Source organism: Fodinibacter luteus (genome assembly GCF_039541575.1).
GTDB lineage: Bacteria > Actinomycetota > Actinomycetes > Actinomycetales > Dermatophilaceae > Fodinibacter > Fodinibacter luteus.
Genome location: NZ_BAABGM010000007.1, coordinates 1 through 230,686 on the forward strand (window position 1 = coordinate 1; position 230,686 = coordinate 230,686).

190 protein-coding genes, 3 tRNA genes, 2 pseudogenes and 1 riboswitch (1 of these 196 cut by a window edge) are annotated in these 230,686 nt (G+C 73.4%); of the genes and pseudogenes, 139 read left to right on the forward strand and 56 right to left on the reverse strand.

Annotated features, from left to right (window positions below):
* From ABD899_RS05000 to cimA, 3 genes are all read left to right on the forward strand, one after another.
* Nucleotides 1–1,441 (forward strand): HNH endonuclease signature motif containing protein (locus ABD899_RS05000; protein ID WP_487249865.1); only part of this gene is annotated, 1,441 nt, incomplete at its 5' end.
* Nucleotides 1,442–1,622: 181 nt separating this feature from the next.
* Nucleotides 1,623–1,991, forward strand: coding sequence for a cupin domain-containing protein (locus tag ABD899_RS05005; protein WP_345203036.1), 369 nt, complete (start codon nucleotides 1,623–1,625; stop codon nucleotides 1,989–1,991).
* A gap of 392 nt (nucleotides 1,992–2,383) precedes the next feature.
* A complete protein-coding gene (gene cimA, locus ABD899_RS05010) occupies nucleotides 2,384–3,976 on the forward strand; it encodes a citramalate synthase (RefSeq protein WP_345203038.1) in 1,593 nt (530 codons plus the stop codon).
* 17 nt (nucleotides 3,977–3,993) lie between these two features.
* On the opposite strand, the gene ABD899_RS05015 is transcribed toward cimA, so the two are convergent.
* Nucleotides 3,994–4,953, reverse strand: a complete 960-nt coding sequence (locus ABD899_RS05015; protein ID WP_345203465.1) for a 3-methyladenine DNA glycosylase — start codon at nucleotides 4,951–4,953, stop codon at nucleotides 3,994–3,996.
* Between the two features lie 168 nt (nucleotides 4,954–5,121).
* On the opposite strand from ABD899_RS05015, the gene ABD899_RS05020 reads away from it, so the two are divergent.
* The 5 genes from ABD899_RS05020 (at nucleotide 5,122) to ABD899_RS05040 (ending at nucleotide 9,227) form a co-directional block, all read left to right on the forward strand.
* A complete protein-coding gene (locus tag ABD899_RS05020; RefSeq protein ID WP_345203041.1) occupies nucleotides 5,122–6,054 on the forward strand; it encodes an SGNH/GDSL hydrolase family protein in 933 nt (310 codons plus the stop codon).
* Nucleotides 6,055–6,436: 382 nt separating this feature from the next.
* Entirely contained in the window at nucleotides 6,437–7,207 is a 771-nt protein-coding gene (locus tag ABD899_RS05025) for a fumarylacetoacetate hydrolase family protein (RefSeq protein WP_345203467.1), read from the forward strand.
* A 115-nt stretch (nucleotides 7,208–7,322) separates the two neighbouring features.
* Nucleotides 7,323–8,867 carry a glutamate--tRNA ligase gene (gene gltX, locus ABD899_RS05030; RefSeq protein ID WP_345203044.1) on the forward strand — a complete coding sequence of 515 codons (1,545 nt, stop codon included), beginning with the start codon at nucleotides 7,323–7,325 and terminating at the stop codon, nucleotides 8,865–8,867.
* Between the two features lie 109 nt (nucleotides 8,868–8,976).
* Nucleotides 8,977–9,048, forward strand: a tRNA-Gln gene (locus tag ABD899_RS05035).
* Between the two features lie 106 nt (nucleotides 9,049–9,154).
* Nucleotides 9,155–9,227 (forward strand) — tRNA-Glu (locus ABD899_RS05040).
* Nucleotides 9,228–9,464: 237 nt separating this feature from the next.
* On the opposite strand, the gene ABD899_RS05045 is transcribed toward ABD899_RS05040, so the two are convergent.
* Nucleotides 9,465–9,800: an NAD(P)-dependent oxidoreductase gene (locus ABD899_RS05045; protein WP_345203046.1), complete on the reverse strand. Its 336-nt coding sequence runs from the start codon at nucleotides 9,798–9,800 to the stop codon at nucleotides 9,465–9,467.
* Between the two features lie 181 nt (nucleotides 9,801–9,981).
* On the reverse strand, nucleotides 9,982–10,725 hold the full coding sequence (locus tag ABD899_RS05050; protein WP_345203048.1) for an IclR family transcriptional regulator: 744 nt from the start codon (nucleotides 10,723–10,725) through the stop codon (nucleotides 9,982–9,984).
* 151 nt (nucleotides 10,726–10,876) lie between these two features.
* On the opposite strand from ABD899_RS05050, the gene leuC reads away from it, so the two are divergent.
* The 4 genes and pseudogenes from leuC to ABD899_RS05070 form a co-directional block, all read left to right on the forward strand.
* A complete protein-coding gene (leuC, locus tag ABD899_RS05055) occupies nucleotides 10,877–12,292 on the forward strand; it encodes a 3-isopropylmalate dehydratase large subunit (RefSeq protein ID WP_345203051.1) in 1,416 nt (471 codons plus the stop codon).
* A complete protein-coding gene (gene leuD, locus ABD899_RS05060; RefSeq protein ID WP_345203053.1) occupies nucleotides 12,292–12,882 on the forward strand; it encodes a 3-isopropylmalate dehydratase small subunit in 591 nt (196 codons plus the stop codon). Before leuC ends, leuD begins: the two co-directional genes overlap by 1 nt.
* 268 nt (nucleotides 12,883–13,150) lie before the next feature.
* On the forward strand, nucleotides 13,151–14,095 hold the full coding sequence (locus ABD899_RS05065; protein ID WP_345203055.1) for an HU family DNA-binding protein: 945 nt from the start codon (nucleotides 13,151–13,153) through the stop codon (nucleotides 14,093–14,095).
* A gap of 15 nt (nucleotides 14,096–14,110) precedes the next feature.
* A pseudogene (locus ABD899_RS05070) lies at nucleotides 14,111–14,650 on the forward strand (UDP-N-acetylglucosamine 1-carboxyvinyltransferase); the annotation flags it as partial.
* Nucleotides 14,651–14,656: 6 nt separating this feature from the next.
* On the opposite strand, the gene cofC reads toward ABD899_RS05070, so the two are convergent.
* Nucleotides 14,657–15,505 (reverse strand): 2-phospho-L-lactate guanylyltransferase, encoded by an 849-nt coding sequence (gene cofC / locus ABD899_RS05075; RefSeq protein ID WP_345203058.1) that lies wholly within the window; start codon nucleotides 15,503–15,505, stop codon nucleotides 14,657–14,659.
* Between the two features lie 90 nt (nucleotides 15,506–15,595).
* Here cofC and ABD899_RS05080 point away from each other — a divergent pair, with 90 nt between their 5' ends.
* On the forward strand, nucleotides 15,596–16,354 hold the full coding sequence (locus ABD899_RS05080) for a lysophospholipid acyltransferase family protein (RefSeq protein WP_345203060.1): 759 nt from the start codon (nucleotides 15,596–15,598) through the stop codon (nucleotides 16,352–16,354).
* Nucleotides 16,351–17,349 carry an NAD(P)H-dependent glycerol-3-phosphate dehydrogenase gene (locus ABD899_RS05085; protein ID WP_345203063.1) on the forward strand — a complete coding sequence of 333 codons (999 nt, stop codon included), beginning with the start codon at nucleotides 16,351–16,353 and terminating at the stop codon, nucleotides 17,347–17,349. The genes ABD899_RS05080 and ABD899_RS05085 overlap by 4 nt, the downstream gene beginning before the upstream one ends.
* 125 nt (nucleotides 17,350–17,474) lie before the next feature.
* Here the strand turns inward: ABD899_RS05085 and ABD899_RS05090 are convergent, their stop codons facing one another.
* Nucleotides 17,475–18,572 (reverse strand): trans-sulfuration enzyme family protein, encoded by a 1,098-nt coding sequence (locus ABD899_RS05090; protein ID WP_345203065.1) that lies wholly within the window; start codon nucleotides 18,570–18,572, stop codon nucleotides 17,475–17,477.
* A gap of 75 nt (nucleotides 18,573–18,647) precedes the next feature.
* Here ABD899_RS05090 and ABD899_RS05095 point away from each other — a divergent pair, with 75 nt between their 5' ends.
* A complete protein-coding gene (locus tag ABD899_RS05095) occupies nucleotides 18,648–19,802 on the forward strand; it encodes a D-alanine--D-alanine ligase family protein (RefSeq protein ID WP_345203068.1) in 1,155 nt (384 codons plus the stop codon).
* 142 nt (nucleotides 19,803–19,944) lie between these two features.
* On the opposite strand, the gene ABD899_RS05100 is transcribed toward ABD899_RS05095, so the two are convergent.
* Nucleotides 19,945–20,358: a DUF3515 family protein gene (locus ABD899_RS05100; RefSeq protein ID WP_345203071.1), complete on the reverse strand. Its 414-nt coding sequence runs from the start codon at nucleotides 20,356–20,358 to the stop codon at nucleotides 19,945–19,947.
* A 38-nt stretch (nucleotides 20,359–20,396) separates the two neighbouring features.
* A complete protein-coding gene (locus ABD899_RS05105) occupies nucleotides 20,397–20,630 on the reverse strand; it encodes an Lrp/AsnC family transcriptional regulator (protein WP_345203074.1) in 234 nt (77 codons plus the stop codon).
* A 126-nt stretch (nucleotides 20,631–20,756) separates the two neighbouring features.
* Between ABD899_RS05105 and thiL the strand changes: the two genes are divergently transcribed.
* Nucleotides 20,757–21,929 carry a thiamine-phosphate kinase gene (gene thiL, locus ABD899_RS05110; RefSeq protein ID WP_345203077.1) on the forward strand — a complete coding sequence of 391 codons (1,173 nt, stop codon included), beginning with the start codon at nucleotides 20,757–20,759 and terminating at the stop codon, nucleotides 21,927–21,929.
* A 196-nt stretch (nucleotides 21,930–22,125) separates the two neighbouring features.
* On the opposite strand, the gene rpmB is transcribed toward thiL, so the two are convergent.
* Nucleotides 22,126–22,320 carry a 50S ribosomal protein L28 gene (gene rpmB / locus ABD899_RS05115; RefSeq protein WP_010849146.1) on the reverse strand — a complete coding sequence of 65 codons (195 nt, stop codon included), beginning with the start codon at nucleotides 22,318–22,320 and terminating at the stop codon, nucleotides 22,126–22,128.
* A 142-nt stretch (nucleotides 22,321–22,462) separates the two neighbouring features.
* On the opposite strand from rpmB, the gene ABD899_RS05120 reads away from it, so the two are divergent.
* The 10 genes from ABD899_RS05120 (at nucleotide 22,463) to mutM (ending at nucleotide 32,952) form a co-directional block, all read left to right on the forward strand.
* On the forward strand, nucleotides 22,463–24,244 hold the full coding sequence (locus ABD899_RS05120; protein ID WP_345203082.1) for a DAK2 domain-containing protein: 1,782 nt from the start codon (nucleotides 22,463–22,465) through the stop codon (nucleotides 24,242–24,244).
* Between the two features lie 15 nt (nucleotides 24,245–24,259).
* Nucleotides 24,260–26,443: an ATP-dependent DNA helicase RecG gene (locus ABD899_RS05125; protein ID WP_345203084.1), complete on the forward strand. Its 2,184-nt coding sequence runs from the start codon at nucleotides 24,260–24,262 to the stop codon at nucleotides 26,441–26,443.
* A 1-nt stretch (nucleotide 26,444) separates the two neighbouring features.
* Nucleotides 26,445–27,008, forward strand: a complete 564-nt coding sequence (gene rsmD, locus ABD899_RS05130) for a 16S rRNA (guanine(966)-N(2))-methyltransferase RsmD (protein WP_345203087.1) — start codon at nucleotides 26,445–26,447, stop codon at nucleotides 27,006–27,008.
* A gap of 92 nt (nucleotides 27,009–27,100) precedes the next feature.
* Nucleotides 27,101–27,724 (forward strand): hemerythrin domain-containing protein, encoded by a 624-nt coding sequence (locus ABD899_RS05135; protein ID WP_345203090.1) that lies wholly within the window; start codon nucleotides 27,101–27,103, stop codon nucleotides 27,722–27,724.
* A gap of 104 nt (nucleotides 27,725–27,828) precedes the next feature.
* Nucleotides 27,829–28,335 (forward strand): pantetheine-phosphate adenylyltransferase, encoded by a 507-nt coding sequence (gene coaD, locus ABD899_RS05140; protein ID WP_345203092.1) that lies wholly within the window; start codon nucleotides 27,829–27,831, stop codon nucleotides 28,333–28,335.
* Complete coding sequence (locus ABD899_RS05145) at nucleotides 28,322–30,424, forward strand: acyltransferase family protein (protein WP_345203094.1); 2,103 nt, start codon at nucleotides 28,322–28,324, stop codon at nucleotides 30,422–30,424. Before coaD ends, ABD899_RS05145 begins: the two co-directional genes overlap by 14 nt.
* A gap of 116 nt (nucleotides 30,425–30,540) precedes the next feature.
* Nucleotides 30,541–31,119 (forward strand): YceD family protein, encoded by a 579-nt coding sequence (locus tag ABD899_RS05150; RefSeq protein WP_345203097.1) that lies wholly within the window; start codon nucleotides 30,541–30,543, stop codon nucleotides 31,117–31,119.
* 1 nt (nucleotide 31,120) lies between these two features.
* Nucleotides 31,121–31,315, forward strand: a complete 195-nt coding sequence (gene rpmF / locus ABD899_RS05155) for a 50S ribosomal protein L32 (RefSeq protein ID WP_345203099.1) — start codon at nucleotides 31,121–31,123, stop codon at nucleotides 31,313–31,315.
* A gap of 10 nt (nucleotides 31,316–31,325) precedes the next feature.
* Nucleotides 31,326–32,087 carry a ribonuclease III gene (gene rnc / locus ABD899_RS05160; RefSeq protein ID WP_345203102.1) on the forward strand — a complete coding sequence of 254 codons (762 nt, stop codon included), beginning with the start codon at nucleotides 31,326–31,328 and terminating at the stop codon, nucleotides 32,085–32,087.
* On the forward strand, nucleotides 32,080–32,952 hold the full coding sequence (gene mutM, locus ABD899_RS05165) for a bifunctional DNA-formamidopyrimidine glycosylase/DNA-(apurinic or apyrimidinic site) lyase (RefSeq protein WP_345203104.1): 873 nt from the start codon (nucleotides 32,080–32,082) through the stop codon (nucleotides 32,950–32,952). Before rnc ends, mutM begins: the two co-directional genes overlap by 8 nt.
* A gap of 24 nt (nucleotides 32,953–32,976) precedes the next feature.
* Here the strand turns inward: mutM and ABD899_RS05170 are convergent, their stop codons facing one another.
* The 4 genes from ABD899_RS05170 to ABD899_RS05185 all read right to left on the reverse strand — a co-directional run bounded on the left by ABD899_RS05170 (nucleotide 32,977) and on the right by ABD899_RS05185 (nucleotide 40,005).
* Nucleotides 32,977–33,345: a cupin domain-containing protein gene (locus ABD899_RS05170; RefSeq protein WP_345203107.1), complete on the reverse strand. Its 369-nt coding sequence runs from the start codon at nucleotides 33,343–33,345 to the stop codon at nucleotides 32,977–32,979.
* Nucleotides 33,342–34,763, reverse strand: coding sequence for an FAD-binding oxidoreductase (locus tag ABD899_RS05175; protein WP_345203110.1), 1,422 nt, complete (start codon nucleotides 34,761–34,763; stop codon nucleotides 33,342–33,344). The genes ABD899_RS05170 and ABD899_RS05175 overlap by 4 nt, the downstream gene beginning before the upstream one ends.
* Before the next feature lie 207 nt (nucleotides 34,764–34,970).
* Nucleotides 34,971–37,973 carry a helix-turn-helix transcriptional regulator gene (locus ABD899_RS05180; protein WP_345203112.1) on the reverse strand — a complete coding sequence of 1,001 codons (3,003 nt, stop codon included), beginning with the start codon at nucleotides 37,971–37,973 and terminating at the stop codon, nucleotides 34,971–34,973.
* Nucleotides 37,974–38,007: 34 nt separating this feature from the next.
* The gene (locus tag ABD899_RS05185; protein ID WP_345203115.1) at nucleotides 38,008–40,005 is read right to left on the reverse strand and encodes an acyltransferase family protein; all 1,998 of its coding nucleotides are present in this window, start codon (nucleotides 40,003–40,005) and stop codon (nucleotides 38,008–38,010) included.
* 71 nt (nucleotides 40,006–40,076) lie between these two features.
* Here ABD899_RS05185 and ABD899_RS05190 point away from each other — a divergent pair, with 71 nt between their 5' ends.
* The 3 genes from ABD899_RS05190 to smc all read left to right on the forward strand — a co-directional run bounded on the left by ABD899_RS05190 (nucleotide 40,077) and on the right by smc (nucleotide 44,503).
* Entirely contained in the window at nucleotides 40,077–40,385 is a 309-nt protein-coding gene (locus ABD899_RS05190; RefSeq protein WP_345203118.1) for an acylphosphatase, read from the forward strand.
* A gap of 56 nt (nucleotides 40,386–40,441) precedes the next feature.
* On the forward strand, nucleotides 40,442–40,867 hold the full coding sequence (locus ABD899_RS05195) for a chorismate mutase (RefSeq protein WP_425474938.1): 426 nt from the start codon (nucleotides 40,442–40,444) through the stop codon (nucleotides 40,865–40,867).
* Between the two features lie 63 nt (nucleotides 40,868–40,930).
* Nucleotides 40,931–44,503, forward strand: a complete 3,573-nt coding sequence (gene smc, locus ABD899_RS05200; RefSeq protein WP_345203120.1) for a chromosome segregation protein SMC — start codon at nucleotides 40,931–40,933, stop codon at nucleotides 44,501–44,503.
* 65 nt (nucleotides 44,504–44,568) lie between these two features.
* Here smc and lepB (ABD899_RS05205) read toward each other — a convergent pair whose 3' ends face one another.
* Nucleotides 44,569–45,279: a signal peptidase I gene (lepB, locus tag ABD899_RS05205; RefSeq protein ID WP_345203123.1), complete on the reverse strand. Its 711-nt coding sequence runs from the start codon at nucleotides 45,277–45,279 to the stop codon at nucleotides 44,569–44,571.
* Between the two features lie 72 nt (nucleotides 45,280–45,351).
* On the opposite strand from lepB (ABD899_RS05205), the gene ABD899_RS05210 reads away from it, so the two are divergent.
* The 9 genes from ABD899_RS05210 to ABD899_RS05250 all read left to right on the forward strand — a co-directional run bounded on the left by ABD899_RS05210 (nucleotide 45,352) and on the right by ABD899_RS05250 (nucleotide 57,080).
* Nucleotides 45,352–45,591, forward strand: a complete 240-nt coding sequence (locus tag ABD899_RS05210) for a hypothetical protein (RefSeq protein ID WP_345203125.1) — start codon at nucleotides 45,352–45,354, stop codon at nucleotides 45,589–45,591.
* A 4-nt stretch (nucleotides 45,592–45,595) separates the two neighbouring features.
* Nucleotides 45,596–47,548 carry a M13 family metallopeptidase gene (locus ABD899_RS05215; RefSeq protein WP_345203128.1) on the forward strand — a complete coding sequence of 651 codons (1,953 nt, stop codon included), beginning with the start codon at nucleotides 45,596–45,598 and terminating at the stop codon, nucleotides 47,546–47,548.
* A 108-nt stretch (nucleotides 47,549–47,656) separates the two neighbouring features.
* Nucleotides 47,657–48,880 carry a signal recognition particle-docking protein FtsY gene (ftsY, locus tag ABD899_RS05220; protein WP_345203131.1) on the forward strand — a complete coding sequence of 408 codons (1,224 nt, stop codon included), beginning with the start codon at nucleotides 47,657–47,659 and terminating at the stop codon, nucleotides 48,878–48,880.
* A gap of 339 nt (nucleotides 48,881–49,219) precedes the next feature.
* The gene (locus ABD899_RS05225) at nucleotides 49,220–50,629 is read left to right on the forward strand and encodes an ammonium transporter (protein ID WP_345203135.1); all 1,410 of its coding nucleotides are present in this window, start codon (nucleotides 49,220–49,222) and stop codon (nucleotides 50,627–50,629) included.
* Nucleotides 50,626–50,964, forward strand: coding sequence for a P-II family nitrogen regulator (locus ABD899_RS05230; protein WP_345203137.1), 339 nt, complete (start codon nucleotides 50,626–50,628; stop codon nucleotides 50,962–50,964). Before ABD899_RS05225 ends, ABD899_RS05230 begins: the two co-directional genes overlap by 4 nt.
* Nucleotides 50,965–50,967: 3 nt before the next feature.
* Entirely contained in the window at nucleotides 50,968–53,361 is a 2,394-nt protein-coding gene (locus tag ABD899_RS05235) for a [protein-PII] uridylyltransferase (RefSeq protein ID WP_345203139.1), read from the forward strand.
* 159 nt (nucleotides 53,362–53,520) lie between these two features.
* Nucleotides 53,521–55,134 carry a signal recognition particle protein gene (ffh, locus tag ABD899_RS05240; protein WP_345203141.1) on the forward strand — a complete coding sequence of 538 codons (1,614 nt, stop codon included), beginning with the start codon at nucleotides 53,521–53,523 and terminating at the stop codon, nucleotides 55,132–55,134.
* The gene (locus ABD899_RS05245; protein ID WP_345203143.1) at nucleotides 55,131–55,964 is read left to right on the forward strand and encodes an alpha/beta fold hydrolase; all 834 of its coding nucleotides are present in this window, start codon (nucleotides 55,131–55,133) and stop codon (nucleotides 55,962–55,964) included. Before ffh ends, ABD899_RS05245 begins: the two co-directional genes overlap by 4 nt.
* Before the next feature lie 21 nt (nucleotides 55,965–55,985).
* The gene (locus ABD899_RS05250; RefSeq protein ID WP_345203146.1) at nucleotides 55,986–57,080 is read left to right on the forward strand and encodes an amidohydrolase family protein; all 1,095 of its coding nucleotides are present in this window, start codon (nucleotides 55,986–55,988) and stop codon (nucleotides 57,078–57,080) included.
* A gap of 67 nt (nucleotides 57,081–57,147) precedes the next feature.
* Here ABD899_RS05250 and ABD899_RS05255 read toward each other — a convergent pair whose 3' ends face one another.
* Nucleotides 57,148–58,140, reverse strand: coding sequence for a sulfite exporter TauE/SafE family protein (locus ABD899_RS05255; RefSeq protein ID WP_345203148.1), 993 nt, complete (start codon nucleotides 58,138–58,140; stop codon nucleotides 57,148–57,150).
* A 305-nt stretch (nucleotides 58,141–58,445) separates the two neighbouring features.
* Here ABD899_RS05255 and rpsP point away from each other — a divergent pair, with 305 nt between their 5' ends.
* From rpsP to trmD, 6 genes are all read left to right on the forward strand, one after another.
* Nucleotides 58,446–58,970, forward strand: a complete 525-nt coding sequence (rpsP, locus tag ABD899_RS05260) for a 30S ribosomal protein S16 (protein ID WP_345203469.1) — start codon at nucleotides 58,446–58,448, stop codon at nucleotides 58,968–58,970.
* A gap of 2 nt (nucleotides 58,971–58,972) precedes the next feature.
* A complete protein-coding gene (locus ABD899_RS05265) occupies nucleotides 58,973–59,215 on the forward strand; it encodes an RNA-binding protein (RefSeq protein WP_345203151.1) in 243 nt (80 codons plus the stop codon).
* A 172-nt stretch (nucleotides 59,216–59,387) separates the two neighbouring features.
* Nucleotides 59,388–60,053 (forward strand): hypothetical protein, encoded by a 666-nt coding sequence (locus ABD899_RS05270; protein WP_345203153.1) that lies wholly within the window; start codon nucleotides 59,388–59,390, stop codon nucleotides 60,051–60,053.
* 68 nt (nucleotides 60,054–60,121) lie between these two features.
* The gene (locus tag ABD899_RS05275; RefSeq protein WP_345203155.1) at nucleotides 60,122–63,241 is read left to right on the forward strand and encodes an nSTAND1 domain-containing NTPase; all 3,120 of its coding nucleotides are present in this window, start codon (nucleotides 60,122–60,124) and stop codon (nucleotides 63,239–63,241) included.
* Between the two features lie 12 nt (nucleotides 63,242–63,253).
* Nucleotides 63,254–63,790, forward strand: a complete 537-nt coding sequence (gene rimM / locus ABD899_RS05280; protein WP_345203157.1) for a ribosome maturation factor RimM — start codon at nucleotides 63,254–63,256, stop codon at nucleotides 63,788–63,790.
* 5 nt (nucleotides 63,791–63,795) lie between these two features.
* The gene (trmD, locus tag ABD899_RS05285; protein ID WP_345203471.1) at nucleotides 63,796–65,019 is read left to right on the forward strand and encodes a tRNA (guanosine(37)-N1)-methyltransferase TrmD; all 1,224 of its coding nucleotides are present in this window, start codon (nucleotides 63,796–63,798) and stop codon (nucleotides 65,017–65,019) included.
* A 91-nt stretch (nucleotides 65,020–65,110) separates the two neighbouring features.
* Here trmD and ABD899_RS05290 read toward each other — a convergent pair whose 3' ends face one another.
* The gene (locus ABD899_RS05290) at nucleotides 65,111–65,869 is read right to left on the reverse strand and encodes an ABC transporter permease (RefSeq protein ID WP_345203160.1); all 759 of its coding nucleotides are present in this window, start codon (nucleotides 65,867–65,869) and stop codon (nucleotides 65,111–65,113) included.
* A 313-nt stretch (nucleotides 65,870–66,182) separates the two neighbouring features.
* Here ABD899_RS05290 and rplS point away from each other — a divergent pair, with 313 nt between their 5' ends.
* From rplS to ABD899_RS05335, 9 genes are all read left to right on the forward strand, one after another.
* The gene (gene rplS / locus ABD899_RS05295) at nucleotides 66,183–66,542 is read left to right on the forward strand and encodes a 50S ribosomal protein L19 (protein WP_345203163.1); all 360 of its coding nucleotides are present in this window, start codon (nucleotides 66,183–66,185) and stop codon (nucleotides 66,540–66,542) included.
* 48 nt (nucleotides 66,543–66,590) lie between these two features.
* Nucleotides 66,591–67,106, forward strand: coding sequence for a S26 family signal peptidase (locus ABD899_RS05300; RefSeq protein WP_345203165.1), 516 nt, complete (start codon nucleotides 66,591–66,593; stop codon nucleotides 67,104–67,106).
* Nucleotides 67,103–67,858, forward strand: coding sequence for a signal peptidase I (gene lepB, locus ABD899_RS05305; RefSeq protein ID WP_345203167.1), 756 nt, complete (start codon nucleotides 67,103–67,105; stop codon nucleotides 67,856–67,858). Before ABD899_RS05300 ends, lepB (ABD899_RS05305) begins: the two co-directional genes overlap by 4 nt.
* Complete coding sequence (gene rnhB / locus ABD899_RS05310) at nucleotides 67,855–68,619, forward strand: ribonuclease HII (protein ID WP_345203170.1); 765 nt, start codon at nucleotides 67,855–67,857, stop codon at nucleotides 68,617–68,619. The genes lepB (ABD899_RS05305) and rnhB overlap by 4 nt, the downstream gene beginning before the upstream one ends.
* Complete coding sequence (locus tag ABD899_RS05315; protein WP_345203173.1) at nucleotides 68,616–68,930, forward strand: DUF2469 domain-containing protein; 315 nt, start codon at nucleotides 68,616–68,618, stop codon at nucleotides 68,928–68,930. Before rnhB ends, ABD899_RS05315 begins: the two co-directional genes overlap by 4 nt.
* Before the next feature lie 111 nt (nucleotides 68,931–69,041).
* Complete coding sequence (locus ABD899_RS05320) at nucleotides 69,042–69,467, forward strand: YraN family protein (RefSeq protein WP_345203175.1); 426 nt, start codon at nucleotides 69,042–69,044, stop codon at nucleotides 69,465–69,467.
* Entirely contained in the window at nucleotides 69,464–71,008 is a 1,545-nt protein-coding gene (locus tag ABD899_RS05325) for a YifB family Mg chelatase-like AAA ATPase (protein WP_345203177.1), read from the forward strand. The genes ABD899_RS05320 and ABD899_RS05325 overlap by 4 nt, the downstream gene beginning before the upstream one ends.
* Nucleotides 71,005–72,207, forward strand: coding sequence for a DNA-processing protein DprA (gene dprA, locus ABD899_RS05330; protein WP_345203180.1), 1,203 nt, complete (start codon nucleotides 71,005–71,007; stop codon nucleotides 72,205–72,207). The genes ABD899_RS05325 and dprA overlap by 4 nt, the downstream gene beginning before the upstream one ends.
* 198 nt (nucleotides 72,208–72,405) lie before the next feature.
* Nucleotides 72,406–73,314: a tyrosine recombinase XerC gene (locus ABD899_RS05335; RefSeq protein ID WP_345203474.1), complete on the forward strand. Its 909-nt coding sequence runs from the start codon at nucleotides 72,406–72,408 to the stop codon at nucleotides 73,312–73,314.
* A gap of 71 nt (nucleotides 73,315–73,385) precedes the next feature.
* On the opposite strand, the gene ABD899_RS05340 is transcribed toward ABD899_RS05335, so the two are convergent.
* Nucleotides 73,386–73,763, reverse strand: a complete 378-nt coding sequence (locus ABD899_RS05340) for a peptidoglycan DD-metalloendopeptidase family protein (RefSeq protein ID WP_345203182.1) — start codon at nucleotides 73,761–73,763, stop codon at nucleotides 73,386–73,388.
* A 541-nt stretch (nucleotides 73,764–74,304) separates the two neighbouring features.
* A complete protein-coding gene (locus ABD899_RS05345; protein WP_345203185.1) occupies nucleotides 74,305–75,468 on the reverse strand; it encodes a pyridoxal phosphate-dependent aminotransferase in 1,164 nt (387 codons plus the stop codon).
* A gap of 273 nt (nucleotides 75,469–75,741) precedes the next feature.
* Between ABD899_RS05345 and rpsB the strand changes: the two genes are divergently transcribed.
* From rpsB to ABD899_RS05385, 8 genes are all read left to right on the forward strand, one after another.
* Nucleotides 75,742–76,806, forward strand: coding sequence for a 30S ribosomal protein S2 (gene rpsB, locus ABD899_RS05350; RefSeq protein WP_345203188.1), 1,065 nt, complete (start codon nucleotides 75,742–75,744; stop codon nucleotides 76,804–76,806).
* A 50-nt stretch (nucleotides 76,807–76,856) separates the two neighbouring features.
* Nucleotides 76,857–77,687 (forward strand): translation elongation factor Ts, encoded by an 831-nt coding sequence (tsf, locus tag ABD899_RS05355; protein ID WP_345203190.1) that lies wholly within the window; start codon nucleotides 76,857–76,859, stop codon nucleotides 77,685–77,687.
* A 112-nt stretch (nucleotides 77,688–77,799) separates the two neighbouring features.
* Complete coding sequence (locus ABD899_RS05360; RefSeq protein ID WP_345203192.1) at nucleotides 77,800–77,988, forward strand: heme biosynthesis protein HemY; 189 nt, start codon at nucleotides 77,800–77,802, stop codon at nucleotides 77,986–77,988.
* Nucleotides 77,989–78,098: 110 nt separating this feature from the next.
* Nucleotides 78,099–78,857, forward strand: a complete 759-nt coding sequence (pyrH, locus tag ABD899_RS05365) for a UMP kinase (RefSeq protein WP_345203194.1) — start codon at nucleotides 78,099–78,101, stop codon at nucleotides 78,855–78,857.
* Nucleotides 78,858–78,937: 80 nt separating this feature from the next.
* Nucleotides 78,938–79,495, forward strand: a complete 558-nt coding sequence (frr, locus tag ABD899_RS05370; RefSeq protein WP_345203196.1) for a ribosome recycling factor — start codon at nucleotides 78,938–78,940, stop codon at nucleotides 79,493–79,495.
* A 13-nt stretch (nucleotides 79,496–79,508) separates the two neighbouring features.
* Nucleotides 79,509–80,426, forward strand: coding sequence for a phosphatidate cytidylyltransferase (locus tag ABD899_RS05375; protein WP_345203199.1), 918 nt, complete (start codon nucleotides 79,509–79,511; stop codon nucleotides 80,424–80,426).
* A gap of 13 nt (nucleotides 80,427–80,439) precedes the next feature.
* On the forward strand, nucleotides 80,440–81,726 hold the full coding sequence (gene rlmN, locus ABD899_RS05380; RefSeq protein WP_345203201.1) for a 23S rRNA (adenine(2503)-C(2))-methyltransferase RlmN: 1,287 nt from the start codon (nucleotides 80,440–80,442) through the stop codon (nucleotides 81,724–81,726).
* Between the two features lie 20 nt (nucleotides 81,727–81,746).
* Nucleotides 81,747–82,946 (forward strand): monooxygenase, encoded by a 1,200-nt coding sequence (locus ABD899_RS05385; protein WP_345203203.1) that lies wholly within the window; start codon nucleotides 81,747–81,749, stop codon nucleotides 82,944–82,946.
* A 109-nt stretch (nucleotides 82,947–83,055) separates the two neighbouring features.
* Here ABD899_RS05385 and ABD899_RS05390 read toward each other — a convergent pair whose 3' ends face one another.
* The 4 genes from ABD899_RS05390 to ABD899_RS05405 form a co-directional block, all read right to left on the reverse strand.
* Nucleotides 83,056–84,165, reverse strand: coding sequence for an LOG family protein (locus ABD899_RS05390; protein ID WP_345203205.1), 1,110 nt, complete (start codon nucleotides 84,163–84,165; stop codon nucleotides 83,056–83,058).
* 74 nt (nucleotides 84,166–84,239) lie between these two features.
* Nucleotides 84,240–85,622: an NAD(P)/FAD-dependent oxidoreductase gene (locus tag ABD899_RS05395; RefSeq protein WP_345203208.1), complete on the reverse strand. Its 1,383-nt coding sequence runs from the start codon at nucleotides 85,620–85,622 to the stop codon at nucleotides 84,240–84,242.
* Between the two features lie 150 nt (nucleotides 85,623–85,772).
* The gene (locus tag ABD899_RS05400) at nucleotides 85,773–87,212 is read right to left on the reverse strand and encodes an aspartate aminotransferase family protein (RefSeq protein WP_345203210.1); all 1,440 of its coding nucleotides are present in this window, start codon (nucleotides 87,210–87,212) and stop codon (nucleotides 85,773–85,775) included.
* Nucleotides 87,209–87,706: an Lrp/AsnC family transcriptional regulator gene (locus ABD899_RS05405; RefSeq protein WP_345203212.1), complete on the reverse strand. Its 498-nt coding sequence runs from the start codon at nucleotides 87,704–87,706 to the stop codon at nucleotides 87,209–87,211. Before ABD899_RS05405 ends, ABD899_RS05400 begins: the two co-directional genes overlap by 4 nt.
* A 188-nt stretch (nucleotides 87,707–87,894) precedes the next feature.
* On the opposite strand from ABD899_RS05405, the gene ABD899_RS05410 reads away from it, so the two are divergent.
* The 8 genes from ABD899_RS05410 (at nucleotide 87,895) to ABD899_RS05445 (ending at nucleotide 97,609) form a co-directional block, all read left to right on the forward strand.
* Nucleotides 87,895–89,340, forward strand: a complete 1,446-nt coding sequence (locus ABD899_RS05410) for a gamma-aminobutyraldehyde dehydrogenase (protein WP_345203214.1) — start codon at nucleotides 87,895–87,897, stop codon at nucleotides 89,338–89,340.
* Nucleotides 89,341–89,436: 96 nt separating this feature from the next.
* Nucleotides 89,437–90,672, forward strand: a complete 1,236-nt coding sequence (locus ABD899_RS05415) for a polyamine ABC transporter substrate-binding protein (protein ID WP_345203216.1) — start codon at nucleotides 89,437–89,439, stop codon at nucleotides 90,670–90,672.
* Nucleotides 90,672–91,790 (forward strand): ABC transporter ATP-binding protein, encoded by a 1,119-nt coding sequence (locus tag ABD899_RS05420; RefSeq protein ID WP_345203219.1) that lies wholly within the window; start codon nucleotides 90,672–90,674, stop codon nucleotides 91,788–91,790. Before ABD899_RS05415 ends, ABD899_RS05420 begins: the two co-directional genes overlap by 1 nt.
* A complete protein-coding gene (locus tag ABD899_RS05425) occupies nucleotides 91,783–92,694 on the forward strand; it encodes an ABC transporter permease (protein WP_345203221.1) in 912 nt (303 codons plus the stop codon). Before ABD899_RS05420 ends, ABD899_RS05425 begins: the two co-directional genes overlap by 8 nt.
* A gap of 1 nt (nucleotide 92,695) precedes the next feature.
* The gene (locus tag ABD899_RS05430; protein ID WP_345203224.1) at nucleotides 92,696–93,490 is read left to right on the forward strand and encodes an ABC transporter permease; all 795 of its coding nucleotides are present in this window, start codon (nucleotides 92,696–92,698) and stop codon (nucleotides 93,488–93,490) included.
* A gap of 85 nt (nucleotides 93,491–93,575) precedes the next feature.
* Nucleotides 93,576–94,859 carry a saccharopine dehydrogenase family protein gene (locus tag ABD899_RS05435; protein ID WP_345203227.1) on the forward strand — a complete coding sequence of 428 codons (1,284 nt, stop codon included), beginning with the start codon at nucleotides 93,576–93,578 and terminating at the stop codon, nucleotides 94,857–94,859.
* Nucleotides 94,860–94,962: 103 nt separating this feature from the next.
* Complete coding sequence (locus ABD899_RS05440; protein ID WP_345203229.1) at nucleotides 94,963–96,423, forward strand: NAD-dependent succinate-semialdehyde dehydrogenase; 1,461 nt, start codon at nucleotides 94,963–94,965, stop codon at nucleotides 96,421–96,423.
* Nucleotides 96,424–96,487: 64 nt separating this feature from the next.
* Nucleotides 96,488–97,609 (forward strand): DnaB-like helicase C-terminal domain-containing protein, encoded by a 1,122-nt coding sequence (locus tag ABD899_RS05445; protein WP_345203231.1) that lies wholly within the window; start codon nucleotides 96,488–96,490, stop codon nucleotides 97,607–97,609.
* Nucleotides 97,610–97,718: 109 nt separating this feature from the next.
* Here the strand turns inward: ABD899_RS05445 and ABD899_RS05450 are convergent, their stop codons facing one another.
* The gene (locus tag ABD899_RS05450; RefSeq protein ID WP_345203233.1) at nucleotides 97,719–98,360 is read right to left on the reverse strand and encodes a hemerythrin domain-containing protein; all 642 of its coding nucleotides are present in this window, start codon (nucleotides 98,358–98,360) and stop codon (nucleotides 97,719–97,721) included.
* Between the two features lie 105 nt (nucleotides 98,361–98,465).
* Between ABD899_RS05450 and ABD899_RS05455 the strand changes: the two genes are divergently transcribed.
* The 5 genes from ABD899_RS05455 to ABD899_RS05475 are packed head-to-tail and all read left to right on the forward strand — an operon-like array spanning nucleotide 98,466 to nucleotide 103,019.
* A complete protein-coding gene (locus ABD899_RS05455) occupies nucleotides 98,466–99,572 on the forward strand; it encodes a helix-turn-helix transcriptional regulator (protein ID WP_345203235.1) in 1,107 nt (368 codons plus the stop codon).
* 19 nt (nucleotides 99,573–99,591) lie between these two features.
* Entirely contained in the window at nucleotides 99,592–100,092 is a 501-nt protein-coding gene (locus ABD899_RS05460) for a guanyl-specific ribonuclease (protein ID WP_345203238.1), read from the forward strand.
* Complete coding sequence (locus tag ABD899_RS05465; protein ID WP_345203240.1) at nucleotides 100,089–100,436, forward strand: barstar family protein; 348 nt, start codon at nucleotides 100,089–100,091, stop codon at nucleotides 100,434–100,436. Before ABD899_RS05460 ends, ABD899_RS05465 begins: the two co-directional genes overlap by 4 nt.
* 10 nt (nucleotides 100,437–100,446) lie before the next feature.
* A complete protein-coding gene (gene dxr / locus ABD899_RS05470; protein WP_345203242.1) occupies nucleotides 100,447–101,658 on the forward strand; it encodes a 1-deoxy-D-xylulose-5-phosphate reductoisomerase in 1,212 nt (403 codons plus the stop codon).
* Nucleotides 101,655–103,019: a M50 family metallopeptidase gene (locus ABD899_RS05475; protein WP_345203245.1), complete on the forward strand. Its 1,365-nt coding sequence runs from the start codon at nucleotides 101,655–101,657 to the stop codon at nucleotides 103,017–103,019. Before dxr ends, ABD899_RS05475 begins: the two co-directional genes overlap by 4 nt.
* Nucleotides 103,020–103,129: 110 nt before the next feature.
* Here the strand turns inward: ABD899_RS05475 and ABD899_RS05480 are convergent, their stop codons facing one another.
* On the reverse strand, nucleotides 103,130–104,068 hold the full coding sequence (locus tag ABD899_RS05480) for a hypothetical protein (RefSeq protein WP_345203247.1): 939 nt from the start codon (nucleotides 104,066–104,068) through the stop codon (nucleotides 103,130–103,132).
* A gap of 46 nt (nucleotides 104,069–104,114) precedes the next feature.
* On the opposite strand from ABD899_RS05480, the gene ispG reads away from it, so the two are divergent.
* From ispG to ABD899_RS05515, 7 genes are all read left to right on the forward strand, one after another.
* Nucleotides 104,115–105,275, forward strand: a complete 1,161-nt coding sequence (gene ispG / locus ABD899_RS05485) for a flavodoxin-dependent (E)-4-hydroxy-3-methylbut-2-enyl-diphosphate synthase (RefSeq protein WP_345203250.1) — start codon at nucleotides 104,115–104,117, stop codon at nucleotides 105,273–105,275.
* 64 nt (nucleotides 105,276–105,339) lie between these two features.
* Nucleotides 105,340–106,185, forward strand: coding sequence for a GNAT family N-acetyltransferase (locus ABD899_RS05490; RefSeq protein WP_345203253.1), 846 nt, complete (start codon nucleotides 105,340–105,342; stop codon nucleotides 106,183–106,185).
* Nucleotides 106,186–106,268: 83 nt separating this feature from the next.
* Nucleotides 106,269–107,171 carry a GNAT family N-acetyltransferase gene (locus ABD899_RS05495; protein WP_345203255.1) on the forward strand — a complete coding sequence of 301 codons (903 nt, stop codon included), beginning with the start codon at nucleotides 106,269–106,271 and terminating at the stop codon, nucleotides 107,169–107,171.
* A gap of 17 nt (nucleotides 107,172–107,188) precedes the next feature.
* Nucleotides 107,189–107,965: a sulfite exporter TauE/SafE family protein gene (locus ABD899_RS05500; protein WP_345203257.1), complete on the forward strand. Its 777-nt coding sequence runs from the start codon at nucleotides 107,189–107,191 to the stop codon at nucleotides 107,963–107,965.
* 99 nt (nucleotides 107,966–108,064) lie between these two features.
* Complete coding sequence (locus tag ABD899_RS05505) at nucleotides 108,065–109,834, forward strand: proline--tRNA ligase (RefSeq protein WP_345203259.1); 1,770 nt, start codon at nucleotides 108,065–108,067, stop codon at nucleotides 109,832–109,834.
* Nucleotides 109,831–110,589 carry an HAD family hydrolase gene (locus ABD899_RS05510; protein WP_345203261.1) on the forward strand — a complete coding sequence of 253 codons (759 nt, stop codon included), beginning with the start codon at nucleotides 109,831–109,833 and terminating at the stop codon, nucleotides 110,587–110,589. The genes ABD899_RS05505 and ABD899_RS05510 overlap by 4 nt, the downstream gene beginning before the upstream one ends.
* A 2-nt stretch (nucleotides 110,590–110,591) precedes the next feature.
* On the forward strand, nucleotides 110,592–111,371 hold the full coding sequence (locus tag ABD899_RS05515) for a TSUP family transporter (RefSeq protein WP_425474939.1): 780 nt from the start codon (nucleotides 110,592–110,594) through the stop codon (nucleotides 111,369–111,371).
* Between the two features lie 153 nt (nucleotides 111,372–111,524).
* Here ABD899_RS05515 and ABD899_RS05520 read toward each other — a convergent pair whose 3' ends face one another.
* Nucleotides 111,525–113,438, reverse strand: coding sequence for an alpha-amylase family protein (locus tag ABD899_RS05520; RefSeq protein ID WP_345203263.1), 1,914 nt, complete (start codon nucleotides 113,436–113,438; stop codon nucleotides 111,525–111,527).
* 348 nt (nucleotides 113,439–113,786) lie between these two features.
* Here ABD899_RS05520 and ABD899_RS05525 point away from each other — a divergent pair, with 348 nt between their 5' ends.
* Genes ABD899_RS05525 through ABD899_RS05535 form a run of 3 tightly spaced genes read left to right on the forward strand, consistent with a single transcriptional unit; the run spans nucleotide 113,787 to nucleotide 116,420 of the window.
* A complete protein-coding gene (locus tag ABD899_RS05525; protein WP_345203266.1) occupies nucleotides 113,787–115,133 on the forward strand; it encodes a ferredoxin reductase family protein in 1,347 nt (448 codons plus the stop codon).
* Between the two features lie 37 nt (nucleotides 115,134–115,170).
* On the forward strand, nucleotides 115,171–115,644 hold the full coding sequence (locus ABD899_RS05530; RefSeq protein ID WP_345203268.1) for an FMN-binding protein: 474 nt from the start codon (nucleotides 115,171–115,173) through the stop codon (nucleotides 115,642–115,644).
* Entirely contained in the window at nucleotides 115,644–116,420 is a 777-nt protein-coding gene (locus ABD899_RS05535) for an FAD:protein FMN transferase (RefSeq protein ID WP_345203271.1), read from the forward strand. The genes ABD899_RS05530 and ABD899_RS05535 overlap by 1 nt, the downstream gene beginning before the upstream one ends.
* 33 nt (nucleotides 116,421–116,453) lie before the next feature.
* Here ABD899_RS05535 and ABD899_RS05540 read toward each other — a convergent pair whose 3' ends face one another.
* A complete protein-coding gene (locus tag ABD899_RS05540; RefSeq protein WP_345203274.1) occupies nucleotides 116,454–118,448 on the reverse strand; it encodes a thioredoxin domain-containing protein in 1,995 nt (664 codons plus the stop codon).
* A gap of 268 nt (nucleotides 118,449–118,716) precedes the next feature.
* On the opposite strand from ABD899_RS05540, the gene ABD899_RS05545 reads away from it, so the two are divergent.
* Nucleotides 118,717–120,744: an HNH endonuclease signature motif containing protein gene (locus tag ABD899_RS05545; protein ID WP_345203277.1), complete on the forward strand. Its 2,028-nt coding sequence runs from the start codon at nucleotides 118,717–118,719 to the stop codon at nucleotides 120,742–120,744.
* A 111-nt stretch (nucleotides 120,745–120,855) separates the two neighbouring features.
* On the opposite strand, the gene ABD899_RS05550 is transcribed toward ABD899_RS05545, so the two are convergent.
* On the reverse strand, nucleotides 120,856–121,920 hold the full coding sequence (locus ABD899_RS05550; protein WP_345203279.1) for an aminoglycoside phosphotransferase family protein: 1,065 nt from the start codon (nucleotides 121,918–121,920) through the stop codon (nucleotides 120,856–120,858).
* A gap of 51 nt (nucleotides 121,921–121,971) precedes the next feature.
* A complete protein-coding gene (locus ABD899_RS05555; protein ID WP_345203281.1) occupies nucleotides 121,972–123,027 on the reverse strand; it encodes a DUF4439 domain-containing protein in 1,056 nt (351 codons plus the stop codon).
* A gap of 100 nt (nucleotides 123,028–123,127) precedes the next feature.
* On the opposite strand from ABD899_RS05555, the gene rimP reads away from it, so the two are divergent.
* The 9 genes from rimP (at nucleotide 123,128) to ABD899_RS05600 (ending at nucleotide 133,951) form a co-directional block, all read left to right on the forward strand.
* Nucleotides 123,128–123,646 (forward strand): ribosome maturation factor RimP, encoded by a 519-nt coding sequence (rimP, locus tag ABD899_RS05560; protein ID WP_345203284.1) that lies wholly within the window; start codon nucleotides 123,128–123,130, stop codon nucleotides 123,644–123,646.
* Between the two features lies 1 nt (nucleotide 123,647).
* Nucleotides 123,648–124,712: a transcription termination factor NusA gene (gene nusA, locus ABD899_RS05565; protein WP_345203286.1), complete on the forward strand. Its 1,065-nt coding sequence runs from the start codon at nucleotides 123,648–123,650 to the stop codon at nucleotides 124,710–124,712.
* A gap of 104 nt (nucleotides 124,713–124,816) precedes the next feature.
* Entirely contained in the window at nucleotides 124,817–125,059 is a 243-nt protein-coding gene (locus ABD899_RS05570; protein ID WP_345203289.1) for a YlxR family protein, read from the forward strand.
* 92 nt (nucleotides 125,060–125,151) lie between these two features.
* Nucleotides 125,152–128,001 (forward strand): translation initiation factor IF-2, encoded by a 2,850-nt coding sequence (gene infB, locus ABD899_RS05575; protein ID WP_345203292.1) that lies wholly within the window; start codon nucleotides 125,152–125,154, stop codon nucleotides 127,999–128,001.
* Between the two features lie 375 nt (nucleotides 128,002–128,376).
* Nucleotides 128,377–128,988 carry a 30S ribosome-binding factor RbfA gene (rbfA, locus tag ABD899_RS05580; RefSeq protein WP_345203294.1) on the forward strand — a complete coding sequence of 204 codons (612 nt, stop codon included), beginning with the start codon at nucleotides 128,377–128,379 and terminating at the stop codon, nucleotides 128,986–128,988.
* Nucleotides 128,972–129,898, forward strand: coding sequence for a tRNA pseudouridine(55) synthase TruB (gene truB, locus ABD899_RS05585; protein ID WP_345203297.1), 927 nt, complete (start codon nucleotides 128,972–128,974; stop codon nucleotides 129,896–129,898). Before rbfA ends, truB begins: the two co-directional genes overlap by 17 nt.
* Before the next feature lie 10 nt (nucleotides 129,899–129,908).
* On the forward strand, nucleotides 129,909–130,871 hold the full coding sequence (locus ABD899_RS05590) for a bifunctional riboflavin kinase/FAD synthetase (RefSeq protein WP_345203299.1): 963 nt from the start codon (nucleotides 129,909–129,911) through the stop codon (nucleotides 130,869–130,871).
* On the forward strand, nucleotides 130,835–131,974 hold the full coding sequence (rodA, locus tag ABD899_RS05595) for a rod shape-determining protein RodA (protein ID WP_345203301.1): 1,140 nt from the start codon (nucleotides 130,835–130,837) through the stop codon (nucleotides 131,972–131,974). The genes ABD899_RS05590 and rodA overlap by 37 nt, the downstream gene beginning before the upstream one ends.
* Nucleotides 131,975–132,079: 105 nt before the next feature.
* Nucleotides 132,080–133,951 (forward strand): AMP-dependent synthetase/ligase, encoded by a 1,872-nt coding sequence (locus ABD899_RS05600; RefSeq protein WP_345203303.1) that lies wholly within the window; start codon nucleotides 132,080–132,082, stop codon nucleotides 133,949–133,951.
* A gap of 427 nt (nucleotides 133,952–134,378) precedes the next feature.
* Here ABD899_RS05600 and ABD899_RS05605 read toward each other — a convergent pair whose 3' ends face one another.
* The 3 genes and pseudogenes from ABD899_RS05605 to ABD899_RS05615 all read right to left on the reverse strand — a co-directional run bounded on the left by ABD899_RS05605 (nucleotide 134,379) and on the right by ABD899_RS05615 (nucleotide 137,887).
* A complete protein-coding gene (locus ABD899_RS05605) occupies nucleotides 134,379–135,383 on the reverse strand; it encodes a hypothetical protein (RefSeq protein WP_345203305.1) in 1,005 nt (334 codons plus the stop codon).
* A gap of 438 nt (nucleotides 135,384–135,821) precedes the next feature.
* Nucleotides 135,822–136,388: pseudogene (locus ABD899_RS05610) on the reverse strand (protein-L-isoaspartate O-methyltransferase family protein); the annotation flags it as partial.
* A gap of 125 nt (nucleotides 136,389–136,513) precedes the next feature.
* The gene (locus ABD899_RS05615; protein WP_345203307.1) at nucleotides 136,514–137,887 is read right to left on the reverse strand and encodes a dihydrolipoyl dehydrogenase family protein; all 1,374 of its coding nucleotides are present in this window, start codon (nucleotides 137,885–137,887) and stop codon (nucleotides 136,514–136,516) included.
* Between the two features lie 86 nt (nucleotides 137,888–137,973).
* Here ABD899_RS05615 and ABD899_RS05620 point away from each other — a divergent pair, with 86 nt between their 5' ends.
* From ABD899_RS05620 to ABD899_RS05640, 5 genes are all read left to right on the forward strand, one after another.
* Nucleotides 137,974–139,944: a TIGR03960 family B12-binding radical SAM protein gene (locus tag ABD899_RS05620; RefSeq protein WP_345203310.1), complete on the forward strand. Its 1,971-nt coding sequence runs from the start codon at nucleotides 137,974–137,976 to the stop codon at nucleotides 139,942–139,944.
* A 62-nt stretch (nucleotides 139,945–140,006) separates the two neighbouring features.
* A complete protein-coding gene (locus ABD899_RS05625) occupies nucleotides 140,007–141,056 on the forward strand; it encodes a potassium channel family protein (RefSeq protein ID WP_345203313.1) in 1,050 nt (349 codons plus the stop codon).
* A 96-nt stretch (nucleotides 141,057–141,152) separates the two neighbouring features.
* Nucleotides 141,153–142,103 (forward strand): acyl-CoA thioesterase, encoded by a 951-nt coding sequence (locus ABD899_RS05630; RefSeq protein ID WP_345203315.1) that lies wholly within the window; start codon nucleotides 141,153–141,155, stop codon nucleotides 142,101–142,103.
* A gap of 191 nt (nucleotides 142,104–142,294) precedes the next feature.
* The gene (locus ABD899_RS05635; protein WP_345203318.1) at nucleotides 142,295–142,624 is read left to right on the forward strand and encodes a PadR family transcriptional regulator; all 330 of its coding nucleotides are present in this window, start codon (nucleotides 142,295–142,297) and stop codon (nucleotides 142,622–142,624) included.
* Between the two features lie 94 nt (nucleotides 142,625–142,718).
* Nucleotides 142,719–143,711 (forward strand): permease prefix domain 1-containing protein, encoded by a 993-nt coding sequence (locus ABD899_RS05640; protein WP_345203320.1) that lies wholly within the window; start codon nucleotides 142,719–142,721, stop codon nucleotides 143,709–143,711.
* Here ABD899_RS05640 and ABD899_RS05645 read toward each other — a convergent pair.
* A complete protein-coding gene (locus ABD899_RS05645) occupies nucleotides 143,702–145,069 on the reverse strand; it encodes a transaminase (protein ID WP_345203323.1) in 1,368 nt (455 codons plus the stop codon). The genes ABD899_RS05640 and ABD899_RS05645 overlap by 10 nt on opposite strands.
* Nucleotides 145,070–145,263: 194 nt before the next feature.
* Between ABD899_RS05645 and ABD899_RS05650 the strand changes: the two genes are divergently transcribed.
* From ABD899_RS05650 to proB, 6 genes are all read left to right on the forward strand, one after another.
* Complete coding sequence (locus ABD899_RS05650; RefSeq protein WP_345203325.1) at nucleotides 145,264–146,019, forward strand: TIGR03936 family radical SAM-associated protein; 756 nt, start codon at nucleotides 145,264–145,266, stop codon at nucleotides 146,017–146,019.
* A gap of 157 nt (nucleotides 146,020–146,176) precedes the next feature.
* Nucleotides 146,177–149,380, forward strand: coding sequence for an Rne/Rng family ribonuclease (locus ABD899_RS05655; protein WP_345203327.1), 3,204 nt, complete (start codon nucleotides 146,177–146,179; stop codon nucleotides 149,378–149,380).
* Between the two features lie 159 nt (nucleotides 149,381–149,539).
* Nucleotides 149,540–149,845 carry a 50S ribosomal protein L21 gene (rplU, locus tag ABD899_RS05660; RefSeq protein ID WP_345203479.1) on the forward strand — a complete coding sequence of 102 codons (306 nt, stop codon included), beginning with the start codon at nucleotides 149,540–149,542 and terminating at the stop codon, nucleotides 149,843–149,845.
* A gap of 34 nt (nucleotides 149,846–149,879) precedes the next feature.
* On the forward strand, nucleotides 149,880–150,149 hold the full coding sequence (rpmA, locus tag ABD899_RS05665; protein ID WP_345203330.1) for a 50S ribosomal protein L27: 270 nt from the start codon (nucleotides 149,880–149,882) through the stop codon (nucleotides 150,147–150,149).
* Between the two features lie 116 nt (nucleotides 150,150–150,265).
* Nucleotides 150,266–151,792 (forward strand): GTPase ObgE, encoded by a 1,527-nt coding sequence (obgE, locus tag ABD899_RS05670; protein WP_345203332.1) that lies wholly within the window; start codon nucleotides 150,266–150,268, stop codon nucleotides 151,790–151,792.
* 64 nt (nucleotides 151,793–151,856) lie between these two features.
* Nucleotides 151,857–153,008, forward strand: coding sequence for a glutamate 5-kinase (gene proB / locus ABD899_RS05675; RefSeq protein ID WP_425474940.1), 1,152 nt, complete (start codon nucleotides 151,857–151,859; stop codon nucleotides 153,006–153,008).
* Nucleotides 153,009–153,073: 65 nt separating this feature from the next.
* Here proB and pdxY read toward each other — a convergent pair whose 3' ends face one another.
* Entirely contained in the window at nucleotides 153,074–153,928 is an 855-nt protein-coding gene (gene pdxY, locus ABD899_RS05680; protein ID WP_345203334.1) for a pyridoxal kinase PdxY, read from the reverse strand.
* Nucleotides 153,929–154,819: 891 nt separating this feature from the next.
* Here pdxY and ABD899_RS05685 point away from each other — a divergent pair.
* A complete protein-coding gene (locus tag ABD899_RS05685) occupies nucleotides 154,820–156,112 on the forward strand; it encodes a glutamate-5-semialdehyde dehydrogenase (protein ID WP_345203337.1) in 1,293 nt (430 codons plus the stop codon).
* Here the strand turns inward: ABD899_RS05685 and ABD899_RS05690 are convergent.
* Nucleotides 156,097–157,089, reverse strand: coding sequence for a glycosyltransferase family 2 protein (locus ABD899_RS05690; protein ID WP_345203340.1), 993 nt, complete (start codon nucleotides 157,087–157,089; stop codon nucleotides 156,097–156,099). The genes ABD899_RS05685 and ABD899_RS05690 overlap by 16 nt on opposite strands.
* A gap of 546 nt (nucleotides 157,090–157,635) precedes the next feature.
* On the opposite strand from ABD899_RS05690, the gene ABD899_RS05695 reads away from it, so the two are divergent.
* The 7 genes from ABD899_RS05695 to ABD899_RS05725 all read left to right on the forward strand — a co-directional run bounded on the left by ABD899_RS05695 (nucleotide 157,636) and on the right by ABD899_RS05725 (nucleotide 161,287).
* Nucleotides 157,636–157,860 carry a hypothetical protein gene (locus ABD899_RS05695; protein WP_345203343.1) on the forward strand — a complete coding sequence of 75 codons (225 nt, stop codon included), beginning with the start codon at nucleotides 157,636–157,638 and terminating at the stop codon, nucleotides 157,858–157,860.
* 11 nt (nucleotides 157,861–157,871) lie between these two features.
* Nucleotides 157,872–158,492, forward strand: a complete 621-nt coding sequence (gene nadD / locus ABD899_RS05700) for a nicotinate-nucleotide adenylyltransferase (protein ID WP_345203344.1) — start codon at nucleotides 157,872–157,874, stop codon at nucleotides 158,490–158,492.
* Nucleotides 158,489–158,869: a ribosome silencing factor gene (gene rsfS / locus ABD899_RS05705; protein ID WP_345203345.1), complete on the forward strand. Its 381-nt coding sequence runs from the start codon at nucleotides 158,489–158,491 to the stop codon at nucleotides 158,867–158,869. Before nadD ends, rsfS begins: the two co-directional genes overlap by 4 nt.
* Nucleotides 158,870–158,887: 18 nt before the next feature.
* Nucleotides 158,888–159,550 (forward strand): histidine phosphatase family protein, encoded by a 663-nt coding sequence (locus tag ABD899_RS05710; RefSeq protein ID WP_345203348.1) that lies wholly within the window; start codon nucleotides 158,888–158,890, stop codon nucleotides 159,548–159,550.
* Nucleotides 159,551–159,618: 68 nt separating this feature from the next.
* Nucleotides 159,619–159,691 (forward strand) — tRNA-Ala (locus ABD899_RS05715).
* 122 nt (nucleotides 159,692–159,813) lie between these two features.
* Complete coding sequence (locus tag ABD899_RS05720) at nucleotides 159,814–160,071, forward strand: DUF6191 domain-containing protein (RefSeq protein ID WP_345203350.1); 258 nt, start codon at nucleotides 159,814–159,816, stop codon at nucleotides 160,069–160,071.
* Nucleotides 160,072–160,150: 79 nt separating this feature from the next.
* Nucleotides 160,151–161,287, forward strand: coding sequence for a hypothetical protein (locus ABD899_RS05725; protein ID WP_345203353.1), 1,137 nt, complete (start codon nucleotides 160,151–160,153; stop codon nucleotides 161,285–161,287).
* A gap of 33 nt (nucleotides 161,288–161,320) precedes the next feature.
* Here the strand turns inward: ABD899_RS05725 and ABD899_RS05730 are convergent, their stop codons facing one another.
* The 3 genes from ABD899_RS05730 to ABD899_RS05740 are packed head-to-tail and all read right to left on the reverse strand — an operon-like array spanning nucleotide 161,321 to nucleotide 163,556.
* Nucleotides 161,321–161,926, reverse strand: a complete 606-nt coding sequence (locus tag ABD899_RS05730) for a DNA-3-methyladenine glycosylase I (protein WP_345203356.1) — start codon at nucleotides 161,924–161,926, stop codon at nucleotides 161,321–161,323.
* On the reverse strand, nucleotides 161,923–163,068 hold the full coding sequence (locus ABD899_RS05735) for a metallophosphoesterase (RefSeq protein ID WP_345203358.1): 1,146 nt from the start codon (nucleotides 163,066–163,068) through the stop codon (nucleotides 161,923–161,925). Before ABD899_RS05735 ends, ABD899_RS05730 begins: the two co-directional genes overlap by 4 nt.
* Nucleotides 163,065–163,556, reverse strand: coding sequence for a glutathione peroxidase (locus ABD899_RS05740; RefSeq protein ID WP_345203361.1), 492 nt, complete (start codon nucleotides 163,554–163,556; stop codon nucleotides 163,065–163,067). The genes ABD899_RS05735 and ABD899_RS05740 overlap by 4 nt, the downstream gene beginning before the upstream one ends.
* 222 nt (nucleotides 163,557–163,778) lie before the next feature.
* Here ABD899_RS05740 and ABD899_RS05745 point away from each other — a divergent pair, with 222 nt between their 5' ends.
* Together ABD899_RS05745 and ABD899_RS05750 are read left to right on the forward strand one after the other, a co-directional pair.
* On the forward strand, nucleotides 163,779–164,687 hold the full coding sequence (locus tag ABD899_RS05745; protein ID WP_345203362.1) for a M23 family metallopeptidase: 909 nt from the start codon (nucleotides 163,779–163,781) through the stop codon (nucleotides 164,685–164,687).
* A 22-nt stretch (nucleotides 164,688–164,709) separates the two neighbouring features.
* Complete coding sequence (locus ABD899_RS05750; protein ID WP_345203364.1) at nucleotides 164,710–166,233, forward strand: flavin-containing monooxygenase; 1,524 nt, start codon at nucleotides 164,710–164,712, stop codon at nucleotides 166,231–166,233.
* A 35-nt stretch (nucleotides 166,234–166,268) separates the two neighbouring features.
* On the opposite strand, the gene ABD899_RS05755 is transcribed toward ABD899_RS05750, so the two are convergent.
* A complete protein-coding gene (locus ABD899_RS05755) occupies nucleotides 166,269–166,877 on the reverse strand; it encodes a MarR family winged helix-turn-helix transcriptional regulator (RefSeq protein WP_345203365.1) in 609 nt (202 codons plus the stop codon).
* A gap of 211 nt (nucleotides 166,878–167,088) precedes the next feature.
* Here ABD899_RS05755 and ABD899_RS05760 point away from each other — a divergent pair, with 211 nt between their 5' ends.
* The 11 genes from ABD899_RS05760 to ABD899_RS05810 all read left to right on the forward strand — a co-directional run bounded on the left by ABD899_RS05760 (nucleotide 167,089) and on the right by ABD899_RS05810 (nucleotide 182,167).
* A complete protein-coding gene (locus tag ABD899_RS05760) occupies nucleotides 167,089–167,739 on the forward strand; it encodes a lysoplasmalogenase family protein (protein ID WP_345203367.1) in 651 nt (216 codons plus the stop codon).
* A 24-nt stretch (nucleotides 167,740–167,763) separates the two neighbouring features.
* Nucleotides 167,764–168,786, forward strand: coding sequence for a hypothetical protein (locus tag ABD899_RS05765; RefSeq protein ID WP_345203369.1), 1,023 nt, complete (start codon nucleotides 167,764–167,766; stop codon nucleotides 168,784–168,786).
* An 11-nt stretch (nucleotides 168,787–168,797) separates the two neighbouring features.
* Nucleotides 168,798–169,946 carry a carbohydrate kinase family protein gene (locus tag ABD899_RS05770; RefSeq protein WP_345203371.1) on the forward strand — a complete coding sequence of 383 codons (1,149 nt, stop codon included), beginning with the start codon at nucleotides 168,798–168,800 and terminating at the stop codon, nucleotides 169,944–169,946.
* A 68-nt stretch (nucleotides 169,947–170,014) separates the two neighbouring features.
* Complete coding sequence (locus ABD899_RS05775; protein WP_345203372.1) at nucleotides 170,015–170,509, forward strand: DUF4396 domain-containing protein; 495 nt, start codon at nucleotides 170,015–170,017, stop codon at nucleotides 170,507–170,509.
* A 219-nt stretch (nucleotides 170,510–170,728) separates the two neighbouring features.
* Complete coding sequence (gene leuS, locus ABD899_RS05780) at nucleotides 170,729–173,638, forward strand: leucine--tRNA ligase (protein WP_345203484.1); 2,910 nt, start codon at nucleotides 170,729–170,731, stop codon at nucleotides 173,636–173,638.
* Nucleotides 173,639–173,828: 190 nt separating this feature from the next.
* Nucleotides 173,829–173,945, forward strand: a riboswitch (SAM riboswitch).
* A 45-nt stretch (nucleotides 173,946–173,990) separates the two neighbouring features.
* Nucleotides 173,991–175,460 (forward strand): aminotransferase class V-fold PLP-dependent enzyme, encoded by a 1,470-nt coding sequence (locus tag ABD899_RS05785; RefSeq protein ID WP_345203375.1) that lies wholly within the window; start codon nucleotides 173,991–173,993, stop codon nucleotides 175,458–175,460.
* A 123-nt stretch (nucleotides 175,461–175,583) separates the two neighbouring features.
* Nucleotides 175,584–176,519 carry an acyl-ACP desaturase gene (locus tag ABD899_RS05790; RefSeq protein WP_345203377.1) on the forward strand — a complete coding sequence of 312 codons (936 nt, stop codon included), beginning with the start codon at nucleotides 175,584–175,586 and terminating at the stop codon, nucleotides 176,517–176,519.
* 169 nt (nucleotides 176,520–176,688) lie between these two features.
* Nucleotides 176,689–177,765, forward strand: coding sequence for a DegV family protein (locus tag ABD899_RS05795; RefSeq protein WP_345203380.1), 1,077 nt, complete (start codon nucleotides 176,689–176,691; stop codon nucleotides 177,763–177,765).
* A 3-nt stretch (nucleotides 177,766–177,768) separates the two neighbouring features.
* A complete protein-coding gene (locus ABD899_RS05800) occupies nucleotides 177,769–178,368 on the forward strand; it encodes a glycerol-3-phosphate acyltransferase (RefSeq protein WP_345203381.1) in 600 nt (199 codons plus the stop codon).
* Nucleotides 178,369–178,505: 137 nt separating this feature from the next.
* On the forward strand, nucleotides 178,506–179,597 hold the full coding sequence (locus ABD899_RS05805) for a helix-hairpin-helix domain-containing protein (protein WP_345203383.1): 1,092 nt from the start codon (nucleotides 178,506–178,508) through the stop codon (nucleotides 179,595–179,597).
* A 140-nt stretch (nucleotides 179,598–179,737) separates the two neighbouring features.
* Entirely contained in the window at nucleotides 179,738–182,167 is a 2,430-nt protein-coding gene (locus ABD899_RS05810) for a ComEC/Rec2 family competence protein (protein ID WP_345203385.1), read from the forward strand.
* Between the two features lie 162 nt (nucleotides 182,168–182,329).
* On the opposite strand, the gene ABD899_RS05815 is transcribed toward ABD899_RS05810, so the two are convergent.
* Nucleotides 182,330–183,283 (reverse strand): LysR family transcriptional regulator, encoded by a 954-nt coding sequence (locus tag ABD899_RS05815; RefSeq protein WP_345203386.1) that lies wholly within the window; start codon nucleotides 183,281–183,283, stop codon nucleotides 182,330–182,332.
* A gap of 147 nt (nucleotides 183,284–183,430) precedes the next feature.
* Complete coding sequence (locus ABD899_RS05820; protein ID WP_345203486.1) at nucleotides 183,431–185,524, reverse strand: hypothetical protein; 2,094 nt, start codon at nucleotides 185,522–185,524, stop codon at nucleotides 183,431–183,433.
* Between the two features lie 289 nt (nucleotides 185,525–185,813).
* Between ABD899_RS05820 and ABD899_RS05825 the strand changes: the two genes are divergently transcribed.
* Genes ABD899_RS05825 through ABD899_RS05835 form a run of 3 tightly spaced genes read left to right on the forward strand, consistent with a single transcriptional unit; the run spans nucleotide 185,814 to nucleotide 187,714 of the window.
* Nucleotides 185,814–186,674: an NAD-dependent protein deacetylase gene (locus tag ABD899_RS05825; protein ID WP_345203387.1), complete on the forward strand. Its 861-nt coding sequence runs from the start codon at nucleotides 185,814–185,816 to the stop codon at nucleotides 186,672–186,674.
* Between the two features lie 20 nt (nucleotides 186,675–186,694).
* A complete protein-coding gene (locus ABD899_RS05830; protein WP_345203390.1) occupies nucleotides 186,695–187,234 on the forward strand; it encodes a GNAT family N-acetyltransferase in 540 nt (179 codons plus the stop codon).
* Between the two features lie 54 nt (nucleotides 187,235–187,288).
* Nucleotides 187,289–187,714 (forward strand): DUF4259 domain-containing protein, encoded by a 426-nt coding sequence (locus tag ABD899_RS05835; protein ID WP_345203392.1) that lies wholly within the window; start codon nucleotides 187,289–187,291, stop codon nucleotides 187,712–187,714.
* A gap of 47 nt (nucleotides 187,715–187,761) precedes the next feature.
* Here the strand turns inward: ABD899_RS05835 and lexA are convergent, their stop codons facing one another.
* Nucleotides 187,762–188,484, reverse strand: coding sequence for a transcriptional repressor LexA (lexA, locus tag ABD899_RS05840; protein ID WP_345203394.1), 723 nt, complete (start codon nucleotides 188,482–188,484; stop codon nucleotides 187,762–187,764).
* 249 nt (nucleotides 188,485–188,733) lie between these two features.
* Between lexA and ABD899_RS05845 the strand changes: the two genes are divergently transcribed.
* The 3 genes from ABD899_RS05845 to ABD899_RS05855 all read left to right on the forward strand — a co-directional run bounded on the left by ABD899_RS05845 (nucleotide 188,734) and on the right by ABD899_RS05855 (nucleotide 190,755).
* Nucleotides 188,734–189,114 (forward strand): LysM peptidoglycan-binding domain-containing protein, encoded by a 381-nt coding sequence (locus ABD899_RS05845; protein WP_345203397.1) that lies wholly within the window; start codon nucleotides 188,734–188,736, stop codon nucleotides 189,112–189,114.
* 337 nt (nucleotides 189,115–189,451) lie between these two features.
* Nucleotides 189,452–190,078, forward strand: a complete 627-nt coding sequence (locus tag ABD899_RS05850; protein ID WP_345203399.1) for a hypothetical protein — start codon at nucleotides 189,452–189,454, stop codon at nucleotides 190,076–190,078.
* Nucleotides 190,078–190,755, forward strand: coding sequence for a class F sortase (locus ABD899_RS05855; protein WP_345203400.1), 678 nt, complete (start codon nucleotides 190,078–190,080; stop codon nucleotides 190,753–190,755). The genes ABD899_RS05850 and ABD899_RS05855 overlap by 1 nt, the downstream gene beginning before the upstream one ends.
* Before the next feature lie 115 nt (nucleotides 190,756–190,870).
* Here the strand turns inward: ABD899_RS05855 and ABD899_RS05860 are convergent, their stop codons facing one another.
* The 3 genes from ABD899_RS05860 to ABD899_RS05870 all read right to left on the reverse strand — a co-directional run bounded on the left by ABD899_RS05860 (nucleotide 190,871) and on the right by ABD899_RS05870 (nucleotide 194,685).
* Nucleotides 190,871–191,800 (reverse strand): copper chaperone, encoded by a 930-nt coding sequence (locus ABD899_RS05860; protein ID WP_345203404.1) that lies wholly within the window; start codon nucleotides 191,798–191,800, stop codon nucleotides 190,871–190,873.
* 14 nt (nucleotides 191,801–191,814) lie between these two features.
* Nucleotides 191,815–193,446, reverse strand: coding sequence for a tyrosinase family protein (locus ABD899_RS05865; RefSeq protein WP_345203406.1), 1,632 nt, complete (start codon nucleotides 193,444–193,446; stop codon nucleotides 191,815–191,817).
* Nucleotides 193,447–193,575: 129 nt separating this feature from the next.
* Nucleotides 193,576–194,685 (reverse strand): winged helix DNA-binding domain-containing protein, encoded by a 1,110-nt coding sequence (locus tag ABD899_RS05870; protein WP_345203409.1) that lies wholly within the window; start codon nucleotides 194,683–194,685, stop codon nucleotides 193,576–193,578.
* Nucleotides 194,686–194,959: 274 nt separating this feature from the next.
* Here ABD899_RS05870 and ABD899_RS05875 point away from each other — a divergent pair, with 274 nt between their 5' ends.
* Nucleotides 194,960–195,646, forward strand: a complete 687-nt coding sequence (locus tag ABD899_RS05875) for a hypothetical protein (RefSeq protein ID WP_345203411.1) — start codon at nucleotides 194,960–194,962, stop codon at nucleotides 195,644–195,646.
* Between the two features lie 109 nt (nucleotides 195,647–195,755).
* Here ABD899_RS05875 and ABD899_RS05880 read toward each other — a convergent pair whose 3' ends face one another.
* From ABD899_RS05880 to ABD899_RS05890, 3 genes are all read right to left on the reverse strand, one after another.
* Complete coding sequence (locus ABD899_RS05880) at nucleotides 195,756–200,807, reverse strand: nSTAND1 domain-containing NTPase (protein WP_345203414.1); 5,052 nt, start codon at nucleotides 200,805–200,807, stop codon at nucleotides 195,756–195,758.
* Between the two features lie 153 nt (nucleotides 200,808–200,960).
* Nucleotides 200,961–201,470 (reverse strand): hypothetical protein, encoded by a 510-nt coding sequence (locus tag ABD899_RS05885; protein ID WP_345203416.1) that lies wholly within the window; start codon nucleotides 201,468–201,470, stop codon nucleotides 200,961–200,963.
* Between the two features lie 209 nt (nucleotides 201,471–201,679).
* Nucleotides 201,680–202,027 (reverse strand): hypothetical protein, encoded by a 348-nt coding sequence (locus ABD899_RS05890; RefSeq protein WP_345203419.1) that lies wholly within the window; start codon nucleotides 202,025–202,027, stop codon nucleotides 201,680–201,682.
* A gap of 307 nt (nucleotides 202,028–202,334) precedes the next feature.
* Here ABD899_RS05890 and ABD899_RS05895 point away from each other — a divergent pair, with 307 nt between their 5' ends.
* Complete coding sequence (locus tag ABD899_RS05895; protein ID WP_345203422.1) at nucleotides 202,335–203,300, forward strand: NAD(P)-dependent alcohol dehydrogenase; 966 nt, start codon at nucleotides 202,335–202,337, stop codon at nucleotides 203,298–203,300.
* Nucleotides 203,301–203,312: 12 nt separating this feature from the next.
* Here the strand turns inward: ABD899_RS05895 and ABD899_RS05900 are convergent, their stop codons facing one another.
* A complete protein-coding gene (locus ABD899_RS05900) occupies nucleotides 203,313–203,903 on the reverse strand; it encodes a GNAT family N-acetyltransferase (protein ID WP_345203425.1) in 591 nt (196 codons plus the stop codon).
* 127 nt (nucleotides 203,904–204,030) lie between these two features.
* Entirely contained in the window at nucleotides 204,031–204,210 is a 180-nt protein-coding gene (locus tag ABD899_RS05905; protein WP_345203428.1) for a hypothetical protein, read from the reverse strand.
* Nucleotides 204,211–204,624: 414 nt separating this feature from the next.
* On the opposite strand from ABD899_RS05905, the gene nrdR reads away from it, so the two are divergent.
* The 4 genes from nrdR to ABD899_RS05925 all read left to right on the forward strand — a co-directional run bounded on the left by nrdR (nucleotide 204,625) and on the right by ABD899_RS05925 (nucleotide 210,760).
* The gene (nrdR, locus tag ABD899_RS05910) at nucleotides 204,625–205,143 is read left to right on the forward strand and encodes a transcriptional regulator NrdR (protein ID WP_345203431.1); all 519 of its coding nucleotides are present in this window, start codon (nucleotides 204,625–204,627) and stop codon (nucleotides 205,141–205,143) included.
* A gap of 123 nt (nucleotides 205,144–205,266) precedes the next feature.
* Nucleotides 205,267–208,239: a vitamin B12-dependent ribonucleotide reductase gene (locus ABD899_RS05915; protein WP_345203435.1), complete on the forward strand. Its 2,973-nt coding sequence runs from the start codon at nucleotides 205,267–205,269 to the stop codon at nucleotides 208,237–208,239.
* Nucleotides 208,240–208,550: 311 nt separating this feature from the next.
* Nucleotides 208,551–210,131 carry a hypothetical protein gene (locus tag ABD899_RS05920; RefSeq protein WP_345203437.1) on the forward strand — a complete coding sequence of 527 codons (1,581 nt, stop codon included), beginning with the start codon at nucleotides 208,551–208,553 and terminating at the stop codon, nucleotides 210,129–210,131.
* The gene (locus ABD899_RS05925) at nucleotides 210,077–210,760 is read left to right on the forward strand and encodes a hypothetical protein (protein WP_345203439.1); all 684 of its coding nucleotides are present in this window, start codon (nucleotides 210,077–210,079) and stop codon (nucleotides 210,758–210,760) included. The genes ABD899_RS05920 and ABD899_RS05925 overlap by 55 nt, the downstream gene beginning before the upstream one ends.
* Before the next feature lie 191 nt (nucleotides 210,761–210,951).
* Here the strand turns inward: ABD899_RS05925 and ABD899_RS05930 are convergent, their stop codons facing one another.
* The 6 genes from ABD899_RS05930 to ABD899_RS05955 form a co-directional block, all read right to left on the reverse strand.
* Nucleotides 210,952–212,127 (reverse strand): McrC family protein, encoded by a 1,176-nt coding sequence (locus ABD899_RS05930; RefSeq protein ID WP_345203441.1) that lies wholly within the window; start codon nucleotides 212,125–212,127, stop codon nucleotides 210,952–210,954.
* A complete protein-coding gene (locus ABD899_RS05935; protein ID WP_345203443.1) occupies nucleotides 212,127–214,325 on the reverse strand; it encodes an AAA family ATPase in 2,199 nt (732 codons plus the stop codon). Before ABD899_RS05935 ends, ABD899_RS05930 begins: the two co-directional genes overlap by 1 nt.
* Nucleotides 214,322–214,753, reverse strand: coding sequence for a restriction system modified-DNA reader domain-containing protein (locus tag ABD899_RS05940; RefSeq protein ID WP_345203445.1), 432 nt, complete (start codon nucleotides 214,751–214,753; stop codon nucleotides 214,322–214,324). The genes ABD899_RS05935 and ABD899_RS05940 overlap by 4 nt, the downstream gene beginning before the upstream one ends.
* 2 nt (nucleotides 214,754–214,755) lie before the next feature.
* Nucleotides 214,756–218,748 carry an Eco57I restriction-modification methylase domain-containing protein gene (locus ABD899_RS05945; RefSeq protein ID WP_345203448.1) on the reverse strand — a complete coding sequence of 1,331 codons (3,993 nt, stop codon included), beginning with the start codon at nucleotides 218,746–218,748 and terminating at the stop codon, nucleotides 214,756–214,758.
* Nucleotides 218,749–218,829: 81 nt separating this feature from the next.
* Nucleotides 218,830–221,664 (reverse strand): helicase-related protein, encoded by a 2,835-nt coding sequence (locus ABD899_RS05950; protein ID WP_345203452.1) that lies wholly within the window; start codon nucleotides 221,662–221,664, stop codon nucleotides 218,830–218,832.
* A gap of 22 nt (nucleotides 221,665–221,686) precedes the next feature.
* The gene (locus ABD899_RS05955) at nucleotides 221,687–226,909 is read right to left on the reverse strand and encodes a DEAD/DEAH box helicase (protein ID WP_345203454.1); all 5,223 of its coding nucleotides are present in this window, start codon (nucleotides 226,907–226,909) and stop codon (nucleotides 221,687–221,689) included.
* A 195-nt stretch (nucleotides 226,910–227,104) separates the two neighbouring features.
* Between ABD899_RS05955 and ABD899_RS05960 the strand changes: the two genes are divergently transcribed.
* Nucleotides 227,105–229,147, forward strand: a complete 2,043-nt coding sequence (locus ABD899_RS05960) for an ImmA/IrrE family metallo-endopeptidase (protein WP_345203457.1) — start codon at nucleotides 227,105–227,107, stop codon at nucleotides 229,145–229,147.
* Between the two features lie 21 nt (nucleotides 229,148–229,168).
* Here the strand turns inward: ABD899_RS05960 and ABD899_RS05965 are convergent, their stop codons facing one another.
* On the reverse strand, nucleotides 229,169–229,684 hold the full coding sequence (locus ABD899_RS05965; protein WP_345203459.1) for a hypothetical protein: 516 nt from the start codon (nucleotides 229,682–229,684) through the stop codon (nucleotides 229,169–229,171).
* A gap of 246 nt (nucleotides 229,685–229,930) precedes the next feature.
* Nucleotides 229,931–230,686, reverse strand: partial view of a hypothetical protein gene (locus tag ABD899_RS05970; RefSeq protein ID WP_345203462.1) — the 3' portion only. The gene runs 243 nt beyond the window's last position; the window shows 756 of its 999 coding nt (coding positions 244–999); its start codon lies off the right edge, out of view — the gene reads right to left on this strand; it ends in the stop codon at nucleotides 229,931–229,933.

The following is a 230,686-nucleotide window of genomic DNA, read 5'->3' on the forward strand; positions in this document are numbered from 1 at the left end:
GGACGCCGCGACCGCGTGGGCGGCGATCGACCGCCTGGCCCACGACTACGTCGCCCAGGGAGCGTGTGCGAACGTCGAGCAGGCCCGCGGCCAGGCCCTGACCGACCTGGTCACCGGCAACGCCACGGTCGAGGTCCAGGTGATGCTGACCGTACCCGCCGACGCCGTCCCCACCGACCCGGTGCCCACCGACCCGGCGCCCACCGACCCGGCGCCCACCGACCCGGCCGACCCTGCGCGGACGCCGGGCGGTACCTGCCGACACGACGGCGGGGTCGGCAAGGCTGACCCGCCTCCTCAGGGCGGTGCTGTCGCGGACGGGGGCGGCGGTCCTGACGGAGGCGTCGCGTCCGAGGCCGGGTCGCAGGTTTCGGCGTCGGCTGGCGAGGACACTCACTGGGCTGAACGCGCCGAGTCGCGCGCGACACGCTCGAACTCGCCTGCTGATTCCGCAGCCGCGGGGCCGCCGGGCGTGCAGAGGGCTCGCGCGACGGATGGTTGCGAAGCGGTGCGTGGGCAGGACCTGGTGCAGGTGCAGGGGTGCCGCCCCTCGGAGCCGTTGCTGGTGCCCCGGGCCTGGCTGCTGGACCACCTGGCACGCGGATCCTCCAGGGCGCAGCCAGGACACCGGCACCGGCGCCGGCGACGCCGCGACGGCACGCCCGACCGGGCCGGGCCCACGTCGACCGCCCCGTGCTCGACCGCCCCGTGCTCGACCGCCCCGGTGCCGGCCCCGGTGATCGAGCCGAGGGTGGTGCCGTGCGACCCGGTGTCCGGGGCCCGGGTCGACCCCGGGCAGGACCTGGCCAGCGGCGCCTACCGGCCCAGCCCGGCGCTGGCGGCGCTGGTGCGCGCCCGCGACGGGCGGTGCCGCTTCCCCGGGTGCGCGGTCGCGGCCCGGTTCTGCGACCTGGACCACGCCCGCGCCTGGCCGGGCGGGCCGACCACCGCCGAGAACCTGATGGTGCTGTGCCGTCGCCATCACCGGGTCAAGCAGACCCCTGGGTGGGTGGTGCGCCTGCACCCCGACGCCACCACCACCTGGACCGACCCCACCGGTATGGTGCGCACCACCCACCCCCTGGACGCCCTGGCCGTGCTGGTCCTGCGCCACGACGACCACGACAGCACCGCAGGGTTCGCCCGGGCCACCGGGAACCCCGGGACCGGCCACAGCCACAGCCACAGCGGCAGCCACAGCGGCAGCGGGCGGGCCGCCGGCCACGTCAACGGCCAGCGGGCCGCCGGCGACGGTGCGGTGCTCGCCGGGGCGTGGAGTGCCCTGCAGACCCACCTCGAGCTGGCCCTGGAGCACCACCCACCACCGCCGCACTCCTTCACCGTGCGCCCGACCCACCCACGTCGCACCAGCACCGTCCTGCGCGCCGCCCTGGCCCGACGCCGCGCACGCACCCGGTTCCCCGACGAACCCCCGTTCTGATCCGAGGCGTCCGTCTGAGCCGACGTGTCCGGCGGTGTCGCAGGGAGGCGCGCGGCATCCGGACGCCGTCGATACGATCGAGCGGGGCGCGGTCACGTGACCGGCTCCGCCCCGCCGCGGCGGGCCCGGCACGTCCGGGGCGCCCCGACCGCGGCACCGCTCGAGAACCTCGGAGAACGCCATGGCACGCCCCACAGAGCTCTCGACCTCGCTGGCCTTCACCGGGCTGCTCGAGAGCCTCCCGGTCACGTCGTCGTCGACGACCTCGCGGGTCGTCGTCAACAACCCGGCGTTGCGCGTCGTCGTCTTCGCCTTCGACGAGGGCGAGCTGCTCACCGAGCACTCCTCGCCCCGGGCCGTCGTCGTCCACCTCCTCGACGGCGCGATCCGCTTCACGGTGGGGGACGACGAGCACACCATGGCACCGGGGGACGTCCTCTACCTCGCCCCTGGGGAGCGCCATGCCCTCGTCGCCGACGCGCCGAGCCGGCTCAGCCTCGTCATGGTCGACGTCGACGAGACCGCCGCGGCGCCCGCCGGCGCCGACTGATCGACCGGGTGGCGACGCCGGCCGGCTCACCGGCCGGCTCGCCGGGTCGCGGGCACGGCGGCCAGCATGTGGACGCACCGTAGGCCGGGACCGCCATGTCGTGCCATGGTGGTCCCGTGATGCTCCTTGTGGCGACAGCCACGATCATTATCGGCTAGCGCGACGAGACCTCCTCGTCGCGCAGACCTCCCACACCCGGGGGGTCTTTTGCTTGTCGGGAGCGTCGCGGGCGGCGTGACCGGCAGCAGGTGTCCGTCGCCCCCACCCCGGGCGTCGTGACCGCAGCGCTGGCGCGAGAATGGACCCGAGCACCACACGTCAACGCCCCGGCCCTTCCACGGGCCGGGGCACACGACGCCGGGCGACCGGCAGACCGATCCGGGTGACCATCGATGACCGACCTCCACGTCTACGACACGACGCTGCGCGACGGCGCCCAGCAGGAGGGGCTCAACCTCTCCGTGGCCGACAAGCTCGCCATCGCGTCCCACCTCGACGAGCTCGGTGTCGGCTACATCGAGGGCGGCTGGCCCGGCGCCAACCCCAAGGACACCGAGTTCTTCGCCCGAGCCGCCACCGACCTGCGCCTGCGCAACGCCACGCTCGCTGCGTTCGGCGCCACCCGCCGGGCCGGTGGCCGTGCCGACACCGACCCGCTCGTGGCGGCGCTCCTCGCGAGCGGCGCCCCGGTCATCACCCTCGTCGCGAAGTCGCACACCGGGCACGTCGAGCGGGCCCTGCGCACCACCCTCGAGGAGAACCTCGAGATGATCCGGGACACCGTGTCCTTCCTGCGCGCCGAGGGGCGCCGGGTCTTCCTCGACGCCGAGCACTTCTTCGACGGCTACACCACGGACCGCGACTACGCCCTCGAGGCCGTGCGCGTCGCGGCCGAGGCGGGCGCCGAGGTCATCGCGCTGTGCGACACCAACGGCGGGATGCTCCCCGACCGGGTCGCCGACGTCGTGCACGACGTCGTCGGGGCGACGGGGGCCCGGATCGGCATCCACTGCCACAACGACACGGGTTGCGCGGTCGCCAACTCGATGGCCGCGGTCGCCGCCGGCGCCACCCACGTCCAGGGCACGGTCAACGGCTACGGCGAGCGCACCGGCAACGCCGACCTGCTCACCGTCGTCGCGAACCTCCAGCTCAAGAAGGGCATCGAGCTGCTCGAACCGCACCGGCTCCAGGAGTCGACCCGCATCGCGCACGCCATCGCCGAGGTCACGAACGTGCCCCCGTACTCGCGCCAGCCCTACGTCGGGTCGAGCGCCTTCGCGCACAAGGCCGGGCTGCACGCGAGCGCCATCAAGGTCGACCCCGACCTCTACCAGCACATGGACCCCAAGCACGTCGGCAACGACATGCGCATGCTCGTCTCCGACATGGCGGGTCGCGCGTCGATCGAGCTGAAGTCCCGCGAGCTCGGCTTCGACCTCGACCCCGGAGACGAGAACGACCGCGCCACCCTGGCCCGCGTGCTGCGCTCGGTCAAGGAGAAGGAGCTGCGCGGCTACACCTTCGACGCCGCCGACGCGAGCTTCGAGCTGCTCCTGCGCCGCGACATCGACGGGGCGCTCCCCGACTTCTTCGACGTCGAGTCCTGGCGGGTCATCACCGACGCCCGCGGTGACGACGACGCCCTCTCCGAGGCGACCGTCAAGGTCCGGGCCGCCGGGGAGCGCGTCGTGCAGACCGGCGAGGGCAACGGGCCGGTCAACGCCCTCGACCACGCGCTGCGGCTCGCGCTGTCGTCGGCCTACCCCGAGATCAGCCACCTCGAGCTCATCGACTACAAGGTGCGCATCCTCGACGCCGCCCACGGCACCGACGCCGTGACCCGCGTGCTCATCGAGACCTCCGACGGCACGACGTCGTGGACGACGATCGGTGTCGCGGCGAACATCCTCGAGGCCAGCTGGGACGCCCTCGTCGAGTCGATGACCTACGGGCTCGTGCGGGCCGGGGTCGCCCCCCGCTGACGACGCCCCCCGCGAAGTCAGGAGCACTCCGCGGGCTCCGGGCCGGGTACGGCCCTGACCGGGCGGAGTGCTCCTGACTCCGCATGGAGGTCGGGGTGGCCGCGCGGGGTGCCGGCCGTCGCGCCGGCTGGTCGGCCGGTCGCCACGGCGTCGAGCACGGCCAGCAGCCGGTGCCGCAGCGCGTTGGACCGCTCGGCGAAGTCGCGCTGCCGCTCCACGTAGGCCGTCTTCCCCTCGGGGGTCTCGACCGGCACCGGGTCGTAGCCGAGCTCGCGCAGGTCGTAGGGCGACGCCTGCATGTCGAGCACCCGGATCTCGCGGGCCAGGTCGAACGCGTCGGCGACGAGGTCGCTCGGCACGAGCGGGGTCAGCTTGAAGGCCCACTTGTAGACGTCCATGCCGGCGTGGAGGCAGCCGGGCTGCTCCATCGCGACCTGGCTGTCGCGGGTGGGGCGCAGCGCGTTGCGCGGCCGGGCCGAGTCGGTGAAGAACCGGTAGGCGTCGAAGTGGGAGCAACGGATGCCGTGCTCCTCCACCACCGCGTCGGTGCCCGCCCTGCCCAGCCGCAGGGCCCATCCGGCGTGCCGCACGTCGCCGGCCGGGAGGCCGTGCACCATCGCCCACTCGTGCAGCCCGAAGCAGCCGAGCCGTGGCTGCCGGGCTGCGGTGGCGGAGACGAGGTCGCGGACGAACGCCACGGCATCCCCCCGCGCGGCGAGGAACGCCTGGACGTCGAGCTCGACGGCGTTCCCGACGACGCGGTAGTGCGTCCAGGCGCCCCGGGGGAGTCCCGCCGCCTCGGCGAGGGCGACACCCGGGCCGGGGTGCCAGCGCCGCAGGCGGGCCGGCGAGTTGCCGTAGTAGCGGAACAGGAAGTCCTCGACCGGGTGGCTGCGCCCGCCCGAGCGGCGCTCGCGGTGCGCGGCGGTGGCGGCGTCGACCCGCTGCTCGTGCGCGGCCTCCCGGGCCCGCCACATGTGGACGGGGAGCACGCGAGTGGTCACGTGTCCACGCTACCGATGTGCGGCGCACCCTCCACCACCTCCGGAGCGCCCCGGCCGGACCTCTGCCGCGGGGGAACCCGCGGGGGGTCGCCGCTCGCTGAGGGAGAGGATGGTGGCCACCCCCGAGACCATGAGGACCCCATGACGCGCTCGACCCTCCCGACCATCGCCGTGGCGGCCGCCCTGGCGCTCGCTCTCTCGGCCTGCGGCGCAGATGCCGAGCCCGCCGTGACGAGCGCCGCGCCGCCGAGCGCCGGGAGCACCCCGCCCTCGCCGAGCCCCACGGCATCGGATGCCGGGGGTCCGGGCGGCCTGTACGTCGCGCTCGGTGACTCGCTCGCCGCCGGGTACCAGCCGGGGGGCGGCGAGCTGCGCGACACGGCCTACCCCGCGCTCGCCGCCGACCGCCTAGCCGGCGACGGCGCCGAGCTGACCCTGGAGAACCTCGGCTGCTCGGGTGAGACGACGACCTCGCTCCTCGAGGGCGGCAAGTGCGAGTTCGACGAGGGGTCGCAGATCGAGCAGGCCGAGGCCGTGCTCGAGGGGGCGGGGGGCGACGTCGCGCTCGTGACGATCGACATCGGCGGCAACGACCTCCTCGCCTGCGTGCGGGGCGGTGCGAGCATCGACGCCGCGTGCGTGGAGAAGGGCGTCGCGACGGTGGGGCGCAACCTGCCGACCATCCTCGACCGCCTCACCGCGGCGGCCGGCGACGGCGTGCCCGTCCTCGTCCTCGGCTACTACAACCCCTGGGTCGCCGCCCAGACCCTCGACCAGCCGGTCGCGGGCGTCGAGGAGGCGTCCGACGCGTACGCCGAGCTGAGCGCGACGATCGAGCGGGCCGCGAAGGAGGCCGGAGCGACCTTCGTCGGCCTCGACGAGGCGTTCGCGACCGACGACACGACCCCCACCGAGATCGGGGGCCGCACCGTCCCCGAGAACGCCGCCCGGGTGTGCACGCTGACCAACCTGTGCACCGCCCGCGACATCCACTTCTCCGACGAGGGGGCGGCGACCGTCGCCCGGGTCCTCGCCGAGGCCGCCGTCGACGCCGGGGTGACCGCGGCTCCCTGAGGCGGCGACCTCGTGGCCTGGCGGAGGCCGCGGTGGCACAGGGAGCACCTCGGCTAACCCACGCCGGCGGCTGCTTCCTCGGGACATGCCCGCGCTGCCGACGACGCAGGAGTCGCTCGAGCTCGTCGCCGAGCGCGCGGTCGCCGAGCAGCTGCAGGTCGTGCGTGGCCTGCTCGAGCTCGCGAGCACCGCCCCGGCAGCCGAGGTGGTGACCCTGCCCGAGCCCTGGGTGTGGACTCGCGATCCCACCCACGTCGTCGCCGCCCTGATGGGCGGCAGGGACCCGGTCGACCTGACGCCCGTGCGGCGGTCCGGGTGCACCGCACGCCGCAGGGCGGGCTCACGACGAGCTCGTGCCGACCCCGCCCGTACGCTGGCCCCCATGCGCATCGCGAGGTTCACGACGGGTGACGACCCGGCCTACGGGCTCGTCGACGGGGCGGGCGAGAAGATCGCCGAGATCACCGGCGACCCCCTCTACCAGCGGATCGAGCTCACCGGCGCCGTCCACGACGTCGACGACGTCCGCCTCCTCGCCCCGGTCATCCCACGGAGCAAGGTCATCGGCATCGGGCGCAACTACGCCGACCACGCGGCCGAGATGGGCGGCGAGGCGCCGGCGACCCCGCTCATGTTCCTCGTGCCCAACACCGCCGTGGTCGGCCCCGGTGACCCCGTCGTCATGCCACCCCAGACCCGAGAGGTGGGCTTCGAGGGCGAGCTCGCCGTGGTCATCGGGCGGCTCTGCAAGGACGTCGGGGCGCAGCACGCGCTCGGCTTCGTCTTCGGCTACACCGTCGCGAACGACGTCACGGCGCGCGACCTGCAGCGCACCGACGGCCAGTGGGCCCGGGCGAAGGGCTTCGACACCTTCTGTCCCCTCGGGCCGTGGATCGAGACCGACCTCGACCCGGCGGCCCAGCGCATCGTCACCCGGGTCGACGGCGAGGTCGTCCAGGACGGGTCGACGGCCGACATGGTCCACGACACGGCGACCCTCGTCGCGTTCGCCTCGGCGGCGTTCACCCTCCTGCCGGGCGACGTCATCCTCACCGGGACCCCGGCCGGGGTGGGCCTCGTCGACGCCGGGCAGCGCGTCGAGGTCGAGGTCGACGGCATCGGCGTGCTCAGCAACCCCTTCGTGCGTCACTAGGCTGGCTCACCATGAGCCAGTCCACGCACGCCGGCCGTCACGCGGGACTGCCCGGTGACCCCCCGGCGACTCCGTCCACGACGGGCGGCACCGACACCCGGGGAGCGAGCAGCCCGTGACAGAGACCTCCGCCCCGGCGCCCGACGGCGCGCTCCCCGGAGCGGTCCGACTGCGGGTGGCCCCCTCGCCGACCGGCGACCCGCACGTCGGCACCGCCTACATGTCCCTGTTCAACCTGGCCTTCGCGCGCCAGCAGGGCGGCCGCTTCATCCTGCGCATCGAGGACACCGACCGGGCCCGGTTCCGCGAGGACTCGGAGCAGCAGGTCTTCGACACCCTGCGCTGGCTCGGGCTCACGTGGGACGAGGGGCCCGACGTCGGCGGCCCCTGCGAGCCCTACCGCCAGAGCGAGCGCCTCGGCACCTACCGGCCGTACGTCGACCGGCTGCTCGCCGAGGGTCGGGCGTACCGGTGCTGGTGCTCCACCGCGCGGCTGGCCGAGATGCGCGAGGAGCAGCAGCGCAGCAAGCAGCCCACCGGCTACGACCGCCTCTGCCTCGGCGCGACGGAGGACGAGCGCCGGCGGCTCCCGGGCTTCAGCGAGACCCCGGTCGTGCGGATGCTCGTACCCGACGACGTCGAGCTCGGGTTCGACGACCTCATCCGAGGTCGGGTCCTCGCGCCCCGGCCCGACGACCAGGTCATCCTCAAGGCCGACGGCTTCCCTACCTACCACCTCGCCGTCGTCGTCGACGACCACGAGATGGGCGTGACCCACGTCGTGCGGGGCGAGGAGTGGATCTCCTCGACACCCAAGCACGTGCTCCTCTACCGGTGGCTCGGGCTCGAGCCCCCGCGCTTCGCGCACATGCCGCTGCTGCGCAACGCCGACAAGTCGAAGATCTCCAAGCGCAAGAACCCCGCCGCCCGCCTCACGTGGTTCCGGGAGCAGGGCTACCTGCCCGAGGCGCTCGTCAACTTCCTCGCGCTGCTCGCCTACCCGCCGGCCGAGGGGGCTGAGGGCGAGGACGTCGAGGTGTTCACCTTCGAGGAGTTCTCCGCGCGCTTCGACTGGTCCGACGTCAACCCCGTGGGGCCGATCTTCGACCTCAAGAAGCTCGACTGGCTCAACGGCGTGCACATCCGCGCCCTCGACCCCGGCGACTTCACCTCGCGCCTGCTGCCGTTCCTCCAGGCCGACGGCGTGCTCCCCGCCGACCCCTCGCTCGGCGAGCTCGCCCGGCTGCGCTCGGTGGCCGAGCTCATCCAGACCAGGATCGGCCACCTCACCGAGGCGAGCGCCCTCGTCGGGCCGTTCTTCGTCGCCGACGACGCGGTCGAGGTCGCGCCCGACGCCCGGGCGCAGCTCACCGACGACGCCGCGGTGGTGCTCGACGCCGCGACCGCGGCCCTCGACGGCCTGCCCGACGAGCACACCGGCATCCTCGGCTCCGACCCCTCATGGACCGCCCCGGCGATCGAGGTGGCGCTGCGCGACGCCGTCGTCACCGGCCTGGGCATCAAGCCGAAGTTCGCGTTCGGGCCGCTTCGGACCGCGGTGTCGGGGGCCCGGGTGTCTCCGCCGCTCTTCGAGTCGATGGAGATCCTGGGCAAGGCGTCGACGCTGGCCAGGCTGCGCGCCCTGCGGGCGTCGTTGTGACGGGGGGCCGGCCGGTCGCCGATTTGGGCGGGGCCGAGGCCGGCCGGTAACATCACTGTTCGGTTCGCCCGATGTCAGGCTGTCTCGGCCTAACTGAAGGCATACCCCATGGGGTATGGTGTAATTGGCAACACTGGTGATTCTGGTTCATCCGTTCTAGGTTCGAGTCCTGGTACCCCAGCTCTCGTCCCCGGCCCGCGCGCCGGGGACGATTCGGAGAAAGCCCCTCCTTTCGGTAAGGTTCTTCTCCGTTGCCCGGCCGCGTGACGCGGTGGGGCACCGGCCACGGCCCCGTTGTGTAGTGGCCTAGCACGCCGCCCTCTCAAGGCGGTAGCGCGGGTTCGAATCCCGTCGGGGCTACCCCAGCGCGAAGGCCCGGTCCATGCGGACCGGGCCTTCGCCGTGCCCGGCCGTCACGCAGCCACGACCCCCCTCCGAACCGGCCGATGTCACAGCCCTCTCGCAGGCCGTTCGCAGCGGGGTGCGCGAGGTGGTCACCTCGGACGACCACACCGCGGGGCTCGGCGGCTCGTCGGCCCAGGGGCGGCCTGGAGCTCGGCGGGGGCCCGAGGCCGGCGACTCCGTCCGACCCGGCGGTCAGGCTCCTTCGCGCAGGGCGGACGCCCAGCCGCACACCCGCGCGTCGATCTCGGGGTCGCCGGTGGCCGCGTGGACGAGCCAGGCGTCGGCGAGGTCGGCGGCCACCGGCCACCGGTTCTCCCACGTGACGAGGCGCTCCGCAAGCAGGTCGAAGACGTCGTCGCACAGTGCCGGGGCGAACACCGCCACCGGGGTCGCGGCCCGGGTCAGCGCGGCGGCGCGGCGCGCCGCGAGGGGGCCTCCCCCGACGACGATGGCGCGCCGGCCCGGCCGGGGGAACCCGAGCAGCCGGGTCCGGTCCCGGGCGATGCGCTGGGCGGTGGTGAGGGACATGGGCGACCTCCTCGCGCGGCTGACCAGTGGTGCACCGCACGATGCCGACCCGGTGTTGCCGTCGCCCACCCCCTGTGTGACATCCGTGTTGCATCTCCCTCGCCCGAGGGCACCGCGCCCACGTCCCGCGCCGCGTGCTCGGCCCGGCCGCGCGGGTGGTGCCATGAGCGCGGATGCTGGGTCAGGCGTTGTTCTGGGCCTCCTGCTGGGCGGCGTGGCGGGCGAGCACCTCGGTGAGCTTGTTCGCACCGGCGATGACCGTGGCCGCGTGCAGCCGGCCCGGCTGTCGCGAGAGCCGCTCGATCGGACCCGAGATCGACACGGCCGCGATGACCCGACCGGACGGGGAGCGGACCGGGGCAGACACCGACGCGACGCCGGGCTCGCGCTCACCGACGCTCTGCGCCCACCCGCGGCGTCGCACGCCCGAGAGTGCGGTGGCGGTGAAGGCCGCCCCCTGCAGGCCCCGGTGGAGGCGGTCGGGCTCCTCCCAGGCGAGGAGGACCTGGGCGGCCGAGCCGGCCCGCATCGACAGCGCCGCACCGACGGGGATCGAGTCGCGCAGCCCGACCGGGCGCTCCGCGGCCGAGACGCACACCCGGTGCTCGCCCTGCCGGCGGAAGAGCTGGGCGCTCTCGTTCGTGTGGTCGCGCAGGGCACCGAGCACCGGTCCCGCGGCCGCGAGGAGGCGGTCCTCGCCGGCCGCGGCGGCCAGCTCGCCGAGCCGCGGGCCGAGGACGAAGCGGCCCTGGAGGTCGCGGGTCACGAGGCGGTGGTGCTCGAGGGCGACCGCGAGCCGGTGGGCGGTCGGTCGGGCCAGGCCGGTCGCGGTCACGAGCTGCGCGAGCGTCGACGGGCCGGCCTCGAGGGCACTGAGGACGATCGCCGCCTTGTCGAGGACGCCGACCCCGCTAGTGTTGTCCATGTCTTGATATTAGCGTCTCAGTGCCTGAGACGCACGTCCAGCTCCAACCGGCCCGTGCGAATCTCGGGAGACAGCGACGACGCCCACCGGGCGTCCGCGTGCGTCGAAGTCGTGTGACCGCCGTCCGGCGGTCCGTCGTGGAGGTGGAGCAATGGCCGCAACGCTGGCCGAGAAGGTGTGGGAGTCCCACGTGGTGCGCCGCGGGGAGGGGGAGCCCGACCTGCTCTACATCGACCTCCACCTGCTCCACGAGGTGACCAGCCCACAGGCCTTCGACGGGCTGCGCCTCACCGGCCGCGGCGTCCGGCGCACCGACCTCACGCTCGCGACCGAGGACCACAACGTCCCGACGACACCGGGGCCGATCACCGACCCGGTGAGCCGCACCCAGGTCGAGACGCTGCGCCGCAACTGCGAGGAGTTCGGCGTCACGATCTACCCGATGGGGGACGCCGAGCAGGGCATCGTCCACGTCGTCGGGCCCCAGCTCGGCCTGACCCAGCCGGGCATGACGATCGTCTGCGGTGACAGCCACACCTCGACGCACGGCGCGTTCGGGGCGCTCGCCTTCGGTATCGGCACCTCAGAGGTCGAGCACGTCCTCGCGACGCAGACCCTGCCGCTCAAGCCGTTCCGCACCATGGCGATCACCGTCGAGGGTGAGCTCGCCGACGGGGTCACGGCCAAGGACATCGTGCTCGCCGTCATCGCCCGGATCGGCACCGGTGGCGGCCAGGGCTACGTGCTCGAGTACCGCGGCAGCGCGATCCGTGCGCTCTCCATGGAGTCCCGGATGACGGTGTGCAACATGTCGATCGAGGCCGGCGCCCGGGCCGGCATGATCGCCCCGGACGAGACGACCTTCGAGTACCTGCGTGGCCGGGACCACGCCCCGACCGGCGTCGACTGGGACGCCGCCGTCGAGGCGTGGAGCCTGCTGCGCAGCGACGACGACGCCGAGTTCGACGAGGAGGTCGTCGTCGACGCCTCGCAGCTCACCCCGTTCGTCACCTGGGGGACCAACCCCGGCCAGGGTGCGCCGCTCGGCACGGCCGTTCCCGACCCCGAGCTCATGCCCGACGAGAACGACAAGGCCGCCGCGCGCCGGGCCCTGGAGTACATGGGGCTCCAGCCCGGCACGCCGTTGCGCGAGGTGCACGTCGACACCGTCTTCCTCGGCTCCTGCACGAACGGGCGGATCGAGGACCTGCGGGCGGCCGCCGACGTCATCAAGGGCCGCCGGGTGGCCGAGGGCGTGCGCATGCTCGTCGTGCCCGGGTCGGCGCGGGTGCGCCTGCAGGCCGAGAGCGAGGGCCTGCACGAGGTCTTCGCCGCTGCGGGTGCCGAGTGGCGCCTGCCCGGGTGCTCGATGTGCCTCGGGATGAACCCCGACCAGCTCGCCCCGGGGGAGCGCAGCGCATCGACGTCGAACCGCAACTTCGAGGGGCGCCAGGGCAAGGGCGGGCGCACCCACCTCGTCAGCCCGCTCGTGGCCGCCGCCACCGCCGTGCGTGGCACGCTGTCGAGCCCTGCCGATCTCGATCCCGTGAGCGAGGGGAGCCACTGATGGACGCCTTCACGACCCACACCGGGATCGGTGTACCGCTGCGGCGGAGCAACGTCGACACCGACCAGATCATCCCGGCCGTCTACCTCAAGCGGGTCACCCGCACCGGGTTCGAGGACGGGTTGTTCGCCGCGTGGCGAGGGGACGAGACCTTCGTGCTCAACGACCCGGGCTACAGCGCCGGCTCGGTGCTCGTCGCCGGCCCCGACTTCGGCACGGGGTCCTCGCGCGAGCACGCCGTGTGGGCGCTCATGGACTACGGCTTCCGGGTCGTCATCTCCTCGCGCTTCGCCGACATCTTCCGCGGCAACAGCGGGAAGCAGGGGCTGCTCACCGCGCAGTGCAGCCAGGACGACGTCGAGCTGCTCTGGAAGCTGCTCGAGAACCACCCGGGAACGTCGGTGACCGTCGACCTGCGCTCCCGGACCGTGACGGCCGGGGACCTCGTCGCACCGTTCGAGGTCGACGACTACACGCGTTGGCGGTTGCTCGAGGGCCTCGACGACATCAGCCTCACCCTGCGCCACGAGAGCGGCATCACGGCGTTCGAGGGCTCGCGCCCCAGCTGGAAGCCGACGGTCACGGCCTGAGAGCAGCTGGGCGCGGCTGTCCCGCAACGGTTTCGGAGGCTGCCGCCGCCGCCGGCACGGCATCCGGTGTGTGACGGGTGGGACGGTTGTGACGTGCGACCACCGTGATGAGCCGGTGATTTGGTTGCGGGACAGCGCAAAACACGCCGCCGTTGTGGTGGACGGCGCGCGCGCCCGGGCATAGCGTCGGACCAGGCCCGGTGACTCGCCGGCCGCGACAACGCCGTCGGGTGTCCCCGGCGCCCTCACGAGTGGGAGTGGATCCACGGTGAACAAGGCAGATCTCGTCAAGGAGCTCGAGAAGCGACTCGGCAGCCGCAAGGCCGCCGTCGAGGCCGTCGAGGCGGTGTTCGACACGATCGTGAGGGAGATCGCCCGGGGTGGGAAGGTCTCGATCACCGGGTTCGGGACCTTCGACCGGGTCGAGCGGGCGGCGCGCACCGGACGCAACCCGCACACCGGCACCTCGGTGCGCATCCCCAAGGCCAAGGCGCCCCGCTTCCGGGCCGGGACGTCGTTCAAGGCGTACGTCAAGAAGCCGAGCAGCCTGCCGAAGTCCGCGCCGGCCACCGGCCGTGCCGCCGCGGGGGCAGCGGCCGCAGCGGCAGCCGCACCCGTCAAGGCCGCGGCCCGCGCGGCCGACGCGGCGGCGGGCACGGCCCGGGGCGCGGCGAAGGCGGTGGCCGCGACGACCGCCGCCACCGCCCGCAAGGCGGCGGAGACGACGAAGGCGGTGGCCGACCTGGCGACCGCGCCGGCGAAGGCGGCCGTCACCAAGGCACCCGCGAAGGCGGCATCCACGAAGGCCGCCGCGGCGAAGGCCCCGGCCAGGGCGGCGACGGCGACGAGGAAGGCGGCGAAGACCGCCGCGAAGGCGGCGCCGGCGACGTCGGCCCCGAAGAAGGCCGGGGCGAAGAAGACCGCGACGACGTCGACGAAGTCCGCGTCGTCGACCGCGAGGAAGGCACCGTCCAAGGCGGCGACGAAGGCGGCCCCGGCGAAGGCGGCGACGAAGAAGGCCACGACGAAGGCGGCGACGACGACCAACGCGGCGACCCGCAAGGCTCCGGCGAAGGCCGCGGCGACGAAGGCGGCGTCCACGACCGCGTCGAGGACGGCATCCGCGAAGAAGGCCGCGAAGAAGGCCCCGGCGACGAAGGCTTCGGCGAAGAAGGCCCCGGCGAAGAAGTCGGCGACGAAGTCCACGCGCTGACCCGGCGCGGCACCCGCGCGCCAGCTGCCGATGATGCCGTTCCTCAACGTCTTCCGGCGGATCGGCGGCGCCTTCGACGTCGACGACCAGGGCATCCGCTTCTGGCACCCCGGCGGGACGCTGCGCGCCATCGCGCTCGAGACCGACGTGCACCCCGGCTTCATGACCGACTGGCAGCAGCCCCTCGTCGTCGCGCTCACCCAGACGCGGGGGCTGTCGATCATCCACGAGACCGTCTACGAGAACCGGCTCGGGTTCACCGACGCGCTCGTGCGGGCCGGGGCGCAGATCCAGACCTACCGCGAGTGCCTCGGCGGGTCACCGTGCCGCTTCGGTCGGGCCAACTTCCAGCACTCGGCGGTCATCTCGGGCCCGACCCCGCTGCGGGCCGGCGAGATCACGGTCCCCGACCTGCGTGGCGGGTTCAGCTACCTCATCGCCGCGCTCGCCGCCGACGGACGGTCCACGGTGCACGGCATCGACCTCATCTACCGGGGGTACGAGCGCTTCTCCGACAAGCTCGACGCGCTCGGGGCGGCCTACAAGATGCCGTGAGCGCGTTCAGCGCACGTCCTCGCCGGGGCCGATGCCGACGACCCAGACCCGGGTGGCCGCCCGCCCCGTGGCGTCGAGCTCGACGCTGACCCGCTGGCCGACGCGCAGGTGGCGCAGCCCGCTCGCCACGGCCGCCCCCGGGGGCACGACGACCTCGACCCCGTCGTCGAGCAGGGCCGACCCCGAGCCGTCGTCCTCGATGCGGTGGATGCTCGCCTGCACACCGTGAACGGTAGCGCCCGCGAGGGCCCGGGCGGTGTGCGCGCCGAGCCCGATCCGCACCGCGGACGCGAGGGATGCCGCGTCGTCGACGTCGACGCGAAGGCCGGGCAGGTCGAGGAGGAGGCGGGTGTGGCCGAGTCGCTCGTGCGCCACGGCACTGCCCGGGCCGAAGGCGGTGCGCACCGGAGGGGTCGTCGGCAGGGTGAGCAGGGCGGTGCCGTCGTCCTCCGCGTCGGGCACGACGCACGCGGTGTGCGCCGCCGCTGCGCCGAGGGCCGCGCGCACCTCACCGGGCCGGAGCGCCGGGTGGTCCCCGAGCACGACGGCGGCCCGGCCGGCCCCGACGCCGCGCGCCGCGGCCACCCCCGCGGCAACGGCCGCGTCGAGCCCGCCCCCGGGGTCGGGGACCGGGAGGTGACCGGCGCGGGTGACCCACCCCGCCACGCCGGGGTCGGCGCTGACGACGAGGACGGGGGCGCCCGGCATCCCGGCCGCGAGGGCCGCCACCGTGTCGCGCGCGAAGGCGTCGGCGAGGGCCGCCCGGGAGGGGCGCGGGAGCCGGAGGCGGCTCTTCGCGAGAGGTCCGCCCTTGACCGGGACGACGACGGCCCACTCCGGCTCGGGTGCGCGCACGCCCCGATCCTGCCAACACGTCGCGCCGCGCTCGACATCGCCCCGTGGGCGGACCACAATGCCTTGACCCGCCCCCACGGAAGGCAGCGCGTGACGACCCCCACGGACCACTCCAGGCCCCTCGCCTACCGCTTCGCCGTCGCCGTGCTCCGCCCGCTCTTCATGCTCTTCACGCGGCGGCGCTGGTCGGGGGCCGAGAACCTGCCCCCCGAGGGCGGCTTCGTCGTCGTGACGAACCACTACTCCCACCTCGACGCCCTCGTGTTCGCGCACTACTTCGTCGACCACGGGTACTCGCCCCGGTTCCTCGGCAAGGTCGAGGTGTTCGACGTGCCCGTCGTCGGGTGGATCGTGCGCCAGGCCGACCAGATCCCCGTGTTCCGCGAGTCCGAGCGGGCCTCCGACGCCCTCCGCTCGGCGGTCGCCGCCGTGCGGGCCGGCAAGACCGTCGCGATCTACCCCGAGGGCTCCATCACCCGCGACCCGGGCCTGTGGCCGATGCGGGGCAAGACCGGGGCGGCGCGCGTCGCGCTCGAGACCGGCTGCCCGGTCGTCCCCGTCGCCTCCTGGGGGGCCCACGAGATCGTCCCGCCGTACGGGGGGCGGCTGCGGCTGCTCCCACGCAAGACGGTGACCCTGCAGGCAGGCCCTCCGGTGCCGCTCGACGACCTGCGGGGCCGGCCGATCAGCGCCGAGGTGCTGCGCACGGCCACCGACCGGATCATGGCGGCCCTGACCCACGAGCTCGAGTCGATCCGGGGCGAGCGGGCCCCGGCGACCCGCTTCGACCCCCGCCGCCACCACGTGACCCCCATCGGCAAGCCCCGCCCCCTCGAGGAGGCCTCATGACGAGCGCAGCGGTCTACGGCACCGGCAGCTGGGGGACCGCCTTCGCGTCCGTCCTCGCGGATGCCGGCACGACCGTCACGATGTGGGGTCGCCGTCCCGAGGTCGTGGCACAGATCAACGCGGGCACCAACGACGACTACCTGCCCGAGCTGCGCCTGCCGAGCACGATCCGGGCGACGACCGACCCGGCCGAGGCAGCCGCCGGGGCCGACATCGTCGTCCTCGCCGTGCCGTCGCAGACCCTGCGCGACAACCTCGGCCGGTGGGGGGCGGCGCTGCCCTCGTCCGCCGCGGTCGTCTCGCTCATGAAGGGCGTCGAGCTCGGCACGACGAAGCGGATGTCCGAGGTCATCGCCGAGGTCGGTGGGGTCGAGGCCGAGCGCATCGTCATCGTGTCCGGCCCCAACCTCGCCCGCGAGATCGCCGTGAAGCAGCCCGCGGCATCGGTCGTCGCGTCGTCGAGCCCCGCGATGGCCGAGCTCGTCGCGGCGGCGTGCGCGGCCCCGTACTTCCGGCCCTACACGGGCACCGACGTCGTCGGCACCGAGATCTGCGGAGCGGTGAAGAACGTCATCGCCCTCGCCGTCGGGATGGCGGAGGGGCTCGGGATGGGTGACAACTCCAAGGCGTCGATCATCACCCGCGGTCTCGCCGAGACGATGCGACTCGGCCTGGCGCTCGGCGGCGAGGCGGCGACCTTCGCCGGGCTCGCCGGGGTGGGCGACCTCATCGCGACGTGCATGTCGCCGCTGTCGCGCAACCACTCCTTCGGGGTCCGCCTCGGCCAGGGGATGGCCGTCTCCGAGGTCATCGCCGTGACCCGGCAGACGGCCGAGGGTGTGAAGTCGTGCACGTCGATCCTCGAGCTCGCCCGCAAGAACGACGTCGACGTGCCGATCATCGAGCAGGTCGACGCGATGATCCAGCACGACCGCACGGCGCAGGAGGTCGTCTCGGCGCTGCTCTCGCGGCCCCGCAAGGCCGAGACCGCCTGACCCCGCGCCGGGGCCCTCCCGCTCCCGTTCCCGGCCCCGCCCTCGGCCTCGGGTGCGGAGATGGCGGCCCGGGCGACCACGTGAGCACCCGAGGCGAGGAGTCCCGCGAGGAAGCCGGTGACCGGTCAGGCTCGGTCGAGGGCCCGGGCGAGGTCGCGCCAGAGGTCGTCGACGTCCTCGATGCCGACCGAGAGCCGCACGAGGTTGTCGGGCACCTGCGGCGGCTCGCTCGGGATCCGCCGGCGCCGCTCGAGCTGGCTCTCGACGCCGCCGAGGCTCGTCGAGTGCACCCACAGGCGGGTCGCGGCGCACACCCGTTCGGCGGCCTCGGCGCCCCCGGCCACCTCGATCGAGACGATGCCGCCCCAGCCGGGGTGGCGCACCCGCGCGACCGCCGGGTGGCTCGCGAGCCGGTCCGCGAGCTCGCCGGCGTTCGCCTGGGCCCGCTCGACGCGCAGGTGGAGGGTGCGCAGGCCGCGCAGCGCGAGCCACACCTCCATCGGCCCCGCGACCCCGCCGTGCAGGGTGCGGTGGGTGGTGAGCCGCTCGTGGACGGCCCGCCCGGCATCCGAGCGGGCGGTGACGACCGCGCCGAGCAGCACGTCGCTGTGCCCGGCGAGGTACTTCGTCACGGAGTGGACGACGACGTCGGCGCCGTGCTCGAGGGGCCGCTGGAGCAGCGGGGTCGCGAACGTGTTGTCGACGACCGAGAGCACCCCGCGATCCCGCGCGGCGCCGAGCAGGGTCGGCAGGTCGGCGACCTCGAGGAGGGGGTTCGTCGGTGACTCGAGCCACAGCAGGTCGGCCCCGTCGAGGGCGGCCACGACGGCGGCGGTGTCGGTGACGTCGACGCGCCGCACCGTCGCGGCACCCTCGGCCTCGCGGGCGGCGAGGGTCGCGACGACGCCGTTGTAGGCCGCGTCGGGAGCGACGACCGTCCCTGCATGGGGGAGCAGCGAGAGGGCGGCGGTCACCGCCGCCATCCCGGAGGCGAGCACGAGCGCGTCGCCGCCCTCGAGGTCGCCGAGGGCCTCCTCGAAGGCGCTCCACGTCGGGTTGCCCGACCGAGCGTACACGACGTCGCCGCCCGCGTGGTACGTCGAGCTGAGCACGAGCGGCGCCCCCACCTGCCCGCCCGCGGCGGCCGCCTCGCGCCCGAGCTGGACGACGCGCGTCGCGGGGGAGAGCCGGTCGGGGTCGGGTCCGGGCGGGGTCGTCGTCACGGCGTCAGGCTATGCCGTCGGCCCACCTTCCGGGGGTCCTCGTCCGGCCCGCGGCAGCCGATAGAGTCGCCGACGATGAGCACCGACGAGACCCGCCCCGCCCCTGCGCCCGAGGCGGACGCGCCCCGCCGCACCCGCGTCGCCCTCGTCTTCGGCGGGCGCTCCTCCGAGCACGCCGTGTCGTGCGCGACGGCCGCGAGCGTGCTCGAGGCGCTCGACCGCGACCGCTACGACGTCGTGCCCGTCGGCATCGCCCGCGACGGCCACTGGGTGCTCGCGCCCGACGACCCAGAGGCACTGCGCCTCGCCACCGGCCACGTGCCGGAGGTCGACACCGCGGCGCCCAGCGTCATCCTGCCGACGAGCGCCACCGACCGCACCCTGTCGGTCCACGAGGCCGGGCAGCCGCCGCGCACCCTCGGCGAGGTCGACGTCGTCTTCCCCCTGCTCCACGGGCCGTTCGGCGAGGACGGCACGATCCAGGGCCTGCTCGACCTCGCCGACGTGCGGTACGTCGGGTCGGGTGTCACGGCATCCGCGGCGATGATGGACAAGCACGTCATGAAGGTGCTGCTCGCGGCGTCGGGGCTGCCGATCGGGCCCTACGTCGTCATCACCGACAAGGAGTGGCGCCGCGACCCGGCCGCCGCGATGGATGCCGTGCACGGGCTCTCGTGGCCGGTGTTCGTCAAGCCGGCGCGGGCGGGCTCGAGCATGGGGATCACGAAGGTGTCGGAGCCGCAGGCCCTCGAGGCCGCGATCGAGGCGGCGCGCGAGCACGACCCCAAGGTCGTCGTCGAGGCGGCGGTGTTCGGGCGCGAGATCGAGTGCGGCGTGCTCGAGGGCCGGGGCACCGACCCGACGCGCACGAGCGTCGTCGGCGAGTGCATCGTCGTGCAGAACCACGAGTTCTACGACTTCGACGCGAAGTACCTCGCGGCGGGCGACGTGCGCCTGGACTGCCCCGCCGACGTGCCCGACGCGGTGGCCGACCGGATCCGCGAGATGGCGGCGCTGGCGTTCGACGTCGCGGGGTGTGAAGGGCTCGCGCGGGTCGACTTCTTCCTCACCGACGACGGCGACGTGCTCGTCAACGAGGTCAACACGATGCCGGGGTTCACCCCGAGCTCGATGTACCCGCGGATGTGGGCCGCGAGCGGGATGTCCTATCCCGAGCTCATCGACGAGCTCATCGGGCTCGCGCTCGAACGGCGCACCGGCCTGCGCTGAGCGGGGCCTGCCGACGCCTCCCGGCCCACTTTTCCGCCCCATGAGGGTAGAGCCACCTTCGCAGGGGAAGACAACCCCGGCGAACCTCGCGCTTGCCTCATGGGGCGGAGAAGTCTCGGAGGGGGGAGCGGGGGCGGGCGGGTCAGCGGCAGCGCAGGCCGTTGCCGGGCAGGGCCGACGCGGCCGGGGCGAAGGCCGGCAGGAGCAGGCCCTCGGGGGCGTACTCCCGGGGCACGAGCACCTCGAGCGCCGGCTCGTGGCCGAACGACGTGAACCGCGTTCCGTCGCTGAGGCGCTCCGGGATCCAGCCCACGCCGTCGACCTCGAGGCACTCGGTGTCGGTGGGCCCGGGGGAGGCCACGCCGCAGCGGGCGACGACGGCGGGGTCCCCCCAGGCGGCGACGGCGGGGCCGCCGGGCGCGGTGTCGCGGCGCGGCATCCCCGAGACCTCGTCCGGCCAGGCCCGTGCCGCCGCCTCGCACGCCGGCGAGGACCCGGCCGCCGGCACGGCCACCTCGACGGCGGACGAGCACGCGGACAGCGCGACGGCGGCCACGCCGAGCGCGGCCGCCGTCGTGCGGGGGCGTCCCCCGGTCAGACGTGCACCACCGTGCAGGTGAGGGTGCGGGTGATGCCCTCGACGTCCTGGATCTTGGCGATGACGAGCTTGCCGAGCTCGTCGACGGTCTGGGCCTCGACCCGGGCGATGACGTCGTAGGGCCCGGTGACGTCCTCGGCGAGGGCGACACCCTCGAGCTGGGCGATCGACTCGGCGACGGACGCGGCGCGGCCGACGTCGGTCTGGATCAGGATGTAGGCCTGTACCACTGAAGTGCCACCTCTTCGTTCGTCGGGGCCGCTCGGCCCCTGCGGTCGGGGCGCGCCCGTCGAGACCGGCGCGCTCCAGACGCTACCGTGCCGGTGGTCCCCACGTCTCGGGAGGGTTGGGTCAGCGTGCGACTGCGCGACGTCAGCGAGGGCGAGCTGCTCGCCCGCGTCTTCCCCGTGTACGCCGGGGCCCGGCCTCCGGCGTGGGGCACCGTGACCGTCGGGCCGGGCGACGACGCCGCGGTCGTCGGCACCCCGGGGGGCTCGGTCGTCGCGACGACCGACTCGATGGTGCGCGGCCTGGACTGGCGCGACGAGTGGTCGAGCGCCCACGACGTCGGGGTCAAGGTGGCCGCCCAGAACCTCGCCGACGTGGCGGCCATGGGGGCGGTGCCGACCGCGCTGCTCGTCTCGCTCGTCGCCGACCCCGACCTCGAGGTGGAGTGGGCCGTCGACCTGGCCCGCGGCATATCCTCGCTCGCCGAGCAGGCCAGTGCGCCCGTCGTCGGCGGCGACCTGTCCGCCGCCCCGCCGGGGGTCGTCGTCGTCTCCGTCACGGCACTCGGCGACCTGCGCGGGCTGGCCCCGGTGCTGCGCTCGGGGGCGCGACCCGGCGACGTCGTCGCCGTGTGCGGGTCGCTCGGCCGGTCCGGCGGCGGGCTCGCGCTCTACGAGCGCGGCGAGCCGGACCCCGACCGGATGCCGTCCATGGATGCCGGGCGCTCGGCTGGGCGCTCCGCCGGCCGCTCGACCGGCCGCCCTGGCGAGCGCGAGGCACCGGGGGAGCGGGCGCTCGCCGTGCGGGCCCTCATGCGCCACCACCGGGCACCGGTGCCCCCGTGGCGAGCCGGGCCGCGGGCCGCGGCCGTCGGGGCGCACGCCGTCGTCGACGTCTCGGACGGGCTGGTGACCGACCTGGGCCGGGTCGCTGCGGCGAGCGGCGTGCGCATCGACCTCGACGGTACGGTGCTGCGCGAGCGCTACGCCGTGGGGCCGCTCACCCTGGCCCTGGGCGAGGGCGAGGCGATGCGCCAGGTGCTGTCCGGCGGGGAGGAGCACTGCCTCGTGGGGGCCTTCGCCGACGCGGCGTCCCTGCCGCCCGCCAGCCCATCCGCCAGCCCGGCCGCCAGCCCACCCGCCAGCCCAGAGCTCGAGGACGGCGAGGAGGGCGAGGACGGCGGCCCGGAGGCGTGGCACGTCGTCGGGCGGGTCCTGCCCTCGTCCGGAGACGGCATCCTCGTCACCGTCGACGGCACGGTGCCCGAGGCGAAGGGCTGGGACCACTTCGCCCGCTCATGACCCGGCGACCCCGACTCCGTGCGACCTGGGTGCAGTTCACCGGGCTCGATCGTGAGAGAACCGCAGGGGAGTCGCACGAGGTCGCGGGCGCTGAGCAGACGGGTCGCGGGCGCCGGGCAGACGGGTCGCGGGCGCCGGGCAGACGAGAGCGGGCGGACCCCCGTGGGGACCGCCCGCTCCTCGGTGCGTCAGGACCTCAGCGCTTGACCTTGCCCGCCTTGAGGCAGGAGGTGCAGACGTTGAGCCGCTTCGGGGTCACACCGGCGTCGCCGACGAGCGCCTTGACGCGCTGGATGTTGGGGTTCCAGCGACGCTTGGTGCGGCGGTGCGAGTGCGAGATGCTGTGCCCGAAACCGGGTCCCTTGCCGCAGACGTCGCAGTTGGCAGCCACGGGTGATCTCCTACGGATGTGGTGAGGGTGGTCTTCGGCGGCCCGCACGGGCAGGCGCGCAACCGGACAAGAGTAGCCGAGCCGCACCCGACCGACCAAAACGCCGCCTGGGGCTGCGGGTGCCGGCCGTTAGGGTGAGGCCGTGCCCGATGTGCTCACCGCCGCCGACGCCCGCCACTGGGCCCTGCTCACCCGGGCGGCGCTCGCGGCCCGGCGCACCGAGATCGACGCCCTCAACGTCTTCCCCGTGCCCGACGGCGACACCGGCACCAACCTCTACCTCACCTTCGACGCGGCCATCGACGAGGTCGTCGCCGTCCACGAGGAGGCCGGCATCCTCGGCGAGGCCTCGCTCGTGCGCGAGTGCCGCACCCTCAAACGGGCCATCCTCCTGTCCGCCCGCGGCAACTCCGGCGTCATCGTCAGCCAGCTCGTCGGCGGGCTGTGCGACGCCGTCATCGACGCCGACGCCGAGGTCGTCGACGCCCTCCTGCTCGCCGACGCCTTCGCGCGCGGTGCCGCCGCGGCCCGCGCCTGCGTCGCGCACCCGCAGGAGGGCACCATCCTCACCGTCGCGGATGCCGGGGCGGCCGCGGCCGTCGAGGCCGCCGAGGGCGGGGCCTCCATCGCCGACGTGTGCGAGGCCGCGGTCGACGCGGCGCACGATGCCCTCGCCCGCACCCCCGACCAGCTCGAGGCCCTCGCGCGGGCCGGGGTCGTCGACGCCGGCGGCGCCGGCTGCGTGCTCATGCTCGAGTCGTTCCACCGCCTCGTCACCGGCCGGTGGAGCGCCACCGACGAGGGCCTGCTGTCGGCCGGCCCCGCCCTGCACCGGCGCGACGAGTGGCGCCTGCCCCCGGTCGCGCCAGCCGAGCCGTCCGCGGGCCCCCCCGTCGCCACCTCGGCCACGGCGACCGGAGCCGAGCGGGGCGTCGCTCCCGGCGGCACCCCGCTCTCCGTCGCCGGACCGCTCCCCGGCCACGACCCGCTCGACCTCGCCGGTGAGGCCGTCTCCGACGGTCCGGCCTACGAGGTGATGTACCTCCTCGGCGACACGAGCGCCGAGGCGGTCGAGCGGCTCACGCGCACGCTCGACGGGCTCGGCGACTCCCTCCTCGTCGTCGGCGGCCCGGACCTGTGGAACGTGCACGTCCACGTCGACGACCCCGGCGCCGCCGTTGAGGCCGGCATCGCCGCGGGGCGCCCCGAGCGGGTCCGGATCACCCACTTCGCGAGCCAGGTGGCGATCCGCGAGCAGCCCGTCCCGCTCGCCGTCGTCGCGTGCTCAGCCGGTCCGGGCATCGCGGCGCTGCTGCGTGAGGCCGGAGCGGTCGTCGTCGACTCCGGCCCGGGTCGCCGCGCCTCGGCCGGGCAGCTGCTCACCGCGGTGCGCTCGACCGGAGCCCACGCCGCCGTCATCCTGCCGGGCGACAAGGACACCCTCATGGCCGCCGAGGTCGCGGCCCAGGCCGCCTCGGGCGAGGGCGTCGACGCCCACGTCGTCCCGGCCCGCACGACCGTACAGGCGCTCGCGGCCCTCGCCGTGCTCGACCCCGCCCGCCCGCTCCACGCCAACGTCGTCGCGATGACCGGCGCCGCGGTCGCCACCCGGCACGGCGCGGTGTCGGTCGCGACGAAGGAAGCGCTGACCTGGGCCGGCGTGTGCCACCCCGGCGACGTGCTCGGCATCGTCGACGGCGACGTCGCGTTCCTCGGCGCCGACGTCGAGACCGCGGCCCGCGACGTGCTCGACCGGCTGCTGTCGGCGGGCGGCGAGCTCGTCACCCTCGTCGTCGGCGCCCAGGCCGCCCCGGGCCTGGCCCAGCGCACGGCCGCGTCGCTCGAGCACGACCGACCCGAGCTCGAGGTCGTCGTCGTCGAGGGCGGGCAGCCCGTCTACCCGCTCCTCATCGGGGTGGAGTGAGTGGGGGTGCCCTGAGTGGCGACCGAGTCGAGCAAGCTCACGCCGATCATCGCGAGCGCGGCGAAGAAGTTCGCGTCGGCCCGCGACATCCACACCGTCGGTGACCTGCTCGCCTTCTGGCCGCGGCGCTACCGCACCCGCGAGAGCGACCTCGGGTCGGCGGAGCCGGGCACGTTCCTCGTCGGGGTCGCCGAGGTCAAGAGCGCGTCGACCCGGCGGATGCGCGAGCGCAAGGGGACGATGCTCAACGTCGTCATCACCGACGGCCGGCACGACATCGACCTCACGTTCTTCAAGGCGTGGGGCCACGAGAAGGTCCTCGTCCCGGGAGCCCGCGGCATCTTCGCCGGCACGGTCAGCACCTACAACCGCCGCCTCCAGCTGACCCACCCCGGCTACACGATGCTCGACGACGTCGACGACGGCGAGCGCCGCGACCTCATCCCGATCTACCGCTCCGTGGGCTCGATGCACACGTGGACCGTCGCCGAGAGCGTGCGCCGGGTGCTCGACGTCCTCGACGACGTGCCCGACCCCGTGCCGGTCGAGGTGCGCACCGCCCGACGGCTCGTCTCGCGCACCGAGGCGCTGCGCGGCATCCACACCCCGGCCACGTGGCACGAGGTCGAGCAGGCCCGACGCCGGTTGCGCTTCGAGGAGGCGTTCGTCCTCCAGGTCACGCTCGCGCAGCGCCGGCTCACGGCATCCGGCCAGGCGACGACGCCGCGCACCGCCCGGCCCGGCGGCATCCTCGAGGCCTTCGACGCGGCACTGCCCTTCGAGCTCACGGCCGGCCAGCGCGAGGTCGGCGCGACGATCGCGGCGGAGATGGGCCGCCCGGTGCCGATGCACCGGCTGCTCCAGGGCGAGGTCGGGTCGGGCAAGACGGTCGTCGCGCTGCGCGCCATGCTCGCCGCCGTGGATGCCGGGGGGCAGGCCGCGCTGCTCGCCCCGACCGAGGTGCTCGCCGCGCAGCACCACCGCACGATCACCGCGATGCTCGGTCCGCTCGCCGAGGGCGGCCTGCTCGGGGGCGCCGAGCGGGGGACCCGGGTCGCCCTGCTCACCGGGAGCCGGTCGACCGCTCAGCGCCGCACCGCGCTGCTCGACGCGGCGAGCGGCGACGCCGGCATCGTCGTCGGCACCCACGCGCTGCTCCAGGAGAACGTCGACTTCCGCGACCTGGCCCTCGTCGTCGTCGACGAGCAGCACCGCTTCGGGGTCGAGCAGCGCGACGCCCTGCGCGGCAAGGGGGTCGTGCCGCCGCACGTCCTCGTCATGACCGCGACCCCCATCCCCCGCACCGTCGCCATGACGGTCTTCGGCGACCTCGAGACCTCGACGCTGCGCGAGCTGCCCGCCGGGCGAGCCCCCATCACGACGCACGTCGTCCCCGAGGACCGGCCCGGGTGGATGGCGCGCACGTGGGCCCGGGTCGCCGAGGAGGTCCGGGCCGGCCGACAGGCCTACGTCGTCTGCCCCCGGATCGGCGACGACGACCCGGCCGACGACGGCACGGGCGAGGGTGCCGACCTGCGCGAGGAGCCACTCGGCGACGACGACGAGGCCCCGCGTGCCCCGGCCCGCCCGCTCAAGAGCGTCCACGCCGTGCACGCCGGGCTGCTCGAGGAGCCGGCTCTCGCCGGGCTGCGGGTCGAGGTGCTCCACGGCCGCCTTCCACCCGAGGACAAGGACGCCGTCATGGCACGCTTCCAGCGCGGCGAGGTCGACGTCCTCGTCTCGACGACCGTCATCGAGGTCGGGGTCGACGTGCCCAACGCGAGCGTCATGGTCGTCATGGACGCCGACCGCTTCGGGGTCTCGCAGCTGCACCAGCTGCGCGGACGGATCGGCCGGGGCGGCCACCCCGGCCTGTGCCTCCTCGTCACGGGGACCGACGCCGAGCCCGCGACGGTGCGGCTCGACGCGGTGGCCGCGACGACCGACGGGTTCGCCCTCGCCCGGCTCGACCTCTCGCAGCGCCGCGAGGGCGACATCCTCGGCGCGGCCCAGCACGGCCGGCGCAGCCAGCTCGAGTTCCTCCACATCCTCGAGGACGAGGAGGTCATCGAGGCGGCCCGCGAGGACGCCTTCGCCCTCGTCGCCGCCGACCCGGACCTGACGGGGCACCCCGTGCTCGCCGCGGCGGTCCGGGCCCGCGTCGACGCCGAGCAGGCCGCCTACCTGGAGCGGGGCTGAGGTGACCCGGATCATCGCCGGCAGCGCGGGCGGCCGCACCCTGCGCACCCCGCCCGGGTCGGGCACCCGCCCGACGAGCGACCGGGTGCGCGAGGCGCTGTTCTCCGCACTCGACGCGCGCGACGTCGTGCGCGGCGCGCGCGTCCTCGACCTCTACGCGGGGTCGGGTGCACTCGGCCTCGAGGCGGCCTCGCGCGGTGCGGCCACCGTCGTGCTCGTCGAGTCCGACCGGCGGGCGGCCGAGCTCGTCGCCCGGAACGCGCGCGAGCTGGGGCTGCCCGGCATCCGGGTGGTTCGCGCCAGCGTGCAGGCGGCGCTCGCCCCCGACCCCGGGCCTTCCGACGCCGCCGACATCGTGCTCGTCGACCCGCCGTACGAGGTCGGCGAGCACGAGCTCGGCGCGGTCCTCGCGCGGCTGGCCGCCGGGTGGCTCGCCGCGGAGGGCCTCGTCGTCGTCGAGCGCTCGTCGCGCAGCCCGGAGCCCGCCTGGCCCGACGGCATCCATCGCGTCGCGAAGGCGAAGAAGTACGGCGAGACCACCCTCTGGCTCGCCACCCGGGGGTGACGGCGAGCGGACGCACGCGCCGGCATCCGACCTGCGGCAGTCCCGCGGACGACGGGCCCCACGACACCCGCCGGCTCGGCCATGATGGGCCCATGACCGACATCGACATCCCCCGGCCCACGAGCGGCGACGTGCTCGAGCTCATCCTCGACGACCACCGGCTCTTCGAGGACCTCCTGCGCGAGTGCCGCCGCACCGACTCCGACCGCGCCGCCGCGCGCCGGGCGCTCGCCGAGGTGCTCGTCGCGCACGCCCTGGCCGAGGAGGAGAAGGTCTACCCCCAGCTGCGGCGCAGCCGGGCCATCGGCGGCCACGAGCAGGAGCACAGCGAGGAGGAGCACGCTGAGATCAACGAGGCGCTGCTCGCGTTCCTCCAGGCCCGCGGCACCGACACGCAGAAGTACGACGACGCGCTCGAGGAGCTCGCGACGGTCGTCAACCACCACGCGAACGAGGAGGAGCAGACGATCCTCAACCCGGCCCGTGAGGAGGTCGCGCTCGCGCGCCGCGAGGAGCTCGGCGTCGAGTGGGCGACCCGGCGCAACGAGCTGCTCGAGCAGGGCTGTGCGTCCGAGGAGCAGGTCGCCACCCTCCTCGACGAGGCCGTCGCCGAGGGCGTGCTCGCGCCCGAGGAGGCCCGTGAGGAGGCCGACGCCGTCAAGGGGGAGGCGAAGAAGCAGGCCGAGGAGATCGAGGAGTCGGCCAAGAAGGCCTGAACCACGGCATCGCACTCGAGTTGGGTGCTCAGGTGGTCGCCGGGGCAGCCACCTGAGCACCCAGGGCGAAGAAGGCGGGGCGTGGCGTCGGTAGCGTGGTGCCCGTGACCCCCCGCCCCAGCCGAGCCGTGTGCCCCGGCTCCTACGACCCCGTCACCGCCGGGCACCTCGACGTCGTCGAGCGCGCCGCGGCCCTGCACGACGAGGTGGTCGTCGCCCTCCTGCACAACCCGGCCAAGGCGGGGACCTTCACGGTCGACGAGCGCCTGGGCTTCGTCGAGCGGGCCGTCGCGGCCCTCGGGCTCTCGGACCGGGTGCGGGTCGAGGCGTTCGCAGGACGCCTGCTCGTCGACGTGTGCCGCGACGTCGGGGCCACCGTCGTCGTCAAGGGGCTGCGCGGGTCGACGGACTTCGAGTACGAGCTGCCGATGGCCTTCATGAACCGCCACCTCACCGGCATCGAGACCGTCTTCGTGCCCGGGGACCCCGCCCTGGGCCACGTCTCGAGCTCGCTCGTCAAGGAGGTCGCCCGCTACGGCGGCGACGTGACCGACCTCGTTCCCGACGACGTGCGCGACGCCCTCGTCGCCCGCCTGCGTGCCGGCGGCTGAGCGGGGCTCCGAGGGCACCGCCACCCGCAGCGGCTTCCGGCCCGACATCGAGGGCCTGCGCGCGGTCGCGATCCTCACCGTCCTCGCGCACCACGCCGGGCTGCCGCTGCACGGCGGCTTCGTCGGCGTCGACGTGTTCTTCGTCATCTCCGGCTTCCTCATCACCGGCCTGCTCGTCGCCGAGCTCGACCGGAGCGGCACGATCTCGTGGTCGCGCTTCGTCGGGCGCCGGGTCCGGCGGCTCCTGCCCGCCGCCGTGCTCGTGCTCGTCGTCACCTCGCTCGTGTCGTTCGTCGTCGTGCCCGGCCTGCGCCGACGCGACATCGGGGTCGACATCGCGGCGTCGGCCGCGTACGTCGTCAACTGGGTCTTCGCCCGGCGCGAGGTCGACTACCTCGCCTCGGACCTGCGCCCCTCGCCCGTCCAGCACTACTGGTCGCTCGCGGTCGAGGAGCAGTTCTACGTCGTCTGGCCCCTGCTGCTCATCGTCCTCTCCCTGCTCGTGCGCCGGCCGAGCCGGCGGGTCGTCGCCCTCGCGCTGGGCACCCTCGTCGCGTCGTCGTTCCTGTGGTCGCTCTGGTTCTCGCACGCCTCCCCGCGCCCGGCGTTCTTCACGACGACGACCCGGGTGTGGGAGCTCGGCATCGGCGCCCTGCTCGCGGTGGCCCTCGCGGGGCGGCCACGGCCGGACCCGGAACCGGGTCGGACGCCGGGGTCGCTGGCCCGGGCGGCGCTCGGGTGGGCCGCTCTCGTGGCCCTCCTGGCGGTGGCGGCGTTCCTCCCCGAGGGCATCGAGTGGCCGAGCGCCTGGGCGCTGCTGCCCACCGTGCCGACCGCCGTGCTCATCTGGGTGGGGTGGCGGGGGGCGCCACTCGGGCCGGTCCGCCTGCTCGGGTCGCGTCCTCTCGTGTGGGTCGGTGCCCTGTCGTACTCCATCTACCTCTGGCACTGGCCCGTCATCGTCCTCGGTGAGTGGACGGTCGACTGGGCGGGCAGCACCCTGCCGGCGTGGGGCACGGTCGCGCTCGCCCTCGCCTCCCTCGTCCCGGCCTGGCTGTCGTGGCGCCTCGTCGAGTCGCCGATCCACCACGGGCCGTGGCTGCGGGAGCGGCCACGGGCCGTGCTCGCCGGCGGGCTCGCGCTGTCGTGCGCCGGGGTGCTCGTCGCCCTGCCGCTCCTGCCGCTGCGCTCGCCGTTCGACACGACCCCGCCGGGTGGCGTGCTGCCGCCGGTCTCCGCGCTCGGGGCCGCCACGGTGCGCCTCGACGAGCCGCCCGCCGGCGTCGACGACCCCGGCTGGGTGACCCCCGACCCCCTCGTCTCCGGCGAGGACCGCCCCGCGGCGGACGTCGACCGGTGCCAGGTCGACGTCGCGACGACGGAGCCGTTGGCCTGCACCTTCGGCGACCCCGACGGCCCGACGACGGTCGCCCTCGTCGGGGACTCGAAGGCGATGCAGTGGCTGCCGGCGCTCGAGGAGGCGGCCTCGTCGCGCGGCTGGCGGGTCGTCACGTGGGGGAAGTCGTCGTGCGCGTTCTCGAACGCCCCGGCCACCGAGGCGGGCCTGGCGTACCCGGAGTGCGACGCGTGGCGGGATGCTGTGCTCGGCCGCCTGCGTGCCGACCCTCCCGACGTCGTCGTCACCTCCGGGGTCGCGACGAGCGCCTGGACGGCGGACGGCCCCCAGCGCCGTCCGCTCGTCGAGGGCTACGCCTCGTTGTGGCGCTCGCTCGCCGACGGGGGGGTGCCGGTCGTCGTCGTCGGCGACAGCCCGCTGTCCCCGGACGACCTCGACATCTGCGCGGCCCGGCACCCGCGCGAGCTCACCCGGTGCGCGTTCGACGCCGGTCCGGCGACCTCGGGCAGCGGCCTGCCGGTGCAACGGGAGGCCGCCGCGGCGTCGGGGCCCGGGGTGCGCCTGCTCGACCTCACGGCGTGGATCTGCCCCGAGGAGCGCTGCCCCGTCGTCATCGGCAACGTCGCCGTGCACCGCGCGGGGGACCACCTCACCGCGACGTACGCCGCGACGCTCGCTCCCCGGGTCGCCGCCGCGGTCGAGCAGGCCCTCGAGCGCGGACCGCAGGGATGACGCGGATGCCGGGCCCCGGCATCCGGTTTGGGTGCACGGCCCCCGACCGGTAACCTTGACCCTCGGTCTGCGTCCGTGTGGCGTGGCCGAACCACCCCCGACGACACCCAAGGCTCATGACTCGACTCGACCCCCGGTCCCCGATGGTGCTCGACACCAAGCTCGTGGGCCGTCGACCCGGGGCGATGAGTGAGCTGGTCCGTGAGGTCGGGGCGCCGAGTGACTTCGGCACGGACGTCATGCGCGTCGAGGAGGGCCAGCCCCTCGCCCTCGACCTGCGCCTGGAGTCCGTCGTCGAGGGCGTGCTCGTCACCGGTTCGGTCCGTGGCACGGCGACCGGCGCCTGCGTGCGGTGCCTGGACCCCGTCAGCCAGGAGGTCGACGGGTCCTTCCAGGAGCTGTTCGTCTACGCCGAGCGCCACGACCACCACCGCGAGGTGGGGGACGAGGACGCCGACGAGGAGCTCCGGATCGAGGACGGTCTCATCGACCTCGAGCCGGTGCTCCGTGACACGGTGGTGCCCGCACTGCCGTTCAAGCCGGTGTGCCGGCCCGACTGCCCCGGGTTGTGCTCCGAGTGCGGCATCCCGCTCGCGGAGGATCCCGGGCACCAGCACGACCTGATCGACCCCCGATGGGCGGCGCTCTCGGTCCTGACCGAGACCTCGCCCACGCCGACAGAGAAGAGGACCTGACGTGGCCGTTCCGAAGCGGAAGATGTCGCGCTCCAACACCCGCTCGCGCCGCGCCAACTGGAAGGCGACGGCCGTCGCCACGACGACCTGCCCCCAGTGCAAGTCGCCGACCCAGCCGCACGTCGCGTGCCCGTCGTGTGGCACCTACAAGGGCCGCCACTACGGCGCCGCCGAGCGCACCGAGCACCAGGGCTGATCGCTTCCCCATGGGGAGGGGGTCGGCTGGTGCGCTCACACCGCTGCGACCCGTCACCGAGCTGCTCGAGCACCTCGTCGAGGTGACCGGTGGCCCGGTCGACGCGGCGGTGCTCCAGCGCGCCCTGACCCACCGCTCCTACGCCTACGAGGCGGGCGGGCTGCCGCACAACGAGCGGCTCGAGTTCCTCGGCGACTCGGTGCTCGGGCTCGTCGTGACGACGTCCCTCTACGACACCCACCCCGACACGAGCGAGGGCCAGCTCGCGAAGCTCCGCGCGGCCGTCGTCAACATGCGCGCGCTCGCCGACGTCGGGCGCACCCTCGGCCTCGGCGACTACGTCTACCTCGGGCGCGGTGAGGAGTCCACCGGGGGCCGCGACAAGGACTCCATCCTCGCCGACACGGTCGAGGCCGTCATCGGCGCCGTCTACAGCTCGGGCGGCATCGAGGCCGCCGGGCGGCTCGTGCACCACCTCGTCGACCCGCTCATCGCCCAGTCGGCCACCCTCGGGGCCGGCCTGGACTGGAAGACGAGCCTGCAGGAGATCACGGCGCGTCACGCGCTGGGCGCCCCCGAGTACTCCGTCACCGAGGACGGCCCCGAGCACGCGAAGTGGTTCGAGGCCGAGGTCCACGTCGGCGGCGACGTGCTCGGCCGCGGGGCGGGCCGCACGAAGAAGGTGGCCGAGCAGGAGGCCGCCGCCCTCGCCTGGGCGACGCTCCGCGACCGCCACGAGGGAGCCGTGCCGCCCGAGGAGGCCGGTGCCTGAGCTGCCGGAGGTCGAGGTCGTGCGCCGCGGCCTCGCCGAGCACGTCCTTGGCCGCACCGTGGCCGACGTCGAGCTCGACGGCCACCGGGTGGCCCGCCGGCACGTCGCAGGGCCGCAGGACCTGCGCGACCGCCTCGCCGGGCGCCGCGTCGCCGACGTCCGGCGGCGCGGCAAGTACCTCTGGCTCGACCTCGGTGACTCGCTCGGGCTCCTCGTCCACCTCGGGATGAGCGGCCAGCTCCTCGTCGAGGACGCCGACGCCCCCCGCGAGAAGCACCTCCACGCGCGGTTCCGCTTCACCGACGACGGCCCCGAGCTGCGCTTCGTCGACCAGCGCACCTTCGGCGGGCTGGCCCTGGCCGACCTCGGCGAGGGCGGCGTGCCGACGACGATCGCCCACATCGCCCCCGACCTGCTCGAGGCGGCCTTCGACCGGCCGGCGGTCGTCCGACGGGTCAAGGCGAGGGACAGTGCCGTCAAGCGGGTGCTGCTCGACCAGACGGTCGCGTCGGGGATCGGCAACATCTACGCCGACGAGGCGCTGTGGCGGGCCGGGGTGCACGGCGAGCGGGTGGCGAGCACCCTGACCGGGCCACGGATCGGCCGGCTGCTCGACCACGCCGCGCAGGTCATGCGCGAGGCGCTCGACGAGGGCGGCACGAGCTTCGACGCGCTCTACGTCAACGTCAACGGGGCCTCCGGCTACTTCGACCGCTCGCTCGCCGCCTACGGGCAGGCGGGGCGGCCGTGCCGGCGGTGCGGCACCCCCATCCGGCGGGAGCAGTTCATGAACCGGTCGTCCTTCTCGTGCCCCCGGTGCCAGCCCCGGCCGCGCCGCCGGCTGACGCCCCGCGAACGTGGGTGAGGACCGTCGTCCAGACGGTGGTCTTCACCCAGGTTCGGGGGGCAGGCCGATCCGGCGGTCGAAGCCCCCGGGGGCGTGGACGTTGAGCAGCCGCACGTCCGTCGTGCCCTCGTTGGCGATCGCGTGCCGCGTCCCGGCCGGGACGAGCACGAAGACGCCCGGGCCGGCCTCGACCCGTCTCCCGTCCTCTCCGAGGGTCACCGAGAGCGTGCCGTCGAGGACGAGGAACGAGTCGTCCTCGTCGTCGTGGACGTGGCCGGGCACCCCCTGCCCCGGCGCGAGGACGACGATCCCGAGGTTGAAGAACGGGGTGTCGTCCGTGCGGGCGAGGAACTCGACGTTCCCGACCCGGTGGCCCCGCCCCGGTTCGGTGACGACGACCGGCCGGGTCATCGCGCACCGCCGCTGACGAGCTCGGCGCCGACCTCGGCGCCGGCCAAGGAGCCGGCCGCGGAACCGAGTGCGCCCCCGAACGTGTCGTGCGGGTCGACGGCGGCCTTGACCCGGCGCAACCGCTCGAGGACGTCGGGAGTCCACGCGCGGCTCAGGGCCTGCTCGCCGCCGTGGCCGCCGAAGTTGACGAGCGTCGTCCCCGGTGACCACGGCTCGAGGGTGCGCAGCACCCCGTGCGTCACGACGGGAGCGACGTCGCGCAGCGGTGGCGGCGCGGGTGCGACGACCGACAGCGAGAACGCCCCCTCGCGCCCGGCGACCGCGTTGGGCACCGCGGCGGGACGCGCGAGGGCGCCGCCCATGAGCCGCAGCTCGACCATGGCGAGCGGGATGTCGACGTCCGGGCCGGCCACGCCGAGGAGGGCGTCGAGGGCCGCCGGTGGGAGGGAGTGCAGGATGCCGCCGCGCATGACGGCGGGCATCGGCTCGGTGGGGTCCATGTGGATGCCGTCGACCGCGGCGTACGACATCGGCCCGACCGTGTCGAGCAGCGCCGGCGCGACGGCGCGCATCGGCGCGAGCAGCGCCTCGCCACGCGCGGGCGGCCCGGCGAGCCCGAACCGCAGGGCCAGGCTCACCACCCCGCGCAGGGGCGGCGGGACCGAGTCGAGGGGTGGGAGCCGGAGCACGGCGACCGACGTCGTGACGTCCTCGGGCATGGCTGGGGCCCACTCCGCCCAGGCGCGCAGCACGCGCTCGACGTCGCCCGGCCCGAACAGCACCGCCCCGCCGAAGAACTCGGGCACGGGGACGAGCCCGAACTCGACCGCGGTCGCGATGCCGAACCGGGCCTGGCCGCCGCGCACCGCCCAGAACAGCTCGGGGTCGGACTCCGCGGTGACGCGGCGCAGCGTGCCGTCGGCGGTGACGAGCTCGACGGCCCGCACGTGGTCGGCGGCGAAGCCGTGGCGCCGGGCGAGGTGGCCCATCCCGCCGCCGAGGGTGTAGCCGACGACACCGACCCCGGACGAGGAGCCGGACAGGGGTGCGAGCCCGTGGGGTACGGCCGCGTCGATGACCGAGCGCCACCGGGCCCCGGCCTCCACCCGCGCTGTGCGGGAGTGCGGGTCGACCGTGACGCCCCGCATCCGGGCGGTCGTGACGAGCACCGCCCCGTCGACGGGGTCGGCCGCGCCGTGGCCGGTCGCCTGGACGGCGACCGGGATGCCGACCTCGCGGGCGTGGCGGACGGCCGCCGCGACGTCACCGGCACCCTCGGCCGCGACGACGAGCGCCGGGCGGTGGGTGACAGCCGTGTTGAACCCGGACACCTCGGCGGCGGTCGCCGGGGCGTCGCCGTCGAGGACCGCTCCGACCACCTCGCGGGCCAGCCGCTCGCGTGAGCCTGTCGTGTGCATCTCGTCTCCTCCTGTCGCCGCCGCGGGGTGCGGACCGGCTCGTCCTTCGACTGTGGGTCTGAGGAGGGCCCCGGCACATGAGGCATTCACCCAGTCCGTGGAGGTGAGGGGCGCAGGATGCCGTGTGCCCGGCATCCGCGGCCGACCTCCGCGCGGGGAGGTGCCCCCGCTCGGGATCCCGTGGTGCCCGGCGTCTGGGCGGTCGGCTCACACGACGTCGAGCAGGCCGCGCCGCTGGGCGACGGTGACGGCCTCGGTGCGGCTCGACACGTTGAGCTTCGCCATGAGGTTGCTCAGGTGGACGCTGGCCGTCTTGGCGCTGATGAACAGCCGGGCGCCGATCTCGCGGTTCGTCAGGCCCTCGGCGACGAGGGCGAGCACCTCCCGCTCGCGCTCGGTGAGCACCGCGTCGAGGGCGGCCCCGGGGGCGGCGAGGCGCTCCCGGCTCACCAGGGCGCCGACCGCCCGCTCGAGCGGGGCGGCCCCGATCCGTGCGGCCGTCGCGGCGGCCTCCCGGGCGTGGGCCCGGGCGCCGTCGCGGTCCCCGGCGTGGACGAGGGCCGCCGCCAGCCGCCAGTGGCAGCGGGCCTGCTCGGGGACGTGACCGTAGCCGAACGCCTCGAGCGCGCGCTCCCACTCCTCGACGGCGGGCCGGTCGAGCGCGCGGGCATGCTCGGCCAGGGCACGGACGTACCAGGCGCGCCCCTCGGGCCCGAGGTCGCCGGGGCGACCGTGGCCGCCGGACGCGATGCGCTCGACCCGCTCGCGCAGGAGCCCGGCCCGCCGTACCGCGTCGTCGGCGCCCGCGACGTCCCGGCGCCTGCGGCACGTCGACGCGAGGTCGGCCAGCGCGGCGAGCGCGAGCGCCGACAGCCACAGCCCGCCGTACGCGCCCTCGCCGGCCACGGCGTCGAGGTGGGTCTGGGCGCGCTCCACGACCTCGACGGCGGCCTCGGGGTCGCCCTCCCAGGTCAGGAGGTCGGCCTCGCACCCACCGGCGACGAGGGCGACCTGCGGGTCGGCGTCCCAGCTGCCCCGCAGCCCGGCCACCCGACGCCTCGCGTCCGGCGACCCACCGGCCACCGCGGCGTAGCACCCGACCGCCGCGAGGCGGGCCGCGGCCACGTCGGGCGGGGGGCCCTCCGGGGCCTCGGTGGCCCGAAGGCTGCCCTCGAGGTCGCCGGAGACGTATCGCACGACCGCGTGGAGCACCCGGATCTCGACGCCGGGCCCGCTCCACCGCAGGCCGCTCTCGGCCACCCGGGCCATCGCCGTGCGCAGCACCGGCAGGGATGCCGTGACGTCGCCGTTGTAGTAGCGCAGCGAGGCGAGCGCGTAGTGGGCGCGCAGCTCCGCGAGGGGTTCCCTCGCGGTCCGGGCCAGGCGCAGCGCGGTGCCGAGGCGCACGGCGGCCGCAGCCCGGTCGCCGGCGATCTCGTCGAGGAAGGCGAGCGTCGTCACGGCGTCGGCCTCCAGGCCCGGAACCGCCGCGGCCCGGGCTGCCTCGAGCGCGGCCTCGGCCCTCGGGCGGGCCTCGGCGGGGCGACGGGCCCCGAGCAGCGAGCGGGCGAGCACGACCTCGGCGAGGGCCGCGAGGGGTGCCTCGACCCCACCCTCCTCGGCGAGGTGCACGGCATCCTCGGCGGGGCCCACCGCCTCGTCGGTGGCGTCGACCTCGACGAGCCGACGGGCCAGCTCGGCCCGCGCCTCGACGCCACCCGGGGCGTCACCCTCCGCGTCGCACAGGGCGACCGCCCGCCGCCCCAGCTCGACGGCCCGCCCCGGCTCGCCGGCGAGTCCCGCGGCTCGGGAGGCCCGCACCGCGAGGCGCCCCTCCGTCAGGCCGGCGCGGGCCTCGTCGCCGGCCGTCGGCCACGCCGAGAGCGCTCGCCCGAGGTGCTCGAGGGCCTCGTGCGGGGCGGGGAGCCGCATCGCGTCCTCGGCCGCCCGCACCGACCACACGAGCACCGTGGCCGGGTCCCCGGCCTCGACGGCGTGGTGGGCCACCGCGGCGGGTACCGGAGCGCCGGCGGCGCCGGACCCCAACGCGGATGCGTACGCCGCGTGGAGCCGGGCGCGTTCGCCCGGGAGGAGGTCGTCGTGGACCGCGGCCCGGAGCAGGTCGTGGGGGAAGGCGTAGCCGGCACCGGCCGGGACGAGCAGGCCCTCGGCCACCGCGAGGCGCAGGGCGTCGTCGAGGGACGCCTCGTCCAGGGCGGCACCGACCCCGGCCGCCCGGCGCAGGACCCGGTCGGGCACCGGCTGGGTGCCCACCGACGCGCAGCGCACGACCGTGCGCACCGGGTCGGGCAGCCGCTCGAGCCGGCCGACGAGCACGTCGGCGAGCCCGCGGGGGACGCCGTCGCCGAGGCCGCCGGTGCGGGCCACGTCGGCGGCGAGGGTGGTCACGAAGTACGGGTTGCCCCCGGTGCGGCGGAAGACCTCGGCGGCGACGCGCCCGGCCGTCCCCACCCGGTCGGGGTCGGGCCGGTCGGGGTCGCCCGAAGCGGCCACCCCGACGAGGTCGAGGTAGCGCGCGACCTCGCCCTCGTCGAAGGGCTCGAGGTCGAGTCGTCGCACGGTCGGCAGACGCCCGAGCTCGCCGACGAGCGCGCGGGCCCGCGGGTGGGCGGCCAGCCCGTCCGTGCGTACCGTCGCCACGACGAGGAGCCGCTGCGTCGTGGACCGGCCGATGAGGAAGGTGAGGAACGCCGCGGACGACGCGTCGACCCACTGGAGGTCCTCGACCGTGACGACGACGGGCCCGGCGAGCCGACCGAGGTCGGCGAGCAGGGTCGTGGCGGCGTCGAGGACCCGCAGCCGGGTCGACCCGTCGTCGCCCGGCGCGTCCACCGGCCCGCGCGCGCCACGGGGGTCGTCGAGTCCGGTCAGCACCGCGGCCCGCCCGAGCGCTGCCGCGACGGCGGGGTCACCCTCGCCGCGGGTCCGGACCGCGCGCAGCAGGTCGGTCACCACGAGGTAGGGCAGGCCGGGATCGCCGACGTCGACGCACTGCGCGCCGAGCACGAGGGCATCGGCCGGCACGACCTGCTCGCGCAGCGCCCGGACGAGCCGCGTCTTCCCGACGCCGGCCTCGCCGGCGAGGAGCACCGCGCACGCCTCGCCGGCCGACGCGGCCGCCACCGCCGCTCGCAGGACCCCCACCTCCGCCTCACGACCCACGAGCGCTGCGGGACCGGAGCCGGACATGCCTGCATGATGCACCACGACGGCCGGGGAGCGGTCAGGGCGCGGGCCGGTCCTCGAGCTCGACCGGCCGGCCCGTGCGGGCCTCCGAGAGCTCCGCGAACGCGGAGCGCACCGTCTTCGCGTACAGGTGCGAGCCCTTCAGGCTCGGGTGGATGCCGTCCGGCTGCAGCTGCCCGCTCGTGCCGGCGAGAGCGGCGTCCCAGTCGGCGAGGCGCACGTTCGGCAGGCCCTCGACCGCCTCGCGCAGTGCGGCGTTGTCGCGCTCCGCCCGGGCGTAGCGTCCGTGGACGGTGACGACGACGACCATCCGGTCGGGCCCGATGGCCGCGAGGGTCTCCTCCAGGGCGGGGACGTCGGTGCCGGCGTTCGTGCCGAACGCGAGCACGACGGCCCGGCGCAGCCCGTCGCCACGGGCCGCGACGAGGGCCGGGGCGTCGGACCACTTCCGGTTGGACTTCGCGTCCATCCGGATCTTCGGGAGGTGGTAGCGCAGGGCGTGGCTCGAGCCGACCATCATCGAGTCGCCGAAGGCGTCGACCTCCGAGCCGGCGGGCATGCTCCAGTCGACCTCCGCCGGCGCCGCGGTGGGCGCCGGGCTGGGCGCCGCCGGTCCGGCCGCCCCCGTGGGTTCGCCGGATGCCGTGGATGCCGTGGATGCCGTGGGTGCCGTGGGCGTCGGACCGGGTGCCGCCTCGTCGGCGAGCCCCGCCTCGGTGGCCGTGATGAGCCGCTCGGTCGAGGTGCGGTCGGGCGCGGTGAGCAGGACCGCGACGACTGCGACGACGAGGAGGAGGACGACCGACCAGACGACGCGGGCGCCTCGCGTCCCGAGGGCGCGCAGCCGCCGCAGCAGCTCCCGGCCGGCACCGGCGAAGCCACGGCGCCGCACCGGCATCTCGACGAAGCGGTAGGACAGGTCGGCGACGGCGAGCGTCACGAGGACGCACCACGCGCGGGTCAGCAGGTAGGAGGCGCCGCCGGGTGCGACGGGGAGGTCCTGGCCGACGACGAGGAGGACCGGCCAGTGCCAGAGGTAGATGCCGTAGCTGCGGGCGCCGAGCCAGCGCACCGCCGGCAGCTCGAGGAGGGCGCGCACCCGGCCGGGCCGCTCGACGACGACGAGCACGAGGGCGGTCGTCGCGAGGGAGGCGAGCAGGATGCCCCCGCGGAAGGTCCACGCCGAGTCCTCGCCGGCGAGGACGAGGAGCGCCGCGAGCGTGGCGAGCGCCCCCGCGCCGACGTGGCGCCGGTGCGCTCCCCACCACGGGGTCCGCGTCCAGGCCCGGTGCGGTGCGGCGTACGCGAAGGCCAGGGCCGCGCCGAGCATGAGCCCCATGACGTGGGTGTCGGTGCCGTAGTACGCCCGGGTCGGGCTCTCGGGGTCGAGGTGCACGGCCATGAGCACCGACGAGCCCGCCGCGAGGAGGAGGGCGGCCCCGGCCCGGGCCTCGGGTCGACGGGCGACGGCGAGCAGGAGGAGCACGGCGGGGGGCCACACGAGGTAGAACTGCTCCTCGACCGCGAGCGACCACAGGTTCATGAGCAGCTGCGGGGACGTCGCCGCGAAGTAGTCGGAGCCCGCGGCGATCTCGAGCCAGTTCGAGGTGAAGGTCAGGGCGCCGGTCACCTGCCGCTCGATGCCGACGAGCAGGTCGCCCTCGGACAGGCGGGCGAGCAGCACGGAGGCCGGGACGCAGACGAGGAGCGCGGGGAGCAGCCGCCGGGCGCGCCGGGTCCAGAACGCGGGCAGGTCGAGGCGGCCGGTCGTGACGCGCTCGCGGACGAGCAGCGTCGTGATGAGGAAGCCGGAGACGACGAAGAAGACGTCGACGCCGAGGAAGCCGCCGGGCAGCCACGACGGGTCGAGGTGGAAGAGCAGCACGGCGACGATGGCGAGCGCGCGCAGGCCGTCGAGGCCGGCGAGGCGCTCCGGGGTGCCGCCCGAGGACGGCAGGGACGGGTCGCGGCCGGCGCGGGGCCGGGGCGGTGGTGCCTGCCGCCCCACCGCGCCCTGAGCCTGCACCGTGCTCATCCCGCCACGGTAGGGGCTGGTGGTGCCGGTGTGACGGAGGCGCGCTCGGCGGCGGGTCCTACGATCGGCCCATGGTGGAGCGGTCCGACGACGCGGGCGTGCGGCGGATGACGGTGTTCGTGCGCGGGCACGTCCAGGGCGTCGGCTTCCGCTGGTGGGCCCGCGCCCGCGCCCTCGAGCTCGGCCTCGTCGGGCACGCCCGCAACACCGCCGACGGCCGGGTCGAGGTCGTCGCCGAGGGCGGTGAGCAGGCGCTCTCGGCGCTGCTCGCGCTGCTCCACGAGAGGCCGTCGACGACGGGTCGCCCGGGGCGGGTCGACGGCGTGTCGTCGCCGCTGTGGGGCGACCCGCGCGGGGACGGGGGCTTCCGCGAGCGCTGAAGCGCGGCCCGCCCGGACGGCATCCGGGGGGTGGACGGCGACCTGACGCGGGTGCCGTGGCTTCCTACGATGACGGCGTGAGCGACATCCCCCCGGACCTCGCGCGGCTGCGGTCGAGCATCGACAACATCGACGCCGCCCTCGTCCACCTGCTCGCGGAGCGCTTCAAGGCGACCCAGCAGGTCGGGGAGCTCAAGGCGGCCGTCGGGCTGCCGCCCGCCGACCCGGCCCGGGAGGAGCGCCAGATCGCCCGGCTGCGGGGCCTGGCCCACGAGGCGGGTCTCGACCCGCAGTTCGCCGAGAAGTTCATCACCTTCGTCATCGCGGAGGTCATCCGCCACCACGAGGCGCTCGCGTCGGTCGAGCCCGGCGCGGCACCGACGGCGGGGGAGCCGGCAGCCACACCGGCACCGTCCGCCCCACCGGTCACATGCACCACCGGGCCCGTCGACGTCCCCGGGGGCACACCCCCGCGCGGGTAGAGTCGGGCGGCATCCGGCCGGGGCCGCCGGCCGGGACCGCCGACGAGAGCTGCTGACACCACCGTGTACCTCAAGACGCTGACCCTCAGGGGGTTCAAGTCCTTCGCCTCGGCGACGACGCTGCGCCTCGAGCCGGGCATCACCTGCGTCGTCGGGCCCAACGGGTCGGGCAAGTCCAACGTCGTCGACGCGCTCGCGTGGGTCATGGGGGAGCAGGGGGCGAAGTCCCTGCGGGGCGGCAAGATGGAGGACGTCATCTTCGCCGGCACGGCCGGGCGCCCGCCGCTCGGCCGCGCCGAGGTCAGCCTGACGATCGACAACACCGACGGCGCGCTGCCCATCGACTACACCGAGGTGACGATCACCCGCACGATGTTCCGCGGCGGGGGCAGCGAGTACGCGATCAACGGCACGTCGTGCCGGCTCCTCGACGTCCAGGAGCTGCTCTCGGACTCGGGCCTGGGCCGTGAGATGCACGTCATCGTCGGGCAGGGGCAGCTCGACACCGTCCTGCGGGCCACCCCCGAGGAGCGCCGCGGGTTCATCGAGGAGGCGGCCGGGGTCCTCAAGCACCGGCGGCGCAAGGAGCGGGCGCTGCGCAAGCTCGAGACGATGGGGGCCAACCTCACCCGCGTCCAGGACCTCACGGGCGAGATCCGCCGCCAGCTCGGCCCGCTCGGCCGCCAGGCCGAGGCCGCCCGGCGCGCCGCCGTCATCCAGGCCGAGGCCCGCGACGCGCGCCTGCGGCTGCTCGCCGACGACCTCGTCCAGCTGACCGCCGTCCTCGAGCAGGAGGTCGCCGACGAGACCGCCCTCATCGAGCGCCGGACCGCCGTCGAGGACGCCCTCGCCGAGGTGCGTACCCGCCTCGCCGACGTCGAGCGCCGCTCCGCCGAGGCCGCACCCGAGCTCGGCCGCGCCCAGGAGCGGTTCGTGCGGCTGCAGAGCCTGCGCGACCGGCTCGAGTCCACGGGGTCGGTCGCCGCCGAGCGGGTGCGCCTGCTCTCCCAGGACGAGGAGCACGAGACCACCTCGGGTCGCGACCCCGACGAGCTGCGCGCCCAGGCCGAGCGGGCCCGGGAGGCCGAACGCGCGCTGCTCGAGGAGGTCGCGGCCACGACCGGCGAGCTCGCCGCCGCCGTCGCCCGCCGGGAGCAGCTCGAGGCCGCGTACGCCGCCGAGCAGGCCCGGCTCGCCCGGCTCGCGCGGGCCGCCGCCGACCGCCGGGAGGGGCTCGCCCGCCTCGCCGGCCAGGTGGCCGCCCGCCGCAGCCGGATCGAGGCGGGGGAGGCCGAGATCGGGCGCCTCGAGGAGACCGTCGCCGCCGCGCGGGCCCGGGCCGCCGAGGCCGAGCAGGAGTACTCCCGCCTCGAGGGCGGGGTCGCCGTCGAGGAGGAGGGCGAGGAGGGCCTCGACGAGGCCTACGAGTCCGCCGCGGCCCTCCTCTCCGAGGTCGAGGCGCGGATCGAGGCGCTCGTGGCCACCGAGCGGGAGGCGGAGCGCGACCGTTCGTCGACCGCCGCCCGCATCGAGGCCCTCGAGCTGAGCCTGCGCCGCAAGGACGGCGCCGCCACCCTGCTCGCCGCGGCCGACGACGAGCACGGGGTCGTCGGCACGGTCGCCTCGCTGCTCCACGTGAGCGGCGGGCACGAGGCAGCCGTCGCCGCGGCCCTCGGCTGGGCCTCGGAGGCCCTGGCCGTCCCCACCGCCGAGCACGCCGCGCGCGCCATCGGGTCGCTGCGCGAGGGCGACGGGGGTCGCGCCGCCCTCCTCGTCGGCGCGACGGCGTCCCCGACCGACCCGGCATCCTGGCCGGTGCTCGATGACGGCGCCGTGTGGGCACGCGACGTCGTGCGCGCACCCGACGACGTGCGCCCGGCGCTCGAGCAGCTGCTCGACCGCGTCGCGCTCGTCGCCACCGCGGCCCACGCCGTCGCCCTCGTCGACCGGCAGGCCGGCATCACGGCCGTCACCCCCGACGGCGACGTCTTCGGACCCGGCTGGGCCCGCGGCGGCAGCAGCGCCGGCGAGAGCCTGCTCGAGCTCCAGGCCGCCCTCGACGACTCCCGGGCGACCCTCGAGACGGCGGCCGCGAGCGTCGAGCGCACCCGCTTCGCGCTCGTCGCGGCGCGCGAGCGGGCCCGCGAGGTCGGCGCCGAGGTCGAGGCCGCGCTCGGCGCCCTCCACGAGTCCGACGCCCGGATGGCCGCGGTCGCCGAACGGCTCGGCGGCCTCGGGGCCGCCGTGCGCACCGCGACCGCCGAGGCCGACCGCACCGAGCGGGCCGTCGCGACCGCCCGCGAGACCCTCGAGGAGGACCGGGTCGAGCTCGGGGCCCTCGAGGCCCGGCTCGCCGAGGCGGAGGCCGCGCCCGCCGAGGAGGCCGAGGAGCCCTCGACCGACGAGCGCGACCGCCTCGAGCTCGAGGCGAGCCGCGCCCGCACCGCCGAGACCGAGCTGCGGCTCGCGCTGCGCACCCGGGAGGAGCGGGCCCGCTCGCTCAAGGGCCGGGCCGACTCGCTCGACGGGGCGGCCCGCAACGAGCTCGCGGCCCGGGAGCGGCTGCGGGAGCGTCGTGAGCGGCGGCGCCGCGAGGCGACGGTCGCCGAGGCGGTGCACGCGGCGGCCTCCTACGCGGTCGGGCGGGTCGCCGGCGCCCTCGCGCGGGCGACGACGCTGCGCGACGCGGCCGAGGCCGAGCGCGGCGAGCGCGACGTGGCGGCCGTGGCGCTGCGCGAGGAGCTGACCCGCGTCCAGGACGAGCTGCGCGACCTCACCGACTCCGCGCACCGCGACGAGGTGGCCCGGGCCCGCCAGGTGGCCCGCATCGAGCAGCTCCAGGCCCGTGCGCTCGAGGAGCTCGGCATCGACCCCGAGGTGCTCGTCGAGGAGTTCGGCCCGCACCGCGAGGTGCCGCACGTCCTCGCCCCCGGGGACGACCCCGCCGCCGCGCCGGAGCCCGGGCCGTACGTGCGCGAGGAGCAGGAGAAGCGCCTGCGCCGGGCCGAGCGCGGGCTGCAGGCACTGGGCCGGGTCAACCCGCTCGCCCTCGAGGAGTTCGCCGCCCTCGAGGAGCGGCACACCTTCCTCACGACCCAGCTCGAGGACCTCAAGCGCTCCAAGCGCGACCTGCTCGACATCGTCAAGGAGGTCGACGAGCGCGTCGAGCAGGTGTTCTCCGAGGCCTTCCGCGACACCGAGGAGCAGTTCGGCAGGGTCTTCGAGCGGCTCTTCCCCGGTGGCGAGGGGCGGCTCGTGCTCACCGACCCCGACGACATGCTGTCGACCGGCATCGAGGTCGAGGCCCGCCCGCCGGGCAAGAAGGTCAAGCGGCTCTCGCTGCTGTCCGGCGGCGAGCGCTCGCTCGTGGCCGTCGCCCTGCTCGTCGCCATCTTCAAGGCCCGCCCGAGCCCGTTCTACATCATGGACGAGGTCGAAGCGGCGCTCGACGACACCAACCTCGGCCGCCTCATCACCCTCTTCGAGGAGCTGCGCGACTCCAGCCAGCTCATCGTCATCACGCACCAGAAGCGCACCATGGAGGTCGCCGACGCGCTCTACGGCGTCTCGATGCGCGGCGACGGCGTGACGACGGTCGTCTCGCAGCGCATCCGCGACGTCGCCGCGACCGCCTGAGCCGCACGGCATCCGCACGGCATCCCCCCGGATGCCGTGCCGCCCCGTGCGCTGCCCGCCCCCCGTCAGCCGGGCAGGGGCCCGACGTCGCCGAGCGGCCAGAACCGCAGGACGACGGGCCCGATGACCCGCTCCCCAGGCACGAGGCGGACGCACTCGGGCCCCTCGGTCGCCCCCCGGCAGCCGATGACCGAGTCGGCCGACTGCGAGCGGTGGTCGCCGAGCACGAGGAGGTTCTCGCTCGGCACGGTGATCTCGGGGAAGCACCGGCTCGAGCGCGGCGTCGTCGTGCAGTCGAGCACGCCGGGGGTGAACGGCAGGTCCTCGAAGACGTACGGCTCGTCGAGCGGCTCGCCGTCGACGGTCACCGCGCCGTCGGCGCTGCAGCACGCGACCCGGTGCCCGGGCAGGCCGACGACCCGCTTGACGGTGTAGGCGGTGCTGCTCGGCCCGATGCCGGTGAGGTCGCCGAACCCGCGCAGGACGCGCACGACGACGTTGTCGGCGGGGGGCAGCTCCGTGGCCTGCCACGTCTCGCCGTGCCCGAAGACGACGACGTCACCCCGGGCGACGTCGTCGTCGAGCCGGTTGACGAGGATCCGGTCCCCGATGTGGAGGGTGTTCTCCATCGACTGCGACGGGACGCCGAAGGGCTTGACGAGGAAGGCCTGGACGAGCGCCACCGCCACGAGCGCGATGAGCACCTCGGAGAACATCGGCAGTCGGCGGCGACGGCGCGGCGGCGCCCCGTCCGACGCGGGCGCGGCGGCAGTCACGGCGCCACCCTAGTCAGGCGCGCCGGGAGTGTCGATTTGGTCGCCCGGTGGTGCCTCTGCGACGGTTGGGACATGATCTCCGTCGTGCTCGGCCTGCTCCTCTGCGTCGGACTCGCCCTCACCGTCATGGCCCTCGTCGCCGTCCCGGCCCGCCGCGAGGGACGCGACGTGCTGAGCGAGCGCGGCGAGGAGGTCATCGGCTCGATCCGCGAGCGCCAGCTGCCCGGCCGGCGCGACGACGCCGCCGCCGGGCGCCGACCGGTGCCCGAGGGCTCGGGCCCGCTCGACGCCGCCGTCGCGACCCACCGCTGAGCCCGTGCGCTCCGGCATCGACCCCGCCGCCGTCGACCCCGCGGTCCGGCCGCAGGACGACCTGTTCGCGCACGTCAACGGCCGCTGGGTCGCGTCTACGCCGATCCCCCCCGACCGCGGCCGCTACGGCACGTTCGACATCCTGCGCGAGACGGCCGAGGCCCACGTTCGCGAGATCATCGAGGAGGTCGCCGCCGGCTCGCCCGAACCGGGCACGGTGGCCGCGAAGGTCGGCGACCTGTACTCCTGCTTCATGGACGAGGAGACCGTCGAGGCCCTCGGCGCCGCACCGCTCGCCGCCGACCTCGAGCGGGTCGCGGCCGTCTCCGGCCCGGCCGACGTCGTCGCGGCGACGGGCACCTTCGGGCGCGCCGGCATCCTCGGCCTCGTCCTGCCGTTCGTCAACACCGACGACCGCGACCCCGACCGGTACGTCGTCTACCTCGAGCAGGCGGGCCTCGGGCTCCCCGACGAGTCGTACTACCGCGAGGAGCAGCACGCCGACAAGCGCACGGCATACGTCGCGCACGTCGAGCGGATGCTGGCCCTCGCCTCCTGGCCGGACCCCGCCGGCGCGGCTGCCCGGGTCATGGCGCTCGAGACGCGGCTGGCTGCCGGGCACTGGGACAAGGTGACCAACCGCGACCCGGTCAAGACGTACACCCTCGTCGACCTCGCCGGGCTCGCCGAGATGGGTCCCGGCGTCGACTGGGAGGCCTACCTCGCCGGGCTCGGCGCGACCCCCGCGGCGTTCGACGCCGTCGTCGTGCGCCAGCCCGACCACGTCCGCTCGGTCGCGGCCGCCCTCGCCGAGGAGCCGGTCGCGACGTGGCGCGACTGGCTCGCGTGGCACGTCGTCCACGCGCACGCGCCCTACCTGTCGGCGGCGTTCGTCGAGGAGAACTTCGACTTCTACGGGCGCACCCTGTCCGGTGTGCCCGAGATGCGCGAGCGGTGGAAGCGCGGGGTGGGGCTCGTCGAGGAGTCCCTCGGCGAGGCCGTGGGCCAGCTCTACGTCGAGCGCCACTTCCCGCCGCACGCCAAGGACGCCATGGTCGAGCTCGTCGGCAACCTCGTCGAGGCGTTCCGCCGCAGCCTGAGCGAGGTGCCCTGGATGGGCGACGACACCCGGCGCGAGGCCCTGACCAAGCTCGGCCAGTTCACGCCGAAGATCGGCTACCCGCAGCAGTGGCGCGACTACACCGCCCTCGAGATCGTCCCCGGCGACCTGCTCGGCAACGTGCGGCGGGCCGTCGCGTTCGAGGTCGACCGCCAGCTGGCCAAGCTCGGCGGGCCGGTCGACCGCGACGAGTGGTTCATGACCCCGCAGACGGTCAACGCCTACTACAACCCCGGCCTCAACGAGATCGTCTTCCCCGCGGCGATCCTCCAGCCGCCGTTCTTCGACGTCGAGGCCGACGCCGCCGTCAACTACGGCGGCATCGGGGCGGTCATCGGGCACGAGATCGGCCACGGCTTCGACGACCAGGGCTCGCAGTTCGACGGCACCGGCACGCTGCGCAACTGGTGGACCGACGAGGACCGGGCGGCGTTCCAGGCGCTCGCCGACGCCCTCGTCACCCAGTTCGACGAGCTCGAGACGCGCGACGCCCCGGGCCACAAGGTCAACGGTGCGCTCACCGTCGGCGAGAACATCGGCGACCTCGGTGGGCTGACCATCGGGCACCTCGCCTACCGCATCTCGCTCGGCGGCGACCCCGCGCCGGTCATCGACGGCCGCACCGGCGACCAGCGGTTCTTCGTCGGCTGGGCCCAGGTCTGGCGCGGGGCCGCCCGTCGGGCCGAGGCGGAGCGGCTGCTCGCCCTCGACCCCCACAGCCCGATGGACCTGCGTGCCAACGCGGTGCGCAACCTCACCGAGTTCCACGAGGCCTTCGACGTCGCCCCGGGTGACGGCATGTGGGTCGACCCGCAGCACCGGGTTCGCATCTTCTGACCGCGTCGCTGCCCGCTGGCGCCTGCCGGGCGCGGCGCCGGACGCCGTTCCCCCCGGATGCCGTCGCGCCGGTTTGGGTGCCGTCGGGTCGGCTGCGAGGATGAGCGGGTGAGCGCCATCGACACCCTGTGGGAGTACCTCGCCGTCGCCGTCGGCATCATCGTCGTCGTCGGGGGCATCGCCCTCGGCCTGATGCGCGGGCGGGGCGGCCGGACCAAGGAGCTGCCGCCGACCCCGCCGAGCAGCGCCCCGGGCGGGCCGGCGGTCGACGTCGACGCCGCACCCGAGGGGGCGATCGGCACGCTCGAGCGGCCCGGGTCGACCGACGTCCTCGAGCCGTCGGTCGTCGAGCCCGAGCTCGAGGCCGTGCCCCCGGCGCCGGCGCCCGTCCCCACGATCGAGCGGCCCGAGGCACCGGCCGGCCGGCTGCGGCGGCTGCGGGCCCGGCTCGCCCGCTCGAACACGGCGCTCGGCAAGGGGCTGCTCGCCCTGCTGTCCGGCGGGCGGCTCGACGAGGCCGCGTGGGAGGAGGTCGAGGACACCCTCCTCGCCGCCGACCTCGGCGTCGCCGCGACGACCGACCTCGTCGATGCCCTGCGCACGAAGGTGGCCGTCGAGGGCACGACCGACGAGGCGACGGTGCGGGGGTGGCTGCGCGAGGAGCTCCTCACCCTCGTCGACCCGACGATGGACCGCTCGGTCGTCTCGTCCCGGGTCGACGGCCGGCCGGCCTGCGTGCTCGTCGTCGGCGTCAACGGCACGGGCAAGACGACGACGGTGGGCAAGCTGGCCCGGGTGCTCGTCGCCGAGGACAAGGACGTCGTCCTCGGGGCGGCCGACACCTTCCGCGCGGCGGCCGCCGACCAGCTCCAGACGTGGGGCGAGCGCGTCGGCGTGCCGACGGTCCGCTCCGACCGCGACGGCGCCGACCCCGCCGCCGTCGCCTTCGACGCCGTGCGGGCGGCCGCGGAGATGGAGGCCGACGTCGTCCTCGTCGACACGGCCGGGCGCCTGCAGAACAAGGTCGGGCTCATGGACGAGCTCGGCAAGGTCAAGCGGGTCATCGAGAAGCAGAGCCCGGTCGACGAGGTGCTCCTCGTCCTCGACGCCACGACCGGACAGAACGGCATGCGCCAGGCGGAGGTCTTCTCGCAGGTCGTCGGCATCACCGGCATCGTGCTCACCAAGCTCGACGGCACCGCGAAGGGCGGCATCGTCGTCGCGGTGCAGCGCGAGCTCGGGGTCCCCGTCAAGCTCGTCGGACTCGGGGAGGGGCCCGACGACCTCGCCCCCTTCGACCCCGAGGCGTTCGTCGACGCGATCCTCGACTGATCTCCCCGCCGGGCGGGCGGCATCCCGGCGAGGCCCGGGTGGGGTGCACCGTCGAACAGGCAGTGCGCGTCGGACGACGGGCGCCCTCCGCTGGGGCGTGCGGGCCGCGGGCCTGCACCCCGCCCACTGCCTGTTCGTGGGGTCGCTCGCACCCCGAGCCGCTCACCCAGCCGCGCGCCCGGCATCCCACGCGGTTCGAGCACCTGCGGAAGGCGCCGGTCTCACGATGCGGGACCAGCGGTCGACCGAAACCCGATGCTTACACCGGCCGCCACGATGCAACACCGCGGAAACACAACGCTGCGGGAGGCGAAACCCCGCACCGTCAGCGTTGTCGCCATGAGCACACCACTGATGCCCCTCGTGGAGGCAGCAGAGACCGTCGACTACGCGGCCACCGCGTTCCTCATCCTCTGCGCCTCCCTCGTCCTCCTCATGACGACCCCCGGCCTGGCGCTGTTCTACGGCGGCATGACCCGGACCAAGTCCGTCCTCAACATGATGATGATGTCGTTCGGCGCCATGGGCGTCGTCGGGATCATCTACGTCCTCTACGGCTACTCGATGTCCTTCGGCAGCCAGGACGTCGCCGGGATCATCGCCAACCCGTTCGAGAAGTTCGGCCTGGCGAACACCGACGCGATCGTCAACCCCTTCGGCTACGAGGGCTACGGGAACGTCCCAGAGCTCGCGTTCGTCGGCTTCCAGCTGACCTTCGCCGTCATCACCGTCGCCCTCATCAGCGGCGCCGTGGCCGACCGGGTGAAGTTCTCGACCTGGCTCGTCTTCTCGGCCCTGTGGGTCACCTTCGCCTACTTCCCGATCGCCCACATGGTCTGGGGCGGTGGTCTGCTGTCCGGCGCCGAGTCCAGCCTGTCCGCTCTCGTCCTCGGCGCGACCGACGGCGCGGCCAACGTCGCCCCGATCGACTTCGCCGGTGGCACCGTCGTCCACATCAACGCCGGCATGGCCGGGCTCGTCCTCGCCCTCGTCGTCGGCACCCGCCTCGGCTTCGGCAAGGTCGCCATGCGCCCGCACAACGTCCCGCTCACGATGATCGGCGCCGGGCTGCTGTGGTTCGGCTGGTTCGGCTTCAACGCCGGCTCCGAGCTCGCCGCCGACGAGACCGCCGCCCTCGTGTGGGTCAACACGACGGTCGCGACCTGCGCCGCGATGATGGGCTGGCTGCTCGTGGAGAAGCTGCGCGACGGCCACGCCACCTCGGTGGGTGCCGCCTCGGGCGTCGTCGCCGGCCTCGTCGCGATCACCCCGGCCTGTGGGGCGCTCAGCCCGCTCGGCTCGATCGTCCTCGGGGTCGTCGCCGGTGGCCTCGCGGCCCTCGCGGTCGGCCTGAAGTTCCGGCTCGGCTACGACGACTCGCTCGACGTCGTCGGCGTCCACCTCGTCGCCGGCCTCTGGGGCACCATCGGTGCCGGCCTGCTCGCCACCTCCACCGGGCTGTTCTACGGTGGCGGGGTCGACCAGCTCATCGTGCAGGTCCTCGTCGCGCTCGCGGCGCTCGTCGTCTCCGGCGTCGTCACGCTCGCCATCGCCCTGGCCCTCAAGGCGACCATGGGCTGGCGCGTCCCCGAGGACGTCGAGGTCGCCGGCATCGACCAGTCCGAGCACGCCGAGTCGGCCTACGACCTCGTCTCCGTGGGTGGTCGGATGGGCCCCGGTGGCACCGGTGGCCCCGCCGGGTCGCGCACGGGCGACACCTCGAAGAACCTCGAAGGAGCCACCTCATGAAGCTCGTCACCGCCATCATCAAGCCCCACCAGCTCGACGAGGTGAAGGAGGCCCTCGAGGCCTTCGGCATCCAGGGCATGACCATCAGCGAGGCCCACGGCTACGGTCGCCAGCGCGGGCACAGCGAGGTCTACCGCGGTGCGGAGTACACCGTCGACTTCGTCCCGAAGAGCCGCGTCGAGGTCCTCGTCGACGACATGGACGCCACCTCCGTCGTCGACGTCATCCTCAAGGCCGCGCAGACCGGCCGGATCGGTGACGGCAAGATCTGGGTCGTCCCCGTCGAGGACGTCGCCCGGGTCCGCACCGGGGAGCGCGGCGTCGAGGCGATCTGAGCGATGTCGACCTCCTCGAGCGAGATCGGCTCCCGGCGGCTCGACCTGGCCGGCACCCGCGACTTCGCCGTCGCGGGTGCCGGCCCGGCACGACGGGACGCCCTCGCCGCCTTCAACCGGGCGTGGCTCGCAGAGGTCTGGGACACCGCGACCGGGGGGACGCGCATCGAGGGGGTCGCCCTCGCGGCCGTCGGCAGCATCGGGCGCGGGGACGCCGGGCCGCTCAGCGACTACGACCTCGTCCTCCTCCACTCCGAGCGCTCGCTCCCGGCGAGGGAGCTCACGGCGCTCGCCGACCGCATCTGGTACCCCATCTGGGATGCCGGGGTGCGCCTCGACCACAGCGTGCGCACCGTGACGCAGTGCCGCCAGGTGGCCGCCGCCGACCTCACCGCGGCGGTGGGGCTGCTCGACCTCGCCCCGCTCGCCGGTGACGAGCAGCTCGTCGCCGCGGCCCGCTCCACGGTCGCCCACGACTGGCGGGGCAACGCGCGCAAGCGCCTCCCGCAGCTCGTCGAGGCGGTGGCCGCCCGCCACCAGCGCCAGGGCGACCTCGCCCAGTCGATCGAGCCCGAGCTCAAGGAGGCCCACGGCGGCCTGCGGGACATGACGGTGCTCCGGGCCCTCGCGGAGGCGTGGCTCGCCGACCGGCCCCACGGCGGGGTGGATGCCGCGCACACCCTCCTCCTCGACGTCCGGGACGCCGTCCACGTCGTCACCGGTCGAGGGCGCGACCGGCTCGGCCGGGAGGACCACGACGCCGTCGCGGCGCTGCTCGGCCACCACGACGCCGACGACCTGCTCACCGCGGTCTCCCACGCCGGCCGGGTCGTCGCCTACGCCCTCGGCGGCACGCTGCGCCGCGCCGGGCAGTCCCAGCGGGCCCGCACCCTGCGGATCGGGCCGCGCCGGCCCCAGATGACCCCACTCGGGCACGGGCTGTTCGCCAGCGACGGCGAGGTCGTCCTCGGGTCCGCCCGCCTCGCGGCGTCGGACGCGGGGATGCCGTTGCGCGCCGGCGTCGTCGCGGCGCGGGCCGGGCTGCCCATCGCCCCGGCGACGCTGGACAACCTCGCCGCCCACGCCCCCGCGCCGAGCGACCCGTGGCCGGTGGGGCTGCGCGACCTCCTCGGCGACCTCCTCTCGGCCGGGCCCGGCCTGGTCACGGTGTGGGAAGGGCTGGACCAGGTCGGGATCATCGACGCGTGGGCGCCGGAGTGGGCCGCGGTGCGCTCGCGCCCCCAGCGCAGCGCCGTGCACCGGCACACCGTGGACCGTCACCTCGTCGAGGCGGTCGTGCGGGCCGCCGGCCTCGTGCGCCGCGTGTCGAGGCCGGACCTGCTGCTCGTCGCGGCCCTGCTGCACGACATCGGGAAGGTCCGCGGCGCGCACGACCACTCGGTGGCCGGGGCCGAGCTGACCCGCCGCATCGCGACCCGCTGGGGGTTCGGCGTCCACGACGTCGAGGTGCTCGTCACCCTCGTGCGCGAGCACCTCACCCTCATCGAGCTCGCGACCCGCCGCGACCACCAGGACCCGGCGACGGTCGACGCCGCCGTCGCCGCTGCCGGTGGCGACCGGGAGGTCTTCGAGATGCTCCTCGCCCTCACCGAGGCCGACGCGTCCGCGGCCGGTCCCGCGGCGTGGACCGACTGGCGGGCCACGCTCCTCGACCAGCTCGCCGTGGCCGTGCGCGACCGTCTCGACGGGCCCCCCCGGGTGGGCGTCCCGATCGGCGGGCAGGAGGCCCCCGGAGACGGTGCGGGCCTGCTCGACGCCACGGTCCTCGCCTCGGTGCGTGCCGGGGAGCCGAACGTTCGGGTCATCGCCACCGGTGGGTCGCACCGGCTCGACATCACCGACCTCGACCGCGTCGGGTTGTTCGCCGACACCGCGGGCCTGCTCGCGGCGGAGAGCCACACCGTGCGCACCGCGATTTTGCGCACGGTCGACGGCGTCGCGGTCAACGAGTGGCACGTCGAGTCGCCGAGCGGTGCCGTCCCCGACCCCGAACGGCTCGAGCGCGGCCTCGCTCGCCTCGCCCGGGGCGACCGGGGCCCCCTGACGACCCTCGACCGGCGCCGGGCCCACCTGCCGCGCCCGTCGGGGCGGTCCGCCCTCGGCAGCCCCGGTCAGGCCCGCGCCCTCGTCGTGCCCGGGGCGAGCAGCGACGCCACGGTGCTCGAGGTCCGCGCCCAGGACCGGCCCGGGCTCCTCCACGAGCTCGGCGCCGCCCTCGCCGACGCCGGGATCTCGGTGCGCTCGGCGCACATCGCGACGTACGCCGGGCAGACGCTCGACACCTTCTACCTCACCGGGGCGGACGGCCTGTCCCTCGCGCCGGCCCGGGTCGCACAGGCGGTGAGCATCATCATCGACACGTGCGACGGCATCTGACCCCGCGCCGCCACGCAGCGTCCGGCACCTCGGGGGCTGGGGGCCCCAACCTGCCGGACGCACCGCAGACCCGCGACGCAGCGTCCGGCACCTCGGGGGCTGGGGGCCCCAACCTGGCGGACGCACCGAGCACGGGTCGCGCACCGTTAGCCTTGTCCGGTGTTCACGAGCCTGTCCGACCGCCTGACCGAGACCTTCAAGAACCTGCGCAGCAAGGGGCGGCTGTCCGAGTCCGACGTCAACAAGACGATCCGCGACATCCGTCTCGCCCTCCTCGACGCCGACGTCGCGCTCCCGGTCGTCAAGGAGTTCACCCACGCCGTGCGCGAGCGGGCGCTCGGGGCCGAGGTCAGCGAGGCGCTCAACCCGGCCCAGCAGGTCGTCAAGATCGTCAACGACGAGCTCGTCGGCATCCTCGGTGGCGAGACCCGGACCCTGCGGTTCGCGAAGCAGCCGCCGACCGTCATCATGCTCGCCGGCCTCCAGGGGTCGGGCAAGACGACCCTCGCCGGCAAGCTCGCGCACTGGCTCAAGGACCAGGGCCACACCCCGGTGCTCGTCGCCGCCGACCTCCAGCGCCCGAACGCCGTCACCCAGCTCGAGGTCGTCGGCGAGCGCGCCGGGGTGCCGGTCTTCGCCCCCGAGCGGGGCAACGTCTTCGGCCACGACGTCGTCACGGCCACGGGGGAGGGCACCCGCAGCCACGGGGACCCGGTGGCCGTGTCCCGGGCCGGCCTCGAGCACGCCCGGCGCGCCCAGCACGACGTCGTCATCGTCGACACCGCGGGCCGGCTCGCGATCGACGCCGACCTCATGCATCAGGCGGCGGACATCCGCGCGGCGATCCAGCCCGACGAGGTCCTCTTCGTCATCGACGCGATGATCGGCCAGGCCGCCGTCGAGACCGCCCACGCGTTCCAGGAGGGTGTCGACGTCACCGGCGTCGTGCTCACCAAGCTCGACGGTGACGCCCGTGGCGGCGCCGCCCTGTCGGTCGCGTCGGTCACCGGGCGCCCGATCATGTTCGCGAGCACCGGCGAGGGCGTGAAGGACTTCGAGGTCTTCCACCCCGACCGGATGGCCTCGCGCATCCTCGACATGGGCGACGTGCTCACCCTCATCGAGCAGGCCGAGAAGGCCTTCGACCGCAGCCAGGCCGCCGAGATGGAGCGCAAGTTCCTCGCGGCCGAGGACTTCACCTTCGACGACTTCCTCCAGCAGATGGCCGCCATCAAGAAGATGGGGTCGCTGAAGTCGATCCTCGGCATGATGCCGGGCATGGGCCAGATGAAGGCGCAGATCGACGCCTTCGACGAGCGCGAGTTCGACCGCGTCGAGGCCATGGTCCGCTCGATGACCCCGTTCGAGCGCAACCACCCCAAGCAGATCAACGGCTCGCGCCGCGCCCGCATCGCCAAGGGCTCGGGCACGAGCACGTCCGAGGTCAACCAGCTCCTCGAGCGTTTCGGGGAGGCGCAGAAGATGATGAAGCAGCTCGCCCGAGGCGGCGGCCTGCCGGGGATGCCGGGGATGCCGGGTGGCGGCTCGGGCCCCGGGAAGCGCGGCCGCCAGCAGGCACCCCAGCGCCGGAAGTCGAAGTCGGGGAACCCGGCCAAGCGCGCAGCGGAGCAGCGAGCCGCAGCCCAGCGCCCGGCATCCTCCGCCGGCGCCTTCGGCACCGGCCCGGGCGCGGGGGCGCCGGGTGGGCTCGACCCGGCCGCGATCGACCCCGCCCAGCTGCCCAAGGGCTTCGAGAAGTTCCTCGGGCAGTGAGGCGCGCGGGCACCGGCACGCTGTGGACGACCGAGGTCGGCAGCGCCGGCCCCCGCGTCGCGTTCCTCCACGGCCTGTTCGGCCAGGGCCGCAACTGGACGCAGATCGCCAAGGCCCTCGCCGGCCCGGACGGCACGCACGCCCGCTGCCTCCTCGTCGACCTGCCCGACCACGGCCGCTCGCCGTGGACCGCCGAGTTCTCCTACGAGGGGTATGCCGGATCCGTCGCTGCCACGCTCGAGGCCGCGGCCCCCGGTGACCCATGGCTGCTCGTCGGCCACTCGCTCGGCGGCAAGGTCGCCATGGTGACGACCCTGACCCGGCCCGACCTCGTGCGCAGCCTCGTCGTCGTCGACATCGCCCCGAAGGACTACGGCGACCTCGACCGCTTCGTCCACTACATCGAGGCGATGCGCGCGCTGCCGCTCGACGAGCTGACCGGCCGCGCCGACGCCGAGGAGCGCTTCGCCCGCGTCGAGCCCGACCCCGGCGTGCGCGGCTTCCTCCTGCAGAACCTGCGCCGCCACGGCACGACGTGGTCGTGGCGGGCCAACCTCGAGCTGCTCGCGCGGGATGCCGCGCGCGGCCGGGAGTCACGGATCGCCGACTTCCCGCTGACCGGCGCCCCGCCGTACGAGGGCCCGGTCGTGTGGCTCGTCGGCGGCGACTCGGGGTACGTGCGCGACGAGGACACCGCCCAGATGCGCGAGCTGTTCCCCCGCGCCCGCCCGGTCGTCGTCAACGGCGTCGGCCACTGGGTGCACTCCGAGGCCCCCGAGGTCGTCAGCGAGACCCTGCGCCGGGTGCTGCGCTCGCTGCCGCCGGCCTGAGCCGCCGATAGGGTCGGGTCCATGGCTCAGGTGCTCCACCTCACCGGTCCCCTGCTCCTCGGACCCGACGACGTCCGTCCCGAGGCATGGGTCGTCGGCGGCCGGGTGACGTACGAGGCGCCCCGCGGCGACCACGACGTGACCACGGTGCCCGGCTGGGTGCTGCCCGGCCTCGTCGACGCCCACAGCCACATCGGTCTCGACGTCGGCGGGGCGACCGACGCGACGACGGCCGAGGCCCAGGCGCTCGCCGACCGCGCCGCCGGTGCCCTCCTCCTGCGCGACGCGGGCTCGCCGGCGGACACCCGCTGGGTCCAGGAGCGCGACGACCTGCCGCGGCTCGTGCGGTGCGGGCGCCACATCGCCCGCACCCGCCGGTACATCCGCAACTACGCCTGGGAGGTCGAGCCCGAGAAGCTCGTCGAGCAGGTGCGCCTCGAGGCCTGGTCCGGTGACGGCTGGGTCAAGCTCGTCGGCGACTGGATCGACCGCGACACCGGTGACCTCAGCCCGTGCTGGCCCGCCGACGTCCTCGTGGACGCCGTCGCGGCCGCCCACGAGGAGGGCGCCCGGGTCACCGCGCACTGCTTCGGCGAGCAGTCGCTGCGCGACCTCGCGGCGGCGGGCACCGACTGCGTCGAGCACGCGACCGGGCTCGAGCCCGACACGGTGGCGTCCTTCGCCGAGCGCGGCATCGCCATCGTCCCGACCCTCGTGAACATCGACACCTTCCCCGAGATCGCGGCCCCGGCCCGCGAGAAGTTCCCCCGCTACCACCGGCACATGCTCGACCTCCACGCCCGGCGCTACGAGACGGTCGCCGCGGCGCGCGACGCCGGCATCCCCGTCTACGTCGGCACGGATGCCGGGGGCTCGCTCCCGCACGGCCTCGTCGCCACCGAGGCCGCGCACCTCGCGCACGCGGGGTTCACGACGACCGAGGTGCTCGACGCGGCGTGCTGGCGGGCCCGCACGTGGCTCGGCTGGCGGGGGCCCGAGGAGGGGGCCGAGGCCGACCTCGTCCTCTACCCCGAGGACCCCCGCGAGGACCTCGCGGTGCTGGCCGCGCCCTCGCTCGTCGTGCTCCGCGGCATCCCGTACTCGCCCGGCAGCTGACCCGGCCCTCGCCGAGGGCGGGAAACGGTCGCTGGGACAGCCACCTCCGTACTCACGGCGGGGTGGGTCAGGCCGGCTCGGCGGCGCCGGTGCGCGCGTCGTCGACCGGCTGCGCGGCCCGCGGCTCGGCCCCGTGCTCGGCCCGCCGCGCCGCCCCCTGCTCGGCCTCGATGACGGCCAGCTCGCGCTCGAGGGCGAGCTCGCCGCGGTGGGCCCGCACCGACCACGCCACGGCCGCGACCCAGACGATCGCGAGCACGGCGTACACGACGTGGCGCGTCGCGTCGGGGGCGTCGACCCAGTCGCTGCGCAGCAGGGTGCGGGAGTTCGTGAGCACGATGACCCCCCCGACCGCCGAGCCGAGCACGCGAGGCGGGAGGTGCCGGACGAGCCAGGCGGCGATCGGTGCGGCGACGAGGCCCCCGGCGAGGAGGGCGAGCACCCACGCGACGTCGAGGCCGGCGGTCCCGAGCGCGAGGAGGAAGCCGACGCTCGCAGCGACCGACACCAGGAACTCGCTCGTGTCGATCGAGCCGATGACCCTGCGTGGCTCCAGGCGGCCGCTCGCGAGGATGGCGGGGGTGCCGACGGGGCCCCAGCCGCCGCCACCGGTGGCGTCGACGAAGCCGGCGACCAGGCCGAGGGGTGCGAGGAAGCGGCGGCGCAACGGCTGGCCGAGCCGGTCGCGGCGCAGCCCCCTCACCGTGAAGCGGGCCAGGACGTAGACGCCGAGGGCGAGCAGGACGAGCGACATCACCGGCGCCGCCACCGCCGTGTCGAGGCTGGAGAGGAACGTCGCCCCGGCGAAGGCACCGACCGCGCCCGGGATGCCGATCCTGGTCACGACCTGCCAGTCGACGTTGCCGAACCTCCAGTGCGAGGCGCCCGACGCCAGCGTCGTCCCGATCTCCGCGAGGTGGACCGTCGCCGAGGCGGCGGCCGGGTTCGTGCCGATCGCGAGGAGCAGCGTCGTCGAGGTGACGCCGTAGGCCATCCCGAGCGAGCCGTCGACAAGCTGGGCACCGAGCCCGACGAGGCCGAGCAGGACGAGCTGGCGCATGACGGCTCCTGGTGCGGTTCTCCGTGGGCGGGCACGCAGGAGTCTTCGGGAAGTTGACGTTATGGGTCAACAAACAGATGGTTATGTCTCGTATGATGGATGCCGGGGAGCCGCGTTCATGGGTCCGGATCGTCGCGTGGTCGGGGCACCCCCGGCGGTCTGGCAGAATGGACGGCTGTACCCGTCCGGTCGGCGCACTTGCGTGCCCGCCGGACCGGACGCCTACACCGAGCACCGGCACCCCGCGCGATTCCGTGCGCGGTCTCGCCGCGCTCACCACGAGAACACAGGGAGTGACCACCACCGTGGCCGTCAAGATCCGCCTCAAGCGCATGGGCAAGATCCGTGCACCGTTCTACCGCGTCGTCGTCATGGACTCGCGCACCAAGCGCGATGGCCGGGCCATCGAGGAGATCGGCAAGTACCACCCGACCGAGGAGCCCTCGCTCATCCAGATCGACAGCGAGCGCGCGCAGTACTGGCTCGGCAACGGTGCCCAGCCGACCGAGGCCGTCGCCGCCCTGCTGAAGATCACCGGCGACTGGCAGAAGTACAAGGGCGAGCCCGGCACCGAGGGCACCCTCAAGGTCAAGGCCCCCAAGCCCTCGAAGAGGGAGCTCTACGAGGCCGCCCTCGCCGCCGCCGGCAAGAGCACCGACGACACCTCTGGCGCGACCACCGCGAAGCGGCGCGCCCCCAAGAAGGCCGATGAGGCTGCCGCCGTCGAGGCACCTGCCGCCGAGGCTCCTGCTGCCGAGGCCCCTGCCGCCGACGCGCCGGTCGCCGCGGAGGCTCCGGCCGCCGAGGCCGCCGACGGCGAGAAGGCCTGACCGTGCTCGAGGAGGCTCTCGAGCACCTCGTGACGGGCATCGTCGACCACAAGGACGACGTCCAGGTACGCCACAAGGAGCTGCGCCGCGGTGAGGTCCTCGAGGTGCGCGTGCACCCCGACGACCTCGGCCGCGTCATCGGCCGCTCCGGGCGCACCGCCAGCGCGCTGCGCACCGTCATGGGTGCGCTCGCCGGCGGGCGCCAGGTGCGCATCGACATCGTAGACACCGACCGGGTCGGCTGACCCGAGTCCGACCGCGAGTACGGCGGGCCGCCCCACGCGGGCGGCCCGCCGTCGTCGTCTCCCGCACCGCCACGCCGCCGTTGGAGCGCGCGTTGAGCGCGCGTTGAGCGCCCTTCGTCATCCTGCTCGCACCAGGCCGGCCCACCGGGGGCCGCACGACCAGGAGGCCGACATGCCCGCACCCACCCGACCGTCAGGAGCACCCCACGCCCGAGCCGTGACCCGCCGCGTCCACGCCCTCGCCGCGGGCGCCGCAGCCCTTGCCCTCGTCGTCGCGATGATGCCCACGTCGAGCGCAGTCGCCTCGCCCCGCCAGGTCGACCCGCTCACCCTGACGCCCGCGCTGAACCCGACGTTCAGCTGGAGCTGTGCCGAGACCGGCTCGGGCATCACCTGCACCGGCGAGCGTCGCTCGACGTACGGGCCCGAGCCCGCGGGGTTCGACTGCGACGGGATGCCCGTGTACGTCACCGGTCGTGGAGACGACCGCATGACCCGGTGGCACACCGCCGACGGGCTCGCCACCCGGACCGTCGCCCAGCGGTCCTTCCCCGAGGACCGGCTGACGCTCTCCGCGGACGGGTCGGGACCGGCCGTCGTCTCGCGGCAGCACTGGACCCAGCACTACGACTACGGGACGCCGGGCGACGTCGGCACCCGGGTCCTCGTGGAGACCGGGCAGATCCTCATGGTCCACGGGCCCGGTGGTGCCGGGAAGGTGTACCAGGTGACCGGTCGCGCGGAGCTGGCACCGGGTGAGGACGTGTCGTTCGCCGGTCGTGACGACTTCCTCGCAGGGGTGGACTTCGTCGCGGAGGTCTGCGGCGCCCTCACGTGACCACACCAGGTGGCGGGGGCGCCGGGCGGGCCGTGCGCACAGCGGCCCGCCCGGCGTACATTCCGAGCGTGCGCCGGATCTTCGCACGCCTCTACGGAGGGGTGAGGGTCGAGGTCGACGGCTCCCCGGTCGACCTCGGTCCGCCGCGCCAGCGTGCGCTCCTCGCCCTCCTGCTCGGCCGCCCCGGACGCGTCGTCGACGTCGACCACATCGTGGTGGCGCTGTGGGGCGACGAGCCACCCCGGACGGCGCCGCACGCCGTGCAGGTCTACGTCTCCGACCTCCGGAGGGTCTTCCTCGAGACGTGCGGGCGACCCCTGGTGGTCACCCGACGGCCCGGCTACCTCCTCGACGTCGGCACCGACGAGGTGGACGCCGCTCTCGTCGAGGAAGCCCTCGAGGAGGCCGCTCGCCTCGACGCGGGCGGCGACCAGGACGCCGCGCTCGCGCGCATCCGGCCCGTGATCCCGCTGGTCGAGGGCGAACCCCTGACCGGCGTGCGGGAGGACGGAGTCCGCGCGGAGCTCGTGCCCGGGCTCACCCGCGTGCGCGTGCGGGTCTGGGGGCTGCTCGCCCGCTGTGCCCTGCGGGCCGGTGACCTCGACGACGCCGGCCGCGCGGCGGAGCGCGTCCTCGAGGCGGACCCCCACGACGAGGACGCGCACGCCGTGCTCATGGAGGCCACCTACCTGAGGGGCCGCACCGCCGAGGCGCTGCGACGCTTCGCGCGCGTGCGCAGGCTCCTCGCCGACGAGCTGGGTGTGGACCCGTCGCCCCGGCTCGTCCGCCTCCATGAACGGATCCTGCTCCACGACCCTTCCCTGGCCGCACCCCTCGGGGAGCTCTCGAGCCGCAACCCCTACAAGGGCCTGCGCCCGTTCACCGAGGCCGACGCGGGTGACTTCTTCGGTCGCGCGGCGCTGGCCGGCCAGGTTGCCGAACGCCTGGAGGGCGGGGCCAGGCTGCTCGTGCTCGTGGGGCCGTCCGGGAGCGGCAAGTCGAGCGTGCTGGCGGCCGGCATCGTGCCGCTGCTGCGCCGTGGCGCCGTCGCCGGGCTGGAGGGTTGCAGGGTCGTGACCCCCCCGCGGACGATGACCACGGAGGCGGACCTCCGGTCGGCGGTCGAGCCCCCGGGTGACGACGCGCACCCGGTCGTGCTCGTCCTCGACCACCTGGAGGACGTCCTCGACTCCGGCGACGGGGAAGCCGTGCTCACCTGGCTCGCCGAGGAGGTGGGAGGGGCCGGGCCGCTCCGGGTCCTCACCGCGCTGCGCGCCGACCGGTACGACCGGCCCCTGGGTCACCCGGCCTTCGCGAGCCTCTTCGGGGATGCGGTGGTCAACCTCGTGCCGATGACGCCCGCCGAGCTCGAACAGGCCGTCCGTGCGCCCGCCGCGAGGGTGGGCAGGGACGTCGAGCCGGCGCTGCTCGCCGAGCTCATCGGTGACACGGTCGCGCAGCCCGCGGTGCTCCCCCTGCTGCAGTTCACCCTCACCGAGGTCTTCGAGCACAGCGCGGGCGCGACGCTGACTCTCGCGGCCTACCGCGCGCTGGGCGGGGTGCGGGCCGCCCTCGCCCGACGAGCGGACGAGCTCCGGCACGAGGTCGGCGCCGACGGGGAGGGGCTGCTGGCCCAGGCGCTCCTGCGGATGACGGACGTCGACGACACCGGTCGGTGCCACCGCCGTGTCGTCCGGGTGGACGAGGTGGCGCTGGTCGCCGGGGAGGAGGTCGTCGTCGGGGGAGTCCTCGGCCGGCTCAACGACCTGCGCCTCGTGACCTACGACCGGGACGCTGCCGGGGGAGGGACGATCGAGCTCTCCCACGATGCGCTCCTCACGGAGTGGCCGTGGCTGCGCGAGCTCGTCGACCGGCACCGCACGACGATCCGGCGCCACCGCGCCTTCGTGGCGGCTCTCGACGCCTGGGAGGCGACCGGGCGCGATCCCGCCTACCTGCTCACCGGCCCCCGCCTCGCCGAGGCCCGCTCCTGGGAGTCCTCCGGCGTGCTCTCGCTGACGCCCCGCGAAGGTGCTTACCTCGATGCCGGGCTCGAGGTGGCGCACCTCGAGGAGCAGCGCAGCAGGGAGCGTGCGCTCCGCGAGGACCGGCTCGAGCGGAGGTCGAGGCATCGGCTCGTGCTGCTGGCCGCCGCAGGGGTCGCCCTCGTGGCCTCTGTCGTCGCCGCCGTGGCGTTCGCCCGCGCCGGCCCGACGCGCGTCGCCCTCGTCCTGAACGACGTCGACGCACGGCGCGACGTCCTCGTGCAGAGGGGCGTCGACGACGCGGCCGGCCTCGCAGACCTGAGAGTCGTCAGAAGTCGGATGGGTGAGCCCGACGACGCCCTGCTCGGCCGGGCCGCCGAAGGGTCCGACCTCGTGGTCACGTCGGCAGTCGCCGCCGACGTCCCCTCCGCTGCCCGTGCTCGTCCGGGCACGTGGTTCGTGGCGGTGGAGGATACCGGGGCCGGCCCGAACGTCACGAACCTCGTCTTCGCCGACCAGCAGTCGGCCTTCCTCGCGGGAGCGGCTGCCGCCTTGACGACGCGGACCGGCCACGTCGGCTTCGTCGGCGGCGTCGACGTCGACGTCCTGCGACGGTTCGAGGCGGGGTTCGTCGCCGGCGTCGCGGCGGCCGACCCGTCGGTGCGGGTCGACGTCGTCTACGGGTCGGTGGCCCCCGACTTCTCCGGGTTCGTGCGTCCCGCGGTCATCGCCTCAGCGGCCGAGCGGATGCTCGCAGACGGGGCGGACGTGTTGTACGTGCCCGCCGGGTCAGCCCAGGTCGGTGGCCTGCAGGCGGTGGCTCGGGCGGCCGCCGGGGGCCGCGAGGTGTGGGCCATCGGGGCCGACGAGGACATGGCGCTCGACGAGGACTGGCAGTTCACCGAGCGCGACGGCACCCGCGTCCTCACGTCGACGGTCAAGCGCTTCGACGTGGCCGTCCGTGACGCCGTCCGCGACTTCGCGCTCGGGCGCCTGAGCGCCGGTGACCGGGTCACAGACCTCGCCACGGGAGGGCTCTCGCTCGCGACGACCGGGGGTCACCTCGCTCCCCACCTGAGCCGCCTCGCCGCTCTCCAGGGCGACGTCGTCGCCGGCCGGGTCGTCGTGCCGTGCGTTCCGGATGGCCTGGACGGTGCGGCGGCCGAGGCAGCGGCCGCGGGGCCGGGGTGCCCGGCACCCTGAGAGGATGGCGCGGTGAGCGCCAGTACCGTCATCGCGAGGATCGGCCGCCCCCACGGGCTGCGTGGTGAGGTCACCGTGCAGCTGCACACCGACGAGCCGGAGCGGCGCCTCGCCCTCGGGGCGGTCCTCGGCACCGAGGCGACGCCGGGCTCGGGCGTCCCGCGCGTCCTCACCGTGCGCTCCACGCGCGTGCACCGCGGCATCTGGCTCGTCGGGTTCGAGGAGGTCCCCGACCGCACGGGCGCCGAGTCGCTGCGCGGCACCCGCCTCGTCGTCGACGCCCTCGACGCGTCGCCCGCCGACGACGACGAGGACGTCTGGACCGAGGACCAGCTGCGTGGCCTCGCGGTCGTCGACCCCGGGGGCGCCCGGCTCGGCGAGGTGGCGGGGCTCGAGCTCGGGGCCGCCCAGGACCGGCTCGTCGTCCTGCTGCCCGACGGTCGCCGGGCCCGGGTGCCGTTCGTCGCGGCCCTCGTCCCCGAGGTCGACGTCGAGGGCGGCCGGGTCGTCGTCGACGCGCCGCCCGGCCTGCTCGACCTCGGGGAGTGACCGGGGTGCGCCTCGACGTCGTCACCATCTTCCCCGACTACCTCGCCCCGCTCGACCTCTCCCTCATCGGGAAGGCGAGGCGCGACGGCATCCTCGACGTCCGCGTCCACGACCTGCGCGACTTCGCCCACGACCGGCACCGCAGCGTCGACGACAGCCCGTTCGGGGGCGGGGCCGGCATGGTGATGACTCCGGGGCCGTGGGCGGCGGCGCTCGACCACGTCGTGGCGTCCGGACCCACAGAGGATGCCGTCGTGCCGCACCTCGTCGTGCCCGGCCCGGGAGGTGTGCCGTTCACCCAGGCGCTGGCCCGGCGGCTGGCCGCCGAGCCGTGGCTCGCGTTCGCGTGCGGGCGCTACGAGGGGATCGACGAGCGCGTCTACGAGCACGCACAGGAGCGGATGCCGGTCACCGTCGTCTCGCTCGGGGACTACGTCCTCAACGGTGGGGAGGTCGCCGTCCTGGCGATGGTCGAGGCGGTCGGTCGGCTGCTGCCGGGAGTCGTCGGCAACGCCGAGTCGCTCGTGGAGGAGTCCCACGAGGGCGGGCTGCTCGAGTACCCCGTGTACACCCGGCCGGCCCGCTGGGAGGACGGCGGGATCCTGCGGGAGGTGCCGCCCGTCCTGCTCTCCGGCGACCACGCGGCCATCGCCGCCTGGCGCCACGAGCAGCGGGTCGCGCGCACGGCCGCCCGGCGACCCGACCTGCTGCCGGCATCCGCGACCACCGGTGCCCTCGAGGATCTGGACGTGCGGGTGGCGGTCCCCGCCGACGCCGCCGAGCTGCTCGTCCTCCAGCGCGCCTGCTGGGTCCGGGAGGGTCTGGCGGCGCGGGGGCGGTGGGTGGTGCCCCCGCTCGCCGAGGAGCACGCCGACGTCGTCGCCGGGCTCGGGGAGTGGACGACGTGGGTCGCGCGGGTGCGCTCGGGCGAGGGCGCCCCGGCGCGGCTCGTCGGGGCCGTGCGGGGACGTCCGAGCCCGGGGGACCCCGCGACGTGGGAGGTCGGGCGGCTCATGGTGGCGCCGGACCTGCAGGGCCGGGGTCTCGGGCGGGCCCTGCTCGAGCTCGCCGAGTCGCACGCGCCGGAGGGCACGACCGGGTACCGGCTGACGACCGGCGTGCTCGAGGACGGCAACCAGCGGTTCTACCGGCGTGCGGGCTACCGGATAGCCCCGGGGGAGCCGACGTACCCGGGCGCCGTCGACCTGGTCAAGCGCCGCCGCCGCTGAACCCCAACTTTCCCGCCCGGTGCGACAACCCTCAGGTTGGCACCGGATCATGAGGGGTGTTCACCTGAGGCTTCCCGTGCGAACCGGCCGCTCAGGGCTGGAGCGAGGTGCGGAGGTCGGCCGGCAGCAGCAGGGCCCGCCCGATGAGGCGTTCGGCCACGACGGCGGTGGTCGTCTGCGCGGCCATGATCCCCATGAGCACGAGCACCTGGGCCGCCGCGGCCTGTGCCGGGGAGCCGCCACCGAGCAGCACCCCGATGAACGCGCCGGGCAGCGTGACGACGCCTGCCGTGCGCACCTGGTCCAGGCCCGGGATGAGCGCCTCGGGCACCCGGCGGTGCACCACCTCGTCGACCGCCTGCGCCCGGGTCAGCCCGAGCGAGAGGGCTGCCTCGTACTGGCCCTTCTCCTCGCGCAGCGCGGCGAACGCCCGCCGGCAGGCCAGCGTGTGGCCGTTCATCGTGTTGCCGGCGAGGATGCCGACGACCGGCACGAGCGCGGCCCCGGTCGGCGGCACGGTGCGGGTGAGCAGGATGATCGTGACGACCGGCACGAGGCCGGCGAGCATCGCGACGGTGGCCCAGGGCCATGCCCCCGGAGCCTCCACCCGCCGCACCGTCGTCACGACGGCGACGACGAACATGAACGCGAGGAGAAGCAGCGACAGTGCGAGCGAGCGGATGACCGCCGCGATGACGAGGGCGGCGATGCTCAGCTGGACGATGGCCCGGGCGGCGGCGAACAGCGTCGAGCCCGGGCGGGGCAGCCGGCCGACGAGGTACATCGTGACGGTGAGGGCCAGGAGCAGCGCCACGGCGAGGGCGACGGGCAGCCCGGGGTCGATCGTCACGCGCACACCGTATGCCGTGACGAAGTCGGGTGCTCAGGTGGTTGCCCTGGCGACCACCTGGGCACCCGACTCGAGGAGAGCGGGACGCGAGGCGCGCGCCGAGCGGGCGTCACGGCATCCGCGATTTCGCCCGGTCCGGCCACCTCTGGCAGACTGGGTCGCTGCGTCCCGTCGACTCGACGGCCCCCGCCACGGGGGGAGTGCCGAAGGACCCGTCCGACCGGCATGCGGCCCGACGGGCGCGCCCACCGAACCAGCAGCACCGATCACCCGCGGATGACCTGTGGCAGCCCGCGAGAAAGCGACATCCGTCATGCAGCGCTTCGACGAGCTCGACCAGGCGTCGATCAAGACCGACATCCCGCCCTTCCGGGCCGGCGACACCGTCAACGTCCACGTCAAGGTCGTCGAGGGCACCCGCTCGCGCATCCAGGTGTTCAAGGGCGTCGTCATCCGCCGCCACGGCGGCGGCGTCGGTGAGACCTTCACCGTCCGCAAGGTGTCCTTCGGCGTCGGGGTGGAGCGCACCTTCCCGCTCCACACCCCGATCATCGACCACATCGAGGTCGTCACCCGTGGTGACGTACGCCGGGCGAAGTTGTACTACCTGCGCGACCTGCGCGGCAAGGCCGCCAAGATCAAGGAGAAGCGCGAGACCCCGGTCCACCGCTGACGACGGATCCGTGCGGGGCTCCCACCCGGGCCGACTAGGCTCCACCGGGTGACCGCACGCCCCGACGCCGACCCGGCACCGGCCACCCGCCCGGCCGTCGCCGGGTCGAGTCGTCCCCGGCCGCCGGTCGTCGTGCTCCTCGCGGCCGCCGTCGTGCTCACGGCCCTCGTCCAGGCGTTCGTCGTCCAGTCCTACTTCGTCCCCACGGCCGCGCTGTCCCCGGCCCTCGAACCAGGAGACCGTGTCCTCGTGTGGAAGGTCGGTCCGGCCGCGAACCCCGGTGACGTCGTCGTCGTCGACACGACGCAGACCGCCGCGGTCGACCGGTCGACCCCGGTCGACGACGGCCTCGCCGGTGCGGTCCTGACCCCGCTCGCCCGCGTCTTCGGTGTCGAGCTCGGACGGCAGGACCGCCTCGCCGTCGTCGCCACCTCGTCGGCCGACGAGGTGGTGCTCACGGCCCCGGTCGCCAGGACCGTGCCGCGCGAGGACGTCGTCGGCACCGCCGTGGTGCGGGTCTGGCCGCTCGACCGGCTGGGCCGCGTGGCGGGGGTCACGCCGTGAGCGCCGCGGAGGCCGACCCCGTGGCCGAGGGACAGCCCGTACCCGGAAGGTCCCGGGGCGCGTTCGGCGTGCTCGGTGCGGCCGTGCGTGAGGTGTTCGTCGTCGTCGCGATGGCCCTCGTCCTCTCGTTCGTCGTCAAGACGTGGCTGCTCCAGGCCTTCTTCATCCCGTCCGGCTCGATGGAGGACACCCTCCTCGTCGGCGACCGCGTCATCGTCTCGAAGCTCACGCCCGGCCCGGTCGACCTCGACCGCGGGGACGTCGTCGTCTTCCGCGACCCGGGCGGGTGGCTCGACGTCGCCCCACCCGTCGAGCGGGCCGGGCTCTCCGGCGCCCTGCACGACGCCCTGACCTTCGTCGGCCTGCTCCCGGCCGAGTCCGAGGACCACCTCATCAAGCGTGTCATCGGGCTGCCGGGCGACCACGTCGTGTGCTGCACGGAGGACCGCCGGCTCATGGTCAACGACGTCGAGCTCGCCGAGCCCTACCTCAAGCCCGGTGACCTCCCGAGCGCCCTCAACTTCGACATCACCGTTCCCGACGGTCACCTGTGGGTCATGGGCGACCACCGCTCCGACTCCGAGGACTCGCGCTTCCACGACCCGTCGGCCGACGGCACCGACGGCTCGGTTCCCGTCGACTCGGTGACGGGGCGCGCCGTGGCCGTCGTGTGGCCGCTCGACCGCGCCGGCTGGCTGTCCGACTTCCCGAAGACCTTCGCGGCGGTGCCGGACGGGGGCGGTTCCTCGTGAGCCCCGCCGGGTCTCGTCGCCCGAGCCTGCGGGTCGAACGGGCGCTGCAGCGGGACGGGCACCGGGTCCTCGCCGGCATGGACGAGGTCGGCCGGGGGGCGCTCGCCGGGCCCGTCACGGTCGGGGTCGTCGTCATCGACGAGACGTGCCGCAGTGCGCCCCAGGGTGTCAAGGACTCCAAGCTGCTCGCCCCCCACGCCCGCGTCGCGATGGTGCCGCGCATCCAGCGCTGGGCCGTCGCCCACGGCGTGGGCCACGCGAGCGCGGCCGAGATCGACGAGATCGGCATCATCGCCGCGCTGCGCCTGGCCGGCTGCCGCGCGCTGGCCGCGACCGGCATCCGACCGGACCTCGTCATCCTCGACGGCAACCACGACTGGCTCACCGCCCCCGAGGACATCGGGCTGCTCGCCTTCGCCCACGACGACCCCGTGGAGACCCCTCCGGTCACGACGATGGTCAAGGCCGACCTCCGGTGCTCGTCGGTGGCCGCCGCGAGCGTGCTCGCGAAGGTGACCCGCGACGCGATGATGGTGCAGTGGGGCGCGGCGGAGCAGTACGCCGCGTACGGCTGGGTCGAGAACAAGGGGTATGCCGCGCCCGAGCACCTCGACGCCCTGCGCCACCTGGGTCCGTGCGAGCTGCACCGGCGGTCGTGGCGGCTGCCGGGCGGGGTGGACGATGATGGCGACCCCGCGGTCGGCTGCGATCAGCCGTACCCGACCGCACCGACCGACCTGACGCGAGTGGGAGAGCGATGAGCTCGGAGGACCTCGAGAAGTACGAGAGCGCAGCGGAGCTCGCCCTGTACCGCGAGTACCGCGACGTCGTCGGTCTGTTCAGCCACGTCGTCGAGACCGAGCGGCGGTTCTACCTGTGCAACAGCGTCGACGTCAAGGTGCGCAGCGACGGCGGTGAGGTGTTCTTCGACGTCACGATGCACGACGCCTGGGTCTGGGACATCTACCGCCCGGCCCGCTTCGCCAAGACCGTGCGGGTCGTGACCTTCAAGGACGTCAACGTCGAGGAGCTCGCCAAGAGCGACCTCGAGCTGCCCAAGGGCGACTTCTGACGTAGGCCACGCACGGGGGGCGTTTGTCCACAGGGATGCCGTGGCGCGCGCCGCGTCCACAGGTCCGGCCACGCGTTCGCCTCCGGCCGTCGGCACGGCTTGGCTGGCGGCATGACGAGCACCGAGGCACCGACGACAGCCGACCCACCGGAGCCTTCGGGCCGGGCGGGACCGCGCGCCGCCTTCGGCCGCTACGGCGAGGACCTCGCCGTGCGCTACCTGCGCGAGCGGGGGATGGAGGTCCTCGAGCGCAACTGGCGCTGCGAGCACGGCGAGGTCGACATCCTCGCGCGGGACGGGGGTTGCCTCGTCATCTGCGAGGTCAAGACCCGGCGCTCCTCGGCGTTCGGGGAGCCCGTCGAGGCGGTGACCGCCGCCAAGGCGGCCCGCCTGCGCCGGCTCGCGGCGGCCTACCTCGGCAGCGCTCGCGCGCGGTCCGCTGTCCGGGTGGACCGGGTGCGCGTCGACGTGCTCGGCATCCTCTGCCGGCCGGGGGAGCCGGCGGTCGTGCGTCACGTCGAGGGGGTCGGGTCGTGACTCTCGGGCTGGGGCTGACCCGGTCCGTCGCCCTGTGCGGGCTCGAGGGGGTGCTCGTCGACGTCGAGGCGCACATCGCCCAGGGGCTGCCGCACTTCGCGATCGGCGGGCTGCCCGACCCGGCCTGCGCCCAGGCGCCCGACCGGGTGCGTCCCGCCGCCGCGACGAGCGGGGTGCCCGTGCCGCCGCACCGGGTCACGGTCAACCTGTCGCCGGCCTCCATCCCGAAGCGGGGAGCATGCTTCGACCTGTCCATCGCGGTCGCGGTGCTGTCGGCGGCCGGGCTCGTGCGGGGTGGCACGGCGAGGGACGTCGTGCACCTCGGTGAGCTGGCCCTCGACGGCCGGGTGCGGGGCGTGCGCGGCATCCTGCCCGCAGTGCTCGCCGCCTCGCGGGCCGGGGTCCGGCACGTCGTCGTCCCCCTGGAGAACGTCGGCGAGGCCCAGCTCGTCGACGACGTCGTCGTGCACGGAGCCGCGACCCTGCGTGACGTCGTCGACTGGTACGCGGCCGCCGCGCACGGCGCCCCGTTGCCGGTCGCGCCGGCGCCGGCCTCCGTCCCCGCGGCCCGGCGGTCCGGGGCCGATCTCGCGGACGTCGTCGGCCAGCCCGAGGCCCGCCTCGCGCTCGAGCTCGCCGCGACCGGCGGGCACCACCTGCTCATGTCGGGCCCGCCGGGGGTCGGGAAGACGATGCTCGCCGAGCGGCTCGTCACGGTGCTGCCGCCGCTGAGCCGGGAGGAGGCCCTGGAGACCCATGCGATCCGCTCGCTGACGGGGCAGATCGGCGAGGTCGTCGACCTCGACCGCACCCCGCCGTTCGTCGCCCCCCACCACAGCTCCTCGCTCGCCGCGATCGCGGGTGGTGGGACGGGCGTCGCCCTTCCCGGCGCGATCTCGCGGGCGCACCGTGGCGTCCTCTTCCTGGACGAGGCACCGGAGTTCAAGGGCTCGGTGCTCCAGACGCTCCGCCAGCCCCTCGAGTCCGGGGAGGTCGTCATCGCCCGGTCGCGGCAGGTCGTGCGCTACCCGGCGCGGTTCCTCCTCGTCCTCGCGGCCAACCCGTGCCCGTGCGGCCGGTCCTACGGCAAGGGCCTGGACTGCACGTGCCGACCGATGGAGATCCGCTCCTACGCCGGGCGGATGTCGGGTCCGCTCCTCGACCGGGTCGACCTCCAGGTGCACGTGCCGCCGGTGCAGCGGGCGGCCTTCGGCGATGCGACGGGGGAGTCCAGCGCGGTCGTGGCCGTGCGGGTCGCCACGGCACGGGAGGCTCAGCGCGAGCGGTGGTCGCCGGCGGGGTGGGCGCTCAACGGCCTCGTGCCCGGGCACGTCCTGCGCAGGCCCCCCTACCGACTGCCCGGGTCGGCGACGGCGATGCTCGACCGCAGCCTCGACCTGGGGCGGGTGACCCTGCGCGGGTACGACCGGGTGCTGCGCGTCGCCTGGTCGGCCGCCGACCTGTGCGGCCGCGAGGTGCCCGGGCCTGAGGAGGTGGCGATGGGCCTGGCCCTGCGCAGTGGTGAGCTGGTGGCGGCGTGACGTCGGGGGCGCCGGGCGGGCTCCCGGCTCCGGGAACACGAGGTGATGCTCCCCGGCGCGGGCGGGCGCCTCGAGGGCGGGAGGGCGACGAGCGGTGGGCCCGGGTCGCGTGGTCCTTCCTCGGCGAGCCCAAGGACCCCGAGCTGGGCCGGCTCATCGGCGAGCTCGGCGCCGTCGAGACGCTCGCCCGGCTGCGGGAGGGTCGGCTGTCCGACCGGATGGGGTGGGGCGCACGCCTGCCCGACCTCGACGTCGACGGGCTCGCGCACGTGGTCGCGTACCGGCGCCTGCACGTCCTCGTGCCGGGCGACCCGGGCTGGCCCGACGGGGTCGACCGGCTCGAGCAGCCCCCCTACTGCCTCTACGTGCGGGGAGAACCCGACCTGGCCGGGCTCGTCGACCGCGGGGTCGCGGTCGTCGGGTCCCGAGCGGCCACCGAGTACGGGCTGCGCGTCGCGGCCGACCTCGCCGAGGGGCTGGCCTCCCGGGGCTTCACGGTCATCAGCGGAGCGGCCTACGGCATCGACTCGGCGGCGCACCGGGCGTCCCTCGCCGTGGGTGGGAGCACGGTCGCGGTGCTCGCGTGCGGGGCCGACCGCGCGTACCCGTCGGTCCACCGCACGATGCTCGACGAGATCGCGCGCACCGCCGCGGTCGTGAGCGAGGTGCCGCCCGGGTGCGCTCCGTACCGGTCGCGCTTCCTCGCCCGCAACCGGGTCATCGCCACCCTCGCCCGGGCGACGGTCGTCGTCGAGGCCAACCTGCGGTCGGGCTCGCTCACGACGGCGAAGGCGGCCCGGGAGCACCACCTGCCGGTCGGGGCGGTGCCCGGTCCCGTGACGAGCATGGCCTCGGCCGGCTGCCACGCCCTCGTCCGGGACACGGATGCCGTCCTCGTCACCGATGCGGCGGAGGTCGCCGAGCTGGCTGCCCGGATCGGCGAGCACCTCCTGCCGGGGCTCGAGGACGCCGGCCGGCTCCGGAGGCCGGCCGACGACCTCGACCCGACCTCGTACGCCGTGTGGTCGGCCGTGCCGGTGCGCGGCGGCGTGACGGCCGAGCGGCTCGCGGCGGCCTCGGGGGTCGAGCCCCGACGGCTCGTCGCGATCCTCGGGGCGCTCGAGGTCCGAGGGCTGGTCCGGCGCGAGGCGGGCCGGTGGCGCAAGGCGGGACAGGCCACCGGCGCACCCGCCGGGTGACGGCGGCGGGCGCCGTGGCCTGAACCGGGTCCAACCCCGTCGTCGGGAACCGGGTCCCGACCCCCGGCGTCGCGAACGAGGTCACTGTCGTCGCGAACGACGTGACGTCCCGTCCCGTCCGCCTCTGCGGTTCCGCCTCGTCGCGCCTGCGCGTGTCCGCCGCGCCTTCGGCCCGTCGAGTGTCACGGTGGTGCGGTGATGGTTCCGAGGCCAGAGGCGTTGGCGTCCTTCGAGCGCCACCTGCGCGCCGAGCGCGGCCGCTCGCCCCACACCGTGCGCGCTTACCTGCGGGACGTCGGCGTCTTCCTCGACGAGGTCGGGGTCCACGACGACGAAGCCCTGCGCGACGTCACCCTGGCGGACCTGCGCGCGTGGCTCGGGGTGCTCTCGCGCCGCGGAGCGGCCCGGGCGACGATCTCGCGGACCTCGGCCTCGCTGCGGACGTTCTTCGGCTGGCTCGAGCGCACGGGGCGGATCCCGGCCGACCCGTCGCTGCGACTGAGCGCCCCGAGCCGGCACCGCACCCTGCCACCCGTGCTCGCCCAGCGCTCGGCAGCGGCCCTCCTCGACGTCGCCGAGGTCGCCGCCGACGACGACGACCCGGTCCACCTGCGCAACCGGGCAGCGCTCGAGCTGCTCTACGCGACCGGCATCCGGGTCGGGGAGCTCGTCGGCCTCGACGTCGACGACGTCGACCTGTCCACCCACGTCCTGCGCGTCGTCGGCAAGGGCAACAAGGAGCGCCGGGTGCCCTTCGGCGCGCCGGCCGGGCGGGCGGTCACGGACTGGCTCGAGCGGGGCCGGCCGCGCCTCGCGGGGCCCGGGAGCGGTGCGGCGCTCCTGCTCGGGCGGCGCGGCCGCCGCGTGGACCCGCGGCAGGTCAGGGAGGTCGTCCACGCGCTGGTGCGCCACGTGCCGGATGCGCCCGACATCGGTCCGCACGGGCTGCGCCACAGTGCTGCGACCCACCTCCTCGAGGGAGGGGCCGACCTGCGCATGGTCCAGGAGCTGCTCGGCCACGCCTCGCTCGCGACGACCCAGATCTACACCCACGTGTCGGTCGAGCGGCTCCAGCGTTCCTACGCCCAGGCGCACCCACGCGCTTGACGGGTTGCAGGGGGAACGGCACGGGCGCGGTGGTGAGCGCCGTCACTCGACCCGCGGGAAGCGTGCGGCGCTCAGCCGAGGGGAAGCAGGGCGAGTCGCCCGCCGACCAGGAGGAGGAGCGGGTCGTGGTAGGCCCCCATCCGCCGGGCTCCGAGGTGCAGGCAGGGTGCAGCACCACAGTGCGACCGCCCGGTCGAGACGTCGAGCGTCCCGAGCACGTCGCCGACGGAGACGACGTCACCGACGTCGACGACGGGCTCCACGGGCTCGTACGTGCTCCGCAAGCCGTCGTGGTGCTGCACGCTCACCGTGCCGCGGCCCGCGACCGGCCCGGCATGGACCACCCGGCCGCCCTCCACCGCGAGCACCGCCGCATCCGCCCTGGCGGCAAGGTCGAGGCCGCGGTGCCCACGGCCGTAGCGCGAGAGGGGAGCCCGGAACTCCTGCACGACCGTGGGGCGGGGGTACAGCGGCCACTGCCAGCGAGGTGAACCGGGTCGGGCTGTGGGAGCATCCGGCGCGGGTGTCCGACGCTGCGTCGTCGAGGCCCCGACTGATGCCGTCGCAGGCTCGCGCCCGCGGGTACCCGCGACAGGCTCGCGTCCAACGGCTCCTGCGACAGGCTCGCGTCCAACGGCTCCCGCGTCAGGCTCGCGTCCAACGGCTCCCGCGACAGGCCCGCGTCCGGTGGTCCCTGCGGCAGCCTCGCGTCCGGCGGCGCCGGTAGCGGGAACGCGGACGACCATGTCCGCGACGGGCTCGAGCTGCCCTGTGGCTGGCGGGGCGCCGGCTGGTGGGCGCCACCCGGGAGCGGCGAGCACAGCCGCGGTGACGCCCGAGAGGGCGAGGACGACGAGCAAGGGTCGAGGCATGCCACCAGCGTCGCCCGGGGGACGGTCACGCCGAAGGGGGGACCGAGGACCTGTGGAGGGCGCGGCCGCCGCGGACCGCCTGTGGACGAGTGCCGCGACGCGCTCGCGCTCGGCGGGGTCACCGGCCGAGCGCCGCCAGTCGCCGGCACGCCTCGTCGAGCACGGCGTCCTCCTTGCAGAAGGCGAACCGCACGAGGGTGCGGGCGGCGTCGACGTCGTCGTGGAAGACCGACACGGGCACCCCGACGACACCCGCCCGGGCCGGGAGCTCGTGGCAGAACGCCACCGCGTCGACGGCACCGAGCGGCGCGGCATCCGCGATGACGAAGTAGGTGCCCTGGGGCACCGACACCGCCATCCCGGCCCGGCGCAGCCCGTCGACGAGCCGGTCCCGCTTCGACTGGAGCGACGAGGCCAACCCCGTGAACACGGCATCCGGCAGCCCGAGCCCGAGTGCGACGGCCGGCTGGAACGGCCCGGACCCGACGTACGTGAGGAACTGCTTGACCGAGCGCACGGCCGCCACGGCGTCCGCCGGGCCCGACACCCAGCCGACCTTCCAGCCGGTCGTCGAGAACGTCTTTCCGGCCGAGGAGATGGTGAGCGTGCGCTCGCGCATCCCCGGCCACGCGGCCACGGCGACGTGCTCGGCGCCGTCGAAGGTCAGGTGCTCGTAGACCTCGTCCGTGACGACCCAGGCGTCGTGCTCCCGGGCCAGCGCGCAGACGAGCTCGAGCTCGTCGCGCGTGAAGACCTTGCCCGTGGGGTTGTGCGGCGTGTTGAGCAGCACCATCCGGGTGCGGGAGGAGAAGGCCGCCCGCAACGACGCCTCGTCGACCGTGAAGTCCGGGAACCGCAGCACCGAGGTCCGCCGCACCCCACCGGCGAGCGCGATCGTCGCGGCGTACGAGTCGTAGTAGGGCTCGAACGTGACGACCTCGTCACCGGGCTGCACGAGGGCGAGCACCGTCGCCGCGATGGCCTCGGTCGCCCCGACCGTCACGAGCACCTCGCTCGCGGGGTCGAGGTCGATGCCGTGGAACCGCCGCTGGTGCGCGGCGACGGCCTCGAGCAGCTCCGGCACGCCGGCGCCGGGTGGGTACTGGTTGCGCCCTCCCCGGATCGCCGAGACGGCGGCCTCGAGCACCTCGGGCGGGCCGTCGGTGTCGGGGAAGCCCTGACCGAGGTTGATGGCACCGTGCTCGGCCGCGAGGGCCGACATCGTCGCGAAGATCGTCGTCCCGAAGGGGGCGAGCGCGGGGTGGCCGGGCGAGCGCGTCATCCCCGCAGGCTAGGGCCACCGGCCGCGATTAGGACGACCCGCCCCGGCTCCGTAGACTGGGCTCACGACCGGTCTCGGCCGGTCGAATTCGCGTGTCCTTCTCTGCGACCCCGAACGGGCGGCGCAGGGCACACCACGGCAGTGGCGGATCGCCCCCTCGAGGGAGCCTTCCGTCCGGGGTGTGGCCGGGCACCAGGCAGGTGGACGACGACCCTCCAGCAGGAGGCGAGCACCACCGACGGAACTGACAACCACAGAGCAAGGAGAACGACGATGGCCGTCGTCACCATGCGCCAGCTCCTCGAGAGCGGCGTCCACTTCGGGCACCAGACCCGTCGCTGGAACCCCAAGATGAAGCGCTTCATCATGACCGAGCGCAACGGCATCTACATCATCGACCTGCAGCAGTCGGTGACCTACATCAACAACGCGTACGAGTTCGTCAAGGAGACCGTCGCGCACGGCGGCACGATCCTGTTCGTCGGCACCAAGCGCCAGGCCCAGGAGCCGATCGCCGAGCAGGCGACCCGCGTCGGGATGCCGTACGTCAACCACCGCTGGCTCGGTGGCATGCTCACGAACTTCCAGACGATCTCCAAGCGGCTCACCCGGCTCAAGGAGCTCGAGGAGCTCAACTTCGACGACGTGGCCGGCTCCGGCTACACGAAGAAGGAGCTGCTCATCTTCAAGCGCGAGAAGGACAAGCTCGAGAAGACCCTGGGCGGGATCCGCTCCATGGGCAAGGTCCCCTCGGCCGTGTGGATCGTCGACACGAAGAAGGAGCACCTCGCGGTCGACGAGGCGCGCAAGCTCGGCCTGCCCGTCATCGCGATCCTCGACACGAACTGCGACCCCGACGAGGTCGACTACAAGATCCCCGGCAACGACGACGCGATCCGTTCGGTCACGCTGCTGACCCGGGTCATCGCGGATGCCGTCGCCGAGGGTCTCATCGCCCGCGCCGGTGGGCGTGCGGCCGAGGACGTCGTCGCCGCAGACGAGCCCCTCGCCGAGTGGGAGCGCGAGCTGCTCGCCGGCGACGCGGCCCCGGTCGCCGCGCAGAACGCGCCCGAGGCTCCCGCCGCCGCCGAGGCTCCCGCCGCGGAGGCTGCCGTCGAGGCCACCGAGGCTCCTGCCGTCGAGGCCACCGAGGCTCCTGCCGTCGAGGCTGCCGAGGCTCCCGCCACCGAGGCTCCTGCCGCCGAGGCTCCTGCCGTCGAGGCTGTCGAGGCTCCCGCCACCGAGGCTCCTGCCGCCGAGGCCGTCGAGGCTCCTGCCGCCGAGGCCGTCGAGGCTCCCGCGGCCGAGGCCACCGAGGCCCCGGCAGAGCAGGCCTGAGCCACCCCCTCCCCCCGTCCGACCGCTACCCGAAAGAGCGATATCACCCCATGGCGAACTACACCGCCGCTGACATCAAGGCGCTGCGCGAGAAGACGGCCGCCGGCATGATGGACGTCAAGAAGGCCCTCGACGAGGCCGACGGCGACATGGCCAAGGCCGAGGAGCTCCTGCGCGTCAAGGGCCTCAAGGGCGTCACCAAGCGCGAGGGGCGCACCGCCTCCAACGGCCTCGTCACCGCCCGGGCCGGCGCCGGCGAGGGCACCCTCGTCGAGGTCCTGTGCGAGACCGACTTCGTCGCGAAGGGCGAGCGCTTCGGCGCCCTCGCCGACCAGGTCCTCACCCAGGCCGTTGCGACGAAGGCGTCCGACGCCGACGCGCTCCTCGGGTCCACCCTCACCGACGGCAAGTCGGTCAAGGAGCTGCTCGACGAGGCCAACGCGACCATCGGCGAGAAGATCGAGGTCAAGCGCGTGGCCCGCCTCGAGGGCGAGCACGTCGTGTCCTACCTGCACAAGACGAGCCCCGACCTGCCCGCGCAGATCGGCGTCCTCGTGTCCACCACCGGTGGCGACGAGCAGACCGCCCGCGACGTCGCGATGCACATCGCGGCGTTCAGCCCGAGCGTGCTCACCCGCGAGGAGGTCGCCGCCGAGACGGTCGAGAACGAGCGTCGCCTCGCCGAGGCCACCGCGAAGGAGGAGGGCAAGCCCGAGGCCGCCCTCCCGAAGATCGTCGAGGGTCGGGTCAACGGCTACTTCAAGGAGAACGTCCTCCTCGAGCAGCCGTTCGCCAAGGAGCCCAAGAAGACCGTCGCGAAGGTCCTCACCGAGGCCGGCGCCGACGCCACGGGCTTCGTGCGCTTCCGCGTCGGGGGCTGACCTCCCCTCCCGCCGGGCACAACCACGGATGCCGTCCGCTCACCCGAGCGGGCGGCATCCGCCCGTCCGGAGACGGGGCGACGGCGCATACTGGCCGCAGGAGGTGGTCACGATGGCGGAGGCCGGACCCGAGCCCACCCGCGAGGCCGAGCGGGCGGCGCTCGAGAAGCGCGTGCACGTCGACCTGCCCCGGGTGCGCCCGGAGGACATGGTGACCACCCAGGAGGTCGACCCCGCTCCCGACCCCCGGGGCGGCCGGGACACCGACACCGAGTTCATGCTGCGCCACGCCGGCTGGTGACGTTCCGGTCCGGCCCGCGACCGGCATCCGAGCCGCCTCGCGGGTTCGGCCCGCGCCCGCGCCTGTGCAAGGATCGGTCGACCGCCGCGCACCACCGCCGAGGAGGCCCTGTGACCACGCATGCCCTGACCGAGGCAGCACGACCCACCACGACCTCGGCGCGCTCGCGCCGGGTCCTGCTCAAGCTCTCCGGCGAGGTCTTCGGCGGCGGCCGGGTCGGCGTCGACCCCGACGTCGTACGCGACATCGCGCGGCAGATCGCGGATGCCGTGCGCGAGGGGATCGAGGTTGCGGTCGTCGTCGGCGGCGGCAACTTCTTCCGCGGCGCCGAGCTGCAGCAGAAGGGGATGGAGCGCTCGCGCGCCGACTACATCGGCATGCTCGGCACCGTCATGAACTGCCTCGCCCTCCAGGACTTCCTCGAGAAGGAGGGCATCGACACCCGCGTGCAGACCGCCATCACGATGGGCCAGGTCGCCGAGCCGTACATCCCCCGCCGCGCGATCCGCCACCTCGAGAAGGGCCGGGTCGTCATCTTCGGCGCGGGCGCCGGCATGCCCTACTTCTCCACCGACACGGTGAGCGCGCAGCGCGCCCTCGAGTGCAAGTGCGACGCGGTGCTCATGAGCAAGAGCGGCGTCGACGGGGTCTACGACGCCGACCCGCGGACCGACCCCGCCGCGCGCAAGCTCGACGAGGTGACCTTCGCCGAGGCGCTGCGCACCGGCCTCAGGGTCGTGGATGCCGCGGCCTTCAGCCTGTGCATGGAGAACCGGCTGCCGATGGTCGTCTTCGGCATGGAGGGCGACGGCAACATCACCCGGGCGCTGCGCGGCGAGCGGATCGGCACGCTCGTCTCCGCCGGGTGACCCCGGCGCCGCCCGACTTTGACACACTGGACCCGACCGCCGCGCCCGCTGCGCGGCAGACCGAAGGAGAGCCGCCGCAGATGATCGACGAGACCCTGTTCGAGGCCGAGGAGAAGATGGAGAAGACCGTCGAGGCCGCCAAGGAGGCCTTCGCCGGCATCCGCACCGGCCGCGCCCACCCCGGCATGTTCCAGAAGGTCCTCGTCGACTACTACGGGGCCCCGACCCCGCTGCAGCAGCTGGCGTCCTTCCAGACGCCCGAGGCTCGCACCATCATCATCAGCCCCTTCGACAAGGGGTCGATGCACGCCATCGAGAAGGCCATCCAGCAGGCCGACCTCGGTGTCAACCCGAGCAACGACGGCACGATCATCCGCTGCGTCATGCCGGTGCTGACCGAGGAGCGGCGCCGCGAGTACGTCAAGATGGCCCACCACCAGGCCGAGGACGCCAAGGTCTCGGTGCGCAACGTGCGCCGCCACGCCAAGACGGCCCTCGAGCGGCTCGTCAAGGACGGCGAGGTCGGCGAGGACGAGGGCGCTCGCGCCGAGAAGGAGCTCGAGGCCGTCACGAAGCGGCACGTCGACCAGATCGACGAGCTGCTCAAGCACAAGGAAGCCGAGCTGCTCGAGGTCTGAGCGCACGACGACGATGACCGACGCAGCCCCCGACACCCCCGAGGCGACCGAGCCGCCACCCGCGGGGCGACCCGGGACGTCCCCCGCCACGGCCACCGCGGCCCAGGGCGCGGCGGCACCCCCGAAGGCCGGCCGCGACCTCAAGGCGGCCGTCGGCGTCGGCCTGCTCCTCGCCGGGCTGATCATCGGAACCCTCGTCCTCGACGCGCGGGCGTTCCTCGTCGTCCTCGTCGCCGCGGTGGCGTTCGGCGCCTGGGAGCTGCGCCGGGCGATCGCGACCAAAGGCGTCACGGTCCCGCTCGTCCCGCTCCTGCTCGGCACGGTCGGGATGCTCGTCTCCGCGTACCTGCGCGGCGCCGAGGCCCTCGTCGTCACCTTCGGGCTGACGATCGTCGGCCTGCTCGTGTGGCGGGTCGCCGACGGCCTGGCCGGCGCGGCCCGAGACCTCAGCGCCTCGGCGCTCGTCACGTTCTACCCGGTCTTCCTCGCCGGGTTCGCCTCGCTCATGCTCGCCGCCCCCGACGGTCGCCAGCGGATGGTCGTCTTCATCCTCGTCACCGTCTTCTCCGACATCGGCGGGTACGCCGTCGGGGTCGTGCTCGGCAGGCACCCCATGGCGCCCTCGCTCAGCCCGAAGAAGTCGTGGGAAGGCTTCGCCGGATCGGTCGCCGCGTGCGCGGTCGTCGGCGCGCTCGCGCTGCCGATCGTGCTCGGCGGCGCGTGGTGGGCAGGCCTCGTCCTCGGGGCGGTCGCCGCGGCCGGGGCGACGCTGGGCGACCTCATCGAGTCGAGCATCAAGCGTGACCTCGGCATCAAGGACATGGGCTCGCTCCTGCCCGGGCACGGGGGACTCATGGACCGGCTCGACTCCCTCGTCCTCGTCGCGCCGATCGCCTACGTCCTGCTCCTGTGGTTCGTCCCGCTCGGCTGAGAGGACGGCGCCGATGACCGACGAACCAAGCCCGGGCCCCCGGCCCGCCCCGGGACAGCTGACCTTCGCGGCGCCGCGCCGGGGGAAGCCGCCCCGTCACCTCGCCGACCTCGGCCTCGCCGAGCGCCGCGAGGCCGTCGCGGCGCTCGGGCACCCGGCGTACCGGGCCACCCAGCTGTCGACGCACTACTTCGGGCGGCTCGTCGAACGGCCCGAGGAGATGACCGACCTGCCGCAGGCGGTGCGCGACGAGCTCGTCGCCGACCTCCTGCCGACGCTGCTCACCCCGGTGCGCAGCCTCACCGCCGACCGGGGGACCACCGTCAAGCAGGTGTGGCGGCTCTTCGACGGCGCGCTCGTCGAGTCCGTCGTCATGCGCTACCCCCGCCGGGTCACCGTCTGCATCTCGAGCCAGGCCGGTTGCGGGATGAACTGCCCCTTCTGCGCCACGGGCCAGGAGGGGCTGACCCGCAACATGTCCGCCGCCGAGATCGTGGAGCAGGTCGTGGCGGCTGCTCGGCTGCTGCGCCGGGGCGAGCTGCCCGTCGTCGGCAGTGGCGGCGGTCCCGACTCCGGACCGGGCGACCCCGCCGGGGGTGGCCGGACCGACGCGGCGGCCGAGCTCGGCGACGAGGCCGACGGCACCGAGGACGCCGGCCCCGAGGACGCCGGCCCCGAGGACGCCGGCCACGAGGGGCCGGCCCGCGTCAGCAACGTCGTCTTCATGGGCATGGGAGAGGCCCTCGCGAACTACGGGGCGGCCATCGGGGCGATCCGCCGCCTCACCGAGCCGGCGCCCTCGGGCCTCGGGATCTCGGCGCGAGGCATCACGATGTCGACCGTCGGACTCGTGCCCGGGATCGACCGCCTCGCGCAGGAGGGGATCCCGGTGACCCTGGCGCTGTCCCTCCACGCACCGGACGACGAGCTGCGCGACGAGCTCGTCCCCATCAACACCCGGTGGAAGGTCGACGAGGCGATCGACGCGGCCCACCGCTACCACGTGGTCACCGGCCGCCGGGTGAGCATCGAGTACGCCCTCATCCGCGACGTCAACGACCAGGCCTGGCGCGCCGACCTGCTCGGCGAGAAGCTCGCGGCTCGCGGCCGGGGGTGGGTGCACGTCAACCCGATCCCCCTCAACCCCACCCCCGGGTCGAGGTGGACGGCTTCGAGGCGGGGGGTCGAGCAGCAGTTCGTCGAGCGGCTGCGGGCACACGGCATCCCGACGACGGTGCGCGACACCCGCGGCTCGGACATCGACGGCGCCTGCGGCCAGCTCGCGGCGGCCACGGCCTGACCGCGTCTACGCTGGTGACCGTGCGACGTCGCCTTCCCGTGCTCGTCGGGGCCGCGGCCCTCCTGCTCGCCGGGTGCGGCAGCGAGGCCGACCTGCCCGCGAACCTTCGCGGTGCCTCGGCGCACCCGACGACCCACGCGGCGCCGAGCGCGTCGGCCTCGGCCTCGGGGTCGGCCTCCGCCGCGGAGCAGGAGGACGTCCCGCTGCGCGCGGGCGAGCGGTTCCAGAGCATCCGGCTCCCGGCGCCGTACACCCCGACGGCGCCGGAGGGCACGGGCACCGACGACTACCGGTGCTTCCTCGTCGACCCGGGCTTCACGAGCGACCAGCTCGTGAGCGGCGTGCACATCGCACCCGACAACGCCGCGCTCGTGCACCACGTCATCGTGTCCAAGGTCGAGCCCGGGGACGTCGAGCGGGCCCGGGAGCTCGACGCCGGGGATCCCGGTGACGGCTGGACCTGCTTCGGCGGGGCCGGGGTCTCCGGGGTGGCCGGTGGCAGCCTCGACGATGCCGACTGGGTCGGGGCCTGGGCGCCGGGGGGCGGTGAACGCGTCATGGCCGACGACATCGGCATCCCGCTCGCCGAGGGCACCCAGCTCGTCGTCCAGATGCACTACAACCTCCTGGCCGGCACCGGCACCGACCGCAGCACCGTGCGGCTGCGGCTCTCCGAGGCCGAGGGCGCGACGAAGCAGGCGCTGCGCACGATGCTGCTGCCCGCGCCGGTCGAGCTGCCGTGCCGCGACAACGGCACCAAGGGCCTGTGCAACCGCGCCCTCGCGGTGGCCGACGTCAAGCGCCGTTTCGCCGAGGACATCGCGACGGCCGACCTCCTCCACCTGCTCTGCGGCCCGATCGAGCCCGGACCGGTCCAGAGCTGCACCCGCCCGATCCGCGAGGAGGGCACGATCCGGGCCGTGGCCGGGCACATGCACCTGCTCGGCCGCGCGATCACCGTCGACGTCAACAAGGGCACCCCGCAGGCGCAGCGGGTACTCGACCTCCCGGTGTGGAACTTCGACGACCAGGGCAGCATCCCCCTCGACGAGCCCCTCGACGTCGGCCCCGGCGACTCGATCACCGTGACGTGCACCCACGACCAGTCGCTGCGCGACCTGCTGCCGGCCTTCGAGGGGACGCAGGACCGCTACGTCGCCTGGGGCGAGGGCACGACCGACGAGATGTGCCTCGGCATCGTGCTCATGACCGAGCGCTGACCGAGCGCTGGCACCCGGCCGGCGGTTCGGCACGCAGACGGTCAGCCAGCACGCGGAGACTGCCGGGTCGGGTCCGAGCTCCTGCGCGCCGCGAGCCGTCGCCCGCCGGTCAGCGCGGCTCCACGTCGAGGACGAGCTCGGCGGCCTCGTCGACCGAGTCGGCCAGGTGCAGCCGCTGCGCCATCGGGCGCCCGGCGGCCAGCGCCGTCAGCGGCGCCCACACCGGCACGTCCTGGGTCCAGTGGCGCCGGCCGACGAGCACGACGACGGGCAGCACGGCATTCGCCGGCGCGTAGTAGAGCCGGGTCGCGACCTGGAAGACCTCCTGCACCGTGCCGGCGGCGCCCTCGAGGACGACGAGCCCGTGGGTGCACCGGGCGAGCAGGCCGTCCTCGCGGATGGCGTTGGAGAAGTACTTGCCGATGCCGTTGCAGAACACGTTCGGCGGCTCGTGGCCGTAGAACCACGTCGGGATGCCGATGCTGCGCACCCGGGTGTCCGCCACCGGCATCGCCACGAGCGCGTCGTGCACGTCGAGGGCCGCCAGCGCCCAGGGTTCGATCGCCGGACGGAACGACGGCACCTCCCGCAACCGGGCGAGCGCCGTCGCGAGCGCGGCCTCGCTCGGGGCCAGGGCGCCGAGGTTCGCGGCCTCCATCGCCCCGGGACCCCCTCCGGTCGCGACGACGAGCCCGGCCGTGGCGAGCCGGTGGCCGAGGTGGGCCGCGGCGGCGAACCGGTCGGTGTCTCGGCCGAGGGCATGCCCGCCCATGACGCCCACGACGGGAGCGTGCCCGATGAACTCGTCGAGCGCATCGCTCATCGAGTCGTCGTGGATGGCCCGCAGGAGGGTGACGAACGCGTCATGGGCCAGCGTGCCGTCCCTCGACCAGTGGTAGGCCCGGGCGTCGGGCGTGGACTCGTACCCGTGCTCGCGCAGCCCCTCGTACAGCTCGTGCGGCTGGTAGAGGCTGGAGCGGTAGGGGTTGACCGGGGCGTGCGGGTCGGTGGGGAAGACGAGGGCGCCGTGGGTCCGCAGGTGGGCGCCGAGGTGCTCGGTCACCCGTCCGCCGAGCACGACCATGCCCTCGACGTCGGTACGGGCGAGGAGCTCCTCCTCGTGTCCGGTGAGGTCGAGGTCCTGCAGGCGCAGGCCGCACATCGGCCGGCTCGACCGCAGGACGGCGTGCAGGTCCGGCAGGCTCTCGATCTCGCGCACGGGGCCGAACCTACCCGCGGTGCGTGCGGGCGTGGTCGCTCCGGCCACCACGCCCGCACTCACGGCGGTGCAGGTCAGTGGGCGGTGAGCAGGTCGAGCAGGCCCGCGAGCCGGGCGGGCCGTCCGGTCGCGAGCTCCTCGCGGTCGGCGAGCCCGGCGAGGCGCAGCCCTGCGTTGACCCCGAGCCAGCGCAGGGGCTCGGGCTCCCACCGCGGCGAGCGGTGCCCGACCCAGGGCAGCGTCGTGAGCGCGGTGTCGCGACCGAGCACGAGGTCGGCGAGGGTACGACCGGCGAGGTTGCTCGCCGCGACCCCGTCGCCGACGTACCCACCGGCCCAGCCGGTGCGGGTCACGGGGTCCCAGCGCACCGACGGGTGCCAGTCGCGGGCGATGCCGAGGGCGCCGCCCCAGGCATGCGTGAACCGGATGCCGTCGAGCTGGGGGAGCAGCTCGCGCAGCGTCGTGCGCAGCGCCGCGAAGACCCGCTCGTCGTGGTCGAACTCCGGGCGCACCGCCGAGCCCCAGTGGTACGGGGCGCCGCGCCCGCCGAAGGCGATCCGTCCGTCGTCGGTGCGCTGGCCGTAGATGACGAGGTGCCCGTGGTCGGCGAACACCTCCCGCCCGGCGAGCCCGATCCGCGACCAGCGCTCGTCGTCGAGCGGTTCGGTCGCGACCATGAGCGAGTAGACCGGCGCGACCCGGCGGGACAGCCCCGGCACCTCGGGGGTCCAGCCCTCGGTCGCGTGCACGACCGCGCCGGCCGAGACCCGGTGCCCGTCCTCGAGGACGACGACTCGGTCGGCGGTGCGAGTCACGCGGCATCCCTCCACGACGCGCCCACCGAGCCGGCGCACCGCGGCGGCGAGCCCGTCGACGAGGTGGCGCGGGTGGACCCGGGCGCAGTGGGGGGTGTACGTCGCGCCCCGGGTGGCGGCCACGTCGACGCGCTCGCGTGCGGCCGCGGTGTCGAGCCACACGGTGCCGTCGTCCCACGCCGCGGAGTGCGCGGCGGCGGCCCTGGCCCGCACCTCCTGCGCGGGCGTGCGGGCGACGACGACCGCCCCGCCCTTGGCGAACCCGCCGCCGAGGCCCTCGGCGGCGTCGACCCGGCCCACCTCGTCGACCGTGTCGCGCAGCGCGGCGAGCTGCGCGAGGGCGGCGGTCCGCCCGTGCCGTCGGGCGATCGTGTCGGCCGACACCGGCCACAGCGCGGACACCCAGCCCCCGTTGCGCCCGCTCGCCCCGAAGCCGACGTGCTCGGCCTCGAGGACGAGCACGTCGAGACCGGGCCGCTCGCGCAGCAGGTAGTAGGCGGTCCACAGACCGGTGTACCCACCACCGACGACCGCGACGTCGACCACCTGCGGCAGGGCGGATGCCGTGGCGCGGCTCGCGCTGGCCGCTGCCGGCGCGTCGTCCCACCACAGCGGCCCGGGGCCCGGGTCGGCGGGGGTCACCGCCACATCAGGTGAGTGGCTCGTCGCCACATCAGGTGCGTGGCTCGTCGCCACGTCAGGTGCGTGGCTCGTCGAGTGAGCACGACATGCCGGGGACAGGCGTCCATCCCGGGCATGTCCTGCTCACTCGACCGGGCCCGGTCGACCGGGTCACAGGTGGTTCTCGGCCTCGGTGAGCACCGAGCGCAGCCGGCGCTCGATCTCCTCGAACTCGGCCGGCCCCATCGTCAGCGGGGGGGCGAGCTGGACGACCGGGTCGCCGCGGTCGTCGGCGCGGCAGTACAGCCCGGCGTCGAACAGGGCCTTGGACAGGAAGCCGCGCAGCAGCCGCTCGGACTCGTCGTCGTCGAACGTCTCGCGGGTCTGCTTGTCCTTGACGAGCTCGATGCCGTAGAAGTACCCGGCGCCGCGCACGTCGCCGACGAGCGGCAGGTCGAGCAGCTTGTCGAGGGTGCTCTTGAAGACCGGGGCGTTCTGCTTCACGCGGTCGTTGAGGCCCTCGCGCTCGAAGATGTCGAGGTTGGCCATCGCGGCGGCGCAGGAGACCGGGTGGCCACCCCACGTGTAGCCGTGGGGGAAGTACGTCGTGCCCTGCCGGAACGGCTCGAAGAGCCGGTCGCTCGCGATCATGAGGCCGAGCGGGGCGTAGCCGCTCGTCACGCCCTTGGCGGTCGTGATGATGTCGGGCTGGTAGCCGAGGTCCTGGCAGGCGAACATCGACCCGATCCGGCCGAAGGCGCAGATCGTCTCGTCGGAGACGAGGAGCACGTCGTACTCGTCGCAGATCTCGCGGACCCGGTCGAAGTACCCGGCCGGTGGCGGGAAGCACCCGCCGGAGTTCTGCACCGGCTCGAGGAAGACCGCCGCGACCGAGTCGGGGCCCTCGAACTCGATGGCCTCGGCGATCCGGTCGGCGGCCCAGCGGCCGAAGGCCTTCTCGTCGTCGCGCAGGTGCTCGGGTGCGCGGTACATGTTCGTGTTCGGCACCTTGTGGCCACCGGGCACGAGCGGCTCGAAGTCGACCTTCGCGGCCGGGATGCCGGTGATCGACAGCGCGCCCTGCGGGGTGCCGTGGTAGGCCACCGAGCGGGAGATGACCTTGTGCTTCGTCGGCTTCCCGGTCAGCTTGAAATACTGCTTGGCCAGCTTCCACGCCGTCTCGACGGCCTCGCCGCCACCCGTGGTGAAGAAGACCCGGTTGAGGTCGCCCGGCGCGTGGTGGGCGAGGCGCTCGGCGAGCTCGATGGCGCGCGGGTGGGCGTAGGACCACAGCGGGAAGAAGGCGAGCTCGGCGGCCTGCTTCGCCATCGCCTCGGCGATCTCGGTGCGGCCGTGCCCGACGTTCGTGACGAACAGGCCCGCGAGGGCGTCGATGTACTCGTTCCCGCGGTCGTCCCAGATCGTCCAGCCCTCGCCCTTGGTGATGATCGGCACGGCGTGCCCGAGCCCGCCGGCCTCGCGCTCCTCGAAGACCGAGTGGCGGGTGAAGTGCATCCACAGGTGGTCGCGGGCGGCGTCGGAGTAGAGCGCGCCGGTGGAGGTGTGGCGGTCGGAGCTGGGCTCCCACACGGTGGACGGGTTGGTGGTCATCGGGTACCCCAGTTGTAGTGCTGCTTGTTGAGTTTCAGGTAGACGAACGTCTCGGTGCTCGTGACCCCGGGCAGCACGCGGATGCGCTGGGTCAGCAGGTCGAGGAGGTGGTCGTCGTCCTCGCACACGACCTCGGCGAGGATGTCGAAGCTGCCGGCCGTCGTGACGACGTAGTCGACCTCCGGCATGGCCGTCAGGGCGTCCCCGACGGTGAGCAGGTCGCCCTCCGCGCGGATGCCGATCATCGCCTGACGACGGAAGCCCACCTGGAGCGGGTCGGTGACGGCGACGATCTGCATGACCTCGGCGTCGAGCAGGCGCTGGACGCGCTGGCGGACCGCGGCCTCGGACAGGCCGACGGCCTTGGCGATCGCGGCGTAGGACTGCCGACCGTCCTCCTGCAGCAGCTCGATGATGTGCTTGGCCACGTCGTCGAGCCGGGTCTCGGAGGCCGGGCGAGCGCTTCGGGCCGGCCGGGTGGTGCGGGTGGTCACGAGCGCCATCGTGCAGGGGAATCGGTCGCCGCGCAAGTCCTCCAGTGACGGAATCCGTATGCGGCGACGGGGCGATGTGTAACTTTTCATGACTTTTGGGGCCGCGACCCTAGTGATTTCGCGGGTGCGGGGTTTAGAGTTCCCACGCACTGCCGTCCAACTTCACCCACTCCTGGGGAGCCACGCACATGAGCGGTCCGCGCCACCTGCGCAACTTCATCGCCGGCGAGTACGTCGACGGGCGTACCGATTCCACCACCGACATCGTCAACCCGGCGACCGGATCGGTCGTCGCGACCGCCCCGGTGAGCGGGCCGGCCGACGTCGACGCCGCCTACGCCGCCGCGGACACGGCCTTCGCCGAGTGGGGGCGCACGACCCCGAGCGAGCGCCAGCAGGCCCTGCTCAAGCTCGCCGACGCCATCGAGTCCCGCGCCGACGAGCTCATCGCGCTCGAGTCCGAGAACACCGGCAAGATCCGGGCCCTCACGGCGAGCGAGGAGATCCCGCCGATGGTCGACCAGCTCCGGTTCTTCGCCGGGGCCGCGCGCGTGCTCGAGGGCAAGGCGGCGGGGGAGTACATGAAGGGCCACACCTCGTGGATCCGCCGCGAGCCGATCGGCGTCGTCGGCCAGGTCACCCCGTGGAACTACCCGCTCCTCATGGCCGTGTGGAAGATCGCCCCGGCCCTCGCCGCGGGCAACACCGTCGTCCTCAAGCCGAGCGACACCACGCCCGAGACGACCCTGCTGCTCGCCGAGATCGCCTCGCAGTTCCTCCCGGCCGGCACCCTCAACGTCATCACCGGTGACCGCGACACCGGCAGGCTCCTCGTCGAGCACCCCACCCCCGGCCTCGTCGCCATCACCGGCTCGGTTCGGGCTGGGTCCCAGGTCGCGGCCAGCGCCGCTCCGAACGTCAAGCGGGTCCACCTCGAGCTCGGCGGCAAGGCACCGGTCGTCGTGTTCGACGACGCCGACATCGAGGCCGCCGTCGAGGGCATCGCCGTCGCGGGCTACTTCAACGCCGGCCAGGACTGCACCGCGGCGACCCGGGTGCTCGCCGCGCCCGGCATCCACGACGACTTCGTCGCGGCCCTGTCCGAGTACGCCACGACCTCGGCCGCCGTGGGCCTGCCCGACGACGAGGACGCGTTGTTCGGCCCGGTGAACAACGCCCGCCAGCTCCAGCACGTCTCGGGGTTCATCGAGCGGCTGCCGTCGCACGCGTCGGTCGCGGCCGGTGGCAACCGCCGCACCGACCTCGGCGACGGGTTCTACCTCGAGCCGACCGTGCTGTCCGGCCTGCGCCAGGACGACGAGGCGATCCAGAACGAGATCTTCGGCCCGGTCATCACCGTGCAGCGCTTCAGCGACGAGGACGAGGCCGTGCGCTGGGCCAACGGCGTCGACTACGGCCTGGCGTCCTCGGTGTGGACGAGGGACTTCGGGCGGGCCATGCGGATGTCGCGGGCCCTGGACTTCGGCTGCGTGTGGATCAACACGCACATCCCGCTCGTCGCCGAGATGCCCCACGGCGGGTACAAGAAGTCGGGCTACGGCAAGGACCTGTCGATGTACGGCTTCGAGGACTACACCCGCATCAAGCACGTCATGGCCAACATCGAGTCGTGACCCGGACCACGCCCGACCCACCCGACCTGCCCGACGCGGCATCCTGACCCCACGACCGCCATCCCCACCCCTGAGCACCACCGCAAGGAGACCCCCATGACCGAGCGCCCCACCCCCGAACCGATGTCCCTCGCGCTGCGGGCCGCCCTCGCCCGCGGCCTCACGACGCGCCGCACGCTCGTCACGGGCGCCCTCGGCCTCGGCGCGACCGCGGCCCTCACCGCCTGCGGGAGCGAGGGCACCGGCGGCTCCGCGTCCGGGTCGGCCACTCGCACCGCCGCCGCCGCGGAGGACATGAGCGACAGCGAGAAGGTCGTCAACTGGTCGAACTGGACCCAGTACATCGACGTCTCCGAGGACGAGTCGACCCGTCCGAGCCTCGACGAGTTCACGAAGCAGACCGGCATCCAGGTGAACTACACCGAGGACTACAACGACAACGACGAGTTCTACGCCAAGGTCCGCCCGCTCCTCGAGGGCGGCGAGGACACCGGCCGCGACACCTGGTGCAGCACCGACTGGATGGTCGCGCGGCTCATCCGCCAGGGCTACGTCCAGCCGCTCGACAAGGCGAACATCCCGAACGCCGAGAACCTCGAGGCCTCGCTCACCGACGTCGAGTTCGACCCGGGTCGCAAGTTCTCGCTGCCGTGGCAGAGCGGCTTCGCCGGCATCGCCTACAACCTCGACGCCACCGGCGGGGCGAAGGTCGAGACGATCACCCAGCTGCTCACCGACCCCGCGCTCAAGGGCAAGGTCACCCTCCTCACCGAGATGCGCGACACCGTCGGCCTCGTCCTGTGCGAGCAGGGCAAGGACCCGGCGAACTTCACCGACGCCGACTTCGACGAGGCGATCGCGATGATCCAGAAGGCCAAGGACGCCGGCCAGCTCAAGGGCTTCACCGGCAACGACTACACCGACGGCCTCACCAAGGGCGACATCGCCGCCTGCATCGCGTGGACCGGTGACGTCGTGCAGCTGCAGTTCGAGAACGACAAGGTGCAGTACGCCCTGCCGCAGGCGGGCTTCACGCTCTGGTCGGACAACTTCGTCATCCCGGCGCTCGCCAAGCACAAGAAGAACGCCGAGACCCTCATCAACTACTACTACGACCCCAAGGTCATGGCCCAGGTGGCGGCCTGGGTCAACTACATCCCGCCGGTCAAGGGCACGAAGGACGTCATCGCCGCCGACGACCCCGAGACCGCCGACAACCCGCTCATCTTCCCCAGCGAGGAGGTCCTCTCGCGGGCCAAGGTGTTCCGGGGCCTGTCGGCCGAGGAGGAGACGAAGTACGCCCGTGCCTTCTCCGACCTGACGGCGAGCTGATGGCCGGGCACGGGACCGGCGACCTCAACCTGGTCGGGCTGTCCAAGTCGTTCGCGGAGTTCACGGCCGTCCACCCGATGGACCTCACCATCCCGCAGGGCTCGTTCTTCGCGCTGCTCGGCCCCTCCGGCTGCGGCAAGACGACGACCCTGCGGATGGTGGCGGGGCTCGAGCAGCCCACGTCCGGGCAGATCCTCATCGGGGACACCGACATCACGAACACCCGGCCGCACCAGCGCAACGTCAACACGGTCTTCCAGTCCTACGCCCTCTTCCCGCACATGAGCGTCGAGGACAACGTCCAGTTCGGCCTGCGCCGGCGCGGTGACAAGGACGCCAAGCGCAAGGCCCAGGAGGCCCTCGAGCTCGTCGAGCTCGGGCACGCCGGCAAGAAGCGGCCCAACCAGCTCTCGGGCGGGATGCAGCAGCGCGTGGCCCTGGCCCGCGCCCTCGTCAACCGCCCGGACGTGCTCCTGCTCGACGAGCCGCTCGGCGCGCTCGACCTCAAGCTGCGCCGGCAGATGCAGATCGAGCTCAAGCGGATCCAGCAGGAGGTCGGCCTGACGTTCATCCACGTCACCCACGACCAGGAGGAGGCCATGACCATGGCCGACTCCATCGCCGTGATGAACGCCGGCCGGATGGAGCAGCTGGGCGACCCCGCGACGCTCTACGAGCACCCGGCATCGACCTTCGTCGCGAACTTCCTCGGCCAGTCCAACCTGCTCACCGCCCGGATCACCGGGTCCGCGGGGGACGGCCTCATGACGGCCGACGTCCACGGCCACGACGTCCTCGTCCAGGCCGACAAGGTGCCCGACGGGCTCGTCGACGTCTGGCTCGGCGTCCGCCCCGAGAAGCTCGCGCTCGGCCCGGGCAGCGGCCGCAACCAGCTGCGTGGCACCGTGACCGACGCCTCGTTCACCGGGGTCGCGACGCAGTACCTCGTTCGGATGCCGTGGGGCATGGACGTCATGGTGGTGCAGCAGAACGACGGCAGCGCGCGCGCCCGGCTCGGCGAGGACGTCACCCTGGCCTGGGACCCCGGGCACGAGTTCGTCCTCGACTCGGCGCAGGCGGAGGACGCCGGCGTGGAGCGGGTGGTCGTCGATGGCTGAGCTGGCGGTCCTGGCGCCGCACGGCCCTCCGGCCCCTCGCCGGCGCGCCAACTGGGTGCCCTACGCCCTGCTGGCACCGGGGCTGCTGTGGCTCGTCGTGTTCTTCGTGGCGCCGATGGTCACGCTCTTCTCGCAGTCCCTCCAGGAGGGGTCGGTCGAGGCCGGCTACACCTTCACGGGAAACATCTCCATCTACGCGGACGCCCTGCAGAAGTACTGGCCACAGCTGCTGCGCTCGGTGCTCTACGCCGGGACGGCGACGGTCATCGCCCTGCTGCTCGCCTACCCCCTCGCCTACTACATCGCGCAGAAGGCGGGCCGCTGGAAGAACCTCATGCTCGTGCTCGTCGTCGCGCCGTTCTTCACGAGCTTCCTCATCCGCACCCTGGCCTGGCGCACGATCCTCTCCGACACCGGCCCCGTCGCCGAGTTCGCCCGGGCCACCGGCATCACCGACGTCCTCCAGGCGCTCACCCTCACCGCGAACGACAGCCTGCTCTCCTCGAAGTTCGCGGTCATCGCCGGGCTGACCTACAACTTCCTGCCGTTCATGATCCTGCCGCTGTACTCCTCGCTCGACCGGCTCGACCCGCGCCTCGTCGAGGCGGCCGGCGACCTCTACGCCACCCCGTGGGAGGGCTTCCGCCGCGTGACGTGGCCCCTGTCCCTGCCCGGCGTCGTCGCGGGCACGCTGCTGACCTTCATCCCCGCCACCGGCGACTTCATCAACTCCCGGCTGCTGGGCAACACCCAGACCGTCATGATCGGCCAGGTCATCGACAGCCAGTTCCTGCGCGTGCTCGACTACCCACTCGCGGCGGCCCTGTCGTTCATCCTGCTCCTCATGATCCTCGTGCTCGTGTCCACCTACGTCCGGCGCGCCGGCACCGAGGAGCTGGTGTGAGGTGACGTGGATCAAGAAGCACCTGCTGCTCTTCGCGGCGGTCGCGGTGCTGGCCTACATGATGATCCCCAACATCGTCGTCGCGGTGTTCTCCTTCAACGACCCGGTCGGCCGGTACAACTACACGTGGACCCAGTTCTCGACGGAGGCGTGGCAGAACCCGTGCGGCGCCCAGGGGCTGTGCGAGTCCCTCGGGCTCTCGCTGCGCATCGGGCTCGTCGCCTCGCTGGCCGCGACCGCGCTGGGCACGATGATCGCGTTCGCCCTCGGGCGCTACCGGTTCCGCGCCCGCTCCGCGACGAACCTCCTGATCTTCATGCCGATGGCGACCCCCGAGGTCGTCATGGGCTCGAGCCTGCTCACGCTCTTCCTCATGATGGGGGTGCCCTCCGGCGGACTGGCGATCACCATCGCCCACATCATGTTCTGCGTGTCGTTCGTCGTCGTCGCCGTCAAGGCCCGGGTCGCGACCCTCGACCCCCGGCTCGAGGAGGCGGCCGCCGACCTCGGCGCGAACCCGACCCAGACGTTCCTGCGGGTCACCCTCCCGCTGGCGGCACCCGGCATCCTCGCCGGTGCGCTGCTGGCGTTCTCGCTGAGCTTCGACGACTACATCATCACCAACTTCAACGCCAGCCCCAGCTCGATCACCTTCCCGATGTACGTCTGGGGTGCCGCGCAGCGCGGCACGCCGGTGCAGGTCAACGTCATCGGCACGCTGATGTTCCTCGCGGCGCTCGTCGTCGTCGTCATCGGGCAGGTGCTGTCCTCCCGCCGCCAGCGCGCCGCGGCCTGACCCGCGGCACGGACCCCGTCGGGGTCCGTGCCAGCTCCCACCCGGCCCCCGGGCATCGCGCCCGGCTCCACGGAAGAGGTTCCTCGTGCACGTCCTCATGGTCGGTGCCGGCGGCGTCGGCGACGCCGCCGCCCGCATCGCCGCCGAACGCCCGTTCTTCGACTCCTGGGTCGTCGCCGACCACGACGTCACCCGCGCCGAGCGCACGGTGGGCGCGGTGACCGCCCGCGACCCGGGGGAGACCCGCTTCCGGTCGGCGCAGGTCGACGCCTCGGATGCCGGCGCCGTCGAGGCGCTCGCGCGCGAGGTGGGTGCGACCCACGTCCTCAACGCGGTCGACCCCCGGTTCGTCATGCCGATCTTCGAGGGCGCCCGGGCGGCCGGGGCGGACTACCTCGACATGGCGATGAGCCTGTCCCGCCGGCACCCGACCGAGCCCTATGCCCGCGTCGGGGTCAAGCTCGGCGACGAGCAGTTCGCGCAGGCGGGGGAGTGGGAGTCCGAGGGCCGGCTGGCCCTCGTCGGCATCGGCGTCGAGCCCGGGCTCTCCGACGTCTTCGCCCGGTACGCCGCCGACCACCTGTTCAGCGAGATCGACGAGCTGGGCACCCGCGACGGGGCCAACCTCGTCATCCGCGACGAGGACGGCCACGAGGTCTTCGCGCCGGGGTTCTCGATGTGGACGATCATCGAGGAGTGCCTCAACCCGCCGGTCGTGTGGGAGCGCGCGCGTGCCGTCGGACCCGACGGGTCCTACGACGTCGACGCGGGCTTCTCCACCCTCCCGCCGTTCAGCGAGCCCGAGGTCTTCGACTTCCCCGGGGGCATCGGCCCCGTCGAGTGCGTCCACGTCGAGCACGAGGAGGTGCTCCTCATGCCGCGCTGGGTCGACGCCGAGCGGGTGACGTTCAAGTACGGGCTCGGCGAGGAGATGATCGGCATCCTGCGCACCCTGCACACCCTCGGCCTGGACCGCACCGACCCGGTCACCGTCAAGGGGGTGCAGGTCAGCCCTCGTGACGTCGTCGCCGCCGTGCTTCCCGACCCCGCGACCATCGGGCCCCGGATGGAGGGTCGCACCTGCGCCGGGCTGTGGGTCACCGGCACGGGCAAGGACGGTCAACCCCGGCGCACCTACCTCTACCACGTGTCGGACAACGCCGACACGATGGGCGACTACGACGCCCAGTGCGTCGTGTGGCAGACGGCGGTCAACCCCGTCGTCGCCCTCGAACTGCTCGCCGCCGGCACGTGGTCCGGCGCCGGCGTGCTCGGCCCCGAGGCCTTCGACGCCGTGCCGTTCCTCGACCTGCTCGCGGCGCCCAAGCCCCAGGGGTACGGCTCGCCCTGGGGCCTCGAGGACCGCTGACCCCCCAGCCCCCACTGGCACCCGGCGCCGCCGTCACCGGCATCCGCTGACGACGCCGCCGCCGCCCGACCTGCCCGACCCCGGACCACGAAGGAAGCACGCCATGGCGACCACCCACACCGCCCTCATCGACTCCGTCCCCACCCGCCTGCTCATCGGCGGCGGCTGGCGCGAGGCGAGCGGTGGGGCGCGCTTCGAGGTGTCCGACCCGAGCAGCGGGGCCACCCTGACCACCTGCGCCGACGCCACGCCGGACGACGGCCTCGCCGCCCTCGCCGCGGCCCACGACGCCCAGGCCGGCTGGGCGGCGACCCCGCCGCGCGAGCGCAGCGAGATCCTGCGCCGCGCCTTCGAGGCACTCATCGCGCGCACCGACGAGTTCGCGACGCTCATGAGCCTGGAGATGGGCAAGACCGTCGCGGAGGCCCGGGGTGAGGTGGCCTACGGCGCCGAGTTCTTCCGCTGGTTCGCCGAGGAGGCCGTGCGCATCCACGGCCGCTACTCGGTCGCCCCCAACGGCGCCTCCCGCCTGCTCACGATGAAGCAGCCGGTCGGCCCCACGCTCATGATCACGCCGTGGAACTTCCCGCTCGCCATGGGCACCCGCAAGATCGGCCCGGCGGTGGCGGCGGGCTGCACCATGGTCGTCAAGCCCGCGCACGAGACGCCGCTGACGATGCTGCTGCTCGCCCAGGTCATGCAGGAGTCCGGTCTGCCCGACGGCGTCCTCAACGTCGTCACGACGACCCACTCCGGCGCCCTGTGCGAGCCGGTCATCCGCGACCCACGGCTGCGCAAGCTCACCTTCACCGGTTCCACCCAGGTCGGCAAGGTGCTCGTCGAGCAGTCGGCCGAGCAGCTGCTGCGCCTGTCGATGGAGCTCGGGGGCAACGCCCCGTTCCTCGTCTTCGAGGACGCCGACGTCGACGCCGCGGTCGAGGGCGCCATGCTCGCCAAGATGCGCAACATCGGCGAGGCCTGCACGGCCGCCAACCGCTTCTTCGTCCACGAGTCGCTCGCGGACGAGTTCGCCGCGAAGTTCGCCGCCCGGATGGGCGCCCTCGTCGTCGGTGAGGGCACCCGGGAGGGCGTCGACGTCGGGCCGCTCATCACCGCCAGGGCCCGCGACGGGGTCGACGAGCTGGTCCGGGATGCCGTGGGCCGTGGCGCCACGGTGCTCACGGGCGGGGCCGCGGTCCCCGGGCCGGGGTTCTTCTACGAGCCGACCGTGCTGGCCCAGGTGCCCGCGGACAGCCGCTGCCTCACCGAGGAGATCTTCGGCCCGGTCGCCCCCGTGTGCACCTTCACCGACGACGCGGACGCCGTCGCGAAGGCCAACGCGACCGAGTACGGTCTCGTCGGCTACGTCTTCACCAACGACCAGAACCGGATGCTCCGCGTGGCCGAGGCCATGGAGTTCGGGATGATCGGCGTCAACACCGGCATCGTGTCCAACCCCGCGGCCCCCTTCGGCGGGGTCAAGCAGTCCGGCTTCGGCCGGGAGGGCGGCTTCGAGGGCATCGACGAGTACCTCGAGACGAAGTACGTCGGCATCGCGCTCTGACGCGCTCGTCACCGTTGTCCCGATGTCGTCCCACGAGAGGGTCGCAGGTGGTGTCATGTCCTCCATGAGCACGAGCAGCGACATCGGCGCAGCCGACCCCGCGACGACGGGCGACCCGATCGACCCGGTCGACGCACCCGAACCCCTCGGGCTCGACGCGAGCGCGCACCACCGCGACCGGCGGCGCTCCGTACAGTCCCTCCTCGACGAGGCCGACGACGCCCTGCGGCGCGGCGCCCGCCCCGGCGCCACGGTCTGGCCGAGCGGCTTCGACCTGCTCGACTCCACCCTCGACGGGGGGCTGCGCTCGGGTGAGCTCGTCCTGCTCGGCGGCAGCGAGGGGTCGGGCAAGACGACGATCGGCCTCCAGATGGTGCGCAACGCGGTGCGCACCGGGCGGCACGCGGTCGTGTTCTCCTTCGAGCACGAGGCCGGGACCCTCATCCAGCGCCTCATCTCCCTCGAGGCGGCGACGATCGCCGTCGAGCTCGGCCAGCACCCCGCCGCGGCCGCCGACGTGCACGCCGTGCGGTCGGTGTTCGAGGCCGAGGACCCCGACCGCCGCGGGCTGGCCGACGCGCTCTCCCGCGTGCCGTACGGCGAGCAGGCCCTCGCGGCCGTCCACGACTACGCCGCGCGCCTGCACATCCACGAGTCCAACCCGACGACGACCCCGACCGAGGTCGCCCGGGTCGTCACGGCGGTCCAGGAGGAGGCCGGCGAGCCCCCCATGGTGCTCGTCGACTACCTCCAGAAGATGCCGCTCGTCGGGCACACCGGCGACGAGGCCTCGCGGGTCACCGTCGTCACCGAGACCCTCAAGGACATGGCCCTCGAGCTCGAGTGCCCGGTCGTCGCGATCTCCGCCGCCGACCGCGAGAGCCTGGGCGCCGGGCACCGGATGCGCACCCGCGACCTGCGCGGCTCCTCGGCGCTCGCCTACGAGGCCGACATCGTGCTCATCCTGTCGAGCAAGGAGAACATCGTCTCGCGCGAGCACCTCGTCTACGACCTCGGCAGCATCCAGCGGTTCCGCCGCTGGGCCGTCGTGACGATCGAGAAGAACCGCCACGGGCAGGGCCACGTCGAGCTCGAGGTCGAGAAGGACTTCGAGCACGGCCGCTTCCACCCCCGGGCCCAGGTCGTCACCGAGCGGCTCATCGAGGAGCGCGTCTTCACGACCTGACCGCGGGACACCTCAGCGGAGTCCCTCCCCGCAGGGTCCCTCCCGGCCGGGTACCCCCCGGCGGGGGCCCTCCCCGCGGGGTCACTCCCCGCGAGGCACTCCCGGCGGGTCACTCCCAGCGCCGGGCCTTCCGGTAGCGCGGGTTCCACCAGTAGCGGTGCACGAGCCGCAGGGGTGGGGGCAGCTCGGCCAGGACGGTGCGCACGTCGTCCGGCGGGGCGCCCTCGAGGATCCACGGGCCGAGCTGCGCGACCTCGCTCAACGACAGCTCCTTGAGGGCCGCCTTGTTGAGCGCGTCCCACTCCTGCCTCGTGATCATCGTGCGGATGAGCGGGAAGGCGTCGCGCTCCTCGTGGGCGAGGTGCGAGCGGAGCAGCTCGACGAGGGCGTCGATCCGGGCGGCGACCTCGTCGACGCCGGCGTCCCGGTCGTCGAAGGCGCGCTCGACCGCCTCGAGCGCCGGGTCGATGCGGGAGTGCTCCTCCTCCATGGCGTCGAGGACCGCCAGCCCGTCGGGGTGGTCGGCGAGCTTGGCCCGGATGACCGGCCAGATGTGGGTGTCCTCGATGGTGTGGTGGTGGTGGAGGGAGGAGCTGAAGCCGTGCCAGCCGAGCAGCAGGGCGTCGTGCGCCTCCTCGTCCTGTGTGCCGTACACCTCGGCTGCTCCTTCGAGCCGGGCGCCGTCGCGTCGGAACGCGTTGTGCAGGATGCGCATGACATCCATGTCCGTGTCGGTGAGGGTCGTGGTCACGGTCGGGCTCCTCTCGTGCGGCGGGTGCGCCGTGCACCTCCTCCTCAGGGTCGGCCTCGCGGCCGGAGGTTCTCAATCCCACTTTCGAGGGGGATACTCGAACCCATGCCCCTGGTCGCAGAGCGGCTGCGGGCCCGGGTCCGCGACGCGGCCCGCTCGGCGCCCGACAGCGAGGCGTTCCGGCACGAGGTGCTGGACGCGATCCACGAGCGCGTCCCGTTCGACGCCGGGTGCCTCGGCGGGACGGACCCCTACGCCCTCGTCCCCACGTCGCTGACGACGCGCGGCTACGACGACCCCCGCGCCTACGCGATGGCCGCCGAGGTCGAGTACGGCGAGGCCGACGAGCCCGGCAGCTTCGAGTCGATGGTGCGCGCCCGGGTGCCGATCCAGACGCTGCGCGAGGCGAGCGGTGACCGCGTGCGGGCGACCCTGCGGTACGCCGAGCTCCTGGCACCGTACGGGCTGGGGGACGAGGTGCGGATGGTCTTCCGCGGCGGCGACGGCCTCGTCTGGGGCGTGGCCACCCTGTCGCGCCGGGGCGCGTCGCAGTTCACCGCCCCGGAGGAGGCCGCGATCGCATCGGTGCTCACCGACGTCGGGCACGGCCTGCGCGCCATGCTCTTCCGTGACGGGGTGGGCCGGGTGGCGGCCGACGCCGAGGGTCCGGCCATCGCCGTCGTCGGTGCGGACAACGAGTTCGAGATGGCCACCCCTGCGGCGCTCGAGCTCTTCGAGCGGCTCGGCTGGGGCGCCACCGGCCGCCCGGTGCCCCACGCCCCGGCGGCCCTCGTCGCCTCACGGCTGCGCGCCTCGGGTCAGGAGACCCTCGTGCTGCGGACCCGGACCCGTGATGGCGAGTGGCTCGTCGTCAGGGCTGGTCGCCACGACGACGAGAACCCACCCCGCCGGGTCGTCATGACGCTCGAGCGAGCCCGGCCCCCGGAGCTCGTGTCCCTCATGGGTGCCGCCTACGGGCTGACCCGTCGCGAGTGCCAGGTGCTGCTGCTCTCGCTGCGCGGTGCGACGCGCGAGGAGATGGCGCGGGCCCTCGTCATCAGCCCGTACACCGTGCAGGACCACCTCAAGAACATCTTCGCCAAGGCCGGCGTCAACAGCCGGCGCCGGCTCGTCGCGCGCCTGGTCGACACCGAGTGCCTGCCCCGGGTCGGCTCGCCCGTCGGCCCGGACGGCTGGTTCGTACCGTCCTGACGCGCGGTTAGGCTGAGCCGTGCCCAGCCGCTCCCAGCGCATCGCCGCCGGGCCTGCCACGGGGGGCTCGCCCGTCCGGGGCTGGGCCGTGGTGGTGCTCGTCGTGGCCACGCTCGTGCTCATGTGGACCCTCGCGCGTCCCGAGGCCGAGCGCTCGACCCCGGCCCCGCCGCTCGCGACGACGGCCGCCGTGCAGCCGACCGTGTCCCCCGGCCCGGACCGCACCCCCGGGTCGGACCTGCCCCGGGTCGCCGAGAGCGCACTGCCGGCCGAGGCCCGCAGCACCCTCGTGCTCATCCGCCAGGGAGGCCCGTTCCCCCACGACGAGGACGACGAGGTCTTCGGCAACCGCGAGGGACTGCTGCCCCCGCAGCCCCGGGGCTACTACCGCGAGTTCACCGTCGAGACCCCGGGGGAGGACGACCGGGGGCCGCGCCGCCTCGTCGAGGGCCGGGGTGGCGACCTCTACTGGACCGTCGACCACTACGCCTCGTTCCGCCAGGTCGAGGTGGGCAGGTGATCCGCCACCTCGGGCCGCGGACCGACGTCGACGGCCTCGTCGCCGACGCCGTCGCCGAGGGGCGCGAGGTGCACGTCGTCACCGCGGCGGACACCAAGGCCGCCACCCTCGAGGCGTTCGCCGACGCGCTCGACTTCCCCGCGTGGTTCGGGGGCAACCTCGACGCCCTCGCCGACTGCCTGCACCACGTCGCCCGGCACGCCGAGGGGGAGTGGGAGCTCGTCGTCGACGGGCTCGCCGCCCTCGGCCGCGAGGACCCGTTCGTGCTCGCCGAGCTGCGCGGGGTGCTCGGTGAGGTGGCGCTGGCCCACCCCCGTTTTCACGTCACGGTCGTCGAGCGCTGACAATGGCCGCGTGACCACCCGCTCCGTCGCCGTCCTCGGCTCCACCGGCTCGATCGGCACCCAGGCCCTCGAGGTCGTCGCCGCCCACCCCGGCCGGTTCACCGTCTCGGCCCTGTCCGCCGGCGGCAACGTCGACCTGCTCGCCCGCCAGGCCGTCGAGCACGCCGTGCCGCTCGTCGCGGTCGCCCGCGGCGAGGTCGAGCAGGTGCGCGAGGCGCTGGCCGCGGCCGCGGCGGATGCCGGCCGGCCGGCATCCGTCGTCGACGTCGTCGTCGGCGCCGACGCCGCCACGGTCGCCGCGGGCTGCGGCGCCGACGTCGTGCTCAACGGCATCACCGGGTCGATCGGGCTGCGACCCACGCTCGCCGCCCTCGACGCCGGGTCGGTGCTCGCGCTCGCGAACAAGGAGTCGCTCATCGTCGGCGGCCCGCTCGTCAAGCGGGCGGCACGCCCCGACCAGATCGTCCCCGTCGACTCGGAGCACAGCGCGATCGCCCAGAGCCTGCGCGGCGGCCGGGCCGACGAGGTGCGCCGCCTCGTCGTCACCGCGAGCGGCGGGCCGTTCCGGGGGCGCAGCCGCTCCGACCTCGCCGGGGTCACCCCGCAGGAGGCGCTCGCCCACCCGAACTTCGCGATGGGCCGGGTCATCACGACGAACTCCGCGACCCTGGTCAACAAGGGCCTCGAGGTCATCGAGGCGCACCTGCTGTTCGACATCCCGTTCGACCGCATCGACGTCGTCGTCCACCCCCAGCAGCAGATCCACTCGATGGTCGAGTTCCACGACGGGTCGACGATCGCCCAGCTCGGACCACCGCGGATGCTCGTGCCGATCGCCCTCGGCCTGTCGTGGCCCGAGCGGCTCGAGGACGTCGACGAGCCGTGCGACTGGACCCGGGCCCAGAGCTGGGAGTTCCACCCCCTCGACGACGACGCGTTCCCGGCCGTGCGCCTCGCCCGGCTCGTCGGTGAGGCCGGGGGTACCTTCCCGGCGGTCTACAACGCGGCCAACGAGGTCTGCGTCGACGCCTTCCACGACGGTGCCATCGCGTTCACGGACATCGTCGACACCGTCGCACGCGTCGTCGAGGCGCACAATGGGAGTGATCACGACGCCTCGAGCGTTGAGGGAGTGCTCGCCGCCGACCGGTGGGCCCGTCACCGCGCCGCCCACCTCATCGGCGTCGCGTCCGACGCCGACACGACCGGGGAGGCCCCTTGACCACCATCGCGTTCCTCCTCGGGGTGCTCTTCATGGCCACGGGGGTGGCGCTCTCGATCGCCCTGCACGAGGTCGGGCACCTCGTGCCGGCCAAGCGGTTCGGGGTGCGCGTGACCCAGTACATGGTCGGGTTCGGTCCGACCCTGTGGTCACGCCGGCGCGGCGAGACGGAGTACGGCGTCAAGGCGATCCCGCTCGGCGGCTACATCCGGATGATCGGCATGTTCCCGCCCCGCCCGGGCGACGCGCCGGGCACGGTGCGCGCGTCGAGCACCGGGCGGTTCAGCCAGCTCGTCGACGAGGCCCGCGCGGCGAGCCTCGAGGAGGTGCGACCCGGCGACGAGAACCGGGTCTTCTACCGCCTCAGCGTGCCGAGGAAGGTCGTCGTCATGCTCGGCGGGCCGACGATGAACCTCCTCATCGGCGTCGTCCTGCTCACCCTGCTCGTCACCGTGCACGGCGTCGCCACCGTGCAGCCGGGCGCGGTCGTCGCGTCCGTCTCCCAGTGCGTCGTGCCCGTCACCGAGGCCGGCGAGGCGACGACGTGCACGGACCAGCCGGCCACGCCCGCCCTCGCGGCCGGCATCCTGCCGGGCGACGAGATCCTCTCGATCGACGGCCAGCCCGTCGACGACACCCGCGACGTCGGTGCCCTCGTGCGCCCCCGGGTCGGTGAGCCGGTCGCCGTCGTCCTCGAGCGCGACGGCGAGGAGGTCACCGTCACGGCGACGCCGATCCGCAACGTCGTGCCCGTCCTCGCCGACGACGGCACGCCCGTCCTCGGCGACGACGGCACCCCCCTGACGACCGAGGCCGGCTTCCTCGGGGTGCGCACGACCGCCCCGGTCGACTACGTCCCGCAGCCCGTCACGGCCGTGCCCGGCATCATCTGGGGCTTCGTCAGCCAGACGGCCGAGGCGCTCGTCCACGTGCCCGCGCGGATGGTCGGCGTCTGGGAGGCCGCCTTCGGGGGCGCCGAGCGAGAGGTCGACAGCCCGATGTCCGTCGTCGGCGTCGGTCGCGTCGCGGGGGAGGCGAGCGGCGGCAAGTACGACGCGTTCGTCGGCGAGTCGGCAGGCTCCAAGCTGTGGTTCCTCGTCGGGCTGCTCGCGGCGCTCAACTTCATGCTCTTCGTCTTCAACCTCATCCCGCTGCTGCCGCTCGACGGCGGGCACGTCGCCGGGGCCCTCTGGGAGGGGCTGAAGCGCCAGGTCGCGCGCCTGCGCGGGCGCCCCGACCCCGGCTACGTCGACGTCGCGAAGGCGCTCCCGATCGCCTACACGGTCTCGATGGTGCTGCTCGGCGCCTCCTTGCTGCTCATCTACGCCGACCTCGTCAAGCCGGTCAACCTCGGCGGCTGACCCCCCCGCCCACCGACCCGGTGCGACCTGTGTGCGGTTCTGCCCGGGGACGGGGCGAGGAACGGTAGGCATGCCGCACGAGGTCGCCAGCGGTGGGGCGGGGCGGGCCCTCAGCCGGCCAGCAGCGCGTCGCGCCGGGCGCGCAGCGCGGTGATCCGCTCGTCGAGGGCGGCGCCGCGCACCGCGAGGCCCTGCATCGCCTCCCGGACGGCCGCCGCGGCCGCCGCCACCCGTCCGGCCCCGTCCTTGATGCTCGAGCGCACGGACAGGTCGCTCACGGCGTTGTCGAACCACACGTCGAGGGTGCGCGCCGTCGGCGAGATGCCGAGGTCCGCCCGCAGCCCGGTCAGCCCGTCGACGTCGTCGAGCTCGCGGGCGAGGTCGACCAGGGCCTCCTGGGCCTGCGCGATGCGCCGCCCCGCCCCGTCGATGCGATCGTGTGTGAGCGCCGAGGAGACGAGCCCGCCCCCGAGCCAGGTGTCGTACGCCGACCACGAGTCGGCCGAGCCGAGCTCGCGCAGCGCCGCGTCGAGGGCCGTCGCCGCCCGGATGCCGGCCTCGCGGGCCTGCTCGAGGTCGCTCGCCTGCGCCCGGGCCTCGGCGAGCTCGTCGAGCACCGCGTCGAGCCCGGCCGGTGCGACCTGACCGGAGGCCTGCAGTGCCCGGGCGTGCTCCTGCAGCGCGGCCTCGCGTCGGGCCGCGGTGTCCCCGAGCCGGGCGAGCCGGCGGTCGACGTCCTCGCGCCGGTCCTCGACGGCCTGCAGGTGCGCCGTCGCCGACTGCACCGCATACCGGGCGGCGACCTCCTCCGCCCGCTCGCGGTCCAGCGCCCCGGTCCGCGTGCCGCGCACGGCCGCCAGCACGGCCGTGAGGGAGAGCCCCTCGAGCGACCGGACGTCGTCCTCCTCGGCGAGGTGCCGGTCGCGCAGCCGCACGAGGTCGGCGCGGGCCGCCGCGGCCTCCTCCCGAAGCCCGGCGAGCCTGGCGCGCAGGTGCTCGGCCTCGTGGTCGTCGGCGATGGCGCGGTCGAGAGTGTCTCGGGTGTCCACGGGCTCGATCATGGCGCGTGCCGCGCGCGGACGTAGGCTTTGGGCCATGTCCGTCTCCCTCGGTATGCCCCCGCTGCCCCCGCCCGTCGTCGCGCCCCGCCGACAGAGCCGCAAGATCAGGGTCGGCAAGGTGGAGGTCGGGGGCGACGCCCCGGTCTCGGTGCAGTCGATGACGACGACGCCGACGACCGACATCAACGCGACGCTCCAGCAGATCGCCGAGCTCACGGCATCCGGCTGCGACATCGTGCGGGTCGCCTGCCCGAGCCAGGACGACGCCGACGCCCTGCCCGCCATCGCGCGCAAGTCGCAGATCCCGGTCATCGCCGACATCCACTTCCAGCCCAAGTACGTCTACGCCGCGATCGACGCCGGCTGTGCCGCGGTGCGCGTCAACCCGGGCAACATCCGCCAGTTCGACGACCAGGTCGGCGAGATCGCCCGGCGCGCGAAGGAGGCCGGCGTCTCGATCCGGATCGGTGTCAACGCCGGCTCGCTCGACAAGCGCCTCCTCGACAAGTACGGCAAGCCGACGGCCGAGGCGCTCGTCGAGTCGGCCGTATGGGAGGCCGGCCTGTTCGAGGAGCACGACTTCCACGACTTCAAGATCTCGGTCAAGCACAACGACCCGGTCGTCATGATCCGCGCCTACCAGCTGCTCGCCGAGCGCGGCGACTGGCCGCTGCACCTCGGGGTCACCGAGGCCGGGCCGGCCTTCCAGGGCACGATCAAGTCGGCGACCGCGTTCGGCGCGCTGCTCTCGCAGGGCATCGGCGACACGATCCGGGTCTCCCTGTCGGCGCCCCCGGTCGAGGAGGTCAAGGTCGGCATCCAGATCCTCCAGTCGCTCAACCTGCGCCCCCGCAAGCTCGAGATCGTCTCGTGCCCGTCGTGCGGGCGCGCGCAGGTCGACGTCTACACGCTCGCCGACCAGGTGACCGCGGGCCTCGAGGGGATGACGGTGCCGCTGCGCGTGGCCGTCATGGGCTGCGTCGTCAACGGGCCGGGCGAGGCCCGCGAGGCCGACCTCGGCGTCGCGTCGGGCAACGGCAAGGGCCAGATCTTCGTCAAGGGTGAGGTCATCAAGACGGTGCCCGAGGCCCAGATCGTCGAGACCCTCATCGAGGAGGCCATGCGCCTCGCCGAGGAGATGGGCGAGCCGGTCGACGAGGAGTCGGCGGGCGCTCCGTCGGTCAGCGTCGGCTGAGGCACCGGTGCCGGCCGAGCGCGACGCGCAGCGCCACCCGACGCGCGCGCCCTAGTCTGGTCCCGTGCTGCGCACGCGCTCCCCGGTCCGTCCCCTGTCGCTCGCCGACCGTGACGAGGCCCTCGCCGTGTGCGCCCAGGACCTGCCCGGGGCCGTCTTCGTCGCCGCGCGCATCCTCGAGGGGGCCCGGTCCGGCTCGCTGTCGAGCGTCCTCGGGCACCGCGTCGACGGCGAGCTGACCGCCCTGTGCTGGGCGAGCGCCAACGTCGTCCCCGTCGCGACGACCGACGAGAGCCGGGGGGCCTTCGCCGAGCGGGTCCGGCGCTGGCGCGGCCGCTGCGCGTCGGTGTTCGGCCGCCGCGAGGAGGTCGGGGGCCTCTGGGCCCACCTCGAGCCGCACTGGGGCCCGCCCCGGGCGGTCCGTGGCCACCAGCCGCTCCTCGTCGCGGACCGGATGCCGTCCGCCCTCGGCGTGCCGCTCGACCCCCGGGTGCGCCCCGCCCGCCCCGACGAGGTCGACCTCGTGCTGCCCGCGGCCGAGCACATGTTCACGGCCGAGATCGGCTACCCGCCGTACCGGGGCAGCGACCGGGGCTACCGCGCGTCGCTCGCCGGGCTCGCGGCGCGTGGCCACACCTACGTCGTCGTCGAGGGCGGCAGGGTCGTCTTCAAGACCGACGTCGGCAGCCTGGCCCTGGGGTGCGCCCAGCTCCAGGGCGTGTGGCTCGCCCCCGAGCTGCGCGGCCGCGGGCTCGCCGTGCCGATGCTCGCGAGCGTCGTCGAGCAGGTCATGGTCGGCCCGGCCCCGCTCGTCACGCTGTACGTCAACGACTTCAACACGGCGGCGCGGGCCACGTACGAGCACATCGGTTTCCGTGAGGTGGGGGACTTCTCGACGGTGCTCCTGTGACCGAGTGGTTGGATGAGGTATGGCCCCCGCTCCGCTGACCCCGAGTCCCACCCCGGCACCCACCACGTCGCGCTGAGCCCGCCGTGTCGACCCTCGACTGGAAGCCTCTCTCCGAGGCCGACCTCGGCGCCCTCGCGCACCTCGCCGAGCGGTGCCTCGAGAAGGACGGCGGCCTGCCGCTCCTGGGCACCGAGCCGATGCTCCGGCAGCTCTTCCTCTCGGGGCAGTCGGTCGGGGGCCGTGACGAGACGGGTGACCTCGTCGCCGCGGCCTCGGTGTTCGTCGACGCCTCGGGCCAACGGGCCGCGACCGGCCTCGTCCACCCGTCGGCCCGGCAGCAGGGCCTGGGCGAAGAGCTCGTCCGCTGGGCGCTCGAGCAGTCAGGCGGCAGCCTCCTGCGCCTCGTCGCCGAGACCACCTCACCCGAGTCCGACGCCCTGGCGCAGCGCCTGGGCCTGCGCCGCACCTTCGCCGAGCACGTCATGCGCCACCCGCTCGTCGAGATCCCGAAGATCCCGCGGCCCGACGGCGTGCACACCCACCCGTGGACCGACGACACCTCCGTGCTGTTCCACACCGCCTACTCACGGTCGTTCGCGACGCGCCCCGGCTTCCCGGGCACACCCCTCGACGAGTGGGTCGCCTCCGTCGAGGAGGAGGCGGGGTTCCGGCCCGACCTGTCGCGTGTGGCGCTCGACGACGAGGGACTCGTCGTGGGCTTCGTCACCATCTCCGACGACTGGATCGACCAGGTCGGGGTGGTCCCGAACTGGCGGGGCCGGCGGCTCGGGGCACACCTCGTCGTGCGCTCGCTGCGGGCCCTGCGCAAGGCGGGGTGCCAGCAGGCGTGGCTCGCGGTCAACGTCGACAACCCGAGCGCGCACGATCTCTACCTGCGGCTCGGGTTCGTCGACCACGGGCAGCGCGCAAGGTTCCAGCAGGTCACCCCGGTGGAGAGCCTGGGCGGCACCGCACACATACCCTAGGGGGTATGCTGTCGGGCATGTCGCCGGTCGTCCTCCTCCTCGCCGTGCTCGTCGGCGTCGCCCTCGGGCTGCTCGGTGGCGGGGGGTCCATCCTCACCGTCCCGCTGCTCGTCTACGTCGCGGGCCTGGAGGCCAAGGAGGCCATCGCGACCTCGCTGCTCGTCGTGGGGGTGACCAGCCTCGCCGCACTCGTGCCGCACGCCCGGGCCGGGCGGGTGCGCTGGCGCACCGGCGCCGTCTTCGGGGTGGCTGCGATGCTCGGTGCCTACGCCGGCGGGCGGGTCGCCGAGTTCATCCCCGGCACGCTCCTGCTCGTCGCCTTCGCGCTCATGATGGTCGCGACCGCCGTCGCGATGATCCGTGGGCGCGGTCGGGCGGCCCCCGCCGGTGAGGACGGCGACGGCCCCGGGCGCGGCGCCCACGACCTGCCGGTCAAGCTCGTCCTGCTCGAGGGGGTCGTCGTCGGCCTCGTGACCGGCCTCGTCGGAGCCGGTGGCGGGTTCCTCGTCGTCCCGGCCCTCGTGCTGCTCGGCGGCCTGCCGATGCCGGTCGCGGTCGGCACCTCCCTGCTCGTCATCGCCATGAAGTCGTTCGCGGGGCTCGCGGGCTACCTGTCGTCGGTGACCATCGACTGGGGCCTGGCCTTCGCCGTGACGGGCATGGCCGTGGTCGGCAGCGTGCTCGGCGCCCTGCTCTCCGGTCGCGTCCCCCAGGACCGGCTGCGTCAGGCGTTCGGGTGGTTCGTCCTCGTCATGGGCGTCGTCGTGCTCGGCCAGAGCGCCCTGTCCGCCTGATCCGGGCAGCCGGCGAGGCCGGAGCGGGAGGGGCGCGACCGGCATCCGCCCGCGTCGTTATCCTTGGCGGGTTGTCCACCCGACCCCAGGAGCCCTCCCGTGGCCATGCGCATGTCGTCCCTGTTCCTGCGAACCCTTCGCGAGAACCCTGCGGACGCCGAGGTCCCGAGCCACCAGCTGCTCGTGCGGGCGGGCTACATCCGCCGGGTCAGCCCCGGCATCTACACGTGGCTGCCGCTCGGCCTGAAGGTGCTGCGCCGGGTCGAGACGATCGTGCGCGAGGAGATGGACGCGATCGGCGCCCAGGAGCTGCTCTTCCCCGCGCTGCTCCCGCGCGAGCCCTACGAGCAGACCGGGCGCTGGGGCGAGTACGGCGAGAACGTCTTCCGGCTCGTCGACCGCAAGGGTGCCGACCACCTGCTCGGGCCCACCCACGAGGAGATGTTCACCCTCGCCGTCAAGGACCTGTACAGCTCGTACAAGGACCTGCCGCTGTCGATCTACCAGATCCAGACGAAGTACCGCGACGAGGCGCGGCCGCGCGCCGGGCTGCTGCGCGGGCGCGAGTTCGTCATGAAGGACTCCTACTCCTTCGACCTCGACGACGCCGGGCTCGACAAGAGCTACGAGCTGCACCGCGACGCGTACGTGCGGATCTTCGACCGGCTCGGGTTCCACTACGTCATCGTCCAGGCCATGGCGGGGGCCATGGGCGGCTCGAAGTCCGAGGAGTTCCTCGCCACCGCCGCCAACGGCGAGGACACCTACGTGCGGTGCACGAGCTGTGGCTTCGCCGCGAACGTCGAGGCGGTGCGGGTGCCGGTGCCGGATGCCGTCGACGCGTCCGCGGTGCCCGCCGCCCACGTCGAGGACACCCCGGACACCCCGACGATCGACACGCTCGTCGACCACCTCAACGACGCCTTCCCCCGCGCGGACGGCCGGCCGTGGACGGCCGCCGACACCCTCAAGAACGTCGTCGTCGTGCTCGTGCACCCCGACGGCACCCGTGAGCCGCTCGCGATCGGCCTGCCCGGCGACCGCGAGGTCGACGAGAAGCGGCTCGGGGCGCAGGTCGAGCCGGCCGTCGTCGACGCGTTCGGCGAGGCGGACTTCGCGGCCCACCCCACGCTCGCCAAGGGCTACATCGGCCCCGGCGTGCTCGGGGCCGAGCGCGCGAGCGGCATCCGCTACCTCCTCGACCCGCGGGTCAGCGAGGGCACGGCGTGGGTGACCGGAGCAGACGAGCCCGGGCACCACGTCCTCGACCTCGTCGCGGGTCGCGACTTCACCGCCGACGGCACGATCGAGGCCGCCGAGGTGCGCGACGGCGACGCCTGCCCCGCGTGCGGCCACGGCCTGGAGTCGGCGCGCGGCATCGAGATGGGGCACATCTTCCAGCTCGGCAGGAAGTACGCCGAGGCGCTCGACCTCACCGTGCTCGACGAGAACGGGAAGCTGCGCACCGTGACGATGGGGTCGTACGGCGTCGGGGTCTCGCGCGCCGTCGCGTGCGTCGCCGAGGGCAACCACGACGACCTCGGCCTCGTCTGGCCGCGGGCGCTCGCCCCGGCCGACGTCCACGTCGTCGCGACCGGCAAGGACGACGCGGTGCTCGCGTACGCCGAGGAGCTCACCCGCGAGCTGGAGGCGCGCGGGGCCGAGGTGCTGCTCGACGACCGCCGACAGGCGAGCCCCGGCGTGAAGTTCAAGGACGCCGAGCTCATCGGCGTGCCGACGATCGTCGTCGTCGGGCGCGGGCTCGCCGAGGGCACGATCGAGCTCAAGGACCGCCGCTCCGGCGAGCGGCGCGACGTCGCCGTCGCCTCGGCGGTCGACGAGGTGCTCGCCGAGGTCGGTCTCACGTGACGCAGCCCGTCGAGGCGGTCGTCTTCGACTGGGGCGGCACGCTGACGCCCTGGCACGAGGTCGACATGCCCGAGCAGTGGCGGGTGTTCGCCCGGGAGGTGCACGGCATCCCCGTCGACTCGCCCGACGTCCCCGACGCGGACCTCGTCGAGGCCCACCGGCTCGCCGACCGCATCCTCGAGGCCGAGTCCGAGGCCTGGCGGCGCGGGCGCGAGGAGCACTCCTCCGCGGCGCTCGCCGACATCCTCGAGGCGGCCGGCATCGACGCCGCCCACGACCGCCACCACCTCGCGCTCGCCGCCTACCGCGGGTTCTGGGAGCCGCACACCCACACCGACCCGCAGGTGCGGCCGCTGTGGCAGGGGCTGCGCGAGCGCGGCATCCGGGTCGGGGTCCTCTCGAACACGATCTGGTCGCGTGACTACCACCGCGCGATCTTCGAGCGTGACGGCGTCCTCGACCTCCTCGACGCCGACATCTACTCGAGCGAGATCGACCACGTCAAGCCGCACCCCGAGGCGTTCCGGGCGATCTGCCGTGCACTCGACGTCGAGCCGCGGCGGGCCGTCTACGTCGGCGACCGGATCTTCGAGGACGTCCACGGACCCCAGCAGGTCGGGATGCGCGCCGTGTGGATCCCGCACTCGGACATCCCCGCCGAGCAGCGCGTCGAGGTGACGGCGGTGCCGGACGGTCGCGCCCACGAGCTGCTCGACGTGCTCGCTATCGTCGACGCCTGGTCGGGCGTGACCTGAGCGTGGAGGACCTGGGGGTCGAGGTCGTCGTGCTGCTCGGCCTCGCGGGGTTCCTCGCGGGCTGGGTCGACGCGGTCGTCGGTGGGGGAGGGCTCATCCAGCTGCCCGCGATCCTGCTCGGCGTGCCCGGGGCCACCCCGGCGCAGGTGCTGGCGACGAACAAGTTCGGGTCGATCTGGGGCACCGCCACCTCGTCGGTGACGTACTACCGAAGGGTCCGGCCCGACCTGCGGACGGCGCTGCCGATGGCGGCGGTGGCCTACGTCGGCGCCGTCGTCGGTGCCCTGATCGGGCTGCACATCCCCAAGGCGGCGTTCAACCCCGTCATCTTCGTCATGCTCGTCGCCGTGGGGGCCTACACGTTGCTCAGGCCCTCACTCGGAGTGGAGACCCAGCTGCGCTGGTCCGGGCACCGCCACACCGCCGTGGCGATGCTGACGGGCTTCGTCATCGGCGTCTACGACGGCGCCCTCGGCCCCGGCACCGGGTCCTTCTTCGTCCTGACCCTCGTCGGGCTCATGGGCTACGCCTTCCTGGAGGCGAGCGCGAAGGCGAAGATCGCGAACCTCGCGACGAACCTCGGGGCCCTCACCGTGTTCGCGCCCGGCGGCCACATCATGTGGCGGGTGGCCGTCGTGATGGCGGCGACCAACGTGGTCGGGGGCTACGTGGGCGCTCGCACGGCGGTGTCACGAGGCAACCGGTTCGTGCGGGTGGTCTTCATCGTCGTGGTGGGCGGCTTCATCGTCCGGATCGGGGGCGACCTGCTCGGCTGGTGGTGACGGACGACCCGATGCCGGCCCCACGGCATCCGCGGCCTCCATCGACCCCGTGCGGCTTACGCACGGTTCCCGCGCCGCTCTTGAGGGCGAAAGCGTGCGCAACTCGCACGAAGTCGGCGCCGTGGCTGACGGTCACCCCTCGGCGGGGCGTCGTCAGGGGGTGGTGAGCCAGAGCACGGCGTAGGGCGGCAGCCACACGTTGCCGTCGCCGCCCCACGGCAGGGCCTCGCCGGTGATCTCGTCGCGCGAGTCGGCGACGCCGAGCTCGTTGACGCGCCAACCCGGCCAGGGCCGCCACTGCGGGGTGACGTTGTGCACGCCGACGAACCGCCCCACGGGGTGCTCGCGCAGGGTGACGAGCACGCCGGGGTCGTCGACCGGCCCGACCTGGGTCTCGACCGACCCGTGGAGGTGCGGCAGCCGGCCCCGGGCCCGGACGAGCCCGACGAGGTCGCCGAAGACGCGCCCGGCGACCGTGCCCCGGTCGTGCCGCTGCTCCGCCCGGGTCCAGTCCAGCCGCGGCCGGTGCGCCCAGCGGTTGTCGTCCTCGTGGCCGGGCTCCTTCGCCCAGTCGGGGTCGTTCGGCTGGCCGAGCTCGTCCCCGCTCCAGATGACCGGGATGCCGCCCCAGCCCAGGACGAGCGCGTGGGCGAGGCGCAGCGCCGATGCGGCCCGGTCGACCTCGGCGGTCGACGTGGCCGACTCGAGCCCGACGAGGGATGCCGCGGTGCCGCTCGTGCGGCGGTCGTCGGTCTCGGGGTTGTACTGGAAGACGAGCCCCCGGGCGGGGGAGCCCCAGAAGTCGCCCGCGTACCAGTGGGCGAGGAAGCTGCGGTGCGCGTGCCCGCCCATGCCGAGCGCCGCGGCATCCTCGTCCATGATCGCCCAGCCGATGTCGTCGTGGCAGCGCAGGTAGGTCAGCCAGGTCGCCGTCGGGGGCTTCGGCGGCAGGGAGCCGAGGGCGTGGGCGGCGAGGCGGACGTCCCGGGAGGCGAGCATCGACCACACCTGGACCATGAGGCTGTTGTGGTAGGCGAGGTCGCTCACCTTGCCGGTGTAGGAGCCGGCCCCGAGGTAGGCGAGCAGCTTCGTCGGGGCGACGATGGCCTCGGCCTTGAACGCGACCGCCGGGCAGGCGATCCGGGTCACCGCGCGCAGCACCTGGGTGAGCGCGTGCACCTCGGGCTCGCCCTGGCAGTCGGTGCCGAGCCGCTTCCACAGGAACGCGATGGCGTCGAGGCGGAGCACGTCGACCCCGCGGTTCGCGAGCTCGAGGATGATCGAGGCGTACTCGTACAGCACCCGGGGGTTGCCCCAGTTGACGTCCCACTGGAACTCGTTGAACGTCGTCCAGACCCAGCCCTGCAGGTCCTCGTCCCACGTGAAGTTGCCGGGCGCGAAGTCCGGGAAGACCTCGGGCAGCGTCTCCTCGTAGGCGTCGGGCAGGGTGCGGTCGGCGAAGACGTGGAAGTACTCGCGGTGCACCGGGTCGCCGGCACGGGCCCGGACCGCCCACTCGTGCTCGCGGGCCACGTGGTTGAGCACCAGGTCGAGCACGAGGCTCATCCCGCTGGCGTGCAGCTGCCCGGCGAGGTGCTCGAGGTCGTCCATCGTCCCGAGGTCGGGTCGCACCGACCGGTAGTCGGCGACGGCGTAGCCACCGTCGTTGTCGCCTTCGCGGGGGCGGAGGAGCGGCATGAGGTGCAGGTAGCGCACGCCGAGCTCGTCGAGGTAGGGCAGGTGCTCCACCACCCCGCGCAGGTCGCCGGCGAAACGCTCGGTGTAGGCCGCGTAGCCGACCATCGAGGGGTCCTGGAGCCAGTCGGGGCGCAGCATCCGCTCGAGGTCGCGCACGTGGAGCCGGTCGGATCGCGCGGCGAAGGCGGAGGCCGCGAGCGCGACGAGCTCGGCGCCGAGGGCCGGGGCCCGCTCGGCGCCGTACGCCACGGTGAGGCCCCCGAGCAGGTCGGGCCACCAGCGCTCGACCCGGGTGCGGAACATGACGGCCCGGTCCTCGCTCAGACCGTCGGGGAGGGGGATCACGGGCGGGGGCACCGGTCGGCTCACGCGGGCATTCTCGCCCATCGGCGCAAGCGTTTGCACAGAGCCGGGCGGATGCCGTCGCGGCGCCGCCCTGCGTCCGGCGGGTCGGGGGCTGGGGCCCCCAAGGTGCCGGACGCAACGGTCCGCCGCGCCACCGGGGTCCACCGGCTCATCGCCACCACCCACCGGGCGCACAGGAGGCACACAGCCTGAGGGTCGAGCGTGGAGCCCATGAGCACGAGCACCGCGGGGCCGCCGGCGCACCCGACGCGCCCCGTGCATCCGACGCGGCCCGTGCACCCGACGCGGCCCGTGCACCCGTCGCGGCCCGTGCGTCCGACGCAGCCCGTGCGTCGGGGCCGGCTCGGGCCCGTGCCGAGCTGGTGGCGCGACGCCACCGCCGCCGCCGGCTGGCTCGTCCTCCTGGCGGTCACCGCCCTGTGGGTCGGGGGCGGCGGCATCCGCGAGCTGGGGTCGCTCGCGGGGGCGCTGACGTCCACCGGCCGGCTCACCGGGCTGCTCGCGTCGGCGCTGCTCCTGCTCCAGGTCTTCCTCATGGCCCGGGTGCCGTGGGTCGAGCAGGCCTGGGGGCAGGACGAGCTGGCGCGCACCCACCGCCTCGTCGGCCTCGCGTCGTCCACCCTCATGCTCGCCCACATCGCGCTCATCACCCTCGGGTACGCCGCCGGGTCGGCACTCGGCATCTGGGGGACGGTCGTCGACCTCGTCGTCGGGTACCCCGGCATGCTCCTCGCCGTCGCCGGGACGGCTGCCCTCGTCATGGTCGTCCTGACATCCGTTCGCCGCGCCCGCCGCCGGCTGCGCTACGAGTCCTGGCACCTCATCCACCTCTACGGCTACCTCGGCGCCGGGCTCGCCCTGCCGCACCAGCTGTGGACGGGCACCGACTTCCTGTCGTCACAGACCGCCACCGCGTTCTGGTGGGGCCTGTACGCCGTGTGCGCCGGGTCGGTACTCGCCTTCCGGGTCGCTCTGCCGCTCTGGCGCTCCCTGCGCGCCCCGCTCCGGGTCGTCGACGTCCGGCCCGAGGGTCCGGGGGTCACGACGGTCACCGTCGGTGGCGCAGGGGTCTCCCGGATGCCGGTCCGCGCCGGCCAGTTCTTCCAGTGGCGCTTCCTCGACGGTCCCGGCTGGACCCGCGCCCATCCCTACTCGATCTCGGCGGCACCCGACGGCGCGACGCTGCGCCTCACGGTCGCCCACGTGGGCGACGGGTCGAGCCGGCTCGCGACCCTGCGTCCCGGGACGCGGGTCCTCGTCGAGGGCCCGTACGGCCGACTCCACGAGGGGGTGCGCTCGCGGCGCAAGGTGCTGCTCATGGGCTCGGGCATCGGCATCGCGCCCCTGCGGGCCCTCCTCGAGGACCTCGACCAGGCACCGGGCGACGTCACGGTCGTGCACCGGGTGCACTCGGCGCAGGACGCCGTGCTCGGCGACGAGCTCACCGCACTCGCCGCGGCCCGCGGTGCCCGCCACCTCGTCGTCGAGGGCCCCCGGGTGCCCGACCGGCCGAGCTGGCTGCCGGAGCAGGCCCGCCGGCTCAGTGACGTCGACGCCCTGCGCGAGCTCGTGCCCGACGTGGCCGCACACGACGTCTTCATCTGCGGGACCGACGGCTGGATGACGGCCGCGCGCACGGCCGCGATCGGCGCCGGGGTGCCGCGCGACCACATCCACCTCGAACGCTTCACCTACTGACCCCGTGGCACCCGGCCGAGTGACGAAGGACCCCGACATGCGCCGCATCACGACCTGGCTGCTCAGCACGATCTGCGCCCTCGTGCTCCTCTTCAGCTACCACACGTCGACGAGCCCGGGCACCGCGGGCAGCGTCGTCGCCGACCCCGGGAGCGGGAGCGGGAGCGGCACGGCATCCGAGCCGGACGCCTCGACCGGCAGCGGGGAGTCGAACGACTCCGGCGCGTCGTCCGGCGCCGCCACGTACACCGGCGACGCCGTGAGCACCCGGTTCGGCGACGTCCAGGTCGTCATCACGGTCGAGGGCGGACGGATCACGGCATCCGAGGTGACCCGGGTGCCGTGGGGCAACCCGAGGGACCAGGAGATCAACTCGCGTGCCGTGCCGATCCTCAACGCCGAGGCCGTCGACGCGCAGAGTGCGGACATCGACATGGTCTCGGGTGCGACGTACACCTCGCAGGGGTACATCGGGTCGCTCCAGTCGGCGATCGACGAGGCCGGCCTGTGATGACCGCCGGGCTCCCCGTGGCTCCCGCGGCGCCGGCGCCCCCACGGCTGGCGCGGCGCGCGTGGGTCGAGCAGATCATGGGGATGCCGGTCAGCGTGCACGTTCGCGCGGTGGACCCGTCACGGCCGGACCTCGAGGCGGGGGTGCGCCGGGTGTTCGGGCACCTGCGCAGGGTCGACGCGGTGCTCAGCACGTGGCGCTCCGACAGCGACCTGCTCCGCCTCCAGCACGGCGAGTCGGAGGAGGCGCACGCCTGGGTCGCCGACGTCACCGAGCTGTGCCTCGAGGCCGAGGACCGCACCGACGGGCTCTTCCGGGCGTGGCGCAGCCGACCGGGCGGCCGGGTGGCGTTCGACCCGACCGGGCTCGTCAAGGGCTGGGCCGTGGCCGGTGCCGCCGCCCACCTCGACATCGTGCCCGAGGTCGCGTACGCCATCGGGGCCGGCGGGGACGTCGTCGTGGGGGCCGGTGCCGGGGTCTCGGCCGCGCCGCCCTCGTGGCGGGTCGGGATCGAGGACCCACGCCGGGCGGGCGCCGTTGCCCGGGTCGTCACCGTGCGCCGCGGGGCGGTGGCGACGTCCGGTGCCGCAGCGCGCGGCGGACACGTCGTCGACCCGAGGACCGGGGTGGGCATCACCCGCGCCGGGTCGGCCACGGTCGTCGGCCCGGACCTGCTGTGGGCCGACGTCTGGGCGACCGCCGCGTGGGTGGACCCCGAACGGGCCCGGCGGCTCATGGCCCGCAGGAACGCGGGGTACGAGCTGCTGCTCGGGTGACGAGGGTGCCGCCGAGCGCGGCCGGCGACGAGCTCAGCGGGCGCTCGCCAGGGCGGCCCGGAGGTCGTCGGCGGAGGTGACGGGGCGGTCGCACACGAATCCCCGGCACACGTAGGCCGCCGGTCGCCCCCCGACGAGCGGGCGGTCGGTGAGGAGCGGGAGGCCGGGCGCGTCCGGCATCCCGTGGGCGAGCACCAACCCGGGTGACGTGCTCGAGCGCGTCGTGGCGAGCAACGCGTCGGCGTCCGGTCCGGACCCGACGACGGCCACCTGGAGCGGCCCGGCCAGCACCGCCTCGGCCACCGCGAGCGCCCAGCCCGCGAACCGGGGGTCCTGGCGCGCGATCGGGCCGCACGTGTCGAGGACGCCGGATGCCGTCGCGAGCCGGCTCGCGGAGCCGGTCAGGGCGGCGTGGGTCAGCAGGGCTCCGGCGAGGGCGGATGCCCCCGCCGGCTCGGCGTTGTCGGTGCGGCCCGCCGGACGGGCGAAGAGGGCGGCGGCGTCGTGCGCCGTGTCGTGCACCGTGCCGTCGGGGTCGACGAAGCGGTCGAGCGCGCGGGCGAGCAAGGAGGCCGCGGCCTCGGCCCAGCTGGCGTCGCCGGTCGCCTGGTGGAGGGCGAGCAGTCCCTCGGCGAGGTCGGCGTGGTCGTCGAGCACGGCGGGCGCGGACCCGACCCGCCCGCCCCGCGAGGTGCGCCGCAGCATCCCCTCGACGTCGTGGACGCCCAGGACGAACGACGCGGCCTGCTCCGCGGCGGTGACGAGTTCGGGGCGCCCGAGGATCGCGCCGGCATCCGCGAGGGCTGCGACGGCGAGGCCGTTCCAGGCGGTGACCACCTTGTCGTCACGGCTGGGCTGGGGTCGCGTCGCCCGGGCCGCGAGCAGTCGGGCGCGGACCTCTGCCCACCAGACCGCGTCGGGCGGGTCGGCGCGCAGCTGGAGCGTGGAGAGCCCGTGCTCGAAGGTCCCCCGCGCCGTGACGCCGAGGAGGTGGGCCGCCGTCGCGCCGTCGTCGGGCCCGAGCACCTCGGTGAGCTGCGCGGGCGACCACGCGTAGGTGAGGCCCTCGTGGGAGTGCCCGTCGACGACGGTGTCGGCGTCGAGCGCCGAGGCGAACGCGCCCTCGTCGGTGCGCAGGTCGCGCAGGAGGAACTCGGCCGTCTCCAGCGCCACCCGGCGGGCGAGGTCGTCCCCGGTGGACCGCCACAGGTGCGTGTAGACGCGCAGGAGGAGCGCGTTGTCGTAGAGCATCTTCTCGAAGTGGGGGACCACCCAGTCGGCGTCGACGGCGTACCGCGCGAACCCGCCGCCGAGCTGGTCGTACATCCCGCCCCGGGCCATCGCCTCGCAGGTGCGCCGCGCCATGGCGAGCGCGTCGGGCGACCCGGTGCGCGCGTGGTGGCGCAGGAGGAACTCGAGGACCATCGACGGCGGGAACTTCGGCGCCCCGCCGAAGCCGCCACGGGCCTCGTCGTAGGTGGACCGCAGGCGGCGGACCGCCGCGTCGCAGACGTCCTCGTCGAGGGAGCTGGGTGGGGGCGGCGCGGTCACCTCCCTCAGCCGGTCGGCGACGTGGGCGCCGGACGCGAGGACCCGGTCGCGCTGGGTCACCCACGCCTCGGACGCGTTGTCGAGCAGCGCCATGAGCTGCGGCTTGGGCAGGTAGGTGCCGGCGAAGAAGGGGTCGCCGGCGGGCGTCAGGAGGCAGGTCATCGGCCAGCCCCCGCTGCCGGTGAGGGCGGTCGTGGCGGCCATGTACACGGCGTCGACGTCCGGCCGCTCCTCACGGTCGACCTTGACGGCGACGTAGCGGGCGTTGACCGTCGCCGCGACCTCGTCGTCCTCGAAGCACTCGTGGGCCATGACGTGGCACCAGTGGCAGGCGGCGTACCCGACGGAGAGCAGGATCGGCACGTCGCGACGGCGAGCCTCGGCGAAGGCGTCGTCGCCCCACTCCCACCAGTCGACCGGGTTGTCGGCGTGCTGGAGGAGGTACGGGCTGAGGGAGTGTGCGAGCCGGTTCGCCATTCGTCCACGGTATGCCGGACGGGTGACGGGGAGGCGTTCGGATGCCGGCCGGTGGGCGGCGTCGGATGCCGGCGGGCGGGCGTCGCCGACTCTTCGGCGGTCGGCGCTGGCCGGGTCGGGAAGGGCTGTCGGTGGTCGCTGGTAGACATGACGTGTCGACGAGGAGTCGGAGTCGCGCTGGGGAAGGGGTTGTCCCGCAGCGATTCCCGGTCAAGGTGGTCGGTGCGTCGGGTGGGGTGGGTGCGGCGTGGAGAGGAGGGCAGGGGCGATGGAGCTCGCGGACGGGGCCGGTGGCCGGTGGGGTGTCGGCGGGTCGTGCGCTGCCGACGGCCCGGCGCTCGCCGATGGGCCCGAGGGTGTCGGGCGCCCCGGGGTCGCCCCGGCCGCTGAGCTCCCGGGCGTGGCCGGGAAGGCCGCGCCGGTGCTGCCGTCCGGCCTACCGGCCGAGGCGACGGCGTGGCTGGCGGACGTGCACGCGCGGGCCGCGTCCCCGGCGTCGGGACTCCCGAGCGCGGAGTGGGTGGGCCTGGTCGCGCAGTGCCAGGCGGTGGTGAACTCGCTGACCGCCGCGCAGGACGCCGCACTGGCGAGGTTGGCGTGCATCGAGGTCGAGCTCGCCGAGGACGGCACCCTCGTGGAGCGGGCGCACCCCCTCGGGCACCAGGCACTCGACGCGCCGGATCTGGCGGCGCCCGCGCTGGCGGCCACCCATCAGCACGCGGCCCGACGGATGGGGTCCGCGGTGCGGTGGGCCGCCGACGGGCCGAGCGGCTCCTCGTCCTCGACGGGGCTCGCGGGCCTGCACGAGGCGATGCGGGCCGGGCGCCTGGACGGGTATCGGGCGGGTGTGGTCGCCGACGAGCTCGACCTGGCGCCCCCGCAGGTGGCGGCGGCGGTCGTCGAGGCGCTCCAGGAGTACTTCGAGAGGGAGACCGGCGGCGACCTGCGCCGACGGGTGAGGCAGGTGTTGGCCCGGATCTGCCCCGACCTCCTCGTGGAGCGGGCCCGGCGGGCCAGGGCTCGCAGCGGGTTGCGGCGCTGGGTTGACGAGCCGGGTCTGGACCGGTGGGACGGCACCTTTCCCTCCGAGGAGGCCGCCGGGGCCTGGGCCGCGATCGACGCGCTGGCCCAGCAGTACGTCGCGGATGGAGTGTGCCAGGGCATCGAGCGCGCGCGGGCGAAGGCACTGACCGATCTCGTCACCGGGAACGCCACCGTCGAGGCCGTGCTCTCCCTGACCACTCCCGCCGACCTTCCCACCGACGAACCCGCAGCTCAGCCGCGGGGTGCAGGGGCCCCGACTGGCTCAGGCGACGAACCGGATCTCGGTACGGCGGGCGAGCGCGAGACGGGTGGGGCGAGCGAGCGGGAGACGGGTGGGGCGAGCGAGCGGGAGACGGGTGGGGCGAGCGAGCCGGCGGCCGAGCGGGAGACGCTCGATGACCTCGACGCCGAGCCGCACTCGGACGTGCCGGGTCCCGAGCCGATGCCGGCGAGGAACCCCCGCAGCCCGGAGGGTGGCTCTGCCGAGGGCGGACGGTCGATCTCCGACGACGACCTGGTGGAGGTCCAGGGCTCGCGTCCGTTCGAGCCGCTCCTGGTGCCGCGAGGGTGGCTGCGCGGCTTGGGGAGGGCCGCGCCCGGGGCCGCGAGTCCGCCATGGGTGATCCCGTTCGTGTGCCACCCGGTCACCGGGGCCCTGACCGACCCCGAGGACACGCTGGCCACAGGCGGCTACCGGCCGAGCGCCCGTCTCGCGGCGTTCGTGCGCGCCCGCGACGGACGGTGTCGCTTCCCGGGGTGCTCGGTCGCCGCGCGGTTCTGCGATCTGGACCACGTGCGGCCCTGGCCGCTCGGACCGACCGCGGCGCGCAACCTCATGGCCGTATGCAGGCGGCACCACCGGATCAAGCAGCGGCCCGGATGGAGGGTGCGTCTTCGCCCGGACGCCGTTGCCACCTGGACCGACCCCACCGGTCGGGTCCGCTCCACGAACGCGCTCAACAGGCTCACCCCCGTCGTCCTTCCGGCAACCCCGGTCGGCGCCACCGACCCCGCGCCGGCCCCGTGCTGCCCGGGCGACGACTGGCAGCCACAGGGGGCGCTCGACCTCGTCCTCGAGCACGCCGTGGCGACCGCGCACCCCCCGCTCCCGCCGTGCGCGACAGCGGTCCGGGTGGACCTCGCCCTGCGCACGATCCGGGTCGACGTCGGCAGTGGTTCGGGGTGCCGGAGCCGCACCCGCCGACCCGGACGCACCCAGCGACGGAACCCAGACGACGACCCGCCGTTCTGACCGGGATGCGGGTCCGAACCGATACCACTCCGTGGCCCTCAGAACGGGCACCGGTCGGTCGTCCTCGTGCACGGGTCCTGCTCGATGGGCCTCAGTCGTCCAGGGCCTTCCTCAGTCGTCAAGGGCCTTGGCGAGGGCGATCGAGAACGTCACCTCGTCGGCGTTGTCGTCCTCGAGCGCCCACACCGCCTCGATGGCGCACCGCACGATGGTCCAGCGGCGGGCGATGTCCTCGTCGATGCCCGCCGCCTCGCACAGCACCTCGGTGCGGCGCCGGACCGACCACCTCAGCGCGGCGCCGGTCCCCAGCTCGTCGCGCCGGTTCCGGAGCACCGCGTGCAGCTCGAAACCGGGGTGCCCCGCCCTCGGCTGCGGGTCGATCGCGAGCCACGGCTCCCGGGTCCCGGCGAGCACGTTCTCGTAGTGCAGGTCACCATGGACGAGCGTGGCGTCGCACGACGGGTCCGTCGACAGCTCGGCGAGCAAGCCTCGAGCCCGGGCCACCATCCGGCGGGGGAGCGCCTGGCGTCGGCCCGCCTCGTCGAGCCACCCGGCGGCCCAGTTGCTGAGCGGGTCGAGCGCCGGGGGAGCTGCGACGTGCAGGCGTGCCAGCAGGCCTCCGATGACCTCGCAGGCCGAATCGGTGTCCAGACCACGCAGGTCGCGGTCGGGGTCGAGCCGTTCGAGCAGCAGCATGCCGTCGCCGGGCAGGGCTGCGACCAGCCGGACCGCGCCGTTCCCGGCCCAGTGGCGCAGGGCCAGGGGTTCGCCGTCGGTGTCCCGGCTGCGCCGCACCAGCTTGAGGGCGAGCGGCTCGCCGTCACGCAGCACCGGAGCGACGACCGCGGTCCAACCGGTGCGCAGCGGCCCGTCGGTGACGAGACCCCAGCGCTCGAACGCCTCCCCGAGCAGCCGCTGCGCGCGCCGCGCCCAGTCCGCACCCGACGGCCCGCCCTCTGCCGGCAGGCGGGAGATCCAGGCCAGCCAGTCGGCCGGGATGGCGGGCCCACCCTCGGCGAGCGCGCGCCCACGGCCGCTGGATGCGCGCCCGCCCCCTGGGGATGCCGGCCTACGGCCGCTGGATCCCGGCCCGCCCCCGTCGCGTCCTGGGCCGCCGCCGGCGGGTGGGGCCCCGTCGCTCGTCGACCCCGAGCTCCTCGTCGGACCCCCGGTCACCCGCCGACCCCCCGTCCGCTGCAGCCCTTCGTCACCCAAGCCGCTCGCCCGTCACTCGAGCCCGGGGAAGGGCACGAGCTCCAGCCCCCACCGGTGCACCTCGACCTCGACCGTGCCCAGCCACCGGGTGACCGCCGCCAACCCCGCAGCGCCCTCGGACCCGACGAGCGGAGCCAGCTGCTCCCCGTACCCGGCACGAAGCGTCGTGAGCACCTCGCGGGCCAGCCGCGCCGCGTCCGCCGTCGTCTCGACCTCGAAGGGGAGAGGGTGCCCGATCGCGTCGTCCGGCCGGCTCCCGCCCGCGAGCTGGTCGGTCCGCAGGTCGCGCAGGACCGCCAGCGTCTCGTCGGAGCGCTCGCGCTGGCGACCGCTCGACCGCGCGCTCACCACCTCGAAGAAGTAGATGGCCGCGGACGTCGACGCGGCCAGGGCCGCGACGGCGGTCCCCGAGACCGGGTCGCCCGGAACCTCCGGCTCCCGACCGGAGAGCAGGGTCGCCGCCGCGAAGCGCTGGGCGTGGAGCGCCGCGACCGTGGCCCGCAGGTCCTCCTCGACCCCCGCGAAGGTGCCCGCCGCCTCGGCTGCGGCGCCCTCGGCATCCCCGAGCGCCGCACGACGGGATGCCGCGCTCGGGCTCGCGGAGGTGGACGGGGTCGGGGATGCCGACGCGCCGGGCGACGCGGACGCGCGCGGGGCCGCACCTGACGGAGCCGCACCGGACGACGGGACCGGGTCCCCTGACGGGGAGGCCGCGTTGGGCGGGGGGGAGGCGGCCGGCGACGGGTCGGCGTCCAGCTCGGCCGCGGGGACCTGCCGACGCAGCAGCGTCGTGCGCAGCACCGTGTGCTGGCGGCGGTGGATCGTCGTGAGGTCGGCGGCGAGCGGGCCGGCGACGGTCGCGGCGAGGGCGGCGAGCGCTCGCGTGTCGCGGGTCAGCGCGACGAGCTCGGCCTCGACGGGCACCGGCGTGCGGGTCGGCACGAGGGGCACCCGCGGCGCGTCGTCCTCGAGGCGGATGCCGCAGCCGGCGAACGGAAGGACCCCGAGGCAGAGGGCGCTCGCGATGACCGTGCGCCGGGGCACCCCCGCACGTGCTCGGTCCGGCATGGGCGCATCATCGCACGGGGTGCGGGCGCTTCCGTGATCTGTCCTACAGTGGTGGCGACGGCCGCACGCCGGCGACCAACTGAAGAGAGGGAGGGTCCAGATGACCACCGCGGACGGCATCCGCCCCACCCTGCACGAGGCGCTCGACGCGAGCGGCCTCGTCCTCGAGGACGTCGTCGTCACCCCGGCGGGCCGTCGTCGCGTCGTCAAGGTGCTCGTCGACCGTGCGCTCGACGGCCCCGACACGGTGACCGAGCCCAGCCCACCCCTCACCCTCGACGAGGTCGCCGACGCGACGCGCCTCGTGAGCGACGCCCTCGACGCCTCGGCCGAGATGGGTGAGCAGCCCTACACCCTCGAGGTCTCCTCACCCGGCGTCGGGCGGCCGCTCACCGAGCCGCGCCACTTCCGCCGCAACGTCGGCCGCCTCGTCTCCGCCCGGCACGAGGGCCAGGACGTCACGGGTCGGGTCACGAGCGCGAGCGGCACGGAGGTCACCCTCGCCGTCGCCGCGACCCGCTCGACGCCGGCCCGCACCGTCACCCTGCCGTATGCCGGTCTCGAGCGTGCCGCGGTGCAGGTCGAGTTCGCCCGCCCGGACGAGAGCAAGGACAGCTGACATGGACATCGACCTCGCCGCCCTGCGCGCCCTGGAGCGTGAGCGGGGGATCTCCCTCGACATCCTCATCCCCGCGATCGAGCAGGCGCTCGGCCTGGCCTACCAGCGCACCGAGGGCCACTACCGCCACTCCCGTGCCGAGCTCGACCGCAAGACCGGCCACGTCGTCATCTGGGCCCGTGAGGAGATCGAGGTGCCACCGGCCGAGGGCGAGGTCGACGAGGACGGCGACCCCGCCCGCCCCCGACGCGAGCTCGGCCCGGAGTTCGACGACACCCCGACCGGCTTCGGCCGGGTGGCAGCCGCCACCGCGCGCCAGGTCATCGTCCAACGCCTGCGCGACATCGAGGACGACGCCATCCTCGGCGACTTCAAGGGGCGCGAGGGCGACATCGTCGCCGGCATCATCCAGCAGAGCCCCGACCCGCGGCACGTCACCGTCGACTTCGGCAGCGTCGAGGGCATCCTGCCGCTCGCCGAGCAGGTGCCGGGGGAGAAGTACGTCCACGGCCAGCGCCTGCGCTGCTTCGTCGTGTCGGTCAAGCGGGGGCTGCGCGGCCCGCAGATCGGCCTGTCGCGCACCCATCCCAACCTCGTGCGCAAGCTCTTCGCCCTCGAGGTTCCCGAGATCGCCGACGGCAGCGTGCAGATCGAGGCGCTCGCTCGGGAGGCGGGGCACCGCACGAAGATGGCGGTCCACTCCACGGTCCCGGGCCTGAACCCCAAGGGAGCCTGCATCGGACCGATGGGGGCCCGCGTCCGGGCCGTCATGGCCGAGCTGCACGGGGAGAAGATCGACATCGTCGACTGGTCCGAGGACCCCGCGACGTTCATCGCGGCGGCGCTGTCGCCGGCGCGGGTGTCGTCGGTGACGATCGTCGACCCGAAGCTGCGCTCGGCGCGGGTCGTCGTCCCGGACTACCAGCTCTCGCTCGCCATCGGGCGGGAGGGCCAGAACGCCCGCCTCGCGGCGAAGCTCACCGGGTGGCGGATCGACATCCGCCCCGACACCGAGAGCACCTCGGAGGCGCCCGCGCGCTCCGGTGACGCGCCGGGTCGCGCCTAGGCGGTAGACTGGTGCAGACCGACCGGACTGGACTCCGGCCCGGCCACCCGGTGCGCACCTGCATCGGGTGTCGTGGGGCGGATAGCCGGTCGGCACTCCTGCGAGTGGTCCTCGGGCCCGGAGCGGACGGCACCACCGTCGTCCTACCGGACCCCGAGCGCCGTCGACCGGGGCGTGGCGCCTGGCTGCACCCGGTCGTCTCGTGTCTCGACCTCGCCGTCCGTCGCCGGGCGTTCGGTCGCGCGTTGCGTAGCAGCACGCCGATCGACCACTCCGCGGTCGACGACTGGGTCAGGGCCCACGCACAGGAACCACCGTCCGAGAGCACGAACCGAAAGCGGGTTTGACGCTGATGAGCACCCGATGAGTACTCAGCGATGAGCACCCCCCAGCTGTAACGACGGTCCGCGCGAAGAGCACGGACCTGGACAGGAGAGAAGTGTCTAAAGTCCGTGTGAGCGCCCTCGCCAAGGAGCTCGGAGTGACCAGCAAGGTCCTCCTCGAGCGCCTCAACGGCATGGGCGAGTACGTCAAGAGCGCCAGTTCGACGATCGAGCCGCCCGTCGTGCGGCGATACCGCGAGAAGTTCCCCGACGAGGCCCCGGCCGCCCCGGCCCCCGTGGCCGCGGCTCCTGCAGCCACGGCGCCCGCCACCCGTCGGTCCCCGTCGGGCCGACCCGGTCCGGCCGCCCCGGCATCCCCCGCGCCCGCTCCGGAGGTCGCAGCCCCGGCGGCACCTGCGGCCCCGGCGGCTGCTGCCGCCGCTGCAGCGCCCGCCGCCACCGCCCCTGCGGCCGGCACGCCGGCGGCTCCGTCGGCCCCCGCCGCCTCCGCCCCGGCCCCCTCGGCGCCGGCGGCGCCGGCCGCTCCCGCGCCGGCTGCACCGACGGCTCCCGCAGCCCCGGCAGCCCCGGCGCCCGTCGCCCCGGCCGCCCGTGAGGGTGGGGCCGGTCAGACCGCGCCGCGCCCCGGCGCCCCGCGCCCGAGCACCCCCCGCCCGGGCAACAACCCGTTCGCCCCGAGCCAGGGCATGGGTCGCACCCGCGAGCCAGCCCCCCGCCCGGGCAACAACCCCTTCGCCCAGAGCCAGGGCATGCCCCGGCCGCAGAGCCGCCCCGGCGGGCCGCGCCCCGGCGGCCCCGGTGCGGCCGGTCCGCGCCCGGGCGGTCCGCGCCCCAGCCCCGGCATGATGCCCGACCGCTCCGCGGTCGCCCGGCCCGGTGAGCGTCCCGCCCGCGGTGGCGCGCGCCCCGGTGGTCCCGGCGCCCGTCCGGGCGGCGGCGGTGCCGGTGGCTTCGGCGGACGTCCCGGTGGCCCCGGTGGGTTCCGCAGCGGTCCCGGCGGCCGTGGGGGCACCCAGGGCGCCTTCGGTCGCGGTGGCGGCCGGCCCGGCCGGGCCCGCAAGTCCAAGCGCGCGAAGCGCATGGAGTTCGAGGAGATGCAGGCCCCGTCGATCGGCGGCGTGAGCGTCCCGCGCGGCGACGGCTCGACCGTCATCCAGATCCGTCAGGGCTCGAGCCTGTCCGACTTCGCCGACAAGATCGACGCGAACCCGGGCGCCCTCGTCACCGTGCTGTTCCACCTCGGTGAGATGGCCACGGCGACGCAGAGCCTCGACGAGGACACCTTCCGCCTGCTCGGCAGCGAGCTCGGCTACGACATCCGCATGGTCTCGCCCGAGGAGGAGGAGCGCGAGCTCTTCGACTCCTTCCACATCGACCTGGAGACGGGGATCGAGGGCGAGGACGACGAGGACCTCGAGGCCCGTCCGCCGGTCGTCACCGTCATGGGCCACGTCGACCACGGAAAGACCCGGCTGCTCGACGCGATCCGCAACGAGGAGGTCGCGGCCGGCGAGGCCGGCGGCATCACCCAGCACATCGGCGCCTACCAGATCCACAAGGAGCACGAGGGCGTCGACCGGGCGATCACCTTCATCGACACCCCGGGCCACGAGGCGTTCACCGCCATGCGTGCCCGTGGTGCCAAGGTGACCGACATCGCGATCCTCGTCGTCGCCGCCGACGACGGCGTCATGCCGCAGACCATCGAGGCGCTCAACCACGCCCAGGCGGCCGACGTCCCGATCGTCGTCGCGGTCAACAAGATCGACGTCGAGGGCGCCAACCCGTCCAAGATCCGTCAGCAGCTCACCGAGTACAACCTCGTCGCCGAGGAGTACGGCGGCGAGACGATGTTCGTCGACGTCTCCGCGAAGCAGGGGCAGAACATCGACCAGCTGCTCGAGGCCGTGCTGCTCACCGCCGACGCGGCGCTCGACCTGCGTGCCAACCCCGACCGCGACGCCCGCGGCATCGCCATCGAGGCCAACCTCGACAAGGGGCGCGGCGCCACGGCGACCGTGCTCATCCAGTCGGGCACGCTGCACGTCGGTGACGCCATCGTCGCCGGCTCCTCCCACGGCCGCGTCCGGGCGATGCTCGACGAGCACGGCAACCACCTCAAGGAGGCGACCCCGTCGCGTCCGGTCCAGGTGCTCGGGCTCTCCTCGGTCCCGCGGGCCGGCGACACCTTCGTCGTCGCCCCCGACGACCGCACGGCGCGCCAGATCGCCGAGAAGCGCGAGGCCGCCGACCGCCAGGCCAGCCTGGCCAAGGCCCGCAAGCGCATCTCGCTCGAGGACCTCAACGAGGCGCTCGCCGCGGGCAAGGTCGACACCCTCAACCTCATCCTCAAGGGTGACGTGTCGGGTTCGGTCGAGGCGCTCGAGGACGCCCTGCTGCAGATCGACGTCGGCGAGGAGGTCGACCTGCGGATCATCGACCGCGGTGTCGGCGCGATCACGCTCAACAACATCAACCTCGCGATGGCGTCCAACGCCATCATCATCGGCTTCAACGTGCGGGCCGAGGGCCAGAACGCCGAGGTCGCCGAGCGCGAGGGCGTCGAGATCCGCTACTACTCGGTCATCTACCAGGCGATCGACGAGATCGAGCAGGCGCTCAAGGGCATGCTCAAGCCGGAGTTCGAGGAGGTCGAGCTCGGCACCGCGGAGATCCGCGAGATCTTCCGGAGCAGCAAGTTCGGCAACATCGCCGGGTCGATCGTCCGCAGCGGCGAGATCAAGCGCGGCACGAGGGCACGGATCACCCGGGCCGGTGTCGTCGTCGCCGAGAACGTCGAGATCGCCGGCCTGCGCCGGTTCAAGGACGACGTCACCGAGGTCCGCGAGGGCTTCGAGTGCGGCATCAACCTCGGGTCGTTCAACGACCTCCAGCTCGGCGACCTCATCAGCACCTACGAGATGCGGGAGAAGCCACGCGCCTGAGCGCAGCGAGGGCGCGAGGCTTCGAGCGCATCTCGTCCCCCGAGATGCGGCGGGTCCCACGTTCCGCGTGGGCGAAGCCACGCGCCTGAGCGCAGCGAGGGCGCGAGGCTTCGAGCGCATCTCGTCCCCCGAGATGCGGCGGGTCCCACGTTCCGCGTGGGCGAAGCCCCGCGCGTGACGCGGCGGGTCGCACGCGGCCACGCGGAGCGTCGGACCCGTGCGCGGGCGACGCCGCGCGCCTGACGCGCACATCACCCGTGGGGCCCGTCCCTCTGGTCAGCGGGCGGCATACCGACCGGTATGCCGCCCGCTCCCGTCCCCGGCACCGGTCACTAGGGTTGGTGCCGCCCGTCCCGACGAACTTGAGGAGGAGCCGTGGCCGACACCGCACGCGCCCAGAAGATCGCCGACCGCATCAAGACGCTCACCGCCGCGAACCTCGACGCGATCGTCAAGGACCCCGACCTCGGCTTCGTCACGATCACCGACGTCAAGGTGACCGGGGACCTCCAGCACGCCACGCTCTTCTACACCGTCTTCGGGGATGCCGGCCAGCGCGCCCAGACTGCCCGCCTCCTCGAGGTCAACAAGGGCAAGCTGCGCTCCTTCGTCGGCAAGCAGCTCGGCATCCGGCTCACGCCGTCGCTCGAGTTCGTCGCCGACGCGATCCCGGAGACCGCCGCGCACCTCGAGGACCTGCTCAAGGAGGCCAAGGAGCGCGACGCGCAGGTGGCTGCGGCCGCGGCGAGCGCCCGGTACGCGGGTGACGCCGACCCGTACCGCAAGGACCGCGACGACGCCGACGCGGCCGACGAAGTCGACGTCGCCGACGAGGCTGACGGGACCGCCGGAGAGGCCGCCGTGACCGGAGGGGCCGGAGGGGCCGGCGAGGCCGGAGAGGCCGGCGAAACCGGCGCGACCACCCGCGAGACCCGTGCTGCGGTCGAGCACACGGCCGCCGAGGAGCCCGATGGTCGGACCGCCTGAGCCGACTTCGGACGGCATCCTCGTCGTCGACAAGCCGGCGGGCTGGACGAGCCACGACGTCGTGGCCCGGGCCCGACGCCTGTGCGGCACCCGCAAGGTGGGCCACGCCGGCACCCTCGACCCGATGGCCACGGGCGTGCTCGTGCTCGGTGTCGGCCGCGCCACCCGCCTGCTCACCTTCCTCGTCGGCTGCGACAAGGACTACGCGGCCACGGTGCGGCTCGGCCAGGCCACCCTGACCGACGACGCGGAAGGCGAGGTCACGGCATCCCCGGGTGCCGCCGGGACGACGCGCGACGCCGTCGCGGGGGTGGCGGCCGGCCTGACCGGCGAGATCGCGCAGGTCCCGAGCGCGGTGAGCGCCATCAAGGTGAGGGGCGAGCGCGCCTACCATCGGGTGCGCAGCGGCGAGGCCGTCGAGCTGGCCGCCCGCCCCGTCACCGTCTCCCGGTTCGCCGTCGGCGAGGCCCGCCCGCTCGAGGTCGACGGCACACCGGTGCTCGACGTCGACATCGAGGTCACGGTGTCCTCCGGAACCTACGTTCGGGCCCTCGCGCGCGACCTCGGGGCCGCGCTCGGCACCGGCGGCCACCTCACCGCGCTGCGCCGCACCCGGGTCGGCGGCTTCCGCCTCGCCGACGCGCACCCGCTCGGCGACCTCGAGGCCCGCCAGGGCGAGCGGATGCCGGTCACCCCCATCGCGGATGCCGCGCGCGCGGCCTTCGCGGTCCGCGAGGTCGACGAGGCCCAGGCGCGTGCCCTCGGCTTCGGCCAGCGCCTGCCGTCGGCCGAACCGGGGCGCGCCGAGCCGGTCGCCGCGATCGGCCCGGACGGCAGCCTCGTCGCGATGCTCGACGAGACGCGTCCCACGGCACGCAGCCTCGTCGTGTTCTCCCCGGCGACTTCGTAGAGTGGTCCCCGTGCATCGATGGACCGACCCGTCCGGGACGCCCGAGGCCCTGCGCCCCTGTGTCCTCACCCTCGGCAACTTCGACGGCGTCCACCGGGGCCACCGGGCGGTGCTGACCGCCCTCGTCGAGGCGGGCCACCGCCTCGGCCTGCCGTCGGTCGCCATCACCTTCGACCCGCACCCGGTCGCGGTGCTCCGCCCCGAGGTGGCGCCCGAGCTCATCGCGCCCGGCGAGCTGCGCGACGACCTCATCGCCGAGATGGGGATCGACGGGCTCCTCGTCCTCGACTTCACGGCCGAGTTCGCCAAGCAGACGCCCGAGGACTTCGTGCGGGCCGTCTTCGTGCGCGGGCTCGACGCCCGCTGCGTCGTCGTCGGCATGGACACCCGCTTCGGCTACCGCAACGCCGGCGACGTCGGGACCCTCGCCGACCTCGGGGAGCAGTTCGGCTTCGAGGTCATCGCGCTCGACGACGTCGGCAACGGCGAGCGGTTCTCCTCGACCGTCGTGCGGGCCCACCTGCGGGCCGGTGAGGTGGCGGAGGTGGCTCGGATCCTCGGGCGCCCGCACCGGGTCGTCGGCACCGTCGTCCACGGCAACCACCGCGGCCGCGCGATGGGCTACCCGACGGCCAACCTGTCCGCCGACAGCCTCGGGCTGGTGCCCCTCGAGGGCGTCTACGCGGGCTGGCTCACCCGCCTCGACCGGCGCGACGGCGAACCCGACCGCACGATGCCGGCCGCGATCAGCGTCGGTACCAACCCGACCTTCGACACCACGGACCGGCGCACCGTCGAGGCGTACGTGCTCGACCGCGACGACCTCGACCTGTACGACGAGCGCGTCATGGTCGAGTTCACGGCCCACATCCGCCCCACCCTGCGCTTCGACTCGGTCGAGGAGCTGCGAGAGGCGATGGGCGAGGACGTCGAGCGGTGTCGCGAGCTGCTGTCGAAGATCGTCCCGGCCTGAGCCGCCTGAGCCGCCTGACCCGGCACGACCTGGGGCTCTACGTCGCGGCCGGGGGTGCGTCGGTCGTCGGTGCCCTCCTCGTCTGGTCGGCCACGAGCCGCACCGACGGCACGGCCTACCTCGTCCGGCACCTGCTCACCGCGGCCGTAGGGCTGGCGACGGCGCTCCTCGTGAGCCGGCTGGGGCAGCACCGGGTGCGACTCGCGGCGCCGTGGGCGTATGCCGGGTCGCTCCTCGCGCTGCTGGCCGTGCTGACCCCGGTCGGGCGCACCGTCAACGGCTCGCGCTCGTGGATCCCGCTTGTCGGCGGGTTCACCCTCCAGCCCGCCGAGCTCGCGAAGGTGGGGTTGTGCCTGGCCCTGGCGGCACTGCTCGCAGGGCAGGCCGAGCGTGGCCTGGCGCCCGGGACCCGCGAGGTGTTCCTCGCGGGGGGGCTCGTCGCGCTGCCGACCGGCCTCGTGCTGCTCCAGCCCGACCTCGGGTCGGCGGCCGTCGTCGTCGCGCTCGGCGTCGTCGTCGTCACCGTGGCCGGTGTGCCGCGCCGGTGGCTCGTCGGGGCGGCGGTCCTGGGGGTCGCCCTCGTCGTCGTCGCACTCACCACGCCGCTGCTCAGCGACTACCAGCGCGACCGCCTCACGTCCTTCGCGGACCCGTCGTCGGACCCGCAGGGCGCCGGGTACCAGACCCGGCAGGTGCGCCTCGCCATCGGGGCGGGTGGGATGTGGGGGCAGGGCTTCATGGCGGGGGAGCGCACCCAGGGCGGCTACGTGCCCTTCCAGCTCAACGACTTCGTGTTCTCGGTTGCCGGCGAGGAGCTCGGCTTCGTCGGGGCGAGCGGGCTGCTCGTCCTCCTCGGGTTCGTCGTCGTGCGGGTGCTCGTCGTCGCGGCGCGGGCGCGGGACCCGTTCGGGCGGCTCGTCGGGGTCGGCGTGGCGACGTGGTTCGCGGTCCAGATCCTCCAGAACGTCGGGATGAACCTCGGCCTCGTCCCGGTGACCGGCCTGCCGCTGCCCTTCGTCTCGTATGGTGGATCCTCCATGCTCGTGGCGTGGCTGGCGATCGGTCTCGTCGACGCCGCGCACGCCCGGGCCGTGCCCGGGTGAGACGTTCCCCACGAAGGCGACCCGCCGGTAACAAGACGTTCCCATCCGGTTGAACCGTGTGACAGGATGCGGCACCACGCCCCCAATGTCGAGGACGATGCCACCATGCTCACCGCGTCACCCCAGATCCACTCGCCCGCCGACGAGCCCGTCGACCAGTCCGTCCTGGACCACGAGGCCCAGAGCGTCGCGCACCTGTTCCGCGACCGCGTCGGCGCGAGTCCCGACCGGCCCGCGTACATCCACGCGGTCGTCTCCGACTCCGGGGACGACTGGGTGACGGTCACCTGGTCCGAGCTCGACGTCATCGTCCGGGAGATCGGCGCGGGACTCATCGCGCTCGGGGTCGAGCCGGAGGACCGGGTGGCCATCGCGTCGAGCACACGGTACGAGTGGGCCCTCGCCGACCTCGCGACGATGGTCGCCGGTGGTGCGACGACGACGATCTACCCGACGACCATGGCCGACGACGTCGCCTTCATCCTCGCGGACTCGGGCGCGAAGGTCGTCTTCGCCGAGAACGCCGAGCAGCTCGACAAGCTGCGCTCGATCCGCTCGAGCACCCCCGCGGTGACGCGGGTCGTCGTCTTCGACGGGGTCGCCGACGCCGACGACTGGACGCTCACCCTCGACGAGGTCCGCCAGCTCGGGCGTGAGTACCTGGCCGGCGACCCGGGGGCGATCGACGCCCGGATCGACGGCATCCAGCACGACCAGCTCGCCACGATCATCTACACCTCCGGCACGACGGGCCGGCCGAAGGGCGTGCGGCTGCGGCACAGCGCCTGGACGTACGAGGGCGCGGCGGTCGCGAGCACGAACATCCTCGCCGAGGACGACCTGCAGTACCTCTGGCTCCCCCTCGCCCACGTCTTCGGCAAGGTCCTGCTCACCCTGCCACTGCAGATCGGCTTCCCGACCGCCATCGACGGCCGCATCGACAAGATCGTCGACAACCTCGCCGTCGTGAAGCCGACGTTCATGGGGGCCGCCCCCCGCATCTTCGAGAAGGCCCACGGCCGGATCACGATGATGATGGCGGCCGAGGGCGGGCTCAAGGCCAAGCTCTTCACCTGGGCCAGCGAGGTGGGCCGCGAGGTGAGCGAGCTGCGCGAGCAGGGCAAGAACCCCTCGGGGCTCCTCGGGGCCAAGTACGCCATCACCGACAAGGTCATCGGCACCAAGATCCGCGAGCGCTTCGGTGGACGAGTCCGGTTCTTCATCTCGGGCTCGGCCGCCCTCAACCAGGACGTCGCGCGGTGGTTCGACTCGATGGGGATGCAGATCCTCGAGGGCTACGGCCTGACCGAGACGAGCGCGGCATCCTTCGTCAACCGGCCGCGGGGCTACCGCTACGGCAGCGTCGGCTGGCCGCTGCCGACGACCCAGGTGCGCATCGCCGAGGACGGCGAGGTGCTGCTGAAGGGCCCGGGCAACATGGAGGGCTACCACAACAACCCCGACGCCACGGCCGAGACGATCGACGCCGAGGGGTGGCTGCACACGGGTGACATCGGCGAGCTCGACGACCGCGGCTTCCTGCGGATCACCGACCGCAAGAAGGACCTGTTCAAGACGAGCGGCGGCAAGTACGTCGCGCCCTCGATCATCGAGTCGACCTTCAAGGGCCTGTGCCCCTACGCGAGCCAGCTCGTCGTGCACGGGGCCGACCGCAACTTCGTCTCGGCGCTCGTGACCCTCGACCCCGACGCCATCGCCGGCTGGGCGGCGCAGAACGGCATGGAGGGCAAGCCCTACCACGAGATCGTCACCTCCGACGCGTGCCGCGAGATGGTCCAGGGGTACATCGACCAGCTCAACGCCGGGCTCAACCGCTGGGAGACGATCAAGAAGTTCACCATCCTCGAGACCGACCTCACCGTCGAGGAGGGTGAGCTCACCCCGAGCCTGAAGCTCAAGCGCAAGGTCGTCGCCGACAAGTACAAGCACCACCTCGACGCGCACTACACCGGCTGAGGCGCCTCGACACCCGTGAGGGCGCCCTCCCGACCCGGTCGGGAGGGCGCTGTCACGTTCCGGGGTGCGGTCGCGGGTCGTGCCGGGGTGGTCGTGCCCGGGGCCGGGGGGTGCTCTGCGTCGTGCGGCTCCTCGGCGAGACGGGTTCGGCGTGGGTTACCGCTCAGGACTCGCTGCTCGCACGACGAGTACCAGGCGGTAGGCAACGACGTGGCGGCGCTACCGCGGCCCGACGTCCATCGCGTGTGGGTCCGGTGACGTGGACGCGCCACCGCGGCCCGACGCCCATCGCGCGCGGGTCCGATGACGTCGACGCACCACCGCGGCCCGACGCCCATCGCGCGCGGGTCCGATGACGTGGACGGCCGCCGCCGCGGCCCAGGGACAACGCGGGAGCGGCGGCGACGTGCCACCCGGCGACGATGCGTCACCCCCGGGCCGGAGGACCTGCCGGCGGGGTCGCCGTGCCCCGGAGCGCTGCCAGGTGGCGAGGCACCGCCCGAACCGCGGGTCGCGGCCGCGTACGGGCGCTGGCGTACGCACGCTCGAGGCGCGCGAGCACGGCATCCGGCCGCTCCCTGATCCGGCGTGGCGTGACTCCTGCGACGACGACCCCCACTCCGACGAGGTCGCCGTCCTTGTCGACGGTGTCGTCCCAGGCGTCCCCCTCGCCGTGGTAGCGGTAGGAGTGCACCATGACGGCCATGCCGACGTCGTCGAACCAGGCATCCGGTGACGTGAGCGGGATACCCTCCCGTGAGGTCACGACCGGGTTGGGCCACGGGGTCGGCAGCACGAGCGAGGTGGCGACGAGGTCGAGGAGCTCGGACTCGGGCACCGACCAGGCCCCGGACGCGGCCTCGGCCAGCGGAGCGTGGAGGGAGGCGGCATCCCGCGGTCGGAGCCGGTGGACCCACTCGGCGAGGTCGTCCACGGAGGCGATGCCACGCTGGACCGCCTCGATGAGGATGGCCGCGCGGGCATCCGGGGTGCGGGCGGCGCGGGCCGCGTCGACGGCGGCGCGTGCGGGTGAGGACAGCCGCAGCGGGCCGCGGGTGACGATGCAGGGATCGTGCAGGAGGGTGCGGCGTACCTCGCAGAACCCGCTCGTGCGACTGCTGCGTGGCGCCGGCACGAGCACGTGGACCCGGGCGAGCGGCTCGGCGGAGGTCACGCCGTGCAGCCGGGCTGCGGTCGGGCCGGCGAGGACGGAGCCAGGCCCGGCCCACAGGAGTGCGGCGACCTGTCGCTGACGCACCGTGGGCTGCTCGCGGAAGGTTCCGTAGACCTGGGGGAGCAGGATCCGCCAGCCGCGCCCGGCGTTCCACCGCACCGTGGGGTAGGTGATGCCGTGCTCGAACAGCTGGGCACGCGTGACGACGTTGTCCTGGCGCGCGAGCACGGCCTGCAGGACTGGTGGGAACTCGGGCATGGGTCATGGTCGCGTTCGGCCGGCGTGGTGTGGTGGGGGCGGCTGTGGCTGTGGACGGCGCTCCGGGCGGGGCGCGGATGTGGACGATGACGTCGTGGCTGATGCCGCGGGTGGCTGGGTGCGGTCGGGGTCGCCGGGCCTGGTGCGGCGTGGGTCACCGCTCAGGACTCGCTGCGGGAACGACGAGTACCAGGCGGTAGGCGACGGTGGTGCGGGTGGCTGGGTGCGGTCGGGGTCGCCGGATCTGGTGCGGCGTGGGTTACCGCTCAGGAGTCGCTGCTGGAGCGACGACTACGAGGCGGTAGCCGACGGCGTGGGCGCGCGCGGGTGGAGCGACGAACCGCAGACGGTCGGAACGGGTGGACGCCCTGCCCGGGGCGGCGTCCGCCACGCGGTGCCTGACAGCACGGCATCCCGGTGACGCCGCTCCCCGAACGCTCACCCCGTGATGAGCGGCACGAAGGCGTACGCCCCGTGCCGGGTCACGACGACCCCGTCCGGCGCCTCGTCGTCGCGCTCGACCCGCAGCATCCAGCCGTGCACGGGCACGACGAGGATGCCGTGCGGGCCGAGCTGGTCGACGAGCTCGACCGGCAGGGTGGCCGCCATCGCGGACACGAGCACCCGGTCGAACGGCCCGTCGTCCGGCGCCCCGAGCACGCCCGGGTCCGCCTGACGGACCCGCGCCCACGGCACCCCGGCCGCGGTGACGTTGCCCGCCCCCGTCCGCACGAGCTCCGGCACGAGCTCGACGCCGAGCACCGAGCCCGTCGGGCCGACGAGCTCGGCGAGGATCGCGGTCGTCCACCCCGACCCCGAGCCCACGTCGAGCACGCGCTGGCCGGGCCGCACGTCGAGCAGCTCGAGCATGGCCCGCACCGTGCGCGGCTGGCTGTTCGTCTGCCCGTGCCCGATGTCGAGCGGCCCGTCGTACCCGGCCCGACGGCGCTGCGAGCGGGGGAGGAAGCGGTCCCGGGGCTGGGCCGCCATCGCGGCTGCGACCCGCCCGGACGCCCCGGACTCAACGAACTCACCGGACTCACCGGACTCACCGGACTCACCGGACTCACCGGACTCACCAGACCCTCCGGACCCTCCGGCCCGGCCACCCCGTCCGGCCCACGACACGGCTACTGCCGCAGGTCCTCGAGCGCCGCCTCGACGGCGCGGTGGAAGGTCGGGTAGGCGAACGGCATCCCGCGCAGCGTGGAGACCGGGATGCGGGCGTGGACGGCCGCCGCGAGCAGCGACAGCACCTCGCCCCCCGCCGGGCCGACCGACGTCGCCCCGACGAGGTAGCGGGCGTCGCGGTCCTTGACGAGCTTGACGACCCCCTCGGCCCGGGCGATCCACCCGCGGGCGGACTCCTCGAGCGGCGCCACCCCGACGGCGACGTCGATGCCGGCGTCCCGCGCCTGCTCCTCGGTCAACCCGACCGACCCGACCTCGGGGTCGGTGAACGTCACCCGCGGCACCGCGTGGTACTCGGCGCGGTGCCCCTCGGCGCCGGTGATGTCGCGCAGGGCGATCCGCGCCTGGTACATCGACATGTGGGTGTAGGCGCCCTTGCCCGTGATGTCCCCGATGGCCCACAGCCGCTCGCCGGCCCGCATCCGCAGGTCGGTGTCGACGGCCCCGGCGTCGGGGTCGAGCCCGACCGCCTCGAGGCCGATGTCCGTGAGGTTCGGCCGTCGCCCGGCCGCGACGAGCAGCCGCTCCGCCGACAGCTCGAGCGCCGTGCCCTCGGCGTCGGTGACGGCCACCGTGAAGCGGCCGTCGGCGTGGGCGACCGAGCCGATCGTCGCGCCGGTGACGAGCTGCACGCCGTCGGCGGACAGCGCCCGCGCGACGACGGCGGACGCCTCCGGCTCCTCGGGCGCGAGCACCCGCGGCGCCGACTCGACGAGGCTGACCCGGGTCCCGAAGCGGGCGAACGCCTGGGCGAGCTCGGCGCCGATCGCGCCACCGCCGACGACCACCATGGATGCCGGGAGCTCGGCCGTGCGCAGTACGTCGCGGTTGGTCCAGAACGGCGTGTCGGCCAGCCCGGCGACCGGTGGCGCGTCCGGTGAGGTCCCGGTGTTGAGGACGACCCCCCGCGCCGCGACGTACCGCGTCCCGCCCACCTCGACGACGCCCGGGGCGACGAGCCGCCCGTGACCCCGCACGAAGCGGACCCCCGCCCGTTCGAGGCGCTCGACGGCGACCCCGTCGTCCCAGTCGTCGGTGGCCTCGTCGCGGATCCGGGCGTGGACGACCCCCCAGTCGGGGGAGACCTCGGCACCGCCCGCGAGGCCGGTCACGCGACGTGCCTCGGCGAGTGCGTTGGCGGCGCGGACGACCATCTTCGAGGGGACGCACCCGAAGTAGGGGCACTCGCCCCCCACGAGCCGCTCGTCGACCCCGACGACCCGCAGACCGGAGCGGGCCGCCTCGGTGGCGAGCAGCTCGCCCCCGGGCCCGAGGCCGAGGACGACGAGGTCCACGTCGATGTCGGTGCTCATGCCCCCACCCAAGCACGCCGGCAGCCGCCGGGCGAGCGTCGTCCGGGCGTTTTGGGGCCCTGACCCCGGCGACCTACCCTTGAGGGATGCCCGGTCAGTCAGTGTTCCGCTCCCTCGAGCCCCTCCTCGAGCAGGTGAGCAAGCCGATCCAGTACGTCGGCGGTGAGCTGAACTCGACCGTCAAGCCCTGGGACGTCGGCGGCGACTGCACCGTGCGCTGGGCCCTGATGTACCCCGACGCCTACGAGGTCGGCGTGCCGAACCAAGGCGTCATGATCCTCTACGAGGTGCTCAACGAGCGGCCCGACGCCCTCGCCGAGCGCACCTACGCCGTCTGGCCCGACCTCGAGGCGCTCATGCGCGAGCACGGCGTGCCGCAGTTCACCGTCGACGCGCACCGGCCGGTCGGCGACTTCGACTTGTTCGGGCTGTCGTTCTCGACCGAGCTCGGCTACACGAACATGCTCACCGCGCTCGACCTGGCCGGCATCCCGCTCCACGCCGCCGACCGCGACGAGTCGCACCCGGTCGTCGTCGCCGGGGGGCACGCGGCGTTCAACCCCGAGACGATCGCCGACTTCGTCGACGCCGCCGTCGTCGGCGACGGCGAGGAGGCCGTGCTCGCCATCACCGACATCGTCGGCGCGTGGAAGCGCGAGGGGATGCCGGGTGGCCGCCGCGAGGTGCTGCTGCGCCTCGCCCGCACCGGCGGGGTCTACGTGCCGGCCTTCTACGACGTCGGCTACCTGCCCGACGGGCGGATCCAGCGGGTCGCGCCCAACGCCCCCGGGGTGCCGTGGCGGGTCGCCAAGCACACCGTCATGGACCTCGACGCGTGGCCGTACCCGAAGCAGCCGCTCGTGCCCCTCGCCGAGTCGGTCCACGAGCGGATGTCGGTCGAGATCTTCCGCGGCTGCACCCGCGGATGCCGGTTCTGCCAAGCCGGCATGATCACCCGTCCCGTGCGCGAGCGCAGCATCACCGGCATCGGCGAGATGGTCGAGCGGGGGCTCGCCGCGACCGGCTTCGAGGAGGTGGGCCTGCTCTCGCTCAGCTCGGCCGACCACTCCGAGATCGCCGACGTCACCAAGGGCCTCGCCGACCGCTACGAGGGGACGAACACCGGGCTCTCCCTTCCCTCGACGCGGGTCGACGCGTTCAACATCGACCTCGCGAACGAGCTGACCCGCAACGGGCGCCGGTCGGGGCTGACCTTCGCGCCCGAGGGCGGGTCCGAGCGGATCCGCCGGGTCATCAACAAGATGGTGAGCGAGGACGACCTCATCCGCACCGTCGCGGCGGCCTACGGTGCGGGCTGGCGGCAGGTCAAGCTCTACTTCATGTGCGGCCTGCCGACCGAGACCGACGAGGACGTGCTGCAGATCGCCGAGCTCGCCAAGCGGGTCATCGACACCGGTCGCGAGGTGAGCGGCCGGCGCGACATCCGCTGCACCGTCTCGATCGGCGGCTTCGTCCCCAAGCCGCACACGCCGTTCCAGTGGGCCGCGCAGCTCGGCGCCGACGAGACCGACGCCCGGCTCGACAAGCTCCGCCAGGCGTTGCGCGCCGACCGGCGCTACGGCTCGGCGATCGGCTTCCGCTACCACGACGGCAAGCCCGGCATCGTCGAGGGCCTGCTCTCGCGCGGCGACCGGCGGGTCGGCCGCGTCATCGAGGCGGTGTGGCGCGACGGCGCCCGCTTCGACGGGTGGTCCGAGCACTTCTCCTACGAGCGGTGGATGGCCGCGGCCGAGCGTGAGCTGGCCGCCTTCGGCATCGACGTGGCCTGGTACACGACCCGTGAGCGCGAGGAGAGCGAGGTCCTGCCCTGGGACCACATCGACTCCGGGCTCGACAAGGAGTGGCTCTGGCAGGACTGGCTCGACGCCCTCGACGAGACCGAGGTCGACGACTGCCGGTGGACCCCCTGCTTCGACTGCGGCGTCTGCCCCCAGATGGGCACCGAGATCGAGATCGGGCCGACCGGCAAGACGCTCCTGCCGCTCACGGTGCTCGGCTCCGGGCGGGCGCGGATGGCCGAGCACGCCCACCCCTGAGCCGGTGTGTCCTCGCCCGCACCACGGGACGGGGGCGGCGGCCGCGGTGACAGGATGAGACCGTGGCCACGCCGAGCACGAGCAGCCGCCGTCGCGGCCTGCTCCTGGGCACCGCCTCGGGCCGGGACGCCATCCGCCGGATCGCGGTGGCGGTCACCCTCCTCGCGCTCGTCACCGCCGTCGGCACGGTCGGGTACGTCGCGCTCGGCTTCGGCGTCCTCGACGCGATGTACCAGACCGTCACGACGGTGGCGACGGTCGGTTTCCGCGAGGTCCGGCCCCTCGACGACACGGGGCAGGTCTTCACGATGGTCCTCATCGTCCTCGGGGTGGGGACCGTGCTGTACAACCTCGGCGTCCTCCTCGAGGGGGTCACCGAGGGCCACCTGCGCGAGCACCTCCGGAGGCGTCGCATGGACCGGGACATCGCGCGGCTGCGCGACCACGTCATCGTCTGCGGGTACGGCCGGGTCGGCCGGTCCGCCACCCGCCAGCTCGTCGACACCGGCCACGCGGTCGTCGTCGTCGACAGCGACGCGTCGCGCCTCGAGGGGGTGACCGAGCCCCACGTCCTCGGCGACGCAGCGCGCGACGAGACCCTCCTCGAGGCGGGGATCGAGCACGCCCGGGCGCTCATCTGCGCCCTCGCCAGCGACGCCGAGACGATGTACGCGACGCTGTCGGCCCGGGCCCTGCGCCCGGACCTCGTCATCATCAGCCGGGCCCGCACGGTGGACTCCAAGGACAAGCTCGTCCTCGCGGGGGCGACCCGGGCGGTCAACCCGCAGCTCATCGGGGGGCGGCGGATGGCGTCCTTCGCCCTCTACGCCGACGTCGCGGAGTTCCTCGACGAGGTCATGCACGAGGACGACCTCGACTTCCGCATCGAGCAGGTGCGGCTCGGCGACCACAGCCCGCTGGCCGGTCGCACCGTCGGCGAGGCCGACATCCCGGGGCTGTGCGGCGCGCAGCTGCTCGCCGTGCGACTGCCGCGCAAGGGCGCGTTCCTCCCGACCCCGTCGCCGGGCACCGCGCTCGCGCCCGGCGCGACCCTCATCGTCTTCGGCAGCCCCGAGCAGGTGGGCGTGCTGCGCTCCGCGGCCGGGACCTGACGTCCGCTCCGCGCCGCTACCTGACGTCGTGGTGCGGCTCGCGCCCGACCGGTGGGAGAGTGGGCACCCGACCCCGCTCCGCCGAGGAGGACACCGGTGCCCGAGACCGCCCACCCGCGCGCCGAGATCACGCTGCGCTTCCTCGCCGCACCGACGGATGCCGGGCGCTCCGGCTCCGTCTCGGCCGGCCGGGTCCTCGAGTGGATCGACAAGGCGGGGTACGCCGCGGCCGCCGGCTGGAGCGGCACGTACGCCGTCACGGCCTACGTCGGGAACGTCCGGTTCACCCGGCCGGTGGAGGTCGGCGAGCTCGTCGAGGTGACGGCCCGGGTCGTGCACACCGGGCGCACGTCGATGCACATCACCGTCGACGTCGCGTCCGGCCAGCCCCGCACCCGCGAGCTCGAGCCCGCGACGCGCTGCCTCATCATCTTCGTCGCCGTCGACGAGCAGGGGCGCTCCACGCCGGTCCGCGAGCTCGTGCCGCGGACCCTGGGAGAGGAGCTCGAGCAGAGGTGGGCCGCCCGCCGCGCCGAGCTGCGCAGCGAGGTCGAGGCCGCGATGGCCGGGCAGACGTACACGGATGCCGGGTCGGCACCGCGCGTCGTCATGCGGTTCCTCGCCGCGCCGACCGACGTCAACTGGGGCGGCAAGGTGCACGGCGGCATCGTCATGCGCTGGATCGACGAGGCCGCCCACGTGCTCGCGACCCAGTGGACCGGCGACGCGAACAACGTCGCGATCTTCACCGGCGGGGTGCGCTTCTACCGCCCGCTGCGCATCGGCCACGTCGTCGAGGTCGAGGCCCGGCTCCTGCACACCGGGCAGACCTCGATGCACGTCGGGGTGCACGTGCGCTCGGGCGACCCGGCCCGGGGGCCCGAGGGGATGGAGCTCACGACCTTCTGCCGCACCGTCTTCGTCGGCATCGACGAGGACCGCCGGGCGGTGCCGTGCCCGACGTGGGTGCCCGTCAACGACGAGGACCGGGCCCTCGACGCCCACGCCGTCGACCTCGTGCGGATCCGCGAGCGCTTCGGCGACTGAGGCGGGCATCGGGGGGACCCCTCCCCGCCCGACCCGCCCACCCCGACCGCCGCCGCTTCCACCGACCTCGTGCGACCTCCTGGCGGTTCTCGCGGCCCGGGGCGGGCAAAACCGCGGGGAGGTCGCACGGAGTCGAGGGGAGGGGCATGTGCGGTTGACGATGATGTGTGTCACACACTAAAGTGTGACGCGTGACCCTCGACGACGAGATCGTGTCGGGCCACCTGCAGGAGCTGCGGCGTGGCACGGTCGTCGTGGCCTGCCTCGCGACGCTGCGCACCCCCGGCTACGGCTACGCGCTGCTCGAGACGCTCGGCCGGGCGGGCTTCGGCGTCGACGCCAACACGCTCTACCCGTTGCTGCGCCGGCTCGAGAAGCAGGGCCTGCTCACCTCCGAGTGGAACACCGACGAGTCCAGGCCGCGCAAGTTCTACCGCACGAGCGCTGCGGGGGAAGCGGTGCTCACCACCTTGCGGGCCGACTGGCACGCCCTCGACGCCGCCATCTCCGACCTCGGCTGACGCCCAACCCCGACCACGGCCGAGGCCGCCAAACCCGACCTCGGCCGACGCCACCACGAGCCGCCCCACCGGGCCTGTACGAGAGGACCTCCCGATGACCTCGTCACTGACCGACCGCTACGTGTACACGACCGTCCGCCAGCTCGACGACGGGCAGCGCAGCGACGTCGAGCAGGAGCTGCGCGGCACGATCGAGGACATGGTGGACGCCCGCCTCGAGGCCGGGGCCGCGAGCTCACGCGAGGAGGCCGAGCGGGCCGTGCTCCTCGAGCTCGGCCACCCGGTGCGGCTCGCGGCCGGGTACAGCGGCCGCCCGCTGTACCTCATCGGCCCGCGGGTCTACCCGCAGTGGCGCCGGGTGCTCACCCTGCTGCTGTCGACGCTCGTGCCGCTCGTCACGGCGATCAACCTCGTCGTCCGGCTCTTCGTCGCCGACGTCGCGAGCGAGGGGGTGGGCCCGGCGGTCGTCGGTGCCCTGTGGGTCGGCTTCGTCGTCGCCGTCAACGTCGTCCTCTGGGTGACGGTCGTGTTCGCGCTCGCCGAACGGGGGACGGTCGACGGCGTCGAGCTCGACTGGAGCCCCGACCAGCTGCCGGACGACGACGCGGCCGGTGGGGTGGGGCTCGGCGAGACGGTGGCGTCCGTCGCGTTCCTCGCCGCGGCGGCGCTCGCCCTGCTCTGGCAGCAGACGAGCTCGCCGGTGCTCAGCGACGGGGAGTCCGTCCCGGTGCTCGACCCCGCCCTGTGGGCCGGCCCGCTGCCCTGGCTGCTCCTCGTGCTCGCCGCCCAGGCCGTCGTGGTCGTCGCCGCGCACCGTCGTGGTGCCTGGTCGACGGGGCTGGCGCTCGCCGACGTACTGCTCGACCTCGCCTTCGCGGTGCCGGTGCTCGTCCTCCTGCTCGACGACCGGCTCTTCAACCCGGACTTCGTCGCCGCGCTCGTCGAGGGTGGGTGGGCCTCCGCCGAGCGCGACCTCACGGTGGCGACAGCGGTGGGTGTCGTCGTCGTGCTCGCGTGGAGCGTCGTCGAGGCGGTGGGCCGGGTGCGCCGCAGCCGAGCGGCGGGTCAGGCATCGGGTCAGGCGTAGAGCGCCTCGACCACCTCGCGGAAGGTCGCCGTGTGCCGGTCGACATCGGCGCGGGTCGTGTCCGGGCACATGAGCGCCATGTTGTGGAAGGGCGTCATGAGGATGCCGCGGTTGCACATCGCGAGGTGCATGTAGGCGTCGATGTCGTCGTCGTGGGCGGCGGCCGACTCCTCTCCGGTGCGCGGCGCCGGGCGGGCGAAGCGGTACTCCGAGCGGGCGCCGAGCTGGCTCACCGACCACGGCACGTCGAGCTCGTCGAGGGTCGCCTGGACCCCGTCCGTGAAGGCGGTCGCGAGCTCGACCATGCGGGCGAAGGCCTCCTCCGTGAGCACCTCACCGAGGGTGGCCCGCATCGCCGCCGTCGACAGCGCGTTGCCGGCGAGGGTGCCGCCCACCCCGCCGACGTCGATGAGGTCGGCGTCCCCGGCATCCGTGTGCGAGGTGACGGCCGCCGCGACCTCGCTCGAGATGCCGTACGCGCCCGACGGGATGCCGCCGCCGATCGACTTGCCGATGACGAAGATGTCCGGCTCCAGGCCCCACTCGCGCGTGGCACCGCCCCAGCCGGCCGAGAAGGTGTGCGTCTCGTCGATCATGAGCAGGGCGCCGTACCGCGTCGCGAGCCCGCGCAGGCCCTCCATGAAGCCGGGCTCGGGCAGCACGATGCCGATGTTCGTCAGCGCCGGCTCGGTGAGGATGGCGGCGACGTCGCCGTGCGCGAGCTCGCGCTCGACCGAGGCCAGGTCGTTCCACGTCGCGGCCCGCGTCGTCAGCTCGAGCGGCACCGGGGGAGCGACGTTGCCCGGCCGTGACTGCGCCTTGCCCTCGGGGCCCGGGATCGCGAAGGTCTCGTCGACCGACCCGTGGTAGCAGTAGCCGAAGACGAGGATCTTCGGCCGCCCGGTGGCCAGCCGCGCCAGGCGCACCGCCCAGCGGTTCGCGTCGGTCGCCGTGAGCGTGAAGCTCCACAACGGCATCCCGAACCGGCGGGTCAGCTCGGCGCCGACCCACTGGGCGTCCTCGCTCGGGAGCATCGTCGTGATGCCGCCGAGGTCACCCACCCGGCGCGCGACGGCCTCGACGGTGGCGCGGGGGGAGTGCCCGGCCATCGCGCCCGTGTCGCCGAGGGCGAAGTCGACGTAGGTGTGCCCGTCGACGTCCGAGATCCGGTTGCCCCGGGCGTGGTCGAGGTAGAGCGGGAAGCCCCCGGTCCACTTGTTCATCCACGTCATCGGCACCTTGCCGAACAGGTTGGTGCCCTGCTCGAACAGCTCGCGGCTGCGGGGGTGGCGCTGCGTGTAGGTCGCCTGCTCGGCGGCGATGAGCTCGGTGAGGCGGGCACGGTCGATCTCGGGCATGCAGGCACGGTAGCGCCACCGATGGCGAAACGGGAAGGCGCACCCACGCGCGGATCAGTGGCCGAACGGGCTGGGTCCCTTCGGTATCCGCACTGGATGCCGTCGCGCGGGTCGGGTCCGGACCGCGCCGGCCGCGCCGGCCGCGCCGGCCGGGATTCGTCCGCGGGCGGCGAGCCCTCCTAGGCTCGGGGGCCATGGCCCGCCAGCGCACCCCCGAGGGACCCCCGCCCGCCCCGGCGGTGCAGAAGCTGCGCATCCGGTACGCCAAGCGCGGACGGCTGCGCTTCTCCTCGACCCGCGACTTCTCCCGCGCCCTCGAGCGGGCCCTGCGCCGGGCCGACGTGCCGATGGCCTTCTCGGCCGGCTTCCACCCGCACCCGCTCGTCTCCTACGCGAACGCTGCCCCCACCGGCACCGCGAGCGAGGCCGAGTACTTCGAGATCCGGGTCACCGAGCGGGTCGACCCCGAGGCCGTGCGCGCCGCCCTCGACGAGGCCCTGCCCGAGGGCCTGGACGTCCTCGAGGTCGTCGAGGCCGGCCCGGGCTCCCTCGCCGACCGGCTCCAGGCCAGCGAGTGGCGGCTCGTCGTACGCGGCGCCGACCCGGATGCCGTCACGGCGGCGGTCGCGCGGTACCTCGCCTGCGACCGTGCCGAGGCGACCCGGACCTTCAAGACCGGGCCGCGCACCTTCGACACGCGCGGCGCCGTGCTCGCGATGGCGGTCACCGGGCTCGACGAGGAGGGGTGTGCGATACTTCGCATGGTCGTACGGCACACCACACCGTCCGTACGCCCCGACGACATCCTGACCGCACTGCGCGCAGTGACAGGGTTCTCGCCGCCGGTCCCACCCCTGGTGACCCGGCTGGCCCAGGGCCCTCTGACCGACGCAGCTGTTGGGGTGGCCGACCCCTTGGCCGCCGACAAGGACGCCGCCGGCTCCGGATAGGTGCCGCGCCTCCCGCGCGAGCCGCTCCGGGGTAGCAGTCGACTTCCGTGTCGGGGTGCGCCCCGCACGATCCGATCGCACCACGCGATCGACGAGGGACGGTCCCAGCGGCCGGAACCGGTGTGGTCGTCGTCGCGTGGGTGACGAAAGGGGCCTCATGGCTTCCGAGAACGACCCGACCGCCACCTCCGACGCGAGCGCCGCACCCGCCGAGCCGACGGTCGAGCCGACGGCGCCGGTCGAGAGGCCCAAGCGACGCCGCGCGACGAAGAAGGCCGCGACCCCCGCCCCGCAGGAGGCCCGGGACGACGACGTCGGGACCGCCCCCGCGCAGGCGGTCGCCGACGGGCCCGAGCTGGACGCGAGCGCGGCACCGTCGCCGCGAAAGCGCGCGGCGAAGCGGACGACGACGACCGGGGCCAAGGCCAAGGAGGACAAGGAGGCCAAGGAGGCCAAGGAGGCCAAGGAGGCCAAGGCCAAGGGAGCCAAGCCCAAGGAGACAAAGGCCAAGGGCGCCACGGCGAGGGGCCGTACGAAGGCCCTCGTCGAGGAGCCCGTCGACGGGGTGGAGCCCGGCGCCGACACGCTCGCCCTCGAGGTGGAGCCCGTCGTCGAGGAGCCGACGGACGTGGCCGGCCCTGCGGCCGACGAGGAGGGGACCGCGTGGGCCGAGGCGACCCCGGAGGCCGACGCGACCACCGAGCCGGCCGCCGACGCGACCGCTGAGGCGACGCCCAACGCATCCACCGAGCCGGCCCCGAAGGAGACTCCCACCCCGGTCGTCCCGAGCTTCGGCCTGCTCTTCCAGGCCCCGGAGCCGGTCGCCCCGCGCCGCCGCCGGGCCACGTCGCCGGCCCAGGCCCCCGTCGAGCGCCCCGCGGCCGACGAGGCCAGCGACGCCGACGGCGAGCCGTCGGCCGACGCCGAGGCCGCCGAGGTGGCGGGCGAGGAGGCCGAGCGCCCGACCGACGAGCGCGGGGGCGACGAGGCCGAGGCAGGTGGCCGCAGCCGGCGCCGCCGCGGAGGCCGGGGCCGTCGCGGACGCAGCCAGGCCGAGGACGACCAGGCGGGCACGGCATCCGCGGACACCTCCGCCGAGGGGGACGAGACCGACGACACCGGCCCGGCCGAGGACGACGCCGACGCCGACGGCGGCTCGACCCGGCGTCGTCGCCGCCGCCGCCGCGGGGGCTCGTCGGGCGATGGTGAGGACCAGGACCCGCCCGGCACCGTGACCCGGGTGCGCGAGCCGCGCTCGCAGCGTGAGGAGCCGACGGCCGTCAAGGGCTCGACCCGGCTCGAGGCCAAGAAGCAGCGCCGCCGCGAGGGCCGCGAGGCCGGCCGCCGGCGCACCGTCATCACCGAGGCCGAGTTCCTCGCCCGGCGCGAGAGCGTCGAGCGGGTCATGGTCGTGCGCGGCCGCGGCGACCGCACCCAGATCGGCGTGCTCGAGGACGGCGTCCTCGTCGAGCACTACGTCTCGCGCGAGACGACGGCATCCATGGCGGGCAACGTCTACCTCGGCCGGGTCCAGAACGTCCTGCCGTCGATGGAGGCAGCGTTCGTCGACATCGGCAAGGGCCGCAACGCCGTGCTCTACGCCGGCGAGGTCAACTGGGACGCCGCCGGCCTCGAGGGCGGCCAGGCGCGCCGCATCGAGAACGCCCTGACCTCCGGCGACACCGTCCTCGTCCAGGTGACCAAGGACCCCATCGGCCACAAGGGCGCCCGGCTCACCTCGCAGGTCAGCCTCCCCGGCCGCTACCTCGTCTACGTCCCCGAGGGGCAGATGACGGGCATCTCGCGCAAGCTGCCGGACACCGAGCGGGCCCGCCTCAAGGCGATCCTCAAGCAGGTCGTCCCCGACTCGGCCGGTGTCATCGTGCGCACCGCCGCGGAGGGCGCCTCCGAGGAGGAGCTGCGCGCCGACGTCGAGCGCCTCACGAAGATCTGGGACAAGATCAAGGCGCGGGCCGAGTCGGCCGGGGCCAAGAAGTCCGGCAGCGGGGGCGCTCCCGCGCTGCTGCACGGTGAGCCCGACCTCACGGTGCGGGTCATCCGCGACGTGTTCACCGAGGACTTCACCTCCCTCGTCGTCTCCGGCGACAAGGCGTGGTCCGAGGTCAGCCAGTACGTCGAGGACGTCGCTCCCGACCTCGCACCCCGCCTGCAGCGCTGGACGGCCGAGGAGGACGTCTTCGCGGCGCACCGCATCGACGAGGCGCTCGCCAAGGCGATGGACCGCAAGGTGTGGCTGCCCTCGGGCGGGTCGCTCGTCATCGACCGCACCGAGGCGATGACCGTCGTCGACGTCAACACCGGCAAGTTCGTCGGCTCGGGCGGCAACCTCGAGGAGACGGTGACGAAGAACAACCTCGAGGCCGCCGAGGAGATCGTCCGCCAGCTCCGGCTGCGCGACATCGGCGGCATCATCGTCATCGACTTCATCGACATGGTGCTCGAGTCCAACCGCGACCTCGTCGTCCGGCGCCTCCTCGAGTGCCTCGGTCGCGACCGCACGAAGCACCAGGTCGCCGAGGTCACGTCGCTCGGCCTCGTGCAGATGACCCGCAAGCGGGTGGGATCGGGCCTCATCGAGGTCTTCTCCGAGCCGTGCGAGCACTGCGCCGGCCGCGGCATCGTCGTGCACACCGAGCCGGTCGACCGCGGTGGCTCGTCGGACTCCGGCGGGTCCGGGCAGGGTGGGTCGCGCTCGGGCCGTGGCCGCCGGGGTGGCACCGCCGGGGGCGCCTCCGGGTCCACCGGCTCCGGCTCCGGCTCCGACCACGGTGCGGCGGAGGAGGCCCGCACCCCGTCGGGTCCCACGGCCGCCCAGATCGCCGCCGCCGCGCACGCCGCCGCGCTGCGCAAGGCCGAGGCCGTCGAGTCGTCGAACGCCGGTGCGGCTGCGGGGTCGGCGGAGGCCGCCCCGGTGGTCGAGCCGTCGGATGCCGGCGCCTCACCCGAGCCGTCGGCGGAGGCCGACGCGGTCGTCGAGCCGACCCCTGCCCCCGTCGACGAGGAGCGCCCGCCGGCGCACACCGGCCTGCTGGCGACCGTGGCCGGGGTCGCCTCCGCGGTGGCCCACGCCCTCACCGCGCACGAGCCCGACGCCAAGGCCCCCGCACCCCCGGCATCCGAGCCGGTCGGCACCGGGACGGCGCCCGAGCCGGTCGGCCCCGGGACGGCGCCCGAGCCGGTCGGCACCGGGACGGCGCAGGAACCGGTCGGGACGGGACCGGCATCCGAGCCGCCCCCAGCACCCCGAGCGCGCCGCAAGCGCGGCCGCGTCGTCGCGCCCGCCGGCCCGCCTCGGGCCGCCCAGCCCGAGGGTCCGTCCTCCGACGAGCCGGGCGCCTGAGCCGCACGGCGGTCGGAGCCCTCGCGATTTGGAGGCCTCCGACGGCCCCGGTAGGCTGGACCGTCGGTGCGTCCACCGAGCTGATGTCCCGTGTCGTCCACGGGGTCGCGATCGGCCGGTCATCCAGGAGATGTGCCCGTAGCGAAAGTGAGTACGACTGTGTACGCGATTGTGCGCGCAGGTGGTCGCCAGGAGAAGGTCTCCGTCGGTGACGTCCTGCTCATCGACAGGATCGGCCAGGCCGGCGACAAGGTGCAGCTCCAGCCGCTGCTCGTCGTCGACGGGGGCACCGTGACGAGCGACGCGAGCAAGCTCGCCAAGGTGAAGGTCACGGCCGAGGTCGTCAAGGCGGCCAAGGGCCCCAAGATCACGATCCTGAAGTACAAGAACAAGACCGGGTACCGCAAGCGCCAGGGCCACCGCCAGCCGCTCACCCAGGTCAAGATCACCGCGATCGACGCCTGATCGCCGCCCGGAACTCACTCGAAGGACTACTGACATGGCACACAAGAAGGGTGCGTCCTCGACCCGCAACGGTCGCGACTCGAACGCCCAGTACCTCGGCGTGAAGCGCTACGGCGGCCAGGAGGTCAAGGCCGGCGAGATCCTCGTCCGCCAGCGCGGCACGCACTTCCACCCCGGAAACGGCGTCGGCCGTGGCGGCGACGACACGCTCTTCGCGCTCGTCGCGGGTGCGGTCAGGTTCGGCTCCAAGCGGGGCCGCAAGACCGTCAACATCGTCCCGGCGGAGACCGTCGCCGCGGAGTGACGCTCGGGCCGGGTGCCACCACCCGGCCGCATGACCACGTCGTCGAGGGGCGGGCCGCGCAGGCCCGCCCCTCGCGGCATCCCAGAGGAACCGAGAAGGACTGAAGGAGCGCAGGCATGACGACCTTCGTCGACCGCGTCGTGCTGCACGTCGCCGCCGGGAACGGTGGCCACGGCGTGGCCTCGGTCAAGCGTGAGAAGTTCAAGCCGCTCGGCGGCCCGGACGGCGGCAACGGGGGCCGGGGCGGGTCGGTCGTCCTCGCCGTCGACCCGCAGGCCACGACGCTCCTGGACTACCACCACACCCCGCACCGGCGCGCAGCCAACGGCCGGCCGGGCGCCGGCGACGAGCGCAACGGCGCCGACGGCGCCGACCTCGTGCTCAAGGTCCCCGAGGGGACCGTCGTCACCTCGGCCGACGGCACCCTGCTCGCCGACCTCGTCGGGCCCGACACGACCTTCGTCGTGGCGCGCGGCGGCCGCGGGGGTCTCGGGAACAAGGCGCTCGCGAGCCCGCGGCGCAAGGCCCCCGGCTTCGCGCTGCTCGGCGAGCCGGGGGAGTCGCTCGACATCGTGCTCGAGCTGAAGTCGATCGCCGACGTGGCGCTCATCGGGTTCCCGAGCGCCGGCAAGTCCTCCCTCGTCTCGGTGCTGTCCGCCGCGCGCCCGAAGATCGCCGACTACCCGTTCACGACGCTCGTGCCCAACCTCGGCGTCGTGACGGCCGGGTCGGAGCGGTACACGATCGCCGACGTGCCCGGGCTCATCCCGGGCGCGAGCGAGGGCAAGGGCCTGGGCCTGGAGTTCCTGCGCCACGTCGAGCGGTGCTCGGTGCTCGTCCACGTCGTCGACTGCGCGACGCTCGAGCCGGGGCGCGACCCGATGACCGACCTCGACGTCATCGAGGCCGAGCTCGCCGCGTACGTCACCGACGACTCGCTCGGCGGCCGGCCGCTGTCCGAGCGCACCCGCGTCGTCGTGCTCAACAAGGCCGACGTGCCGGAGGCGCGCGAGCTCGCCGAGATGGTCCAGCCGATGCTCGAGGAGCGCGGTCTCGAGGTGCACATCGTCTCCGCGGTCGCCCACATCGGGCTCAAGGAGCTGGGCTTCGCGCTGGCCCGACACGTGGCCGCCGCGCGCGCCGAGATCGCGGCCCGCGTGCCCGAGCGGCAGCGGGTGGTCATCCGGCCGACTGCGGTCGACGACGCCGGCTTCCACGTCCGGCGCGAGAACACGACGGACGGCGAGGTCTTCCGGGTCATCGGCGAGCGCCCGACCCGGTGGGTGCGCCAGACCGACTTCGCCAACGACGAGGCCGTCGGCTACCTCGCCGACCGGCTCAACCGGCTCGGTGTCGAGGAGGCCCTCCTGGCGGCGGGCGCCGTGTCGGGGTCGACCGTGCTCATCGGCCCGGAGGACGACGCGGTCGTCTTCGACTGGGAGCCGACGATGAGCGCCGGGGCCGAGCTGCTCACCGGGCCGCGCGGATCGGACGTCCGCCTCGAGAACGAGGGCGGGCGCAAGACCCGGGCGGAGAAGCGCGAGGAGTTCCACGCGCGCAAGGACGCCCAGACGGTGGCCCGCGACGAGCTGGCCCAGGAGCGGCGGGCCGGCCACTGGGCGAGCGTGCGCGAGGAGGACTGACGGCGGCCGTGGGGCTCGTGGACCGCGCCCGGGCCGACACGGGTCGCTCACTAGACTCGCGGCCGTGAGCAGCCCGCAGGACGACCGAGGCCACCCGGCATCCTCCCTGCGCCGCACGCTCGGGGAGGGGCAGCGCCTCGTCGTCAAGGTCGGGTCGTCATCGCTGACGAGTGCCGACGGCGGGCACCTCGACCTCAACGCCCTCCGGGACCTCGTCGACGTGCTGGCGACGCGGCGGCGCGAGGGCCGGCAGGTCGTGCTCGTCTCCTCCGGAGCCATCGCCGCCGGCATCGGGCCGCTCGGCCTGGACCGCCGCCCGGCCGACCTCGCGACCCAGCAGGCGGCAGCCAGCGTCGGGCAGGGCGCGCTCGTCGCGGCCTACCAGGCGGCGTTCTGGGGGCACGGGCTGACCGTCGGCCAGGTGCTCCTCACGGCCGACGACGTGACCCGGCGTACCCACTACACGAACGCCAGGCGCACCCTCGAGCGCCTCCTCGAGCTCGGGATCGTGCCGATCGTCAACGAGAACGACACCGTCGCCACGCACGAGATCCGGTTCGGCGACAACGACCGGCTCGCCGCGCTCGTCGCGGACCTCGTCGGTGCCGACGGCCTTGTCCTGCTCACCGACGTCGACGCGCTCTACGACGGACCGCCGGCGCACGGCGGGTCCCGGCGGGTTCCGCTCGTCGCGACGAGCGCCGACCTGGATGCCGTGCGCATCGGCGGCACCGGCTCGGCCGTCGGGAGCGGCGGCATGGTGACCAAGGTCGAGGCGGCCGGCATCGCCGGGGCGGCCGGCATCCCGACGATGCTCACCCGTCTGGCCGACGTCACGGCGGCGCTGACCGAGGGCGACGTGGGCACCGTGTTCGCGCCCGCGGCGGCGACCCGGGCCTCCCGCAAGCGGTGGCTCGCGCACGCGACGACCGCCCGGGGGAGGCTCCTGCTCGACGAGGGTGCGGTCGCCGCGGTGACCCACCGGCGCAAGTCCCTGCTCCCCGCGGGGATCACCGGGGTCGAGGGCGCCTTCGCCGCCGGGGACCCCGTCGACGTGTGCGAGCCCGGTGGCGCCGTCATCGCCCGCGGGCTCGTCAACTACGCGGCGACCGAGCTGCCCCGCCTCCTCGGGCGCTCGACCCGCGACCTCGCCCGCGAGCTCGGACCGGAGTACGAGCGCGAGGTCATCCATCGTGACGACCTCGTCGTGCTCTAGCGGTCAGCGGGCTGCTCGGTGAGCGGGCCGCTCGGTGGGCGGTCAGCGGACGGCTTTCTGGGCGGTCAGCGGACTTGCTCGACCTCGAACTGCATCCGCGGGTGGGCGATCTCGTGCTGGCTCTGGACGAGCTGCAGCTCCCGGCGCCCGGAGCCGTGGGTGCGCTCGAGGAGGTCGAACACGCTCGACACGGTGCGGCCGAGGGCCACGGCGGCATCCCCGGTGTCGAGGAGGTGTGCGGTGAACAGGGCGGCCGTGACGTCGCCCGACCCGTTCGCCTTGATCGGCAGGTGGGGGGTGCGCACGAGCCAGGCGCCGTCGCCGTGCACGGCGAGCATCTCGATGGTGCCCTCGGGCCGGTCCGGGCGGAGCACGCTCGTGACGAGCACGGTGCTCGGGCCCATGGCGCGGGCCCGGTCGACGGCGTCGAGCGTGGAGTCGAGGTCGCCGGGGTCGGTCTCGGTGAGGAAGCCGAGCTCGAACTGGTTGGGGGTGATGAGGTCCGCCTGCGGCACGACCCGTTCGCGCAGGAGCACCGGGATCGCCGGGTGCACGAAGCAGCCCGACGCCGCGTTGCCCATGACGGGGTCGCAGGCGTAGACGGCGGCCGGGTTGACGGCCTTGGTGCGGGCGACCGCGTCGAGGATGACCTCGCCGATCTGCTCGCCGCCCTGGTAGCCGGAGAGCACGGCGTCGACGTCGCCCAGCGCGCCGCGCTCCTCGATGCCGGTCACGACCTCCCGGACGTCCTCGGGCGGCATGAGGGGGCCGCGCCAGGCGCCGTACCCGGTGTGGTTGGAGAAGTGCACCGTGTTGACCGGCCAGACCTCGACGCCGAGCCGCTGGAGCGGGAAGACGGCGGCCGAGTTGCCGACGTGGCCGTAGGCCACCGAGGACTGGATGGACAGGATCGTCGTCACCGCGTCATCCTCCCAGACCGGTGGTGCCGCGGTGGGGGCTGCGGCAGGGATGCCGTGCGGCAGGCATGCCGTGCGGCGGCGACCCGGGGTCGGTGCCCGGCGGTGGCCGGCTGGCGGCGACCCGGGGTCGGTGCCCGGCGGTGGCCGGCTGGCGGTGTTCCGGGGTCGTCGCCCGGCGGTGGCCGGCTGGCGGTGTTCCGGGGTCGTCGCCCGGCGGTGGCCGGCTGGCGGTGATTCGAGGTCGTCGCCCGGCGGTGGCCCGGCCGTCAGGAGTGCCCGTTGCGGCACTATCGAATGCTCGCCGTGAGGAAGCAAGTCCCCGGGCACCTTCCGGGCCATCGGATGCGTCCCGTCAACAAGCAGATTGGGGTGTGCGTCCGTTCCGCGAGCAGATCGGGGTGTGCGTGCGCTCCGCGAGCAGATCGGGGTGTGCCTGCGTTCCGCGAGCAGATCGGGGTGTGCGTCCGTTCCGCGAGCAGATCGGGGTGTGCGTGCGCTCCGCGAGCAGATCGGGTTGTGCGTGCGGTCGGCGAGCGCCCCTCGGTGTGCCTCGCGAGGACGAGCAATAGCGCCCCGCGGAGCGCTTCGGTGTCTGCTCGCTGAGGGGATGCATTCAATAGTGCCCCCGAGTGTCTTCCTCTGCTGCCCCTCAGACACGTGTGGGAACCCGCCGACCCCCGAGCGCAGGCCTGCGGACCCCGGCGCCGACCCGCCGACCCCGGCGCCGACCCGCCGACCCCGGCGCCGACCCGCCGCCCCCGGAGCAGGCCCGCCGCCCCCGGCGCAGACCCGCCCCGGCGCGGACCTGCCGCCCCCGGCGCCGACCCGCCGCCCCCGGAGCAGGCCCGCCGCCCCCGGCGCGCCCGTCCGCGACCGGCATACCCTTGTCCCATGGCTGACCGCACCTCCGGCATCGACCCCGCCGACGTCGAGCGGGTCCGCACCCTCGCCGAGGCAGCCCGCGCCGCGTCGCGCCGGCTCGCCCTGCTCTCCCGCGCCGAGAAGGACGCCGCCCTGCGCACCCTCGCCGACGCCCTCGACGCCGCGACCGACGACATCGTCGCCGCCAACGAGCGCGACCTCGCCCGCGGACGGGAGTCCGGGATGCCGGCCGGCCTCCAGGACCGGCTGCGCCTCGACCCGCCACGCGTCGCGGCCGTCGCGCAGGCGCTGCGCGACATCGCGACCCTGCCGGACCCGGTCGGCGAGATCGTCCGCGGGTCCACGCTCGCCAACGGACTGCAGATCCGCCAGGTCCGCGTGCCCATGGGCGTCGTCGGCATGATCTACGAGGCCCGCCCCAACGTCACCGTCGACGCCGCCGGCCTCGGCCTGAAGTCGGGCAACGCCGTCATCCTGCGCGGCGGCAGCGCCGCCGCCGAGACGAACCGGGCCACCGTCGACGTCCTGCGCAGCTCGCTGGCGGCCCAAGGTCTGCCACCGGATACCGTTGCCCTCCTGGAAGGGGGTCACGGGGCCGTCCGCGCGCTCATGACGGCGCGCGGGCTCGTCGACCTGCTCATCCCGCGCGGCGGGGCGAGCCTCATCCAGACCGTCGTCACCGAGTCGACCGTGCCCGTCATCGAGACCGGCGTCGGCAACTGCCACGTCTTCGTCGACACCGCCGCCGACCTCGACAAGGCGCTCGCGATCGCGGTCAACTCCAAGACCCACCGGCCCAGTGTCTGCAACGCCGCCGAGTCGCTGCTCGTGCACCGGGACGTCGCGGACGAGTTCCTCCCCAAGGTGCTCGCCGAGCTGTCCGGGGCCGGCGTCGCCCTCCACACCGACGCACGCTCGGGGGTGGCCGCGGACGTCGCCGGCGTGCCCCACGAGGGCGCCACCGACGAGGACTACGCCACCGAGTACCTCGCCCTCGAGATGAGCGTGCGGGTCGTCGACACCCTCGACGAGGCCCTCGAGCACATCCGCCGCTTCGGGTCGGGCCACACCGAGGCCATCGTCACCGAGGACCGCGCGGCCGCCCGGCGCTTCACGGCCGAGGTCGACGCCGCCGCCGTCATGGTCAACGCCAGCACCCGCTTCACCGACGGCGGCGAGTTCGGCTTCGGTGCGGAGATCGGGATCTCCACCCAGAAGCTGCACGCGCGCGGCCCGATGGCCCTGCCCGAGCTCACGACGACGAAGTGGGTCGTCGAGGGGGACGGTCAGGTCAGGGTCTGACGAGGGCCCGGGCCCGACCCCCGGCTCCCGTCCGGCTCGGTCTCGAGCGAGTCGTGGGCGACGAAGTACGTGGGACGAGCCTGCAGGGCCGCGTACGTGCGCCCCACGTACTCCCCGAGGATGCCGAGGGCGAGCAGCTGCACCGCCCCCACCCCGGCGACGATGACGACCGTCGACGTCCAGCCCGGCAGCGTGTTGCCGAGCAGCATCTCGACGACGGCGAAGACGAGCACCCCGATGGCGGCGAGCCCGCCGAGCAGGCCGAGCCACGTGGCGAAGCGCAGCGGCGCGATGGAGAACCCGGTCACTCCGTCGACGGACAGCCGGATCATCTTCCCGAGGGGGTACTTCGAGGCGCCGGCGGCCCGGGGCGCGCGTGCGTAGCCGACCGACGCGCTCGGGAACCCCAGGGCCGGTACGACGAGGCGCAGCACCCGGTCGTGCTCGGGCAGCGCGTTGACGGCATCGACCGTCGCCCGGGACATGAGGCGGAAGTCCCCGGCGTCGACGTGGGCGTCGACGTCGGACAGGGCACGGATCGACCGGTAGAACGCCCGGGCGGTCCAGCGCTTGAAGCGGGTGTCGCTCGAGCGGTCGTGGCGCACGCCGTACACGACGTCGACGTCCTGCGAGCGCGCGACGGCGAGCATCTCGCCGATCACCTCCGGTGGGTCCTGCAGGTCGGCGTCGATCGTGACGACCCACCGCCCGCGCGCCCGCGCGAGCCCGGCCGAGATCGCGGCCTGGTGCCCGGCGTTGGCCCGCAGGCGGACGACGCGTACCTGGGGCCACTCACGCCGCAGCCGCTGGAGCAGCACCGGAGTGGCGTCGGTGGAGCCGTCGTCGACGCAGAGCACCTCGTGGGTGACCCCCCAGCTCTCGGCCACCGGGCGCAGCCGCTCCACGAGCAGCGGGAGCACGGCCTCCTCGTTGTAGATGGGGATGACGACGCTGAGGTCGACGGCTGCGTCGGGCATGGGCCAAGGGTAGGTGTCGGCGGGCGGTGGCACCGCACGAACCCCGGGTGACGGCACGGCATCCGGACGCGGCTGAGGGCCTCCGAGTATGAGTTCGGAGGCCCCCGGTCGGCGAGCTGCCGACGTGTCGAGCCGGTCGGTCCGTGCGGCGAGCCGCACGGTCTGCCACGCGACGGTGGCGCCACCCCCGGGGGGACGGACTTCGACTCAGGCCGTCGGCCGCGGCACCCCGCGCCGTCGCGCGCGTCGTGCCTGCCCCCGGGAGGACCTGCACGTCCCGGCCGGGACCGGTCGGGAGCGGTGTGCCGTTATCCGTACGACCTGCCACCGCGGGCCCGTTCCGACGGAGTGCGCCGGCCGGTCCCCGAGGAGGCGTGGACACTGTTGTAGTCCCGGACGACCGTGCCGTGCAACAGGATCCAAGAGGAATGTCGAACCTGTCCGGGGAGCGGTCACCTCGTCCACAGGGTGTAGGCGTGAGGCCCTGGCTCGTGCACAGGGTTGTGGACGGCACCGGTGGACAGCCGAGGCGCTAGGCTGGCCCGCATGTCGATGACCGTCACCCGCATCCTCGCCGAGGAGGCCGCGCACAGCGAGCTGCCGATGCCCCCGTGGCTCTTCGGCGTCATCGCGCTCGTCGCCTTCGCGTTCCTGCTCGGGGTCACCTGGTCCTTCCGGGGCACCGCCCAGAAGTACGTCCGCCCGACCGACCACGGCCAGGGCGACGGCCAGGACTCCCCGCACTGGCCCGAGCACCCCGCGCACCACTGAGCCACGCTCGCATGCGGCTCGGGGTGATGGGTGGGACCTTCGACCCCATCCACCACGGTCACCTCGTCGCCGCCTCGGAGGTCCAGTCGCTCCTCGCCCTCGACGAGGTCGTCTTCGTCCCCACGGGTGAGCCGTGGCAGAAGGAGGGGCGAGACGTCGCCCCGGCCGAGCACCGCTACCTCATGACGGTCGTCGCAACTGCATCGAACCCCCGCTTCACGGTCTCGCGGGTCGACATCGACCGCGGGGGACCGACGTACACCATCGACACGCTGCGCGACCTGCACGCCCAGCGCCCCGACGCCGAGCTGTTCTTCATCACCGGCGCCGACGCCCTGGCGCAGATCCTGTCGTGGAAGGACGCCGACGAGCTGTTCGGCCTCGCCCACTTCATCGGCGTGACCCGCCCCGGGTACGAGCTGTCCGAGTCCGGCCTGCCGGCCGACCGCGTCGACCTGCAGGAGGTGCCCGCGATGGCGATCAGCTCGACCGACTGCCGTCAGCGGGTGCGGGCCGGGGAGCCGGTCTGGTACCTCGTCCCCGACGGCGTCGTCCAGTACATCTCCAAGCACCACCTGTATGCCGCGCCGGCACCGTCCGCGGCCACCGCACCCCACCGAGGAGCCCCGTGACCGCGACCGACCGCTCGCTCGAGCTCGCCAGGGCGGCTGCCGCCGCCGCCGCCGCGAAGCTCGCGACGACCATCACCGGCATCGACGTCTCGAAGCAGCTCGCGCTGACCGACGTCTTCGTCATCGTCTCCGCCGAGTCGGAGCGGCAGGTCGGCTCGATCGTCGACGAGGTCGAGGACACCCTGCGCGACATGGGCGTCAAGCCGGTCCGGCGCGAGGGCCAGCGCGAGGGCCGCTGGGTGCTCATCGACTTCGTCGACATCGTCGTGCACGTCCAGCACGACGACGAGCGCGCCTTCTACGAGCTCGAGCGGCTCTGGAAGGACTGCCCGGGCATCGACCTCGGGGTCGTCGGCACCGAGCAGGGCGGCCGGTGAGCCGTCCGTGAGCCGTCGGTGAGCGGCGGGGCGCGTCGGGTCGTCGTGCTGCGCCACGGGGAGACCGAGCACAACGTCGCGAGGATCTGGCAGGGACACCTCGACACCGCGCTGTCGGCGCGCGGGGTCGAGCAGGCCCGCGAGGCGGCGCCCGTGCTCGCGGCCCTGCGGCCGTCCCGCATCGTGTCGAGCGACCTGCAGCGGGCCCGCGTGACCGCCGAGCACGTCGCCCGGGCCTGCGGGCTCGTCGTGCGCACCGACGAGCGCTTCCGCGAGATCCACGTCGGGGCCTGGCAGGGGATGCCGGCCGACGACGTCGCCCGGGGCTGGCCGGACACCCAGGCGGCGGTGCTGCGCGGTGAGGACGTGCGGCGCGGGGAGGACGGCGAGAACCTCACCGAGGTCGCCGAACGGGTCGGGGAGGGCGTCACCGAGCAGCTCGCGACCCTGGGGCCGGGGGAGTGCCTCGTCGTCTCGACGCACGGAGCGGCCGGGCGGGCTCTCGCCGCGTGGCTGCTCGGCCTCGACCAGGGCCTGGCCTGGCGGGTGCTCGGCGGGCTGGGCAACTGCCACTGGGCCGAGCTCGCCGAGGGGCGCGGGGGATGGCGCATCACGACGTGGAACACCTCGGCCGGCGAGGGGTCCTCGACGCGGTCCCACGCGGGCTCGTCCCCGGCCTGACGCCGATTTGGTCGGCCCCGGGGGGGCATGGGTAAACTCGCCGTCGCACCCCTCGGGGTCACCCACTCGGGGCTGTAGCGCAGTTGGTAGCGCACCTCCATGGCATGGAGGGGGTCAGGGGTTCGAATCCCCTCAGCTCCACCCACGATCGACGGGCCCGGCACGCGCTGCCGGGCCCGTCGTCGTCCTGGCCCGTGGATGGCGTGCCGCCCCGGCCGGTGAGGGATGCCGGGAGGCCGACGAGCAGGCGTACCGTGGCTGGCATGTTCTCCGTTGGCTCACGCGCGGTCGGCGCCGTGTTCGACGACCTCGTCGCGTTCTTCCGGCCGACGTACTCGCACGTGCGCGAGGAGAAGCAGCGCCTCGAGCTGACCCGCGAGGATGCCGGGGACACCGCGCCGCCGCTCCGGCGCGGGGCCGACGGCGTTGCCGTCCGGCTCGCCGTGCCACCGGGTTACGAGCCGCCGAACGGGCCGAGGCGCGGCGATCCGCCGAGCGACTCACGCGGTCTCGTCGTCTGACCGTGAGGTCGCCCGTCCGCACGGGCGTGGTTCTCACCAAGCGCCTGACAGGCCGGGCCGGCGGGAGCACGATGGTGGAATGGTTCGGGGGATCGTCGCCGTGGGGTTCGTCGCCCTGGCTCTCGCGGGAATGCCCGCAGCCGCGGCGGACCTCGTCGTCGACGCGAAGACCGTCGCCACGCGCGGGGACGACGGTGTGCCCACCGCGACGATCGCCGTCATCAACACCGGCCCGGATGCCGTCACCTTGAGTCCCAGCGCCGACGCCGGAGTCCTTCCGGCCACCGTCGTGTCACCGCCTCAGGACGAGCCGTCGAACTGGGCCCCGCTCTGGTGGGGCATCTTCGTGGGGCTGCTCCTCGCGGTGACGGTCGCCCTGCGCGGCTGGACGGAGCGAGAGGGCGCCGAGTCGGCGGAACGGCATCCCACGGCCCAGGCGAAGCGGAACGCGGCGTACCGCGACGTCCAGCAGATCGTCGGCGCCCGGATGCGGGGCCTGGTCGCTGAGGAGCTCCCGTGGAAGCCCGCGCTCGAGCCACCGGTCTACGGGCTGCGGTCGGTCGTCGGCAACCTCGAGGCGGGGTGGTCGTTCAAGGACTCCTGGGTCTCCAACATCACCGTGGCCTCGACGGCACTCGTGGCGCTCCTCGGCAGTGCCGACGCCCTGACCGCCGTGCTCGGCGAGGAGCCCGAGGCTGCGCTCGGCGTGATGACCGTCGCGGGCCTGGTGTCTGCCGCCCTGGTCGGCATCGCCAACACGGTGCTCAAGCTGGTCGGCGAGCGGGTGACGGATGTGACCGTCGGCGGTCTCATCCTGTCGACCGGGATCGTCGTGTTCGCCGCGGGCCTGCAGGTGTGGACGGTGGCCGTGGCGGCCATGGACTCCGTCGGCTGGGGCGCGGCGGGAGTCGGCACGCTGCTGCTCGCCCTCGTCGTGACGGCTGCGCTCGGGGCCTACGGCTTCCGCAGCCTCGGCGAGGCCGTGCGAAGAGGCGTGTCAACCTCCCTGCCCGCAGTGCCGGAGACGGCCCTGACCGACTGGGCCGCCCCGCAGGGATGGCAGCGGATGATCGTCGCGGCCAGGATCAGGGCGGAGTACGCCGACTGGCTCGAGCCGCCGGCGGGCGATGCCGTAGCGGACGGCCACCCGCGCGTCCCCACCTGGGAACCCGTTGCTCCTGCCACGAGGCGCCACCGCCGCGCAGCCCTGCTGTGAGCGTCCGACGGCCGCGCGAGTGGTTGCGCGCCGTCACGCCGGCCACACGCCGCTGCTGCCGCGACGGTGCGAGCCGACGAGGTGGGTGTCGACGAGGCCCACGGCCTCCATGAGCGCGAACATCGTCGTCGGGCCGACGAAGGCGAAGCCACGCTGCTTGAGCGCCTTCGACAGCGCGTGCGACTCGGGGGAGGTCGTCGGCACCTCGGCCGGCGTCGTCGGGCGCGGGGTATCGGCCGGGCGGAAGGACCACACGAAGGCCGCGAGGTCCCCGTCCGGCCCGGACCTCAGGGCGAGGGTCGCGTGGGCGTTCGCGATCGTCGCGAGCACCTTCGCGCGGTTGCGCACGATCCCGGCATCCGCCATGAGCCGCTCGACATCGCTCTCGCCGAAGCCGGCGACGGCCTCGGGGTCGAACCCGGAGAAGGCGGCCCGGAAGGCTGGCCGCTTGCGCAGGATCGTCGCCCACGACAGGCCGGACTGGAAGGCCTCGAGCGAGAGGCGCTCGAACATCCCGCGCTCGTCCCGGACCGGCATCCCCCACTCGGTGTCGTAGTACTCGCGCAGCATCGGGTCGGCCGAGGCCCAGGCGGGGCGCGCGAGCCCGTCGTCGCCGACGACGAGGTCCGGCCCGGTCATGACCGTCGCAGGGTGACGATCGGGACCTCCGGGGGGGCGGCGACCCGGATCGCCGGGCCCCACGCCCCGACCCCCCGGGAGGTGAGCACCGTCGTGCCGGCCACCTGGGCCGTCCCCTCGAGCATCGGCTGCTGCAGGGGCACGAGGTAGTTGATCGGCCACATCTGACCGCCGTGGGTGTGCCCGGACACCTGGAGGTCGACCCCGCGCCCCTCCACCTCGCGGGCCTGGACCGGCTGGTGCGCGGCGAAGAGCGTGAACCCGTCGGGGTCGACCCCGGCGAGCGCCGCGTCGTAGTCGGGGGCGAACGTCCCCTCGCCGGTCGCGTCGTCGACGCCGACCAGCGTCATCGTCGCCCCGTCGCGCCCGAGGACCACGGACTCGTTGCGCAGCACGTCGAGCCCGACGTCCTCGAACGCCCGCACCCAGTTGGCGGTGTCCTCGAACATCTCGTGGTTGCCCGTCGTCGCGAAGACGCCGAGGGGTGCCTCGAGGCCGGCCAATGGGGCGATCTCCGGGGCGTAGCGCGCCGCCGTGCCGTCGACGAGGTCACCGGCGACCACGACGACATCGGGTCGTTCGGCGTTGACGAGGTCGACGACCTGCTGGGTGAAGTCGGCGCTGCGCACGGCTCCGGCGTGCAGGTCCGTGACGAGGGCGACGGTCGCGCCGTCGAGCTCGGCCGGCAGCTGGGGCGAGGCGACCTCGAAACGCGTCACCGCGGGGTTGGCCGCCTCGACCGCGCCGTAGGCGGTGACGCCCACCGCGAGAGCCGCGACGAGCGGGGACGCCACCCGGTTGAGCCGACGCCGGGTGTCGCGCCCGTGGTCATCGCGCCGGCCGACGAGCCAGATCGCGACGCTCGCCAGCCACACCGGCACGAGCCCGAGGAAGAGGTAGAGGCAGCTCGCGAGGAACGCCTGGCCGGCCCACACCGCCGGGCGCATCTGCGCCGGCGTGAACGACCCGCCCCAGGCGTCGAACCCGGCGAACACGAGGGCGGTGAGCACGCCGAGCACTCCCGCCACGGCATACCTGACCCAGCGCGGCCGCCACCCGGGGGCGACGGCCAGCCGGTGCCAGACGAACGCGATGAACCCGACGAAGATCCCGATCGGGATCAGGACGAGCCAAGGGCTCATGCAGCCTCGGCGGTCAGGGCGGCGCGGATGTCGTCGGCGAGAGCGGCCGGCTCGGTGTTGGGGGCGTAGCGCTCGATGACCCGGCCGTCGCGGCCGACGAGGAACTTCGTGAAGTTCCACTTGATCCGGCCGCCGAGCAGGCCCTTCTTCTCGCTCTTGAGCCACTCGAACAGCGGGTGCGCGTCGTCGCCGTTGACGTCGACCTTGGCGAACATCGGGAAGGTCACGCCGTAGTTGACCTGGCAGAACTCGCCGATCTCGGCCTCGGTGCCCGACTCCTGGCCGCCGAACTGGTTGCAGGGAAAGCCGAGGACGACGAAGCCCTCGTCGCGCAGGTCGCGGTAGAGCGCCTCGAGCCCGGTGTACTGCGGGGTGAAGCCGCAGGAGCTGGCGGTGTTGACGACGAGGACGACCTGCCCGGCGAAGTCGGACAGCTGGCGCTCCTCGCCAGCAAGGGTCGTGGCGGTGAAGTCGGAGATCGTGGTCATGCCCCCATGGTCACACGCGGCGGCGACGGGGACGTCCTCGAGCCGAGGGGCGAGCGCAACCTTAGACAAGGCCTCGACGGCTTGGTGCGTCGTCCACAGGGCGGAACGAGGGGGTGAAGATCACGAAATGGTCACGCTAGGGTGGGCGACCTCCTCGCCGTCCCGTCCCCCGCCGTTCCCTTCCCGGCCGTTCCCTCCCGCCCCCACCCTGAGGTCCGCCCCGTGAGCCACCCCGCGCCACCCACGTCCCGCTACGCCGGGCGCCACCGCGCATCGCGCCGTGCCCCGCTGCCCGGCCGGGTGCCGTCCGCCCCGCTCGTGCCGGGCCTGCGTGCGTCCTCGAGGCTGCCGCGGGCCACGGCCGCTGCGTTCGTGCTCGCCGCCGCCGGGGCGACGGTCGGCCCGTCCGGGGCCCTCGGCCCGGGGAGCGAGGTGCAGGCCGCGCCCGCGTCGACCGCCCTCGACCTGTCCGCCGAGCAGCAGTTCGCGGTGCGCAGCGAGGCGGCTGCGGAGGCGGCCGCGCTCACCGACCTCGCCCAGCGGCGTCAGGCCTCGGCGATGCAGACCGCCGCCCTCCAGGGTCGGGTCGAGGCCAAGCAGCGGGCCGCCCGGGACGCGAAGCGCAAGGCCGCCGCGGCCCGCGCGAAGAAGGAGGCCGCCGCCAAGGCAGCCGCGAAGAAGGCGGCCGCCGCGAAGGCCGCCGCAGCGAAGGCCCGCGTGAAGGCCGCCCGGGAAGGGAAGCGCTGGGTGCGCCCCATCGCCCGGTGGAACATCACCTCGGGCTACGGCTGGCGGTGGGGCAAGACCCATGACGGCCTCGACGTCGGGGCGAGCACCGGCACCCCCCTCTACGCGATGTCCCGCGGCACGGTCCTCAAGGCCGGCTACTTCCCGAGCTTCGGCAACAAGGTCGAGATCCGGTACTGGGACGGCACGGTGTCCTGGTACGCCCACCTGAGCCGGATCAGCGTCAGCCCCGGCGAGCGGGTCATGCCCGGCGAGGTCGTCGGCGCCGTCGGCAACACCGGCAACTCGTTCGGCTCGCACCTGCACCTCGAGATCCACCCCACGGGCGGCGACAACCCGGTCAACCCGTACCCGTGGCTCAAGCGCAAGGGCCTGCTCGGCTGACTGGCCGGCCTACCCTGTGGCCGTGCCCGACCCGATGGCGCCGCCGCCCCTCGACCCGATGGCGCCGCCGCCCCTCGACCCGATGGCGCCGCCGCCCCTCGACGTCGATGTGCTCGTCGTCGGGGCCGGCCTGTCGGGCGTCGACGTGGCCTGCCGGCTGTCGATGCGCTGCCCGGGCACGGCCTGGGCGGTCCTCGAGGCGCGCGACGCCGTCGGGGGCACGTGGGACCTCTTCCGCTACCCCGGCATCCGGTCCGACTCGGACATGTACACGCTCGGCTTCCCGTTCCGCCCCTGGCGCGGGCCGACCTCGATCGCGTCGGGCGAGCAGATCCGGCAGTACGTCGACGAGACGGCGCACGCGTACGGGGTGACCGCACGGATCCACCACGGCCACCGCGTCGAGCGGCTCGAGTGGTCCTCGGACGACGCGCGGTGGACGGTCACGGCCCGCACGTCCGAGGGGCTCGTTCGCCACCGCGCCCGCCTCGTCTACCTCGCGACGGGGTACTTCGCGTACGACCGCGGTCACGTCGTCGACTTCCCGGGCCGGGAGGACTTCGCCGGCGTGGTCGTCCACCCCCAGCACTGGCCGCAGGGGATGCCGGTCGCGGGCCGCCGCGTCGTCGTCATCGGCAGCGGCGCCACGGCCGTGACGCTCCTGCCGGCCCTCGTCGACGCCGGCGCGGCGCACGTCACGATGCTCCAGCGCAGCCCGGGCTACGTCACCGCGGTCCCCAGCCGGGACGTCGTCGCCGACGGGCTGCGGCGGATGCTGCCGGATGCCGTGGCGCACCGCGTCGTGCGCGGCAAGAACGTCGTGCTCTCGACGGCGGGCTACCAGTTCCTGCGCCGGTACCCGCTCGCCGGGCGCCGCCTGCTGCGGCGCCGGGCGCTGCGCAGCCTGCCCGAGGGGTACGCCGTGGACACCCACTTCGCGCCGAAGTACGACCCGTGGGACCAGCGGTTGTGCGTCGCCGCGGACGGCGACCTGTTCGACGTGCTCTCCGACGGTCGGGCGGAGGTCCTGACGGACACGGTCGAGCGGTTCGAGCGCGACGGCATCCGGCTGGCGTCGGGGGAGCACCTGCCGGCCGACGTCGTCGTCACCGCGACCGGGCTGCGCATCGAGGTCGCCGGCGGCGCCGAAGTCGTCGTCGACGGTGAGCTGGTCGACCTGTCGCGCAGGTACGTCTACAAAGGGGTCATGGTCTCGGGTGTGCCGAACCTCGCGATGGCCGTCGGGTACACGAACGCGAGCTGGACCCTGCGCGCCGACCTCTCGGCCCGGTGGTCCTGCTCGCTCGTGCGCTTCATGGACCGGCACGGGTACACCGTCGCGACGCCGCGCTACGACGAGGCCGACCCGGGCGACCGCCCGGTCCTCGACCTCACCTCGGGGTACGTCCAGCGCGCAGCCCACCTCCTGCCGCGCCAGGGCCGGCGGCGGCCGTGGCGGGTCGTGCAGAGCTACCTGTACGACCTGGCCGTCATGCGGCTCGGTCGGATCGACGACGGGCGGCTGGAGCTCCGGCGGCACGCCTGACGCGGTGTCGCGAGAGGGCCGGTTCGGCCGGACGGTCAGGTGAGCTCGGCGAGCGATGCGATGAACGGGAGCAGCGCCCGCTCGGCGCCGTCGTCGATCTCGTCGAGCCAGAGCCTGGCCAGGCCGTCGAGGTCGCCGTCGATGGTGTCGAGGAGCGCGCGACCGGCCTCTGTCAGCTCGGCGCGACGCACCCGGCCGTCGAGGTGGCTCTCGACACGGATGACGAGCCGGGCACGTTCCAGCCGGTCGAGGATGCGGGAGACCCTCACCGGCGGCACCCGGAGGTACTCGGACAGGTTGATCCCTGCCGAGGCCTTCTCGGCGACGCGACGAAGGGCGTCGAGGTCGATGGGCGAGAGCCCCGGGGCGGCGGTGGACAGGATGCGGGTGAGGTCGGCGTCGAGGGCCGCGCTGGCCTGCCGGAGGAGGAGCGCGAGGTTCCGCGTGTCGTCCTCGTCCGGTCGCTCGAAGCGACGACCGGGATCGACGTCCAGCCCGTGCCGGAGCACGATCGCGGTCCGAAGACGCTCCCACGGCTCGTTCCACTCCCGCTCCTTCGGGCCGATGCCGCGTCGCCTCGCCCAGTCCTTCCCCCGTGCCGGCACTGCTGCCACCCCCTTCCCCCCGGACCCCGTGCTGTTCATGATGCCGAGCCCGCGCCGACGGCGTGCTCACCATCCACAGGCACCAACCCACCCAGCCCTCTTACACGACCGGAGGAATTCCTTTCGCCCCGAAAGCAAAGGTCCGCGGTCCTTTCGCGCTGAAAGGAACTCCTCCGGTCGGGAAGGACATTTGGGGTGAGGTGTGTGGGATGCGGCGGCGCCGCCATCCGGCGGCTGGCAGGATGCCGGTGTGTCGGCCGGGTGGTTCGCCGCCGCCCTCACCGCCGCCGCGATGGTCGCCGACTGGTGGGCGGTGGCCCGCAGCCGTGCCGAGGTCGAGCGTTGGGCCAAGCCGGCCGCGATGATCGGCCTGCTCGCGGTGGCGACGCTCGGGGGCGCCGGCGACACGGCATCCGGTCGATGGCTCCTGCTGGCCCTCGCGCTCGGGCTCGTCGGCGACGTCCTCCTCCTGCGGGACTCGCCCAGCAGGTTCGCCGGCGGGCTCATGGCGTTCCTCCTGGGCCACCTCGCCTTCGTCGCGTCGTTCGTGCTGGCCGGCTTGGACCACCCGACGTGGGGGTGGGCCGGCGTCGCCGTCGTGGCCGGGTCCTTGGCCGTCGGCCGGCGCATCCTGCCCGGCGCCACGGCGGACGGTGGCCCGGGACTGGCCGTCGCCGTCGCGACGTACATGCTCGTCATCGGTGCGATGGCCGTCACGGGCTGGGCGACGGGCAGCCTCCTCGTCGGGCTCGGCGTGAGCCTGTTCGTCGTCAGCGACACCGTGCTCGCGATGGGACGGTTCGTCCAGCCGCACCGGTGGAGCCACCCGGTGACGATGGTCACCTACCACGGCGCCCAGGTGCTCATCGTCTGGGGGTTGCTCGGTCTCCTCGCCTCCTGAGTCGGGGAGTGGGAGGCTGGCCCCATGTCCGACGCCGCTCACACGCCCGCCGTCCAGCGCGCGCTCGACCGCAAGCTCGAGCGCATCCACGCTGGTCAGTACACCCCGGACGACTTCGTCGTGGCCGACGCGAAGGACGCCGACATGGCCTTCGGCGTGATGGCCGGCGGGCCGGTGGCGCGCGACCCGCAGCCGCGCAGCCTGCCCGGCGTGCACCGCACCCGGGCCGCCTACCTCGCGGCGATGCGTGCCGAGGTCGAGGCGGGCGCCGTCGACATCCTCCTCACGTCCGCGAGCAACGGCGAGGTCCTCGCGGGGGAGGGCGCCCTGGGCGACGACGTCACCCTCGCCGTGCGCGCCAACGACACGACGGACATCTGGAGCGCGCGCGGCTCGGTCTACGCGGCGCGGATGTCCCGACCGTTCCGCACCGCCCACCTGGCGTCGGTGCGCCGGTTCTGCGACCTCGTCCTGTACTCGGTGACCCTCAACAACGACGTCGACCACGACCTCGCGACGCTCGAGGCCTACCGCGAGTTCCGGCTCGAGGCTGCCGACCTCGGGATGCGCCACTTCCTCGAGGTCTTCAACCCCAACGCACCGCAGGGCCTGGCCCCCGATGACGTCCCGGCCTTCGTCAACGACTCGATCATCCGGCTCCTCGCCGGGGTCACCGCCGCCCACCGGCCGGTCTTCCTCAAGATGGCGTACAACGGCCGGGATGCCGTGGCCGAGCTCGTCGAGCACGACCCGTCCGTGGTCGTCGGGATCCTCGGCGGGTCGGCCGGGACCACGCGTGACGCCCTCGAGCTGCTCCACCGGGCCGAGGCCGCCGGGGCCCGGGTGTCGTTGTTCGGGCGCAAGATCCAACGAGCCGAGTCCCAGCTCGACCTGCTCGCCGCCATGCGCCGGGTCCTGCGCGGGGAGCTCTCCCCCGAGCAGGGGGTGCGGACCTACCACGAGGCGCTCGCCGCTGCGGGCATCGAGTCGCACCGGCCGCTCGACACCGACCTCCAGGTCACCGAGCGCGTCCTGCGCGACGAGTGAGCCGGCCCGCGATGGGGCGACCACCCGACGAGAGCGCGGCCAGGTCAACAGCGGCCGAGTCCACGGTGGCTGCGGCCACGGCGGCCGAGTCCACGGTTGCGCCCACGGCGGTTGGGTCACCGGCGGCGGGGGCCGGCGGCCGCCACGGGGTGCTCTGCGCCGGCACGGCCGTCGTCGACCTCAGCAAGGTCATCGACCACTACCCGCCACTCGACCACATCGCGATCATCGAGGAGTTCTCCCTCGGGACGGGCGGGCCGGGGCTCAACATGGCCGTCGACCTGACCCGGCTCGGGGCGCCCTTCCCGGTCGCCTTCGCGGGGGTCGTCGGCGAGGACGCCAACGGCGACCACATCCTCGCCGCGTGCCGGGCGGCCGGGATCGACGCCTCCGGGCTCGTGCGCGTCGCCGGCGCGGACACGTCGTTCACCGACGCCATGGTCGAGCGACACGGCGGGCGCCGCACCTTCTTCCACCACGTGGGCGCCAACGCCCTGCTGACCGACGACCTGCTCGACGTCGAGGGCTCGGCGGCGCGGATCCTCCACCTCGGGGCCCCGGGCCTCCACCCGCGCCTCGACGAGACCGGCGCGGACGGGCGCAACGGCTGGGTGCGGCTCCTCGAGCGGGCGCAGGTGGCCGGCATCCGCACCAACCTCGAGCTCGTGAGCCTCGACCCCGCCCGGATGGCCGAGGTCGCGGCGCCGTGCCTGCCCCACCTCGACACCATCGTCATCAACGACCTCGAGGCCGCAGCCCTCCTCGGGTCCGACCTCGCGGCCGAGGGCGCCGACGAGTCCGTGCCGTGGCCCGGGCTCGAACGCCTCGCCCTCGGCCTCGTCGACCGCGGGGTGCGGCGGCTGGCGGTCGTGCACTTCCCGGCGGGCTGCGTCGCGGCCGCCCCCGGCGGACGGGTGTGGCGGCAGGGGTCGGTCCGGGTCCCGCGGGACGCGGTGCGCAGCACGACCGGCGCGGGAGACGCCTTCGCCGCGGGGGTGCTCCACGGCATCCACGAGGAGTGGCCCGTCGAGCGCAGCCTGGCGCTCGGGGTGGCCTCGGCCGCCGCCTGCCTGACCAGCCCGACGACGTCCGACGGGGTGGGGCCGGCCGCCGAGGTGCTCGCCTCGGCGACGACGTGGGGACACCGCCCGACGGAGTGAGCGCTCAGCCGGCGTGGCGAAGTGGAATATACCCCAGGGGGGTATCTGTTTGACTCTCCATGGACACCATGGGAACGCACCAGCACGAGCACCAGCACCAGCACCACGCCGCAGCCACCCCGTCCCGCCGGGCCTCGTGGTCCCAGGCCGCCACCGCGACGCTGCACTGCCTCATCGGCTGCGCCATCGGCGAGGTCCTCGGGCTCGTCATCGGCACGGCCCTCGGCCTGTCGACCGTCGCGACGATCGCCCTGGCGGTCGGTCTCGCCTTCGTCTTCGGCTACGCCTTCACCCTCGTGCCCGTGCTGCGGGCCGGTCTGGCCCTCAAGGCCGCGCTCGCCGTGACGCTGGCCGCGGACACCGTCTCGATCACCGTCATGGAGGTCGTCGACAACTCCGTCATGCTCGTCGTCCCGGGCGCCATGGAGGCGGGCCTGTCCTCGACGCTGTTCTGGGGCGCGCTCGCGTTCTCGCTCGCGGTCGCCTTCGTCGTCACCGTGCCGGTGAACCGTTGGCTCATCGCGCGCGGCCGGGGCCACGCCGTCGTCCACGGACTCCACTGACCGCCCGGCAGCGCTCGCGTCCGCTGCGATACTCTGTGGGGCGTGACGAGGTTCGAGCTGCTTCCCTAGCCGCGCCGGCCAGACGGCCCGCGCGGCGACCCCTCCTGCGAGAGGGGTTTTTTCATGGGTCGGCGCTCAGCGCTCCGGCGCCTCGGCGCTCCGGCGCTCCGGTCCGAGCACCCCGAGCACCCCGAACCGCACCGAGACGACGAGGACGAGATGAGCGAGACCCCGCACCGCTACACCGCCGAGCTGGCCGGTCAGATCGAGGTCGCCTGGCAGGACCGCTGGGCCGAGCGCGGCACGTACCACGCGCCGAACCCCGCCGGTCCGTGGGCCGACCCGCAGGGCGTCGCCGCGCACCCCGGGGGCCACCTCCTCGTCCTCGACATGTTCCCCTACCCGAGCGGCGCGGGGCTGCACGTCGGGCACCCGCTCGGCTACATCGCCACCGACGTCTTCGCGCGCTTCAACCGGATGCTCGGCAAGAACGTCCTGCACTGCCTCGGCTACGACGCGTTCGGCCTGCCGGCGGAGCAGTTCGCCGTGCAGACCGGCCAGCACCCCCGCACGACGACGGAGGACAACATCACGATCATGGCGCGCCAGCTGCGCCGCCTCGGCCTCGGCCACGACGACCGCCGCGCCGTCCAGACGATCGACCCGGACTACTACCGCTGGACCCAGTGGATCTTCCTGCAGATCCACGGTGCGTGGTACGACCCGCAGGCGGTCCGGCCCGACGGCGGGCTCGGCCGCGCGCGCCCGATCGCCGACCTCGAGGAGGAGTTCCGCTCGGGCGCCCGGCCCCTGCCCGCCGACGACGGCCGAGGCTGGGACGACCTGTCCGACGTCGAGCGCGCCGGCATCCTCGACTCCTACCGCCTCGCGTACACGAGCGAGGCACCTGTCAACTGGTGCCCGGGCCTGGGCACCGTGCTCTCCAACGAGGAGGTCACGAACGAGGGGCGGTCCGAGCGCGGCAACTTCCCCGTCTTCAAGCGCAACCTGCGCCAGTGGATGATGCGGATCACCTCGTACGCCGACCGGCTCGCCGACGACCTCGACCGGGTCGACTGGCCCGAGAAGGTCAAGCTGATGCAGCGCAACTGGATCGGGCGCAGCCACGGTGCGCGGGTCACCTTCCCCGTCGAGGGGGAGGGGCAGGGGATCGATGTCTTCACGACCCGCCCGGACACGCTGTTCGGCGCGACCTTCATGGTGCTCGCCCCCGAGCACCCGCTCGTCGACGAGCTCGTCCCCGGCGACGCGTGGCCGGAGGGCACGAAGGGGGCCTGGACCGGCGGCGCCGCGACCCCGGCGCAGGCCGTCGCCGAGTACCGGCGGGCCGCCTCGCGCAAGAGCGACGTCGAGCGGCAGAGCGAGGGCAAGGACAAGACCGGCGTGTTCACCGGGGGCTGGGCGACGAACCCGGTCACCGGCACGCGCATCCCGGTCTTCGTCGCCGACTACGTCCTCATGGGCTACGGCACCGGTGCGATCATGGCCGTGCCCGGCCAGGACGAGCGCGACTGGGACTTCGCCAGGGCCTTCGACCTGCCGATCGTCCGCACCGTGCAGCCGACGCCCGGCCACGACGAGGACACCGCGTTCACCGGCGAGGGGCCGGCGATCAACTCGAGCAACGACGAGCTGAGCCTCGACGGGCTCGGCGTCGCCGACGCGAAGGAACGGATCACGGCATACCTCGTCGACAAGGGGCTCGGCGAGGCGACGATCACGTACAAGCTGCGCGACTGGCTGTTCAGCCGCCAGCGCTACTGGGGCGAGCCGTTCCCGGTCGTCTTCGACGAGGACGGGGTCGCCCATGCCGTCCCCGACGCCATGCTGCCCGTCGAGCTGCCGGACGTCCCCGACTACAGCCCGCGCACCTACGACCCCGAGGACGCGAGCAGCGAGCCCGAGCCGCCGCTGTCGCGGGTCCAGGAGTGGGTCGACGTCGAGCTCGACCTCGGCGACGGTCGCGGCACCCGCCGGTTCCGCCGCGAGACGAACACGATGCCGAACTGGGCCGGGTCGTGCTGGTACTACCTGCGCTACCTCGACCCGGCCAACGACGCCGTGCTCGTCGACCCCGAGAACGAGGCCTACTGGATGGGCCCGCGCGAGGAGCCCGTGGCGGGCGCCGCCCCCGGCACCCGGGACCCCGGCGGGGTGGACCTCTACGTCGGCGGCGTCGAGCACGCCGTGCTCCACCTGCTCTACGCGCGCTTCTGGCACAAGGTGCTGCACGACCTCGGCCACCTGAGCAGCGACGAGCCGTTCCGGACGTACTTCAGCCAGGGCTACATCCAGGCGCCGGCGTTCACCGACAGCCGGGGTCAGTACGTCGAGGCCCGTGAGGTCGAGGAGGGCGTGGGCGCCGACGGCCACCCGGTCTTCACCTGGCACGGGGAGCCGGTGACGCGCGAGTTCGGCAAGATCGGCAAGTCGCTGAAGAACATGGTCAGCCCCGACGAGATGTACGCGGCGTTCGGTGCCGACACCTTCCGGCTCTACGAGATGGGGCTCGGGCCGCTCGAGCAGAGCAAGCCCTGGGACACCCGCGCCGTGGTCGGTTCGCAGCGCTTCCTCCAGCGGTTGTGGCGCAACGTGGTCGACGAGGAGAGCGGTGAGGTCGTCGTCGTCGACGCGCCGCTCGACGACGTGACGACCCGGGTGCTCCACCGCACGATCGACGCGGTGCGCACCGACTACGCGGGGCTCGGGTTCAACACCGCCATCGCCCGGCTCACCGAGCTCAACAACGCCCTCACCAAGCTCGAGGGTGGTGTCCCGCGCGCGGCCGCCGAGCAGATCGTGCTCATGGTCGCGCCCCTCGCACCGCACATCGCCGAGGAGCTGTGGTCCCGGCTCGGGCACACCGAGTCGCTCGTCCACGAGGCGTTCCCGGTCGCCGACCCCGCCCTGCTCGTCGACGACACGGTGACGTGCGTCGTCCAGGTGCGCGGCAAGGTCCGCGACCGGCTCGAGGTGCCCTCGGACATCACCGAGGACGCCCTGCGCGAGCTCGCCCTCGCGAGCGAGAAGGTCCGCGCGGCGGTGCCGGACGGCATCCGCACGGTCATCGTCCGCGCGCCCAAGCTCGTCAACGTCGTCCCGGCCTGACGGGGTACCTCGGGAGACTTGCTTGCCCGCGTGGAGGAATTCCTTTCGCGGTGCAAGGATCTCTGGAGGGGTGTTCGGGGTCGCCCGGTTTCCCGGCCGATCTGCGGCGCGGCGGCCCGGCGACCGCACGTCTCGGGTCATGGACCGGGGATGCCGTGCCGCGGGTCGCGCTCCTACGCTTGCTCCCGTAGGTCATGAGTGCCAGTGACAAGCCCCGGCTCGCTGGCCAGCAACCCTCCTTCCGCGGTGGGGTGCTCCGGGTGACGACCTGGTCGGCGACCCCACTGGTCGTCGGCAAGCGCGGGATCCCGGGATCGCCCCCGAGGTCCTCCAGCCCCGGGAGACCCCTACCGTGTCGATCGCCAGCAGCACGCCCCCCTCGTTCCACCGCCGTCCCCGGCTGCGGGCCGTCCCCGACGACGCGCTCCCGGCCACCACCCGCCCGGCCGGGTCGTCCACGGATGCCGGTGCCACGGCATCCGCTGGTCGTCACCACGGCGCCGGGAGCCGCGACCTGCCGTCGGTCGTGCGCCCCGACCTCGTGCCGACCCTGTCCGGTGACTGGGTCGACTACGCCAACCTCGACCACGCCGCGTCGACCCCGGCCCTCGAGCGGGTCGCCCGCGCCGTCGGCACCGCGACGCGCACCTACTCCAGCGTGCACCGCGGCACCGGCTGGCTGTCGCGGGTGACGAGCGCCCACTACGAGGCGGCCCGCGACGAGGTGGCCCGCTTCGTCGGCGCGCGCGAGGACGACGTCGTCGTGTTCACCCGCGGCACGACCGACTCGGTCAACCTGCTCGCCCGGGCACTGCCGCGGGACACCACCGTCATCGTCTTCGCGTCCGAGCACCACGCGACCCTCCTGCCGTGGCGCCACCGGGACACGGTGCGCCTCCCCGTCCCGGGCAGCACCCGCGACGCCGAGCTGCTCCTGGACGCCGCGCTGCGCGAGCTGCCGCCCGGCACCGCGCGCCGCCCGCACCACGCCCTCGTCGTGCTCACCGCCGCGAGCAACGTCACCGGGGAGCTGTGGCCGGTCGAGCGGCTGGCCGCGATCGCGCGCCGCCACGGAGCCCGCGTGCTGCTCGACGCGGCGCAGTCCGCGGCCCACCGCCCCATCGACGTCGACGCGCTCGGGGTCGACTGGGTCGCCTTCTCCGGGCACAAGGTGCACGCCCCGTTCGGCACCGGCGTGCTCGCCGGGCGCCGGGACTGGCTCGATGCCGCGCCGCCCTACCTCGCCGGCGGGGGAGCCACGGTCCAGGTCACCGAGCGCACGACGCGGTGGACGACCGGTGCGGCCCGGCACGAGGCCGGCAGCCCGAACGTGCTCGGCGCGGTCGCCCTCGCCGCCGCGTGCGCGACGATCCGCGAGCACCGTGCCGCCATCGAGCAGCACGAGTCCCGGCTCACGGGGCGCCTCCTCGACGGGCTGCGTGCGATCGACGGGGTGAGCACCTACTCGCTCTTCGGCGACGACACCGAGCGCGGCCCGGTGGTCACGTTCACCGTCGACGGACTCGACAGCCACCTCGTCGCCGCGTCGCTGTCGGCCGAGCACGGCATCGGGGTGCGCGCCGGCAAGTTCTGCGCGCACATCCTCGTCGACACCCTCCTCGGCGAGGGCTCGGACGAGCACGACACCGCGGTGCGGGTCAGCGCCGGCCTCGCGACGACCGACGAGCACGTCGACCGACTGCTCGCCGCCGTCGCGGTGCTCGCCGACGAGGGGCCGGGCACCGTGTACGAGCACACGCCCGAGCACGGCTGGGTCCCCGTCGACGACCCGCGGGAGGCGGGCGCACCGCTGCCCTGGTGAGCGCGCGGCGAGCGAACGGCATCCGGGAAAGTCCGCGCGGACGGGTGGTCCCGGGGCGCGCGAGGGTGCAGGCTGAGGTCCCGAGGACATGACCGCCGTCACGTCCCCCACCGAGGAGGACCCATGGCCGATCTCGACACCACCGCGCTGCTCGGCGCCCTCGAGCCGGTCGCCGAGGAGAATCTCGACCGGCACCTCAAGGCCGCGCAGGACTGGATGCCGCACGAGTACGTGCCGTGGTCGCTCGGCCGGGACTTCAAGGAGCTCGGCGGCGAGCCCTGGTCGGTCGAGCAGTCCCAGCTCAGCCCGATCGCCCGCACCGCCCTCGAGGTCAACCTGCTCACCGAGGACAACCTGCCGAGCTACCACCGCGAGATCGAGCGGGCCTTCGGCCGCGACAGCGCGTGGGGCGAGTGGGTCAACCGGTGGACGGCCGAGGAGGGCCGGCACGCGTTCTGCATCCGCGACTACCTCCTCGTGACCCGCGGGGTCGACCCCGACGAGCTCGAGCAGGCGCGGATGGACACGATGCAGACCGGCTACGACTCGGGCGACAAGCCGCTGCTCAACGTCTGCGCGTACGTGTCGTTCCAGGAGCTCGCGACCCGGGTCTCGCACCGCAACACCGGGCGGTACACCGACGAGCCGATCGCCGAGAAGATGCTGACCCGCGTCGCCAAGGACGAGAACCTCCACATGATCTTCTACCGCAACATCGTCCAGGCGGCGCTCGAGCTCACGCCGAGCCAGACGATGCGGGCGATCACCGACGAGGTCGTCGACTTCCAGATGCCGGGCGCGATCATCCCCGGGTTCGGGCGCAAGGCCGTGCAGATGGCGATGGCCGGGATCTACGACCTGCGCATCCACCACGACGACATCGTCCAGCCGCTCCTGCGGCAGTGGGGGGTGTGGGAGCTCGAGGGGCTCGACGCCGAGGGGGAGGCCGCGCGCGACCGGCTCTCCGACGCCGTCGGGGCGCTCGACGCCGAGGCGACCCGGTTCGTCGAGAAGCGCGAGGAGCGGGCCGCGAAGCTCGCGGCTCGCCAGAACGCCTGAGGCCGCAGGCAAGCCGGCGGTGGCCGTGAGCCGGCGGTGGCCGTGAGCCGGCGGTGGCCGTGAGCCGCCGGACGGGCGTGAGCCGCGTGGCCGGCGTGAGCCGCGTGACGGGCGTGAGCCGGCGGAGCGCGCGAGCTCGGCGGGCCGGCCGGACCACTAGCCTGCTCGGGTGAGCACCGCCCTCGTCACCGACTCCACGGCGTACCTGCCGGCCGACCTCCTCGCCGGCCTCGACGTGCGGGTCGTCCCGCTGCACGTCGTCGTCGGTGGCCGCGAGCACGCCGAGGGCGTCGACATCGACGCCGCCGGGGTCGCCGCGGCGCTGCGCTCGTTCATCCCGGTGTCGACGTCGCGGCCCGCGCCCGCGGCGTTCCTGTCCGCCTACGAGGCGGCCGCGGCGGGAGGTGCGGATGCCGTCGTGTCGGTCCACATCTCGGCCGAGATGTCGAGCACCATCGGGGGGGCCGAGCTCGCCGCGGCGCAGTCACCGCTGCCGGTCACCGTCGTCGACTCCCGGGCCCTCGGGATGGCGATGGGGTACGCCGTGCTCGCGGGCGCACGGCTGGCCGCCGGGGGCGCGACGGCCCGTGAGGTCGCGGAGGCCGTGCGTGCGACGTGCGCCGGAGCGACCGTCGTCTTCTACGTCGACACCCTGGAGTACCTGCGTCGCGGTGGGCGGATCGGCAAGGCGGGGGCGCTCGTCGGCTCGGCCCTGTCGATCAAGCCGATCCTCGGCCTGCGCGACGGGCACATCGTGCCGCTCGAGCGCGTGCGCACGTCGTCGCGGGCCATCGCGCGGCTCGAGGACCTCGCGGTCGAGGCCGTCGAGGCGGCGGGCCGGCGCGCGACGCGCGGCACCCGGTCGCGAGGGCACGGGTCGGGGGGCGACGGATCCGGGGGCGACGGATCCGGGGACGACGGATCCCGGGGCGACGGATCCCGGGGCGACGGGTCGCCGGGCGACGGGTCCCGGGGCGAGGGGTGGCTCGGGGTCGACGTCGCGGTGCAGCACCTGGATTCCTCGGACCGGGCCGAGCGCCTCGCCGAGCGGCTGCGGGCCCGGATCGGGGACCGCGGGGCGGTGCGGGTCGTCGAGCTCGGGGCGGTCGTCGGGGCGCACGTCGGGCCGGGGACGCTCGCCGTGGCCGTCGTCCCGCGGGTCGCCCCGCGAGTCGTCCCCCCGGACGTCGGGGGCTCGCCGACCGGGACCGCCGGTGACACGGGGGACGCGGGGACGGCGCGCTGACCGATGGAGCCGCTCGTCCTGCAGGTCGCGGTCGTCGCGGTCGTCTGCTTCCTCATCGGCTCGGTCAACCCGGCCTCCCTGCTCGCCCGAGCCTTCGGTCGTGACCTGCGCTCGTCCGGGTCGGGCAACCCGGGGGCGACGAACGCCGGCCGCGTGCTCGGGCGCAGGTGGGGGGTGGTCGTGCTCCTCCTCGACGTCGGGAAGGCGTGGCTGCCGACGCTCCTCGTGCTACGGACCATGGGCACCGTGCCGGCGGTCGTCGCAGGCACGGCCGTGGTGCTCGGCCACATGTTCAGCCCGTTCCTGCGCGGCCGGGGTGGGAAGGGCGTCGCCAGTGCGCTCGGAGCCGTGCTGGCCGTCGAGCCCGTGGTGGCGCTCGTGGCTCTCGTCGTCTTCGCGCTCGCGAAGACGGTGCTGCCCTTCGTCGGGGAGGCCTCGGTCGTGACGATGGTCGCCGTCGCCGTCGTGGGGGCCGCCGCGGCGCTCGGGCTCGTGTCGTTCGTGGAGCCGGTCGTCGGTGCGTGGCTCCTCGGGCTGTCGCTCCTCGTGCTGTCGCGGCACCGGCGCAACATCCGCGCCTGGTGGAAGCGCCGCACCGGCTGATCGCACCCCGGCATCCCCGTCGACACCAGACCCGGGGTGCACGGGCGGTTCGTCCACAGCGGGGACCCGGAGGCGGGGTCGTCCACAGGTCCGGGCGCCCGTTCGGCGAGCCGGGCTGCCGTCCATACCGTCGTGGGATGCCGCGCCGTCACCATCTCGAAGACCTCTCGCCGAGGGCGCTCGCCCGCCTCCGGTCGAGCCCGCGAGCCTACGTGCCGACCGAGCTCGACCTCGCCGTGGAGCCCGCCGCGCGGCGGTCCGGCGCCCCCGACAACGAGCGACGCCCGCCCGGGCGGCCGCACGAGGGACGCCCGGGGCGGGCCGTCGAGCAGCGCCCCGGGCACCGGCGCGTCGACGACCGGGGTGAGGACGTGCCGCGCGGGAGCAGGCACGCCCGGGTCGACGGGCCCCGGGGGTGGGTCCGCCTGCCCGTCGCCCTCGTCGGGGCTCGATGGCAGCCGGGGCGGGCGGCCGTCCTCGGGGTCGTCGTCGTCGCGGTGCTCGCGGTCGCGGTCTTCGGGCTTCGGGTGGCGTGGGCGCGGTCGGCGGGGGAGGGCACCGTCATCGCGCCGGGCGGTGGGTCGCGGGCCGGTCCCACGGGCCTGGCCGCCGGCTCCGTCCCGGTCGGGGTGACGCCTTCGGCCGGCGGTGCGGTCGCGGGGGCCGTCGCGCCTGCACCGGGTGCCGGTCCGGATGCGTCCGGGGCGGAGGGCGGACCTGGGAGGGGGACGGAGTCCGGCGGGGCGGGCGGTGCTGCGGGCGGCGCCGCGGGCCGTACCGCGGGCGTCGTCGTCGTGCACGTCGTCGGGCAGGTGCGCCGGCCTGGGGTGCTGGAGCTGCCGATCGGGTCGCGCGTCTCCGAGGCCGTCGAGGCGGCCGGCGGGCCCACGAAGGATGCCGACCTGGCCCGGCTCAACCTCGCGCGCGTGCTCGTCGACGGCGAGCAGGTGCGGGTGCCCGCCCCCGGCGACCCGGTCGACACGGGTGCCGTGGCGGGTCCGGGTCCCGGCCCGGTCGCTCCGGGCGGCGGTGCCGGTGGGCTCGTCCCCCTCAACACCGCCGACCTCGCGGCCCTCGACACCCTGCCCGGGGTCGGCCCCGTGCTGGCCCAGCGCATCGTCGACTGGCGCACCGCCCACGGCCGCTTCACGAGCGTCGACGAGCTCGGCGAGGTGAGCGGCATCGGCGAGAAGCTGCTGGCCCAGCTGACCCCGCTCGTCAGGCTGTGACGTCCGAGGAGTCCCGGGTCGCGGTGGGCGACGTTGCGCCCGACCGGACAGGGCGTGCCGCGAGCGCAGGGCGTGCCGCGAACGCAGGGCGTGCCGCGAACGCAGGGCGTGCCGCGAGCGCAGGGCGTGCCGTGAGCGGCGTGGCGCCCGACAGGCCGCCGGTCGCCCCGACCTCCGCGCCTCGGGGCCGTGCCCCGACGGACCTCCGGCTGCTCGCGCCCGCCGTCCTCGCGTGGGTCGTGGCAGCCGCGACCCTCGGGCTGTCGGTGAGCGGGCACCTCGTCGTGGCAGGTGCGTCCGTGACCCTCGCCGCGCTCCTCGCCGTTCCGGGGCGCCGCGGCGGGCGCCGCGGCGGGCGCCGCGGACGCCGCGCGCTCCCGGCATCCGTGCGGTTCGTCGGGGGGCCACTCGTGCTCGGGCTCGTGCTCCTCTTCCTGCTCCAGGTCGCGGCGGCCGGTCACGCCGTCGTGCGAGCCCGGGGTGGGGTCGACACGCTCTCGGCCGAGCGGGCCGCCGTCACCGCCGTCGTGGTGCTCACCGGTGACGGGCTCAGCCTGCCGGGCCGTGGCGACCGGTCGCGGGTGCTGCGCGAAGGAATGATCGTCAGGCTCGACGCCCGCGGCTCCCGTCGCGCCACCGGGGCTCCCGTGCTGCTCACCGGCGACGCGGCCCTCGCGGAGCCGGCCTGGCGCTCGACCGTCCTCGTGCGCGGCCGGCTCGGCCCGACCGAGCGGGCCGACGACCGGGTCGCCACCCTCGCCGTCGTCGGCGTCCCGGAGCTGCTCGTACCCCCCGGGGCCGTCGCGGCCGGGGCGGAGCGGCTGCGGGCCGGGCTGCGCGGCGCCGTCGACGACGCCCCCGCCGACCCGCGAGGGCTCCTGCCCGGCCTCGTCATCGGCGACACGAGCCGCACCCCGCACGACCTCACCGAGGCCATGCGCGTCACCGGCATGACGCACCTGACCGCCGTGAGCGGCAGCAACGTCGCCGTCGTCACCGGTCTGGTGCTCGGCCTGTGCGTGCTCCTCGGCATCCCGCGCCGGGCCCGGCCGGTGCTCGCCCTCGTGGCCCTCGCCGGCTTCGTCGTCCTCGCCCGCCCCGAGCCGAGCGTCGTGCGGGCGGCCGCGATGGGGGCGATCGGCCTCATCGGGCTGAGCCGGTCACGACGCTCCGCCGGGCCCCCCGTGCTCGGCGCCGCGATCGTCGTCGTCCTCGCCGTCGACCCGTGGCTGGCCCGCTCGTTCGGCTTCGCGCTGTCGTCGGTCGCGACGCTCGGCCTCCTGCTGTTCACCCGGCCGTGGGGCGACGCGATCGGGGCCCGGCTGCCGCGCCGGCTCGCCCCCCTCGGCCCGGCCCTCGCCGTGCCGGTCGCCGCCCAGGTGATGACGGCCCCGCTCGTCGTCGTGCTCCAGGGCTCGGTGAGCGTCGTCGGCGTCCTCGCCAACCTCCTCGCCGCCCCGCTCGTGCCGGTCGCGACGGTCGCCGGCGTCGGTGCGGCCCTCGTGTCGGTCGTGTGGGCCCGCGGGGCCGAGCTCGTCGCGTGGGCCGGGGTGCTGCCGGCGTGGGGCATCGCGGGGGTCGCACGGTGGTTCTCCCGGGTGCCCGGTGGCACGCTGCCGTGGCCGGACGGCCCGCCGGGTGCCGTCCTCCTCGCGGCCCTCACCCTGGGGGTCCTCCTCACCGGCCGCGCACTCGTGGCGCTCGTCGCCTCGCACCCGGTGCTCACGCTCGGCTCGGCCGTGCTCGTCGCCGCCGCCCTCGTCCCGACGCGCAGCGTCACGTGGCCACCCACCGGATGGCGGGTCGTCGTGTGCGACGTCGGGCAGGGGGATGCCGTCGTGCTGCGCAGCGGCGAGCAGCGGGCCGTGCTCGTCGACGCGGGCCCGGACCCCCCGCTCGTCGACGGCTGCCTGAGCCGGCTCGGCGTCACGACCCTCGACGCCGTCGTCCTCACCCACTTCCACGCCGACCACGTCGACGGCCTCGTCGGCGCCCTCGACGGGCGTCGCGTCGCGCAGGTCCTCGCCAGCCCGGTGCGCGAGCCGGCCGACGCGGCGGGCGCGGTCGAGGCACTCGCCGCGGCCCACGGCATCCCCGTGCACGCCCTGAGGGCGGGCGACCGGCTGACCGTCGGCGACCTCGACGCCGTCGTGTGGAGCCCGTGGCGGCGGATCGCCGACGGGTCGGTCGCCAACAACGCGAGCGTCGTGCTCGCCGTGCGCACGGGAGGCGTCGACGCGCTGCTCCTCGGTGACGTCGAGCGGGAGGCCGCGCACGACCTCCTGCTCCGGCTGCGCCGCGAGCCGTCGATGGCGGTCGCGGCAGCCGGGTTCGACGTCGTCAAGACCCCGCACCACGGGTCGGCCAACCTCGACGACGCGCTCATGGCCGCCGTCGCCGCTCCGGTCGGTGTCATCAGCGTGGGGGAGGACAACGACTACGGCCACCCGGCGCCCCGCCACCTCGACCTGCTGCGCCGCAACGGGTACGCCGTCTACCGCACCGACGAGCACGGTGACGTCGCCGTCGTCGAGCACGGGGGAGGGGTGGTCGTCGTGACGGGACGGTGATCGCCGGCCGGGGGGTGGCACGGTGGCGAGCGGCCGGCATCCGGCAGCCGGAGGGTCGGGGATGCCGTGCGGCTCGCCGGGCGAACACGGAGGCCGCGGCGTCCCGGGCGAGTCAGGATGCCGCGCGCCTCCCGCCGGGCACACGGACGCCGGCGTCGCCCCTCAGATGGAGAAGGCCGGGTCCGGGGCGCGCACCGTCGGTGCGGTCGACTGGGTGGCGGCGCTCTCGATGAGGGCGTCGAGCGTGGCCCGTACCGCCGGCACCCGCTGGAGGTCCGAGGTCGTGACGGCCATGATCGACCGGCGCGATGCCGGGGTGATCGGCAGCGCGACGACGTCGCCGTGGTGCACGGTGCGCAGGATGAGGTCGGGGATGAGCGCGACGCCCAGGCCCTCGGCGACCAGGCCCATGACCGCGACGTAGTCCTCGGTCTCGTACGCGACGTCGGGGCGGAACCCGGCGTCGTGGGTCAGCTGGAGGAGGTGCCCCCGGCAGCGCGGGCACCCGGCGATCCACGGCTCCGCGGCGAGGTCGGCGAGATCGACGTGCTCCTGGCCGGCGACGTCGTGGCCCTCGGGCACGGCGAGGCGCACCTCGTCGTCGAGGAGCGGGGTGATGACGAACTGGTCGAGGTCCTCCTCGCCGCGGCCGACGTCGGTGCCCTCGTACGCGAAGGCGACGGCCAGGTCGCACTCGCCGGCCTTGAGCGCCGCGAGGCTCTCGGGGGGCTCCGCCTCGGTGAGCGTGATGCTGACGTCGGGGAAGCGTCGCTTGACGAGCGAGAGCGCCCGCGGGACGAGCGTCGCGGACGCTGACGGGAAGGCCATGAGGCGCACCCGCCCGCTGCGCAGGCCGGCGATCGCGGCGACCTCCTCCTCCGCGGCGTCGATGGCCGCGAGCACCGGTGTCGCATGGCGGGCGAGCACCTCGCCGGCCTCGGTGAGGCGCACGTTGCGGCCGACCCGCTCGACGAGCACCGTGCCGGTGCGCTGCTCGAGGCGTCGCACCATCTGCGAGATGGCGGGCTGGGTGTAGCCGAGGGCGGCCGCGGCCGCGGTGAAGCTGCCCTCGTCGGCGATGGCCTTCATGACCCGGAGGCCGGCGGCGTCGATCATGGAGCCATTCTATAACGCCGAGTTATCCGGATGCCAGCCTCCCCAACCCCACGTGATGCCTCGACCGATGGCAGATCACCCACCTCCGCGGGCCGTTTCGGCCGTTCCGGAGGTGGGTGATCCGCAATGAGTCGGATGCCGTGTCGGCTAGCCCTTCTTGTTGCTGCCGGTGAGCCGGAGCGTGTAGCCGGCGTCGAGGACGTCGATGTCACCGGTCGGCAGGTTGGAGACGATGACGCTGATCTCCTCCTTGTTCGCCAGGCACGTCGTCACGAAGCCCGTCTCCTGGATCGAGTCGCCCTCGAACCGGTAGACGTGGTTGCCCGCGTCGTCGACGATCTCGCCCTCGGTGTCGCCCGACGGGGTGAGGTCGCACGGCGACAGGATCTGGACCACCCAGATGTTGTCCTGGGCGCCGTCGGTCTCGACCCAGTGGCCCGGCTCGGAGGACAGGGTCGCCGCCGCACCGTCGATCGACACGTCGTCGACGAAGAAGCCGGTGTCGAGGTACGCCGCGTCGGTCGAGTAGCGGAACCGCACGTCCTCGGTGCCCGCGGGCAGCGGCCCGGTCCGGAGGTGGATGTACTCCGGGTCGTCGACGAAGTAGGCACCGCCCGACGTGCCGGTGAGCCCGTTGCCCTCCTCGTTGTTGTCGTGCGGGTTCGTGCTCGTCGTGACCTCCGTGCCGCTGTCGTCGACCAGGGGCACGGTGACCCACTCACCGTCGACGAGGGCCTCGACGTAGCCGTAGTCCCAGCCGTCCTCGATGAAGTACCAGGTCCAGAAGTCCACGACGTCGCCCTCGGTGACGGGGGTGTCGACGTCGAGGATGTTCTCGTTCTGGCTCTCCGCACCGCCCCACCAGTGGGTGTCACCGCTGTGGGGCGCCACCTGCTCGTTCGGGCTGCCCTCGAAGTCGAGGGTGACGTTGCGGCCGAGGTTGCGGAAGGTCTCGTACGAGACACCGAACGGCAGCGCGCTCTGGGCGGGGACCCGGTTGCTGTTCGCCCAGCGGCCCTCGGGCACGCGGCCGATGTACTGCCCGCGCTTGTTCCAGTACTCGTCGTTCGCGATGTCGACCGTCCAGCTCGTGTAGGCCGGGTTGCCGAAGTCGATGTTGATGAAGTCCCAGACCTCGGAGTCCTCGTCGTCGAGCTTGACGGCGACGGCCCAGTCCTGGAACAGCTCCTCGGCCGAGCGCAGCTTCGCCCCGGTCCGCTCGTTGAACTCGTCGATGGCCGCCTGGACGCCGGCCATCCCGTCGAGCTCGTTCTCGAAGATGAGCTTGATGAGCAGGTCGCCACCGGCGCCGTCGTACTCACCGTCTGCGTCGAAGGTCCCATCGCCGTTCCCCCCGGCCTGTTCCCACAGGTAGAGGAAGTAGGTGAACGAGGCACCGTAGTTCTCGAGCCCACCGCCCCAGCGGGTCAGCGACGCCTCGCGGTGGAAGACCTGGTGGTAGGTGAGGTGCGAGCCGCCGATGTCGTAGCCGTTGAGGAAGACCGCCATGTCGGCGAGCCCCTCGTCGACCCACGAGACCTCACCCGGGTCCGAGTAGTTCATGAGCAGGTGCTCGAGCTCGTGGGCGATGACACCCTCGTACAGCTCGGACTGCCCGTCGGGGTTCGACGACTGGTCCCCGATGCGGTTGGCCCAGTCGAAGGCGTCGATCACCATGACGTTCATGCCGGCCTCGTTGATGTACTCCGGCGCGAAGTAGCCCGCCGTGTAGGTGGAGACCGAGCAGTCGTAGTAGGACTCGTCCTGCACGTTGTAGACGAGCATGACGAGCGCGTCGCTGTCCTCGGCGGCAGGGTCGGCCAGGCCGATCGGGCCGAAGTGCTGCTCGTTGACCGGGACGATGTCGTTGGTCAGCTCGTCGCCGAGGTAGTCGATCTGCTCCTGGGTGATGACGTAGTCGGCCGCGGCGTTGTCGGCGCACGGCGTGAAGTCGTCACCGGGAGTGGGGTCGAATCGCGGATCGAGGCTGCCGACGCCGTCCACCCCTTTGAGCGCGCCGGTGGGCACGTAGATGTAGACGGGGGTCCCGTCCTCGGTCTCGCCGGCGTAGACCCGCTCGAACTCCTGCTCGTAGGTGCCGCCGGCCTCGCTGTCGTTGAGGTCGACGACGATGGTGGGGTCACCGGGGTCACCGGTGGTCTCCGCCTGCGCGGTGGTCGTCATGGTGCCGATGGTTGCGAGGGAGAGCGCGGCGGCCCCCGCCACGACCCCCCTGATCATTCTGCGCACGGTGTGCTCCTTCCACGGCCACGTCGTTGTGGCCTGCGAGAGACGCGGCTGCTCGGGTGGTGCCCAGCCGCGGTGGTTCGGGCCCGGCCGGCATGCGAGATGCGGCCACCAGGGAAAGTAGCAACGCGTGAACGCGGTATCGCCCGGAGAAGCAGCCGAGTTGCGCGACGGCATCCTCAGGTGTGCCTTGACCGGTCGGCCGGTCGGCCGGTCGGCCGACCGGCTGCGCGTGCCGGCCGGATCGCGTGTCGTGTCCGTCCCGGATGCGATGATCGGCGGTATGCCGGACGCCGCCGCGCTCGCCGCCCTCCTTCGCGCGCACCCGGGCACCCTCGTGCTCACCGGCGCCGGCATCTCGACCGACAGCGGCATCCCCGACTACCGCGGTCCGGACGGCACCCGCCGGGTCACGCCCATGCAGCACGGGGACTTCGTCGGCTCGAGCCAGGCCCGCCAGCGCTACTGGGCGCGGTCGTTCATCGGCTGGCAGCGGTTCAGCCACGCCGAGCCGAACGCCGCCCACCACGCCGTCGCGGTGCTGCAGCGCCGCGGCGTCCTCGGGCCGGTCATCACCCAGAACGTCGACGGCCTGCACCAGGCTGCGGGCAGCCGCGAGGTCACCGAGCTGCACGGCAGCCTCGCCGAGGTCGTCTGCCTCACCTGCGACACCCGCTCCGACCGGGACCTGCTCCAGGCCCGGATGGCCGAGGCCAACCCCGGCTTCGAGGCCCTGGCGAGCGGCGAGGCCCCGGACGGGTCCCGGGTCAGCAGCCAGATCCGGCCGGACGGCGACATCGTGCTCGACGACGACCTCGTCGCCGGCTTCCACCTGCCGCGCTGCACCGTCTGCGGTGCCCACACGCTCAAGCCGGACGTCGTCTTCTTCGGCGGCTCCGTCCCGCGCGAGCGCGTCGACGCGTGCTACGCCCTCACGGATGCCGCGCCGGCCCTCCTCGTGCTCGGCTCCTCCCTCGCGGTCATGTCGGGGCTGCGGTTCGTGCGCCACGCGGCGAAGCGCGGCATCCCGGTCATGGCCGTGACGCGCGGACCGACCCGCGGCGACGACCTCATGACCCTGCGCGTCGACGGGCCCCTCGCGCCGACCCTCGCCGCGGTGGTCAGCGCCGGCCTCGCCGCCTGATGGCCGGGCCCGGTCCGGAGGTGACGCGCGGGGTAGGAAGCCGCACGGCATCCGGTGGCGTCGCGTCCGGTGGCGTCGTCATCCGCACGGCGACCGCGGCGGACCTGCCCGCGATGGCCGAGATCTACAACGACGCGGTGCGGCACACCCTCGCGACGTTCGACGTCGACCCGCAGCCGCCGACGCTGTTCGCCGAGCGCGTCGCGTCGAGGCGGCCCGGCGACCACGTCGTCGTGGCGGAGGAGGACGGCCGGGTGCTCGGGATGGCGTATGCGGCGACGTACCGACCGCGACCGGCGTACGACGGCACCCGCGAGACGTCGGTCTACCTCGACGCCGACGCCCACGGCCGAGGGATCGGGCGGGCGCTGTACGACGAGCTGTTCCGCCGGGTCGACGCCGACGGCATCCACACGTGTCTCGCCGTCATCGCCCAGCCCAATCCCGCGAGTGAGGCGCTGCATGCAGCCGTCGGCTTCGAGCGGGTTGGGCTCCTGCGCGAGGTGGGCCGCAAGTTCGACCGCTGGGTCGACACGGCGTGGTGGCAGCGGGTGCGGTAGGCCCTCCTCGGATGCCGGCGCCGGACGCGACCCGGCGCCGCGTACGCTGCGAGCATGGGAGCAACCGGGTCCGGACCCTTCGAGAACGACGACGCCCTCGACTTCCTCGACGCGCTCGAGGACCTGCCGCGGGCGCAGCGCCCCGGCCGGGTGCTCGGAGCGCTCGACGTCGTCCTCCTCGCCACGGGGTACGTCGAGGCGCCGGAGATGTGCGAGGCGGTGGCGGGCGCCGCCGCGGTCGGCGCGTCGGTCAACCCCGAGGCGGCCCGGGGCGAGCCCTACCTGCCGGCGTGGCTCGTCAACCAGCCGCTGCCGACCGATGACGAGGAGCTCGTCGAGAAGTCGCGCCAGGTGCTGCGGCGGGCGGTGCGCTCGCAGGACAACGAGTGGTGGGAGCTGTGGGACGAGGCCGGGCTCGCGGACGACGTCACGGCATCCTGCCGCCGGGCCCTGGCCTGGCTCGGCGACCGCGACGACTGACGGCCTCGCCGTCACAATCCGGCGCGGGGTTCAGATCGGCGCAGGGTTCAGATCCGGCGCAGGACGGCCGTGACCTTGCCGAGGATGGTCGCGTGGTCGCCGTCGATCGGTGAGAACGCGGGGTTGTGGGGGAGCAGCCACACCTTGCCGTCACGGCGCTTGAAGGTCTTGACGGTCGCCTCGTTGTCGAGCATCGCCGCGACGATGTCGCCGTTGTCGGCGGTCGGCTGCTGGCGCACGACGACCCAGTCGCCGTCGCAGATCGCGGCGTCGACCATGGAGTCGCCGACGACCCGCAGGAGGAAGAGCGACCCCTCGCCGACGATCTGGCGGGGCAGCGGGAAGACGTCGTCGACGACCTCCTCGGCGGTGATCGGCACGCCGGCGGCGATCTGGCCGAGCACCGGCACGTAGGTGGCCTCGGGTCGGGCGTCGTTGACACCCGTGACGTCGACGTCGTCGTGCTCGGGGGCGCCCCGGTAGCCCGGCTCGTCGCTCGCGGTGTCGGGGGAGATGACCTCGATGGCGCGCGGCCGGTTCGGGTCGCGGCGCAGGAAGCCCTTGCGCTCGAGCGCGGAGAGCTGGTGGGCGACCGAGCTCGGGGAGGTCAGCCCGACGGCCTCACCGATCTCGCGCATGCTCGGGGGGTATCCGCGGCGGTCGATCGAGTTGCGGATCACCTCGAGGACCTTGCGCTGGCGGTGGGTGAGTGCCCCGCCGTCGCCGCGGTCGGGCATCTCGTGGATGTCGGCGTTCCTCGGACGTGCCATGTCGACCCCTTCGGTGTCATCCGCCCCCGGCCCCCTCGGGACCGGGTGTCTGCGCAGGTCGGGCCAACTGTCGGTGCTCGTCGGCAGGATCTCCTGCATGAGGACAGCGTACGAGTCTCGTACACACATTTCAAACATTTCTTCGAGGTGTGTCTTGAAGCGGTCGAACATCCGTGCTACAACTCGTACAGACGTTCTATCGAACACCGGTTCGACGATGGCCGTGGCCGTCGGGATGGAGGAGAGAGCATGAGCGCACTCGCATGGGGGCCCACCGACCTCGTGGATGCCGGGTCGCCGGTCCGGCGCCGGCCGCACCTCGTCGTCCTGCCGGGTGGTGGTGAGCAGGATGCCGGCGCGCTGCGGCTCACGCGTCGCGGCCGCTGGGCGCTCGTCGTCCTCGCCGTCGCGCTCGCCGCGGCCCTCGGGATGACCGGGCTTCGGGGTGCCGGCGCGGCCGAGCCGTCCCGCTCGGTGACGGTCGCTCCCGGCCAGACCCTGTCCGAGATCGCGCTCGCCGAGCTGCCCGAGCTTCCGATCAGCCAGGGCATCGTCGCCATCCAGCTCGCGAACGAGCTGAGCACCGCCCAGATCAGCGCCGGCCAACAGCTCGTCATCCCGCGGTCCTGACCACCGGCCGGCGCGACGGTCGTCCGCGCCTGCCGCCCCGTGTCCTGAGTCCCTCGACCCGACTCAGAACGCCGAAGGGCGTCGCCCCCGTGCAGGGGAGCGGCGCCCTTCGTGCTGTCCTGGCGCGGCGAGGACTCGGGGGCTGAGGATCGTTCGGCCTCCGGTGACTCGTCCGTTCGGCCACAACACGGAGCAGGTGCTTCCCCCGAGGTGGCCGGGGCCCTAGGGTTCAGCGCGCAAGGGTGTGACACGTCGCCGTGGGCTGCCCTACATCTGCACACGTACACCACTGGTGTGGCCGCCTCGCCGGCCACACACAAGCCGAAAGGTCTCGCCCGTGCACCGTCGCGTCATCAAATCCCTCATACCCCTCGTGGGTGCCGCCGCGCTCGTCGCGGCCCCCATCGCACTCGCGGCCCCCGCCTCGGCGGCCCCTGTGGATCCCGACGAGAACAAGACCTGGTTCTGGGAGAACTACCTCTTGGAGGAAGAGGGGATTCTCGCGCTCTGCGTGAACGAGGGCTCGCCCGAGACGCCGTTCGTCGTCCCCGAGATCGAGGACTTCTTCACGGACGAGCAGATCGACGAGGTCTTTGGTGACGTGGATGATGCCGACTTGGCTTACGTCCTGGGGGTTGTGAAGGCGGGCGGGGGCGAAGACGCCAGTGAGGTTGTCGTCGAGCCTGAGGTCGGCGACAAGTTGGCCCACTCGAACAAGAAGGACAACTCGCACGTCATCCTGTGCATCGCCGAGCTCGAGCCGGAGGAGCCTGAGGAGCCCGAGGAGGAGACCCCGGGCAAGCCGAAGCCCAAGCCCCCGGTCAAGGGTCCGGTTGTCGAGACCGACCGGGTCTCTGACAGCGGCTCTGCTGCGGGCCTCGGTCTCGCCGCTGCGGCCACGGCGCTTGTCGCCGGTGCCGGTGTGATCGTCGTCAGCCGCCGTCGTCAGGGCGACCACCGCTGATGAACCGCCGCCCACTGCTCGCGGTGGGCGTGGCACTGACCGTCCTCGCCGTCGCGCTGCTCACCTGGATGATGCAGCGCGACGGCGAGTCGGTGTCGGCGACGGCGGCGACCCTGGCCCCGTCAGCCCCGCCGACGGTGACGCCCGGCACGACCACACCGAGCCCCACGCCGACCACGTCCGCGACGAGCGCCTCGCCGAAGCCGTCGGCCACGGCGTCGAAACCGCCCTCGGCGGCCGGCCTGCGGATCCAGATCCCCGCCATCGATCTTGACCACCGGATGGCGGGAGGAGGCCTGAGCTCGAACGGCACGATCGATCCCGACCCGGGCACCGTCATGTGGTTCCGGGGGTACGACCGCGTTCGTCCCGGCAGGGTCGGCACCGCGGTCATCGCGGCGCACGTGGCGACGGGCAGCCGGCCCGACGTGTTCGCCGACCTGGCTGACGTCGGCGTGGGGGACACGGTCAAGGTCGTCGAGGACGGGAAATCCATCACCTACCGGGTGACCCGGGCGGCTGCGATCGACAAGGTCAAGGTCACCACGGACCAGACGGTGTGGGGGCCCAACTCGTCGCGCTCGCGCCTGGCGATCATCACCTGCGACGACGCGTTCGGGTTCCGCGGTGACGGGCACCGCAAGGCGAACTTCGTCGTCATCGCCGAGCGGGTCTGAGCACAGGCGCGGTCCCGGCCCGGGCCGGACGCGGATGCCCGGTGGTGGGTCCGTGCGTTGGCGGCTCCCGCCACGGACCGAAGCCGAAGCCCAACGCCGGGTGTCGGGTCCGAGCTCAGGCGCCTCCCGCCACCGGCCGACCCAGCTGATGGCCGCGTGCGTACTGCCGCGCGACCCGCGCGGCTCGATGGGGGACCCGGACCTCCCACGCCGGGCTCCTCGGCCGGTCGAGGAGCTCCGCCCACATCCACGCCGTGACCACGACCATGACCGCCACGTGCCACCCCGGGGCGAGCAGGGCGACGAGCATGAGCGCCCAGCACGAGCCGAAGCACCAGGCCGCGTGCCGCCCGCCGAGCCGGATGGCGTCGGCGCCGGCCGCCCACCCGAAGGCCGCCAGCGGGGGACGGGTGTGGTGCCGGTTGAGGCACCGCTGCTTCGCCGGCGACACCTGCCAGACCGCCGCGACGACGACCGCCACGGCGAAGGCAAGGTCGGCGCGACCGGCCCGGATCGACAGCGCCGTCGACGCAACGAGCAGCACGAGACCGCCGCCGACCCAGGTCGCGGTGAAGGCCCCGAGCACGAGGGCCAGGGTCATGGGGCGCCGCCGCGGAAGGGTGCGGGCGTGTGCGTGCCGCAGCGCCGCCATCGTGTGCGGCGCCATCATCGCGGTGAGCATGACGAGCCATCCCGCGAGGAACGCCGGGACGCTCACGCCTGACCCGCTGGCCCCCGGCCGGTCGGCGGACGCGGGTCCCGTCGCCCCAGCTAACGCTCCGGCCGCCCCGGCCGCCCCGGCCGACGCTCCCGCCGCCCCGGCCGCTCCCGCGGACGCTCCCACCGCTCCATCCTCCCCGCCCGGTGTTGAGCCGACGAGGTGGTGGACGTGCCCCGAGGATGCCGCGACCGCCGGCGACGCGGCAGACCCCACCCCACCGGGCGAGGCGAGGGGCCCGGCCGCGAGCAGCACGACCCAGGCGCATGCCGTCACGGCGAGCACCGGCGTGCGGATGCGCCGGCGCGCGCGGGCCTCGGGGGTCATCGCGCCCGGGGTCCTCAGCGACCCTGCCGGAACACCGAGATCCGCCCGATCTCCAGCTCTCCCTCTGGGCCGACCGGGCGGCGCGGGACGATGCGCACCGGGAGGTCGTCGACGTCGAGGCCCTCCGCCAACGGCATCCGGTCGACGATCTCGGTGATCTCGAGCACGAACGTGAGACCCTCGCCCCCGTGCTCGTCGTCGGCGTCGCTGGCCTGGGTGACGCCGAACGGCGCGATGCTGCCGGCGAGCAGCTCGGGGTGGTCGGCCGGGTCCTCGTCGTCACCGACCCCGACGTACACGCTGAACGCCGTCGCGTCGGACTGCCCCCGCACGTTCTCGAGGTTGAGGAACACCCGGTCGGGGGCCACGGGCGTGGCCTCGGTGTCGGCCTCCCCGGCACCAGCGTGGCTGTCGGCGACCCGGCGCCGGGCCCGCGGGTCCAGCCGGACCCGGCTGCTCACCGGCGCGGCTCCGACCGGCACGGCCTCGTCGTTCGCGCCGACGAGCTCGACGTTCGTCTCCTCAGGCACGGCTGCCCCTCCTCCTGCCTCGTCGGCCGGCACCTGGTCGCCCGGCACCCGGTCGCCCGGCAGCCCAGCGCGCCCGCCGACCCCGCTGCCGGCCATGTCCTGAACGGGCGGCAGCGGCGGCACCCCGGTCGGGGTGATGTCCTCGTACGTGTAGTCGAGGGCGTCGAGGTCGGTCATCTCACCGGGGGTGTAGACCCACGTCGAGCCGTCGGGCATGGGCGCGCAGAACTCCCGCTCCCCGATGCTCGCCGGCCCCTGCAGCCACGTCGACTGGGTCGGGTCGGTGTGCCCGGGGCTCGACGCGTTCCACGCCGCCCACAACCGGTCGATGTTCGTGTGGTGCAGCCAGAAGATGGGGTCCAGTCCCGCGGTCCTCGGGTCGGCCATGGCCCCGACGGTGAACGGTGACTGGACGTCCTGACCGCCCACGAGGCCGTGCACCCAGTCGTGCGGCTGGGTCTCGATGCCGCCGTGCACCGGGCCACCGTGCGAGAAGCCGGTGTCGACACCGCCGAACCCGGGGCTGCCGCCGCCCGAGACGCCGGTGTAGTTGGGGTCGCCCAGGGCGGCGAGGTTGACCTGGTCGAGGGGCACGAAGACGTCGCCGTCGCCGTTCGGACCGTAGCGCTGCGACACGAACAGCGGGTTGTCACCCACCCCGTCCGGCCAGTCGGGGGAGGCGAAGGCCGGTGGCAGCGCGGCCTGGTCGGTGCCGAAGTAGTCCCAGTAGGGCAGGGCCCAGTCGCTCGGCCCACCCTGCGCCTGCACGACCGCGCGGATGTTCGCCTCGAACGCGAGCACGTACCCGCGGTGCCACGGCAGGAAGTACCAGCTGCCGTGCTGGCACTGCCGCCAGAACTGGGTGAGCTGCGCCTGGGTCGGCGGTTGGTCGCTCGCCGAGAGGTACCCGAGCTCGACCCACCTCGCCTGGTTGAAGCCGTGCATCCCCGCGTAGAACCGCCAGCTCGTGGGGTCCGCGAGGGGCTTGGCCTTCATGGCGGCCACCCCCCGGGCGTACCAGAGCACCTCGTCGGCCCAGTCCCCCCCGAGCTCCCACACGTTGCGCCGCACGTAGTCCATCGGCCGGACCCCCTTGCGCTCGCGCGTTCCCGGCACGGCCGAAGCGAGTGATGTGCATCACTCTCGCGCATTTCATCGTAGCGGGGGCCCGCACGGCATGTCCATGCGTGATAAACAGCCGACCGGATGCCGGGCGCGCGCCGCCGCGGCCGGCATCCCGCCCGCCTACCCCGACTGCTCGCCGAAGGCGAGGTCGAGCGGCCGTTCGAGGAACCCCGCGAGGGCCTGCGCCGCCTCCTCGACGGCGGTGCGGTCGTCGGTGCCGAGCGGCACGTCGGCGGTCACGGTGACCCGCACGCCTGTGGGGGAGACGACCCGCTTCCACGTGCCGACGTCCTCGCCGTCGACGACGACGATGCCGCCGCCGGACTCCGACACGAGCCGCGCGCGTGTTGCTGCGGGGTCGCGCCGCGGGAACCCCGTCGCCGCGTAGCTCAGGCACACCTCGTCGAAGGTCGGCAGGAGGTAGGCCGCATGCGGCCGGGTGGTGCGGGAGGGCACGTCGGGGTCGAACCACAGCCGCTGCCCGTCGAGCTCGACGTGCTCGAGGGTGCCTGCCAGGTCGGCGAGGGCGGTGCGCACGTGACCGAGGGTGAGGGTCGACCAGCGCGCGAGGTCCCGCTCGGATGCCGGGCCGTGCCCTGCGACGAAGCGTCGCGTCAGCTCGCGGCGCGCGTCCTCGCCGACGAGTGAGTCCGCGGGCCCGGGAGGCACGACCTCGTCGGCCAGGACGTAGGTGTGCTCGGCGCCGCGCGGTGGCCCCGAGCAGACGAGGCACCGGGTCTCGGCGTGGAGGAGGAGGTGCGCCAGGCGCTCGACGTCGGTGGGCAGCCCCACCTCCGCGAAGGCGGTGCGCAGCTCGCGCCGGGTGTGCGGGTTGGGGCCGGCGAGCAGGGCCTCGAGGAGCGTCATCGCCTCCGACACGAGCGCGTCGTCGAGCCCGAGGCCACGGTGCCGCCCGGCGAGCGAGGTCAGGACCCGTGGCCCCGTGACGCCCTGGACCCAGCGAAGGTCCTCCGGGGCGATGAGGTGCCACGTCGGTCGCAGGACGTGCGTGCGCACCCAGCCGCCGACCGCCCGCTCGGCGAGCACGTCGGCGTACGTCGTGCCGGCCGGCATCCGCAGGGCGAGCGACCACGCCGCGAGGGGCGCGTCCTGGGCCTGGACGCAGGTGAGCAGCCGGACGACGTCGGCACCGTGGGGCAGGCCCGCAGCGGACAGGCGCTGGGTCGCGAGCCGGCGTCGGTGGACCCGGTCGAGGGTGCGCGGCCTCATCTCGCCGTCGTCGTCAGTGTGGGCGGCCTCATCGCCTCATCGTGGCACCACGCCCCGACATGCCCGCTCGCCTCGATTCCTATTTCCTGGCGTTGGGTGCTGAAGCGGTTGCCGGGGCGACCATTTCCGCACTCACGGCTGGACGCACCCCGGGGCGACCACGTCGGCACCCATGGCGGGCAGCACCCGGGCGAAGAACGGAAGCGGGAACACATCCTTGACGCGACCTGTTGTGCAGAGGTGTAATGAAGTAATCACAGCAAGGAGCATCACCATGAGACACCCCCACACGCACACCTCACCGGAGTCCGGCACGGCCGACGAGCGCGGCCCGCGCGGCGGCGGAGGCCGCGGCCCGAAGGGTTTCGGCCGCGGGCCACGCGGCGGACGCCCCGGGCCGGGCGGCGGCCCGGGAGGCGCCGGTCGCGGTCGCGGCTTCGGCCGCCCCGGCGGCTGGCAGCAGGGCGACCTCCCGAGCGCCGAGGACGCGCAGAACTGGTTCACCGGGCGCCTGCCCGACGGCTGGTTCGACGCGGTCGACGTGACCGTCGACCGCGAGGAGATCACCGTCATCGGCACCCTCGCCGGCGTCGACCCCACCACCGACGACGCGCAGGCCGAGGGGCGGATCAGCCGGTTCCGCGCCGAGACCCGCGACCAGCGCATCGCCATCGCCCAGGAGGCCCAGGCCCGCTACCAGCGCACCGTCTCCTGGGGCGCGCGCGTCGGCGACACGACGGCCCTGTTCACCCATCTCGCGGTGCCGGTCATGACCCGGCTGCGCCAGCCCGAACGGGCCGTCCTCGACACCCTCGTCGACGCCGGTGTGGCGCGCTCGCGCAGCGACGCGCTCGCCTGGTCGGTGCGCCTCGTCGGCGAGCATGCCGACAGCTGGCTCGGTGAGCTGCGCGAGGCGATGGCCGAGGTCGACAAGCTACGCGCCAAGGGCCCCGAGCTCTGACCGCCGCGAGTGCGGAAGCGGTCGCTCGTAAGCCTCCGGTGATGCACGAGGCGCGACATGGCGCGCGCGCTGCATCACCGGAGGCCCCTACGACGGCTAGTTCCGGGCCTCAGGCGAGGTCGGGGCAGGTGGGCCGCACCGGCTGACCCGGAAGGATGACGGCGGACTCCTCGGGGGTGAGGTTGCGCCCCGCGGCGCTGCACGCGGCATCCACCCAGTCGTCGGGGTCGGTCGAGATCTCCGCCATGCCGACCTCCTCGAAGAAGACGCGTAGCGTCCGTGCGTCCGGTGAGTACGTCAGCCAGCCGAACCTGCCGGTCTCGGTCACCGGCTGGCCGTACGGGCGCCACGTGCGGGTGTCCCACAGAGTGACGTCGCCGTCGCTGCCGATGCTCGCCAGGATGCGCCCGTCCGGGCTCACCTCGAGGTCGGGCACCCAGCCGCCGGTGATCAGCCGCGGTGGGGCGACGGCCCCGAGGGTCTCCGCCGACACGACGTGGAGCCAGCCGGAGTCCGACCCCGCAGCGATGCTCGACGAGTCCGCCGACCAGGCGAGCCCGAGGACCATGTCCTCCCCGGCGACCGAGCCGCGTCGGACGACCGTGCCGCGTGCGACGTCGACCAGGACGACCTCGTCGTTGCGGGCCAGGGCGACCAGCCGGCCGTCGGGTGAGGCTTCTGCGCCGGTGAGCCACTCCAGGTGGTCGGCGTCCGCCAGCGGGACGGGCTGCCCGACGACCGTGCGCGACGGGAGGTCGATCACCACGTACCCGGGTCTCCCGTTGACCACGGCGCGCCGCCCGTCCGGAGTCACGGCGATGGCATGGACCGGCCAGGGCAGCTCGATGACCTCGCGCTGTTCGCGGGTGGCGACGTCGAAGATCGCGACAGCTCCACGGTCGGCGATCATCCGCTCCTCGGCACGCACGAAGCCCTCCACGCCGACGAGCGCGGTCGTCGCGTCCCCCGTGATGGCGACGGCCGTCGCCTGGAACTCCGCGCCGGCGGGCCAGCCCGTGGTCTCGCCGGGCACGTCGTGGACCAGCTCACCGAGGTCCCGGCCGGTCGCAAGGTCGGTGAGGTGTGCCCTGTTCGGGTCGTCGTCCACCACGTCGAGGTAGACGCCCCGCCCCGAGGACGAGCTGGAGTCGCCCGTGTGCGGCTGGGGGTCGGAGGGCCGGGTCGCGATCGGCGTCCGGGTGCCGGAGAGGTCGAAGCCGATCGCGGTGCCGTCCCGGCCGGCGGTCCACACCATCTCGCCACCGGCACCGGCGAAGCGGGCCGCCATGACAGCCCCGCTGTGCCCGCTGGCCTCGACCCCGAGCTGCATCGTGGCGGGGTCGAGCAGCTGGATGCCGTCGTCCGTCGTCACCGCGATCCGTCCGCTGTCCGGCGACCACGCGGTATCCCGGACGAACGCCGGCACCCGGACCCAGGGCGTGCGACGGGTCGGGTCCGCGGTGGTGGCGACCCGAAGGTCGGTCCCGCCCTCGACCCGCCGGATGAGGACGAGGCGTGACCCGTCGGGCGAGAACGCGAAGGGAACGCCGTCGACCTCGGTGTCGCCGCGCCCTGGGTGGCGGGGGTCGAAGAGCATCCCCGTCGTGCCCGGCGCGTCGGGCTGGTCGCGGCTGAGCCGGCCGTCGGGCCACACGCGGAAGAACTCGGTGTCCCCCAGCACCGCCGGCCACTCGACCGCGTCGAGCACCGCCCCGCTCGCCGGGTCGAGGGTGATGGCGTGGGTCTCCGTTCCCACGACGTAGCGGCCGTCCGCGCGCAGACCACCGCCACCGGCCCACTCCGACGCCCCCGGGGCCACCCCCTCGAGGTCGCGCATCTCCCACTCCTGCTCGCCGGTGGCCGCGTCGAACCGGACGACACCTGAGTCCCCGGCGAACTCGAGGACGATGACTCCTCGCCCGTCGGAGGTGGCTGCGGGCGTGCCCACCTGCCCGCCGCCGTCGACCTCCGTCGTCCAGCGCACCCGGCCCGACTCGGTGTCGATCGCGTGCAACGTCGGGCTGTTCTCCCCGACGTAGACGGTGCTCCCGTCGGGGCTGGTGTCGATGTACAGGAAGCGGTTCGGCGTGCGAACCCGGTGGACCACCTGCGGCTGCCGGGCGAGCAGGGTGAGCAGGGCGCCGTAGGTCTCCGGGCTCTGCTCGAGCCTCGTCGACTCGACCGCCGCGAGCAGCGCGGTGTCGGGGTACTCGATGTTGAGGGCGGATGCCGCGAGCCGTTTCGCCTCCGCGGAGACGGTGGCGGCCTGTGCCTCCTGCTGCGACCGCCACGCGAGCAGCCCCGCCACGAGGGCCACGACGAGGACGGCGCCGATGCCGGCGACGAGCCAGCGCAGGCGGCGGTTCTGCCGCGCGGTCGAGGCGGCCCGTTCCTGCGTCTCGCGCTGCTCGGCGTCGAGAACGTCCCGGCCCGCGGTGAGGAAGTCGTGCTCGACCGGCGTCAGCTCGTCCGGCCGGGTCTCGGCGACCTCCAGCCCCGACGCGAGCCGGGTGCCCGTCCACAGCCCCGACGGCTCGCGGCCTTCGGCGTCCCACTCCGCCGCCGCGACGGCGAGGCGGCGCTGGACGGCCCGCCCCGCGGCATCCTCGACGAGCCACGTGCGCAACCTCGGCCACTCGCGGAACAGCGCCTCGTGCGCCACCTCGACGTGTCCGTCGGACACGGTGAGCAGCCGCGCCGCGGCCAGCTCTTCCACGACCTGACGAATCCCGCTGTGCGGCAACGACTCGACCTCGCCCAGGGGCACGCGACGGCGCGTCACCCCCGCCCCGTCGCCGGTGCCGGTCAGCCGCAGGAGGAGCAGGCGCGTCGCGGCCTGCTGGGTGGGGGAGAGGCCGGCGAAGGTCTCCTCGGCGAGGGTCGCGATCGCCCCGCTCAGCCCGCCGAGCCCCACGTATGCCGAGTACGTCAGGGCCGACCCGTCGCGCCGCTCCCAGAGCTGCGCCATCGCGGTGGACAGCAGCGGCAGGAGACCCGGCTCGTCACCCGCGTCGCTGACCACGGTGTCGGCCAGGCCGTCGTCGAGCACCAGCCGGGCCGAGGCCGCGGGTCGCTCCACCGCGCGTCGCACCTCGGCCGGCGTCATCGGACCGACGAGCACCGTGCCGTCGTTGACGAGGGCGCGCAGGGCGTCGTGGTCGGCGAGCTCGCCCATGAAGTCGGCGCGCACGGCGAGCACGACGCTCACCGACGACCTCGGGTCGGTCGCGAGCTCGGTCAGGGTGTCGAGGAACTGCGTGCGCTCACCGTGGTCCGCGCAGACCGTCCACACCTCCTCGAACTGGTCGACGGCCACGACCGTGCGCCCCTCCTGCTCACCGGATGCCGTGACGAGGTGGGTCAGCAGGTCGGCCACCTCGTCGCGCCCGGTCGGGCCGAGGGAGCGACGGGCGAGCTCGCGCATCGGATGGGCCCCGGGCCGCAGCGTGACGACCCGCCAGCCACCGCTTCCGGGCAGCACATCGGCGGCCAGTGCCGCCAGCAGCCCGGCCCGCAACGCCGACGACTTGCCCGACCCCGACGCCCCGACGAGGGCCAGCAGCCGGCTGCCGGCGAGGCGCGCCACGAGCTCGGCCACGAGCCGCTCGCGGCCCGCGAACCACCGGGCGTCGTCGACGTCGTACGACGCGAGGCCCCGCCACGGGCAGACCCGAGGGTCGGGGGGCTCGGCGTCGGAGGTCGTGTCACGCAGCCGGGCGACGCTGTCCGTGAGCTCGGCCCGGGCGCTCGCGAGCTCCGCGCTCGTCGACCCGGTCGTGGCCGCGGCGACCTCGACCCGCTGCACCGCCCGGGCACGGGCCACGTCGACCGCTGCCTCGTGCACGGCACCGGGCCAACCGCCGGTGCGCGCGTGCACCTCCTGCGCGACGCGGGTCGCGTCCTCGGCCGGGACGTAGTCGGCGACGACCTGGCGCACCTCGTGCGGCGACAGCGGCCGCAGCTCGACGACTTCCGCACCCGCCGGCACGGACCCGAGGTGCCCCGTGAGGCGCACGGTCAGCGTTGCCGGGACATCGGCCTCGGTGTGGTCGGAGACGAGGAGCACCGGGATGCCGTTGAGCGGCTCCGCCCCGGTCGTGACGTCCGGCACCTCGGGGGTCAGGGCACCCACGCCGCCGGACGCAACGGGGCGGCCCGAGTCGTGCGTGTGGGTCGCCTCCGACCGGTAGCGCACGACGGCCCCTTCGCGGGCCACCTCGGCCGCGAGCGCCGCGGCGAGCGCGGTCCCGCCCCCTCCCTCGGGGCCGCGGACCACCACCGTCCCGGGGCGGCCACGCACCGCGGCCTGCCACGCCTGGCGCAGCCGGCCGAGCTCCTCGTCACGACCGACGAGGGCCCGCGCGGGGCGCAGCTCCGCAGGCAGGGCAGCGCGCACCGTCGGCGAGCCCAGGGTCGGGTCGTGCGCGAGCACCCGCGCGTGCACGGCCCGCAGTCCCGGCCCCGGGTCGACCCCCAGCTCGTCGGCCAGCACGGACCGGGCCCGCTCGTACGCCCCGAGGGCGTCACCCTGCCGGCCGGCCCGGTAGAGCGCGGTGACGAGCATCTCCCACAGCCGCTCGCGCATCGGGTGCTCACCGACGAGGCGCTCGAGCTCGGGCACGGCCGCGGAGGCACGACCGAGCGCGAGCTCGGCGGCGATGCGCTCCTCGGTCGCTCCGAGGCGCAGCTCGTCGAGCCGGCGGGCCTCGGCGGCGGCGAACGCGGCACCCTCGAACCCCGCGTACGCCGGTCCGCGCCACAGTGCCAGCGCCTCGGTGAGGGTGGCGGCGGCGTGCTCGGGTCGCCCGTCCGCCAGCGCTCGCTCGCCGATGCGGGCCAGGCGGGCGAAGCGCTCGGCGTCCACCTGCGACGGGTCGAGGGCCAGGCGGTAGCCGGGGCCCTCGGTGAGCAGCAGGGTGGGCGTGCCGGCGCGGTCGGGCTCGAGGGCGTTGCGCGCCCGCAGCACGAAGGTCTGCAGCGACTTCGCGGCGCTCGCGGGCGGTTCCTCGCCCCACAGCGTGTCGACGAGCTCGCTCGTCGGGACGAGCCGCCCGCCCGCGGCGACGAGCCGAGCGAGCAGGAGTCTCTCCTTGGCCCCCCGGATCTCGATGGTGCCCCGCGACCCCTCCACCCGGAGGGGCCCGAGGACCGAGAAGTCCACGGGCTCACTGTAGGGATGCTGGGTCACGGTCGCGGGCCTTTCGGGAGTTCAGGTGAGGTGTGTGGCGCCGGGCGGTGCCCTGTGGATGCCGGGTGGTGGTGGCCCCCGCTCCGCCACCACCCGGCATCCGGTCGGGTGGTCCTCCGATCCCGATCAGGCGAAGGCCGAGCACATCAGCTCGACGTCCTCGCGCTGACCCACCGAGGTGGCGACCACCTCGGTGTCACCGTCGATGAGGACGACCTCGTAGCCGGCGAAGATGGTCACGGTGCCCGCTCCGGGGACCAGGCGGTTGGTGACCCCGACGCGGCGCATCTCGGCGGTGCCGTCGTCGGCGAAGGTCCAGTGCTCCGGCCCGCGGGTCGCCCCGTGCACGGTGATGCCGTTCGCGGTCGAGGTGCTGCGGAAGCGGTAGTTGCGGATCTCCCGCGTGACGTGTCCCTCGTCGTCGGTCCAGGTCACGACGTTGTAGCTGCCCCACACGTGCAGGTCGACGGGGAAGCCGCAGACCTCGCTGTAGTAGGGGTGTGCGGGGATCGTGAAGTCGACGTCCTCGACCGTGTGGGTGGGGCCGGCCGCCTGCGCGGGCGCGGCGACGACGGCGCTGCCCGCGGCGAGCGCCGCGGTCGAGAGGGCGGTGGCGATGAGGCGACGTGCGGACATCGGGGTCTCCTTGGCTCGGCGGACGCGGGGTCCGACTGGGGTGGGCACGTGCTGTGCCCGGTGCTCCAGAGGCTGGTGCCGGCCGGTCGCGACCGGGTCGTGACCTGGTCGCGGTCACCGCGGCGAGGGCGGAAGTGGTCGGCCGTGGCAGCCACTTCCGCCCTCACGCCGAGTGATCTCGGGGATCCGCCGGGCAGGGTCGGGGCACCTCACAGGCCGTGGCGACGGAACGCGGTCAGAGCGTCCTGCTCGGGGCTGGCGCCCTCGGGCGTCTCGGTGACGAGCGCGGAGCTGACCCCGGCGTTGACGGCCGTGGTGGCGGCGCCGCCCGACCTCATCCAGCCGGGGGCGGCGACGCCGTTCCCGGTGAGGTCGTCGCAGCGGACGAGCTGGCTGCCGACCCGCTCGAGCGAGCAGCTCGACGAGGCCTGGCCCTTCGGGGCGCTGGTGCGGGTGCCGACGTCCTGGCCGGCGGACGCCGAGGTGGCGCCGGCGAGGACGATGAGTGCGGCTGCGGCGGTGGGGGCGAGCAGCTGGCGGGCGGTGTGACGGATCATGACGTTTCTCCCTGGTGTGGTGGACGAAGTGTCCGGTGCTTCCTGCGGGGCGGTGGTGCCCGCTGGGAAGGAGCGTGGGCCGGGGTGGTCGCCGCCCGACCGCGACTCGGTCGGGGCGGGACGCCACCTGGTCGCGGTCTGGTCGCGACTGACCGCCGCGAGTGCGGACGTGGTCGCTCGGGGGTGTCCGGTGATGCACGGCGCGCGACAGAGCGCGCGCACTGCATCACCGGAGGCCGTGGAGAGCAGCGCCGACGTGGAGACCAGCCCCGACCCGGGGAGTAGCGTCCGTCCAATGAGGGCGGCGGTGAGCGAGCGGTACGGACCCCCCGAGGTCGTGCGCGTCCGCGACGGTGTCGAGGTCCCCTTCGTCGGCCCCGACGACGTGCTCGTGCAGGTCCGGGCGACGACGGTCAACCGCACCGACTGCAGTTACCGCGGTGCCCACCCGTTCTTCATGCGCGGCGTGTCGGGGGTGCGCCGGCCGAGGACCTCCATCTGGGGCACCGAGTACGCCGGCGTCGTCGAGCGCGTCGGGCGCGAGGTGACCCGGTTCGCACCCGGCGACGAGGTCTTCGGGTACGCCGAGGGCCGGTTCGGGGCGCACGCCGAGTACGTCGCGGTGAGCGTCACCTCGCTCGTGGCCGCGGTGCCCACCGGCGTCGACCTCCAGACGGCGGCGGCCTCGACCGAGGGCGGGCACTACGCCCTGTCCGCGATCCGCCGGGCCGGCCTCGAGCCCGGTCAGCGGGTGCTCGTCAACGGAGGTACCGGCGCCATCGGCTCTGCGGCGGTGCAGCTGCTCGCCGACCTCGGCGCGCACGTCACGGCCACCGCGCCAACCGCGCACGTCGAGCTCGTGCGCGGCCTGGGTGCCGCGGACGTCGTCGACCACGAGACCCACGACTTCACCCGCACCGGGCGCACCTACGACGCCGTCCTCGACATGGTCGGCAAGAGCACCTTCCAGGCGTGCCGGCGGATCCTCGTGCCGGGCGGGGTCTACGTCTCGTCCGACCTCGGGCCCTTCGCCCAGAACCTCGCGCTGCCGCTCGCGACGAGGGTCGGGCGCCAGCGCCGCCGCCGGGTCGTCTTCCCGCTGCCGATCGAGACGCCGGAGGCGCTCGAGTACCTGCGCGCCCGCCTCGAGAGCGGCGCCTACCGGCCGGTCCTCGACCGCACCTACCCGCTCGAGGACATCGTCGACGCCTACCGCTACGTCGAGAGCGGCCGCAAGGTCGGCAACGTCGTCATCGCCGTCCGCGACCGCTGACCCGACCCGCCGTCACCGGAGCGTGCGGCGCATGACGATGCGCGGCATGCCGCTCGCCACGGCATCCGTCGTGCCGACGACCTCGAAGCCGGAGCGCTCGAACATCGACCGCGTACCGACGAACGCCATCGTCGTGTCCATCCGTCCCGGCGGGTCGACGGGGTACGCCTCGACGGCCGGTGCGCTGTTCGCCGCCGCGTACGCGACCGCCCCCTCGAGGAGGTGGCCGGTCACGCCCTTCCTGCGGTGGCCGCCGCGGACGACGACGCACACGATGCTCCACACCGGCACGTCGTCGACCGGGCGGATGAGCTTCGACCGCGCCAGCCGCGGGATCTGCGCCCGCGGGCCGATGTTGCACCAGCCCACCGGGACGCCGTCGAGGTAGGTGACGACCCCGGGCGGGTGCTCGCGCTCGCACAGCGCACGCATCGCCTGCTCCCGGCTGCCGTGGCCCAGCTGCTCGATGTCCTTGGCCTGCAGGCGGTGCGACAGGCACCAGCAGTGCGACTCGCGCCGGTTGGGGTTGATGACGTCGGCGAAGTCCTCGAACCGGTCGGGCGTCACCGGATGGCTCTCCCACACGTGGTCGTCGTCGCCCATGGGTCCAGCCAACCACCGACCCCCGACACGCGGCATCCGACCTCGCACCACGGATGCCGTGCCCCACGGCCCCCGAGAGGGCTCGCGTGGCGCCCGCGTCCCGCAGGTCCCGTGTGTCGCAGCGGTATCAGCCGGCATCCTCGGTCCTCTTGCCGGGCATGAGGACCTTGACCCGCCGGCGGACCGCCCGCCGCAGCCACCACCCCGCCGTCGCGTGCGACGCGCTCGGGCGCTGGCACTGGGAGTGCACCTGCGGCGCCGGCGCCCGGGGCGGGTCCAGCACGACCGACTGGCACTGGATGGTCACCGCCGCGCTCGTGCACCAGGGCTCCTGCCCGGGGGAGTAGGGCGCCCGGTCCTGCGGCCCCGCGGGGTCGAGATGACGAGCCACCCGCCGAAAGGCCCAGATCTGGTGCCTCTGGTGCCACACGAGCCCCACCAGTGGTGCCCAGCCACGCGCCGACACGCCCAAGCGCGAGGCGCGCGGACGGCATCCCACGCCTGTGACCTGCACAAACGCGCCCGACGCGCCGGGTTCGACCGAAGCGCTTGCGTTCCAGGTCACAACGGGATTAGATGGCCACTACATCTAGTGGTTACACCGATGTAGTTCGTCCACATCTTGTGCACACGAAACAACGGTTCTCCACAGGTTGTTCACATCAGTGTCCACCGGGTCGTCCACAAGGCGACCACCAGCTCCGCCGAGGGGGTCCCGCCGATGCACTGCCCGTTCTGCCGCCACACCGACTCCCGGGTCATGGACTCCCGCGCCACCGAGGACGGCTCCTGCATCCGCCGGCGCCGCCAGTGCCCCGAGTGCGGGCGCCGCTTCACCACCGTCGAGACCGCGAGCCTGTCGGTCGTCAAGCGCTCCGGCGCCACCGAGCCGTTCAGCCGCGCCAAGGTGCTCGTCGGCGTCCGCAAGGCCTGCCAGGGCCGCCCGGTCACCGAGGACGACCTGGCCCTGCTCGCCCAGCGCGTCGAGGAGACCATCCGCAGCCAGGGCAGCGCCGAGATCGACGCGCACGAGGTCGGCCTGGCCGTCCTCGAGCCGCTGCGCGAGCTCGACGAGGTCGCCTACCTGCGCTTCGCGTCCGTCTACCAGGCGTTCGACTCCCTCGAGGACTTCGAGTCCGCCATCACCCTGCTTCGCGCCGAGCGCGACGCGACCGGGCAGGAGCCACCGGGCCGGATGCCGTCCGCGCACGCGGGTGGGCCGGCCGCCGGTCCCAGCTGACCGGCATCCACGGCATCCGCCACACGAGAGCATCTCCGCAGGTCACCAGCCCTGTCGGACCCCAGCAGGACAATTGAGAACAGGTCACCACCGCCTCCGTGGGGGGCAGAAGGAAGGGAACGCATGACCGAGACCGCAGGAGCACGTGCAGGTGCTCGCAAGCCGGCGCGCGGCAGGGGAGTCACCGTCGAGCGCATCTTCACCACGCCCGGCGTCCACCCCTACGACCAGGTGACCTGGGAGAAGCGCGACGTCGTCCAGCAGAACTGGAAGACCGGCGCGACGATCTTCGACCAGCGGGGTGTGGAGTTCCCCGACTTCTGGAGCGTCAACGCCTCCACGATCGTCACGACGAAGTACTTCCGCGGCGCCGTGGGCACCCCTGAGCGTGAGACCGGCCTGCGCCAGCTCATCGACCGGGTCGTGCTGACCTACGTCAAGGCCGGCAAGGAGCACGGGTACTTCGCGACCGACGACGACGCCACGATCTTCGAGCACGAGCTGACCTACGCCCTGCTGCACCAGGTGTTCAGCTTCAACTCGCCGGTCTGGTTCAACGTCGGCACCGCCAGCCCGCAGCAGGTCAGCGCCTGCTTCATCCTCAGCGTCGACGACTCGATGGACTCGATCCTCAACTGGTACAAGGAGGAGGGCTTCATCTTCAAGGGCGGCTCGGGCGCGGGGCTCAACCTCTCGCGCATCCGCTCCTCCAAGGAGCTGCTGTCCTCCGGCGGCACGGCCTCCGGCCCGGTCTCCTTCATGCGTGGCGCCGACGCGTCCGCGGGCACCATCAAGTCGGGCGGGGCCACCCGCCGCGCGGCCAAGATGGTCGTCCTCGACGTCGACCACCCCGACATCGAGGAGTTCGTCGAGACCAAGGCGCGCGAGGAGGACAAGATCCGCGCGCTGCGCGACGCCGGCTTCGACATGGACCTCGGCGGCAAGGACATCGTGTCCGTGCAGTACCAGAACGCGAACAACTCGGTGCGTGTCACCGACGAGTTCATGCGCGCGGTCGAGGAGGGCAAGGAGTTCGGCCTCACCTCGCGCAAGGACGGCTCGGTCATCGAGACCGTCGACGCCCGCGAGCTGATGGGCAAGATCGCCAAGGCCGCGTGGGAGTGCGCCGACCCGGGCATCCAGTACGACGGCACGATCAACGACTGGCACACCAACCCCGAGACCGGCCGCATCACCGCGTCCAACCCGTGCTCGGAGTACATGAGCCTCGACAACTCCTCGTGCAACCTGGCCTCGCTGAACCTCCTGAAGTTCCTGCGCGACGACGACACCTTCGACGCGCAGCTGTTCGAGAAGGTCGTCGAGCTCGTCATCACGGCGATGGACATCTCGATCTGCTTCGCCGACTTCCCGACCGAGTCGATCGGTGAGACCACGCGCGACTACCGCCAGCTCGGCATCGGCTACGCCAACCTCGGCGCGCTGCTCATGGCCACCGGCCACGGGTACGACTCCGAGGGTGGCCGCGCCATCGCCGCGTCGATCACCTCGCTGCTCACCGGCGCTGCCTACAAGCGCTCCGCCGAGCTCGCCGCGGTCGTCGGCCCGTACGCCGGGTACGCCCGCAACGCCGACGCCCACAAGCGGGTCATGCGCAAGCACGCCGCCGCCAACGACGCGATCCGCACGGTCAACACGTTCGACAAGGACATCCACCGCGTCGCCACCAAGGCGTGGGATGCCGTGGTCAAGCTCGGTGAGAAGAACGGCTACCGCAACGCCCAGGCGTCGGTGCTCGCCCCCACCGGAACCATCGGCTTCATGATGGACTGCGACACCACCGGCATCGAGCCCGACTTCTCGCTGGTGAAGTTCAAGAAGCTCGTCGGTGGCGGGTCGATGCAGATCGTCAACCTCACGATCCCGCGGGCCCTGCGCCAGCTCGGCTACACCGAGGAGACCGTCGAGGCGATCGTCGAGTTCATCGCCGACAAGGGCCACGTCATCGACGCCCCCGGCCTGAAGCCGGAGCACTACGAGGTCTTCGACACCGCCATGGGTGCGCGGGCCATCTCCCCGATGGGCCACGTGCGGATGATGGCCGCGGTCCAGCCGTTCCTCTCGGGTGCGATCTCCAAGACGGTCAACCTGCCGGAGACGGCGACGGTCGAGGAGATCGAGGAGGTCTACATCCAGGGCTGGAAGATGGGCCTGAAGGCGCTGGCCGTCTACCGCGACAACTGCAAGGTCGGCCAGCCGCTGTCCGACGGTGGGTCCACCGCCAAGGACGCCGCGGCGGACAAGGCCTCGGCTGCCGTGTCGGCCGCGCAGAAGGAGATCGTGGAGAAGGTCGTCTACCGGCCGACCCGCGAGCGCCTGCCGAAGCGCCGCCACTCGCAGACGACGTCGTTCACCGTCGGTGGCGCCGAGGGCTACCTCACGGCCGGCACCTACGACGACGGCCGCCTGGGCGAGGTGTTCCTCAAGTTCGGCAAGCAGGGCTCCACGCTCGCCGGTGTCATGGACGCCTTCTCGATCGTCACCTCTGTCGCGCTGCAGTACGGCGTGCCGCTGGAGACGTTCGTGGAGAAGTTCACGAACATGCGCTTCGAGCCGGCCGGCATGACCGACGACCCCGACGTGCGGATGGCTCAGAGCCTCATGGACTACGTGTTCCGTCGGCTGGCCCTGGACTACCTCGACTTCGACACCCGCTCCTACATGGGCATCCACTCCGCGGAGGAGCGGGCCCGCCAGCTCGAGACCGGCTCCTACGCCCCGGTGTCGGACGAGTCGGAGGAGGAGCTCGAGGAGGAGATCGAGTCCCTCAGCCAGGGCATCGGTGCGTCGTCCAAGAAGTCGGATGCCGTCGCGCCGGCTGAGGCGAAGGCCTCGGCCTCCGCTGCGGCGGGGGAGGGCAAGGAGCTCGACGCCTCGGCGGTGCACTCCGGGGCGGGTGCGGCCTCGGCCCGTGAGGTCTCCTCGGAGATCCACTCCTCGGCCGACCTGCTCGCGGCGTTCGGTGACTCCAAGGCTGCCGACGCGCCGATGTGCATGACCTGCGGGACGAAGATGCGCCCCGCCGGGTCCTGCTACGTCTGCGAAGGCTGCGGCAGCACCAGCGGCTGCAGCTGATCTCGACTTGCGCGGCAGTGTCCCGCACGAGTTGCGGTGACACTCTTCATCGGTTTGTCACTTCGAAAGTGATAGTGCGATAAGGACGTCGCCCCGGTCTCCACAGCGGAGACCGGGGCGACGTTCGCTGCGAGTTCACAACTGAATAGCAAAGCAAGTGCCGAAAGAGCACGATGCGCCCGGCTGGAACCGGGCGCATCGTCGGCAGAAACAAGTCTGCAGGTGTTCGAGACCACATCAGATCACGTTCCTGTCGTTCGCGTCCAACCTTCGGCGTGTTGTTCGACTTACTAACGACAGGAGCAAAACTGATGGCTGACAAGGTGATCGACGGCTTCCGAGCCCTCGACGAGAAACTCAAGCTCGACGCGCTCGTGCACGCTCAGGCGCGGCGCATCCGGGCGACCGTGGAGGACGCCCTGAGGGCTGCGGGTCTGCTGGACACGGCGCTGCTGCAGGGGTCGTACGGGCGCAAGACCATGCGCCCGCCGCTCAAGGACGTCGATCTGGTCGTGGTCCTGCCGGCTTCGCTGGCGCATCTGCGCACGGAGCAAGGCATGTCGCAATGGGCGTTCAACGGATTCCGCCAAGCCATCGAAGGGGCAGGCGTGCTTCCCGGCGTCCGCTTCGATGTGCACGAGGAGGCGGCGCACGCGCTGCAGCTGACCGTCCCCGGGGTGGACTTCACCCTGGACCTGGTCCCCGCGTTCGAGACCGAGGAGGCAGGGCAGGGCTGGCTCTACATCGCCGACCGCGAGCAGGACCAGTGGACCGAGCGGTCCGACGTGCGCCGTCTGCGCGACCGGGTCGCCGCCCGCAACCAGGGCTGCGGCGGCGTCTGGGTGAACCAGGTGCGCCAGGCAAAGCACTCGCTCGACCATGACCGGGACGTCAAGGGCCTCGTCTGCGGGCTCCTTGTCGAGTCCCTCGCGTACGAGGCCATCACCACGAGGCTGACGCCGCAGGAGGCCATAGTGCGCATCTTCGCGGCGGGAGCGCAGAAGCTCACGGGTGCCTACGCCGGGCTTGCCCAGGAAGACCTGACCGCCAAGTGGAGCAGCAGGGACCGCGCGCAGGTGGTTCGGTTCTTCCAGCAGAATCAGCGCTTCGCCGAGGAAGCGATGCGGCTGGAGCAGGGCGGAGACGCGATCGCCGCCATGGGCATGTGGCAGGACGTGTTCGGCGACCTGTTCCCCGTGCCGGAGGTCAGCTTTGCAGAGCGTCTGCGCACGGTCAGCCTGGTCGGCGGCAGCATCACGGCAGATGGTCGGCTGACGACCGCGCCAGGCAATGTGCGACCTGGCCGCCCATGGCGTGCCGTTGACAGGGAGGCCGGCGACGCCAAGCTTTCGCCATCGTTCCCGCACTCCAGCGCTGCGGTGCCGACCATGGATGCGCTGCTCGATACCCCAGCTGAAGTGGCAGCGCTCATGGCGGCTGGCCAGGTGATCTGGGGCGCGGACCGCGTGGTCGGGAGGGAGCTGTGCGGCGGCGCGGCGGCGATGCTCGAGCTGGACCTGCTGCCCCTGCCCGAGGCTGCCGCTGAAGGGCACTTGAGCGAGCGCGTGAGGGTCGTGGTGACCAGGAAGCGCGAAGTGCTGGTGTACCCGCTCGGCCGTCCCGAACGGCCGTGGCGTCACCGCAACGACTTCCACCCGAAGATGCTGTGCCTGCAGTTCCCTGGGGATGACGCCGCCCTGCTCTGGCTCTGGCCCGACGGCCTTGAACCGCTGCTCGCACGTGTGCGGATGCACCTGATGTGCGAGGAGGTCTACCGCCGGGACGGGATCTGGCCCGGAGAGGAGCTGCCGCATGGACGCCCGGAGAACGGTGTGGTGTGGCCGGTGTCGAGCGAGGCAATGCGGCGCGCCATGCGGCGGTGGGCCCGATGAACGACGTGGTGCGGAGCTTGCTCGCCCTGGTGGGACAGGGAACTGGTGCCCTGCTCGGCATCATCTTCACCACGGGTGTCGTCACCGTCGTGGTCACTAAGCTGTTCGACAAGAGTGCCAAGCGCGACGAACGAGTACGCGAGGGATACGCCGCGGCGACGGCCGCCCTCGTCGCCTGGGGGGAGTTTCCTTTTCGGGTAGCCCGCCGCACGTCCGACGCGCCCGAGGTCCTGGCGGCACTTGCGGCCCGCGGACATGACGCTCAGGAGGCGCTGGCCTGCCAGCGCGCGTGGGTTGTTGGCGAGTCCAGGCCGCTCGCCGAGGTATTCGCCGCGACCGTCGCCGCCCTCAGGCCGCAGGTGGCGGACGCAACCCAGGGGGCGTGGCGACGGCCGGTCGTGGGGTTGGGGGTGGACATGGTGCTCTCCGCCGGGCCGGCACTGCCCACCGTGCAGCTCGACGAGGCTGTCGACGCCTGGTGCCTTGCCCTCACGTACCGCTTCGGGTGGCGCCGCATCGTGTGCTTGGTTCCGGGCCTCCTTCGCCGGCGGCTGCACCGGCGGGGCATCCTGCGCAGGCACCCGTCCGGCCATGGCGTGTCCACCGCGGGAGTGGAACTGACCGCCTGACCCAGCGGCGCCGTCTCGCAACCCCGGCGAGACGGCGCCAACTGCGGTTCACCGGAGGAGGTCGACCAGCCAGGAGGCGATGGTCCAGGCGCCGACCAACCAGGGGAGACCGTCACCAAATGCGCCGCACGGGGAAGGTAGATGTCCTCGCCCTCGCGGCTGCCGACGCGCAGCCCGGAGGCTCGGCGAGGTTAGATGCCCGCGGCGATGAGGCGAGCGAGGTCGGCAGTCTCGGCTAGCAGGTCCGCTGGCTCCCGTGTGAGATCGAGGGTGTGCTGGAGAATCTCGACGCCGTTGTTGCGGACGACGTGGCTCGTTGCGGGCTCGTTGCCCTTGGCGTAGACGAGGTGGCCGCGTGCCAGGTCGAGTGCGGTGCAGTACGCCAGCATCTGGTACAGGTCGGCGTACGGGAACCCTGAGGGCTTCTCCGCCTTGTACTTCGCGTCGACGACGGCAGCTACATGCCCCGATGCGCGATACCACACGAGGTCTGGCTTCATGGTGATGTGGCCGGCCTCGTCAAGGTGCCATCGGTCCTGAGCGCGACAGTGCCCTCCGTGCGTGCTCAATGCGGTTCCCAGAGAGGCCGTGACAAAGTCCTCGAACACCTTGGCCATGTCGAGCACGAACCCGTTGACGAGAACGGTCCCAGCCGTCTGGTCCACTGACCCACCTCGTAGGACGAGCTCGGCGAGGCGCAGCGCGACGTGGTACCGGGCGTTGAGGCGGGACGCCCGCCACTGCGGCAGGTTCCGACCTGGCCGTGCGGGGGTGACGTCGGCCATGGACCTGACGAGCCGACGGAGTTGCTGACGGGCGATCGGCCCGACCTGGGGGATCTTGAGGAGAACCTCCGCAGCCCCGCGAAGCAGCCGGTTCTCGGCGATGTCGATGTCGTACTCGTCGTACCGCACTTCGAGGGGGATAGCGAGGCCGAAGCGCCGCGACAGCTGGTCGCTGCTTCGGAGCCGCCCCCGCAGCACGGGCAGCGCCTCCTCGACCTGGCGGTAGCCCTGCAGCAGCCCCTGTTCTGTTGCCCGGCTGGCTTGTCGCGCGAAGGCCGCCGCAAGGGCACTGAGCAGGTCCGGCTCCTCGTGCAGCGCAAGGTCCTCATCTCGCCATATCTTCTGGTCCCGGGCGAACCCGATGAGGAAGAACAGTCGGCGGATGTCAAGCTTCGGGGCGATCCACAGCTCGACCCCGGCGACCTCGGCGACCCCGACCTTCCCCGCGGGACCAAGGGTCCACCATCCGGTTGCGAGTGACGGCACTGCCGTCACGATGCCGCTGTTGCGCAGCGCGACCCCGACCCGGTCGTCGATGGCCACGTCGACGGGCGGGCCGTTTTCGGTCAGGTCGATCCGCACTACTCGTCGCCAGCGGGTTCCGTCGAGACCTGTGGCGCATCCATGGTCGCCCCTGGAGCTGCGGCCGACGACTCGTCATTCTCGGTTCCGAACGACCGCATGATGCGGCGGAGCGAGTAGTCCCTCGCCACGTCGCGCCCTTCGCCGAAATGGTGCTCCTCGAGGAGGGGGAGGATCGAGGTCTCCCACACGACGTCCATGCCGCCTTCGCCATGTACAGAGGGACGCATAAAGTACGACGGGCCGATCTTGAAGTCCTCGTCGTCGATCAGTCCGTTGAGGTGGTCAAGCACGTGAGCGGCATCCTGCGGAAGATCATTGGCCTCCAGCCACCGGGTCAGCATGCTCTTCGTGGGCTCAGTGCTGGGATGCAGGGCCTTGAAGGCGAATCGACGTCGCATAGCGGTGTCGACGAGAGCAATCGAGCGGTCCGCCGTGTTCATCGTGCCGATGATGAAGACGTTGCGCGGCATCGTGAAGCCCTGCTCGTCACCGCTGCTGTAGAGCAGGTCGATCGAGCTGTCGCGGTACTCGAGAAGGAAGTACAGCTCGCCGAAGACCTTGGCGAGGTTGGCCCGGTTGATCTCGTCGATGATCAGCAGGTACGGCGTAGACGGGTTCTCGCGCGCCGCGTCGACGAGCCGCCGGAAGGGCCCTGGTGTGAGGGTGAAGCCCACGGAGCCCGACCCGTCACTCGCCGCGATGGGACGGAAGCCCTCGAAGAAGTCTTCGTAGCTGTACGCGGGGTGGAACTGGACGAGTTTGACGGCCTCTGGCGGCGCCAGGTGATGCGCGATCGCCTGGGCGAGGTACGTCTTCCCGGTTCCGGGCGGACCGTAGAAGATCAGCTGCCGCCGGTCCTCGAGGAGGTCGACGCACGACTGAAGCCAGCTGGCGTCCACCAGGAGCCGATCGGCGAGGTCAGCGTCGACGGGTCGCAGCGACACCTCCTCATCGACGACCACCTCATCGGTCACCGCCTTCTCGCCGGGGTCACCATCAAGCAGCGACCGCAGTGCACTGAGGTCGCTCGTGAGGTCGATGATGGTGTGCTGGCTGGAGAGCTTGGCCGACACCGTCTTGGGGATGGCCGCATAGTCGATGGGGGCGTCGGCGTTGTGCCACTGGACGGTGCGTCGGACGTTGGACCGGTCGTCGGGGCTCTTGAGCGAGGTGGGCTCGCTCGTCACGGTTCCGACATACAGGTTGGGTCCTGAGTTCGTGGCTACGAGATCTCCGACACGCAGCCGGTTGACGAAGGTGTCGATCTCGGTCACCTTGTCGGTCCGCGTCGTGTACGACTTCTGCGCGTAGTCCTCCTCGACAATGGCCGTGATCTCGGCGCGCGACACGGGGAGGGGGAGCGACCGGATCTGGCTCGCCGGTATTGAACAGGTGCCCTCGGTGAGCCACGTCGGAACGAGGTTCTTCCCGTTGACGTTGCTCCCGCGCACCATCCAGGCGCGAGGCTCACGCTCCTCACCGCTGATCTCTGAGAGCAGGTCCCGCAGTTCATGCGAGGTCAGGCGTTGCGCCTGGCTGGCCCGCCCGCGCTCATCAAACTCGATCCCGTCGGCCTCCAGTGCTTCGCGCGCGGAGTCGGTTCGTGACGGATCCTTCCACCGGAAGGAGGCCGACACTTGGCCGTCGGCGTGGAGCACTCGGTGCCCGTTGGGATGGTCGGTTGAGGCCGCGAAGGTGCCGACGTTCTGGTCGGCCAAGCCGGTGAGCTCGGCCAGGTCGGTGTACGCCGTCCATGAGCCCTCGTCGACCAAGTCCAAGGCGTCGGCGAGGCGCGCGAGCTTCTCGGACGAGTGCTGGCTCTCGTCGGCGGCGCGCCTTTCGCGGCGGATCTGACGGTATTTGCCGACAACGAGGGCGTAGACATCCTCATCCGGTGAGAGGTTGGCCAGCGCGACACGGCCCGCCTCGGTCAGCTCCCATCCTGCTGGCGACTTCTGCAGCCATCCGATGGCTGTCGCCCACGCGGAGGAGAAGCGCAGGAAGTTGCCGGCGCGCGTCTCCCCCCGCTCGGTGACGGAGCGCTCCTGTGCGTTGAGCCAGCCACCATCGGCGACGAGGCGTACCGCCTCGCGGGCCGGGATGGGCCCGTCGGCATCGGAGAGGATCTCGAACAGCCGGCGGAGCAGCTGCGGGCGGCGCACGCGCTCAGTAGTTGGGGTCGTCGGCTCGGTCATGTGCTTAGTTCATCGCGAAGGGCCGACAGTGTCTTCCCCGATGGCGTATGCGTCCAGTGCTGCCAGCCGTTGATGTTGAAGCCCACCAGCTGTTGCAGGGCTGTCGACGGAGATGTCTCCACCCCGAGCGCGGTCTGGATCTGACCGCGCTCGTCGATCGTCGACCTGTGCGTGATGCCCTGTCGCACTTGCCGGTAGGTGAGCTCGTCGCCGGCGTGGACGAGCCCCGCGCGCAGCAGGTCTGCGACGCTCCCTGCGCGCATCCGTCGAGTTCGGCGACCGTCGTCCCCAGAGGAGGGCGTGCCCTGGATTGCAGAGGAGCGGATCCCTGCACGCAACAGGCGGCGGACCACCTCCTCGCGGGACTCTTCGAGGTGCATGTGCTGCTCAAGCTCTTGCGCGAGGTCATCGTCGATCTCAATCCACATGGCTACTCCTCTCGAGCGGCATGGCGTGGCCCTTCTCCGGCCGGAGGATCTAGGAGGCTCTCGTAGACACCACCGCCCGCGGCGGCCTCGGCCATCGCATCGTAGATCTCGAGGATGAGCCGCTTGGTCCGGAACTCGCCGTGGTCGCGCTCGTCGTACTTGCGGACCACGAAGAACGAGTCCATCACATGCGCGACCTCGTCGCGCGCCAACCCATAGAGGTGAAACATCGCAGCGTCAAGCTCCGCGCGCAAGGCCTCGCGCCGCTCTGGGATCCACCGGAAGGGCGGCCCAAGATCGCTCGCTGGCTCCGCGCCGGTGCAGTCGCGGGCGTAGGCAGCGATTCGTCGAGAGGTGTATGTAAGTTCGGGTAACCGCGATCGAATCCAACATGCAAGGCTACTGTCGCTTACGCCTGGCAGAGGCACAGTGAAATCTTCCGGAGCCGGGCAGGCGAGTTGCTTAATGATGAACTGAGTGAGAGCCGCCCCGCTCATCTTTTGTCTCGCTATGAAATCGCTAATGTAGCTGGAAAGAGCCGCCTGTAGATTGGGCGCATTCGATTTGTCGCCAGGGAGAATCAAGTTGAAGCGGGCGCCGACGGCTGAGCGAGGAATAGCGGACAGGATAAACGTGCGCTCGTTGCTTGCGTTCGTGATGTCGCGCCAACCGAGAAACCAGCCGCGGTCCCATCGGTCACCAATAGCTTCGGCGACATCAGGCTCGGCGACCCAATAGCGGGCGAGGGGTTCTTTCGTTGGGTCGTCGTGTTGGGAGTCGGTGAGGCGCGGGAGAGTGCCCTTATTGAGTTGGGCTTGCGTTGCGCCTTCGTAGGTCGAGTAGCGGTGATCCCAGTGCGAGAGCATCTTGGCCTCATAGAGCGGCAGCCACTTCTTGGGTCCCTTCGACCACGCCCAACCGTCGAACTCGGCTCCATAATCGCTGAGCGACTCTTCGGTCTCGAAGAGTCCCGAGTCGTTCGCCATGTGAAACAAGCTGGCGAAGCGCAGACCCCAAGGATTGGTGTTGTCGGCGTCGTTGACGAGCACCGGGAAGCGGCGATAGATGCCGAGTGTGATCTCTGCGTCCCTGCGAGTACGAAACACTGGAAGGGTGCCTGTGTTGGGGTTTAGCATAAGCACTTCTTCAGGGCTCAGCGCGTACCGCCGGGCGATGGTGTCGGCTACGTAACGTGTATAGAAGGCCAAGTGCACGTCGTGGACGGGAGTGCCACCTGTGATGGCGGTTAGGGCAAAGCGGAACTGGTTATGAACTCCCTGGAAGATCTTCGCCTCGTTCTCAAAGTCGTAGAACGCGGCCAGCCGCTGGTGCTTGACGGTGTCGGCGAAGAAGGCCGATGTTGTCGCATCTGTGGCGAGCCCCGTCGGGGTGATGATGCCCAGTCGGCCGTTGCGGGCGATCGACGACCGGAACAGCTCGGCGAAGATGGAGTAGGTGTTGATGTCCCCGACCCCACAGAGTGGGTACCGGCCGGACTTCCGAATGAGGTGAGTCATCGCTTCGGCCTGGCGACTGGCGGCTTCCCACTCGGCGGAGAGGATTGGGTTCGTCTCGCTCAGTGTCTTGATGAGGCGCTTTCGGGCAACTGCGTTCGCTGCAGAAGCCACAGTCGCGTCGCGCTGGGCGAAAAACTCCTGCTCCTGGAGCTTGATGCGCTCCCACGGCGGGTTGCCGACCATAGCGGTGAAGCCGCCGCGCGACCCGTTCGGCTCGGTCGCTGTCGCCGCCGACACCTCGAAGACCTCCGGGAACTCGAGCCACCAGTGGAAGAACCGGTACTCCGCGGCCCGGGCTTGAACCGCGGACGAATGCCGTTCGTCGACGGTGCCCTCCTCGATCGCTCGGATGGTGCTGGTCGTGATGGGCACGTCCACGTCGGTCTTGGGTTGGACAAAGGCGCCACACCAGGCGTCGGCGCGAAGTCGCTCACGGGCCAGCTCGGGGGAAAAGAGGTACGCGGCATACCGGCGGCTCGCCTCGTGGATGTCGACGAGGCTGCGGACCTTCTTAGGGACCGCGTCGCTGAGCGCCGAGCGGAGGTCAGCGTTGCTGACAGCGGCCTCGGTGGCGTCGAACAGCGAGTCCTGGCCCTCGTCGCGCTCGCGCTTGTTCTGCTTCTTGAGCGTCGTGACGACGCGCTTGTCGTCGCCGGTCAGTGCAACGAAGGCATCGTCAGGAATGCCCTGCGCTAGAAGGGCGGGAGTGGTGCCGAGTAGAGCGTTGCCAACCTTGATGTGAGAGTCGAGGAAGGAGAGCGGGCGTCCCGGGGTCATCGCTTCGAGCCAGAGGCTCACCTTGGCGAGCTCGGCGGCCATCGGGTTGAGGTCGACACCGTAGATGCACCGGCCAACGACATCGTGCAAGGCGTCCTGAACATCGCTCGGCGTCAGGTCGGTCTCTCCGGTCCGGACGGTCGCAAGACGCTCGGCGATCCGGCGTGCTGCGGCAACGAGGAAATGCCCTGAGCCGCAGGCCGGGTCACACACCGTCATGGCGAGAAGCGCCGACTCAGGTTCGGCGGCACGCTCGGCCTCGTCGAGGAGGGGGTCCAACGCCTCGTCGAGCACCAAGTCGATGAGTGATGAGGGGGTGTAGTAGGAGCCGGTGGTCTTGCGGTCGTTGCCGGCCAGGGTCTCCAGCGTGAAGGCCTGCTCAGCGGAGTTGTGCCGCGGAACGAGCTCGAGGAGGGACTCGTAGATGGAGCCCAGCTCCTCGGCGCCAAGGTTGCGGTAGTCGACGCTCTGCTTGGGCTGGCCCTTAGGCTGAACGACGGAGAGGCTCCGCACCGCCGCCAGCAGCGCATCGTTCGGCAGCTGGGCATCCATGAGCAGCGCATCCGCCTCATGCGGGTCGTAGAGCCCGCCGATGCCTGGAAGCCCCAGCGCCGGCTGCCCCTTCTCGTCGCCGAGAGCAGTGATGACGAGCGTCAGCGCCGCCCAGAGGTCGGTGTGCTTGGTCCCTCGCCGGCGAAGCGCGAGACGGCGGAGACGAGCCGTCGAGAAGAAGTCGACGTACCGCTTGCGAGCCTCGGTGGACGCCTCGACGCTGAGCAGGGCGCCCCGGTCCTCGGCGACGAACAGGAAGAGGAGGCGGTAGACCAGCCGGAGGAGGGCGTGGTGAAGGTCCTCGACCCGTGCCTCCCTCTCGTCGATGCGTCTCCTGAGTTCGACACTTGCGGGGTGCTGGAGGAAGCCGGTTCCCAAGGCTTCGATCGCGGCCTGGACGCCACCGCGGAGGAGTGTGAGTGCGCGGGTGCCGGCGGCGATCGTGGTGGTTCGCCACGTCTCCAGCCAACAGTCAGACGCGGCGCCGTCGGCGGCGCGGATCTCGACGCGCGACTGGTGCAGCAGCAGGAACAGAAGGACGAAGTCGGAGAACACCTCGCCCTCGAACATGGCCTCGAGGTCGAACTCGAGGTACGACTGCCCTGACAGGGACGTGCTGTCGCGGAGTAGCCGCAGGACCCGCCCGTTGGAGAGGAAGGCGTAGAGGTAGTCGTCCGTGCGGTTCAGGGCTTCTTGAACCATGGCGTGCGGTGCCCGATCGGCGGCCCCCGGGACGCCCTTGGTGCGCTTGTCCAGGTCCACGCCCCACCCCAGCAGGTGGATGGGCGTCGACCCCCACAGGTGCGACACGGGGAAGGAGCGATCGGCGATCGTCAACCCCCCGGCGGGTGTGGTCGTCACTCGCCCGTAGCCGAACTCGCGGAGCAGCTGCAGCAACCACTTCTCACGCGTGAGACCGACGGCCGGATCGCCGTCCGGCAGCCTGTGGAGGGCCTCCCGGTAGGCCACCCACACGCCCGTCAGGTATGACCACGCACGGTTGGCCGCTTCACGCGGCGACTCGCCGGCCAGGTGGTAGTCAGAGGAGCTGAGCCCGGAGAGCTGATGGTCACCCGAGATGACGCGGCTGAGCAGGTCAGGCGGGATCAGCCCGCCGACCGTACGCACGGTCGTGAAGTCACTGGCCATCAGGCATGCCACCCTCCAGTGCGCTGAGGAGCTGAGTCGCACCTGCGGGTGGACACCGAGAAGAGCACGGTCGCGGACACGTCAGACTCCCGGGACGACGGGCAGGTAGACGTAGACGCCGAGGATATCGACGGGCTTTTGTGCTCGAACTGACAGGCCACGCCGGGCAGCCCCCGCGCCTGCACGGACTCGGCGGTGGCTTTCGAGGAGCGCATCGGCGCGGTCGTCGGCTCGAGCCGCGAGCTCGTCACCGATCGCGCCGAGCCTGTCGAGCACGCGAGCGGCGAGGTCTCGAGCCTGGTCGCTCGGGACGTTGGCGTTGGGGCTTGCACCCAGAAGCTCCTCGACCTCGTGAGGATGTAGCCACTCAGGCTGGTCTGGCGACCCGCGGAAGGCCAGGACCTGCGCGTCTTCAGCAACGAGTTGCCGCAGTTCATCGCGACCGGGTAGGTCGAGGTGGAAGCGATAGCGCACGAGCAGCAGAGTGGTTCGGACGGAGACGGTGCGCGTCCGCATCACTCCGGCGCGTCGGGCGGGGCGGGCCGTCGGGTCCATCGCCGGGTCCAGTGCAGCGTCGAGCACGTGCCGGGCGACGGCCTCCACGCTCAAGTCGGTCCGGTTGAGCACCGCGTGATGACGAGGGGCCGGAAGTTGCCGGTGGAACGGCAGTGGTTCGGCATGCCCCGGAGGAAGGGCGTCACGGACCCCAGCCGTGAGCGTCGAGGTGACGGCTTGGAATCCGTCTTCGCTAGGGGTGACGGACGCGCCGAGTCCCCGAAGGGACTCCTCGACGAAAGCTGCGACGTCGCTCTGGTCGCCGAGCGCCCGTCTCACCTCTGCCACCTCGGCGGCGACGTCCTCAGGGTGGATGCCCCCCTGGGCGTACTTCGTCCGTGACTGCCTCTCCTTCTCCGCGGCAGACTCCCACTCGCGCTGGAGCGCGTCGGTCCGCTCGGTGAGGCCCAGGTCGAGCTGCAGCTGGTCAGCGTCCTGGCCGCGCAGCAGGAGCCCTTCGAGCAGCGCCTCGATGACACTGTCAGAGCCGTTCGGGACGGGGACAGAGACCCCGGTGGCCTTGCTGATGGCTTGATGACGCCGGATGAGAACGTCAAGGACGATGCCGTCGATGCTGTTGTCCTTTCCATAGACGGTGACGGCGCGCACGGTGTTCATCCGCTGGCCAAAGCGGTCGACCCGGCCCTCGCGCTGTTCGTGACGGGTGGGGTTCCAGGCCAGGTCGTAGTGGACGACCGCCTGGAAGGCGTCCTGCAGGTTCACGCCTTCTGACAGGCAGTCTGTCGCCACGAGAACATGGCGTGCGTCGCTGGCGGTCAGCTCGCGGATTCGCTGCTCCCGCTCCGCAGGGGGCAGGGTGCCGGTCACCGCCGCCACGTCGACGCTCCTGCCCAGTGAGCCCGCGAGATGCTCGGCCACGTAGTCGGCGGTGTCAATGAACCGGCAGAAGACGATGGGGTCATACCCGTCGGCGAGCAGTGACTTGATTTCCTTGGTGAGCAGGCCGAGCTTGCGGTCCGTCGTCGGGCCCTCAAGGGCAGTCGCTTGCCGAGCCATGTCGAGCAGGCGCCGTCGGTGGCTTCCCTCGACCCGCGAGTCATCGATACTGCTGTCAGCGCCCGGGGTCACGTCGGCCGACTCGAGTGCCTCGTCATCCGCAGTGTCGAGCACACTCGCTCGACCCAGCGCATCCGCCTCGGCGACATCCATGGCCTCTGCCGATGCAGCCCTGGTGCGCAGCGTGGATGCGGCAGCGCGCGGCGACGAGGCGAGCGTCCGCAGGAGGGCCAGTGCGGACCACCACCGCACCCGCTGCCGGAGCGAGCCGTCCTGCTCGTCACGCACCTGCTCGCGGGCGTAGTCGAGGACACGATCGAAAAGGTCTCGGTACTCCGGACTGAGGCTGTAGGGAGCCTCTCGAGTCTGACGGTCGCTCGGAAAGGCCGTGTCTTCATCGAGGAAGTGGCGGATATCCGCGCGTCGACGCTGGACAAAGTGCCGGGCCAGCCGCTCCCGCCCCCGCACCTCGTCCAGGTCGAGCGTCTCGAGGGCGGGGTCGAGGAGGGCGAGAAGGTTGCGGAAACCTTCATCCTTGCCAGAGTGGGGGGTGGCGGTCACCAGGATGAGGTGGCGGTCCTGGTTCTTTGCGAGGTCGCGCAACAGCTCATGCCGCTGGTGCCGCGCGCGACGACCGCCTGCGCCGTCATCAGACACTGCCGTGTGCGCCTCGTCGACGATGACGAGTTCGGGGCAGTGGTTGAGGAACTCGTGACGCCGGCTTGGCGACTTGATGAAGTCGGTGGAGACCACGACGAACGGATGACGGTCGAACAGCGACTCGTTCATCATGAGGCCGCGCTCGAGACGACGAACCGTCGAAGTAAGTACGAGCTCGGCGTCGACGCTGAACTTCTCTCGCAGTTCGCGCTGCCACTGCTCGGCCAGCGCGGGGGAGCAGAGTACGGCGAGGCGCCGCGCGTCGCCCTGCGCCAGCAGCTCGGCAGCGATCAGGCCGGCCTCAACCGTCTTGCCGATGCCCACGTCGTCAGCAATGAGCAGCCGCACCGTGTCCTGGCGCAGGGCGAGCATGAGGGGCACGTACTGGTAGGCGCGCGGCTCGACCGCGATATTGCCCAAGGAGCGAAACGGACCAGCGGACGACCTGAAACCGACGCGCAGGGCCGTGCGCAGCAGGCCGGCGCTCGTGGCGTCGCCCAGATCCTCCGGGTTGGGCAACGGGAATGTCGCCTCCCGCACGTCGGCCTCCCAAGGAAACACCCCGGCCGCGTCGTCGGTTCCGCCCCCCAAGGGGCGCACGACGAGGAAGTCGTCGGTGCTGTCGGGGAGCACCACCCATTCGCGGCCGCGAGCATGCACGAGTGAGCCGACGGCAAACGTCATCCGATGAACCGTTCCTTTCCAGTCATGCCCGGCCGGTGGAGCGGCGAGCGCCGAACACCGAGGGATAGCGGGCCACGACAGCATCCCAGTCCGCATCGTGACGCACGCGCACCACCATCCACCCTGCGTCGGCGAGCCGGTCTTCGGCGGCGGCGTCGCGTTCGCTCTGGTGGTCGGTGTCGTGCACCGGCCCGTCCACGAAGACGGCCACTGGGCCGGTGGCGAGGTCGAAGACCAGGTCAGGCCGGGCGTTGGCTTCAGTGACCGTCACTTGTGCGCGGTCCGGCAGACGGAGACCGTGCTCATCGAGCCACACGACGAAGCGCTTCTCGAGCGCGGCGTCGGCGAGAGCGTCCAGCCTCTGGCGCTGCTCGTCACGGGACCTCCCGCCTGCACCCGACGTCGTCCGAGAGCGACTGAGCTCCAGGAGTAGGTCACGTACCGCGTGGCGGTCGATCATCGAGTGCGCGTACTGGTTCCCATATGACAGGAGGCAGTCGTAGCACGCGCGCTCGCAGCGTTCGTGTGCTCCGGGAGCGTGTCCACGGTCCTCCCCGGTGTCAGGGTCGAAGTGAGCCACCTCGAGGGCCTGCCGCGCGACCTTGGCCAGGGCGCCGGGCTCGGTCACGAGTCGGCGGAGTGCACCCGCGCCGCCCTCGGCGCTTTCGGTCAGAAGCATGCGGCCGCGCTGGTCGAGGTCGGGGAGGGAGTCGCTGCTCAGCTCGGAGTCCTCGAGTTGGAAGTGCGCCTCTGCTCCACGTTCGAGGGCGAATCGCAGGGTCGTCGCTGTCGTCTCGTCGACCTGACGATCCAGTCGGACGACGAGTATGTTGCGCCGGTCCTCGACGTAGGGGATGACCTTGGCCTTGTGGCGCACGTCCTCGGCGGGTGCCATCCCGTCCGTGTCGACCGTCTTGTCGGCAGCCGCCTTTTCGGAGAGCCACTTACCTTCGGTGAGATCCAGCCAGAAACCACGGTCGGCCGTGTCCTTCCGACGCCGGCGGCCAACATTGGCGATCCGCATCATTGCGGAGTCGCCGTAGGTCAGGTGCGCCGTGCTCGACCCGTCCGCATCTGCCTGTGCGTCGATGCGGCCCGGACGGTCTCCGTGGTCGTGAAAGCGGTAGGAGATCTCCAGCTCGAAGCCGGAGCGGCGACGCTCCTCCTCGTCGCTGCTGATCCGTTCCCGCCGTCGGGTGAAGACCGTCTGGAGTCGGAGCAGCCCGTAGGTCTTCAGCCCCAGGTGCCCGCCGCAGGAGTCGCACACGTCAGTGCCGACGCCGACGGGGTGGTGGTAGCCGCAGGCCTCGCAGCGACGTGCCTCCTCGGTCTCGGCTCCGGGCTCGGCGTGGCGCGGTAGCTGAACACGGACGACCTCGTACCGCGCTCCTTCGTGGTAGATGAGGGCACCCGGACCGAACTCGTTGATGGCGAGGAACCGAGGGCGCTGCACGTAGTTACCGTCGCGATTCCCCGCCGTGCCCCGCCTTTCGGGGATGTACGCGGCCAGGGGGAGGCGCGGGAACGAGTACCCCGGAAGGAAGCCCTCGGAGGCGAAGTACCGGTAGGAGTAAAAGTCGGTCTGGCCGTTCTCGCGGTCCTCGTTACGCAGGAGGACGAGCTGGTTGCGCGCATCGGCGGCGCGCCGCTGGGCGACCTGGCGGTTCGAGTGCGGGGCCTTGGGGTCAATGGCCAGCTTGTTCTGCTCGTGGTACTCCTCGAGAGCCGTCCGGTACAGCGTGCGCCACCGTTCAAGGGACTCGTCGAAGGTTTGCGGGGCGCGGTGCACCTGGTCGGCGACCCAGCCGTCGTACCACCATGAGACTTCCTCGGTGCCGACGTCCCATGACCGGCGCAGCTCGTCGATGACTGCCTCCGCGCGATGGGTGGCGCGGCGCTGCACGTCTGGTTCCGTCAGCGCGCGCCAGATGTCAGGAAGGACGGTGAACGAGGGCTTGTCACCGCCTGCGTCCAGCAGATCCGTGATGCGTGACTTCAGGGACTGACCCGTCTCGGCTAGCCAGACCGCGTGTACGTGGGACCGGACGAGGTCCTCGTTGGCAAGGTCAAGGCGGGGCGCAACCACCGATCCAGCCACCATGTCGCGCGAGTGCCGGAAGTAGTAGGTGTCGTGGGCGTTGCCGGTCGCGCAGTACGTGACGACCAGGGCCGGCTGTCCGGACCGGCCGGCGCGTCCGGATCGTTGGGCGTAGTTGGCGGGCGTCGGCGGGACGTTGCGCAGCCCCACCGCGTTGAGGCTCGCGATGTCGACACCGAGTTCCATCGTGGGCGAGCAGAAGAGCAGCGGCAGGTCACCAGACCGGAAGGCCTCCTCGCGCTCTTCTCGCACCTCGCTGGGAACCTGAGCAGTGTGCTCCTTGGCCTGGAGGCCGCGGAGCGTTTCGGCGACCTGTCGGTACAGCCTTGTGAAGAACGGGTTGACCCTCACGCTGGCCTCGGAGTTCAGGGACTTCCGGAGTGGGTCTTCGGCGCCCTTGCTTCCGTCGCCGGCGATCCAGCGGATTGCCGAAGCCTTCAGCCGGTAGCCGGGGAAGCCCTCGAGATCGGACACGATGGTGAGCAGGCCCGTCTGCTCCAGGACGCGCAGCAGGTCCCCGATCACGAGCTGCGCGTCATCCGTCGTCAGGGTGGGACCGAGGCCGGCACCTTCGCGCTTCAGGTACCGCCCGTAGGCCGACCGACCGGAGACGAAGAGATCGCCCCGCGGGCGGTTGGGTCGCCCGGGTCGGCCATAGGCGGTCCCGACTTCGACGACCCGCTCGCCCTCGGGAAGCGACCAGGGCCCAGCGAGGTGCTGTCGCGACTCACGTTGGATCCGCTCGTAGCCGAACTCGGTGAGACAGTCCACGTCCACCGCGAGCACGCGGCGGAGCTCATCGAGCAGAATCGTCGCTAGCTCCTGCCGCAGTGCCGGGTCGGCTTCTCGGAGGACGGGCAGACAGCCAGCCCAGGACTCGCTGTCGCGTGCGATCTCCGGCAGGTCGACGTACTCGACGTGGAGGAGCCCCGTCTGCTCGAGGTTGGGCATCGTGATGCGGAAGCCTCGTTGGAGGTCCGTGTAGAGCCGGTACTCGACGACGTTACGCAGTGCGCGGTAGGCCTGGTCGCGCGCTGAGAACCTCGCGAGAGGGTTGGCGGCGATCTCAGGCATTGTCAGCTGCAAGGCATCCGTGACTCGTTGGGCCAGGACCTCATGCGTCAGCCCATCAGGCGAGTCACCCATCGCCGTGAAGAGTGCTCCGCGGAGCTGAGACACCTGAACGAAGTCGTTGAAGTGGCCTGCCTGTAGAGATGCGTCCTGGCGGTTGTCGACGAAGGTGAGCAACTTGCGGGCCTCGGGTGCCAGCTCGTCCGGGCTCAGCGCCTTCAGTGAGCGGACGATACTTGCGCTCACGACCGTGACCGCCGAGGATCGCCCCTCACGGTCAAGGGTCGCCAGCTTCGCGTAGTCGTTTCCTCGGACCTGCTCGTAGGAGACACGGCATCTCATGCAGAAGGCGAAGGGTGTCGAGACGAACCAGCAGCGCAAGCCCTCGCCGCGGCCGACCAGCCGGCCGTCTGACGCGACCCAGATCTCGTTCGGAAGGTACTTCTCCTTGGTCGGCAGCACGGTCGTCTCACCGCGCTCGGAGGTGGCCAGCCAATGGTCAGGCAGACGGTTCTCGGTGATCGGATTCGCCGGCCAAGGCAGGTCTTCGGAGACGTAGATGTAGCCCGTGACGCTGTCGCCTCCCGAGGCATCTGCATCCTTGCGTGGGACGAAGATGGTCTGTCCGTGGCGGCTCACCTTGGCGACGACGAGATAGTCCTGCCCGCATTCACGACAGAATCCCAAAGGGAGCAGGACGTCGTCGGGTCGACCGGGCACGCGCTGTTGGTAGATGCTCGTGATGTACCGGGTCGACTCCGCCTCAGCAGAGACATAGACGGTGTCTCCCTTGGAGAGGAACTGGTGCAACCTGAACGCGAACAGTGGCCGGCTGGTCCCGGGGTTCCGAACCTCGGAGCCGACGAGCAGGGTTCGACGGATCGCCTCGGCGGCCTCCTCGACGGAGGTACCAGCGACGTCGGCCAGGCCGACTGCCGCGATCGGGACCTTGGTGGGCTTGCTCCTCACCAGCCGACCGGAGCCGTCCTCGGTCGCCAACCCGAATGTCTGCTCGACCCATTGAGCAAGAGGGTCACCGGCCAGCTCTTGGTAGGTCGGGGGATGGCGCCGGGACAGCGCGGCCCGGATGGAGTCTCCGAGCTCTCCGCCACGGACATCGCCGGCCTTCGTGGCACGGGTGAGGGTTTCGCCGATGACCCGCTCAGCGGTGACTTCTGATCCGAAGAGCCGAGTGGCCACCTCGGCGACCGCGCGCTGCTGGTCCGCCGACGTCCCGCCGGAGGCCATCGTGGCCGAGGTGCCGATCACCTGCAGGTCAGGGGAGGCGCAGACGTCCCGCAGCCGCCTGATGAGCAGCGCGACGTCGGCCCCTTGGCGGCCGCGGTAGGTGTGCAGTTCGTCAAGGACCAGGAATCGGAGGTCCTGCGCAGCACGGATGAGGTGCTTTCGCTCGTCGGGACGGGTGAGGACGAGCTCGAGCATCACGTAGTTGGTGAGCAGGATGTCCGGCGGATCGGCGAGTATCTGTCGGCGGACATCCTCGCTTTCCTGTCCGGTGTACCGCGCGAAGCGCACCGGTTCCTCGCCCTCGGGGTATCCGAACTCGAGGAACTTCTGCAGCTCGAACATCTGCGAGTTCGCCAGCGCGTTCATCGGGTAGACCACGATGGCCTTCACGCCGGCCTGACGATGGCCGGCGTTGGCGGCACGATCGCGGAGGATCCGGTCGACGATGGGCACGATGTAGGCGAGCGACTTTCCGGAGCCGGTACCGGTCGTCAGCACATACGACTTTCCGGCCCGCGCGACCTCGACGGCATCCCGCTGGTGGCGATGCAGAGTCAGAGTCGACACGCCCGGGTCGTTGCGGTGGGTCTTGACCCGGAAGATGCGCTCGCACTCCTGCTCGATTAGTCCCTCGGCGACGAGCTCGCTGATGCTGCCACCTGTCTCGAAACTCGGGTTGAGACTCAGCCACGGGTCGGGCCACTGAAGACCGCTGGCGAGCTGCTCGTCGACGTGCGCGCTGACCCGCCGGTCTCGAACCTCGACGGCCCCCGACGTGAAGGCGCTGTAGTCCTCGATGAGGCGATCCCGAACCTCGAACACATCCACGCCCGCGTTGCCTCCGTCTACCCGTCGTTAAGCATCCCCGCGATGACCCTAGTGACTGTTGAGCCACGACGAAGGGACTCCGCTCAAATGTCTCGCTGCAAGTCCCTGCGGCGCGCCCACCGTGGTTCAAATGGCATCTGCGCAGGTCACCACGTGGTTGGCTGTGCGACCGGGAAGTCGTCTTGGGGGTTGTTCATGACGTGGTTCGCAGGGGTGCCTCGCGAGATTGAAGTCGCCGGTGTGCGTCTCATCCGTGCCGAACAAGCCATAGAAGCCGGTGAGCCGCCCAATGACTGGAACCACGCGTCACATGAGTACAGCGAGCGTCCGGACTCAGACTGGGTCGCGTCGCAGGTCTTGGACCTGACGCGGCTGCAGCTTCTGGAGCTGCGGCGCGTGGTCGAGCAGATCCTCGGTGCCGACCGGCCGATCATCGCTTTGGAAGACGTTCGGTCGGTTCTCCTTGAGCGTGCAGTGATGCTGCCGGAACCTGACAGAAACGCAGCGGAGTACGAAGTAGACACGGTTGTCGAGGGCTTGGAGCTCCTTGAGGCGCTTCCGCGCGAGATTCACGTTGGTCACGGGTTCGCGGTCGACGGCTCAATCAGCATCACCACGGGCCCGGAGCTGCCCGCGCTCCCCACCATCGGTGTACGAGGGAGCGACACAGGGGAACTTGAGGACGAGCCCGACCGCCTACTTGGCCTCGCAGCAGCACTGACGCGTGCCGCCGGGGAGCTGTACTGGCTGCTGCCCGTGAAGGCGGTCCAAGACAACACGCAGCCACAACGGTCCAGTCCCCACGATGAACTCCTCCCGGTCGTCAAGCCCTCAGAGGTGCCACCGGCTTCGGGCGGCCGGAAGGTCTCGGGGTCTCCGGTGTTTGTCGCTGCCTCACGCCTCGACGAGGTGATGCTCGAGCTGACGTTCGACCAAGCGCTCGCTTTGACGCGGCTCGTCATTGAGTGCGGCGGAGGCCCTGCGGCGGTTGGTGGGAAGCGGGGCCTCATGACCTCGCAGACGGCCAAGCACCTGACTGCGCTCGGGCTCGTGCGCCGAGTTGAGGTCGGCACGGTTGAGGCCATCTACATGGCGCGGGTTCCATCGGTGCGCGACACCCTCACTGCCCCCGAGCTCCGGGTGGTCGGGGTTCGGAATACCGCCAAGCTGGCCGTTGAGGCCGCGCAGCGGGGCACTGACCTGGTGCGGGAAATCTTGTTGAGGGAGGGGTTAGCGGTCCCCGCTGAGGTGCCCGCGCAGCATCCACCACTGGACCGCAGGCAGTTCGGCCAACTCGAACTGGACCTCGGCAGCCCGAATCCAGACGAGGACGATGTCGCCCGTGCGGTACGCGGCCTCATCCAGGAAGCGATGACGTACCGAGACGGCCCCGCGGTCGGGGAGCTTCTTCGAGTGATTGGTCGGTTCACAAAGCTGGCGCCATTCAACGCACTGCTCCTGGACGCCCAAGCCCCCGGCTGTCGCCACGTTCTACCGGCGCACAAGTGGCTGGAGGACTGGAGCCATCGAGTCAAGCCTGGCGAGCGTCCACGGATCATCCTGCGTACGTTTGGCCCGGTACTCCCGGTCTTCGACGTGAGCCAGGTTGAGCCGAGCGGCCGCGACGTACCCCCGCTTCCACAGGAGATCCGAGGCCCGTTCGCAATGGCGCCGATCGTCGGCGTCGAGCACGCATTTGCACAATCGGCTCACACCGCTGTGTCGGAGGGGATCCGTATCAGTCAGACGCACGACGGCGCGGGCAGCGCCGGATCGGCACGCTCTGGATGGGGAGCTGGCACCCTGAGCGTCGCCAGGTCAGAGCGTTCGAAGCCCCACCTTGTCCCTGTCACGGTCGACATCGAGATCAACCGAAACCTCGACCCGGGAGCGGCCTATGCGACGTTGGCGCACGAGCTGGGGCATGTGTACTGCGGGCACGTTGGCTCGCCGTCGTCTGACCTTTGGCCCGACCGCAGCACTGTCACCACCGAGACCGCTGAGTGCGAGGCGGAAGCGGTTGCTTACATCGCGTGCTTGCGGCTGAAGCCGGACGTGCGCATGCCGCCGCACCTTCACCAGTACCTGACGCCCGGGGCTCCTGTGCCACCGATCGACCTCGAAGTGGTGACGAAGGCGGCCGGTCGCGTCATCAACTTGTACGAGTCACCGGCTGAGGTGTGGCGCAGGCTGTCTGACCGGCAGAAGAAGGCGCGGCAGCAGGGTCGCCCAATGTAAACAGAGGCTGGTCTGAGCGGCCTAGGTATTGCCCGCAACACGCTCGGTGCCGGTCTTCGAGGCTCGAAGGTAGCCGGCCAGGACCTCACCGCGTGGCTGGACGTGGTGCATCAGCTTCGAACTGATGGCACTGGCGTCCCGCTCGCTCAGTGGGATCAGGGAGCGGCGAAGGCGGACGCTCCATGTAGCCGCGTCAGGTAGGAAGTCGAGGTGACCCGCCATGGGCCCGAGTTCGACCCCATGGTGAAGCGGCGCGACACCCTCGATGTCGACGTCGAACCCTGTCGTGAAGTCCCGACCACGAAACGAGACTGCCTCCGGCAGGGGGCCAGGAGACGTCCTGACAGTGGCCAGCCCCATGACCAGCCCGCGGTCTCGGCTGGGATTCCGGTAGCACCCTCGAGTCGTGTAGAGGAGTAGCTGGTCACCAATGGCTGGCGCGGAGCGTGCGCGGCCCGCCGGAATGGCCCATCGTTGCTCGGACAGAAGCCACGCCAACGGTTCCCTGTCCGAGATCACCAGCAGCGAGACCACCATGCACCCATTCTGCCCTCGCGGCTCGGCCGACCTCCGGCGCTCGAGACGAGTCGGTGTCGGGGAGCCCCACCGGTGCCTGTGGATATCCGCTACAGGTCTAAGTAGGCGAGCTCCTTGAGTACCACCATTTCGAGCGGCACCTCATAAGGTGCGAGCTAGGAGACGGTTGATCCACATGGCTGCCGCCACACCGTGCCTGTTGCACGGGGCTGGGAGAACCCACTTAGCGGCGCTTCATTCCGGGGCCTATGGGGCTAGGTCAATGCGCAGGGACCTAAGCGTCCCAGGATTGACGTCTTGCCGTCGCCGCAGGAGTTCGAGCAAGTCCTCCTGGCGGGGTTGGCCGAAGGTCAGCCGGTACAGGGCCACGTCCTTCTTGATCCGCGCGTACCTGGCGGCGTCGGAGCTGAGGAGAATGGGTGCGACATGCCGCTCGATCTTCGCCGGTCCCGGGTAGACCCAGCACGGTGTGAACCCGCCGTACTGGCCCTCGTAGTCTCGGGCCGCCTCATAGAGGTGGTTCCAAGGGTTGCCGCCGTCGCCACGTGCAAGCACCGATGCGCCATGTCGCGCGGCGATGTTCTTGCGGATCGCGTGGCCGCGGTAGCGGTCGACACGGCCCTCGCGCTGCTCGAAGTCGACCGGGTTGGCGGGGGTGTTCCAGTGGAAGACCGCGTGACACCACCAGTGGAAGTCCACGCCCTCCTGACCCACCGAGGTGGAGGCGAGGACGAACGGCCAGAAGGGACTGTTGAAGGCTTGCCTGACCTCGGGCTGCCTTGCGTCCTCCCCGGCCGCCCGTCGCCCTCCGTACCGGAGGGCGAAGCGCGGGACGAACGACAGCGAGCCGTTGAGGTCTGACGCGTTCAGTGCGCGCTGGCTGCTCGTGCGCAGGCTGAGCGCGGATGCGGCATTCCAAGCCAGGTCCGACAGGACATCGCCCGTGACCGGCCCGTTGCGAAGGTCCTGCAGCAGGTGGTGCAGGTACTCGTCGAGGACCGA

What these genes read in the sequence shown, in the direction of transcription:
- ABD899_RS05085 (WP_345203063.1), top strand. Translation starts at nt 16,351, where the DNA reads ATGACGAGCGCAGCGGTCTACGGCACCGGCAGCTGGGGGACCGCCTTC.
- ABD899_RS05845 (WP_345203397.1), top strand. Translation starts at nt 188,734, where the DNA reads ATGAGCGCACTCGCATGGGGGCCCACCGACCTCGTGGATGCCGGGTCG.
- ABD899_RS05170 (WP_345203107.1), bottom strand. Translation starts at nt 33,345, where the DNA reads ATGACCCGGCCGGTCGTCGTCACCGAACCGGGGCGGGGCCACCGGGTC.
- rpmA (WP_345203330.1), top strand. Translation starts at nt 149,880, where the DNA reads ATGGCACACAAGAAGGGTGCGTCCTCGACCCGCAACGGTCGCGACTCG.
- ABD899_RS05225 (WP_345203135.1), top strand. Translation starts at nt 49,220, where the DNA reads ATGAGCACACCACTGATGCCCCTCGTGGAGGCAGCAGAGACCGTCGAC.
- ABD899_RS05360 (WP_345203192.1), top strand. Translation starts at nt 77,800, where the DNA reads ATGGCGGAGGCCGGACCCGAGCCCACCCGCGAGGCCGAGCGGGCGGCG.
- leuD (WP_345203053.1), top strand. Translation starts at nt 12,292, where the DNA reads ATGGACGCCTTCACGACCCACACCGGGATCGGTGTACCGCTGCGGCGG.
- ABD899_RS05150 (WP_345203097.1), top strand. Translation starts at nt 30,541, where the DNA reads ATGACTCGACTCGACCCCCGGTCCCCGATGGTGCTCGACACCAAGCTC.
- ABD899_RS05800 (WP_345203381.1), top strand. Translation starts at nt 177,769, where the DNA reads ATGGAGCCGCTCGTCCTGCAGGTCGCGGTCGTCGCGGTCGTCTGCTTC.
- nrdR (WP_345203431.1), top strand. Translation starts at nt 204,625, where the DNA reads ATGCACTGCCCGTTCTGCCGCCACACCGACTCCCGGGTCATGGACTCC.
- ABD899_RS05900 (WP_345203425.1), bottom strand. Translation starts at nt 203,903, where the DNA reads ATGGGCGACGACGACCACGTGTGGGAGAGCCATCCGGTGACGCCCGAC.
- nadD (WP_345203344.1), top strand. Translation starts at nt 157,872, where the DNA reads ATGCGGCTCGGGGTGATGGGTGGGACCTTCGACCCCATCCACCACGGT.
- rnc (WP_345203102.1), top strand. Translation starts at nt 31,326, where the DNA reads ATGGGGAGGGGGTCGGCTGGTGCGCTCACACCGCTGCGACCCGTCACC.
- ABD899_RS05190 (WP_345203118.1), top strand. Translation starts at nt 40,077, where the DNA reads ATGGTGGAGCGGTCCGACGACGCGGGCGTGCGGCGGATGACGGTGTTC.
- truB (WP_345203297.1), top strand. Translation starts at nt 128,972, where the DNA reads ATGGTCGGACCGCCTGAGCCGACTTCGGACGGCATCCTCGTCGTCGAC.
- ABD899_RS05755 (WP_345203365.1), bottom strand. Translation starts at nt 166,877, where the DNA reads ATGAACAGCACGGGGTCCGGGGGGAAGGGGGTGGCAGCAGTGCCGGCA.
- ABD899_RS05315 (WP_345203173.1), top strand. Translation starts at nt 68,616, where the DNA reads ATGAGCTCGGAGGACCTCGAGAAGTACGAGAGCGCAGCGGAGCTCGCC.
- ABD899_RS05230 (WP_345203137.1), top strand. Translation starts at nt 50,626, where the DNA reads ATGAAGCTCGTCACCGCCATCATCAAGCCCCACCAGCTCGACGAGGTG.
- ABD899_RS05935 (WP_345203443.1), bottom strand. Translation starts at nt 214,325, where the DNA reads ATGACCGAGCCGACGACCCCAACTACTGAGCGCGTGCGCCGCCCGCAG.
- ABD899_RS05345 (WP_345203185.1), bottom strand. Translation starts at nt 75,468, where the DNA reads ATGACGCGCTCGCCCGGCCACCCCGCGCTCGCCCCCTTCGGGACGACG.
- ABD899_RS05945 (WP_345203448.1), bottom strand. Translation starts at nt 218,748, where the DNA reads ATGGCCAGTGACTTCACGACCGTGCGTACGGTCGGCGGGCTGATCCCG.
- ABD899_RS05050 (WP_345203048.1), bottom strand. Translation starts at nt 10,725, where the DNA reads ATGGACAACACTAGCGGGGTCGGCGTCCTCGACAAGGCGGCGATCGTC.
- ABD899_RS05175 (WP_345203110.1), bottom strand. Translation starts at nt 34,763, where the DNA reads ATGCACACGACAGGCTCACGCGAGCGGCTGGCCCGCGAGGTGGTCGGA.
- ABD899_RS05965 (WP_345203459.1), bottom strand. Translation starts at nt 229,684, where the DNA reads ATGGTGGTCTCGCTGCTGGTGATCTCGGACAGGGAACCGTTGGCGTGG.
- nusA (WP_345203286.1), top strand. Translation starts at nt 123,648, where the DNA reads ATGGACATCGACCTCGCCGCCCTGCGCGCCCTGGAGCGTGAGCGGGGG.
- ABD899_RS05890 (WP_345203419.1), bottom strand. Translation starts at nt 202,027, where the DNA reads ATGATCCGTCACACCGCCCGCCAGCTGCTCGCCCCCACCGCCGCAGCC.
- ABD899_RS05815 (WP_345203386.1), bottom strand. Translation starts at nt 183,283, where the DNA reads ATGATCGACGCCGCCGGCCTCCGGGTCATGAAGGCCATCGCCGACGAG.
- lexA (WP_345203394.1), bottom strand. Translation starts at nt 188,484, where the DNA reads ATGGCACGTCCGAGGAACGCCGACATCCACGAGATGCCCGACCGCGGC.
- ABD899_RS05655 (WP_345203327.1), top strand. Translation starts at nt 146,177, where the DNA reads ATGGCTTCCGAGAACGACCCGACCGCCACCTCCGACGCGAGCGCCGCA.
- ABD899_RS05445 (WP_345203231.1), top strand. Translation starts at nt 96,488, where the DNA reads ATGAGCACGAGCAGCGACATCGGCGCAGCCGACCCCGCGACGACGGGC.
- ABD899_RS05920 (WP_345203437.1), top strand. Translation starts at nt 208,551, where the DNA reads ATGGCTGACAAGGTGATCGACGGCTTCCGAGCCCTCGACGAGAAACTC.
- ABD899_RS05500 (WP_345203257.1), top strand. Translation starts at nt 107,189, where the DNA reads ATGTCGCCGGTCGTCCTCCTCCTCGCCGTGCTCGTCGGCGTCGCCCTC.
- ABD899_RS05210 (WP_345203125.1), top strand. Translation starts at nt 45,352, where the DNA reads ATGATCTCCGTCGTGCTCGGCCTGCTCCTCTGCGTCGGACTCGCCCTC.
- ABD899_RS05640 (WP_345203320.1), top strand. Translation starts at nt 142,719, where the DNA reads ATGACCTCGTCACTGACCGACCGCTACGTGTACACGACCGTCCGCCAG.
- ABD899_RS05690 (WP_345203340.1), bottom strand. Translation starts at nt 157,089, where the DNA reads ATGCCCGACGCAGCCGTCGACCTCAGCGTCGTCATCCCCATCTACAAC.
- ABD899_RS05870 (WP_345203409.1), bottom strand. Translation starts at nt 194,685, where the DNA reads ATGAGGCCGCGCACCCTCGACCGGGTCCACCGACGCCGGCTCGCGACC.
- ABD899_RS05375 (WP_345203199.1), top strand. Translation starts at nt 79,509, where the DNA reads ATGACCGACGCAGCCCCCGACACCCCCGAGGCGACCGAGCCGCCACCC.
- ABD899_RS05420 (WP_345203219.1), top strand. Translation starts at nt 90,672, where the DNA reads ATGGCCGGGCACGGGACCGGCGACCTCAACCTGGTCGGGCTGTCCAAG.
- ABD899_RS05615 (WP_345203307.1), bottom strand. Translation starts at nt 137,887, where the DNA reads ATGAGCACCGACATCGACGTGGACCTCGTCGTCCTCGGCCTCGGGCCC.
- ABD899_RS05545 (WP_345203277.1), top strand. Translation starts at nt 118,717, where the DNA reads ATGGAGCTCGCGGACGGGGCCGGTGGCCGGTGGGGTGTCGGCGGGTCG.
- ABD899_RS05015 (WP_345203465.1), bottom strand. Translation starts at nt 4,953, where the DNA reads ATGTGGCGGGCCCGGGAGGCCGCGCACGAGCAGCGGGTCGACGCCGCC.
- ABD899_RS05725 (WP_345203353.1), top strand. Translation starts at nt 160,151, where the DNA reads ATGGTTCGGGGGATCGTCGCCGTGGGGTTCGTCGCCCTGGCTCTCGCG.
- ABD899_RS05775 (WP_345203372.1), top strand. Translation starts at nt 170,015, where the DNA reads ATGGGAACGCACCAGCACGAGCACCAGCACCAGCACCACGCCGCAGCC.
- ABD899_RS05005 (WP_345203036.1), top strand. Translation starts at nt 1,623, where the DNA reads ATGGCACGCCCCACAGAGCTCTCGACCTCGCTGGCCTTCACCGGGCTG.
- ABD899_RS05805 (WP_345203383.1), top strand. Translation starts at nt 178,506, where the DNA reads ATGCCGCGCCGTCACCATCTCGAAGACCTCTCGCCGAGGGCGCTCGCC.
- ABD899_RS05875 (WP_345203411.1), top strand. Translation starts at nt 194,960, where the DNA reads ATGAGACACCCCCACACGCACACCTCACCGGAGTCCGGCACGGCCGAC.
- obgE (WP_345203332.1), top strand. Translation starts at nt 150,266, where the DNA reads ATGACGACCTTCGTCGACCGCGTCGTGCTGCACGTCGCCGCCGGGAAC.
- ispG (WP_345203250.1), top strand. Translation starts at nt 104,115, where the DNA reads ATGTCCGTCTCCCTCGGTATGCCCCCGCTGCCCCCGCCCGTCGTCGCG.
- ABD899_RS05045 (WP_345203046.1), bottom strand. Translation starts at nt 9,800, where the DNA reads ATGTCCCTCACCACCGCCCAGCGCATCGCCCGGGACCGGACCCGGCTG.
- ABD899_RS05415 (WP_345203216.1), top strand. Translation starts at nt 89,437, where the DNA reads ATGACCGAGCGCCCCACCCCCGAACCGATGTCCCTCGCGCTGCGGGCC.
- ABD899_RS05645 (WP_345203323.1), bottom strand. Translation starts at nt 145,069, where the DNA reads ATGCCCGAGATCGACCGTGCCCGCCTCACCGAGCTCATCGCCGCCGAG.
- leuS (WP_345203484.1), top strand. Translation starts at nt 170,729, where the DNA reads ATGAGCGAGACCCCGCACCGCTACACCGCCGAGCTGGCCGGTCAGATC.
- ABD899_RS05250 (WP_345203146.1), top strand. Translation starts at nt 55,986, where the DNA reads ATGGCTCAGGTGCTCCACCTCACCGGTCCCCTGCTCCTCGGACCCGAC.
- ABD899_RS05320 (WP_345203175.1), top strand. Translation starts at nt 69,042, where the DNA reads ATGACGAGCACCGAGGCACCGACGACAGCCGACCCACCGGAGCCTTCG.
- ABD899_RS05885 (WP_345203416.1), bottom strand. Translation starts at nt 201,470, where the DNA reads ATGTCCGCACGTCGCCTCATCGCCACCGCCCTCTCGACCGCGGCGCTC.
- ABD899_RS05440 (WP_345203229.1), top strand. Translation starts at nt 94,963, where the DNA reads ATGGCGACCACCCACACCGCCCTCATCGACTCCGTCCCCACCCGCCTG.
- ABD899_RS05695 (WP_345203343.1), top strand. Translation starts at nt 157,636, where the DNA reads ATGTCGATGACCGTCACCCGCATCCTCGCCGAGGAGGCCGCGCACAGC.
- ABD899_RS05940 (WP_345203445.1), bottom strand. Translation starts at nt 214,753, where the DNA reads ATGTGGATTGAGATCGACGATGACCTCGCGCAAGAGCTTGAGCAGCAC.
- ABD899_RS05820 (WP_345203486.1), bottom strand. Translation starts at nt 185,524, where the DNA reads ATGATCAGGGGGGTCGTGGCGGGGGCCGCCGCGCTCTCCCTCGCAACC.
- tsf (WP_345203190.1), top strand. Translation starts at nt 76,857, where the DNA reads ATGGCGAACTACACCGCCGCTGACATCAAGGCGCTGCGCGAGAAGACG.
- ABD899_RS05025 (WP_345203467.1), top strand. Translation starts at nt 6,437, where the DNA reads ATGCGCATCGCGAGGTTCACGACGGGTGACGACCCGGCCTACGGGCTC.
- ABD899_RS05860 (WP_345203404.1), bottom strand. Translation starts at nt 191,800, where the DNA reads ATGACCCCCGAGGCCCGCGCGCGCCGGCGCATCCGCACGCCGGTGCTC.
- ABD899_RS05720 (WP_345203350.1), top strand. Translation starts at nt 159,814, where the DNA reads ATGTTCTCCGTTGGCTCACGCGCGGTCGGCGCCGTGTTCGACGACCTC.
- ABD899_RS05020 (WP_345203041.1), top strand. Translation starts at nt 5,122, where the DNA reads ATGACGCGCTCGACCCTCCCGACCATCGCCGTGGCGGCCGCCCTGGCG.
- ABD899_RS05735 (WP_345203358.1), bottom strand. Translation starts at nt 163,068, where the DNA reads ATGAGCCCTTGGCTCGTCCTGATCCCGATCGGGATCTTCGTCGGGTTC.
- ABD899_RS05540 (WP_345203274.1), bottom strand. Translation starts at nt 118,448, where the DNA reads ATGGCGAACCGGCTCGCACACTCCCTCAGCCCGTACCTCCTCCAGCAC.
- ABD899_RS05530 (WP_345203268.1), top strand. Translation starts at nt 115,171, where the DNA reads ATGCGCCGCATCACGACCTGGCTGCTCAGCACGATCTGCGCCCTCGTG.
- rlmN (WP_345203201.1), top strand. Translation starts at nt 80,440, where the DNA reads ATGACCGACGAACCAAGCCCGGGCCCCCGGCCCGCCCCGGGACAGCTG.
- ABD899_RS05765 (WP_345203369.1), top strand. Translation starts at nt 167,764, where the DNA reads ATGTCCGACGCCGCTCACACGCCCGCCGTCCAGCGCGCGCTCGACCGC.
- ABD899_RS05605 (WP_345203305.1), bottom strand. Translation starts at nt 135,383, where the DNA reads ATGCCCGAGTTCCCACCAGTCCTGCAGGCCGTGCTCGCGCGCCAGGAC.
- ABD899_RS05425 (WP_345203221.1), top strand. Translation starts at nt 91,783, where the DNA reads ATGGCTGAGCTGGCGGTCCTGGCGCCGCACGGCCCTCCGGCCCCTCGC.
- ABD899_RS05455 (WP_345203235.1), top strand. Translation starts at nt 98,466, where the DNA reads ATGCCCCTGGTCGCAGAGCGGCTGCGGGCCCGGGTCCGCGACGCGGCC.
- ABD899_RS05770 (WP_345203371.1), top strand. Translation starts at nt 168,798, where the DNA reads ATGGGGCGACCACCCGACGAGAGCGCGGCCAGGTCAACAGCGGCCGAG.
- ABD899_RS05650 (WP_345203325.1), top strand. Translation starts at nt 145,264, where the DNA reads ATGGCCCGCCAGCGCACCCCCGAGGGACCCCCGCCCGCCCCGGCGGTG.
- ABD899_RS05960 (WP_345203457.1), top strand. Translation starts at nt 227,105, where the DNA reads ATGACGTGGTTCGCAGGGGTGCCTCGCGAGATTGAAGTCGCCGGTGTG.
- ABD899_RS05555 (WP_345203281.1), bottom strand. Translation starts at nt 123,027, where the DNA reads ATGCCGGACCGAGCACGTGCGGGGGTGCCCCGGCGCACGGTCATCGCG.
- ABD899_RS05335 (WP_345203474.1), top strand. Translation starts at nt 72,406, where the DNA reads ATGGTTCCGAGGCCAGAGGCGTTGGCGTCCTTCGAGCGCCACCTGCGC.
- ABD899_RS05685 (WP_345203337.1), top strand. Translation starts at nt 154,820, where the DNA reads ATGGCTGACCGCACCTCCGGCATCGACCCCGCCGACGTCGAGCGGGTC.
- ABD899_RS05410 (WP_345203214.1), top strand. Translation starts at nt 87,895, where the DNA reads ATGAGCGGTCCGCGCCACCTGCGCAACTTCATCGCCGGCGAGTACGTC.
- ABD899_RS05740 (WP_345203361.1), bottom strand. Translation starts at nt 163,556, where the DNA reads ATGACCACGATCTCCGACTTCACCGCCACGACCCTTGCTGGCGAGGAG.
- cimA (WP_345203038.1), top strand. Translation starts at nt 2,384, where the DNA reads ATGACCGACCTCCACGTCTACGACACGACGCTGCGCGACGGCGCCCAG.
- ABD899_RS05825 (WP_345203387.1), top strand. Translation starts at nt 185,814, where the DNA reads ATGCCGGACGCCGCCGCGCTCGCCGCCCTCCTTCGCGCGCACCCGGGC.
- ABD899_RS05270 (WP_345203153.1), top strand. Translation starts at nt 59,388, where the DNA reads ATGCCCGCACCCACCCGACCGTCAGGAGCACCCCACGCCCGAGCCGTG.
- ABD899_RS05730 (WP_345203356.1), bottom strand. Translation starts at nt 161,926, where the DNA reads ATGACCGGGCCGGACCTCGTCGTCGGCGACGACGGGCTCGCGCGCCCC.
- ABD899_RS05095 (WP_345203068.1), top strand. Translation starts at nt 18,648, where the DNA reads ATGAGCACCGACGAGACCCGCCCCGCCCCTGCGCCCGAGGCGGACGCG.
- ABD899_RS05915 (WP_345203435.1), top strand. Translation starts at nt 205,267, where the DNA reads ATGACCGAGACCGCAGGAGCACGTGCAGGTGCTCGCAAGCCGGCGCGC.
- ABD899_RS05180 (WP_345203112.1), bottom strand. Translation starts at nt 37,973, where the DNA reads ATGTCCGGCTCCGGTCCCGCAGCGCTCGTGGGTCGTGAGGCGGAGGTG.
- ABD899_RS05620 (WP_345203310.1), top strand. Translation starts at nt 137,974, where the DNA reads ATGCCCGGTCAGTCAGTGTTCCGCTCCCTCGAGCCCCTCCTCGAGCAG.
- ABD899_RS05235 (WP_345203139.1), top strand. Translation starts at nt 50,968, where the DNA reads ATGTCGACCTCCTCGAGCGAGATCGGCTCCCGGCGGCTCGACCTGGCC.
- ABD899_RS05950 (WP_345203452.1), bottom strand. Translation starts at nt 221,664, where the DNA reads ATGACGTTTGCCGTCGGCTCACTCGTGCATGCTCGCGGCCGCGAATGG.
- ABD899_RS05535 (WP_345203271.1), top strand. Translation starts at nt 115,644, where the DNA reads ATGACCGCCGGGCTCCCCGTGGCTCCCGCGGCGCCGGCGCCCCCACGG.
- ABD899_RS05185 (WP_345203115.1), bottom strand. Translation starts at nt 40,005, where the DNA reads ATGAGCACGGTGCAGGCTCAGGGCGCGGTGGGGCGGCAGGCACCACCG.
- ABD899_RS05835 (WP_345203392.1), top strand. Translation starts at nt 187,289, where the DNA reads ATGGGAGCAACCGGGTCCGGACCCTTCGAGAACGACGACGCCCTCGAC.
- ABD899_RS05135 (WP_345203090.1), top strand. Translation starts at nt 27,101, where the DNA reads ATGACCGACATCGACATCCCCCGGCCCACGAGCGGCGACGTGCTCGAG.
- leuC (WP_345203051.1), top strand. Translation starts at nt 10,877, where the DNA reads ATGGCCGCAACGCTGGCCGAGAAGGTGTGGGAGTCCCACGTGGTGCGC.
- ABD899_RS05255 (WP_345203148.1), bottom strand. Translation starts at nt 58,140, where the DNA reads ATGCGCCAGCTCGTCCTGCTCGGCCTCGTCGGGCTCGGTGCCCAGCTT.
- rimP (WP_345203284.1), top strand. Translation starts at nt 123,128, where the DNA reads ATGACCACCGCGGACGGCATCCGCCCCACCCTGCACGAGGCGCTCGAC.
- frr (WP_345203196.1), top strand. Translation starts at nt 78,938, where the DNA reads ATGATCGACGAGACCCTGTTCGAGGCCGAGGAGAAGATGGAGAAGACC.
- ABD899_RS05790 (WP_345203377.1), top strand. Translation starts at nt 175,584, where the DNA reads ATGGCCGATCTCGACACCACCGCGCTGCTCGGCGCCCTCGAGCCGGTC.
- ABD899_RS05400 (WP_345203210.1), bottom strand. Translation starts at nt 87,212, where the DNA reads ATGACCACCAACCCGTCCACCGTGTGGGAGCCCAGCTCCGACCGCCAC.
- ABD899_RS05600 (WP_345203303.1), top strand. Translation starts at nt 132,080, where the DNA reads ATGCTCACCGCGTCACCCCAGATCCACTCGCCCGCCGACGAGCCCGTC.
- rpsB (WP_345203188.1), top strand. Translation starts at nt 75,742, where the DNA reads ATGGCCGTCGTCACCATGCGCCAGCTCCTCGAGAGCGGCGTCCACTTC.
- rplS (WP_345203163.1), top strand. Translation starts at nt 66,183, where the DNA reads ATGCAGCGCTTCGACGAGCTCGACCAGGCGTCGATCAAGACCGACATC.
- ABD899_RS05855 (WP_345203400.1), top strand. Translation starts at nt 190,078, where the DNA reads ATGAACCGCCGCCCACTGCTCGCGGTGGGCGTGGCACTGACCGTCCTC.